This is a genomic window from Pseudomonas sp. 18173 (assembly GCF_050432945.1).
Lineage (GTDB): Bacteria > Pseudomonadota > Gammaproteobacteria > Pseudomonadales > Pseudomonadaceae > Aquipseudomonas.
In genome coordinates this window covers 1-226245 of sequence record NZ_JBKFTN010000008.1, presented here as the reverse complement: position 1 = coordinate 226245, position 226245 = coordinate 1, and the positions used below count along the sequence as shown (strand labels likewise).

At 59.6% G+C, this 226245-nt stretch carries 214 protein-coding genes and 3 pseudogenes; 113 read left to right on the top strand and 104 right to left on the bottom strand.

The annotated features are described in order from the left end of the window. Positions 1-132: 132 nt before the first annotated feature. Both ACLD1X_RS12170 and ACLD1X_RS12165 read right to left on the bottom strand, forming a co-directional pair. Complete coding sequence (locus tag ACLD1X_RS12170) at positions 133-1353, bottom strand: CaiB/BaiF CoA transferase family protein (RefSeq protein WP_429367897.1); 1221 nt, start codon at positions 1351-1353, stop codon at positions 133-135. A gap of 13 nt (positions 1354-1366) precedes the next feature. After that, on the bottom strand, positions 1367-2548 hold the full coding sequence (locus tag ACLD1X_RS12165) for an acyl-CoA dehydrogenase (protein ID WP_085716016.1): 1182 nt from the start codon (positions 2546-2548) through the stop codon (positions 1367-1369). Between the two features lie 157 nt (positions 2549-2705). Here ACLD1X_RS12165 and ACLD1X_RS12160 point away from each other — a divergent pair, with 157 nt between their 5' ends. The 11 genes from ACLD1X_RS12160 (at position 2706) to ACLD1X_RS12110 (ending at position 12865) form a co-directional block, all read left to right on the top strand. Beyond that, on the top strand, positions 2706-3605 hold the full coding sequence (locus tag ACLD1X_RS12160) for a LysR family transcriptional regulator (RefSeq protein WP_322617768.1): 900 nt from the start codon (positions 2706-2708) through the stop codon (positions 3603-3605). A 435-nt stretch (positions 3606-4040) separates the two neighbouring features. After that, positions 4041-5162 (top strand): Re/Si-specific NAD(P)(+) transhydrogenase subunit alpha, encoded by a 1122-nt coding sequence (locus tag ACLD1X_RS12155; protein ID WP_429367894.1) that lies wholly within the window; start codon positions 4041-4043, stop codon positions 5160-5162. An 11-nt stretch (positions 5163-5173) separates the two neighbouring features. Continuing rightward, complete coding sequence (locus tag ACLD1X_RS12150) at positions 5174-5530, top strand: NAD(P) transhydrogenase subunit alpha (protein ID WP_008064823.1); 357 nt, start codon at positions 5174-5176, stop codon at positions 5528-5530. Beyond that, positions 5527-6960 (top strand): NAD(P)(+) transhydrogenase (Re/Si-specific) subunit beta, encoded by a 1434-nt coding sequence (locus ACLD1X_RS12145; protein ID WP_413428892.1) that lies wholly within the window; start codon positions 5527-5529, stop codon positions 6958-6960. The genes ACLD1X_RS12150 and ACLD1X_RS12145 overlap by 4 nt, the downstream gene beginning before the upstream one ends. Positions 6961-7173: 213 nt before the next feature. Next, on the top strand, positions 7174-8667 hold the full coding sequence (locus ACLD1X_RS12140; RefSeq protein ID WP_108218708.1) for an acetyl-CoA hydrolase/transferase family protein: 1494 nt from the start codon (positions 7174-7176) through the stop codon (positions 8665-8667). Positions 8668-8987: 320 nt separating this feature from the next. Then, on the top strand, positions 8988-9203 hold the full coding sequence (locus ACLD1X_RS12135) for a DUF1127 domain-containing protein (protein WP_008018491.1): 216 nt from the start codon (positions 8988-8990) through the stop codon (positions 9201-9203). 256 nt (positions 9204-9459) lie between these two features. After that, positions 9460-9669: a DUF1127 domain-containing protein gene (locus tag ACLD1X_RS12130; protein ID WP_429367890.1), complete on the top strand. Its 210-nt coding sequence runs from the start codon at positions 9460-9462 to the stop codon at positions 9667-9669. Between the two features lie 143 nt (positions 9670-9812). Beyond that, positions 9813-10133, top strand: a complete 321-nt coding sequence (locus tag ACLD1X_RS12125) for a DUF2388 domain-containing protein (protein WP_429367888.1) — start codon at positions 9813-9815, stop codon at positions 10131-10133. Between the two features lie 108 nt (positions 10134-10241). Further along, entirely contained in the window at positions 10242-10559 is a 318-nt protein-coding gene (locus ACLD1X_RS12120; protein WP_429367886.1) for a DUF2388 domain-containing protein, read from the top strand. 27 nt (positions 10560-10586) lie between these two features. After that, complete coding sequence (locus ACLD1X_RS12115) at positions 10587-10907, top strand: DUF2388 domain-containing protein (RefSeq protein WP_429367884.1); 321 nt, start codon at positions 10587-10589, stop codon at positions 10905-10907. Then, complete coding sequence (locus ACLD1X_RS12110) at positions 10904-12865, top strand: DUF4105 domain-containing protein (protein WP_429367882.1); 1962 nt, start codon at positions 10904-10906, stop codon at positions 12863-12865. The genes ACLD1X_RS12115 and ACLD1X_RS12110 overlap by 4 nt, the downstream gene beginning before the upstream one ends. A 233-nt stretch (positions 12866-13098) precedes the next feature. Here ACLD1X_RS12110 and ACLD1X_RS12105 read toward each other — a convergent pair whose 3' ends face one another. The 3 genes from ACLD1X_RS12105 to trpB form a co-directional block, all read right to left on the bottom strand. Then, positions 13099-13530 carry an anti-virulence regulator CigR family protein gene (locus ACLD1X_RS12105; protein WP_429367880.1) on the bottom strand — a complete coding sequence of 144 codons (432 nt, stop codon included), beginning with the start codon at positions 13528-13530 and terminating at the stop codon, positions 13099-13101. Positions 13531-13649: 119 nt separating this feature from the next. Then, complete coding sequence (trpA, locus tag ACLD1X_RS12100) at positions 13650-14462, bottom strand: tryptophan synthase subunit alpha (protein WP_429367878.1); 813 nt, start codon at positions 14460-14462, stop codon at positions 13650-13652. Then, on the bottom strand, positions 14462-15682 hold the full coding sequence (gene trpB, locus ACLD1X_RS12095) for a tryptophan synthase subunit beta (RefSeq protein WP_429367876.1): 1221 nt from the start codon (positions 15680-15682) through the stop codon (positions 14462-14464). Before trpB ends, trpA begins: the two co-directional genes overlap by 1 nt. Before the next feature lie 124 nt (positions 15683-15806). Here trpB and ACLD1X_RS12090 point away from each other — a divergent pair, with 124 nt between their 5' ends. Further along, positions 15807-16700 (top strand): LysR family transcriptional regulator, encoded by an 894-nt coding sequence (locus ACLD1X_RS12090; RefSeq protein ID WP_429367874.1) that lies wholly within the window; start codon positions 15807-15809, stop codon positions 16698-16700. On the opposite strand, the gene ACLD1X_RS12085 is transcribed toward ACLD1X_RS12090, so the two are convergent. After that, complete coding sequence (locus ACLD1X_RS12085) at positions 16697-17020, bottom strand: DUF883 family protein (RefSeq protein ID WP_008018481.1); 324 nt, start codon at positions 17018-17020, stop codon at positions 16697-16699. The two genes, ACLD1X_RS12090 and ACLD1X_RS12085, sit on opposite strands and share 4 nt — an antisense overlap. Before the next feature lie 157 nt (positions 17021-17177). Here ACLD1X_RS12085 and ACLD1X_RS12080 point away from each other — a divergent pair, with 157 nt between their 5' ends. After that, positions 17178-17393, top strand: coding sequence for a dodecin (locus ACLD1X_RS12080; protein WP_008018480.1), 216 nt, complete (start codon positions 17178-17180; stop codon positions 17391-17393). 121 nt (positions 17394-17514) lie between these two features. Further along, positions 17515-17736: a DUF1161 domain-containing protein gene (locus tag ACLD1X_RS12075; protein WP_429367871.1), complete on the top strand. Its 222-nt coding sequence runs from the start codon at positions 17515-17517 to the stop codon at positions 17734-17736. A 66-nt stretch (positions 17737-17802) separates the two neighbouring features. Here the strand turns inward: ACLD1X_RS12075 and ACLD1X_RS12070 are convergent, their stop codons facing one another. Then, the gene (locus tag ACLD1X_RS12070) at positions 17803-18804 is read right to left on the bottom strand and encodes an LLM class flavin-dependent oxidoreductase (RefSeq protein WP_322617780.1); all 1002 of its coding nucleotides are present in this window, start codon (positions 18802-18804) and stop codon (positions 17803-17805) included. Positions 18805-19200: 396 nt separating this feature from the next. Between ACLD1X_RS12070 and ACLD1X_RS12065 the strand changes: the two genes are divergently transcribed. Further along, complete coding sequence (locus ACLD1X_RS12065; RefSeq protein WP_008018477.1) at positions 19201-19434, top strand: DUF1161 domain-containing protein; 234 nt, start codon at positions 19201-19203, stop codon at positions 19432-19434. 4 nt (positions 19435-19438) lie between these two features. On the opposite strand, the gene ACLD1X_RS12060 is transcribed toward ACLD1X_RS12065, so the two are convergent. Next, complete coding sequence (locus ACLD1X_RS12060; RefSeq protein WP_429367868.1) at positions 19439-19861, bottom strand: hypothetical protein; 423 nt, start codon at positions 19859-19861, stop codon at positions 19439-19441. Between the two features lie 41 nt (positions 19862-19902). After that, positions 19903-20325, bottom strand: a complete 423-nt coding sequence (locus tag ACLD1X_RS12055) for a hypothetical protein (protein WP_429367867.1) — start codon at positions 20323-20325, stop codon at positions 19903-19905. A 59-nt stretch (positions 20326-20384) separates the two neighbouring features. On the opposite strand from ACLD1X_RS12055, the gene ACLD1X_RS12050 reads away from it, so the two are divergent. Next, on the top strand, positions 20385-21482 hold the full coding sequence (locus ACLD1X_RS12050) for an aminopeptidase (RefSeq protein ID WP_429367865.1): 1098 nt from the start codon (positions 20385-20387) through the stop codon (positions 21480-21482). Here ACLD1X_RS12050 and ACLD1X_RS12045 read toward each other — a convergent pair. From ACLD1X_RS12045 to ACLD1X_RS12030, 4 genes are all read right to left on the bottom strand, one after another. Further along, positions 21464-22693 carry a nucleoside recognition domain-containing protein gene (locus ACLD1X_RS12045; RefSeq protein ID WP_429367863.1) on the bottom strand — a complete coding sequence of 410 codons (1230 nt, stop codon included), beginning with the start codon at positions 22691-22693 and terminating at the stop codon, positions 21464-21466. The genes ACLD1X_RS12050 and ACLD1X_RS12045 overlap by 19 nt on opposite strands. A 117-nt stretch (positions 22694-22810) precedes the next feature. Then, a complete protein-coding gene (gene gltP, locus ACLD1X_RS12040) occupies positions 22811-24142 on the bottom strand; it encodes a glutamate/aspartate:proton symporter GltP (protein ID WP_429367861.1) in 1332 nt (443 codons plus the stop codon). A gap of 710 nt (positions 24143-24852) precedes the next feature. After that, entirely contained in the window at positions 24853-25017 is a 165-nt protein-coding gene (locus tag ACLD1X_RS12035) for a DUF1328 domain-containing protein (RefSeq protein WP_003170804.1), read from the bottom strand. A gap of 71 nt (positions 25018-25088) precedes the next feature. Next, entirely contained in the window at positions 25089-25376 is a 288-nt protein-coding gene (locus ACLD1X_RS12030) for a hypothetical protein (RefSeq protein WP_429367858.1), read from the bottom strand. A gap of 439 nt (positions 25377-25815) precedes the next feature. On the opposite strand from ACLD1X_RS12030, the gene algB reads away from it, so the two are divergent. Beyond that, positions 25816-27162 carry a sigma-54-dependent response regulator transcription factor AlgB gene (algB, locus tag ACLD1X_RS12025; RefSeq protein WP_429367856.1) on the top strand — a complete coding sequence of 449 codons (1347 nt, stop codon included), beginning with the start codon at positions 25816-25818 and terminating at the stop codon, positions 27160-27162. 10 nt (positions 27163-27172) lie between these two features. Then, complete coding sequence (locus ACLD1X_RS12020) at positions 27173-28963, top strand: ATP-binding protein (RefSeq protein WP_429367854.1); 1791 nt, start codon at positions 27173-27175, stop codon at positions 28961-28963. 7 nt (positions 28964-28970) lie between these two features. Here ACLD1X_RS12020 and ACLD1X_RS12015 read toward each other — a convergent pair whose 3' ends face one another. The 7 genes from ACLD1X_RS12015 to ACLD1X_RS11985 form a co-directional block, all read right to left on the bottom strand. After that, complete coding sequence (locus tag ACLD1X_RS12015; protein WP_429367852.1) at positions 28971-30590, bottom strand: EAL domain-containing protein; 1620 nt, start codon at positions 30588-30590, stop codon at positions 28971-28973. A gap of 76 nt (positions 30591-30666) precedes the next feature. Next, complete coding sequence (locus tag ACLD1X_RS12010; protein WP_429367850.1) at positions 30667-31446, bottom strand: N-acetylmuramoyl-L-alanine amidase; 780 nt, start codon at positions 31444-31446, stop codon at positions 30667-30669. Positions 31447-31549: 103 nt separating this feature from the next. Continuing rightward, positions 31550-33547, bottom strand: a complete 1998-nt coding sequence (locus ACLD1X_RS12005) for a diguanylate cyclase (protein ID WP_429367848.1) — start codon at positions 33545-33547, stop codon at positions 31550-31552. Further along, the gene (locus ACLD1X_RS12000; RefSeq protein ID WP_429367846.1) at positions 33544-34422 is read right to left on the bottom strand and encodes an endonuclease/exonuclease/phosphatase family protein; all 879 of its coding nucleotides are present in this window, start codon (positions 34420-34422) and stop codon (positions 33544-33546) included. The genes ACLD1X_RS12005 and ACLD1X_RS12000 overlap by 4 nt, the downstream gene beginning before the upstream one ends. A 14-nt stretch (positions 34423-34436) precedes the next feature. Next, positions 34437-35078 carry a thiol:disulfide interchange protein DsbA/DsbL gene (locus ACLD1X_RS11995; RefSeq protein ID WP_046042669.1) on the bottom strand — a complete coding sequence of 214 codons (642 nt, stop codon included), beginning with the start codon at positions 35076-35078 and terminating at the stop codon, positions 34437-34439. 199 nt (positions 35079-35277) lie between these two features. Beyond that, on the bottom strand, positions 35278-35907 hold the full coding sequence (locus ACLD1X_RS11990) for a c-type cytochrome (protein ID WP_429367843.1): 630 nt from the start codon (positions 35905-35907) through the stop codon (positions 35278-35280). A 45-nt stretch (positions 35908-35952) separates the two neighbouring features. Further along, positions 35953-36243 (bottom strand): c-type cytochrome, encoded by a 291-nt coding sequence (locus ACLD1X_RS11985; protein WP_008002190.1) that lies wholly within the window; start codon positions 36241-36243, stop codon positions 35953-35955. 191 nt (positions 36244-36434) lie between these two features. On the opposite strand from ACLD1X_RS11985, the gene yihA reads away from it, so the two are divergent. Next, the gene (gene yihA, locus ACLD1X_RS11980) at positions 36435-37079 is read left to right on the top strand and encodes a ribosome biogenesis GTP-binding protein YihA/YsxC (protein WP_008018454.1); all 645 of its coding nucleotides are present in this window, start codon (positions 36435-36437) and stop codon (positions 37077-37079) included. A 320-nt stretch (positions 37080-37399) separates the two neighbouring features. Here the strand turns inward: yihA and polA are convergent, their stop codons facing one another. After that, a complete protein-coding gene (polA, locus tag ACLD1X_RS11975; RefSeq protein WP_429367840.1) occupies positions 37400-40204 on the bottom strand; it encodes a DNA polymerase I in 2805 nt (934 codons plus the stop codon). A gap of 74 nt (positions 40205-40278) precedes the next feature. Here polA and ACLD1X_RS11970 point away from each other — a divergent pair, with 74 nt between their 5' ends. Both ACLD1X_RS11970 and ACLD1X_RS11965 read left to right on the top strand, forming a co-directional pair. After that, entirely contained in the window at positions 40279-40569 is a 291-nt protein-coding gene (locus ACLD1X_RS11970; protein WP_429367838.1) for a DUF2782 domain-containing protein, read from the top strand. A gap of 57 nt (positions 40570-40626) precedes the next feature. Further along, on the top strand, positions 40627-41577 hold the full coding sequence (locus ACLD1X_RS11965) for a homoserine kinase (protein ID WP_429367836.1): 951 nt from the start codon (positions 40627-40629) through the stop codon (positions 41575-41577). Positions 41578-41685: 108 nt separating this feature from the next. On the opposite strand, the gene znuA is transcribed toward ACLD1X_RS11965, so the two are convergent. Continuing rightward, positions 41686-42606 (bottom strand): zinc ABC transporter substrate-binding protein ZnuA, encoded by a 921-nt coding sequence (gene znuA, locus ACLD1X_RS11960; protein WP_429367834.1) that lies wholly within the window; start codon positions 42604-42606, stop codon positions 41686-41688. A gap of 66 nt (positions 42607-42672) precedes the next feature. Here znuA and zur point away from each other — a divergent pair, with 66 nt between their 5' ends. The 7 genes from zur (at position 42673) to ACLD1X_RS11925 (ending at position 48261) form a co-directional block, all read left to right on the top strand. Next, on the top strand, positions 42673-43155 hold the full coding sequence (gene zur / locus ACLD1X_RS11955) for a zinc uptake transcriptional repressor Zur (protein WP_413426151.1): 483 nt from the start codon (positions 42673-42675) through the stop codon (positions 43153-43155). Continuing rightward, the gene (znuC, locus tag ACLD1X_RS11950) at positions 43155-43940 is read left to right on the top strand and encodes a zinc ABC transporter ATP-binding protein ZnuC (protein WP_150702337.1); all 786 of its coding nucleotides are present in this window, start codon (positions 43155-43157) and stop codon (positions 43938-43940) included. The genes zur and znuC overlap by 1 nt, the downstream gene beginning before the upstream one ends. Then, on the top strand, positions 43933-44721 hold the full coding sequence (gene znuB, locus ACLD1X_RS11945; protein ID WP_429367831.1) for a zinc ABC transporter permease subunit ZnuB: 789 nt from the start codon (positions 43933-43935) through the stop codon (positions 44719-44721). The genes znuC and znuB overlap by 8 nt, the downstream gene beginning before the upstream one ends. Before the next feature lie 37 nt (positions 44722-44758). Beyond that, positions 44759-45475, top strand: a complete 717-nt coding sequence (locus tag ACLD1X_RS11940) for a PA5502 family lipoprotein (protein ID WP_429367829.1) — start codon at positions 44759-44761, stop codon at positions 45473-45475. A gap of 271 nt (positions 45476-45746) precedes the next feature. Continuing rightward, complete coding sequence (locus ACLD1X_RS11935; protein ID WP_429367827.1) at positions 45747-46754, top strand: methionine ABC transporter ATP-binding protein; 1008 nt, start codon at positions 45747-45749, stop codon at positions 46752-46754. Continuing rightward, positions 46754-47428 (top strand): methionine ABC transporter permease, encoded by a 675-nt coding sequence (locus ACLD1X_RS11930; protein WP_008018443.1) that lies wholly within the window; start codon positions 46754-46756, stop codon positions 47426-47428. Before ACLD1X_RS11935 ends, ACLD1X_RS11930 begins: the two co-directional genes overlap by 1 nt. 62 nt (positions 47429-47490) lie before the next feature. Beyond that, positions 47491-48261: a MetQ/NlpA family ABC transporter substrate-binding protein gene (locus ACLD1X_RS11925; RefSeq protein ID WP_429367824.1), complete on the top strand. Its 771-nt coding sequence runs from the start codon at positions 47491-47493 to the stop codon at positions 48259-48261. A 173-nt stretch (positions 48262-48434) separates the two neighbouring features. Here the strand turns inward: ACLD1X_RS11925 and ACLD1X_RS11920 are convergent, their stop codons facing one another. The 5 genes from ACLD1X_RS11920 to ACLD1X_RS11900 are packed head-to-tail and all read right to left on the bottom strand — an operon-like array spanning position 48435 to position 52337. Next, positions 48435-49070 (bottom strand): SCO family protein, encoded by a 636-nt coding sequence (locus ACLD1X_RS11920; protein ID WP_429367822.1) that lies wholly within the window; start codon positions 49068-49070, stop codon positions 48435-48437. Beyond that, complete coding sequence (gene cyoE / locus ACLD1X_RS11915; protein WP_429367820.1) at positions 49067-49966, bottom strand: heme o synthase; 900 nt, start codon at positions 49964-49966, stop codon at positions 49067-49069. Before cyoE ends, ACLD1X_RS11920 begins: the two co-directional genes overlap by 4 nt. Continuing rightward, a complete protein-coding gene (locus ACLD1X_RS11910) occupies positions 49954-51027 on the bottom strand; it encodes a COX15/CtaA family protein (protein WP_429367818.1) in 1074 nt (357 codons plus the stop codon). Before ACLD1X_RS11910 ends, cyoE begins: the two co-directional genes overlap by 13 nt. A gap of 10 nt (positions 51028-51037) precedes the next feature. Next, entirely contained in the window at positions 51038-51631 is a 594-nt protein-coding gene (locus tag ACLD1X_RS11905) for a hypothetical protein (protein WP_429367816.1), read from the bottom strand. After that, on the bottom strand, positions 51597-52337 hold the full coding sequence (locus ACLD1X_RS11900) for an SURF1 family protein (protein WP_429367814.1): 741 nt from the start codon (positions 52335-52337) through the stop codon (positions 51597-51599). The genes ACLD1X_RS11905 and ACLD1X_RS11900 overlap by 35 nt, the downstream gene beginning before the upstream one ends. A 72-nt stretch (positions 52338-52409) precedes the next feature. On the opposite strand from ACLD1X_RS11900, the gene ACLD1X_RS11895 reads away from it, so the two are divergent. Then, a complete protein-coding gene (locus ACLD1X_RS11895; protein WP_429367812.1) occupies positions 52410-52613 on the top strand; it encodes a twin transmembrane helix small protein in 204 nt (67 codons plus the stop codon). Positions 52614-52631: 18 nt separating this feature from the next. Here the strand turns inward: ACLD1X_RS11895 and ACLD1X_RS11890 are convergent, their stop codons facing one another. The 4 genes from ACLD1X_RS11890 to coxB form a co-directional block, all read right to left on the bottom strand. After that, positions 52632-53519 carry a cytochrome c oxidase subunit 3 gene (locus ACLD1X_RS11890; protein ID WP_429367810.1) on the bottom strand — a complete coding sequence of 296 codons (888 nt, stop codon included), beginning with the start codon at positions 53517-53519 and terminating at the stop codon, positions 52632-52634. Between the two features lie 25 nt (positions 53520-53544). Further along, positions 53545-54096, bottom strand: a complete 552-nt coding sequence (locus ACLD1X_RS11885) for a cytochrome c oxidase assembly protein (protein ID WP_429367808.1) — start codon at positions 54094-54096, stop codon at positions 53545-53547. Positions 54097-54222: 126 nt separating this feature from the next. Beyond that, complete coding sequence (ctaD, locus tag ACLD1X_RS11880; RefSeq protein WP_110660183.1) at positions 54223-55815, bottom strand: cytochrome c oxidase subunit I; 1593 nt, start codon at positions 55813-55815, stop codon at positions 54223-54225. Between the two features lie 82 nt (positions 55816-55897). After that, positions 55898-57025: a cytochrome c oxidase subunit II gene (gene coxB, locus ACLD1X_RS11875; protein ID WP_429367806.1), complete on the bottom strand. Its 1128-nt coding sequence runs from the start codon at positions 57023-57025 to the stop codon at positions 55898-55900. Between the two features lie 370 nt (positions 57026-57395). Between coxB and ACLD1X_RS11870 the strand changes: the two genes are divergently transcribed. After that, positions 57396-58046 (top strand): hypothetical protein, encoded by a 651-nt coding sequence (locus ACLD1X_RS11870; RefSeq protein WP_429367805.1) that lies wholly within the window; start codon positions 57396-57398, stop codon positions 58044-58046. Positions 58047-58105: 59 nt separating this feature from the next. On the opposite strand, the gene ACLD1X_RS11865 is transcribed toward ACLD1X_RS11870, so the two are convergent. The 3 genes from ACLD1X_RS11865 to ACLD1X_RS11855 form a co-directional block, all read right to left on the bottom strand. Further along, complete coding sequence (locus ACLD1X_RS11865) at positions 58106-59632, bottom strand: SulP family inorganic anion transporter (RefSeq protein WP_429367804.1); 1527 nt, start codon at positions 59630-59632, stop codon at positions 58106-58108. 90 nt (positions 59633-59722) lie between these two features. Then, positions 59723-60454: a carbonic anhydrase gene (locus ACLD1X_RS11860; protein WP_429367803.1), complete on the bottom strand. Its 732-nt coding sequence runs from the start codon at positions 60452-60454 to the stop codon at positions 59723-59725. A 243-nt stretch (positions 60455-60697) separates the two neighbouring features. Continuing rightward, on the bottom strand, positions 60698-61756 hold the full coding sequence (locus ACLD1X_RS11855) for a PA0069 family radical SAM protein (RefSeq protein WP_429367802.1): 1059 nt from the start codon (positions 61754-61756) through the stop codon (positions 60698-60700). A 208-nt stretch (positions 61757-61964) separates the two neighbouring features. Here ACLD1X_RS11855 and ACLD1X_RS11850 point away from each other — a divergent pair, with 208 nt between their 5' ends. Beyond that, complete coding sequence (locus ACLD1X_RS11850; protein ID WP_429367800.1) at positions 61965-62264, top strand: hypothetical protein; 300 nt, start codon at positions 61965-61967, stop codon at positions 62262-62264. Between the two features lie 336 nt (positions 62265-62600). After that, on the top strand, positions 62601-63245 hold the full coding sequence (locus ACLD1X_RS11845) for a dual specificity protein phosphatase family protein (RefSeq protein WP_429367798.1): 645 nt from the start codon (positions 62601-62603) through the stop codon (positions 63243-63245). A gap of 40 nt (positions 63246-63285) precedes the next feature. On the opposite strand, the gene ACLD1X_RS11840 is transcribed toward ACLD1X_RS11845, so the two are convergent. Together ACLD1X_RS11840 and prlC are read right to left on the bottom strand one after the other, a co-directional pair. Further along, positions 63286-63573: a YheV family putative zinc ribbon protein gene (locus ACLD1X_RS11840; RefSeq protein ID WP_429367796.1), complete on the bottom strand. Its 288-nt coding sequence runs from the start codon at positions 63571-63573 to the stop codon at positions 63286-63288. Then, positions 63570-65621 (bottom strand): oligopeptidase A, encoded by a 2052-nt coding sequence (gene prlC / locus ACLD1X_RS11835; RefSeq protein WP_429367794.1) that lies wholly within the window; start codon positions 65619-65621, stop codon positions 63570-63572. Before prlC ends, ACLD1X_RS11840 begins: the two co-directional genes overlap by 4 nt. Positions 65622-65709: 88 nt before the next feature. On the opposite strand from prlC, the gene ACLD1X_RS11830 reads away from it, so the two are divergent. Next, the gene (locus tag ACLD1X_RS11830; RefSeq protein WP_429367792.1) at positions 65710-66255 is read left to right on the top strand and encodes a gamma carbonic anhydrase family protein; all 546 of its coding nucleotides are present in this window, start codon (positions 65710-65712) and stop codon (positions 66253-66255) included. Between the two features lie 26 nt (positions 66256-66281). After that, the gene (locus ACLD1X_RS11825) at positions 66282-66932 is read left to right on the top strand and encodes an HAD family hydrolase (RefSeq protein ID WP_429367790.1); all 651 of its coding nucleotides are present in this window, start codon (positions 66282-66284) and stop codon (positions 66930-66932) included. A gap of 118 nt (positions 66933-67050) precedes the next feature. Here ACLD1X_RS11825 and ACLD1X_RS11820 read toward each other — a convergent pair whose 3' ends face one another. The 9 genes from ACLD1X_RS11820 to ACLD1X_RS11780 all read right to left on the bottom strand — a co-directional run bounded on the left by ACLD1X_RS11820 (position 67051) and on the right by ACLD1X_RS11780 (position 77396). Beyond that, entirely contained in the window at positions 67051-67674 is a 624-nt protein-coding gene (locus ACLD1X_RS11820) for an ABC-type transport auxiliary lipoprotein family protein (protein ID WP_429367788.1), read from the bottom strand. Next, positions 67671-68609, bottom strand: a complete 939-nt coding sequence (locus ACLD1X_RS11815) for an MlaD family protein (protein ID WP_429367786.1) — start codon at positions 68607-68609, stop codon at positions 67671-67673. The genes ACLD1X_RS11820 and ACLD1X_RS11815 overlap by 4 nt, the downstream gene beginning before the upstream one ends. 1 nt (position 68610) lies before the next feature. Continuing rightward, positions 68611-69414: an ABC transporter ATP-binding protein gene (locus tag ACLD1X_RS11810; RefSeq protein WP_085716075.1), complete on the bottom strand. Its 804-nt coding sequence runs from the start codon at positions 69412-69414 to the stop codon at positions 68611-68613. After that, on the bottom strand, positions 69411-70559 hold the full coding sequence (locus tag ACLD1X_RS11805) for an MlaE family lipid ABC transporter permease subunit (protein WP_429367783.1): 1149 nt from the start codon (positions 70557-70559) through the stop codon (positions 69411-69413). Before ACLD1X_RS11805 ends, ACLD1X_RS11810 begins: the two co-directional genes overlap by 4 nt. A gap of 54 nt (positions 70560-70613) precedes the next feature. Continuing rightward, positions 70614-71642: a DUF5924 family protein gene (locus ACLD1X_RS11800; protein WP_429367781.1), complete on the bottom strand. Its 1029-nt coding sequence runs from the start codon at positions 71640-71642 to the stop codon at positions 70614-70616. A 217-nt stretch (positions 71643-71859) separates the two neighbouring features. Further along, positions 71860-73236 (bottom strand): M16 family metallopeptidase, encoded by a 1377-nt coding sequence (locus ACLD1X_RS11795; RefSeq protein WP_429367779.1) that lies wholly within the window; start codon positions 73234-73236, stop codon positions 71860-71862. Between the two features lie 56 nt (positions 73237-73292). After that, positions 73293-74951: a Na/Pi cotransporter family protein gene (locus ACLD1X_RS11790; RefSeq protein WP_429367777.1), complete on the bottom strand. Its 1659-nt coding sequence runs from the start codon at positions 74949-74951 to the stop codon at positions 73293-73295. Between the two features lie 284 nt (positions 74952-75235). Beyond that, complete coding sequence (locus ACLD1X_RS11785) at positions 75236-76003, bottom strand: TerC family protein (RefSeq protein ID WP_429367775.1); 768 nt, start codon at positions 76001-76003, stop codon at positions 75236-75238. An 85-nt stretch (positions 76004-76088) separates the two neighbouring features. Beyond that, positions 76089-77396, bottom strand: coding sequence for a CitMHS family transporter (locus tag ACLD1X_RS11780; protein WP_429367773.1), 1308 nt, complete (start codon positions 77394-77396; stop codon positions 76089-76091). Between the two features lie 418 nt (positions 77397-77814). Here ACLD1X_RS11780 and ACLD1X_RS11775 point away from each other — a divergent pair, with 418 nt between their 5' ends. Next, the gene (locus tag ACLD1X_RS11775) at positions 77815-78216 is read left to right on the top strand and encodes a GFA family protein (protein WP_429367771.1); all 402 of its coding nucleotides are present in this window, start codon (positions 77815-77817) and stop codon (positions 78214-78216) included. On the opposite strand, the gene ACLD1X_RS11770 is transcribed toward ACLD1X_RS11775, so the two are convergent. After that, positions 78217-78543 carry a DOPA 4,5-dioxygenase family protein gene (locus ACLD1X_RS11770; protein ID WP_429367769.1) on the bottom strand — a complete coding sequence of 109 codons (327 nt, stop codon included), beginning with the start codon at positions 78541-78543 and terminating at the stop codon, positions 78217-78219. Positions 78544-78604: 61 nt separating this feature from the next. After that, positions 78605-79555 carry a choline sulfate utilization transcriptional regulator gene (locus ACLD1X_RS11765; protein WP_429367767.1) on the bottom strand — a complete coding sequence of 317 codons (951 nt, stop codon included), beginning with the start codon at positions 79553-79555 and terminating at the stop codon, positions 78605-78607. 114 nt (positions 79556-79669) lie between these two features. On the opposite strand from ACLD1X_RS11765, the gene betC reads away from it, so the two are divergent. The 3 genes from betC to ACLD1X_RS11750 all read left to right on the top strand — a co-directional run bounded on the left by betC (position 79670) and on the right by ACLD1X_RS11750 (position 83841). Then, positions 79670-81184, top strand: coding sequence for a choline-sulfatase (betC, locus tag ACLD1X_RS11760; protein ID WP_429367765.1), 1515 nt, complete (start codon positions 79670-79672; stop codon positions 81182-81184). A gap of 16 nt (positions 81185-81200) precedes the next feature. After that, positions 81201-82121 carry a choline ABC transporter substrate-binding protein gene (gene choX, locus ACLD1X_RS11755; RefSeq protein ID WP_429367763.1) on the top strand — a complete coding sequence of 307 codons (921 nt, stop codon included), beginning with the start codon at positions 81201-81203 and terminating at the stop codon, positions 82119-82121. A gap of 151 nt (positions 82122-82272) precedes the next feature. Beyond that, positions 82273-83841 carry a SulP family inorganic anion transporter gene (locus ACLD1X_RS11750; RefSeq protein WP_429367761.1) on the top strand — a complete coding sequence of 523 codons (1569 nt, stop codon included), beginning with the start codon at positions 82273-82275 and terminating at the stop codon, positions 83839-83841. 117 nt (positions 83842-83958) lie between these two features. On the opposite strand, the gene aroE is transcribed toward ACLD1X_RS11750, so the two are convergent. Both aroE and hemF read right to left on the bottom strand, forming a co-directional pair. Further along, entirely contained in the window at positions 83959-84780 is an 822-nt protein-coding gene (gene aroE, locus ACLD1X_RS11745) for a shikimate dehydrogenase (protein WP_429367759.1), read from the bottom strand. A 13-nt stretch (positions 84781-84793) separates the two neighbouring features. Continuing rightward, complete coding sequence (gene hemF / locus ACLD1X_RS11740) at positions 84794-85708, bottom strand: oxygen-dependent coproporphyrinogen oxidase (protein WP_429367757.1); 915 nt, start codon at positions 85706-85708, stop codon at positions 84794-84796. A 163-nt stretch (positions 85709-85871) separates the two neighbouring features. Here hemF and ACLD1X_RS11735 point away from each other — a divergent pair, with 163 nt between their 5' ends. Continuing rightward, on the top strand, positions 85872-86849 hold the full coding sequence (locus tag ACLD1X_RS11735; protein WP_413422984.1) for an NADPH:quinone reductase: 978 nt from the start codon (positions 85872-85874) through the stop codon (positions 86847-86849). Positions 86850-86965: 116 nt separating this feature from the next. On the opposite strand, the gene ACLD1X_RS11730 is transcribed toward ACLD1X_RS11735, so the two are convergent. The 3 genes from ACLD1X_RS11730 to ACLD1X_RS11720 form a co-directional block, all read right to left on the bottom strand. Next, positions 86966-87523 (bottom strand): L-threonylcarbamoyladenylate synthase, encoded by a 558-nt coding sequence (locus ACLD1X_RS11730; protein ID WP_347909892.1) that lies wholly within the window; start codon positions 87521-87523, stop codon positions 86966-86968. A gap of 54 nt (positions 87524-87577) precedes the next feature. Then, complete coding sequence (gene dprA / locus ACLD1X_RS11725; protein WP_429367754.1) at positions 87578-88684, bottom strand: DNA-processing protein DprA; 1107 nt, start codon at positions 88682-88684, stop codon at positions 87578-87580. Positions 88685-88765: 81 nt separating this feature from the next. Then, a complete protein-coding gene (locus ACLD1X_RS11720; protein ID WP_429367752.1) occupies positions 88766-89590 on the bottom strand; it encodes a peptidoglycan-binding protein in 825 nt (274 codons plus the stop codon). A gap of 187 nt (positions 89591-89777) precedes the next feature. Between ACLD1X_RS11720 and def the strand changes: the two genes are divergently transcribed. From def to ACLD1X_RS11695, 5 genes are all read left to right on the top strand, one after another. Beyond that, complete coding sequence (gene def / locus ACLD1X_RS11715; protein ID WP_007985097.1) at positions 89778-90284, top strand: peptide deformylase; 507 nt, start codon at positions 89778-89780, stop codon at positions 90282-90284. A 57-nt stretch (positions 90285-90341) separates the two neighbouring features. Then, a complete protein-coding gene (gene fmt, locus ACLD1X_RS11710) occupies positions 90342-91301 on the top strand; it encodes a methionyl-tRNA formyltransferase (protein WP_429367750.1) in 960 nt (319 codons plus the stop codon). Then, on the top strand, positions 91298-92608 hold the full coding sequence (rsmB, locus tag ACLD1X_RS11705; RefSeq protein WP_429367748.1) for a 16S rRNA (cytosine(967)-C(5))-methyltransferase RsmB: 1311 nt from the start codon (positions 91298-91300) through the stop codon (positions 92606-92608). Before fmt ends, rsmB begins: the two co-directional genes overlap by 4 nt. A 22-nt stretch (positions 92609-92630) precedes the next feature. After that, complete coding sequence (gene trkA, locus ACLD1X_RS11700) at positions 92631-94007, top strand: Trk system potassium transporter TrkA (RefSeq protein WP_413422972.1); 1377 nt, start codon at positions 92631-92633, stop codon at positions 94005-94007. A gap of 166 nt (positions 94008-94173) precedes the next feature. Beyond that, entirely contained in the window at positions 94174-94488 is a 315-nt protein-coding gene (locus ACLD1X_RS11695; RefSeq protein ID WP_057397334.1) for a tetratricopeptide repeat protein, read from the top strand. Here the strand turns inward: ACLD1X_RS11695 and ACLD1X_RS11690 are convergent, their stop codons facing one another. The 3 genes from ACLD1X_RS11690 to tag all read right to left on the bottom strand — a co-directional run bounded on the left by ACLD1X_RS11690 (position 94489) and on the right by tag (position 96287). Then, positions 94489-94728 (bottom strand): pilus assembly protein PilZ, encoded by a 240-nt coding sequence (locus tag ACLD1X_RS11690; protein ID WP_085716550.1) that lies wholly within the window; start codon positions 94726-94728, stop codon positions 94489-94491. It abuts the gene before it with no gap. A gap of 73 nt (positions 94729-94801) precedes the next feature. Then, positions 94802-95689 (bottom strand): lysophospholipid acyltransferase, encoded by an 888-nt coding sequence (locus tag ACLD1X_RS11685; RefSeq protein ID WP_429367745.1) that lies wholly within the window; start codon positions 95687-95689, stop codon positions 94802-94804. 40 nt (positions 95690-95729) lie between these two features. Continuing rightward, positions 95730-96287 (bottom strand): DNA-3-methyladenine glycosylase I, encoded by a 558-nt coding sequence (tag, locus tag ACLD1X_RS11680; protein ID WP_413422966.1) that lies wholly within the window; start codon positions 96285-96287, stop codon positions 95730-95732. Between the two features lie 81 nt (positions 96288-96368). Here tag and glyQ point away from each other — a divergent pair, with 81 nt between their 5' ends. From glyQ to ACLD1X_RS11660, 4 genes are all read left to right on the top strand, one after another. Continuing rightward, positions 96369-97322 (top strand): glycine--tRNA ligase subunit alpha, encoded by a 954-nt coding sequence (gene glyQ / locus ACLD1X_RS11675; protein WP_003187265.1) that lies wholly within the window; start codon positions 96369-96371, stop codon positions 97320-97322. Continuing rightward, positions 97319-99373, top strand: coding sequence for a glycine--tRNA ligase subunit beta (gene glyS, locus ACLD1X_RS11670; RefSeq protein WP_429367742.1), 2055 nt, complete (start codon positions 97319-97321; stop codon positions 99371-99373). Before glyQ ends, glyS begins: the two co-directional genes overlap by 4 nt. 4 nt (positions 99374-99377) lie before the next feature. Then, a complete protein-coding gene (gene gmhB, locus ACLD1X_RS11665) occupies positions 99378-99923 on the top strand; it encodes a D-glycero-beta-D-manno-heptose 1,7-bisphosphate 7-phosphatase (RefSeq protein ID WP_429367740.1) in 546 nt (181 codons plus the stop codon). A gap of 91 nt (positions 99924-100014) precedes the next feature. Next, positions 100015-100794, top strand: coding sequence for a lysophospholipid acyltransferase family protein (locus ACLD1X_RS11660; protein ID WP_429367738.1), 780 nt, complete (start codon positions 100015-100017; stop codon positions 100792-100794). 216 nt (positions 100795-101010) lie between these two features. Here the strand turns inward: ACLD1X_RS11660 and ACLD1X_RS11655 are convergent, their stop codons facing one another. Beyond that, positions 101011-102546: a sensor histidine kinase gene (locus tag ACLD1X_RS11655; protein ID WP_429367736.1), complete on the bottom strand. Its 1536-nt coding sequence runs from the start codon at positions 102544-102546 to the stop codon at positions 101011-101013. 170 nt (positions 102547-102716) lie between these two features. On the opposite strand from ACLD1X_RS11655, the gene ACLD1X_RS11650 reads away from it, so the two are divergent. Then, complete coding sequence (locus ACLD1X_RS11650; protein WP_429367734.1) at positions 102717-103430, top strand: response regulator transcription factor; 714 nt, start codon at positions 102717-102719, stop codon at positions 103428-103430. 43 nt (positions 103431-103473) lie between these two features. On the opposite strand, the gene ACLD1X_RS11645 is transcribed toward ACLD1X_RS11650, so the two are convergent. From ACLD1X_RS11645 to dnaA, 6 genes are all read right to left on the bottom strand, one after another. Beyond that, positions 103474-103662 carry a hypothetical protein gene (locus ACLD1X_RS11645; protein WP_429367732.1) on the bottom strand — a complete coding sequence of 63 codons (189 nt, stop codon included), beginning with the start codon at positions 103660-103662 and terminating at the stop codon, positions 103474-103476. Between the two features lie 12 nt (positions 103663-103674). Continuing rightward, positions 103675-104310 carry a DNA damage-inducible protein D gene (gene dinD, locus ACLD1X_RS11640; protein WP_429367730.1) on the bottom strand — a complete coding sequence of 212 codons (636 nt, stop codon included), beginning with the start codon at positions 104308-104310 and terminating at the stop codon, positions 103675-103677. A gap of 229 nt (positions 104311-104539) precedes the next feature. Further along, on the bottom strand, positions 104540-106957 hold the full coding sequence (gyrB, locus tag ACLD1X_RS11635) for a DNA topoisomerase (ATP-hydrolyzing) subunit B (RefSeq protein ID WP_429367728.1): 2418 nt from the start codon (positions 106955-106957) through the stop codon (positions 104540-104542). Between the two features lie 5 nt (positions 106958-106962). Then, positions 106963-108066 carry a DNA replication/repair protein RecF gene (gene recF, locus ACLD1X_RS11630; protein WP_095057937.1) on the bottom strand — a complete coding sequence of 368 codons (1104 nt, stop codon included), beginning with the start codon at positions 108064-108066 and terminating at the stop codon, positions 106963-106965. Between the two features lie 20 nt (positions 108067-108086). Continuing rightward, complete coding sequence (gene dnaN, locus ACLD1X_RS11625) at positions 108087-109190, bottom strand: DNA polymerase III subunit beta (RefSeq protein WP_007969885.1); 1104 nt, start codon at positions 109188-109190, stop codon at positions 108087-108089. Positions 109191-109229: 39 nt separating this feature from the next. Next, the gene (gene dnaA, locus ACLD1X_RS11620) at positions 109230-110753 is read right to left on the bottom strand and encodes a chromosomal replication initiator protein DnaA (RefSeq protein ID WP_429367725.1); all 1524 of its coding nucleotides are present in this window, start codon (positions 110751-110753) and stop codon (positions 109230-109232) included. A gap of 566 nt (positions 110754-111319) precedes the next feature. Between dnaA and rpmH the strand changes: the two genes are divergently transcribed. The 21 genes from rpmH (at position 111320) to glmS (ending at position 131601) form a co-directional block, all read left to right on the top strand. Further along, positions 111320-111454: a 50S ribosomal protein L34 gene (rpmH, locus tag ACLD1X_RS11615; RefSeq protein ID WP_003213577.1), complete on the top strand. Its 135-nt coding sequence runs from the start codon at positions 111320-111322 to the stop codon at positions 111452-111454. Positions 111455-111470: 16 nt separating this feature from the next. Beyond that, positions 111471-111872: a ribonuclease P protein component gene (rnpA, locus tag ACLD1X_RS11610; RefSeq protein WP_429367903.1), complete on the top strand. Its 402-nt coding sequence runs from the start codon at positions 111471-111473 to the stop codon at positions 111870-111872. After that, positions 111865-112110 (top strand): membrane protein insertion efficiency factor YidD, encoded by a 246-nt coding sequence (gene yidD / locus ACLD1X_RS11605; RefSeq protein ID WP_429367722.1) that lies wholly within the window; start codon positions 111865-111867, stop codon positions 112108-112110. Before rnpA ends, yidD begins: the two co-directional genes overlap by 8 nt. A gap of 2 nt (positions 112111-112112) precedes the next feature. Next, on the top strand, positions 112113-113792 hold the full coding sequence (gene yidC, locus ACLD1X_RS11600) for a membrane protein insertase YidC (protein WP_429367720.1): 1680 nt from the start codon (positions 112113-112115) through the stop codon (positions 113790-113792). 79 nt (positions 113793-113871) lie between these two features. Further along, positions 113872-115242 carry a tRNA uridine-5-carboxymethylaminomethyl(34) synthesis GTPase MnmE gene (mnmE, locus tag ACLD1X_RS11595; protein WP_322618074.1) on the top strand — a complete coding sequence of 457 codons (1371 nt, stop codon included), beginning with the start codon at positions 113872-113874 and terminating at the stop codon, positions 115240-115242. Between the two features lie 550 nt (positions 115243-115792). Further along, entirely contained in the window at positions 115793-117691 is a 1899-nt protein-coding gene (mnmG, locus tag ACLD1X_RS11590; protein ID WP_429367717.1) for a tRNA uridine-5-carboxymethylaminomethyl(34) synthesis enzyme MnmG, read from the top strand. Further along, positions 117688-118332, top strand: a complete 645-nt coding sequence (gene rsmG / locus ACLD1X_RS11585) for a 16S rRNA (guanine(527)-N(7))-methyltransferase RsmG (RefSeq protein ID WP_429367715.1) — start codon at positions 117688-117690, stop codon at positions 118330-118332. Before mnmG ends, rsmG begins: the two co-directional genes overlap by 4 nt. Positions 118333-118350: 18 nt before the next feature. After that, positions 118351-119148: a ParA family protein gene (locus ACLD1X_RS11580; protein WP_007969897.1), complete on the top strand. Its 798-nt coding sequence runs from the start codon at positions 118351-118353 to the stop codon at positions 119146-119148. Positions 119149-119157: 9 nt separating this feature from the next. Beyond that, on the top strand, positions 119158-120030 hold the full coding sequence (locus ACLD1X_RS11575; RefSeq protein WP_429367713.1) for a ParB/RepB/Spo0J family partition protein: 873 nt from the start codon (positions 119158-119160) through the stop codon (positions 120028-120030). 148 nt (positions 120031-120178) lie between these two features. Continuing rightward, the gene (locus tag ACLD1X_RS11570; RefSeq protein ID WP_007985054.1) at positions 120179-120586 is read left to right on the top strand and encodes a F0F1 ATP synthase subunit I; all 408 of its coding nucleotides are present in this window, start codon (positions 120179-120181) and stop codon (positions 120584-120586) included. Positions 120587-120602: 16 nt separating this feature from the next. Beyond that, a complete protein-coding gene (atpB, locus tag ACLD1X_RS11565; protein WP_429367710.1) occupies positions 120603-121472 on the top strand; it encodes a F0F1 ATP synthase subunit A in 870 nt (289 codons plus the stop codon). A 133-nt stretch (positions 121473-121605) separates the two neighbouring features. Next, on the top strand, positions 121606-121863 hold the full coding sequence (gene atpE / locus ACLD1X_RS11560) for a F0F1 ATP synthase subunit C (RefSeq protein ID WP_003097235.1): 258 nt from the start codon (positions 121606-121608) through the stop codon (positions 121861-121863). 58 nt (positions 121864-121921) lie between these two features. Beyond that, a complete protein-coding gene (locus tag ACLD1X_RS11555; protein WP_007969903.1) occupies positions 121922-122392 on the top strand; it encodes a F0F1 ATP synthase subunit B in 471 nt (156 codons plus the stop codon). A 12-nt stretch (positions 122393-122404) separates the two neighbouring features. Continuing rightward, the gene (locus ACLD1X_RS11550; protein ID WP_429367705.1) at positions 122405-122941 is read left to right on the top strand and encodes a F0F1 ATP synthase subunit delta; all 537 of its coding nucleotides are present in this window, start codon (positions 122405-122407) and stop codon (positions 122939-122941) included. A gap of 21 nt (positions 122942-122962) precedes the next feature. Then, positions 122963-124507 carry a F0F1 ATP synthase subunit alpha gene (gene atpA / locus ACLD1X_RS11545; RefSeq protein WP_429367703.1) on the top strand — a complete coding sequence of 515 codons (1545 nt, stop codon included), beginning with the start codon at positions 122963-122965 and terminating at the stop codon, positions 124505-124507. Between the two features lie 50 nt (positions 124508-124557). Further along, on the top strand, positions 124558-125418 hold the full coding sequence (gene atpG, locus ACLD1X_RS11540) for a F0F1 ATP synthase subunit gamma (protein WP_429367701.1): 861 nt from the start codon (positions 124558-124560) through the stop codon (positions 125416-125418). Positions 125419-125445: 27 nt separating this feature from the next. After that, positions 125446-126822: a F0F1 ATP synthase subunit beta gene (gene atpD / locus ACLD1X_RS11535; RefSeq protein ID WP_429367699.1), complete on the top strand. Its 1377-nt coding sequence runs from the start codon at positions 125446-125448 to the stop codon at positions 126820-126822. Between the two features lie 45 nt (positions 126823-126867). Continuing rightward, positions 126868-127293 (top strand): F0F1 ATP synthase subunit epsilon, encoded by a 426-nt coding sequence (locus tag ACLD1X_RS11530; protein WP_007985046.1) that lies wholly within the window; start codon positions 126868-126870, stop codon positions 127291-127293. Between the two features lie 113 nt (positions 127294-127406). Then, a complete protein-coding gene (gene glmU / locus ACLD1X_RS11525) occupies positions 127407-128774 on the top strand; it encodes a bifunctional UDP-N-acetylglucosamine diphosphorylase/glucosamine-1-phosphate N-acetyltransferase GlmU (protein WP_429367697.1) in 1368 nt (455 codons plus the stop codon). A gap of 216 nt (positions 128775-128990) precedes the next feature. After that, the gene (locus tag ACLD1X_RS11520) at positions 128991-129767 is read left to right on the top strand and encodes a DeoR/GlpR family DNA-binding transcription regulator (protein WP_429367695.1); all 777 of its coding nucleotides are present in this window, start codon (positions 128991-128993) and stop codon (positions 129765-129767) included. Between the two features lies 1 nt (position 129768). Next, positions 129769-131601: a glutamine--fructose-6-phosphate transaminase (isomerizing) gene (gene glmS, locus ACLD1X_RS11515; protein ID WP_429367693.1), complete on the top strand. Its 1833-nt coding sequence runs from the start codon at positions 129769-129771 to the stop codon at positions 131599-131601. Between the two features lie 45 nt (positions 131602-131646). Here the strand turns inward: glmS and ACLD1X_RS11510 are convergent, their stop codons facing one another. The 4 genes from ACLD1X_RS11510 to ACLD1X_RS11495 are packed head-to-tail and all read right to left on the bottom strand — an operon-like array spanning position 131647 to position 136456. Next, complete coding sequence (locus ACLD1X_RS11510) at positions 131647-132672, bottom strand: DUF2955 domain-containing protein (protein ID WP_429367691.1); 1026 nt, start codon at positions 132670-132672, stop codon at positions 131647-131649. Continuing rightward, positions 132662-133780: an HlyD family secretion protein gene (locus ACLD1X_RS11505; RefSeq protein ID WP_429367689.1), complete on the bottom strand. Its 1119-nt coding sequence runs from the start codon at positions 133778-133780 to the stop codon at positions 132662-132664. The genes ACLD1X_RS11510 and ACLD1X_RS11505 overlap by 11 nt, the downstream gene beginning before the upstream one ends. Then, positions 133773-135284 carry an efflux transporter outer membrane subunit gene (locus ACLD1X_RS11500; RefSeq protein ID WP_429367687.1) on the bottom strand — a complete coding sequence of 504 codons (1512 nt, stop codon included), beginning with the start codon at positions 135282-135284 and terminating at the stop codon, positions 133773-133775. Before ACLD1X_RS11500 ends, ACLD1X_RS11505 begins: the two co-directional genes overlap by 8 nt. Positions 135285-135298: 14 nt before the next feature. Next, positions 135299-136456 (bottom strand): AI-2E family transporter, encoded by a 1158-nt coding sequence (locus tag ACLD1X_RS11495; protein WP_429367685.1) that lies wholly within the window; start codon positions 136454-136456, stop codon positions 135299-135301. 482 nt (positions 136457-136938) lie between these two features. Between ACLD1X_RS11495 and ACLD1X_RS11490 the strand changes: the two genes are divergently transcribed. From ACLD1X_RS11490 to ACLD1X_RS11470, 5 genes are all read left to right on the top strand, one after another. Next, positions 136939-137841: a LysR family transcriptional regulator gene (locus ACLD1X_RS11490; RefSeq protein WP_429367683.1), complete on the top strand. Its 903-nt coding sequence runs from the start codon at positions 136939-136941 to the stop codon at positions 137839-137841. 118 nt (positions 137842-137959) lie between these two features. Continuing rightward, positions 137960-138586, top strand: a complete 627-nt coding sequence (locus ACLD1X_RS11485) for a glutathione S-transferase family protein (RefSeq protein WP_429367681.1) — start codon at positions 137960-137962, stop codon at positions 138584-138586. Positions 138587-138649: 63 nt separating this feature from the next. Beyond that, the gene (locus ACLD1X_RS11480; RefSeq protein WP_429367679.1) at positions 138650-140680 is read left to right on the top strand and encodes a pyridoxamine 5'-phosphate oxidase family protein; all 2031 of its coding nucleotides are present in this window, start codon (positions 138650-138652) and stop codon (positions 140678-140680) included. A gap of 109 nt (positions 140681-140789) precedes the next feature. Next, positions 140790-141986, top strand: a complete 1197-nt coding sequence (locus tag ACLD1X_RS11475; RefSeq protein WP_429367677.1) for a DUF3142 domain-containing protein — start codon at positions 140790-140792, stop codon at positions 141984-141986. After that, positions 141973-144087, top strand: coding sequence for a hypothetical protein (locus ACLD1X_RS11470; protein ID WP_429367675.1), 2115 nt, complete (start codon positions 141973-141975; stop codon positions 144085-144087). The genes ACLD1X_RS11475 and ACLD1X_RS11470 overlap by 14 nt, the downstream gene beginning before the upstream one ends. Positions 144088-144090: 3 nt before the next feature. Here the strand turns inward: ACLD1X_RS11470 and ACLD1X_RS11465 are convergent, their stop codons facing one another. Further along, on the bottom strand, positions 144091-144720 hold the full coding sequence (locus tag ACLD1X_RS11465) for a LysE family translocator (protein ID WP_429367673.1): 630 nt from the start codon (positions 144718-144720) through the stop codon (positions 144091-144093). 145 nt (positions 144721-144865) lie between these two features. On the opposite strand from ACLD1X_RS11465, the gene ACLD1X_RS11460 reads away from it, so the two are divergent. After that, entirely contained in the window at positions 144866-145339 is a 474-nt protein-coding gene (locus ACLD1X_RS11460; RefSeq protein WP_095945943.1) for an Lrp/AsnC family transcriptional regulator, read from the top strand. Between the two features lie 136 nt (positions 145340-145475). On the opposite strand, the gene lpdA is transcribed toward ACLD1X_RS11460, so the two are convergent. Beyond that, positions 145476-146876, bottom strand: a complete 1401-nt coding sequence (gene lpdA, locus ACLD1X_RS11455) for a dihydrolipoyl dehydrogenase (protein WP_429367670.1) — start codon at positions 146874-146876, stop codon at positions 145476-145478. 214 nt (positions 146877-147090) lie between these two features. Here lpdA and hflK (ACLD1X_RS11450) point away from each other — a divergent pair, with 214 nt between their 5' ends. From hflK (ACLD1X_RS11450) to cfaB, 5 genes are all read left to right on the top strand, one after another. Continuing rightward, positions 147091-149049, top strand: a complete 1959-nt coding sequence (gene hflK / locus ACLD1X_RS11450; RefSeq protein ID WP_429367668.1) for a protease modulator HflK — start codon at positions 147091-147093, stop codon at positions 149047-149049. Beyond that, positions 149046-150089: a protease modulator HflC gene (hflC, locus tag ACLD1X_RS11445; protein WP_413422909.1), complete on the top strand. Its 1044-nt coding sequence runs from the start codon at positions 149046-149048 to the stop codon at positions 150087-150089. The genes hflK (ACLD1X_RS11450) and hflC overlap by 4 nt, the downstream gene beginning before the upstream one ends. After that, entirely contained in the window at positions 150086-151144 is a 1059-nt protein-coding gene (gene hflK / locus ACLD1X_RS11440; RefSeq protein ID WP_429367665.1) for a protease modulator HflK, read from the top strand. The genes hflC and hflK (ACLD1X_RS11440) overlap by 4 nt, the downstream gene beginning before the upstream one ends. Beyond that, positions 151141-153051, top strand: a complete 1911-nt coding sequence (locus ACLD1X_RS11435) for a cation-translocating P-type ATPase (protein WP_429367663.1) — start codon at positions 151141-151143, stop codon at positions 153049-153051. Before hflK (ACLD1X_RS11440) ends, ACLD1X_RS11435 begins: the two co-directional genes overlap by 4 nt. Positions 153052-153270: 219 nt before the next feature. After that, entirely contained in the window at positions 153271-154455 is a 1185-nt protein-coding gene (gene cfaB, locus ACLD1X_RS11430; protein ID WP_429367661.1) for a C17 cyclopropane fatty acid synthase CfaB, read from the top strand. Here cfaB and cls read toward each other — a convergent pair. Beyond that, a complete protein-coding gene (cls, locus tag ACLD1X_RS11425) occupies positions 154452-155891 on the bottom strand; it encodes a cardiolipin synthase (protein WP_429367659.1) in 1440 nt (479 codons plus the stop codon). The genes cfaB and cls overlap by 4 nt on opposite strands. Positions 155892-156023: 132 nt before the next feature. On the opposite strand from cls, the gene ACLD1X_RS11420 reads away from it, so the two are divergent. Beyond that, positions 156024-156545: a DUF3617 domain-containing protein gene (locus tag ACLD1X_RS11420; protein ID WP_429367657.1), complete on the top strand. Its 522-nt coding sequence runs from the start codon at positions 156024-156026 to the stop codon at positions 156543-156545. 64 nt (positions 156546-156609) lie between these two features. Here the strand turns inward: ACLD1X_RS11420 and ACLD1X_RS11415 are convergent, their stop codons facing one another. From ACLD1X_RS11415 to ACLD1X_RS11380, 8 genes and pseudogenes are all read right to left on the bottom strand, one after another. Beyond that, on the bottom strand, positions 156610-157488 hold the full coding sequence (locus ACLD1X_RS11415; RefSeq protein WP_429367655.1) for a His/Gly/Thr/Pro-type tRNA ligase C-terminal domain-containing protein: 879 nt from the start codon (positions 157486-157488) through the stop codon (positions 156610-156612). A 31-nt stretch (positions 157489-157519) separates the two neighbouring features. Beyond that, complete coding sequence (locus ACLD1X_RS11410; protein WP_429367653.1) at positions 157520-158857, bottom strand: dihydroorotase; 1338 nt, start codon at positions 158855-158857, stop codon at positions 157520-157522. 2 nt (positions 158858-158859) lie between these two features. After that, positions 158860-159420 carry a carbonate dehydratase gene (locus tag ACLD1X_RS11405; RefSeq protein WP_008018335.1) on the bottom strand — a complete coding sequence of 187 codons (561 nt, stop codon included), beginning with the start codon at positions 159418-159420 and terminating at the stop codon, positions 158860-158862. Continuing rightward, on the bottom strand, positions 159417-160292 hold the full coding sequence (locus ACLD1X_RS11400; protein WP_429367651.1) for a metal ABC transporter substrate-binding protein: 876 nt from the start codon (positions 160290-160292) through the stop codon (positions 159417-159419). The genes ACLD1X_RS11405 and ACLD1X_RS11400 overlap by 4 nt, the downstream gene beginning before the upstream one ends. A gap of 11 nt (positions 160293-160303) precedes the next feature. Beyond that, positions 160304-161171 (bottom strand): annotated as a pseudogene (locus ACLD1X_RS11395) (metal ABC transporter permease). Then, positions 161171-161839 (bottom strand): metal ABC transporter ATP-binding protein, encoded by a 669-nt coding sequence (locus ACLD1X_RS11390; RefSeq protein WP_429367649.1) that lies wholly within the window; start codon positions 161837-161839, stop codon positions 161171-161173. Before ACLD1X_RS11390 ends, ACLD1X_RS11395 begins: the two are co-directional and overlap by 1 nt. Beyond that, the gene (folE2, locus tag ACLD1X_RS11385) at positions 161836-162732 is read right to left on the bottom strand and encodes a GTP cyclohydrolase FolE2 (protein ID WP_429367647.1); all 897 of its coding nucleotides are present in this window, start codon (positions 162730-162732) and stop codon (positions 161836-161838) included. Before folE2 ends, ACLD1X_RS11390 begins: the two co-directional genes overlap by 4 nt. A gap of 202 nt (positions 162733-162934) precedes the next feature. Continuing rightward, positions 162935-163312 (bottom strand): glutamine synthetase, encoded by a 378-nt coding sequence (locus ACLD1X_RS11380; RefSeq protein ID WP_429367645.1) that lies wholly within the window; start codon positions 163310-163312, stop codon positions 162935-162937. A gap of 142 nt (positions 163313-163454) precedes the next feature. Between ACLD1X_RS11380 and zigA the strand changes: the two genes are divergently transcribed. Then, entirely contained in the window at positions 163455-164660 is a 1206-nt protein-coding gene (zigA, locus tag ACLD1X_RS11375) for a zinc metallochaperone GTPase ZigA (protein ID WP_429367643.1), read from the top strand. Positions 164661-164675: 15 nt separating this feature from the next. Here the strand turns inward: zigA and ACLD1X_RS11370 are convergent, their stop codons facing one another. After that, entirely contained in the window at positions 164676-165032 is a 357-nt protein-coding gene (locus ACLD1X_RS11370) for an NADH:ubiquinone oxidoreductase (RefSeq protein WP_429367641.1), read from the bottom strand. A gap of 27 nt (positions 165033-165059) precedes the next feature. Between ACLD1X_RS11370 and ACLD1X_RS11365 the strand changes: the two genes are divergently transcribed. Further along, positions 165060-166031 (top strand): CobW family GTP-binding protein, encoded by a 972-nt coding sequence (locus tag ACLD1X_RS11365; protein WP_429367639.1) that lies wholly within the window; start codon positions 165060-165062, stop codon positions 166029-166031. A 4-nt stretch (positions 166032-166035) separates the two neighbouring features. Here ACLD1X_RS11365 and ACLD1X_RS11360 read toward each other — a convergent pair whose 3' ends face one another. Further along, entirely contained in the window at positions 166036-166449 is a 414-nt protein-coding gene (locus ACLD1X_RS11360) for a DUF3301 domain-containing protein (RefSeq protein ID WP_429367637.1), read from the bottom strand. Between the two features lie 119 nt (positions 166450-166568). Between ACLD1X_RS11360 and pdxY the strand changes: the two genes are divergently transcribed. Then, a complete protein-coding gene (gene pdxY / locus ACLD1X_RS11355; protein WP_429367635.1) occupies positions 166569-167441 on the top strand; it encodes a pyridoxal kinase PdxY in 873 nt (290 codons plus the stop codon). Between the two features lie 142 nt (positions 167442-167583). Here the strand turns inward: pdxY and ACLD1X_RS11350 are convergent, their stop codons facing one another. Then, positions 167584-168066 (bottom strand): acyl-CoA thioesterase, encoded by a 483-nt coding sequence (locus tag ACLD1X_RS11350; protein ID WP_007934430.1) that lies wholly within the window; start codon positions 168064-168066, stop codon positions 167584-167586. A 285-nt stretch (positions 168067-168351) separates the two neighbouring features. On the opposite strand from ACLD1X_RS11350, the gene ACLD1X_RS11345 reads away from it, so the two are divergent. Then, positions 168352-170115: a cation:proton antiporter gene (locus ACLD1X_RS11345; RefSeq protein ID WP_429367633.1), complete on the top strand. Its 1764-nt coding sequence runs from the start codon at positions 168352-168354 to the stop codon at positions 170113-170115. A 22-nt stretch (positions 170116-170137) separates the two neighbouring features. Here the strand turns inward: ACLD1X_RS11345 and ACLD1X_RS11340 are convergent, their stop codons facing one another. The 4 genes from ACLD1X_RS11340 to uvrD form a co-directional block, all read right to left on the bottom strand. Further along, complete coding sequence (locus tag ACLD1X_RS11340) at positions 170138-170545, bottom strand: SMI1/KNR4 family protein (RefSeq protein ID WP_007995855.1); 408 nt, start codon at positions 170543-170545, stop codon at positions 170138-170140. Between the two features lie 138 nt (positions 170546-170683). After that, positions 170684-171562, bottom strand: a complete 879-nt coding sequence (locus tag ACLD1X_RS11335) for a Tim44 domain-containing protein (RefSeq protein WP_429367630.1) — start codon at positions 171560-171562, stop codon at positions 170684-170686. A gap of 179 nt (positions 171563-171741) precedes the next feature. Then, positions 171742-172182 carry an EamA family transporter gene (locus ACLD1X_RS11330; protein ID WP_007989639.1) on the bottom strand — a complete coding sequence of 147 codons (441 nt, stop codon included), beginning with the start codon at positions 172180-172182 and terminating at the stop codon, positions 171742-171744. A 53-nt stretch (positions 172183-172235) separates the two neighbouring features. Further along, entirely contained in the window at positions 172236-174419 is a 2184-nt protein-coding gene (uvrD, locus tag ACLD1X_RS11325) for a DNA helicase II (protein WP_095964375.1), read from the bottom strand. A 257-nt stretch (positions 174420-174676) separates the two neighbouring features. Here uvrD and ACLD1X_RS11320 point away from each other — a divergent pair, with 257 nt between their 5' ends. Continuing rightward, a complete protein-coding gene (locus ACLD1X_RS11320) occupies positions 174677-177547 on the top strand; it encodes a putative bifunctional diguanylate cyclase/phosphodiesterase (RefSeq protein WP_429367627.1) in 2871 nt (956 codons plus the stop codon). 63 nt (positions 177548-177610) lie between these two features. Here ACLD1X_RS11320 and ACLD1X_RS11315 read toward each other — a convergent pair whose 3' ends face one another. Continuing rightward, the gene (locus ACLD1X_RS11315) at positions 177611-177925 is read right to left on the bottom strand and encodes a hypothetical protein (protein ID WP_429367625.1); all 315 of its coding nucleotides are present in this window, start codon (positions 177923-177925) and stop codon (positions 177611-177613) included. Between the two features lie 348 nt (positions 177926-178273). Here ACLD1X_RS11315 and hexR point away from each other — a divergent pair, with 348 nt between their 5' ends. Next, positions 178274-179140 (top strand): transcriptional regulator HexR, encoded by an 867-nt coding sequence (gene hexR / locus ACLD1X_RS11310; RefSeq protein ID WP_007954250.1) that lies wholly within the window; start codon positions 178274-178276, stop codon positions 179138-179140. 231 nt (positions 179141-179371) lie between these two features. After that, entirely contained in the window at positions 179372-179581 is a 210-nt protein-coding gene (locus ACLD1X_RS11305; RefSeq protein ID WP_008018316.1) for a PA3496 family putative envelope integrity protein, read from the top strand. Here ACLD1X_RS11305 and ACLD1X_RS11300 read toward each other — a convergent pair. Then, entirely contained in the window at positions 179523-180485 is a 963-nt protein-coding gene (locus tag ACLD1X_RS11300; protein WP_008018315.1) for a LysR family transcriptional regulator, read from the bottom strand. The two genes, ACLD1X_RS11305 and ACLD1X_RS11300, sit on opposite strands and share 59 nt — an antisense overlap. Positions 180486-180675: 190 nt before the next feature. Between ACLD1X_RS11300 and ACLD1X_RS11295 the strand changes: the two genes are divergently transcribed. Next, positions 180676-182091 (top strand): acetyl-CoA carboxylase biotin carboxylase subunit, encoded by a 1416-nt coding sequence (locus tag ACLD1X_RS11295; protein WP_007971702.1) that lies wholly within the window; start codon positions 180676-180678, stop codon positions 182089-182091. Between the two features lie 11 nt (positions 182092-182102). Then, the gene (gene oadA, locus ACLD1X_RS11290; protein ID WP_429367622.1) at positions 182103-183911 is read left to right on the top strand and encodes a sodium-extruding oxaloacetate decarboxylase subunit alpha; all 1809 of its coding nucleotides are present in this window, start codon (positions 182103-182105) and stop codon (positions 183909-183911) included. Between the two features lie 110 nt (positions 183912-184021). Here the strand turns inward: oadA and ACLD1X_RS11285 are convergent. From ACLD1X_RS11285 to ACLD1X_RS11270, 4 genes and pseudogenes are all read right to left on the bottom strand, one after another. Beyond that, a pseudogene (locus ACLD1X_RS11285) lies at positions 184022-185014 on the bottom strand (autotransporter outer membrane beta-barrel domain-containing protein); the annotation flags it as partial. 292 nt (positions 185015-185306) lie between these two features. Continuing rightward, the gene (locus ACLD1X_RS11280) at positions 185307-185978 is read right to left on the bottom strand and encodes a GNAT family N-acetyltransferase (RefSeq protein WP_429367620.1); all 672 of its coding nucleotides are present in this window, start codon (positions 185976-185978) and stop codon (positions 185307-185309) included. Positions 185979-185995: 17 nt separating this feature from the next. After that, positions 185996-186442, bottom strand: a complete 447-nt coding sequence (locus ACLD1X_RS11275; RefSeq protein ID WP_429367618.1) for an N-acetyltransferase family protein — start codon at positions 186440-186442, stop codon at positions 185996-185998. A gap of 9 nt (positions 186443-186451) precedes the next feature. After that, on the bottom strand, positions 186452-187075 hold the full coding sequence (locus ACLD1X_RS11270) for an FMN-binding negative transcriptional regulator (protein ID WP_429367616.1): 624 nt from the start codon (positions 187073-187075) through the stop codon (positions 186452-186454). 92 nt (positions 187076-187167) lie between these two features. On the opposite strand from ACLD1X_RS11270, the gene ACLD1X_RS11265 reads away from it, so the two are divergent. Next, positions 187168-188724 carry a PLP-dependent aminotransferase family protein gene (locus ACLD1X_RS11265; RefSeq protein WP_429367614.1) on the top strand — a complete coding sequence of 519 codons (1557 nt, stop codon included), beginning with the start codon at positions 187168-187170 and terminating at the stop codon, positions 188722-188724. 63 nt (positions 188725-188787) lie between these two features. Here the strand turns inward: ACLD1X_RS11265 and ACLD1X_RS11260 are convergent, their stop codons facing one another. The 6 genes from ACLD1X_RS11260 to aspA all read right to left on the bottom strand — a co-directional run bounded on the left by ACLD1X_RS11260 (position 188788) and on the right by aspA (position 196731). Further along, positions 188788-189888 (bottom strand): polyamine ABC transporter substrate-binding protein, encoded by a 1101-nt coding sequence (locus ACLD1X_RS11260; RefSeq protein ID WP_429367612.1) that lies wholly within the window; start codon positions 189886-189888, stop codon positions 188788-188790. Between the two features lie 11 nt (positions 189889-189899). Then, complete coding sequence (locus ACLD1X_RS11255; RefSeq protein ID WP_429367610.1) at positions 189900-190931, bottom strand: histone deacetylase family protein; 1032 nt, start codon at positions 190929-190931, stop codon at positions 189900-189902. A 140-nt stretch (positions 190932-191071) separates the two neighbouring features. Further along, entirely contained in the window at positions 191072-192067 is a 996-nt protein-coding gene (locus ACLD1X_RS11250) for an AraC family transcriptional regulator (protein ID WP_429367608.1), read from the bottom strand. A 176-nt stretch (positions 192068-192243) separates the two neighbouring features. Beyond that, entirely contained in the window at positions 192244-193248 is a 1005-nt protein-coding gene (locus tag ACLD1X_RS11245) for an asparaginase (protein ID WP_429367606.1), read from the bottom strand. 143 nt (positions 193249-193391) lie between these two features. Further along, positions 193392-194843, bottom strand: a complete 1452-nt coding sequence (locus ACLD1X_RS11240; protein WP_429367604.1) for an alanine/glycine:cation symporter family protein — start codon at positions 194841-194843, stop codon at positions 193392-193394. A gap of 463 nt (positions 194844-195306) precedes the next feature. Then, positions 195307-196731: an aspartate ammonia-lyase gene (aspA, locus tag ACLD1X_RS11235; protein WP_003229645.1), complete on the bottom strand. Its 1425-nt coding sequence runs from the start codon at positions 196729-196731 to the stop codon at positions 195307-195309. Between the two features lie 180 nt (positions 196732-196911). Between aspA and ACLD1X_RS11230 the strand changes: the two genes are divergently transcribed. Then, a complete protein-coding gene (locus tag ACLD1X_RS11230; protein ID WP_429367602.1) occupies positions 196912-197823 on the top strand; it encodes a LysR substrate-binding domain-containing protein in 912 nt (303 codons plus the stop codon). Between the two features lie 35 nt (positions 197824-197858). On the opposite strand, the gene ACLD1X_RS11225 is transcribed toward ACLD1X_RS11230, so the two are convergent. After that, positions 197859-198449, bottom strand: coding sequence for a reprolysin-like metallopeptidase (locus ACLD1X_RS11225; RefSeq protein WP_429367600.1), 591 nt, complete (start codon positions 198447-198449; stop codon positions 197859-197861). 394 nt (positions 198450-198843) lie between these two features. Between ACLD1X_RS11225 and purE the strand changes: the two genes are divergently transcribed. The 4 genes from purE (at position 198844) to ACLD1X_RS11205 (ending at position 201406) form a co-directional block, all read left to right on the top strand. Then, a complete protein-coding gene (purE, locus tag ACLD1X_RS11220) occupies positions 198844-199335 on the top strand; it encodes a 5-(carboxyamino)imidazole ribonucleotide mutase (protein WP_007971731.1) in 492 nt (163 codons plus the stop codon). 11 nt (positions 199336-199346) lie between these two features. Continuing rightward, positions 199347-200429, top strand: a complete 1083-nt coding sequence (locus ACLD1X_RS11215; protein WP_429367597.1) for a 5-(carboxyamino)imidazole ribonucleotide synthase — start codon at positions 199347-199349, stop codon at positions 200427-200429. Positions 200430-200536: 107 nt separating this feature from the next. Then, positions 200537-200782 (top strand): GlsB/YeaQ/YmgE family stress response membrane protein, encoded by a 246-nt coding sequence (locus ACLD1X_RS11210; protein ID WP_007971735.1) that lies wholly within the window; start codon positions 200537-200539, stop codon positions 200780-200782. 87 nt (positions 200783-200869) lie between these two features. Then, on the top strand, positions 200870-201406 hold the full coding sequence (locus ACLD1X_RS11205; protein ID WP_429367595.1) for a DUF3299 domain-containing protein: 537 nt from the start codon (positions 200870-200872) through the stop codon (positions 201404-201406). A gap of 134 nt (positions 201407-201540) precedes the next feature. Here the strand turns inward: ACLD1X_RS11205 and ACLD1X_RS11200 are convergent, their stop codons facing one another. Continuing rightward, positions 201541-202440: a D-hexose-6-phosphate mutarotase gene (locus ACLD1X_RS11200; protein ID WP_429367593.1), complete on the bottom strand. Its 900-nt coding sequence runs from the start codon at positions 202438-202440 to the stop codon at positions 201541-201543. A gap of 67 nt (positions 202441-202507) precedes the next feature. Then, a complete protein-coding gene (locus ACLD1X_RS11195) occupies positions 202508-202912 on the bottom strand; it encodes an acyl-CoA thioesterase (RefSeq protein ID WP_007942704.1) in 405 nt (134 codons plus the stop codon). A 364-nt stretch (positions 202913-203276) separates the two neighbouring features. Here ACLD1X_RS11195 and ACLD1X_RS11190 point away from each other — a divergent pair, with 364 nt between their 5' ends. From ACLD1X_RS11190 to ACLD1X_RS11155, 8 genes are all read left to right on the top strand, one after another. Continuing rightward, positions 203277-204575, top strand: coding sequence for an MFS transporter (locus tag ACLD1X_RS11190; protein ID WP_429367591.1), 1299 nt, complete (start codon positions 203277-203279; stop codon positions 204573-204575). A 169-nt stretch (positions 204576-204744) separates the two neighbouring features. Further along, positions 204745-205746, top strand: a complete 1002-nt coding sequence (locus ACLD1X_RS11185; RefSeq protein ID WP_007992839.1) for a phosphate ABC transporter substrate-binding protein PstS — start codon at positions 204745-204747, stop codon at positions 205744-205746. Between the two features lie 411 nt (positions 205747-206157). Then, positions 206158-208191 carry an ABC transporter permease subunit gene (locus ACLD1X_RS11180; protein WP_429367901.1) on the top strand — a complete coding sequence of 678 codons (2034 nt, stop codon included), beginning with the start codon at positions 206158-206160 and terminating at the stop codon, positions 208189-208191. Positions 208192-208207: 16 nt separating this feature from the next. After that, positions 208208-209878 carry a phosphate ABC transporter permease PstA gene (pstA, locus tag ACLD1X_RS11175; protein ID WP_429367588.1) on the top strand — a complete coding sequence of 557 codons (1671 nt, stop codon included), beginning with the start codon at positions 208208-208210 and terminating at the stop codon, positions 209876-209878. Positions 209879-210041: 163 nt separating this feature from the next. Next, a complete protein-coding gene (gene pstB / locus ACLD1X_RS11170) occupies positions 210042-210875 on the top strand; it encodes a phosphate ABC transporter ATP-binding protein PstB (protein ID WP_008018291.1) in 834 nt (277 codons plus the stop codon). A gap of 113 nt (positions 210876-210988) precedes the next feature. Next, on the top strand, positions 210989-211750 hold the full coding sequence (phoU, locus tag ACLD1X_RS11165) for a phosphate signaling complex protein PhoU (protein ID WP_007992846.1): 762 nt from the start codon (positions 210989-210991) through the stop codon (positions 211748-211750). Positions 211751-211918: 168 nt separating this feature from the next. Beyond that, the gene (locus tag ACLD1X_RS11160) at positions 211919-212827 is read left to right on the top strand and encodes a response regulator (protein ID WP_429367585.1); all 909 of its coding nucleotides are present in this window, start codon (positions 211919-211921) and stop codon (positions 212825-212827) included. A 208-nt stretch (positions 212828-213035) separates the two neighbouring features. Then, positions 213036-213932: a peptidoglycan DD-metalloendopeptidase family protein gene (locus ACLD1X_RS11155; protein ID WP_429367583.1), complete on the top strand. Its 897-nt coding sequence runs from the start codon at positions 213036-213038 to the stop codon at positions 213930-213932. Between the two features lie 114 nt (positions 213933-214046). Here ACLD1X_RS11155 and ACLD1X_RS11150 read toward each other — a convergent pair whose 3' ends face one another. The 3 genes from ACLD1X_RS11150 to phoB all read right to left on the bottom strand — a co-directional run bounded on the left by ACLD1X_RS11150 (position 214047) and on the right by phoB (position 217568). Next, entirely contained in the window at positions 214047-215387 is a 1341-nt protein-coding gene (locus ACLD1X_RS11150) for a hemolysin family protein (RefSeq protein ID WP_429367581.1), read from the bottom strand. A 124-nt stretch (positions 215388-215511) separates the two neighbouring features. After that, entirely contained in the window at positions 215512-216798 is a 1287-nt protein-coding gene (gene phoR, locus ACLD1X_RS11145) for a phosphate regulon sensor histidine kinase PhoR (protein ID WP_429367899.1), read from the bottom strand. 80 nt (positions 216799-216878) lie between these two features. Next, on the bottom strand, positions 216879-217568 hold the full coding sequence (gene phoB, locus ACLD1X_RS11140) for a phosphate regulon transcriptional regulator PhoB (RefSeq protein WP_003229608.1): 690 nt from the start codon (positions 217566-217568) through the stop codon (positions 216879-216881). A 153-nt stretch (positions 217569-217721) separates the two neighbouring features. Here phoB and ACLD1X_RS11135 point away from each other — a divergent pair, with 153 nt between their 5' ends. Next, positions 217722-218105 (top strand): COG4315 family predicted lipoprotein, encoded by a 384-nt coding sequence (locus ACLD1X_RS11135; RefSeq protein WP_429367578.1) that lies wholly within the window; start codon positions 217722-217724, stop codon positions 218103-218105. 79 nt (positions 218106-218184) lie between these two features. On the opposite strand, the gene ubiA is transcribed toward ACLD1X_RS11135, so the two are convergent. Together ubiA and ACLD1X_RS11125 are read right to left on the bottom strand one after the other, a co-directional pair. Further along, a complete protein-coding gene (gene ubiA, locus ACLD1X_RS11130; RefSeq protein ID WP_429367576.1) occupies positions 218185-219075 on the bottom strand; it encodes a 4-hydroxybenzoate octaprenyltransferase in 891 nt (296 codons plus the stop codon). Then, on the bottom strand, positions 219075-219614 hold the full coding sequence (locus tag ACLD1X_RS11125; RefSeq protein ID WP_429367574.1) for a chorismate--pyruvate lyase family protein: 540 nt from the start codon (positions 219612-219614) through the stop codon (positions 219075-219077). The genes ubiA and ACLD1X_RS11125 overlap by 1 nt, the downstream gene beginning before the upstream one ends. A 223-nt stretch (positions 219615-219837) precedes the next feature. Here ACLD1X_RS11125 and ACLD1X_RS11120 point away from each other — a divergent pair, with 223 nt between their 5' ends. The 7 genes and pseudogenes from ACLD1X_RS11120 to ACLD1X_RS11090 form a co-directional block, all read left to right on the top strand. Further along, a complete protein-coding gene (locus tag ACLD1X_RS11120; protein WP_007995385.1) occupies positions 219838-220008 on the top strand; it encodes a rubredoxin in 171 nt (56 codons plus the stop codon). Between the two features lie 18 nt (positions 220009-220026). Next, positions 220027-221175: an NAD(P)/FAD-dependent oxidoreductase gene (locus tag ACLD1X_RS11115; RefSeq protein ID WP_429367572.1), complete on the top strand. Its 1149-nt coding sequence runs from the start codon at positions 220027-220029 to the stop codon at positions 221173-221175. A 194-nt stretch (positions 221176-221369) separates the two neighbouring features. Further along, complete coding sequence (locus tag ACLD1X_RS11110) at positions 221370-221645, top strand: HU family DNA-binding protein (RefSeq protein ID WP_003213368.1); 276 nt, start codon at positions 221370-221372, stop codon at positions 221643-221645. A gap of 775 nt (positions 221646-222420) precedes the next feature. After that, on the top strand, positions 222421-223638 hold the full coding sequence (locus ACLD1X_RS11105) for a TauD/TfdA family dioxygenase (protein ID WP_429367569.1): 1218 nt from the start codon (positions 222421-222423) through the stop codon (positions 223636-223638). 5 nt (positions 223639-223643) lie between these two features. After that, positions 223644-224828: an amidohydrolase family protein gene (locus tag ACLD1X_RS11100; protein ID WP_429367567.1), complete on the top strand. Its 1185-nt coding sequence runs from the start codon at positions 223644-223646 to the stop codon at positions 224826-224828. 147 nt (positions 224829-224975) lie between these two features. Continuing rightward, the gene (locus tag ACLD1X_RS11095) at positions 224976-225827 is read left to right on the top strand and encodes a hypothetical protein (protein ID WP_429367565.1); all 852 of its coding nucleotides are present in this window, start codon (positions 224976-224978) and stop codon (positions 225825-225827) included. A 303-nt stretch (positions 225828-226130) separates the two neighbouring features. Further along, a pseudogene (locus tag ACLD1X_RS11090) lies at positions 226131-226245 on the top strand (helicase); the annotation flags it as partial.

The following is a 226245-nucleotide window of genomic DNA, read 5'->3' as shown; positions in this document are numbered from 1 at the left end:
AATTATAGGCTTCCAGAATCTGCCGTCAAGCACTGATTCCGGTTTTCTATCAATAACTTGCAGAAAGGAGCAAATCGTCCCGATGCAGGCTTATATAGAGGGGCAAAAGCGCCCCTCTATATAGAAGAGAGATCAAAGCACGCCAGACGCCTTGAACGCAGACACCACGCCCGCATCCAGACCCAGCACCCGCTGGAGAACCTCCTGCGTATGCTCACCCAGCAAAGGAGGGGCATACCGATACTCCACCGGCGTCTCGGACAAACGAATAGGACTGGCCACTTGCGGCACCCTGCCAGCCAGCGCATGCGGCAACTCGATGGCCAACCCGCGCGCCTTGACCTGAGGATCGGCAAACATCTGCGCCAGGTCATTGATAGGCCCGCACGGCACGCCAGCCTGCTCCAGCTGCGCCACCCATTCAGCGGTAGTCTTGAACACCGTTGCCTGGCGGATCAGCGGAATCAGTACAGCCCTGTTTGCCACCCGCAGCTTGTTGGTCACAAAACGCGGATCGTCCGCCCACTGCGGCTGCCCGGCCACTTCCGCGAACTTGCGGAACTGCCCATCGTTCCCGACGGTAAGGATGAAGTCACCATCCGCCGTAGGAAAATCCTGATAGGGCACGATGTTCGGATGTGCATTACCCAAGCGTTTAGGCGCATTGCCCGTCGTCAGGTAGTTCATTGCCTGGTTGGCCAGACAAGCCACCTGCACATCCAGCAGTGCCATATCGATATGCTGGCCACCGCCGTCGTGATCCCGATGCGCAAGCGCGGCCAGGATCGCGACAGTCGAATACAGCCCGGTAAGGATGTCCGTCAACGCCACGCCAACCTTCACCGGCCCCGCGCCCTCTTCACCTTCAGGTCTCCCCGTCAAGCTCATGAGACCGCCCAGCCCCTGGATCATGAAGTCATAACCCGCACGCTTGGCGTAAGGACCGGTCTGGCCGAACCCGGTGATCGAGCAATAGATCAGATCCGGATTGATTGCCTTCAGCGATTCGTAGTCCAGGCCATAAGCCGCCAGACCGCCGACCTTGAAGTTCTCGATCAGGATGTCCGACTTGGCCGCCAGTTCACGCACCAGCTTCTGCCCTTCAGGGCGCGTGAAGTCGATGGTGACCGATTGCTTGTTGCGATTGGCCGACAGGTAATAGGCGGCCTCGCTGGTGTTCTCGCCATACGCGTCTTTCAGGAACGGTGGCCCCCAGGCGCGCGTGTCATCGCCGTTACCCGGACGCTCGACCTTGATCACTTCGGCGCCAAGGTCGGCCAGGATCTGCCCGGCCCAAGGCCCGGCCAGCACCCGCGATAAATCCAGTACCCGTAGATGCGATAGCGCGCCCATGGACGTCCTCCTGTTAATAGAACGCCTGGATGCCGGTTTGTGCACGACCGAGGATCAGTGCATGGACGTCGTGCGTACCTTCATAGGTGTTCACAACTTCCAGGTTGACCAGATGACGCGCTACACCGAACTCATCGGAGATGCCGTTGCCGCCCAACATGTCGCGAGCCATGCGCGCGATGTCCAGGGACTTGCCGCAAGAGTTGCGCTTCATCATCGAAGTAATCTCGACCGCCGCAGTCCCCTCGTCCTTCATACGACCCAGACGCAGGCAGCCTTGCAGCGCCATGGTGATTTCGGTCTGCATGTCGGCCAGTTTCTTCTGGATCAACTGAGTGGCGGCCAATGGACGACCGAACTGTTGACGATCCAGGGTGTACTGGCGAGCGGTGTGCCAGCAGAACTCGGCCGCACCCAGCGCACCCCAGGAGATGCCGTAACGCGCCGAGTTGAGGCAGGTGAAAGGACCTTTCAGGCCACGGACATCCGGGAAGATGTTCTCTTCCGGAACGAACACGTTGTCCATGACGATTTCACCGGTGATCGATGCCCGCAGGCCAACCTTGCCGTGAATCGCCGGAGCGCTCAGGCCTTTCCAGCCTTTCTCCAGAACGAAGCCACGGATATCGCCGGCATCGTCCTTGGCCCAGACCACGAACACATCGGCGATCGGGCTGTTGGTGATCCACATCTTGCTGCCAGTGAGGCTGTAGCCGCCTTCCACCTTGCGCGCACGAGTGATCATCGCGCCCGGGTCGGAACCGTGGTTAGGCTCGGTCAGACCGAAGCAGCCGATCCACTCGCCCGAGGCCAGTTTTGGCAGGTACTTCTGCTTCTGGGCTTCGGTACCGAATTCATTGATTGGCACCATCACCAGCGAGGACTGCACGCTCATCATCGAGCGATAGCCGGAGTCGATACGCTCGACTTCACGGGCGATCAGGCCGTAGCTGACGTAGTTCAGGCCGCTGCCGCCGTACTGCTCGGGGATGGTTGCGCCCAACAGGCCAACCTCGCCCATTTCGCGGAAGATCGCCGGATCGGTCTTCTCATGGCGGAAAGCTTCAAGAATGCGCGGCGCAAGGCTCTGCTGAGCGAACTGCGCAGCCGTGTCGCGAATCATGCGTTCTTCTTCAGTGAGCTGTTGATCCAGCAGCAGGGGATCGATCCAGTTGAAGCTAGCTTTACCGCCCATGAGTGTGTCCTCTCGAATCGGGTCAAATAACGTGGACCGATCCTAGGCCCGGATCGGCGCTACGGCAAACGAGGATTTCGCATACTGTTGTGCTAATTTCTCACTCCGAAACGTCGCAAAAGAGCCTTTATGCGATGCATTAGTGAGGTTGACGTACATGCGCAGGAAGATACCCAGCACCACCGCCCTGATCAGCTTCGAGGCTGCAGCGCGCCACGAAAGCTTCACCAAGGCCGCCCAGGAACTTTCGCTGACCCAAGGGGCGATTTGCCGCCAGATCGCCAGCCTTGAAGAGTTCCTCAGTGTAGAACTGTTCCGACGCTCGCGGCGCGGGGTCAAGCTGACGGAAGCCGGCCTTTCCTACAGCCGTCGAGTGGCCACTCAACTCGATGCGGTTGAGCGCGACACCTTGTCCGTGATGGGCCAGCAGGGCACCAACGTGATCGAGTTGGCCGTCGTTCCGACCTTCGGTACCCAATGGCTGCTGCCGCGACTCAAGGACTTTCAGCAAAAACACCCGGAAGTGACGGTCAACCTGACCAACCGCACACGACCGTTCCTGTTCGCCGACACTGATTTTGATGCGGCCATCTACTTCGGTGATGCCGATTGGTCAGGTACAGAGTCCCACAGGCTGATGGGTGAAAATCCGATGCCCGTTTGCAGCCCCGACCTACTCGGAAACAAGACCAGCCTGACACCCGGCGAAATCGCCGACCTGCCTCTTCTGCAACAGACCACACGCCCCTATGCCTGGCGCCAATGGTTCGATTCCCAGCACCTGAATGTCCCGCGAGACATGACAGGCCCTCGCTACGAGCTATTCTCCATGCTCGCCCAGGCAGCCATGCACGACATGGGCATTGCCCTGATTCCGCCGTTCCTGATTCAACGGGAGCTGAAAGAAAAACGCCTGGTGATCGCCAACCCGCAAGCACTGTCCAGCATCAAGGCTTATTACCTGATGATTCCTGAGCGAAAGGTCGAATCTGCGTCTTTGAAGGCATTTCGTGACTGGCTGGTAAATCAGGCGCACAGCTACAGCCTAGAGGGATAAAGACCCGCAAGCGATACTTGACCTCGTAGTCAGCAAAAAATAAGCCCTACAGATATACGTATTTGTCGCATACCAGCAAACTGTATCGAGAAGTCGTACAAACGTCCCACAAGCGCCTGCCCACGCGGCTTTGAGCCACTATTTCGAAGCGATGCCGCATCATTCATACGGCCGATGTGTAAATTCTTGGATTTCGGCCAGAATCCTTGAAAAGCACGGTCTACAAGGGATTGAGCCGGCTGGTTGCGACATTCGGTCACGGGGTGACTTGTAGTTAATTTTCCGTCACCCGTCATAATCCCTTGAAGGGCACAAAGTTCGCCTGCAAAATGCCGCGCCCCGCCCTGATTTGGCGGGATCGTGCTGATCGGCCGCCCCAGCCGCACCATCCGTAGTGCATGGGTTTACTCAATAAGATCACGCAGGAGATTTGACGTGCACATTGGTGTTCCTCTCGAAACCCAGACCGGTGAAACACGGGTTGCTGCAACCCCGGAAACCATCAAGAAGCTGATCAGCCAGGGTCATAAGGTCACTGTACAAAGCGGCGCCGGCGTTAATGCCAGCGTTGTCGACAGTGCTTATGCAGCGGCAGGCGCAACCATTGGCAGCGCCAATGACGCGTTTGGTGCAGAGCTGATCTTGAAGGTGGTCGCGCCCAGCGACAGCGAGCTGGCGCTGATTAAAAGCGGCACCGTTGTGGTGGGGATGCTCAACCCGTTCAGCAACGAAACCATCGCCAAGATGGCCGAGTGCGGGATTACCGCCTTTGCCCTCGAGGCTGCGCCCCGCACCTCCCGCGCCCAAAGCCTGGATGTGCTGTCCTCGCAAGCCAACATCGCCGGCTATAAAGCCGTGTTGCTGGCCGCGCACTACTATCCGCGCTTCATGCCAATGCTGATGACGGCTGCGGGCACCGTGAAAGCGGCGCGCGTGCTGATTCTCGGTGCCGGTGTGGCCGGTTTGCAGGCAATCGCTACCGCGAAGCGCCTGGGTGCTGTGATCGAAGCGTCTGACGTGCGTCCGGCGGTAAAAGAGCAGATCGAATCCCTCGGCGCCAAGTTCGTCGACGTGCCTTACGAGACCGACGAAGAGCGTGAATGCGCCGTCGGTGTCGGCGGTTATGCCCGCCCCATGCCGGCCAGCTGGATGCAACGACAGGCCGCGGCCGTGCACGAACGCGCCAAGCAGGCCGACATCGTCATCACCACCGCACTGATTCCGGGCCGCAAGGCACCGACACTGTTGAGCGCGGAAACCGTGGCACAGATGAAGCCGGGCTCGGTGGTCATCGACCTCGCGGCAGCCCAGGGCGGTAACTGCCCGCTGACCGTGGCCGATCAGGTGGTCGTCGAAAACGGCGTGACCATCGTTGGCCCGACCAACCTGGCTGGCGCCGTGGCGGCCGATGCTTCGGCGCTGTATGCACGCAACCTGCTGGACTTCATGAAACTGTTGTTCGATAAAGAAGGACAACTGGTGATCAACCTTGAAGACGATATCGTCGCCGCGTGCCTGATGTGCCGCGACGGCCAGATCGTGCGCAAGAACGGCTGAGGATAAAAACAATGGAAGACATGCTGATCTCTCACGGTATCTACAACCTGATCATCTTCGTGCTGGCCATCTACGTCGGCTACCACGTGGTCTGGAACGTTACTCCTGCACTGCACACGCCACTGATGGCCGTCACCAACGCCATCTCGGCCATCGTGATCGTCGGCGCCATGCTCGCCGCCGCTCTCACCGTGACCCCGCTGGGCAAGACCATGGGCACCCTGGCTGTGGCCCTGGCCGCGGTCAACGTGTTTGGTGGCTTCCTGGTGACCCGCCGCATGCTGGAAATGTTCAAGAAAAAAGCGGCTCCAGCAAAAGCTCCGGCAGCCAAGGCCGAAGCAATCAAGGCTGAGGTGCAGCAAGCATGAGCATGAACCTGGTTACCTCCCTGTATTTGATCGCCTCGGTCTGCTTCATCCAGGCGCTCAAGGGCCTCTCGCACCCAACCACATCGCGCCGCGGCAACCTGTTCGGCATGCTCGGCATGGGCCTGGCGATCCTCACCACAGTCGGCCTGATCTACAAATTGGGCGCCGAGCTGGCTCATGACGGTATCGTCTACGTGATCGTCGGCCTGCTGATCGGCGGCACTGTCGGCTCGATCATGGCCAAACGCGTTGAAATGACCAAGATGCCCGAGCTGGTTGCCTTCATGCACAGCATGATCGGCCTGGCAGCGGTGTTCATCGCCGTGGCTGCCGTGGTCGAGCCGCAGTCGCTGGGCATCGTCCAGCAACTCGGTGACGCGATTCCGGCCGGCAACCGCCTGGAGCTGTTCCTCGGTGCCGCCATCGGTGCAATCACCTTCTCCGGTTCGGTGATCGCGTTCGGCAAGCTTTCCGGCAAGTACAAGTTCCGCCTGTTCCAGGGCGCACCGGTACAGTTCGGCGGACAGCACAAGCTGAACCTGCTGATGGGCCTCGCCACACTGGGACTGGGCGTGACGTTCATGCTCACCGGCGACCTCACCGCTTTCGGCGTGATGCTGGCGCTGGCCTTCGTGCTCGGTGTACTGATCATCATCCCGATCGGCGGCGCCGACATGCCAGTGGTGGTGTCGATGCTCAACAGCTACTCCGGCTGGGCAGCGGCGGGCATCGGCTTCTCGCTGAACAACTCGATGCTGATCATCGCGGGTTCGCTGGTAGGTTCGTCCGGTGCGATCCTCTCGTACATCATGTGCAAGGCGATGAACCGTTCCTTCTTTAACGTACTGCTCGGCGGTTTCGGCAACACGGCGGATGCAGGTCCGGCAGGCGCCAAGGAGGCCCGTCCGGTGAAATCCGGTTCTGCCGACGACGCCACCTTCCTGCTGACCAACGCCGATACCGTGATTATCGTTCCAGGCTACGGCCTGGCGGTAGCGCGGGCACAGCATGCGCTCAAGGAACTGACCGAGAAGCTGACCCATCGCGGCGTGACCGTGAAGTATGCGATCCACCCGGTTGCCGGTCGCATGCCAGGGCACATGAACGTGTTGCTGGCCGAGGCTGAAGTGCCTTACGACCAGGTGTTCGAGATGGAAGACATCAACTCCGAGTTCGGTCAGGCCGACGTGGTGCTGGTATTGGGCGCCAACGACGTGGTCAACCCGGCCGCGAAGAACGATCCGAAATCGCCGATTGCCGGCATGCCGATCCTCGAAGCATTCAAGGCCAAGACCATCATCGTCAACAAACGCTCGATGGCCAGTGGCTATGCCGGCCTGGACAACGAACTGTTCTACCTGGACAAAACCATGATGGTGTTCGGCGACGCTAAAAAGGTCATCGAAGACATGGTCAAAGCCGTCGACTAAGCCCGCACGGCACACAGAACGCCCCGACTTGTCGGGGCGTTCTTGTTTGCGCAAATCGTCAGACAAACTATGCTTTTGTTACCGATCCAGTAACGGTGTTTTGCTTCAAAGGCCCGGAATAGACACCTCGATTGCGACCTTGGTAGCGGGACAGAAGTCGGCGCAATTCACTAGACTGCACGTCCTGCTACCTGTTGCCCGAGATAACAATCCATGTACCGTGACCGTATTCGCCTGCCTTCGTTGTTGGACAAAGTGATGAGCGCTGCCGACGCTGCCGCTCTGATTGAGGACGGCATGACCGTCGGCATGAGTGGCTTTACCCGCGCCGGCGAAGCCAAGGCTGTCCCCCAGGCGCTGGCCGAGCGCGCCAAGGTCACGCCACTGAAGATCAGCCTGATGACTGGCGCAAGCCTGGGCAACGACCTCGACAAGCAGCTGACCGAAGCCGGCGTGCTGTCGCGACGCATGCCGTTCCAGGTCGACAGCACGCTGCGCAAGGCGATCAATGCCGGTGAAGTCATGTTCATCGACCAGCACTTGTCGGAAACCGTCGAGCAATTGCGCAACCAGCAACTGAAGCTGCCGGACATTGCCGTGATTGAAGCCGTAGCGATCACCGAGCAAGGGCATATCGTGCCAACCACCTCGGTGGGCAACTCGGCCAGCTTCGCGATCTTCGCCAAGCATGTGATTGTCGAGATCAACATGGCGCACAACCCGAACCTCGAAGGTCTGCACGACATCTATATTCCGACCTATCGCCCGACCCGCACCCCGATTCCATTGGTTAAAGTCGACGACCGCATTGGCAGCACCGCCATCCCGATCCCGGCGGAAAAAATCGTCGCCATCGTAGTCACCAACCAGGCTGACTCACCTTCCACTGTGCTGGCACCGGACGCCGAGACCCAAGCCATTGCCGATCACCTGATCGACTTCTTCAAACAGGAAGTGGCCGCCGGACGCATGACCAACAAGCTCGGTCCACTGCAAGCCGGCATCGGTACCATCGCCAACTCGGTGATGTGCGGCCTGATCGACTCGCCGTTCGAAGACCTGACGATGTACTCCGAGGTGCTGCAAGACTCGACCTTCGACCTGATCGACGCAGGCAAGCTGAGCTTTGCTTCGGGCAGCTCGATCACCCTGTCGAGCCGGCGCAATGCCGACGTGTTCGGCAATCTGGAGCGCTACAAGGACAAGCTGGTCCTGCGCCCGCAGGAGATTTCCAACCACCCTGAAGTCGTGCGCCGCCTGGGCATCATCGGTATCAACACGGCACTGGAGTTCGACATCTATGGCAACGTCAACTCCACTCACGTCTGCGGCACGCGGATGATGAACGGTATCGGTGGTTCGGGTGACTTCGCGCGCAACGCGCACCTGTCCGTGTTCGTGACCAAGTCGATCGCCAAGGGCGGTGCGATCTCCAGCGTGGTACCGATGGTCAGCCACGTTGACCATACCGAGCATGACGTCGACATCCTCGTGACCGAAGTGGGCCTGGCAGACTTGCGAGGCCTCGCGCCTCGGGAGCGTGCCCGGATCATCATCGACAAATGCGTGCACCCGGATTATCGCCAGGCGCTGAATGATTACTTTACCGCCGCATGCGCCATCGGCGGGCACACCCCGCACATCCTGCGTGACGCCCTGAGCTGGCACATAAACCTGGAAGAAACCGGGCAAATGCTGAAGAAGTAATTGCTACAGATAGCAGCTGGCGCAAACACAGTTTTCGCCAGCTTGCTCTTGCCACTTCGCAATATTAAAAAAACTGTACTGCTGTACTGGTCATTTCCTAGGGAAAATTCCCACTTCATCGAACAAAAACAGCACTTTTGCACCTTAACAGTGCAGACAAGTACAGTTGCCTCAATTTTGACCAGTACACCCCCTATAAACAGTTAACTGAGCTCTCACAATACAGATGAACTGTATCTACAGAGACTAGGCAAACAAGAGGATCATGGGCACCAGTTAAACCACTACCTAATCCCGCCACAAGCGGAAGGATGTCAACCATGGAACGTACACTCAGTTCCGAACTGTTCTTCGAAGACACTGCTGCAAAAACCCAGGCTTCCCTGCCTCTGCGCGTTATCGCCAACCTGATGCTGTGGCAGCGCCGCATTACCAGCCGCCATCAACTGGCTCGCCTGGATTCGCGTCTGCTGGCTGATGCCGGGATTAGTGAAGCACAACGCTACGAAGAGCTGAGCAAGCCGTTCTGGCGCTAAGTTAGCGTCGCTGGCTCTGACCCAAGGTCCACCGCCAGCAACCCGAATTGAAAAAACAAGACCCGTCGTGGGAAACCACGACGGGTCTTGTCGTTTTGGCCTGTCAAATCCGGTCTTACAGTAGGGATACCTGAAAACCAGTACAGTTTGTGAAAACACACAACTGAATAGGTACAATATCATCGCAGTGTGTCTGTCATGGATGTTCGGCCGGTGTCAGCATGGAACCTCTACTGATCAGGACAGGGACCGCGCCATGAATTCTTTACAGGATGTTTCCACTACCCCGGTTCAATCGAGAACTTGCCTGAACCGGGCCAGAGATCTGTTAACACGACTCTTCGCCAGTCTCGAAAGAGCGAGAACACGACGTTTACTGGCTCAACTCGATGATCGTCAGCTATCAGATCTTGGCATCAGCCACGCCGAACGCAGCAATGAACTGGATAAACCGTTCTGGCGCTGACCTCCTGCTTGCATGACAGGCTGTTCGAACCGACACACTCAGGCCTAATATCAGACCAGAACGTGGCGAGCGCCAAGCGCCTGGCGTCTGACTTTGCAGACACTGCGCCATTTTTAAATTGGTTTACCCAAAGGAGTTACCCCATGTCCCGACTTCGCCTGCTCAGTGCTGCAGCCCTGCTTGCCGTAGCTGCCAACGCCAGCGCAACCAGCTTCATCGTCACCACCGACGCTGTCGTCAATGCGCTCAAAGCCACCTCCGATGCGACCACCGACGTCGTTTCGTCGTCGTTCAAGGATGACAAGATCGTGCTCGCGGCCCGTGACGACGCTGCCAGCTTCGTCGCCAGCGAAGGCTCCATCCGCGGCGTGAAGCTCGAAAGCGCCCTCGACCACATTCGCCACCAGGCGCCACAGCTGAGCGCAAGCGACGCACAACTGGCGCAAGCGATCCTGACAATCTAAAAAGCTGCACAGACAAGGGGGCACGCCCGGCGTGTCCCAGTGTTTCAACGCTGGCTCTAGAATGGGCCTTGCGCTAGCCTTGGGACTCACATTCAACTGTCGAGTCTCATGCGTTTTCCTTCAAATCTCTTGATTGCTCCAGTCTTTCTTGGCCTTGGTTACTGTGGATCAGCCCACGCTTACGACGCCTTCAACCTGTCCACCCAAGGCATTGTCGCCAGCGGTTACGCCACAAGTTTGGTGACCAGCGCCCCCTTCGACCATAAACTGCTGCTCGCCGCCCAGGATGACGCTGCGGCATTCATTGCCAGTGACGGCCATCTGAGAGGTGCACGACTGGAGTCGGCCCTGCGGTATCTGCACCGAACCCGGGCAAAACTTCATGCCAGCGACCTTGAACTGGCACAAGCAATTCTCGTCCAATAGTTATCCCTGCTTTTCTGGAGTCGTTCCATGCGTAACCCGCTGATTGCTGCCACCTTAGGCCTGCTGCTGTTGGCCGATGTGGCCCAGGCACATACTCTGGTTGCCACCAGTAACATGCTGATCCGTGCCACCCAGCGCACCCTCGATTTCACCTCCGACACCACCACCTCCATTCGCGACTCGAAAATCGTGCGCGAGGCCCAGGACGACGCCGCCAGTTTCGTTGCCAGCAATGGCGACATTCGTGGCGCTCACCTGGAATCCGCTTTCGACTTGCTGCGCACCCGCGTGCCGGAAGCCCGTGACGCCAGCGACCGGGATCTCGCCGAAGCCATCCTCGCACTGTGAGGCGTCCAGGCGCCTGGCTGTTGGCCGCGGCCCTGTTGCTGCTCGGCAACACGGCCCACGCAGGCCTTCAGCTGCATCTCAAAAGCGAAGGCCTGACTCCTGCGCAACAACAAGCCAGCCAGACGTTGCTCAATGAAGCCATGCAGGCGCTGCCGCCACGCTTTATCGAGCAACTCGATCGACGCATCGACGTCGGCTGGACCGATGACATGCCGCGCAACGCCTACGGTCAGGCATCCCTGGTGTCCGAGCTCGATCTGAACCGCAACCTGCTGGCCGGCCTCACCGATGGCAGCGCCGCGACCAGAAAAACCCATCGCCCCCATGGCACCGTGCGCCAGGAACTGCTGGCTACGGTGCTGCACGAACTGACGCACATCTACGATCGCTCGCGCCTGTGGCCGGATGCCGAACGCAAGCTGATTCAGCGTTGCACCCAGCGCAACAACAGCTCAGGGCTGATTGGCATTCCCGACCAATGTCGAGGCCAGTCCGATCGGCGCTTTACCCTCAGCGACGATCCGCGCCTGCTCGACCTCGCCGGCTGGCAGCAATACGTAGGCCGTCGTGGTGAACGCGAACAGCACAATCGCCAGATTGCCCGCAGCCCGGATCTCTACGAGACCAGCAGTCCAAAGGAATTCGTCGCGGTCAACATGGAGTACTTCCTCCTCGACCCGAGCTACGCCTGTCGCCGCCCGGCGCTGTACCGCTACTACAAGGAACATTTCGGCTGGGCGCCCGCCGCCAAGGACACCTGCAGCAAAACCTTCGCTTTCCTCAATGCCGGCAACGATTTCGCCAAGACACCTTTGGGCCAGGTCGATCCGGAGCGGGTCTATGCCGTTGACTATCTGCTGGCCGAGGCTAACCAGAACCTGTTCAGCCGCTGGGGCCACAGCATGTTGCGCCTGGTGATCTGTGCGCCGGGCCGACCACGCGGACCGGATTGTCGACTGGACCTGGACCAGCATCTGGTGCTGTCGTACCGCGCCTTCGTCGGCGACGTACAGCTGTCGAGCTGGGATGGCCTGGTCGGTAAATACCCGTCGCGGCTGTTTATCCTGCCGCTGTCCCAGGTCATCGACGAATACACCAAGACCGAACTGCGCAGCCTGGCCTCCGTACCCTTGAACCTCTCGCGCAATGAGATTGAAGACGTGGTGGAACGTGCCGCGGAGATGCACTGGAGCTACGACGGCAACTACTTCTTCCTGTCAAACAACTGCGCGGTGGAGGAACTGAAACTGCTGCGCGGCGGCACCAACAACCCACAACTGGTGGGACTCGACAACATCATGCCCAACGGTTTGCTGGAAGTGCTCAAGGGCCGCGGACTGGCGGACACCAGCGTGCTGGACGATCCGCGAGAGGCCTTGCGCCTGGGTTATCGCTTCGACTCCTTCCGCGAACGCTATCAGGCCATGTTCGAGATCCTGAAAAAGCAGTTGCCGATCAAGCAGGACACCGTCGAAGAATGGCTCGACTTGAAAGCCGCGCAGCGTCGGCAATGGTTCGAGCAGGCCGATTTGCGCACCAGTGCGGCGTTGCTTCTGCTGGAGCAAGCGAGTTTCCGGCAACAGTTGCTATTGGCCCAGGATGAAGTGAAACAGCGTTATCTGGGCGCCCGAGAGCTGAAGAATGGCGGCATGGACAAGGCCAACGAGACGCTCAAGGACATTCTCGCCAACAGTGGCTTCCTCAGCCGGCCGGCGGAGCTGCTGGGCACCAACGGTTACGGCTTGCCACAACCGAGCGAGTGGCAGCATCTGGAAGCGGAAAGCAGCCAGCGCCAGAAGCAGCTCCTGGCGCTGTCCGGGGATCTGGACAAGGAAGTCAGAGCGTTGCTTGAACCGGGCCGGGCCGCGGAAATGGCCGCCAACGAGGCCAACGTGAAGCAGATTGGCGAGCACCTGCGCAAGCTGCACAAGGCGTCGGGCGGGATAGAGTTGCCTTGACCCCTTAGGTTGCTGCATTTNCCAACGTGAAGCAGATTGGCGAGCACCTGCGCAAGCTGCACAAGGCGTCGGGCGGGATAGAGTTGCCTTGACCCCTTAGGTTGCTGCATTTTGTGGCGAGGGGGCTTGCCCCCGTTGGGTTGCGAAGCGGCCCCAGCACTCGTCACTTGAGTCGCCGGGCCGGCTGCGCCGTCCAACGGGGGCAAGCCCCCTCGCCACAATGAGTATGCTACTTAGTACAGAACCCCCTGCAGAACCTCATAGACCATCCCGGTTCCTGCCGCGATCAGCACAACGTCCGCGCCCGCGCGACGCCATTCGTAGCCCGGGTAATACGGCAACCGGCTCAACGCGCGGTTATCCAGGCGCTCGCCGTAATAGCCCCGAGGCAGCGGCCTGCCACGCACCACGATGACACCCGGTGGCGGTGGAGCACCGCGGACGAAATACACATGATTGTCGTGGATCGTCTGGCGAACAGGGGCGAAGTCCCGGGGTGGAGGCCCACCGCGATGGTAGTCCTGCGGGCCTCGGCGCTCGTCACCATGATAATCACCATGGTTATCGTAATGGCCGTGACCGTCGTGCTGATCAGCGTTGGCATGCAGGGTCGCGCCGAGCAGCAGCACACCGAGGCTGGCCATCAGGCGTTTCGACATTTTCATCAGGTCTTTCCTCACAACACACAGCAAAAAGGGCTTCAGAACGCAGTCCTGAAGCCCTCGGTCTTGCTGTTTAGTCTGTGCCGCGAGGCTCTAATTCCTCTGTATCAGGAACTTTACCCTCAGCTGACACGGGCTTTACGCACGCCGTCGGCCAATGCCGAGCAAAGGCTCAGCACACCATCGATCGCCTGATCCGGCGTCGAGGCATTGGCGATGTGATCGATCAGCGCCGAACCCACGACCACACCGTCCGCCAGACGCGCGATAGACGCTGCTTGCTCCGGCGTGCGAATGCCGAAACCGATGCTGATCGGCAGATCGGTATGGCGACGCAAACGCGCGACCGCTTCTTCAACGTGCTCCAGCGTCGCTGCGCCAGCACCGGTCACACCGGCAACGGACACGTAGTAAACAAACCCGGAGCTGCCGTTAAGCACGGTTGGCAGACGCACATCGTCGGTGGTCGGGGTGGTCAGACGGATGAAGTCCAGGCCGGCAGCCTGTGCCGGATCGCACAACTCGCCGTTATGCTCGGGAGGCATGTCGACCACGATCAGACCATCGACCCCGGCCTCTTTCGCTTCGGCGATAAAGCGCGGCACGCCATATTTGTGGATCGGGTTGAAGTACCCCATCAGCACCAGCGGCGTTTCGTTGTTGTCCTTGCGGAACTCGCGAACCATTTGCAGGGTTTTCACCAGGTTCTGCTTGGCGGCCAGGGCACGGATGTTGGCGAGCTGGATCGCCGGGCCGTCGGCCATCGGATCGGTGAAGGGCATGCCCAGTTCGATGACGTCGGCGCCCGCTGCCGGCAAACCTTTGAGGATTGCCAGGGACGTGTCATAGCCCGGATCGCCAGCGGTCACGAAGGTCACCAGGGCGGCGCGGTTCTGTTCCTTGAGTTCGGCAAAACGCGTTTGCAGGCGGCTCATCAGTGTTTCTCCTGCTTCGATTGTTCCATATGGTGCATCACGGTCTGCATGTCTTTGTCGCCACGGCCGGACAGGTTGACCACCATCAGGTGATCCTTCGGCAGCTTCGGTGCGCGTTTGAACACCTCGGCCAGGGCATGGGCGCTTTCCAGGGCAGGGATGATCCCTTCCAGGCGGCAGCATTGGTGGAACGCGGCGAGGGCTTCGTCGTCAGTCACCGAGGTGTACTGAACGCGGCCGATGTCGTGCAACCAGGCGTGTTCCGGACCGATGCCAGGGTAATCGAGGCCGGCAGAGATCGAGTGGGCATCGATGATCTGGCCATCGTCGTCCTGCAGCAGGAAGGTGCGGTTGCCGTGCAGCACACCCGGTACGCCGCCATTCAGGCTGGCCGCATGCTTGCCGGTCTCGATGCCGTAGCCGGCCGCTTCGACGCCGATGATTTCGACGCTCTTGTCGTCGAGGAACGGGTGGAACAGGCCCATGGCGTTGGAGCCGCCACCAATGCACGCCACCAGGCTGTCCGGCAGGCGGCCTTCCTGGGCTTGCAGCTGCTCACGGGTTTCCTTGCCGATCACGGCCTGGAAGTCGCGAACCATTGCCGGGTAAGGGTGCGGACCGGCCACGGTGCCGATCAGGTAGAAGGTGCTGTCGACGTTGGTCACCCAGTCACGCAGGGCTTCGTTCATCGCATCCTTCAGCGTGCCGGTACCGGCCACCACCGGGATAACTTCGGCGCCCAGCAGCTTCATGCGAAACACGTTGGCCTGCTGACGTTCGATGTCGGTCGTGCCCATGTAGATCACGCAATCCAGACCGAAACGCGCAGCGACGGTGGCCGTGGCCACACCGTGCATGCCGGCGCCGGTCTCGGCAATGATGCGTTTCTTGCCCATGCGCCGCGCCAGCAGGATCTGGCCGATGCAGTTGTTGATCTTGTGCGCGCCGGTGTGGTTCAGCTCTTCGCGCTTGAGGTAGATCTTCGCGCCGCCACAGAACTCGGTCAGACGCTCGGCGAAGTACAGCGGGCTTGGACGGCCGACGTAGTCGCGCTGGAAGTAGGCCAGCTCTTCCTTGAATGCAGGATCGTCCTTGGCCAACTCATATTCACGGGCCAGGTCGAGGATCAACGGCATCAGGGTTTCGGCAACGTAGCGGCCACCGAACGCGCCAAACAGGCCGTTGGCATCAGGGCCGTTGCGCAGATTAGTCTGGGTCATTTGGCGCTCCAGTTGAATGCGTGAAGTGATGCATAAAGAGATAGTGGGCTTCACTCTACCCCTGACGCCCCGGCCTGAAAACCGATAAGATCGCCACAACCTGTCAGGAAAACTCACAGATCCCATGAGCCATGACCTTCCGCCGCTGAACGCGCTTCGCGCCTTCGAAGCCACCGCCCGCCTGAACAGCGTCAGTCAGGCGGCCGAGCAGCTGCACGTCACCCATGGGGCCGTCAGCCGGCAACTGAAAGTCCTCGAAGAGCACCTGGGTGTGAGCCTGTTCATCAAGGACGGTCGCGGCCTGAAACTCACAGATGCCGGGTTACGCCTGCGTGACGCCAGCAGCGAAGCCTTCGAGCGCCTGCGCAGTGTTTGCGCCGAACTCACACAAAGCACAGCCGACGCCCCGTTCGTGCTCGGTTGCTCGGGAAGCCTGCTGGCGCGCTGGTTTATCCCGCGACTGGGGAGACTCAACGCCGACCTGCCGGACTTGCGCCTGCACCTGTCGGCCGGAGAAGGCGATCTCGATCCGCGAAGACCGGGGCTGGACGCCTTGCTGGTCTTTGCCGAGCCACCGTGGCCGGCGGACATGCAGGTTTTCGAGCTGGCCGGCGAACGCATCGGTCCGGTCATGAGCCCCCGGTTCAGCGGCTATGAACGGCTCAGGCAAGCGCCGGAAACCGCACTGTTGAGCGAACCCTTGCTGCACACCACCTCACGCCCGCAAGCCTGGCCGAACTGGGCGCAACCACGCGGCCTCGACGCCAGGGCGTTGAAGTACGGTCAGGGATTTGAACATTTGTATTACTTGCTCGAAGCCGCCGTTGCCGGCCTGGGCGTGGCGATTGCCCCCGAACCCCTGGTGGCCGAGGACTTGAAGGCCGGCCGCCTGGTTGCACCATGGGGTTTCAGTGAAACCCCGGCACAACTGGCGTTGTGGCTACCCAAGCGCGCCGCGGACGGACGCGCCCGGCAACTGGCCCAGTGGCTCAGGAACGAGCTGCATCGAGCGGATTAATCACGCTTGCACAACAGGTAAGCGGCCAGCAGGCCCAATGCACCCACGGCGACACCGGCTGTTGTCCAGGGGTGCTCCTGGGCGTAGTCGCGGGTGGCAATCCCGGTTTCGCGGGTTTTGACCTTGACCTCTTCATAGGCATCGGCCAGCAGGTGGCGTGAGTGCCTCAAGGCATTCTCGGCGTTGCTTTTAAGGGTCTTGAGGGTTTTACGCGACTCGTCCGAGGCGTCGTCCTTCAGGCTTTCCAAAGACTTGAGCAGACTCTCGATCTCGGCTTCCATGCTTTGCAATGAGGCTTTGCGTAACGAGGTGTTGGCCATGGTGGCTCTCCTGCATTGGTGGTCAGTGGCGTGTGTTGGTTGGGACTTCAGGGGTGCGAGAAAGTGCAGAAAATCTGAACCTCATCCAGAGAACGCCCAACACAAGAAATAGGAAAAATCACTGCTAGGCTGTAATTCACACGCCGAGGAGAACGCCATGTCTGACCATCACACCTACAAGAAAGTCGAGCTGGTCGGCTCATCCACCAGCAGTATCGAAGATGCGATCAACAACGCACTGGCCGAAGCCAGTAAAAGCCTCAAGTACATGGAATGGTTTGAAGTGACCGAGACCCGAGGGCACATTCGGGACGGCAAGGCTGCGCACTTTCAGGTGACCTTGAAAGTCGGGTTTCGAATTGCCAGTAGCTGACTTTGGGCTAGTCTTCTGAACTTGCACGCCGGACGAATGCCATAGGGAATGGCAATGCGCTACATGAGTGCGTCCGGCTGACGGCTGGTTACCCCTATGATCCGACCAGGGAATGCAACCGATGAAGAAGTATATGTTGGTGGTAGGTTTGTTGAGCCTTGCGGGGACCGCATTGGCGGGCGGCAAGCCATGCGAAGAGCTGAAAGCAGAAATCGCAGCGAAACTCGATGCCAAGGGCGTTTCCGGATATTCGCTGGAGATTGTCGATAAAGGCGCCGCTGCCGGCGGGAAAGTTGTTGGTAAATGCGAGGCGGGCGCCAAAGTGATCGTCTATAAAAAGTAGGCAGAATTCCGCCTGAAAAAAAGCCGACACCACGGTGTCGGCTTTTTTACGCCTGGCGTTTGAGTATCAGCCTCGCATGACCTGCGCCAGCAACTCGTAGGAATGCACGCGATCCGAATGTTCGTACAGGTCACAGGTGAAAATCAGCTCGTCAGCCTGGGTCTGCTCAATCAGGACCTCGAGTTTGGCGCGGATTTTCTGCGGGCTGCCGATCATGGCCAGGCCAAGGAAATCGTGCACGGCCTCTCTCTCATGGGGCAGCCACAGGCCGTCCATGGTCTTGACCGGAGGGCGCTGCACCAGGCTTTGGCCACGCATCAGGGCAAGAATCCGCTGGAACACCGAAGTCGCCAGGTAATCGGCCTGCTCATCGGTATCGGCTGCCACCAATGGCACACCGAGCATCACGTAGGGTTTATCCAGTACGGCTGACGGCTTGAAGTGATTGCGGTACACCCTAATCGCTTCATGCATATAGCGCGGTGCGAAATGTGAAGCGAAGGCGTAGGGCAAACCGCGCTCACCCGCCAGTTGTGCGCTGAACAAGCTCGATCCCAACAACCAGACCGGCACATTGGTCCCGGTTCCCGGCATGGCGATGATGCGTTGATCCGGGGTACGCGGCCCGAGGTAGCGTACCAGTTCCGCTACATCTTCCGGGAAGTCGTCGGCGCTGCCGGAACGTTCGCGGCGCAGCGCACGTGCGGTCATCTGGTCGGAACCGGGGGCGCGACCCAGGCCCAGATCAATCCGGCCCGGATAAAGGCTTTCCAGGGTGCCGAACTGCTCGGCAATCACCAGCGGTGCATGGTTGGGCAACATCACTCCGCCCGAACCGACACGAATGGTCGATGTACCACCGGCCAGATAACCAAGCAGCACCGATGTCGCGGAACTGGCGATGCCGTCCATGTTGTGGTGCTCCGCTACCCAGAAGCGGTTGTAGCCGAACTTCTCGACGTGTTGCGCCAGGTCCAGCGAGTTGCGCAGCGACTGGGCCGCGCTGCCGTTCTCGCGCACCGGCACCAGATCGAGGGTCGAGAACTTGATATCGGACAGTCGTTTCATGAACCTGCTTCTCCAATTGAGGGCGCAGGTTTGTTCTTGCGAACGCAAACCTGCCGAATCCAAAAGCGTGTTCATGCAATGTGGGCATATACCCGAGTTTCAATAGCCTGGTAAAAAATCCCGCAAAAAAAGCAGATTTACCGGACGAGGTGAATATCTCCGGGCGACCCGGGTGCGATTCGAAGATCAACCTGGAGGCAACATCGGTCGGCTGGACTTTCATTGAAACGAAAAAGATCGCTGCCTTGCGCAACCTGCCGGGATCGTTCGGCAAAAGGTGCTCAAAACTGCGAACTTTTTTGCGTCGTGACAGATTTGCCCGCTAAAACTATGGTCGAATAAATGACAGCAGCAAAAACCCGTGAATATGCGTGCTGCCTCAAAGGAGCTTCAACCATGAAACGTTTTGCCCTGGCGGTTATCTGTTGCGCACTGGCCACTTCGGCCCTCGCAGCGCCGAAACCTTGCGAAGAACTCAAGGCCGAGATCGAAGCCAAGATTCAGGCCAGTGGCGTCACCGCCTACACACTTGAAATCGTCACCAACGACGAGGTGCACGACCAGAACATGGTCGTTGGCTCGTGCGAGAACGGCACCAAGAAAATCATCTACCAGAAGAACGACCGCTGACACTTCACATCAGGCAGTAGGATTCCCGATCTTCAGCGACGATCTCGCGCTTGGCGTTGTACAGCCGGGCCTCGGGTATGAAGGCGATTGAGCGACCCTGGAGCACATACCGCTGACCGGCTTCGAAATGATCGTAATTGATGGTCAGGTAGCAGATCCGTTCAGAGGGGCCGCTCATCATGCTCAATCCGCCACCACCGGGTACTTCAAAGTCGAAACGGACGATCAGTTCGTGGCTGCCCGGTGTAACCTCAAAGTAGCGCCCGTCGCGCAGGCGCTGCTTGTCCAGTCGTTCGGCCATCAGCAACTTGTCGTTAGGGAAGGGCGTAGAGAATTCTACCCAGGCCATCTTCGGATTAGCCGCCGGCATCGGGCTCTGGCAACCGGCAACAACACTGGCGGCGAGTAACAGCATCAACCTGCGCATGATGAATGCCCCAAGGGATTATGCATTCAGCATAACGCCGATCAGGTGTGTTGACATCCCGCGGGCTTGCCCTGGCCAATCACTTTTCGCTGCTGATCGTAGAGTTTCGCCCAAGGTCGAAAACCAATGTTTCCCGCCTGTAGCTCATAACGCTCACCCGCGTTGAAGTCGTTGAATTTCACGTTCAACTGACAATCGCGCCACAACGGCTCGGCGTTAGGACCGATGTTGGTGGGCTGGACCGGAAACTGATAGCGGACCGTCAACTCATGGCTACCGGGCTGGACTTCGAAATAGCGTTTATCGTCAGTGGCCTTGTTATCGACCTCCAGCGCCTGCAGCGCCGTATTTTTCTGCTTTGAGTCCAGGTCGATCCAGGCTTGCGCAGGATCAGGGCGAGGTATTCCGAAACCAGCACAGCCGGCCAGAAACAACAGGCCACCCGTCAGTACCAACTTGCGCATAGCGGAGCTCCATTCAAGCGGGATAGTCTTGTGCAAAGACTCTCCAAGGAAGAATTATTGTGTTCAGGCCGCTTCCTAGCCTTGATTTACTTGATCGCGTTTTTCGCGTTTTGTTTCCGTGTGTGTTGTTTTTGTTGCTCAACGGTTGCGCCAGCGTCAGCTATTACAGCCAGTTGGCCACCGGCCAACTGCAGTTACTGCGGGCCCGGGAGCCTGTTTCCAGTGTGATCGCCGACCCGGCGCGCGATGAAAAACTGCGCACACACCTGGAGCAATCGCAAAAGGCCCGAACGTTTGCCAGCCAGAAACTGCACCTGCCGGATAACCTGAGTTACCGCTTGTACGCGGACATTGGGCGTCCCTACGTCGTCTGGAATGTCTTCGCCACACCGGAATTTTCCCTCAAGCCCGTCAACCACTGCTTTCCCGTTGCCGGTTGCGTGGCCTACCGCGGTTACTACAGCCAGAGCGCCGCCCGCGGCGAAGCGGCCGTACAGCGCATACAGGGCTTGGACGTGTCGATTGGTGGCGTCGAAGCGTATTCGACGCTTGGCTGGTTCAATGACCCGATCATCAGTTCGATGATGGGCTGGGGCGACGAGCGACTGGCCACGCTGATCTTTCACGAGCTGGCCCATCAGCGCTTCTATGTGAAGGACGACACGGAGTTCAATGAGTCCTTTGCCACCTTCGTCGAGCAGGAAGGCACTCGCCAATGGCGCGCCTATCGCCTGCTGCCACCGGCTGACAATGCGCAGGCGCGGCAGCGCGACCAGTTCACCGAGTTGGTGCTCAAGACCCGCACCCGTCTGGAACAGCTCTACAGCTTGCCGTTGCCCACTGAACAAATGCGCCAGCGCAAGGCGGTCGAATTCGAGCGTTTGCGCAGCGACTACCGACAAATGCGCGACCGCCAGTGGGCTGGAGACAAACGCTACGACGCCTGGGTCTATGCCCCCATGAACAATGCCCGGCTATTGCCGTTTGGCTTGTACGATCAATGGGTACCGGCATTTACCGCGCTGTTCCATCAGGTGGATGGCAACTGGCTGCAGTTCTATGCTGCCGTGGAGAAGCTCGGCGCCTTGCCCACGGACGAGCGCAAGGCAGCGTTGAAAACCCTGGCTGACGGCACCCATCAACCAAAGAACCAGTAGCAGACCCCGATTGAACCCAGCACCCCGGCAAGCTCCGCCAGCAAGGCGCAGCCAACCGCATGGCGCGCGCGCTGGATGCCCACGGCGCCGAAGTACACCGCCAGGACATAGAACGTGGTCTCGGTGCTGCCCTGGACCGTTGCCGCCACCAGCGCCGGGAAGCTGTCTACGCCCGAGGTCCTCATGGTTTCAATCAACATCGCCCGGGCGGCGCTACCGGAGAAGGGTTTGACCATCGCCGTCGGCAACGCATCGACGAAGCGCGTATCCCAACCGGCCCACGCCACCAGATGGCGAATCCCGTCCAGGCCGAAGTCCAGTGCCCCGGAGGCGCGCAATACGCCCACCGCACAGAGCATCGCCACCAGGTAAGGCAGCAGGTTCCTGGCGACGTCGAAACCCTCTTTGGCACCTTCGACGAAGGCCTCGTAGACCTTCACTTTGCGCAGCGCACCAATCAGCAGAAACAGCATGATCAGGCCAAACAGCGTCAGGTTGCCGAGGATCGATGACAGGCCGGCCAGCGCGGTCGCTGAAAGGGTCGCCAGCAATGCCATGAACGCACCGAGGGCGAGGGCGCCAGGGATCAGGTAGGCCAGCACCACGGGGTCCCAGATGCGCAAGCGCTGCATGAACGCCACCGACAGGAAGCCGACAATGGTCGAGCAACTGGTCGCCAGCAGGATCGGCAGGAACACCAGCGTCGGGTCAGGCGCGCCTTGCTGGGCGCGATACATGAAGATGGTCACCGGCAGCAGGGTCAGCGAGGAGGCGTTGAGCACCAGGAACAGAATCTGGGCGTTGCTGGCGACGGTAGCGCTGGGATTGAGTTCTTGCAGCGCTTTCATGGCCTTGAGGCCGATCGGCGTGGCGGCGTTGTCCAGGCCCAGGCCATTGGCGGCGAAGTTGAGGGTGATCAGGCCGATGGCCGGATGACCCGGCGGAACCTCAGGCATCAGGCGCAAGAACAGCGGGCCCAAGGCCTTGGCCAACCATTCGACGATCCCGGCTTTCTCGGCAATGCGCAGAAAACCGAGCCAGAGGGTGAGGGTACCGAACAACAGCACCATGACTTCGACCGATAGCTTGGCCATGGCAAAAATGCTTTCCACCATCGCCGCGAATATCCCGGCGTTACCTCCAATCAGCCACTGAGCCAGCGCCGACACGGCTGCCACGATGAAGAAGCCAAGCCACAGGCCATTGAGCATCAGTCAAATCCCCCAAAAGATCCGCGAATGATAGCGGGGTGGCCAGAAACGACAAACCCCGAATTTCTTCGGGGTTTGTCTGTTATTGCCTGCACCACTCCCACAAGGGAGATGGCATCAGTTCTTGGAAATTTCACCCACCGGCAATTTTTCCTTGCTGCGCCAGTGCGGCAGGGAGTTCCAGTAGCGCTGGCCCTTGGCGTCGTCGTACATGCCTTCCCAACGAGCGATAACCAGAACAGCCAGGGCGTTGCCGATCACGTTCAGTGCGGTACGGGCCATGTCCATGACGCGGTCGACACCGGCGATGAACGCCAGGCCTTCCAGTGGAATACCGACGCTGCCCAAGGTGGCCAGCAGCACCACGAAGGACACGCCCGGTACGCCGGCGATGCCTTTGGAGGTGACCATCAACGTCAGTACCAGCAGCAGTTGCTGGCTGATCGACAGGTCGATGCCATACAGCTGGGCAATGAAGATCGCCGCGATGCTTTGGTACAGGGTCGAACCGTCGAGGTTGAACGAGTAACCGGTCGGTACCACGAAGCTGCAAATGGCTTTCGGCGCACCGTAGGCTTCCATCTTCTCGATCACGCGCGGCAGCACGGTTTCAGAAGAAGCGGTGGAGTAGGCCAGCACCAGCTCATCCTTGAAGATGCGCATCAGCTTGATCACCGAGAAGCCGAACAGGCGTGCGATCAGGCCCAGGATCACGAAAGCGAAGAAGGCGATGGCGACGTAAACCAGAATCACCAGTTTGGCCAGCGGCAGCAGCGACGCGAAGCCGAAGTTGGCCACGGTCACCGCGATCAGCGCGAACACGCCGATCGGGGCGTAGTTCATGATCATGTGAGTGACCTTGAACATGCTTTCCGATACGCCCTGGAACATCTTCACCAGCGGCTCGCGCAGGTCTGCCTGCAGGCTCGACAGGCCAAGACCGAACAATACGGAGAAGAAGATGATCGGCAGCATTTCGCCGCGGGCCATGGCCGCGAAGATGTTCGACGGGATCAGGTTGAGGATGGTTTCGATGAACGCGTGTTCATGCTGAACCTCGGCCGCCGTGGCCTGGTACTTGGAAATGTCCACAGTGCCCAGGGTGCTCATGTCGATGCCGGCACCCGGATGGAACAGGTTGGCCAGCAACAGACCGACCACGATGGCGATGGTGGTGACGATCTCGAAGTAAATGATGGTCTTGAGGCCGATACGCCCCAGTTTCTTGGCGTCACCGACGCCTGCGATGCCGACGACCAGGGAGGAAATGACGATCGGAATCACGATCATCTTGATCAGACGGATAAAGATATCGCCTGCCGGTTGCAGGACGTTGCTGATCCACCAGGCTTTTTCGGCACTGAAATGGTTGAGCAGCGCACCGATTGCAATCCCCAATACCAGACCGATGAGGATCTGCCAGGCGAGGCTAAGCTTTGCCTTCTTCATATCTTTACCCTTACTTGCGTTTGACTCAGGGAGATGCGCGAACTGGAACGCTTATGGCGAAAAAGTCTAGTGCATCTTCCCCCCGTATAAGGTGCCCCGGAACGCGTATTCACGGCTCTCTGGCAGGCGAAAAAAGGCGCAACTATTCCGATGCAAGGAAGCGCCGTCTAATGCCGTAAACGCCTACCCTATGCCGAATCGGCATGAGGTTTTTTTACTGAAAGCGACGTCGCAATCGGTTCGAATGCGACATTTCGGCAGGCAAAAGTGCCGTGAACCGGTCATCACAGAGCAGATTGAACATTTATTGAGCGGTGGCCGAGCGTTGATTTTTCAGCAAAATCCCGCAGGACGAAGCGAAAAATCGTGGCCAAAGAAAGGTTATTATTCTCGATATACGGTCGCGGGTGAAACACCGGGAAAAGTATTTTGCGACGCGTCAACGACAAGGAAGCGAAAACAGTGGTGAAAACGAGACGGGCGCTCTATTTCAATGTGTTGCGTGATCAAGCCCTTCGCAAGTCCGTCGAGCCATGGGGGTGCGACGAACTTGCGCAGCAGCTTTTCCTGACCCGGCCCTTGCGCAGGCACTCCCTGTACCCGTAGGTCACTCCGCCCCTGAAACAGGCAGAACGTCCCGACCCCATGGTCATGCGCCAGCCTTCCTCAGGTGACGCAGGTGGAAGAAGGCGCCGTGGCCTCCTCTCGTATCAGCCTCGACCGCGACGGCCAAAGAAGAAGGAAGCGATGAACATTACCAGGAACACGACAAACAGAATCTTGGCGATACCCGTGGCGGTGCCCGCGATACCACCGAAGCCCAGTACGGCAGCGACGATGGCGATGATCAGGAATGTAATTGCCCAGCTCAACATGGTGATTCTCCTTACGCTTCTGTTTGGAGTTGCTGCGTTTCCCGGCGCATCGGGTGCGGCGGAAGTTTTGTCTAGAACACCCAACGCTCTTGATGACGCATCTCACCCACAGGCCTGGCCTGGTCGACATCCATCATGTGCATCGGGGTGCTATCGGCCTGACCGCTGCCGACAGCGCTGAATTGGGTTTGGGTCGGATGTGGCATCGACAGGAATGGCGCTTGCGGCTGCCGACCCTGCTCCCAGCGCAGAAACTGCTGGCCGCAGATCAAGGTGAGCAACAGCGCCAGAACAGCAAACAGCCCTTGCTGGATATGCACAGGCGACAGACGCAGGTGGGCGGCACGTTGACGGTTCATCCTGGAGCTCCTACCACTCGGGTCGGTATTCACTAGCGGGCGCTTGTTTTTGAATGCCCTGGTTAACCAGACATCTGCAGAGCGCATGCCAGCTTTGATTCGAAATAATCTCCTTTAATTTCAATATGTTATGAGCTCAAAAGAAATCACTTCGCGCGCATCCTGCACGATGCCACCGGTGCAGTCGTGCGTATTGCACGATTCGTTTAAAGGGCAGGTGTAAATTTTTTGAATTGGGAGGAGGGCATGGATGTCAGAAATACACGCGGTGCGCTGTCAGAAACGGGACATCTATCAAAAGCCCCGCATAATCAGCTGACTAACCGATACATCGGATGAAAGCTACCCTGCAATGACAGCATTGGCTCAGTATCAATCATGCAACTTGCCCGATTTTTCCGGGCCTAAATAAAGATCATTCATTAAGGAGCGCAGGAAAATGGAATCAGCCACTGAGCATCAAGGCCGCATTCTGCTGGTGGACGATGAGTCCGCGATCCTGCGTACCTTCCGTTATTGCCTTGAAGACGAAGGCTACAGCGTGGCCACCGCCACCAGTGCCGCGCAGGCAGACACACTGTTACAGCGGCAGGTCTTCGACCTGTGCTTCCTCGATTTGCGTCTGGGTGAAGACAACGGCCTCGATGTGCTGGCCCAGATGCGCATCCAGGCGCCCTGGATGCGCGTGGTGATCGTCACCGCGCACTCGGCCGTCGACACGGCGGTGGACGCGATTCAGGCCGGTGCCGCCGACTATCTGGTCAAACCCTGCAGCCCCGATCAACTGCGGCTGGCAACCGCCAAGCAACTGGAGGTGCGGCAACTGTCGGCACGCCTGGAAGCCCTGGAAGGAGAAGTGCGCAAGCCCAAGGACGGGCTCGATTCCCACAGCCCCGCCATGAAAGTGGTACTCGAAACCGCCCGCCAGGTTGCCACGACTGATGCCAATATCCTGATTCTTGGTGAGTCCGGTACCGGCAAGGGCGAACTGTCCCAAGCCATTCACGGCTGGAGCAAGCGCGCGAAGAAATCCTGCGTCACGATCAACTGCCCGTCGCTGACCGCCGAGCTCATGGAAAGCGAACTCTTCGGCCACAGCCGCGGCGCTTTCACCGGCGCCAGCGAAAGCACCCTGGGCCGAGTCAACCAGGCTGACGGCGGGACGCTGTTTCTCGACGAAATCGGCGACTTTCCCCTGACATTGCAACCCAAGTTGCTGCGTTTCATTCAGGACAAGGAATATGAACGCGTCGGTGATCCGGTGACCCGTCGTGCCGATGTGCGCATCCTTGCGGCCACCAACCTCAACCTTGAGGACATGGTCCGCGACGGGCGCTTCCGTGAAGACCTGCTCTATCGCCTGAATGTCATTACCTTGCACCTGCCACCGCTACGCGAACGCCGCGAAGATATTCTCAACCTGGCCGATCGTTTCCTGGCGCGCTTCGTCAAGGAGTACGCCCGTCCCGCGCGCGCCTTCAGCGATGAGGCCCGGGAAGCGCTGCTGGGCTATCGCTGGCCAGGCAACATTCGTGAACTGCGCAACGTGATCGAGCGGGCGAGCATCATCTGTCCGCAGGAGCGAGTCGAGATCAGTCACTTGGGCATGGCCGAAACCCCGGTCAACAATGCACCGCGCATCGGCGCGGCATTGAGCCTGGATGAGCTGGAAAAGGCCCACATCGGCGCGGTCCTTGCCACCGCCGACACGCTGGACCAAGCGGCCAAGACCCTGGGTATCGACGCCTCGACGCTGTACCGCAAACGCAAGCAGTACAATTTGTGAGCCATAGCCGATGAAACTGGCGATGAAATTGCGCACCCGGCTTTTCCTGAGCATTTCCGCGCTGATCACCGTCGCCTTGCTCGGGCTTCTGCTCGGGCTGGTCAGCGTGATGCAGATGGCCGGCAGCCAGGAAGCACTGATCCGCAGCAATTTCATCACCCTGGACCTGGGGCTCAAGCTGCGCCAGACCCTGGGCGACCAGTTAATCATCATGCTGAGCGAGAAACCCGATCCTGCGGCCTTCGCGGCCTCGAGGCTGCATTACTTCGAACTGCTCGAACAAGGCATTGCCCAGGAACCGGCAGAAACAGGCAGCGAATACGGTTTCAGAAAAGCCAAGGCCGATTACGAGCGCTTTATCCAGGCTTATGAAGCGTCCCCGGACACCTCGAAAGTGCTCAGCAGCCACGACGACCTCACCGATAAATTCAACGCGCTGCGCAATGGCCTGATCGCCGAGCACAAGCGCGCGCTGGATAACATCAACGATACCGAGCGCCAGGCTCGGGAGCGGGCACTGTTGATTGCCGGGTTGCTCGGTCTGGTGGGGCTGGCAGTATTGATCATCGGCTTTGTGACCGCGCAGGCCATGGCCCGGCGTTTCGGCGAGCCCATCGAGGCCTTGGCCAAGGCCGCGGACAATATCGGCCAGGGCAATTTCGATGTCACCCTGCCGATCTCTTCGGCGGTGGAGCTGAACCAGCTGACCCGGCGTTTCGGGATCATGGCCCAGGCGCTGCGTGAACATCAGGCCACCAACGTCGATGAGTTGCTGGCCGGTCAGCAGCGATTGCAGGCCGTGCTCGACAGCATCGACGACGGCCTGCTGATGATCGACCGTCAGGGCCACCTGGAACACCTTAACCCCGTGGCCCAGCGTCAACTGGGCTGGGACTCCGATCGCCTGGGCCAAGGGTTGGGCACGGCGCTGGAGCGCCCCGAACTCGACCAGCAACTGCAACTGGTGCTGCGCGGCGGCACGCTGGAGCGGGCGCCGGAAGACTTGGGTATCGAAGTCGACGGCGAATCGCGACTGCTGACCTATAGCCTGACCCCGGTCAGCCATACCCAAGGTCATATTCTCGGTGCCGTGATGGTGCTGCATGACGTCACGGAACAGCGTGCCTTCGAACGGGTTCGCAGCGAATTCGTATTGCGCGCATCCCATGAATTACGCACACCGGTCACCGGTATGCACATGGCCTTCGGATTGTTCCGTGAGCGCGCGCACTTTGCCCCGGACTCCCGGGAAGCCGACCTGCTCGATACCGTGAATGAAGAGATGCAGCGGTTGATGCAATTGATCAACGACCTGCTGAATTTCTCCCGTTACCAGAACGGATTGCAGAAACTCACCCTGGCGCCGTGTTCCATTGAGGCGTTACTGGAACAAGCCCAGTCACGCTTTGTCACATCGGCCAAAGAGAAGGAAATCAGCCTGTTGGTGGAGGTGCAGGGGCCTTTGCCCCGTTTGCAGGCCGACCAGCCACAGCTGGACCGGGTACTCGACAACCTGCTCGACAACGCCTTGCGTCATACCGGCTCCGGCGGGCGGATACGCCTGCAGGCCAGGCGCCATGGCGACCGGGTCATCATCAGTGTCGAGGACAACGGCGAAGGCATTGCCTACGGTCAGCAGGGGCGGATCTTCGAGCCGTTCGTGCAGGTTGGACGCAAGAAGGGCGGGGCCGGGCTCGGCCTGGCCTTGTGCAAGGAAATCGTGCAACTGCACGGCGGGCGGATGGGCGTCTATTCAAGGCCGGGGCAAGGCACTCAGTTCTACATGGCGTTGACCGTTTAAGTCGCGCTCACGCTTCATCATCCAGGCGCCGGCCAGCGGCGGCCAGACGCCTTCCCCGGGTAATCAATTCAATGAACTGCACGGCGCTCAGTGCGTGGGCGAACAGCCAGCCCTGGCCGAACTTCACGCCTTCACTGCTCAGGAACTCGGCCTGGGCCTCATGTTCGATGCCCTCGGCGATCACCTTCAGGTGCAGCGACTGGGCCATGTGAATGATGTGCGGGGCCACACCGCTGCTGGCGGCGTCATGACCCAATGCATCAACGAACGCCTTGTCGATTTTCAGGCAATCCACCGGCAGGGTTTGCAGATAGGCGAGGCTGCAATAGCCGGTGCCGAAGTCATCGATCAACACCTGGTGCCCGACATCCCGCAACGATTGCAGGTTTTCCCGGGCCACCACCACATCGACCAGCCCGCGTTCGGTGACCTCAAAGGCAATTTGCCGCGCAGCCACGCGATGCAGGGACAGCAGTCGCGCCATCACCTGGCCGATCCGCGGAACCATCACATCACATGCCGCGAGATTGACCGAGATATACAGTTGCGGGTTGGCACGCAGCAACTGGCCGAGCTGCTCGAGCAGGCGTTGCAGGACAAAGTCCGTCATCTGGCGAATCTGCCCGGTGTTCTCCGCCATCGGAATGAACAGGTCGGGGCTGGTCAGGCTACCGTCCGGCCTGCGCCAGCGCAGCAGCGCTTCGGCCCCGACACAGTTGCGGCTATCGAGGTCGAAGATCGGTTGATACAACACCTGCAATTCGCCACGGCGAATGGCGCCGGTCAGCTCGGCGTCCAGCGACTGCCGCTGGCGCACCAGCAGGAACACCAGGAACCCGACGCAAATGCCCAGCGCGAGACTGGCCGGCAGCAGCCACCACCAGACCGACGGAATATGAATACCGGTACGCGGGCTGATCAACACCAATTGATACTCCGGGTTGTCAGTGGGCATGCGGTATATCAGGCGTGTCTGGGTAATCTGCAGCGCATCACGGTTTTTCGGCGGCCAGGACTCGACCGGCGGCCAGATCTGAGAGGCGCCCAGCACCGGAATCGCGCGCGCACCATGGTCCAGGACAACCAGCAGACTGCTGCCCGGAGACAGGTCGACCATGTCGGTCAAATGCCCGCGAGAGGTCGCGACCCTGAAATTCCCGCGCCCGAGCATCAGCGCGGCGCGGTTTTCATCGGGTTCGGTGGTGGTGTTGAGCCAATAGCTGTAAGTCGGGCCTTTGATGTCTGGCGATCGAATCAGCGACAGCCCTTCCTGGCGAGGCCGATTGGAGCAGATGCGCGAGGAGTCCATGTAGGCGGCTTCGTAGACGAAGCGATAATTGAACGTAACCTGTTGCAAGGTCGCGATCATTTCAGCATCGCAGCCGCGCAACGGTTGTGCCTCAAGGTCGTCAAGGCTTTCACGCAGCTGCCCGAAGAGCTGTTCCAGGCGGGCGAGGAAGCGCTCACCCTGGGCATTCATTTCTTCGCTTTCGTTTTGCTCGACCTGGTGTATGGCGACGAACAGGCTGCCGGCCATCAATAACGTTGCGCTCAAGACAGCAGACATCAGCCCCAGGAACCAGGGGCGATGGAACCAACTATGGAAGGTCTCTCGAGCAGCTGGCATTGTGCAATATCCGATGTATTACCAATGAGTTATAGCTGCTGATTGGAAAAAAGCCCGAACCGTCGGGCGGGCGTCATTATTTTGTCTGATTCAACACCAATAACAGCGCCGCAGTTTGCGCATCCGGAGTGCCATCGAAGCGCGCCGGGCGGAAATGCATCTGGAATGCCGCAATCACATGCCGTGTTGCGACATCGAGTTCGCCAGTTTGTGGCGAGGCATAACCCAGGCGCGCCAATTGCGCCTGGAACCAGCTGATGCTCGGCAACTGCTCGGCGAACTGCATTTGCTGGCGCGCCACCAACTGCTCGTTCGGCCAGATGCCCACGCCTTCGGCGGCCAGACGCTTCCAGGGGAACAGCGGCCCCGGGTCCAGCTTGCGCAATGGTGCAATGTCGCTATGGCCGATAATGTCGCGAGGTTTTATGCCGTGGCGTTTGCTGATGTCCTTGAGCAATACGATCAACGACTGGACCTGATCTTCGGTGTAGGGATACCACACGCGCCCGGTCGGAGTGTCCTTGAAGCCCGGGTTGACGATTTCGATACCGATGGAACTGGAATTCAGCCAGGTCCGGCCATTCCACTCGCTCTCCCCGGCGTGCCAGGCCCGCAGGTTTTCATCCATCAGCTTGTAGATGGTGGCGCCCTTGTCGTCACCGATCAGGTAATGGCTGCTGACTTCACCATGGGTCAGCAATTGCAACGAACGCTCCAGCGAAGCATTGGTGTAATGCACCACCACAAATTGCACGCGGCTGTCGTGATTGGCCGAAGGGTGGCTGGTGTCGTAACGGGGCCCGCTGGCACAGCCAGCCAGCAGAACCAGTGACACGATCAGAGCTAAATATTTCATGGCGAAAGGCAGTACACACAAGACAATAATGCAACAGTGTAACGTAATGCCTTGCAGACTGAGGGCAATCGCATCGAATTAAACAAAATGGAACAAATGATCGTCAGCCCGGTTCCACCCGGTTGCGGCCGGCGCTTTTTGCGCGATACAGCGCCTGATCGGCTCTTTTAAGCGCCTGATCGCTGTGCTCACCCGGCCTGAACGCCGTCATTCCGATAGACACGGTGATCGTCACCGGCTCTCCCTTGAAGTGAAATGGACAGGCCTCAATTGCGGCTCGCAAGCTTTCCAGCAACTTCAGCCCTGCCGCCGGCACCGTGGCTGGCATTAACAGCACAAATTCTTCGCCGCCAAACCGGGCAATGAAATCCGTTCCACGCAGACGCTTGCGCAATACGGAGGCAATGATTTTCAGCACCTTGTCACCGGCCAGGTGCCCGTAGTTATCGTTGATGCGCTTGAAATGATCGAGATCAAGCATGGCCAGCAGGAGCGTGTTGCCATGTTGCTGCCATTGTTTGACTTCGTGATCCAGGCGCTCGCTCCAGGCCGCGCGGTTGGGCAGGCCGGTCAACGGGTCGACCAATGCCTTCTGGCGCTGCTCTTCAAGGTGCTCGCGGTAGCCCTGGGCCTCCTGCTCCATATGGGCGACCCGCTCCGCCAGGCTGTGCAGGCGTGCAGCGACCTCTTGCTCGCGCTCATCGCGCTGTTTCTGGTGCTGGTCCATGGTCCCCAGCAAGCCTTCGAGATGATTTTCCAGGACGTGCTTGAGGCCTTCGAGGTCCGCGGCCTCTTGCATGCTGCTTTGCAAGCCATCGACCTGTTCGCGGATCTGCGTGTCCATCTGCCGCGCAGCCGAACGATTGTCGGCGTGTCCTGCGGTGGCGGCCTGCAAGTTGCTCTGGAACGATTCGAGGCGCTCGTTCAATCGTTGCAGATAGGCTTCGAACTCGTGCTGACCGCTGTCGGTAATGGCCAGCATCAACGTGGCGAAGTCATCGAGAATCGGCAGCAATTCGTACCAGTTCAGGCCGTTTTTCAGACGATCGCGCATGGATTCGGCTTGCGGGCGATGACGTTCGGGCAATGTCAGGTCTTCGAGCAAACCCAGCAGCGTGTCTTCGATGTGGCTGGCCACCGAGCTGTAGGAAGGCTCGGGGGAATCCGGGAGCGCGTAGAGGATGTCGTGCCCGGATTGCGCCTGATCGGCGGCGACCACGTCCTCCGGCCCAATCGCAGGCATGGGCAAGCCATCCGGCGGTGCTTGCGCGATCAACTCATCGGGGTTGGCTTGCGGCTCAGGGGGTGTCGCGATGGTTTCCGGGGTCGGTTTCCCGGCCGATTCGATTTCTGTCGCGACAGCACTGGCTGATTGAGGCTGCACAGCCTGCGGGGCAGCAGCCACGGCTGTCGGCTGGGTCGGCGCGGGCTCGCCTTCAACCCGCCCGGCAGCGGGTACTTCGAAGATTGTCGGCTCCATCACGATCGAAGCCGACTCGATATTCGTCGCAGGCCCCTCGGCCACAAGGGCAGCCGGCGCAGCAATGGTAGCCATCGAGGCCACCGCCTCCTCTGCTTCACGAGCGCCGAACAACCGCTGCAGCAAGCCCGGCCGACCAGGTTCCGTCGGGGTCTCCAGCTGGCTCAGGGCCTTGCCTTGCAGGCCACTCAGCTCACTGAGCAACAAGGGTATCTCACGGGCCTGACTGACCCGCGCATCCAGTTGCTTGGCGAAGCTCTTGAGTGGTCGGCTCACATCCCGTGGCAGCGGCAATGTTTGCAGTTGAGTGACCAGCGCTGTCAGGGCGGCACTGGTCTGGTTGACCCGGGTTTCCCGACGCTGTTCCGAGTCAAGCACAGCTTTTTCCAGGCGTGGAATCAGCGCGGCCAGGCCGGCGTCCATGTCGTCGGTACGCACGACCTCGCGCATTTCCTTCATGCATTGGTCAACGGCACGGTCAGTGCCTTCCGCCGCCAGGGTGCTGCGCACCAGTCCACGACGCAGCAAGTCGAGCCGCGCATCCCAGCGACGTTCGAGCTTTTCCTGCTGTTCGATGCTTTTGAGGTATTTTTCTTTCCAGCGCTGTGCTTCGTCGCTCATTCATGGGATCCGCGAGGGGCAGGACTCAACGCGGGCAATGCATCGACCGTGAGCGAACCCGGCAGACGAATCTCTACCGCGACCGGCAGGTGATCGGAAATGGGCTGTGCCAGCACCTCGACCTTTTCCAGGGTCAGGCTCGGGCTCAGCAGGATATGGTCCAGGCAGCGCTGTGGGCGCCAGCTGGGGAACGTCGCTTCCAGTTGCGGCGCGAGCAGGCCGAGATCGCGCAACGCGGAGTTTTGCAGCAGGTCATTGGCATGGGTGTTCATGTCGCCCATCAGCACCTGGTGCTTGTAGTCGCCAATCAGGTCGCGGATGTAGGCCAGTTGCAGGCTGCGCGCCCGGGCGCCCAGCGCCAGGTGCATCATGACCACCACCAGCGCTTCCGGGCCCTCGCCGAACCGTACCAGAATGGCTCCACGACCCTTTGGCCCCGGCAACGGATGATCTTCAATGGCCCACGGGCGCAATCGGCTGAGCACACCATTGCTGTGCTGGGCCAGGCGACCGAGATTGCGATTGAGCTGTTGATACCAGTAGGGGAAGGCGCCGAGCTGGGCCAGGTGTTCAACCTGATTGACGTAGCCTGATCGCAGGCTGCCGCCATCAGCCTCTTGCAAGGCGACCAGATCGAAGTCGCCCAGCAGGTTGCCGATTTTCTGCAGATTGTCGGCACGCCCGGTGTGCGGCAGCAGATGCTGCCAGCCCCGGGTCAGGTAATGCCGATAGCGCTCGGTACTGATACCGACCTGGATATTGAAACTGAGCAAGCGCAGACGACTGTCTGCGGGCAGGCCCGTGGACTCCAGATGATGCTCGTTGACCCGCGGATCATGCAGGCCAACGATGCGTTCAGTACCCCATCGGCGCATGGCAGTGACTGCCCTTAGTTGGCGGCAGCCTTGTTAGCCGCTCGCTCTTTGTCGATCAGTTTGTCGGCCAGTTGCAGGGCCTGCTCCGCGCCACCGGCGGAGCCTACGTCAAAGCGGTACTTACCGTTGACGATCATGGTTGGAACGCCGGAGATTTCATACTTCTTGGCCAGTTCACGTGCCTTGACGATCTGACCCTTGATCGCGAAAGAGTCGAACGTCGCGAGGAACTTGTCCTTGTCCACGCCTTGGGTAGCGAGGAAATCGGCCATGTCGTTCTTGTCGGTCAGTTTCTTGTGTTCTTTCTGAATCGCATTGAACACCGCGGCGTGAACGTTGTGCTCGACACCCATGGCTTCAAGGGTCAGGAACATCTGGCCGTGAGCGTCCCACGGGCCACCGAACATGGCTGGAATACGTACGAAATTCACGTCCGAAGGCAGCTTCTCGACCCACGGATTGATCACTGGCTCGAAGGCGAAGCAATGCGGGCAGCCGTACCAGAACAGCTCTACCACTTCGATCTTGCCAGGCACGGCGACCGGAACCGGGTTGCTCAGTTCAACATAAGGTGCGGCGGGGGCTTCAGCGGCCTGGGCAGTCATGCCGAACAGGCTGGCAGCGGCAAAAACGGCGCTGATGATCAGATTACGCATGCTTCACTCCTGGACAATTTTTTCGCCTCGCGCGACCTGTCATCAGACAGGTCCTGGCGGGCTTGAGTTCTGTAGTGTAACGGCAGCGGCCACAAAAAAGGGCGGCCAAAGCCACCCTTTTTATACTCGTTGCAACGGATTAATCGAGCGTTAACGTTGCAGGTGATAAGCACCCCGTTCAACGCCCGATCCGCCGGCCTTAGTGCAGGCCTTGAATGTAGCTGGACACCGCGGCGATGTCTTCGTCGCTCAGTTTCTTGGCAATGGTCTGCATGGGCTTGGTATCGCCGTCGTTGGTACGGCCGCCGTCTTCCTTGCGGAAGTCGGTCAGTTGCTTGCCGACGTATTGAGCGTGCTGGCCACCCAGGTGCGGGAAACCGGCAGCCGCGTTACCGGCGCCATTTGGCGAGTGGCAACCGGTGCAGGATGGCAGGCCCTTGGCCAGGTCACCACCACGGAACAGGGCTTCACCACGAGCGACAATTTTCGGATCGGCGGCACCGACGCTGCCTTTCTGGCTGGCGAAGTAGGCGGCGATGTCCGCCAGGTCCTGATCGCTAAGGTTGGTCAGCAGGCCGGTCATTTCCAGAACGGTGCGCTTGCCCGACTTGATGTCGTGCAATTGCTTGGTCAGGTAGCGTTCACCCTGGCCCGCCAGTTTTGGAAAGTTTGGCGCCATGCTGTTGCCATCCGGGCCGTGGCAGGCGCCACATACGGCGGCTTTGGCCTGGCCGGCCTTTGCATCACCCGGTTGTACTGGCTCACCTGCAGCATGGGCCATACCGGAGATGCCCACGGTCAACAGCAGACTCACGATCAATTTCTTCATCAGCTAATCCAACTACGGCTAAGGGTTAAGAGTTATGGACCGGGTTTACTCGCTCATCCAGAGGATGATGGCTTGGTAATCCTCGGCACTGCAGTCCATGCACAAACCACGCGGCGGCATCGCCTTGAAACCCTGGGTCACGTGTTGCACCAGCGTCTCCATACCTTTTGCCAACCTCGGCGTCCAGGCTTCCTGATCGCCTTTTTTCGGCGCCATGGGGAGTTGGCCGGAATGACAGGCACCACAAACACGGTTGTACACCGCTTCCGGATCCTGTGTAGCCTGAGCGCTGTAAAGCGGCATCAAGACACCGGCAGCTAGCAGCCATTTCGTCATAAAACGACCTTTTCAGGGTTGAGAGCGTGCTGCGTTCTAGTGCGCAATCAAGGTCTGTCGCTCTCGTGAACTTCATCCTACGCTGGGACAAAGCGCACACAAAATCTGCGGCATTATATACTGGCGTCACTGAAACGGAAGCGACACTGCTTGCCGCGCCCATTCCTGGCGCCGCCCACATCGGAAATCCCATGCAACTCAAGAATCCCATCCTCGGTCTGTGCCAACAGTCCACCTTCATGCTCAGCGCCGCCAAAGTCGACCAATGTCCGGATGACGAGGGCTTCGAAGTCGCCTTCGCCGGGCGTTCCAACGCCGGCAAGTCGAGTGCCTTGAACACCCTGACCCATGCCAGCCTGGCGCGCACCTCGAAAACCCCGGGGCGCACGCAACTGTTGAATTTCTTCAAGCTAGACGATGAACGCCGTCTGGTCGACCTGCCGGGCTACGGTTATGCAAAAGTACCGATCCCGCTCAAGCAACACTGGCAGCGCCACCTCGAGGCTTATCTGGGTGGACGCGAGAGTTTGAAAGGTCTGATCCTGATGATGGACATCCGCCATCCGATGACCGATTTCGACCTGCTGATGCTCGACTGGGCCGTGGCGGCCGGCATGCCGATGCACATTCTGCTGACCAAGGCGGACAAGCTGACCTATGGCGCAGCCAAGAACACGCTGCTCAAGGTTCAGGCGGAAATCCGCAAGGGCTGGGGCGATCTCGTGACGATTCAGCTGTTCTCTGCCCCCAAGCGAATGGGCCTGGAAGAAGCCTACACCGTGCTGGCAGGCTGGATGGAGCTGGCGGACAAGGGTGCCGAGGTAGAAGCCCAGTAAGCCGCGAAAGCTGCCTGGGACAACCCAGGCAGCTTTTCGCCGGGCAAAAAAAACCCCGGACTTCATATGGGGAGGGAGAAGTTCCGGGGTTCAAGCTCTAGACCGCTAGGGCGGGGTCCAGATATCTGCCAACACTTAACACAACATAGGAGCATCGAAGGGCTTCACCAGCCATTCAGTAACTCTGAGTGGTGGTTCGCAAGATTAGTTCAGATTTTTTTCAAATAGCTTTGGAATAACTCTGATTATCTTCCGGTCTAAACGACTTGCGCCCTTCTGCCGCGGCACCATGGCGCAGCAGAAAAGGTTTTTCAGGGGGCTCAGTGAGCCTCGTCCCAGTTATTTCCAATACCCACTTCGACCAGCAATGGCACATCCAGTTTCGCGGCTTCGCTCATGTGCACGCGAATTTCATCGCGAACCTGATCGACCAGGTCTTCACGCACCTCCAGCACCAGTTCATCGTGCACCTGCAAAATGACTTTGGCGTCGAGGCCGGACGCGGTCAGCCAGTTATCCACCGCGACCATGGCTTTCTTGATGATGTCCGCTGCTGTGCCTTGCATCGGCGCGTTGATCGCCGTGCGTTCGGCGGCGGCGCGCTCTTGCGGCTTGTTGGAGTTGATGTCCGGCAGGTACAGGCGACGGCCGAAGAACGTCTCGACATAACCTTGCTCGGCGGCCTGGGCACGCGTGCGGTCCATGTACTGGCGAACGCCGGGGTAGCGGGCGAAGTAGGTATCGATGTAGGCCTTGGCGGTCTTGGTGTCGACGCCGATGTCCTTGCCGAGCTTCTGCGCGCCCATGCCGTAGATCAGACCGAAGTTGATCGCCTTGGCACTGCGGCGCTGGTCGGAGGTCACCTCGGCCAACCCGACCTTGAACACTTCGGCGGCGGTCGCGGTGTGCACGTCCAGGTTGTGGCGGAAGGCGTTCATCAGCCCTTCGTCCCGGGACAGGTGCGCCATGATCCGCAGTTCGATCTGCGAATAGTCCGCCGCCAGCAGCTTGTAACCGGCCGGGGCCACGAAGGCCTGGCGAATGCGCCGCCCTTCGGCGGTGCGCACCGGGATGTTCTGCAGGTTCGGATCGCTGGAGGACAATCGCCCGGTGGACGCCACCGCCTGGTGGTACGAGGTGTGGATGCGCCCGGTACGCGGGTTGATCTGCTCTGGCAGGCGATCGGTGTAGGTGCTTTTCAGCTTGCTCATGGAGCGGTGCTCCATCAGCGCTTTTGGCAAGCGGTGATCGTCTTCGGCCAGTTTCGCCAGCACTTCTTCGGCAGTGGACGGCTGGCCCTTGGCGGTTTTCTTCAGCACCGGAAGGCCGAGCTTTTCGTAGAGAATCACGCCCAGTTGTTTCGGCGAGCCGAGGTTGAATTCCTCGCCGGCGATCTCGAAGGCTTCACGCTCCAGCGCCACCATCTTCTCGCCAAGCTCGATACTCTGCACGCCGAGCAGTGCGGCGTCGACGAGTGCGCCCTGGCGCTCGATGCGCGCCAGTACCGGCACCAACGGGATTTCGATGTCAGTCAGCACACTGGCCAGGCTTGGAATGGCCGAGAGTTTTTCGAACAGGGTCTGGTGCAGGCGCAGGGTGATATCCGCATCTTCGGCGGCGTAAGGCCCGGCCTGCTCCAGGGCGATCTGATCAAATGTCAGTTGCTTCACGCCTTTGCCGGCGATGTCCTGGAAGCTCACCGTGGTGTGGTCCAGATACTTCTGCGCCAGGCTGTCCATGTCATGGCGCGTGGCCGTGGAGTTGAGCACATAGGACTCAAGCATGGTGTCGAAGGCGATGCCGCGTACGGTAATGCCGTTGTCCTGATCACCACCGATGGCGCAGTTGGCCAGGATGTTCATGTCGAACTTGGCGTGCTGGCCGACCTTGAGCTTGTTCGGATCTTCCAGAATCGGCTTGAGCGCGCGCAGAACAGTGTCGCGATCCAGCTGCTGCGGCACGCCGATGTAGGAATGGGTCAACGGGATGTAGGCCGCCTCGTTGGCCTGAACCGCGAACGACAGGCCCACCAGTTGCGCCTGTTGCGCATCGATGCCGGTGGTCTCGGTGTCGAAGGCAAAGAGCCCGGCCTTGTTCAGCTTTTCCAGCCAGGCATCGAATCGCGCCTGATCGAGGATGGTTTCATATTGGGCTTCAGTGGCCACAACGGGTGCTTCGGTCTCGGCGGCGCTAAACAGATCAGCCGCCGGCTCAGGCTCGGCAGCGCTGCTCAGTTCGATACGCTTGGCGTCCCGTTGCAGGTCGTTCAGCCAGCTCTTGAACTCCAGCAGGGTGTAGAGCTCGAACAGCTTGTCCGGATCTTCCGCGCCCATCTGCAAGTCGTCGAGGCCGACGTCCAGTGGCACATCAACCTTGATCGTTGCCAGTTGATAGGAGAGGAATGCCATCTCCTTGTGCTCTTCGAGTTTGGCCGGCAGGGTCTTGGCGCCGCGAATCGGCAGGGTCGGCACGATGTCGAGCTGCGCATAGAGCTCGGTCAGGCCGCCGTTCACACCGACCAGCAGGCCTGAAGCCGTCTTCGGACCGATACCCGGAACACCCGGAATGTTGTCGGAAGAGTCGCCCATGAGTGCCAGGTAATCGATGATCTGCTCCGGAGCGACGCCGAATTTCTCCTTCACGCCCTCCACGTCCATGCTGCTACCGGTCATGGTGTTGACCAAGGTAATGTGGCCGTCGACCAGTTGCGCCATGTCCTTGTCGCCAGTGGAGATAATCACCGGACGATCCGCCGCCGCGCTGCTGCGGGCCAGGGTGCCGATCACGTCATCGGCCTCGACGCCTTCAACGCACAGCAGCGGGAAGCCCAGGGCGATCACGCTCTGGTGCAGCGGCTCGATCTGCACGCGCATATCGTCAGGCATGCTCGGGCGGTTGGCCTTGTATTCGGCGTACATGTCATCGCGAAAAGTCCCACCCTTGGCGTCGAACACCACGGCGAACGGACTGTCCGGATACTGCTTGCGCAGGCTCTTGAGCATGTTCAACACGCCCTTGACCGCGCCGGTCGGCAAGCCTTTGGACGTGGTCAGCGGCGGCAGCGCGTGAAAAGCGCGGTACAGGTAAGAAGAACCGTCCACCAGGACGAGGGGGGCTTGGCTCATGAGCAGGATCAACCTTTTCGGCGGGTCCGGCGCTAGAATAGCGGGACCGTTGACGACAAAGGGACAAGGTTATCATGCGCACACCAAATCGCCTGTTGCTGGCTGGCTTGTTTGCAATCGCACCATTGGCCGTCATGGCGGCGGACGATGCGCCGACTGCGGAGCCGCAAGTCACGATCCACACGGAAGGGGACAAGGTCATTCAGGAATACCGTCAAAACGGCTTCCTGTATGCAATCAAAGTCACGCCCAAAGGCGGCAAGCCGTATTTTCTGGTGCGCGCCGACGGGTCGGACGGTAACTTCATCCGCTCGGATTACCCGGATATGCTGATTCCGGCGTGGAAGATCTTTGAGTGGAAATAGTTTCTTAATTTCAATTGGCGCTGGCTCAACAGCGGCGCCCGTACTGGCAGTTTAAACATGTCTGTGTTCACCCCCCTGGCTCGGCCCGAGCTGGAAGCTTTTCTCGCCCCTTATGGCCTCGGCCGCCTGCTTGATTTCCAGGGGATTGCCGCCGGTAGCGAAAATACCAATTTCTTTATCAGCCTGGAGCAGGGCGAATTCGTGTTGACCCTGGTCGAGCGCGGTCCGGTTCAGGAAATGCCGTTCTTCATCGAACTGCTCGACGTGCTGCACGACGCCAACTTGCCGGTGCCGTACGCCCTGCGCACCACCGACGGCGTGGCCTTGCGCGAACTGGCGGGCAAGCCAGCGCTGCTGCAACCGCGCCTGGCCGGCAAGCACATCAAGCAAGCCAACGCGCAACATTGCGCGCAGGTCGGCGAGTTGCTCGGCCATCTGCACCTGGCGACCCAGGCCAACATGATCAAGCGCAAAACCGATCGCGGCCTGGACTGGATGCTGGAAGAGGGCACGCAGTTTCTGTCGCACCTCGCTGCCGAACAGAAGGACCTGCTGCAACGGGCGCTGGAAGAAATCACCCGGCAGAAGGAAAAAATCCTGGCTCTGCCGCGGGCGAACATTCACGCCGACCTGTTCCGCGACAACGCGATGTTCGAAGGCACGCACCTGACCGGGCTGATCGATTTCTACAACGCCTGCTCCGGGCCGATGCTCTACGACGTGGCGATTGCCTTGAACGACTGGTGCTCGGATGACGACGGCGTGATCGATGGAGCGCGAGCGCGGGCCTTGCTGGGCGCCTACGCAGCCTTGCGACCGTTCACTGCGGCCGAAGCCGAGTTGTGGCCGACCATGTTGCGGGTGGCCTGCGTACGGTTCTGGCTGTCGCGTTTGATCGCGGCGGAATCGTTCGCCGGGCAGGACGTGTTGATCCACGATCCGATGGAGTTCCAACTGCGCCTGGCGCAGCGGCAGACCGTTAGCACACCTTTACCTTTCGCCCTTTAAAAGCTTCGCGAGCAAGCCCGCTCCCACATTAGACCGAGTTCTTCCATTTGGAATGCAGTCAAATGTGGGAGCGGGCTTGCTCGCGAATGGGGCACCGCAAATGTTGAGTTACAGCGACTCCAGACACCCCGCCAGATCATTGCCCAACTTCTCCAGCACCTGCTCATAGCCTTGAGCGGTGGCCGGCGTATACCCGCCCAGCGCATCCAGTTCAGCCAGTTTCACCGGCAACCCGGCTACCAGGGTTTCCGCCAGGCGCGGACGCAGCGGTGGTTCGCTGAACACGCAGGTCTTGCCGACTTCCTGTAACCGCGCGCGCATCGTCGCAACATGCTGCGCACCGGGCTGCACTTCGGCCGCGACACTGAACACACCCGCATGCTTGAGCCCGTAAGCGTCTTCGAAGTAATCGAATGCTTCGTGGAACACGAAGTAGGGTTTGCCCTGAATATCCGCCAGGCGCTTCTTCAGGCGCCCATCCAGCGCATCGAGACGCTCGTCGAAGGTTTTCAGATTGCTCTGATAGCGTGCGGCATTGTCAGGATCGGCGGCACTCAGGTCAGCCGCCATTTTCGCGGCAATGACCCGTGCGTTAACCGGCGACAGCCACAAATGCGCATCCAGGCTGCCCGGGCGGTGGTCGTGGTCATGTTCGTCGGCTTCTTCGGCGTGGGAGTGGCTATCTTCGGCAAAACGACGCAGTTTCATGCCTGGCAGATCCTGCACGGCGACGCTGGGCAGCGTACGACCATTGAGCACGCGCGGCAGGAAACCTTCCATGTCCGGACCGATCCAGTACAGCAGGTCCACCGATTGCACCTTGCGCACGTCGGATGGGCGCAACGCATAGTTATGCGGCGAGGCACCCGGCGGCAGCAAAACCTCAGGAATCGCCACGCCGTCCTGCACTGCCGCGGCAATCAGTTGCAGAGGCTTGATGCTGGTAAGGACCTTGACCTCGGCCTGCGCCGAACCGATCAGCAGAAAACTTGCGAAAAATGCGACAAAGATAGAAAAAAGTCGGGACACGATGACCACTCGAAGAGGCGAGAACGGGTAACATAATAACGTCTCTCACAAAACTCGTCGCCGCTCATGCTAAAAACACCGATTGCCAGCCGCCCCCACGACCACTCACATTGCGTTCACAGCGCTTTGTCCGAGGCCGATGCCCTGTGCGCACGTCAAGGTCTGCGCCTGACCGCCTTGCGCCGGCGAGTGCTGGAACTGGTGTGGCAAAGCCACAAGCCCCTGGGTGCCTACGACATTCTCGCGGTCCTCAGCGAGCAGGACGGCCGCCGCGCCGCGCCGCCGACGGTGTACCGCGCACTGGATTTCCTGCTGGAAAACGGCCTGGTCCATCGCATTTCCTCGCTCAACGCGTTCATCGGCTGCAATCACCCGGAACATGCTCACCAGGGTCAGTTCCTGATCTGCCGTGAATGTCACGCCGCGATCGAACTTGAGCAAAAGTCCATCAGTGACGCGATCATCGCCAGCGCCAGGGATGTCGGGTTTGTCGTCGAAGGCCAGACCGTCGAAGTGGTCGGTCTCTGCTCGGGTTGCCAGGGGGCTTGATGAGCAACGCGCTGATCCGTCTCGAGCAGGTTGCCGTCACGTTCGCCGGGCAACCGGTGCTGGACAACATTGAGCTGAGCGTCGAGCCGGGGCAGATCGTTACCCTGATCGGCCCCAACGGCGCCGGCAAGACCACGCTGGTGCGTGCCGTGCTTGGCTTGTTGAAGCCGGACAGCGGCAGCGTCTGGCGCAAGCCGAAGCTGCGGGTCGGTTACATGCCGCAAAAACTTCATGTCGATCCGACCCTCCCGCTGTCGGTCCTGCGTTTCTTGCGCCTGGTGCCGGGCGTGGACCGTGCGATGGCCTTGTCGGCACTCAAGGAAGTCGGCGCCGAACAGGTGATCGACAGCCCCGTACAAAGCGTTTCCGGTGGCGAAATGCAACGCGTGTTGCTGGCCCGGGCCTTGTTGCGCGAGCCTGAACTGCTGGTACTCGACGAACCGGTACAGGGTGTCGACGTGGCCGGCCAGGCCGAGCTGTACAGCCTGATTACCCGCCTGCGCGACCGTCACGGTTGCGGCGTGCTGATGGTCTCCCATGACTTGCATCTGGTGATGAGCACCACGGATCAGGTGGTTTGCCTCAATCGGCACGTCTGCTGCTCAGGCCATCCCGAGCAAGTCAGCGGCGATCCGGCTTTCGTCGAATTGTTCGGAAAGAACGCACAAAGCCTGGCGATTTATCACCACCATCACGACCACGCCCACGACTTGCATGGCTCGGTGGTCAAGGCGCCCGCGTCGGGCCATAACCATGTTCACGGAGATAGCTGCAAGCATGGCTGATTTTCTGCTCTACGCCCTGCTTGCAGGCCTGGCCCTGGCCGTCGTCGCAGGCCCGCTGGGGTCTTTCGTGGTCTGGCGGCGCATGGCCTATTTTGGCGACACGCTGTCCCACGCGGCCTTGCTCGGCGTGGCCTTGGGCTTTCTGCTGGATGTCAGCCCGACCGTTGCCGTCACCGTTGGCTGCTTGCTGTTGGCGGTGTTGCTGGTGACATTGCAACAACGCCAGCCTTTGGCCTCCGACACGCTTTTGGGAATTCTCGCACCCAGCACGCTCTCTCTGGGCCTGGTGGTACTAAGCTTCATGCACGAAGTGCGGATCGACCTGATGGCCTATCTGTTCGGCGACCTGCTGGCAATCAGTCCAACCGACCTGGCCTGGATTCTTGGCGGGAGCGCTGCGGTACTGATCTTGCTGGTTGCGTTGTGGCGCCCATTGCTGGCGATCACGGTGCATGAAGAACTGGCCAGGGTCGAAGGCCTGCCGGTGGCTGGGTTGCGCCTGGCCCTGATGCTGTTGATCGCCGTCGTGATTGCCGTGGCGATGAAAATCGTCGGCGTGTTGCTGATCACTTCGTTGCTGATCATCCCGGCTGCGGCGGCACAACGTCACGCCCGCTCGCCGGAACAGATGGCATTGGGCGCGAGCCTGCTGGGCATACTCGCCGTGTGTGGCGGGCTGGCACTGTCCTGGTTCAAGGACACCCCGGCCGGCCCCTCGATTGTGGTAACAGCCGCCGTGCTGTTTCTGCTGAGTTTTGTTCTGCCCCGTCGAGGGGTGTAGACTTGCTCGTTTTTTGCGCAAATAGAGAGTCGCAGGAATGAAGTCGTTCGCCTCCCGTTATCTGCTCCTTGTCGCATTTTCTTTGCTGCTGGGCGCCTGCCAAAGCACGCCACCGGCGGCCACCGAGGCCGCCGATGCGCGGGCTGCGGCCATCGTACAACTGGAACAAAACATCGCCAGCGATGAACTGGCCACGGCCGAAGACCAATTGGCTGCCCTGCAGGCCGAATCGCCCAACGATGCGTCCCTTGAGCAATACCAGCGGCAACTGGCCGAAGCCTACCTGCGCCGCAGCCAGATCGTGCTGCAAAAAGGTGACGTGGATGCCGCCGCGACCGCCCTGAGCCGTGCCCGCGCGCTGATGCCCAAGGCCCCGGCACTGACCGGCGGAGTCAACGGCTCGATTGCCCAGGCGCGCAAGGCCGAGCTGGAAAAAGCCGAAGCCGCCCTCAAGGCTGCCGAAGCCAAGCCAAAAGCCAAGGTCATCGATCTGACGGCTGAAAGCACCACGGTCGCGCTGAATATCAACGATATGGGCAAATTGCGTCGCCAACTGGATGCCATCGCCGCCGATGTGGTGAATTTTCAGTGCGACGTGAGCATTCAGGCTCCGCGCACCAATGATTACCCTTGGCTGGCTAATTTGCTGACCAAACGGGTGAAGAAGCTCGATCCTGAGTTTGATCTGAAGCTGGAGCGGCAGATTTTGCGCAGTGTTCCGGCGCAGATGGTGCTGAGCCCGCGCAAACCCTGAAAGCATCGTCGGAACGCCGCCCGGAGCAGGCGCGCTGCCACACTGGATCTATGATCGACGTAGAACCATTGTGGGAGAGGGCTTGCTTGTGAAGCCGCCCTTCCTCGTAAGAGGATTTCAAGCCGGAACTCCTTCGGCCTTCGCCTCCTCGTTATTGCCAAATAACAGGACAAATGCGAAATAAATGCTAAGAACCTCTATACGGACAGGCTAAAATGCGCGCCCGGCTAACCGCTGACCCTTTTTCAACGCGCCCCACAAGGTTCGCTACGTGATCGAGTTTCAAAACGTCCATAAAACCTACCGCGTCGCCGGTAAGGAAATCCCCGCCCTGCATCCGACCAGTCTGACGATTGAGAACGGGCAGGTTTTCGGCTTGATCGGTCATTCCGGCGCAGGAAAAAGTACCCTGCTGCGTCTGATCAATCGCCTGGAAAACGCCAGTGGCGGCAAGATCATCGTCGACGGCGAAGAAGTCACGGCCCTGGACGCCAACGGCCTGCGCCGTTTCCGTCAACAGGTCGGGATGATCTTCCAGCACTTCAACCTGTTGGCCTCCAAGACCGTTGCCGACAACGTCGCGCTGCCGCTGACGCTGGCTGGTGAACTGTCCCGCAGTGACATCGACCGTCGCGTCGCCGAATTGCTGGCCCGGGTCGGTTTGTCCGATCACGCCAACAAGTACCCGGCGCAATTGTCCGGCGGGCAAAAGCAGCGCGTCGGCATTGCCCGCGCCCTGGCAACCAAGCCGAAAATTTTGTTGTGCGATGAAGCCACCAGCGCCCTCGACCCGCAAACCACGGCGTCAGTCCTGCAATTGCTGGCCGAGATCAATCGCGAGCTGAAGCTGACCATCGTGCTGATCACCCATGAAATGGACGTGATCCGCCGGGTCTGCGATCAGGTTGGCGTCATGGATGCAGGCGTGATCGTCGAGCAGGGTTCGGTGGCCGAGGTGTTCCTGCATCCGAAGCACCCGACCACCAAGCGCTTCGTGCAAGAAGACGAGCACATCGACGAAAGCGAACAGCGTGACGACTTTGCCCATGTCCCGGGTCGCATCGTACGCCTGACTTTCCAGGGCGAAGCGACCTACGCACCTTTGCTGGGTACAGTCGCCCGCGAAACGGGCGTGGACTACAGCATCCTTGCCGGTCGAATCGATCGCATCAAAGACATCCCTTACGGGCAACTGACCCTGGCCGTGACCGGTGGTGACATGGAAGCAGCCTTCGCCCGCTTCGCCGCAGCCGACGTCCACATGGAGGTGCTGCGCTAATGGAAGCCCTGACAAGTTTCTTCGCCAATATCGACTGGCTCGAAATCTGGCTGGCCACCGGCGACACCCTGCTGATGCTCGGCGGTTCGCTGCTGTTCACCGTACTGCTCGGCTTGCCGCTGGGTGTATTGCTGTTCCTGTGCAGCCCGCGCCAGTTGCTGGAAGCCAAAGGCGTCTATGCGATGCTGTCGCTGGTGGTGAACATTCTGCGTTCGCTGCCCTTCATCATCCTGCTGATCGTGATGATTCCGTTCACCGTACTGATCACCGGCACGTCCCTGGGTGTCGCCGGTGCGATCCCGCCGCTGGTGGTCGGCGCCACGCCGTTCTTCGCCCGCCTGGTGGAAACCGCCCTGCGTGAAGTCGATCGCGGCATCATCGAAGCGACCCAGGCCATGGGCGCGACCACGCGGCAGATCATCACCAACGCGTTGTTGCCGGAAGCCCGTCCGGGCATTTTCGCGGCGATTACGGTGACAGCAATTACACTGGTGTCCTACACGGCCATGGCCGGTGTCGTGGGCGCCGGCGGGCTGGGTGACCTGGCGATCCGCTTCGGATACCAGCGTTTCCAGACCGATGTGATGGTGGTGACAGTGGTATTGCTGCTGGTACTGGTCCAGGTACTGCAAACCGTTGGCGACAAACTGGTTGTGCATTTCTCCCGTAAATAAGACATGAGCCGGCCATTCGCTGGCAGGCGCCGAGAACCGGCGCCGCACAAGGAGTTAGCTGAATGAAAAAACTACTCGTGGCCTTCGCGGCCGTTGCCGCGTTCTCTGCTCACGCTGAAACCCTGACCGTCGCGGCCACCCCGGTACCACACGCCGAGATCCTCGAATTCGTGAAGCCGACCCTGGCCAAAGAAGGCGTGGACCTGAAGGTCAAAGTCTTCACCGACTACATCCAGCCGAACGTACAGGTCGCGGAAAAGCGCCTGGACGCCAACTTCTTCCAGCACCAGCCGTACCTGGATGAGTTCAACAAGGCCAAGGGCACCAACCTGGTGTCGGTTGCCGGCGTGCACCTGGAGCCTCTGGGCGCTTACTCCAGCAAATACAAAGCGCTGACCGAACTGCCGGGCGGTGCCAACGTGGTGATCCCGAACGACGCCACCAACGGCGGCCGTGCACTGCTGCTGCTGGCCAAGGCCGGGCTGATCAAGCTGAAGGATTCGAACAACATCCTGTCGACCGTCAAGGACATCACCGAGAACACCAAGGACCTGAAGATCCGTGAACTGGAAGCCGCGACCATCCCGCGCGTGCTGACCCAGGTCGACCTGGCGCTGATCAACACCAACTACGCGCTGGAAGCCAAGCTCGATCCGGCCAAGGATGCGCTGGTGATCGAAGGCAGCGACTCGCCATACGTGAACATCCTGGTGGCTCGTCCGGACGACAAGGACAGCGACGCGATGAAGAAACTGGTGGCTGCCCTGCACAGCCCGGAAGTGAAGGCTTTCATTCTCGAGAAGTACAAAGGCGCAGTGGTGCCGGCGTTCTGATCGAACTGCTGCAACGCAAAAGGGGACGCCAAGTGCGTCCCCTTTTTTGTGCCTTGAAATATAGACCCCTGTGGGAGCGGGCTTGCTCGCGAAGGCGGTGTGTCAGCCACTATCAATGTCGGTTGAACCACCGCTTTCGCGAGCAAGCCCGCTCCCACAGGGTTTTGTGTTGCTTAATTGCGTTTGAGCATCACCGGCAATTGCGCCACCAGCTTCGCATTGTTCAACGGCGCGCGGATGAAGCCGCGCTGGGTGCCATCCGGCCCGATCACCGCGAGATTGCCGCTGTGGTCCACGGTGTAGTTCGGCTTGCTGGTATCCGCCGGAATGAACGGGATGCTCACCGCGTTGGCGACCTTTTGCAGCTCGTCGGTCGACGCCGGGGTCAGGCCGACGAACTGCGGGTCGAAGTAGCCCAGGTACTGCTTGAGCTGTTTGGGCGTATCGCGATTGGGGTCGACGCTGACCAGCACGATCTGCAATTTATCCACAGCCTCTGGCGGCAATTCGCTCTTGATCTGTCGCAGCTGGGCGAGGGTGGTCGGGCAGACATCCGGGCAGAAGGTGTAGCCGAAGAACAACAGGCTCCACTTGCCCTTCAACTCATTGATCGCAACCGGCTGGCCGTCCTGATTGGTCATCGTCAATTCCGGCAGATTACGGCTCTGCGGCAGCAAGATGATGCCGGCGTCGATCAGCGCCGTCGGATCGCCCTGGTTTTTCCCGGACAGCACCTTGTTGACGGTCAGCCCCAGAATCAGAGCGATCAGGGCGACGAGTATGAAGACGGTTTTCTGGGTTCGAGTCATAGGTTCAACAATAAGTAGTGGTCTACGAGCAGGGCGATAAACAGCAGGAACAAGTAGTAGATAGAGTACTTGAACGTGCTGATCGCCGCGTGCGGCCGAGTGCCACGGTACAGCACCACGGCCCATTGCAGAAAGCGCGCACCCAGCCCTAGCGCGCAGACCAGGTAGAGCGTACCGCTCATGTGGATCACATAGGGCATCAGGCTGACAGCGAGCAGCGCGAAGGTATAAAGCAGGATATGAATCTTGGTGTAGTGCTCGCCATGGGTGACCGGCAGCATCGGGATGTCCGCCTTGGCATATTCCTCCTTGCGATGGATCGCCAGCGCCCAGAAGTGCGGAGGGGTCCAGGCGAAGATGATCAGCACCAGCAGCAGTGGCTCGGCGCTGACGTGACCGGTGGCAGCGGTCCAGCCGAGTAACGGCGGCGCAGCGCCCGCCAGACCGCCGATGACGATGTTCTGCGGGGTCGCACGCTTGAGGAATCCGGTGTAGATCACCGCATAGCCGAGCAGCGAGGCCAGGGTCAGCCATGCGGTCAGCGGGTTGGTAAACGCCAGCAACAAAGCTTGCCCGAGGGCCGCCAGCACCAGTGCGAACGTCAGTGCGGCGGTCGGCGAAACCCGGCCTTCGGCCAGAGGCCGTTTGTGGGTGCGCGCCATGACCGCGTCGATGCGCCGGTCCACCACATGATTGACCGCCGCCGCGCCACCGGCACACAGGGCGATGCCCAGGTTGCCGAAAATCAGCACCGTCCACGGCACGCCGGCACGGGTCGCGAGGAACATCCCCACCAGTGAAGTGATGAGCATCAGCACCACGACTTTGGGTTTGGTCAGTTCCAGGTAGTCACGCCAGATCGCCTGACTGGGACGTTCGCCGATCAGAATCGCCATGGCGTCTCTCCTTTTATTGTTATGGGTCCGGCTGAGTGTTTACGCGGGCTGAAGTGCCAGCGCGCTGGCTGCTTGACCCGGACCAGACTGGTCCGGGCGTGGTAATTGACCAGCACCATGGTCAGCAACAGCGCCGCGCCACCCGCGTTATGCGCGACGGCCACTGGCAGCGGTAGATGGAACAGCACGTTGCTGATGCCCAAGGTGATTTGTGCACCCAGCGCGATCAGCACCAGGCCTGCCAGGCGCGTCATGCCGACCGCCTTCAATTGCCAGGCCAGACCAAGCAAGACCAGGGTGACCAGCAACGCACCGATGCGATGGGTCAGGTGAATGGCCGTACGGGCGTCGCTGTCCAGTTGCCCGCCGAGATAGCTAGGGCCGATGTGTTGAGTCAGGTGAAAGCCGTTGGCGAAGTCGGCCGGTGGCAACCACTGGCCGTGACAGGTCGGAAAGTCGATGCAGGCCACGGCAGCGTAATTGGAACTGACCCAGCCGCCGAGGGCGATTTGCCCGATCACCAGCAACAGCCCCGCCGTCGCCCAGTACTGCAAACGTCGTGGCACGGTCAGCGCCGGCAGTACGCCGGACAGGCGCAAGGTCAGCAGAAACAGCAAGCTCAAGGTCGCGAAGCCGCCAAGCAAATGCCCGGTGACCACCTGCGGCCAGAGCTTGAGCGTTACCGTCCACATGCCGAAAGCGGCCTGGCCAACTACCACCGCCAACAGAAACAACGGCAACTTCACCGGTTGCCCCGGATGGCGGCGATGCACCCACGCGCGACCGGCCAGTACGGCAATCAACATGCCCAGTGTGCCGGCGAAGTAGCGGTGGATCATTTCGTTCCAGCCCTTGTGGGCCTCGACCGGAGCGTCCGGGAAATGCAATTCGGCATGGGCCAGCTGGGCCTCGCTTTTCGGCACGCTGATGAAGCCGTAGCAGCCCGGCCAGTCCGGGCAGCCGAGGCCGGCGTGGGTCAGGCGGGTGTAGGCGCCGAGCAACACCACAATCAGTGCCAGCAAGGTGGCAAACAGCGCGAGGCGAAATCCAGGCTTGGCCATGACGATGCCCTTATCCGATGTTCGACAGTTTCAGCAGGTGGCGCAGATCGTTGAGCAGGTCCTTGCCTCTCACCGACGGGTCGTAGCGCAGCACCAGATTGCCGTGAGGGTCGATGATCCACAGGTGCGGCGCGTCATTGCTCTGAGCGCCTTTGATGTAGGCCGGCAAGTCCAGTGGATAGCGTTGCAACTGCGGGTACTCGCGTTGAAGTTTAGTCTCGTAATCGCTGTTCAGCGCCTGCGCGACGGCCAATGCATGGCTGGCGCGGGACGCATCACGACCGAGGCCGATCTGGATCTGACGCGCCAGGTACACCAGTTGCTGGCAGTCCACCGCACAATCCTTGGGCGCCGTCACCAGCATCTGCCAACGATCCTCCTGGGCCGACACACCGATATCGGCACGGGTCTGGCCATTGCCGATCAGTTCGCCGTGATAACTGCGGCCATCGGGCACCCAGAAATTCAGCTTGTACATGCCGGTGGCGAGGATCATCGGACCGATCACCCCGAGCAGGATCAGCAGCAGTTGCAAGCGGCCCTTGCGCCGGTTCACCGACGGTTTCGCCTCAGACATGCTGGGTGGATTCATGGCCGCTCCCATGGTGTTTCTCCTTTGCGTTGTGCCAGCCGAGATAGAGATAAAGACCGAACAGGGCAATCGCCATGGCGAACCACTGCACGGCATAAGCGATGTGTTTTTCCGGCCCGGTGGCGACCACCGGCCAGTCGGCCTGATAGGTGGCGGGGCCGGTTTCTGCGCGTAGTTCGTAGGCAAAACCTTCGCGGTTCAGTGCAGTCCACAGCCTGGTTGGCTCAACGGCCGTAATCAGTTTCGGCCATGTCGACGTTGTGGGATCTGCGTGCAATTGGAACGTCGCACCGGGAGGGACGTAGACCCACGCGTCGAGGCTTACCGCTTCGGTGGGTGTCTTGAATTGAGGCGGTGTGCGGCGCTCCGGCCATGGCAACCAGCCGCGATTGACCAGCAGCCAAAGCCCGGTGGCCTGATCGTGGAATGGTTGCAAAAGTTCGACGCCGACCTTGCCGTTGCGTTGACTGTTGTCCAGCAGCAGGCTGTGCTCGGCATCGAACTGGCCGTGCAGGCGAATCCGGCGAAAAGCCGGGTCAGTGGTGTGCGGCAGTTCGCTGCTGGCCATCGGCTCGGCGGCCCGGCGCTCGGCGTAGGTTTGCAGCAGCGCGCTTTTCTCCGCGCCCCGGCTCAATTGCCAGAACCCCAGGGACACCAGTAGCGGCAGCAACAGCGCGACCACCAGCGTCGGCACGATACCCGGCCGAAAACGCTTCATGGCATCGCCAGAAAGTCGGTCATCGCGATAGCTATACTTAAGTGCATCGCTTCTCCCCCCGGAGTCTTAACCATGCTCAAAGCAGCCATCGTCCTGATGCTGATTGCCACGATTGTCAGCCTGTTCAGCGGCCTGTTTTTTCTGGTCAAGGACGACAGCCGTTCAAACCGCCTCGTCATTGCCTTGAGTGTTCGTGTGACCCTGGCCGCCCTTACCCTTGGCTTGATTACCTGGGGCTTTTACAGCGGCCAGTTGGTGTCCCATGCCCCTTGGTAGCTGCAGGAGCAAGCTGCTCTAAAGCACATAGACGAATACGAACAACCCGATCCACACCACATCAACGAAGTGCCAGTACCAGCTCGCCGCTTCGAAGCCGAACTGGTGCTCGCTGTCGAAGTGCCCACGCATGATCCGCATCAGCATCACGAACAGGATGATGGTGCCGATGGTCACGTGGGCGCCGTGGAACCCGGTGAGCATGAAGAAGGTCGCGCCGTAGATGCCCGAGCCCAGGGTCAGACCCAGCTCGTGGTAGGCGTGCATGTACTCTTCGGCCTGGAAGGTGAGGAATGCGCAACCCAGCAGCACGGTAAGCGCCAACCATAGTTTCAGTGCGCCGCGATGGCCCTTTTTCAAGGCATGGTGGGCGATGGTCACGGTCACGCTGGAGCTCACCAGCAATACGGTGTTGAGCAGCGGCAGGCCCCAGGGACTGATGACTTCCTTGGGCGGCGGAAACAGTTTCGAATCGGGGTTTTCCAGCAGCGGCCAGGTGAACTGGAAGTTCGGCCACAGCATGTGCGCGATGCCTTTGGCACCTTCACCACCGAGCGCCGGCCCGGAGATGTGACGCACATAAAACAGCGCGCCAAAAAAGGCGATGAAAAACATCACCTCCGAAAAAATGAACCAGCTCATGCCCCAGCGGAACGAGCGATCCATTTGCGGGCTGTACAAGCCTCCGCGACTTTCCTTGATCACCGTGCCGAACCAGCCGAACAGCATGTAGGCCACCAGCAATCCGCCGACGAAAAAGATCAGCGGCCCGTGGGATTCCGGGCGCGCCGCTTTCAGATCGTTGAACCAGGTGGCCAGGCCATACACGGTGGTGACCATGCCGAGCGTGGCGATGATCGGCCACTTGCTCTGGGCGGGAACGTAATAATGTTCATGAGTTGCCATTTATTGTTCTCCTTATCGGGCACGCTCAGCCGCCAGTGTTTACAGCTACCGGTGGATGTCGGGCGGTGATATCGAACAGCGTGTAGGACAGCGTCAGGTGCTTCACGTCCTTGGGCATGTCACGGTCAACGATGAAACGTACCGGCATCTCGATCCGTTGACCGGGCTGCAGCACTTGCTGGGTAAAGCAGAAACATTCGGTCTTGTGGAAATACGCCGCCGCGGTGCTGGGTGCGATGCTCGGCACGGCCTGGGCACTCATCGGCTTGTCGGTGGGGTTGTGGGCGATGAAGATCATCTCGTTCACCGCCCCCGGATGGGCCACCAGTTCCTCTCCCTTTGGATAAAAGTCCCAGGGCATATCGGCCGTGTTGGTCGACAGAAACTGCACACGCACCTGCCGCGAGGTGTCGACCGTCTGCTCACCCTCGTACTGCCCGGCGGTCTTGCCATTGATGCCGAAGGCCTTGCACATCACGTCGTAGATCGGCACCAGCGCAAACCCGAAGACAAACATCGCTACCACCACCAGCAATAGTCGAGTGACCAGTTTCTTCATCGAAATCGAGTCAGCCATGGCTTCGAATCCCTGTAGGAGCGAGCTCGCTCGCGAAAAACCCGAGAACGCCGTGGGGTATCAGGCTTCCAGCGTTATCGTTGACGATCATCGCGAGCGAGCTCGCTCCTACAAAGGGCCAGGTGTTCATTTCACTTCCGGCGGCGTAGTGAAGGTGTGATACGGCGCCGGCGACGGGATGCTCCACTCCAGGCCTTCGGCCCCGTCCCACGGTTTGGCCGGCGCAGGGGGGCCGCCGCGAATGGTCTTGATCACGATGAACAGGAAGAAGATCTGCGTGGCGCCGAACATGAATGCGCCGATCGACGACACCATGTTGAAGTCGGCGAATTGCAGGTTGTAGTCCGGAATTCGCCGCGGCATGCCGGCCAGTCCCACGAAGTGCATCGGGAAGAAGGCCATGTTCATACCAATGAACGACAGCCAGAAATGCAGCTTGCCGAGGGTTTCGTCGTACATGTGGCCGGTCCACTTCGGCATCCAGTAATAGGCCGAGGCGAAGATCCCGAAGATCGCCCCCGGCACCAGCACATAGTGGAAGTGCGCGACCACAAAGTAGGTGTCCTGGTACTGGAAATCCGCCGGGGCGATGGCCAGCATCAACCCGGAGAAGCCACCAATGGAGAACAGGATCACGAACGCCACGGCGAACAGCATCGGCGTCTCGAAGGTCAGCGAGCCTTGCCACATGGTGCTGGCCCAGTTGAACACCTTCACGCCCGTTGGCACCGCAATCAGCAGCGTGGCGTACATGAAGAACAGCTCGCCCACCAGCGGAATGCCGACCACGAACATGTGGTGCGCCCAGACGATGAACGACAGGAACGCGATACTCGCCGTGGCGTAGACCATCGACGTGTAGCCGAACAACGGCTTGCGCGAAAAGGCCGGAATGATCGAGCTGACGGCGCCGAACGCCGGCAGGATCATGATGTACACCTCGGGGTGACCGAAGAACCAGAACACGTGCTGGAACAACACCGGATCACCGCCACCGGCGGCACTGAAGAAGCTGGTGCCGAAGTGGATGTCCATCAGCATCATGGTCACGCACCCGGCCAGTACCGGCATCACCGCGATCAACAGGAACGCGGTGATCAGCCAGGTCCAGACAAACAGCGGCATTTTCATCAGCGTCATGCCGGGGGCGCGCAGGTTGAGGATGGTCGCGATCACGTTGATCGCCCCCATGATCGAACTGATCCCCATCAAGTGGATGGCGAAGATGAAGAAGGTCACGCTTTCCGGTGCGTAGGTCGTCGACAGCGGTGCATAGAAGGTCCAGCCGAAGTTCGGCCCGCCACCGGCGGTGAACAGGGTCGATACCAGCAACAGGAACGCGGCCGGCAACAGCCAGAAGCTGAAGTTGTTCATCCGCGGCAGGGCCATGTCCGGCGCGCCGATCATCAGCGGGATCATCCAGTTGGCGAGGCCGACGAAAGCCGGCATTACCGCACCGAAGACCATCACCAGGCCGTGCATGGTGGTCATCTGGTTGAAGAATTCCGGCTGGACGATTTGCAGCCCCGGCTGGAACAGTTCGGCGCGAATCACCATCGCGAACGAGCCGCCCAGCAAGAACATGGAGAACGCAAACCACAGGTACAACGTACCGATGTCCTTGTGGTTGGTGGTCAGCACCCAGCGCATCAGGCCCTTGGCGGGGCCGTGGGCGTGGTCGGTGGCGGTATGAACATGTTCATCGATTACAGCAGTCATGTCCTGTCTCCTGCAAACAGATGGGCTGGGCAGGCCGGGCTGCGTAGCCCCGACCGGTTCCGTACGTGCGCAATAGACCGGGTCATTTGCTTTCCGCCTGTTTCAGCTCCAGCACTTCTTTAGGCGTGACCATGTCGCCCTTGTTGTTGCCCCAGGCATTACGTTCATAGGTCACGACCGCCGCGATATCGACTTCCGAGAGTTGCTTGCCGAACGCCGCCATCGCGGTGCCGGGCTTGCCATGGAAGACCAGGCTCAGGTGAGCCTCTTTTGGCCCGGTGGCGATTTTCGAGCCCTTGAGCGCCGGGAACATCGGCGGCAGGCCCTGGCCTTCGGCCTGGTGACAGGCCACACAGGTGGTGTGGTAGATCTTGTCGCCGCGATCCTTGAGTTCGTCGAGCGTCCATTCCTTGCTGGTCAGCTCTTTGAGCTGCGCGACCTCGACCTTGCGATCGGCCAGCCATTTTTCGTAATCGGCCTTTTCCTTGACCTCGACCACGGTGGGCATGAAGCCGTGATCCTTGCCGCACAACTCGGCGCACTGGCCACGGTAGATGCCAGGCTTGTCGATGCGGGTCCAGGCTTCGTTGACGAACCCGGGGATCGCATCGCGCTTGACCGCGAAAGCCGGCACCCACCAGGAGTGGATCACGTCGGCGGAGGTCACCAGGAAACGCACCTTGGTGCCGACCGGCAGCACCAATGGCTTGTCGACTTCGAGCAAATAGTGCTCGCCCTTGGTTTCCTTGTTGTGGATTTGATCTTGGGGGGTGGTCAGGTTGCTGAAGAACTCGACGTCCTGGCCCAGGTATTTGTAGTGCCACTTCCACTGGTAGCCGGTGATCTGGATATCGATTTCCGGCTCACTGGCGTCGTACATCCTGATCAGGGTCGCGGTAGCGGGAATCGCCATGGCCACCAGGATCAGGAAAGGCACGATGGTCCAGAGGATTTCGACGGTGGTGCTTTCATGAAACTTGGCGGCCACCTGCCCGGTCGAGCGGCGGTGGAGAATCATCGACCAGAACATGGCACCAAAAACGATGATGCCGATCACCACACAGATCCAGAAAATGGTCATGTGCAGGTCGAATACTGCGTGACTGATTTCAGTCGCTCCAGGCGCCATATTCACAGTCCAGGCCGCTTGTGCCTGACTGAAAATCGACCACAACAGGAGGCCCATCCAGACATGTGGATGTCGCATCATTGCGGGTTCCCCTTATCGTTCTTGTTATCCCGCCGGCTTTCACCTGCGGCAAGGGAGCGGCTGCATCAGACTACGAACTTGAATCGCCGGGCCTTGCTGCACATGCAGTCGGGCGTCATCAGCTAACTCCATTCCACCCCGAGTATAGACAGCACCTCTGACCTCGCAATGCGAAGGCGTAAATCATCTGAAACAGCATTAACTTGCTTTGCAGGGCACGAATGGAGAAGGATGCAGACGAGTGGTGGCCAATCGATATAACGGGTCTGTCTCAAGGATGAAATAATTATGACAAATGCGTCTTAGCATTTTTCGTAAGCCAGCTAAGTTATGTCTTCCCTATTTCATTGCCTTGTTTCCTGGAGTTTTCATGAACACCGCCGCATTGCGCGAGCAGATCCAAAAAGCCCAACAACACGAAGCCGAGACCGGCCTGCTGACGCGTCAGCTGGAAAGCAAGCTGCCTCATCTACACCCGGCGATCCAGTTGCCGGAAGCGGACGCCAATGGCGTGCTGACGCGTTTTGTCGCCGCTTACATCAATGAAGTTCCTGATCTGCTGGACGCAGCCAATGAAGTCGCCAGGGAAGCGGGCATCGAGTCACAGATCAAACCGGTGCTTAATATCGCCGAGCAGTACTTCCTCCAGCCGCCAGCCATCATGGCCGGTCATGTCGGGCTCGACAGCCTGCTGGATGAAGCCTATCTGGCGCACCGGTTTGTCGAAGAGGTCAACGACCTGTACATCAAGCATTTCGGCCAGCCACTGATCCCCCTGGACATGACTGTCGCCAATCTGATTGCTCACCAATTGATCGGTGAGGAATTTGCCAACCAACTGGACGAAGTCGTACATCACGCATTCGAACAAATGTTGACCGAAGAGAGCTTTGCGCTTGAGTCGGTGGAAGCCTACCGCGAGAAGCTCAGCAGCCCGGACACCGGCGCCGCGTGGAAGCGCTGGCCGTGCATGTCCCGCCGCTTGGGCGTAGGTCTGGAACTGGATCAGCCGGCGGCTTGATCCATCGGTAAGTAAAATTCCCCTGCAGGAGCGAGCAAGCTCGCTCCTGCACAGGAACCTCAGCCAGCCGCACCAATACCGATATTGGTTCGCACCCGCCCCTCCAGCCTTCGCTTCAACCCCCGCGATTCAATCAACAGCTTCGAGCCCTTGGCCGCATTTGCCCGCCCCCAATCCTCCAGCAGCTCCAGGCACGAGTGATCGATGTAGCTCAAATTGTTGAGCGGCACATGCACCGTCGTGCCCGGCGCAATGCTGCCCAGCACCTGGGTCAGCGCCGGCACTTTGAGGAAGGTCGCCGCGCCCACCAGGCGCAACTCCATTTCCCCTTCCCGGGGCAGGTCGATCAGGCTGATTTTCAAGCGTGAGGCTTTCAGTGCCAGCTTCACCAGCGTCAGGCCGAAGCCAATCAACACGCCAGTCAGCAGGTCGGTGAAAACGATGGCGAGCGCAGTTGCCGCGTAAGTGAACATCGGTGCCCGACCATACCGGCCCAAACCGCGAAAGACCTTGAGGTCCACCAGTTTGAAGCCGGTGTACACCAGCACGCCCGCCAGGCTTGCCACCGGAATGCTTTGCAGCACACTGGACAGCAACAGCACGAACGCCAGCAGCCACAGGCCGTGGAAAATGGTCGAAAACCGCGTCGTTGCTCCGGCCTGGACATTCGCCGAGCTGCGCACGATAACGCCGGTCATTGGCAACGCGCCGAGCAGGCCACACAACATGTTGCCGACACCTTGTGCCGACAATTCCCGGTCGAAGTCCGAGCGCTGGCCGCTGTGCATGCGGTCAACCGCCGCGGCCGAGAGCAAGGTTTCGGCACTGGCAATGAAGGCCACGGCAAACGCGGCGATCAGCAAGGCCGGATCAGCCAGGTTGAGCAGATCCGCCGGCTTCAGCCAGTCGATGGCTTCCGTCAGGTTGGCCGGCACCTCAACCCGTTTGACCTGCAACGCCAACACCAGGCTGGCAAGCGTGGTCAGACCGACGCCGAGTAGCGCGCCAGGAATGAAGCGCAGGGATTGCGGACGGTATTTTTCCCACAGCCACATGACAGCAATCGTCGACAAACCGAGCAAACCGGCCTGCCAGCCAAACGTGGGCAACGCCTGAGCCAGCGCCGCCGGGAAAGCGGCCAGGTTATCCAGGCCCGAAGGCTTGGGCACGGCATCCAGCATTACATGCACCTGAGACAGGACGATCAGCACGCCAATCCCGGCCAGCATGCCGTACACCACGGCAGGCGCCGTCACCCGAAACCAGCAGCCCAGTTTCAAGCGACCGGCCACCAGTTGCAGCAAACCCGCCAGCAACAGAATCGGCCCGAGCATGGCGATGCCGTGCTGGCGGACCAGTTCAAAGACCAGAACGGCCAGGCCCGCTGCCGGGCCACTGACTTGCAGCGGCGAGCCAGCCAACCAGCCAACGACCAGACCACCAATGATGCCGGTGATCAGGCCCTTGGCAGGCGGTAGCCCCGAAGCAATCGCGATGCCCATGCACAGGGGCAGGGCGACCAGGAACACAACCACCGAAGCCAGCAGCTCCCGTGGCAGAACAGCTTTGAGTTGAGCAGCACGCATGGTAAGTCTCCCGAAGTTTTCTTCAGGCATGGCAAAGCCAGGCTGCCTAAACGGCAGCCTCGGCTGAACCACACAACGATTTAGGAGGATTTAGAAGCGCGCTTTGGGCGTCGCCACGGGAATTGGCAGGCTGCCATTGAGCGGCAGGAAACAGCCTTGATCGGCGTCGTACGCCTTGATTTCGCTGGTTTCGATGTTGTAGACCCAGCCGTGGATATACAACTGACCGTTGGCCATGCGCGAGGCCACCGACGGATGGGTGCGCAGATGCTGCAGTTGGGCGATCACATTCTCTTCGGTGAGGACGTGCATGCTTTCGCTTTCGTTAGAGCAGTTGCAGTTCTCCTGCACCATGGTTTTGGCCACTTCGGCATGACGCAGCCAGGCTTTGACCGTGGGCATCTTCCCCAGGCTGTCCGGGTTGAGCACCGCACGCATGGCGCCGCAATCGGAATGCCCGCAAATGATGATGTGATGCACCCCCAGCGCCAGTACGGCGTACTCGATAGCGGTGGATACACCACCGTTCATTTGCCCGTAAGGCGGTACGACGTTACCGACATTGCGGGTTACGAACAGGTCGCCTGGGGAGCTATTGGTGATCAGCTCGGGCACGATGCGCGAATCGGCGCAGGCAATGAACATCGCTCGTGGCCGCTGGGCCGTGGCGAGTTTCTTGAAGAGCTCTTCCTGCTGGGGAAAGACCTCATGATGAAAATGCAAAAAGCCGTCAACGATATGCTGCAACGCTGCATCGGCGGTTTCGGCCTCGGGTTGGGCTGAAGCCGACGCAGCCAACGGCTGTTTATCCTTGTCACTCATGATTCATCCTCATTGGCGGAGTCAGGGAATCTTCCCGTTTTGTCCGGTGTGAAGCCAGTGGCTGGTTAAAAAACATCCAGGCCAAACATCTTGACCCGTCAGTCACTCGATGACCAAGGTAGCGGCCAAATCTTAATTCAAACTGAATGAACCGCTCTAGAACCTGTGTTCCAGTTCACAAAAAGCGTGACCGGCGTAATCCGTGAGCGCGCTCATCAGTACTCAACCATAGGCCAATTGTCCTCAAATCAACGACATCTGGCGACCCGGCGGACAAAAGGCTTCGCAGTCCAGATTGAACCCTTCCCGGTGATTGAGCCCCAGACGCTTGATCGCCTTGGCAAAACGCTGCGCCAGCAAGTCCGCAAACGGTCCTTCACCACGCATCCGCGCACCAAAGCGGCTGTCATACAGCTCGCCACCACGGCTCTGGCGAATCAGGCTCAGGACATGCGCCGCCCGTTGCGGGTAGTGGGCCGCCAGCCATTCCTCGAACAGGGGCGCCACTTCCAAAGGCAAGCGCAGCATCATGTATGCAGCGCTCTGTGCCCCGGCGTCATGGGCCTCGGCCAGCAGGCTTTCGAGTTCACTGTCGTTGATCATCGGAATCATCGGTGAACACAACACGCCCACCGGAATGCCTGCGTCGCGCATGACCCTGATCGCCCGCAACCGGGCCTTGGGTGCGGAGGCGCGGGGCTCGAGTATGCGTTTGAGTTCGTCGTCCAGGGTGGTCAGGCTGATCATTACCGCCACCAGTCTTTGGCTGGCAAGCTCGGCCAGCAGGTCCAGGTCGCGAAGAATCAGTGAGCCCTTGGTGACGATGGTCACCGGGTGCCGATAACGCAGGAGTACTTCGAGGGTTTGCCGGGTGATCTTGTATTCACGCTCGATCGGCTGATACGGGTCGGTGTTGGAGCCGAGGTTGATCGGTGCACATTGATAACCACGCTTGGACAGCTGTTGCTCCAGCACATCCACGGCATTGGTCTTGGCAATCAGCCTGGTTTCGAAGTCCAGCCCTGGCGACATGTCCCAATAGGCGTGGCTCGGCCTTGCGTAGCAATAGATACAACCATGCTCGCAGCCGCGATAAGGATTGATCGAACGATCGAACGGCAAGTCCGGCGAGGTATTGCGGGTGATGATGGTTTTCGCCGTTTCGATGCGCACCTCCGTGCCTTGGGTGAGCGGTACTTCCTGATACCAGCCGTCGTCTTCGGCCACCGAATGGCTTGGGGCAAAGCGGTTGTGCGGGTTGGTTGCGGTGCCGCGACCACGGGGGGGCAATGGCGTATGCATGGGGAAACCCTGATAGCTGTATACACATACAGTACATCGACGCACACGGTGGGGCCAGTGCCGTTGGGCGCCTTCTCGATTTTCGCTTGTCGCAAGCCTGTATCAGGCAATCAAGAGACACATTTTAAATATGGTTCAAGTACTGGAAGTGTCGTTATTATTTTTTCGCAGCAATCAATTAACGGACATTAATTAAAGGACTTTAAATATGTCGTATTTCAACCGTCGTGGTATTTTCCTGCAAAAACTTGGTCCAACCATAGTCGATCCAGATGAAGTACTTGTCTCCATGCAGTTCGCCCTGAAAGAGTCGGTCCAGGATGAAAACGGTGTTACGACAGATAAACTGGTTGACTCCAGCATTTTCATTGCATCGTCTTACGATGGTGGTCAGTCATTCAGTATTCGTGACGCCAAAGACGTGGATGGCGATGGCGACGTTGACGACAATGACAGGGAAAAGATGATTGCACTGGCCAAGGCCTATGCAACTATCATCAAAGTTTAAAAGTCAGACTTTATATGCTGTGCATGTTGCTTATGCGCAGCAGACTGAGTGCAAAAAAATGGACGCAACTCCAGTTCCTGAGTATTTCCACGATTGTCCCTGTAGATGATCCTGGACTTTTGGCGAACATGAAACTTAGCTTGATGAAAGTTCAAGTCTTACAGTCTGGAGGATTAACTCCATACCGGTCCCCAGCACGAACAATCCGGCCTGGAAAACATGCTCAGCCAGGCAACATCATTTCACGTTTCATTGACACCCCCCTCACAGGGCTTTGACCGTTCAGGATTGAAGCTATACGCCAACATCTGCCTTTTCCTGGACGGTCAACCAAGCATGTCCCTACCGCGCATTTTCCCTGCCATGTGCCTCTCGCTGGTCGCACTTCTCAACCTGACACCCGTCTTCGCCGACGATGCGGCCTCGTCACGTCCGGCAGATTGGGCTCAACCGGTGGAGACGCAGTACAACCTTTTTCAAATGTCTCCCACTCTCTATCGCAGTGCATTACCCGACAAGGGCGCGCTACCACTTCTGGAAAAGCTCAAGGTCGGCACGGTGATCAACTTCCTGCCTGAAGAGGATTCCAGCTGGTTATCCACGCCAGGCATCACGCAAGTACAACTGCCTTATCGCACCAACCATGTGGATGACGCCGACGTGCTTAAAGCGTTGCGCGCCATCCAGTCTGCCGAAGCCAAAGGCCCGGTGCTGATGCATTGCAAACACGGCTCAGACCGTACCGGACTGATGGCGGCCATGTACCGGGTTGTCATCCAGGGCTGGACCAAGGAAGAGGCTCTGAACGAAATGACCAGGGGCGGCTTTGGCGATAGCTCCCACTTCAAGGACGGTATCCGCTACATGATGCAGGCCGATGTCGACAAACTGCGCACGGCGCTGGCCAACGGCGATTGCAGCACCAGCCCGTTCGCCGCTTGCTCGATGAAGAGCTGGTTCAAGTCCGCTCATATCGAATAAAAAAAGCCCCCGTTGCATCACGCCACGGGGGCTTTTTCACTCAGTGCTGTTCGTCGGGCTTTTTCTTCAGCTTCGGATTGGGGAAGAACTGAACCGCCTGCACCGTGGTGTCCGGGGCTTTTGGCGCGGTGGTATTGACCCGCGTCCCCAGCTCTTTCGGCACCGACAGCCCCTGTTCATTGAGTGTGTCGGAGTAACCGCAGGCCACGCACTCACGGTGCGGGACCTGGTCTTCACTCCACATCATCAACTTGTCCGGTTCGCTGCATGCCGGGCAGACCGCCCCGGCGATAAAGCGTTTTTTCGTAATCACAGGCCCCTCGCTCATGCTGCTGCGTCCTCACTCAGGCCGCTGTGGCGCAAGAGTGCGTCAATCGATGGCTCACGGCCACGGAAGTCGACGAACAGCACCATTGGCTCCTGGGAACCACCGCGTGCCAGGATCGCTTCACGGAAGGCGCGACCGGTATCGGCGTTGAGCACGCCTTCTTCTTCAAACTTCGAGAAGGCATCGGCCGACAGCACTTCTGCCCATTTGTAGCTGTAGTAACCCGCGGCATAACCGCCGGCGAAGATGTGCGCAAAGCTGTTGGGGAAGCGGTTGTAGGCCGGCGGACGCATCACCGAGACCTCGTCGCGTACGCCTTCGAGTACTTGCAGCACGCCGCGGCCATCGCCGTGAGTGGCGTGCAGTTCGAAGTCGAACAGCGAGAACTCCAGTTGGCGGACCATCATCAGGCCGGACTGGAAGTTTTTCGCCGCGAGCATCTTCCCGAGCAGGTCCTGAGGCAGCGGTTCGCCGGTTTCGTAATGACCGGAAATCAGCGCCAGGCCTTCCGGTTCCCAGCACCAGTTTTCCATGAACTGACTGGGCAGCTCGACGGCATCCCAGGCCACGCCGTTGATACCGGACACGCCAGCATGCTCGACGCGGGTCAGCAGGTGATGCAGGCCGTGACCGAATTCATGGAACAGGGTAGTGACTTCGTCATGGGTCAGCAGCGCCGGTTTACCGCTGTCGGCCGGGGTGAAGTTGCACACCAGGTTCGCCACCGGGCTTTGCAATACGCCGCCAGCCGTGCGGCGACGGTCGCGGGCGCCATCCATCCAGGCCCCGCCACGCTTGTTGGCCCGAGCGTAGAGGTCGAAGAAGAAGCGGCCGACGTGCTGGCCGTTTTCCTTGATTTCAAACAGGCGGACATCCGGGTGCCAGGTGTCGAAGCCTTTGAGTTCGGCAATCTCGATGCCGTACAGGCGCTGCACGATGGCGAACAGGCCGCCGAGCACCTTGTCGATCGGGAAGTAGGCGCGCAGGGCTTCCTGGGCCACGCTGTAACGTTGCTCACGGAGTTTTTCGCCGTAGAAACCGCTGTCCCAGCTTTGCAGGTCCGGGCAACCTTGCTCGGCAGCGTAGGCCTTGAGCTGTTCCAGATCCTGGGCGGCGAACGGTTTGCTGCGCTTGGCCAGGTCACGCAGGAAGCTCAGCACCTGATCGCTGGATTCGGCCATTTTGGTCGCCAGGCTCAGTTCGGAGAAACTGCTGAAACCCAGCAGTTTGGCCAGCTCCTGACGCAGGTCGAGGATTTCTTCCATGACCGGGCCATTGTCGTTCTGACCGGCATTCGGCCCCTGGTCCGACGCGCGGGTGCAGTAAGCCGCGTAGACTTCCTCACGCAGTGCGCGGTCCTGGGCGTAGGTCATCACCGCGTAATAGCTCGGGAATTCCAGGGTGATCAGCCAGCCGTCCAGGCCCTTGGCCTCGGCGGCGGCAGCCATTTGCGCCTTGGCCGAATCGGTCAGGCCGGCGAGGGCGGCTTCATCGCTGATGTGCTTGGTCCACGCCTGAGTGGCATCGAGCAACTGGTTGGAGAAACGGCTGCCCAGTTCGGACAGCTTGCTCTGCACTTCGGCGTAACGCTTCTGTTCGGCTTCCGGCAGGTCGATACCCGACAGACGGAAGTCACGCAGGGAGTGTTCCAGGATAGTTTTCTGCGCCACGTCGAAACCGCCGGCCTCCGGGCTACTGGCCAGGGCTTCGAAAGCCTGGAACAGTTCGCGGTTCTGGCCCAACTCGGTGGAGTAGGCGCTCAAGGCCGGCAGGCACGACTCGTAGGCTTCACGCAGCTCGGCGCTGTTGCACACGGCATTGAGGTGGCTGACCGGGCTCCAGGCGGCGCCCAGGCGGTCGTTGAGCTCGTCCATCGCCAGCACCAGGCCGGCCCACGTTGGCTGCTTGACCTGGGTCTTGAGGATCTCGACGATGGCAGCGCGGTTGTCAGCCAGGATCTGTTCAATGGCCGGTTGTACGTGTTCAGCGCGGATGGCGGAGAACGGTGGCAGGTCGTAGGACTGCAAAAGAGGGTTGTTCACGCTCACGGTTGATACCTTGGCTGGAGAAACATGTAGCCATCTTAATTACAATCGACACTCACCGCAGCTATCAGCAACAGAGAGAAAACCAATCGTGAACCTTCGCAAGTATCAGGACCACACGCCGCGGCTCGGCAAAGGCGCATTTGTCGACAGCTCGGCGGTGGTGATCGGCGATGTTGAAATCGGCGACGACAGCTCGGTCTGGCCGCTGACGGTGATCCGTGGCGACATGCACCGCATCCGCATCGGCGCGCGCACCAGCGTGCAGGATGGCTGTGTGCTGCACATCACCCACGCTGGCCCGTTCAACCCCGATGGCTTCCCGTTGCTGATCGGCGACGACGTGACCATCGCCCACAAGGTCATGCTGCATGGCTGTTCGGTGGGCAGCCGGGTGTTGATCGGCATGGGCAGCATCGTCATGGACGGTGCGGTGGTCGACGACGAGGTGATCATCGGTGCCGGCAGCCTGGTGCCGCCGGGCAAGCATCTGCAAAGCGGCTTCCTGTATGTGGGCAGCCCGGTGAAGCAGATCCGTCCGCTGACTGACAAGGAACGCGCCTTTTTCACCTACAGCGCGGCGAACTACGTGAAGCTCAAGGACCTGCATCTGGCCGAAGGCTACGACCAGCTTTGACCCGGCCCTCTTATTCAGGATTCAACATGCACTACCAAACCGTTTTATTCGACCTCGATGGCACCCTGACCGACCCGCGCGAGGGCATCACCCGTTCGATCCAGTTCGCCTTGGGCAAACTGGGTATCGATGAACCGGACCTGGCCAAACTCGAACATTTCATCGGCCCGCCACTGTTGCAGGCGTTCATGCAGTTCTACGACTTCGACGAAGCCAAGGCCTGGGAGGCGGTGAATTTCTACCGCGAGCGATTCAAGGTCACCGGTCTCTACGAAAACCGGGTGTTCGATGGCGTCACGCCGCTACTGGAAACCCTGGGCGGGCAAGGCCGGCAGCTGTACATCGCGACCTCGAAACCTTGGGTGTTCGCCCGGGAAATCGCCCGGCATTTCGATTTCGCCAGGCACTTCAAGGTGATTTACGGCAGCGAACTGGATGGCACCCGGACCAACAAGGTCGAGCTGATCGCTCACCTGATGGCCGAAGAACACCTGGACCCGGCCAGCACCTTGATGATCGGCGACCGCAAGCACGACCTGATCGGCGCGCGCAGCAACGGCCTGGACGCAGCGGCGGTGGGTTACGGCTTCGGCAGCCACGAAGAGTTGAGTGCTGAAGCGCCGGCGTATCACTTTGAAACGCTGTCTGAACTGCATCAGGCGTTTTTACAGCACTAATACGACTTACCCCTGTGGGAGCGAGCCTGCTCGCGAAAGCGGAGTGTCAGCTGAATCAACTTCGACTGCGGCGCCGCCTTCGCGAGCAGGCTCGCTCCCACAAGGGGTCACACAGGCTTCAGGGTCTTGGCGGCGGGGCCAGCCGTTGCCCTTGCTCGACTGTCCAGTTCACCACCTGTGCGGTCAACTGATCGTTCGCCTGTCCAAACCCCGCCACCACCGCCGGGACTTGCACACTGCTCAGCGGCTGGCGCACTTCAAAGCGGTGGCTGGCGAGGATACGCTGGTCGTAACTGCGCACCAGCAATGCATCCAGACGCACCACCACGCCGGCATTCGTACCCTGGTACTCGGTCTGGAACGCCTGCAGGCTGCCGCCCAATTCAAGATCAGCCTGGAAAATACTGTCGTCGGTGCTCAACAACGGCACCCGCCCGTCATGCTGGAAACCTTCCAGCAAGCGGTTGCGCACCAGCACCGGCACCGGGTCGCTCCAGCGCGAGCCCTTGTAGTGGCTGATCACATCGCCCTGAGGAATCACTGCAATGTTCGGACTGTTCAACGCTTCGCTGGACTGGAATTTGGTCAGGCGCAACGACCAGCGTTGCGGCGTGCCATGGCTGGCCGATGCATTCTGGGCCGAAGGCAATCGATAGACCTCGAACGGCTCGGGCTTGGGCAGGATCGAGCACGAGCTGATCAGCGTGAAGCCAGCGAGGAGGGCGAGCCGAATCAGCTTCATGGCGTGAATTCCTTGGTCTTTTCACTGCCCAGCAGGTAACCGCTGGGGTTGGCCTCCAGACGTTTGGTAATAACGCGCAACGAGGACAGGGTTTCGCGCATCTCGCGCACGGCCGGACCCAGGCCACTGAGGCCTTGCATGCCGCTGTTGAGCGAATCCTGATTGGCGCTGATCAGCGTGTTGAGGGTCGCGCTGCTCTCCTGCAGCGACTTCATCGCCTGCTCGGCATTGCCGAGCACGTCTTTGCCATGCTCATTGAGCAACCCGTTGGCATTGCGCATCAACGTCGTGGTCTGCTCCAGCATGTTGTTGGCCTGTTTGCCGACCGAGGCCAGTTGCTGCATGGCCTGGCGGATATCACCGCGCTGCTCGGCAATGGTCCCGGTGGTTTGCTCCAGGTGCTCCAGGGTTTTGCTGATGCGCTCGATGTTTTCCGTGGAAAACATCAGGTTGACGTTTTGCATCAGCGTGTTCACGCCGGACATCAAGTCGTTGCTGTCATTGAGTAGCCGGGCGATGGGCGAGGGCGAGGCGACAATGGTTGGCAGGTTGCCGCCCTTGCCCCTGAGTGTCGGGCTTTGTGGCGTACCGCCGCTGAGCTGGATGATCGAGGTCCCGGTGACGCCGGTCAGGGCCAGTTTGGCATTGGTGTCTTCCTTGACCGGGGTGTCGCCGGCCAGGCGAATTCGCGCCAGCACTCGCCGCGGGTCTTTCGGGTCCAGGCGCAGCGAGATCACGTCGCCGACCTTGATCCCGCTGTACTGCACCGAACTGCCTTTGGACAAACCGCTGACCGCCTCGTTGAACACCACCTCGTAGTCCTTGAATTCGGTATCGACACTGGACTTGGCCAGCCACAGGCCGAACAGCAGCGCGGCCGTCACCACAATCACGGTGAACAGGCCGATCAATACATGATGGGCTCGGGTTTCCATGTCAGACCTCGTTGAGCTGTTGGGCGGCTGTCAATGCCGCGCGGCCGCGAGGGCCATGGAAGTATTCGTGAATCCACGCATCGTCGGTTTCCGACACCTTGTCGATGGCGTCCGCCACCAGCACCTTTTTCTGCGCCAGCACCGCCACCCGGTCGGTGATGGTGTAGAGCGTGTCGAGGTCGTGGGTCACCAGAAAGACACTCAGGCCCAGGGCATCGCGCAGGGTCAGGATCAATTGGTCGAACGCGGCGGCGCCAATCGGGTCGAGACCGGCGGTGGGCTCGTCGAGAAACAGGATGTCCGGGTCCAGCGCCAATGCCCGGGCCAGCGCGGCACGCTTGATCATGCCGCCGGACAGCGACGAGGGGTATTTTTCTGCGGCCGACAACGGCAACCCGGCCAGGGCCATTTTCACCGCCGCCAGGTGCTCGGCGTCGTTGCGGCTCAAGCCGGCGTGCTCGATCAGCGGCAGCGCGACGTTCTCGGTCACTGTCAGCGACGAGAACAGCGCGCCTTTCTGGAACAGCACGCCGAATCGTCGCTCCACCCTCGATCGCTCGTCTTCGGACAAGGTTGGCAGGTTTTTCCCGAAGACTTTCACCACGCCTTCGCTGGGTTGGCGCAACCCGACAATGCTGCGCAGCAGCACCGATTTGCCGCTACCGGAGCCACCGACCACGGCGAGGATCTCGCCCTTGTACAAATCCAGGTCGAGGTTCTCGTGCACGCTCTGGCGGCCAAAGCGGTTGCACAACCCACGCACTTCTATCACCGCCTCGGAGGGCGCTCGGGGGATACGACTCACCAGCCCATCTCCATGAAAAACATCGCGGCTATCGCATCAAACACGATCACCACGAAAATCGACTGCACCACACTCGACGTGGTGTGAGCGCCGACGGATTCGGCGCTGCCGCTGACCTTGAAACCTTCGAGGCAGCCAATGGCAGCAATCAGGAAAGCGAACACCGGTGCTTTGACGATCCCCACCAGAAAGTGCTGAACACCGATGTCCGTTTGCAGTAGCGACAGGAACATCGCCGGCGAGATATCCAGCGCCACCGCGCACACCACGCCACCGCCGATAATCCCCGAGAGCATCGCCAGAAAGGTCAGCATTGGCAGGGCGATCAGCAGCGCCAGGACCCGCGGCACCACCAGCAACTCCACGGGATCGAGGCCCAGCGTGCGGATGGCGTCGATTTCTTCATTGGCCTTCATCGAACCGATTTGCGCCGTGAATGCACTCGCGGTGCGCCCGGCCATCAGGATCGCGGTCAGCAGCACACCGAATTCGCGCAGGAAGGCAAATCCCACCAGGTCCACGGTGAAGACGGTGGCGCCGAAAGTGGCCAGCACCGTCGACCCGAGAAACGCCACCACGGCGCCCACCAGAAAAGTCAGCAACGCAACGATGGGGGCGGCGTCGAGACCGGTCTGTTCGATATGGGCGATCATCGGCGTGACACGCCAGCGCTTGGGACGGAACAGGCCTCTGGCAATGGTTTCGATGATCAGGCCAACAAAACCCAGCAGTTGCAGGGTGTCCTGCCAGACGGTGTCCACCGCGCGGCCGATGCGGGTCAGCAACTGGACGCTAACGCTGACTTCCGGTTCCTTGATCGGAACGCAGAAATCGGTCAGCGAGCAGTAGACGGTTTGCAGCAACGCGCGATCGGCGGAGGAGAGCGTGCAATCAGGATGTTCGGCAGAGCGACCGAGGCGCTCGGAGCCGAGCATTTCTACCAGCAGCGAGGCGCCGGCGGTGTCGAGGGCGCCGAGACCATTGAGGTCAATGGGGGTGTTGGTGTCGTACTGGCCGTGAAGCTTTTCGCACAACAGCTTCAGGTCAGCATAATGGGCAAGCGTCCAGTCGCCCGTCACCCGCAACCGCGCAGGTGTGAGCGACGTGTCCAATCGGGCATTGCCGGCCATCGTGCTGCTGATCATAAGCTCCGTGCTTGTTCAGTGATTTCGCAGCTCTACGTAATAGCACGAACCGCACTACTTTTCTTTGATCGCTGTGCTGTCCGTGACTTCGAAACGCAGCACGCCGATGACCTGGCCATCTTCGGTCAGTACCCGAACCTGCCATTTGCCGGCCGGATTGCCCGGGAAGTTCTGCTTGTGGGTCCAGGCCCGGTAACCTTCCTTGCGCCCGCCGTGGATATCCAGGGGGATGCGGTCGACCTCTTTACCGTTGAACTGCCAGACGTGATAAATCCGCTCGTCCAGGCCACGCGGAGCGTTGATCGCGGTGTACGCATAGAGCCCGCCATTGCGGATCTGCTCGGCGCTGACTTCGTCGAGGCTGGCGCCAGGTGTGCGGTCCTGCATTTGCGTGCTGATGGCCACGTCGGTCATCCATAGCGTCGCCGGCGGCACCCACGAACGCAGCTCCCAACCGACGAAGCCAATGCCCAGGGTGATACTCAAAATCGCCAGCGCGCTGCGCAGGGTTCGAATCGGGAAGATCGACGCCAGGCTCGGGAACGACAGCAGCACCGAGATACCCAGCGCCCATTTGAAACTTTGCGCGGTGGTCAGGTGCATGATCACCGGCAACGCCGTGAGCAGCGCGGCGAACAGGGTCAGGGTGTGCAGGGCCAGAAACGCCCAACGCCGTGGAGCCAGCCACTTGTAGTAGAGCGGGTCAACAATCGAAATCAGCGCCGCGATGCCCAGCAGCCCGGTGAAAACCAGCTGGCCACTGTTCCACGTCGTGGTGATGAAGAAGAACGGCAGGACGAAAAACAGGCTTTCCTGATGGATCATCTGCGTCGCGTAGCGCAGCAACGGTTCCGGGATTTCGCGCTTGAAAATGCGCGTGAACAGCTTGGTCAGGCTGTTTTCCAGCATCAGCCAGATCCAGCTGATCAGCATGATGGTGGTGATCCAGCTCGCCAGGCCTTGCTGGCGATCGACCAGAATGAAACTGCACACCCCGGAGATGAAACCACCGAGCGCAATGACCCCAGGGTAGCGCTTCATCAATTCGAGGATGCGCTGTACGAAAAGGGTCAGGTTTTGCATTCGGCGGGTTCACATTTGTCGTAGGAAAAAACCTCGACAGGGTACCGCTGGCGCGGCGCTGTGGCGAGGGGGCTTGCCCCCGTTCGGCTGCGAAGCAGTCGTGAAGCTGATTTCTGCAATGCATCGGAAAGATCGGGATTGCTGATTTTGGGGCCGCTTCGCGACCCAACGGGGGCAAGCCCCCTCGCCACAGTTAGTTTCTCGCCAGTTAGAATGTTTACTTTTCGCGATGAAAACGCCACGCCACAAGACTCAAGAGCAACAACCCCGCCACGGCGACCACCAACCACATGACCTGGTCGTAACTGAACAAAGGTTTCTCGATCCGCAAATACCCCGGTTGCAACAGCAGTTCACGCACGGCCTTGTTCGCTTCTTCCAGCGTCACCCCCCGCAGTTCCCGGGCCGGGTCGGCGAAGCGGCCGTCCTCGTAATCACCGATGGCACTCCAGTAGTAGTCGGCCAACGCACTGTTACCTTGTACAGCCCAGGCCTGACGGGCAATCGCGGCCTGCTTCAGGCGGTTGAAGGTGTCGACATTGAGGCCGTCCTTGAGCAGTCCGGCCTTCAAGTCTTCGAGTACTTGTTCAGCCTCTGGTACATCGTCGCGTTCAAGGTCGGCATTGAGGCTCATGAAACCCACGCCACCGAACACCTCGCGTTCCGCCCACGGGCCGTAGGACAAACCGTGAGCCAGGCGCAACTGGCGATAAATCGCCCAATCCAGATAATCCTTGAGCAAATCGAAGGTCTGGTCGTGCCCGTCTTCCAGCACCGGCTCCGGCACCAGCCAGTGCAACTTGGCGCCGTTGCCGACCAGACCGTGGGTCAGGGTGCGTTCGTGGGCGGCGCTGATCTGGATTTGCGGCAATGGCAGATGCTCACCGGGGGTAATCGCTTCCAGCGCGCCATACGCCCGTTCCAGATAGGCCGGCAGTAACTTGTCGAGGTCACCGACTACGATCAGGGTCATGTTGTTCGGCGCATACCAGTCCTTGCGCACCCGCTCCAGCTGCTCACGGGTCAGGCCATCGACTTGCGCACGTTCCGGGCATTTCAGGCCCAGTTCCACGGCCAGCTGGTTGCTGGCGGTGTGGCCCAGGTCCTGACGATCGAGCCAGCGTTGCAGGTGCGAGTAGTGGCCGCCGTCTTCGCGCTCGACCACTTGCTTGGCCGCGTTGATGGCGTTGTCGTCGAAGTGGGTCTGGGTCAGCAGCGCCAGCAGCAGGTCGAGCACTTTGCGCTGGTTCTTCGCCGGGGCTTCAATGACGAAGGTCGTATCGGCATTGCTGGTGAATGCGTTCCACTCACCGCCCAGGGCCTGCATGCGTTCTTCCAGGCCGCCTTCGCCGCTGGCGTCGATACCGCTGAACAGCAGGTGTTCCAGCAGATGCGGCAATTCCTTTTCTTCGCAGTTGAAATCGTCCAGGCCAACGCCGACCACCAGCCGGATCGCCACATGCCCGCGGTCGGTACCGGGCTTGAGCAGCAATTGCAGACCGTTGCGCAGGGTGTAGCCCTCGACCTGGAAGCGATCCAGGGCGAATGACGGGAATGAACCAAGCAACAGGCAGGCGAACAACAGACAACGCATAACGGGCTTCCGTACGGCTAGCGTAAGTTCAACAGACTTCAGGCAACTGTGGACGTTCAGGGTGAATGAGTAATGTCAGTCAAATCGTCGACCACCAGCGCGCCGGTGTCGGAGGTTTCCAGCACCACGTAGGCACTGCTGCAAAACAGCGAATTCAGGCGCTTCATGTCGGCAATCAGCTCCAGGTGCAACGAACTGGTTTCGATACTTTGCACGATTTTACGTTGCAAGCGGCTGACATGAGCATGGGCCAGGCGCCGTTCCTGTGCACGGAAACGACGTTTTTCACGCACCAGCTGCCGGGCACTTTCCGGATCGGCGCTGAGAAACACCGACATCCCGAGCCGCAGGTTGGAAATCAATTGAGTTTGCAGCCCGGTCAATTCGTCCAGCCCGACTTCGGAAAACGACCGGCGCTGCGAGGTTTTCTGCTGCTGGACCTTGCGCAGCATGCGTTCGATCAAGTCGCTGGCGAGTTTGAGGTTGATCGCCAGTTCGATGATTTCCGCCCAGCGCCGGCTGTCCTGATCACTAAGGTCTTCCCGGGGCATTTGCGCCAGATACAGTTTGATTGCGCTGTACAGCGCTTCGACATCGTCGGTCAGGCGTCGCATTTCCTGGGTGACGGCGGTTTGCTTGCCGCGCAAAACGTCGAGCATGGCCTCAAGCATGCTGTCGATCAGGTCGCCCATGCGCAGGGTTTCCCGAGCCGCATTGGCCAGCGCCAAACCGGGGGTGTCCAATGCCGTGGGATCAAGGTGCCGGGGCTTGGCCATGCCGTTGGCTTGCGGGCGCTCTGGCAGCACCCAGGCACAAAACCTGGCCATCGGCCCGACGCTGGGCAACAGGATCAGGCAACGCACGGTGTTGTAGAGCAGGTGAAAGCCAATGACCATTTCCTGAGGGCTGAAATCGAGGCTATCGAGCCAGTGCACCAGCGGATCGAGCACCGGAATGATCAATAAAAGACCAATCAGCTTGTACAGCAGGCTGCCCAGCGCCACTTGGCGCCCAGCGGAGTTCTGCATGCTGGTGCTGAGGAAAGCGAGTACGCCGCTGCCGATGTTGGCGCCGATCACCAGCCCGATGGCCACCGGCAGGCTGATCACTTTGGCACCTGCCAGGGTCGCGGTCAGCAGCACGGCGGCCAGGCTGGAATAGGACATCATCGCAAACAGCGCGCCAACCAGGGCGTCGAGCAGGATGTCGCCGGTGAGCGAGGCGAAAATCACCTTGACGCCTTTGGCATGGGTAATCGGATGCGCCGCTTCGACAATCAACTGCAGCGCCAGAATGATCAAGCCCAGGCCAATGGCGACACGGCCCATCTGTCCGAGCCGGGTCTGCTTGCGCGACAGGAAGAAAATCACCCCGACAAAGATCAGCAGCGGCGACAACCACGACAGGTCGAACGTCAGCACCCGCGCCATCAGCGCCGTACCGACATCGGCACCGAGCATAGTGACCAACGCCGGCGTAAGCGTCATCAGGCCCTGGCCGACAAAGGAAGTGACAAGCATGGCAGTGGCGTTGCTGCTCTGGACCATCGCCGTCACGGCGATCCCGGAGGCGAAAGCCAGCCAGCGGTTGGACATGTTATGGCTGATGACATGGCGCAGATTAGTGCCGTAGACCCGCAGGATGCCGGTTCGGACAATGTGCGTGCCCCAGATCAGCAAGGCCACGGCGGAAAGCAGATTGAGCAGGGTGAGCATACCGGCCCCCTGTGGTGTAGCGCCCCAAAGGAGCAAATTGACGGTGCCGCGACGTTCTACGTTCTGTACATAAGCTGTAGTTGGCTAACGGCCTGCGCGCCAGCATCGCATAGCCAAAGAAGGGATTGAAACAAAACCGTCATGAAATCCGGTTCATGCAACCCACAAAAACAAAGTGGGAGCGGGCTTGCTCGCGAAGGTGGCGTGTCAGTCGACATTCATGTTGTCTGACACGCCACCTTCGCGAGCAAGCCCGCTCCCACAGGGTGTTGCGTACTACCGGGTTACTGGCCCGGAATGTCCTTGCGCAGCTTTACCGGATCCTGCTGTGCCTTCTTTTTCGCAATGGCTGTGCGCATCCTGATGTTGATCGCTTCCACTGCCAGCGAGAACGCCATGGCGAAGTAGACGTAGCCTTTTGGCACGTGCACGTCGAAGGCCTCGGCAATCAGCACCGTACCGACGATCAACAGGAACGACAGGGCCAGCATTTTCAGCGACGGGTGCTTGTCGATGAACTCGCTGATGGTGCCGGATGCCCACATCATCACCAGCACGGCCACGATGATTGCCGCGACCATGACCGGTACGTGGGAGACCATGCCAACCGCGGTGATCACCGAGTCCAGGGAGAACACGATGTCGATGATCGCGATCTGGATGATGGTGTAGAGGAAGTTGCCGCCCTTGCCGCCCGGCTCTTCGTTGGTTTCGTCTTCACCTTCCAGCGCGTGGTACATCTCCTGGGAGCTTTTCCACAGCAGGAACAGACCACCGAAGAACAGGATCAGGTCGCGTCCGGAAATGCCCTGGCCGAACAGTTCGAACAGGTCCGCCGTCAGGCGCATGACCCAGGTGATCGACAGCAGCAACAGGATTCGCGTGACCATGGCCAGCGCCAGCCCGAAAATCCGGGTGCGCGCCTGCATGTGTTTGGGCATGCGGCTGACCAGGATCGAAATCATGATGATGTTATCGATACCCAGGACGATTTCCAGGGCGGTCAGGGTAAAGAAGGCAACCCAGATTTCAGGGTTGGTCAGCCAATCCATGTGTATTCCTTTGAGCGAGTGTTAAACCACAAAGGGCCCGGGCTTCATGCAACGAAGCCTGGACCCGATGTGGTGAGTCTTGGACTTATAGAGTGCTGAACACCGGGAAAGTCCCCAATAGCAATGCAGCAATCAGTATGCAGATACAAACCAGCACCGCCCACTTGAGGGTAAAGCGCTGGTGGTCACCGAAATCGATGCCGGCCAGGGCCACCAACAGATAAGTCGATGGTACCAGCGGGCTCAACAGGTGGACGGGCTGACCGACGATCGAGGCACGTGCCATTTCCACCGCGGTTATACCGTAATGGCTGGCGGCTTCGGCAAGTACCGGTAACACGCCGTAATAAAATGCATCGTTCGACATGAAGAAGGTGAACGGCATGCTCACCAGCGCCGTGATCACGGCCAGGTACGGGCCGAGGAAATCCGGGATCACCGCCAGCAGGCTTTTCGACATCGCATCGACCATGCCGGTGCCGGTCAGGATACCGGTGAAGATGCCGGCCGCAAAGATCAGCCCGACTACAGCCAGCACGCTACCGGCGTGAGCCGCGACGCGATCCTTCTGCTGCTGCAGGCAAGGATAGTTGACGATCATGGCGATACTGAACGCCACCATGAACAGCACCGGCAACGGCAACAGGCCGGCAATCAGGGTGCCCATCAGGGCCAGGGTCAGGGCGCCGTTGAACCAGATCAGGTTCGGACGACGGGCATCCGGGAACTGCGAAACGGTGATTTCACTGTGGTCGATTTCGTCGCCCACCAGGTGCAGTTCACCCAGGCGTGCACGCTCACGTTTGCCGTAGAAGTAGGCAATGACCAGGATCGCCACCACACCAGCCAGCATCGCAGGAATCATCGGTACGAAGATGTCGGACGGGTCCACATGCAACGCACTGGCGGCACGAGCGGTCGGGCCGCCCCACGGGGTCATGTTCATCACGCCACCGGCGAGGATGATCAGGCCGGCCATGATCCGCGGGCTCATGCCGATACGGCTGTAGAGCGGCAGCATGGCGGCCACGCAGATCATATAAGTGGTCGCGCCGTCACCATCGAGGGAAACGACGAGCGCCAGAACGGCGGTGCCGACCGAAACCTTCAGCGGGTCGCCCTTGACCAGTTTGAGGATCTTGCGCACGGCCGGGTCGAACAGGCCGGAGTCGATCATCAGGGCGAAGTACAGGATAGCGAACATCAGCATCACGCCGGTTGGCGCAAGCTTGGTGATGCCTTCGAGCATCATCGGGCCGATCTTCGGCGAAAAACCGCCGAACAGGGCAAAGATGATCGGAATGATGATCAGGGCGATCAGCGCGGAAAGGCGCTTGGTCATGATCAGGAACATGAACGTGATGACCATGGCGAAGCCAAGGAAAGTCAGCATGGGAATACTCCAGGCGTAGCGCGGCTAGGGAATGGGCGGATCGGGCGGGATCAGCGCAGAACGGGAAGCACGAGACGTACGGGCGGAGTTGCAGCGAAGCGGCGGATAGAAGAGGACATCAGAATCACCATTGTTGTTGTTAAATGGGCTGTGCGAGCGATAAAACGCTGGCATTGGCCAACCGGTCTGTTGCCGGTAGTGGGGGCGATCCTAATCGGGGAAGCTTTCAGCCAGCTTTCGGCGATGAACGCGTTGACCGGAAGTACAACCGGTCGTCGGACTGGGGCATGAAGGTGAACCGGGTTACGGCCTTCGCGAGCAAGCCCGCTCCCACACTGGATCCGTGTCGTACACAAAGCCAATGTGGGAGCGGGCTTGCTCGCGAAGGCGTCGGTCATTACGCATCAGGAGCAATGCCATGAACGAAATTCACACCGGCGGCTGCCACTGCGGGCAACTGCGCTATCAATTCAGCGGGCCACTGCAGGATATCGTCCACTGCCATTGCTCGATTTGCCGACGGGTCAGCGGCGGCATCGTGACCACCTGGATCACCGTGCCGACATCCGCCTTTCAATGGCTGGCCGGGACGCCGTCGCGGTACGACTCTTCATCCACCTGCGCACGATACTTCTGCGGTCACTGTGGGGCGCAACTGGCAGTGGTGACGCACCTGAGCCCGGACAGCATCGACCTGACCATCGCTACCCTCGACCATCCAGAGCAGGCACCGGCCGAGCGGCACATCTGGACCGACAGCCGCCTGCCGTGGCTGCATCTGGACGAACATTTGCCCGGTGAGGCTGAAGAAACACTCTGATCAAAAAATAGACAGATCCAGCGGCCGGATCGCGCCCATCCAGATCGCGTGCTCGGTGTGGTCAAGCAAATCGTCGCCGGTGTCCGGATGCAGGAACACCACCAACCCGTTGCGGTTGAGCGCCAGCCAAGGCAGCACATCGCCCAGCACCTGCGGCTCGAACGCCAACTGGCAGCTCCAGTCCGGGTGCGGACCGACCGGGCGCTCGTGCACACGGCCCATCTTCAGCGGGAACAATTGCGCTGCCTGCTCACACAAGGTCCGCGCCTGATCAAGGGTGCTGGCGTCAAAATAGACATGGGCGTGGTAGCCCGTTATGCGTTGCATTGGAAATCCTCTAAATCCGGTCGGGCAGATCACACCGCACAGGCTGCGATCTTTTCATGATTCATACCGCAATCGAAGGCAATGACAGCCCCGACAACGACTCCGCACTGTTGGCCTGCTCGGCCATCAACCAGTCCACGAACTGCTGGATCAACGCTCCGCGCCGTTTGCGCTGGGGCAGGACCACGTAATAACCCAGCCTGGACATCGCGGTTTCGGCAATCGGTCGACACAACAAACCTTGGGCCAGCAAGTTATCCACAAGGTGGCGCCAGCCGATGGCCACGCCCTGCCCGCCAATCGCCGCCTGAATCAACAAGGTGTAATTGTCGAAGCGCAACTGCCCGGGCGCCGGAGCCGAGGTGATGCCCAGTTCGCGGAACACACCGCTCCAGTCAAACCAGTTACTGCTGTGTTCCCCACGCAGGTGCAGCAACGGAAACTCCAGCAATGCCTGGGCCGGCAAGGGCAGGGGACGTTCGCCCAACAACTGCGGGCTGCACACCGGAAACACTTCCTCACTGAACAGCCAATGGCTTTCACCCTGCTTGAAGCGACCATCGCCGAACAGCACCGCCACATCGATATCGGTACGTAGCATGTTATGGCTGCGTTCACTGGTGACCAGGCTGACATCCACCTGCGGATTGGCCGCGTGAAAGCGGTGCAATCGCGGCATCAACCAATAGGCGGCGAAGGCAAAATCGGTGGCAACCTGCAGCACTTCATGCTGTTGCTGTGCGTTGATTGCACTTAAACCTGCGTCGATATTCTGCAAACCGAGCTGAACCTGCTCGAAAAGTATCTGCCCGGCCTCGGTCAGTTCGATGCCGCGATAAATGCGGTCGAACAGGCGCGTCGCCAACTGTTCCTCCAGGCGCTTGATCTGCTGGCTGATGGCCGGTTGCGTGGTGCCCAGTTCAACCGCCGCAGCCGTGAAGCTGTGCTGTCGGGCCGCCGCTTCGAAGGCACGCAGCAGGTCCAGTGACAGGTCACCAAGAGAGTCATACATAAGCTGTGCTTATCCTAGTCATTGCCGCGCATGGGCTTTACCGCAACGTGCGAGGGTTTCATTCTCGAAGCCAGCACTCTCGCATAAACATCCACTATGGAATGCCGCGATCACATGAAGCGCAAGAACATTCTTTTCATCATGGCCGATCAAATGGCCGCGCCAATGTTGCCGTTCTACGGCCAGTCGCCCATCAAACTCCCCCATCTCAGCCGCCTCGCCGAACAGGGCGTGGTGTTCGACTCCGCCTATTGCAACAGCCCACTGTGCGCGCCGTCGCGCTTCACCCTGGTCAGCGGCCAGTTGCCGAGCAAGATCGGCGCCTACGACAACGCCGCCGATTTCCCCGCCGACGTACCCACCTACGCCCACTACCTGCGCCGCCTGGGCTACCGCACCGCCCTGTCGGGCAAGATGCATTTCTGTGGGCCGGACCAATTGCATGGCTACGAAGAACGCCTGACCAGTGATATCTACCCCGCCGACTACGGCTGGGCGGTGAATTGGGACGAGCCGGACGTGCGCCCGACCTGGTATCACAACATGTCGTCGGTGCTGCAAGCCGGCCCGTGCGTGCGTACCAATCAGCTGGATTTCGACGAGGAGGTGGTGTTCAAGGCCCAGCAGTACCTGTTCGACCATATCCGCGAGGATGGCGACCAGCCGTTCTGCCTGACCGTTTCGATGACTCACCCACACGATCCGTACACGATTCCCAAAGCCTTCTGGGATCTGTACGACGATGCTGACATCCCGTTGCCTGCGACGCCGGAGCAGCACGATCTCGATCCGCACTCGCAACGTTTGCTCAAGGTCTATGACCTGTGGGACAAGCCTCTGCCTGTGGACAAGATACGCGATGCCCGCCGCGCCTATTTCGGCGCTTGCAGCTATATCGATAGCAACGTCGGCAAACTCCTGCAAACCCTCGAGGATACCGGGCTGATCGATGACACCATCATCGTGTTTTCCGGCGACCATGGCGACATGCTCGGGGAGCGCGGGCTCTGGTACAAAATGCACTGGTTCGAAATGGCCGCACGGGTACCCTTGTTGATCAGCGCGCCGGGGCAATTCGCTGCCGCTCGGGTCAACGCCAGCGTTTCGACCGCCGACCTGCTACCGACCTTCGTCGAACTGGCCGGTGGCTCGCTGGAACCTGGCTTGCCGCTGGATGGCCGTTCGCTGGTTCCACACCTGCAAGGGCAGGGCGGTCATGACGAGGTGTTCGGCGAATACATGGCCGAAGGCACCATCAGCCCGCTGATGATGATCCGCCGAGGTGCCTACAAATTCATCTACAGCGAAGACGACCCTTGCCTGCTCTTCGACGTACACAATGACCCTCACGAACAGGAAGAGCTCAGCCATTCGCCGCAATATTGCCAGCTGTTCGACGACTTTCTTGTCGAAGCGCGAGCCAAGTGGAATATTCCGGCGATACACCAGCAGGTGCTCGCCAGCCAGCGGCGCCGGTGTTTCGTGGCCCAGGCGCTGACCCTCGGCAAACTCAAGAGCTGGGATCACCAGCCGCTGGTGGACGCCAGCCAGCAATACATGCGCAACCACATCGACCTCGACGATCTGGAGCGTAAAGCACGTTATCCACAACCCTGCCAAAACCAATAATGTTAAGGGGAAGTCCATGCAAAAGTTATCCACAGTACTGACGGTCGGGCTCCTGGCTCTGGGCAGTGCATCGGCGTTTGCCGATCAGAGTTGCGAAACGGTGAAGATGGCCGATCCGGGCTGGAGCGACATCGCCGCAACCAATGCCATCACCGGGTTTCTGCTGGACGGCATGGGCTACAAGGCCAAGGTCGACACCCTCGCGGTGCCGATCACCTTTGGCGGGCTCAAGGATGGCCAGGTCGATGTATTCCTGGGTAACTGGATGCCGGCGCAGCAGGGCTTCTATGACAAATTCGTCGCCAGCGGCGATGTCACGCAATTGGCGAAGAACCTCGACGGCACCGAATTCACCCTCGCCGTGCCGGACTACGTCTGGGATGCGGGTGTGCATGACTTTGCCGACCTGAACAAATACGCCGACAAGTTCGACCGCAAGATCTACGGCATCGGCTCTGGCGCACCGGCGAACATCTCGCTGCAGGAAATCATCAAGAAAAACGATTTCGACATGGGCCAGTGGAAACTTATCGAGTCGAGCGAGCAGGCAATGCTGGCGGAAGTGTCCCGCGCGGTGAAAAAACAGAAATTCGTGACCTTCCTCGGCTGGACCCCGCACCCGATGAACGTGCAACTGAAAATGCACTACCTCAAGGGCGGCGAGAAATACTTCGGTGACACCGGCAGCGTCCACACCCTGACCCGCAAAGGTTATGCACAGGCCTGCCCGAACGTAGGCAAGCTACTGACCAACCTGAGCTTCACCCAGGACATGGAGAACAGCATCATGGCCGAGGTGGTGAACAAGAAAGTCAGCAATGCCGACGCGGCGAAAGCGTGGATCAAGGCCAACCCGGCGGTGCTGGACAAGTGGCTCGATGGCGTGAAGACCGTGGATGGCAAGGATGCGTTGCCGGCGGTCAAAGCCAGGCTTTAAGGTTCAAAGACGCCTTCGCGAGCAGGCTCGCTCCCACAGGTCCGCGCACTCCCTGTGGGAGCGAGCCTGCTCGCGAATGGATGTTTGCCCTTGCGCTGCTGCCTCTGAAATACCACCCTGACGCAATTAAATTCGTTCACCGAGAGGCCCCATGGCCCTGCCAAGCCGCCATTCACTCTTCCCGTTCCTCACCTGGCTACCCCGGCAAACCCGCGCCAGTGTCGGCCGAGACCTGATTGTCGGCCTCAGCGGTGCGATTCTCGCGTTGCCGCAATCCATCGCCTACGCACTGATTGCCGGCCTCCCACCGGAATACGGCCTGTACGCCGCAATCATCCCGGTGCTGATCGCCTGCCTGTGGGGTTCGTCGTGGCATTTGATCTGCGGTCCTACGGCGGCCATCTCCATTGTCCTGTACGCCAGCGTCAGTCCCCTGGCCGTTCCGGCGTCGCAGGACTACGTCATGTTGATCCTGCTACTGACGTTTCTTGCCGGCATCTTTCAGTGGCTGCTGGGTTTGCTGCGGTTTGGCGCGCTGGTGAATTTCGTCTCTCACTCGGTGGTACTCGGCTTCACCCTTGGCGCTGCCGTGGTGATTGCCATCGGCCAATTACCTAACCTGCTGGGGCTGGACTTGCCCAGCCAGGCCACCGCGCTGGACAGTTTCATCACGTTGTTGCGCCATCTCGGTGAAATGGACAAACCTTCGCTGGCGCTGGGGCTGGCGACGGTCGTGGTCGGCGTGATCCTCAAACTGCTGCTGCCACGCTGGCCGACACTGCTGATCACCCTGATCCTTGGCGGGTTACTCGTCTGGCACTGGCCATCGATGTTCGGGCATGTGCAACTGGTCAGCGCCTTCACTGGCAAGCTACCGCCCTTCAGCCCATTGCCGCTGGACCTTGACCTGATCCTGCGCTTGCTGCCCAGCGCCGTGGCAGTGGGCATGCTCGGGCTGGTGACCAGCCTGTCGATTGCCCGCTCGATCTCCGCACGTTCGCAGCAATTGCTCGACGCCAACCAGGAAGTTCGCGCCCAGGGCTTGTCGAACATCGTCGGCGCGCTTTTTTCCGGATCCTTGTCTGCCGGTTCTTTTACCCGCTCCGGACTGAGCTACGAGGCCGGTGCCTGTTCGCCGCTGGCGGGGATATTTTCCGCACTGTGGGTGGCGCTGTTCGCCATTTTTGGCGCGCGCCTGATCGAACACATACCGATTCCGGCCATGGCAGGCAGCATTCTGTTGATCGCCTGGGGACTGGTGGACCATCGCGGCATTCGTGCGTTGCTGCGGGTCAGTCGCGCCGAATTTGTGGTCATGGCGCTGACCTGCGTCGCCACGCTGCTGCTGGAGTTGCAGACGGCGATCTATGCCGGTGTGTTGGCCTCGCTTTTTTTCTATCTCAAACGCACTTCGCAACCACGGGTGCAGCACGTGCAAGATGGCGAGGAAGACATCCTGCGGGTGGGCGGTTCGATCTTTTTCGGCGCCAGCCATTACCTGCAAGTGCGCCTGCAACGCATGCACGGCACACGCGTGGTGATCGAGGCACAGCAGATCAACTTCATCGACTATTCAGGCGTGGAAATGCTGCATCAGGAAGCGCGGCGCCTGCTTCGCCAGGACCGCAGCCTGACCTTGCGCCGGGCCCGACCGCAGGTGGTGGAAGAGCTGAGGAAGCTGGAAGGGGCACAGAAGTGCCCGATCCGGTTTGAGGATTGAAACACCGCTCTCTGTAGGAGCGAGCTTGCTCGCGAAAAACCTGAGGGCGCTGCCGGGTACCTGGTTTTGCGCGTTATCGTTCACGACCTTCGCGAGCGAGCTCGCTCCTACAGTAGGTTACAAGGCCAACTGCCGGCGAAGTTCGGCCAACACCGGCGCCGTATCCGGGCGCACTCCGCGCCACAGGAAGAACGCTTCCGCCGCTTGCTCGGCCAGCATCCCCAGGCCATCCATCGCCACCGCAGCCCCGTGTTCGCTGGCCCAGCGGCAGAACGAGGTCGGTTCCTTGCCGTACATCATGTCGTAGCACACCGTTTTGCCGGGTTCGATCAGGCTGGGGGCAATCGGCGGCACATCGCCTGTCAGGCTGGCGGAGGTCGCATTGATGATCAGGTCCACCGACTCCTGCAACCAGTCGTAGCCGCTGGCCGAGACCGGTCCCAGATCGCAGAACAGCTCCGCCAGCAGCTCGGCCTTGTCCAGTGTGCGGTTGGCGATGATCACCGATGCCGGTTGCTCGGCCAGCAACGGCTCCAGGGCTCCTCGCACTGCGCCGCCAGCGCCGAGCAGCAGGATGCGTTTGCCCTTGAGGCTGAACCCGGCGTTGACCGTCAGGTCCCGCACCAGCCCGGCACCGTCGGTGTTGTCGCCCAGCAGGCTGCCATCGGCCTGTTTGCTCAAGGTATTGACCGCGCCTGCGCGCTGCGCCCGCGCCGTCAGGCTGTTCGCCAAACGAAAGGCCTCTTCCTTGAACGGCACCGTCACATTGGCGCCGCGCCCTTCGAGGAAGAATTTCCGGGCACAGGTGGAAAAATCGTCGAGTGGCGCCAGCATCGTGCTGTAGTCCAGCTTCTGCGCGGTCTGCTCGGCGAACAGGCGATGGATCAGCGGAGATTTGCTGTGGCCAATCGGGTTACCGAATACGATATAACGGTCCATCAGGTTTCCTCGTTCAGGCTTCGGCCAACCAATCGCGGTCTTGCAGGAAATACTCGGTCAGGCGCGCTTCTTCGCTGCCAGGCTCGGCCTTCCAGTCGTAGCCCCAGCGCACTTGCGGCGGCAGGGACATCAAAATCGACTCGGTGCGACCACCCGACTGCAGGCCGAACAACGTGCCGCGGTCATAGACCAGGTTGAATTCAACGTAGCGACCACGGCGGAACTCCTGGAACTCACGTTGTTTGGCGGTGAACGCATCGTTCTTGCGGCGCTGCACGATCGGCAGATAGGCGTCGATGTACGCATCACCGATAGCGCGCATGAAGGCGAAGCTGGTGTCGAAGTCCCACTCGTTCAGGTCGTCGAAAAACAGCCCGCCGATGCCACGCGGCTCGTGACGATGCTTGATGTGGAAGTAGCTGTCGCACCAGGCCTTGTAACGCGGGTAGACATCCGGACCGAACGGCGCACAGGCCTGCTCGGCAATGCGGTGCCAGTGGATGCAGTCTTCTTCGTTGCCGTAATACGGGGTCAGGTCGAAGCCGCCGCCAAACCACCAGACCGCTTCTTCACCTTCCTTTTCAGCGATGAAAAAGCGCACGTTGGCGTGGGAAGTCGGCACATGCGGGTTGTGCGGGTGAATCACCAGCGACACGCCGAGGGCTTCGAAGCCACGGCCGGCCAGCTCCGGACGATGAGCGCTGGCGGAAGGTGGCAGGCCACTGCCGAAGACGTGGGAAAAGTTGACGCCGCCCTTTTCAATCACCGTGCCGTTTTCGATCACGCGGGTACGACCGCCACCGCCGGCCGGCCGGGTCCAGGCGTCTTCGACGAATTGCGTGCCACCGTCTTCGGCTTCCAGGGCGGCGCAAATACGGTCTTGCAGGTCGAGCAGGTAGGCTTTTACGGCCTCGGTGCGGGTCGTCATGTCATCACCTTGAATCGGGCAATACTACGCGGCGCTCCATGGGAGCTCAGCCTGCGCAAATGGGCCCGTAGCATACCATCGCAAGTCGACCCGCCGCAGTTGACGAAGATCAAGCTTAGGAGTCCGATAGGGAGCTTGGTAAAACGACCTATGGAGAGATCTGATGGCAAAGCGTATCCAGTTCCGCGCCCATGGCGGCCCCGAAGTGCTCGAGTATGTGGATTACCAACCCGCCGAGCCAGGTCCGAAGGAAGTGCGCGTGACCAACAAGGCCATCGGCCTGAACTTCATCGACACCTATTACCGCAGCGGTCTGTACCCGCCACCCTCCCTGCCATCGGGTGTCGGCTCAGAGGGGGCGGGCGTGGTCGAGGCAGTGGGCAGCGACGTGACCCGTTTCAGGATCGGCGATCGCGTGGCCTATGGCAGCGGCCCTTTGGGTGCCTACAGCGAGGTTCACGTCTTGCCCGAGGCCAACCTGGTGAAACTGCCGGACGCCATCAGTTTCGAACAGGCAGCCGGGGTGATGCTCAAGGGCCTGACCGTGCAGTACCTGCTGCGTCAGACCTATGAACTCAAGGGTGGCGAAACCATCCTGTTTCACGCCGCGGCGGGTGGTGTCGGCTCTCTGGCCTGCCAATGGGCCAGGGCCTTGGGCGTGAAGCTGATCGGTACGGTCAGCTCGGCGGAGAAAGCCGCACTGGCCAAGGCCAACGGTGCCTGGGCGACTATCGACTACAGCCACGAAAACGTTGCCCAGCGCGTGCTGGAGTTGACCGATGGCAAAAAAGTCCCGGTGGTGTACGACGGCGTCGGCAAGGACACCTGGCTGACTTCACTCGACAGCGTCGCGCCGCGTGGGCTGGTGGTGAGTTTCGGCAATGCGTCCGGCGCCGTCGACGGCGTGAACCTGGGGATCCTGGCGGGCAAAGGCTCGCTGTACGTGACCCGGCCAACCCTCGGCACTTATGCGAACAACGCCGAGAACCTGCAACGCATGGCCGACGAGCTGTTCGAGATGATCATCAGCGGCAAGTTGACCGTGGACATCAGCCAGCGTTATCCACTGGCCGACGCGGCGAAGGCGCAGACCGAGTTGTCGGCGCGGCGCACGACAGGCTCGGTTGTACTGTTGCCCTGAATGGTCAGGTGACTGATCAGGCCCCTTCGCGAGCAAGCCCGCTCCCACATTTGATCTGTGTCGCTCACAAATCCAGTGTGGGAGCGGGCTTGCTCGCGAATGGCAGCGCCTCGGTATCAGTCCGGGCGCACAACCCTGCCGGTCGCCAGATCGCGAATCACGCTCGGGTTCTTGCGTCCACCCAGGTTTCCGCCCAGCACCAGATCCACCTGGCCACGGAAATACTGCTCGACGCGAATCCGCGTACGTGCCGCCGGGCGCCCCTGCGGGTTGGCCGACGTCGACACCAGCGGCCCGACCAGCGCGCACAAATCCCGCACCAACGGGTGATCACTGACCCGCAGCGCCACGGTTTCATGCACGCCGGTGATCCACTCCGGCAGCAGGTTCTGGTGCGGAACCAGCCAGGTGTTCGGCCCCGGCCAGGTGCTGGCCATGCGGTCCATCCACAATTCGGGGAAGTCTTCGAAGAGGAAGTCGAACTGACGGATATTGTCGGCGACCAGAATCAGCCCCTTATCCACAGACCGCCCCTTGATCAGCAGCAGACGTTCCACCGCTTCCTCGTCCCATGGGTCGCAACCCAGACCCCAGACTGCTTCGGTTGGGTAGGCAATCACCGCCCCGGCGCGAATTGCTTGCGCGGCTTGTTGCACACGCCAACTGTTGACCATGAAAAACACTCCAGAATAAGGCTCTGCGCAGTTTACCGATCTTGTTTATAAAACCTAGCTCACCCGCGCAAACCAGCGCCCGCTTTCGCAAACGGCGCGACCGTCCATTTCCAGTTCCGTCAACGCCACCAGCACTTTCGGCAAGGCCCAGCCGCTTGCATCGGCCAGCGCTTCACTGGTGTGAGGCGCGGCATGCAGCAGCTGCAGCAGTGGGTGATTCGATACGGTGGTGCAGGTTTCTGTGGATAACGACAGTCGTTGCCAGCCGCGCAAGGCTTCGAGGATATGTTCGATGGTTTCCACCAGCACCGCTCCGTCACGGATCAACTGATGGCAACCCCGGGCGCCGGGATGATGGATCGACCCCGGCATCGCAAACACCTCGCGCCCCTGTTCCGCCGCCAGCCTCGCGGTGATCAGTGATCCGCTGGCGACACTGGCTTCGACCACCAGCACCCCAAGCGACAATCCACTGATGATCCGGTTGCGCCGGGGGAAGTTGCCGGCGCTGGGGCCTGCATCCAGCGGAAACTCCGAAAGCACGACGCTGCCAGAGGCGATCATGGCGTCCGCCAGGCGTCGATTTCGCTGTGGATAAAACTTCTCGAGCCCCGTGCCGAGGACACCGACCGTTTGCCCGCCGACGTCCAGCGCGGCCTGGTGCGCGGCAGCGTCAATGCCCAGGGCCAGGCCGCTGGTGATGACAAAACCGGCACCGGCCAGGCTGCGGGAAAACGCCGCAGCGGTGTCCATCCCCGGCCGGGACGCGCGACGGCTGCCGACCATCGCCAGTTGTGGTTTTTCCAGAATGCCCGGGTTGCCCGCGACAAATAACAGCGGTGGTGCATCGCTGATTTGTGCCAGCAGCGCCGGGTAGTCCGGTTGGTCCCACATCAGTAAATGCTGGGCCGGACGCTCCAGCCAGGCCAAAGCATGGCTGGCGCCGTCGCGAATTTCAGTGCTTCGTCTGGCCTCGGAACAGGCCAGTGGCAAACCCAGTGCGCGCCAGGCACTGGCGGGCGCACTGAGCGCTTTGGATGCCGAGCCGAAGGCTTCGAGCAATTTCTTGAATCGCGCAGGGCCGAGTTCCGGCAAACGGTGCAGACGTAATCGAGCTTCCAGTTCCGCAGGGGAAACCGGTGTAACAGCAGGCATCGACATGGATCATCCTTGATCGTTATGAGCACCCGTACAAACGGGAATAAGCTGTGGATAACTCTGTTGGTAACTTGTGAAGCAAACTTACGGATTTCGTACCTTGTCCATCACCGACAGCGAGCGCGAAGCGCTGAGCACCAGCCCATAACTGAGTTTGTCGTAAGTACGGAAAACCATCAGCAGGCCCGCGCGCTCATCGGGAATCTTCAGCGGCTGGCCGGTGATCCGGTCCCGCACGGTTTCGCCGGTTTTCATCACCGCCAGCACATTGCCTTCGGCCAGTCCATCGCGCTGCCCCTTGTTCAGCGTGACCACGTCCATTGCGCCGATCTGCGTCACCCCACGCGGCACATCGATGATCAGGCCGTTGATCTCGGCACCCGGTGCGCTGGGCATGAACGTCGAATTGATCGAGCGCTCCTCACCACTGAACAGACGGTCGCCGAGGCGGACTTCCTGGGTGGTGCGTTGCAACACCAGGGTGGCGACGTCGCCTTCGGTGGCCACGAGCTCGCCACCGCCGATGCCGTCGGCGTTGATCCCCAGGACCTCCTTGCTCTGTGGATCGGTGTAGACCTTGCCCTGACGGAAGATGCCGTACACCGGTTGCGCCGGGTCGAAATGGCCGCGGGCAAAGATCCGGTCACCGGCGCCGCTGAGCACGCGCTCGGCATCGCCGGCGACAATGTAGGGCGCCGTTTCGAAATCCTCGGCCTTGTCGACGATGCGGTTGCTCAGCAGAAAACTGTTGATCGATTTCAGCGCAATGCCGGAGATAGCCTCGGTCACCGGGCTGCTGCGCACCTGAGGCGACAGCTTTATGGTGGGAATATCTTCCCGAAGTTGCACTTGCCCGTGTGCCAGGCCGGCCGAAGCCAGGAGCAGCAGGGCGAGTAGTGATTTCCTCATGCGGTGAATCCCTTTATTATGTGCGTTCGCGTGAAACGCCAGAGCCCTCGGTGGCTCGCTCCCGGCTTGCTTGTCAAAACTTGCTTGTCAAAAGAACGGAGCTACGTTTTACAACGGTAGCCTGCATGTCTTCGGACCCGCCAGGCCATCGACCCGACCTTACTTCACACGTGCGCTAATCAAGCTTATGGCCATTTTAAACATCCTCGAATTCCCTGATCCGCGTCTGCGCACTATCGCCAAGCCAGTGGCCGTAGTGGACGACGAAGTGCGTCAGTTGGTCGACGACATGTTTGAAACAATGTATGAAGCGCCTGGCATCGGCCTCGCCGCGACCCAGGTCAACGTGCACAAACGTATCGTCGTGATGGACCTCTCCGAAGACCGCACCGAGCCTCGAGTGTTCATCAACCCCGAGCTCGAACCCCTGACCGACGAGATGGGCCAGTATCAGGAAGGCTGCCTGTCGGTGCCGGGCTTCTACGAAAACGTCGATCGCCCGCAGCGGGTCAAGGTCAAGGCACTGGACCGCGACGGCCAGCCTTACGAACTGATCGCCGAAGATTTGCTCGCCGTGTGCATCCAGCACGAATGCGACCACCTCAACGGCAAATTGTTCGTCGATTACCTGTCCACGCTCAAACGCGACCGCATCAAGAAGAAACTGGAAAAGCTTCATCGCCAGAACGCCTGATGCCCATCTTCAAAGGCTTGCTGCGGCAAGCCTTTTTCTTTTCAAGAGACGTCACCCATGACTGAGCCACTGCGCATTGTCTTTGCCGGCACCCCGGAATTCGCTGCCGAACACCTCAAGGCCCTGTTGAGCAGCCCTTACGAGATCGTCGCGGTCTACACCCAACCGGATCGTCCGGCCGGTCGCGGGCAAAAACTGATGCCGAGCCCGGTCAAGCAGCTGGCGCTGGAAAACAACATCCCGGTGTTGCAGCCGCCGACCCTGCGTAACGAAGACGCCCAGGTTGAACTGGCTGCGCTGAAACCGGACTTGATGGTGGTGGTCGCCTACGGCCTGATCCTGCCGCAAGTGGTGCTGGATATTCCGCGCCTGGGTTGCATCAACAGCCACGCCTCGCTGCTGCCACGCTGGCGTGGTGCGGCGCCGATCCAGCGCGCCGTGGAAGCGGGCGATGCCGAAAGCGGTGTGACCGTGATGCGCATGGAAGCCGGCCTCGACACCGGGCCGATGCTACTCAAGGTCACCACACCGATCAGCGCCGAAGACACTGGCGGCAGCCTGCACGATCGGCTCGCCGAAATGGGCCCGCCGGCCGTGGTCCAGGCCATTGCCGGCCTCGCCGCCGGAACCCTGGAAGGTGAAGTCCAGGACGACAGCCTGGCCACCTACGCACACAAGTTGAACAAGGACGAAGCACGCATCGACTGGGCTCGCCCGGCGGTTGAACTGGAGCGCCTGGTCCGCGCCTTCAACCCGTGGCCGATCACCCACAGCACCCTGAATGGCGAAGCCCTGAAAGTGCTGGCTGCGAACCTCGCCGAAGGCAAAGGCGCCCCGGGTGAAATCCTCGGTGCCAGCAAGGATGGCCTGATCGTCGCGTGCGGTGAACAGGCCTTGTGCCTGACCCGTCTGCAATTGCCTGGCGGCAAGGCGCTGAACTTCAGCGACCTGTTCAACAGCCGTCGTGAGAAGTTCGCCATCGGTACTGTCCTCGGTCAAGCGGCGGACGCTCAATGAATCCGCGTCTGGCCGCCGCCAAGGCACTCGCCGCCGTCCTGAACGGAAAAGCATCGCTCAACAGTTCGCTGCCGACGCAGATGGACAAGGTCGAGGACCGTGATCGCGGCTTCACCCAGGACCTGGCGTTTGGCACCGCTCGCTGGCAACCACGCTTGTCGGCGCTGGCGGCCAAACTGTTGCAGAAGCCGTTCAAGGCCGCCGACGCCGATGTCGAGGCGCTGTTGCTGGTCGGTCTCTATCAGTTGCTCTATACCCGCGTCCCCGCCCATGCCGCCATCGGTGAAACCGTCGGGTGCGCCGACAAGCTGAAAAAGCCTTGGGCCAAGGCGTTGCTCAACGCCGTGTTGCGCAACGCCCAGCGCGAAAGCGAAACGATTTTCGCTGAGCTGGAACGCGATCCAGTGGTGCGCACCGCCCACCCGCGCTGGTTGCAGAAATCCCTGAAGGCGTTCTGGCCAGAGCAGTGGGAAGCCATTTGTGCGGCGAACAACGCCCATCCGCCGATGATTCTGCGGGTCAACCGTCGCCATCACACCCGGGATGCCTACCTGGGTTTGCTCAACGATGCCGGTATTGCCGCCACGCCGTGCGTCTACAGCCGCGACGGCATAGTGCTCGAAGCGGCCACCGATGTGCGCAGCCTGCCGGGCTTCGCCGATGGCTGGATCAGCGTGCAGGACGAAGCCGCACAACTGGCCGCTGACCTGCTGGATCTGGCGCCGGGCCAACGGGTGCTTGACGCCTGCTGCGCACCGGGCGGCAAGACCTGCCATATTCTCGAAGCCGAACCAAAGCTGGCCGGCGTCGTGGCGGTAGACCTGGAAGCCAAACGCCTGGTGCGGGTGCGGGAAAACCTCGAACGCCTGAAACTGAGCGCCGAACTGATCGCCGCCGACGGTCGCGACACTCAGGCGTGGTGGGACGGCAAGCCTTTCCAGCGCATCCTGCTGGACGCCCCCTGTTCGGCCACCGGCGTGATTCGTCGTCACCCGGACATCAAGCTGACCCGCCAACCCGACGACATCGCCGCACTGGCGCTGCTGCAAGGCGAACTGCTCGACGCCATGTGGAGCACGCTGGAGGTCGGCGGCATTCTGTTGTACGCCACCTGTTCCACGCTGCCGACCGAGAACACCGAAGTCATCGAAGCCTTCCTCGCCCGCACGCCGGGTGCCCGTGAACTGGACCTTGCCACGGCGGCCGGCATCAAGCAGCCCCATGGTCGCCAGTTGCTGGCCCAGGAAGGTGGCCACGACGGGTTCTACTACGCCAAGCTGATCAAGATCGCCGCTGCGCGCGGTTAAATGGATTCAATGGAGTGAGTGGATGAAAATCATCATCCTGGGTGCAGGGCAGGTCGGCGGTTCGCTGGCGGAACACCTGGCCAGTGAAGCCAACGACATTACTGTGGTCGACACCGATGGCGAACGCCTGCGCGACCTTGGCGACCGTCTGGACATCCGCACCGTACAAGGTCGCGGCTCATTCCCGACGGTGTTGCGCCAGGCCGGGGCCGATGACGCCGACATGCTGGTCGCCGTGACCAACAGCGATGAAACCAACATGGTCGCCTGCCAGGTCGCCCACACCCTGTTCCACACCCCGACCAAGATCGCCCGGGTGCGCGAAGCCGCGTACCTGACCCGCGAAGAGCAGTTGTTCCAGAACGAAGCGATTCCGGTGGACGTGCTGATCAGCCCGGAACAAGTGGTTACCAACTACATCAAGCGCCTGATCGAGCATCCGGGCGCCTTGCAGGTGATCGACTTCGCCGAAGGCAAGGCGCAACTGGTGGCGGTGCGGGCGTACTACGGCGGGCCACTGGTGGGTCAGCAACTGCGGCAGTTGCGTGAACACATGCCGAACGTGGAGACCCGGGTCGCTGCGATTTTCCGTCGTGACCGGCCGATCCTGCCGCAAGGCGACACGGTGATCGAGGCCGACGACGAAGTCTTCTTCATCGCTGCCAAAGCCAACATTCGCGCGGTCATGAGCGAAATGCGCCGTCTCGACGAAACCTATAAACGCATCGTCATCGCCGGAGGCGGGCAGATCGGCGAGCGTCTGGCCGAGGCCATCGAAAGCCGTTATCAGGTAAAAGTCATCGAGATGAACCCGGCACGCTGCCGTCATCTCTCGGACCACCTCGACAGCACCGTGGTATTGCAGGGCAGCGCATCGGACCGCGACCTGCTGCTGGAAGAGAACATCGCCGATGCGGATCTGTTCCTCGCCCTGACCAACGACGACGAAGCCAACATCATGTCGTCGCTGCTGGCCAAGCGCCTGGGTGCGAAGAAGGTGATGAGCATCATCAACAACCCGGCCTATGTCGACCTGATCCAGGGCGGCGACATCGACATCGCCATCAGCCCGCAACTGGCGACCATCGGCACCTTGCTGGCCCACGTGCGCCGGGGCGACATCGTCAGCGTGCACTCACTACGCCGGGGCGCGGCCGAAGCCATCGAGGCGATTGCCCACGGCGATGCGAAATCGAGCAAGGTGATCGGCAAGGCCATCGAGAACATCGGCCTGCCGCCAGGCACCACCATCGGTGCGATTATCCGCGACGAAGAAGTGATCATCGCCCACGATGACACCGTGATCGAGACGGGCGACCATGTGATTCTGTTCCTTGTGGATAAAAAGCATATTCGCGATGTGGAAAAGTTGTTCCATGTAGGGCTTAGCTTCTTCTGACCCGGATTTAGCGCTGGCCTGCGTTTGTAGGAGCGAGCTTGCTCGCGATGGTCGTCAACGATAACGCTGGAAACCAGACTCCCCGCGTCGGTCTCAGGTTCATCGCGAGCAAGCTCGCTCCTACAACCAATCAACCCCTGACATGCCTCAGGCAAGGAACCCGCCCATGATCGAATCCCTGGAAAAAATGCTCGCCAAGGGTGTGGATAACGCATTGCTGCGCTTCGGCCTGGGCAAGGGGTATCTGGATCTGGGAGAGAACGCCAAGGCTGCCGAACATTTTCAACGCTGCGTCGAATTCGATCCGAAGTATTCGGCAGCATGGAAACTACTGGGCAAGGCCCATCTGGCGTTGGCGGACTTTGCAGCGGCGCGGCAGGCCTGGGAACAAGGCCTGGAAGCTGCTCGCGGCCATGGCGACAAGCAGGCAGAGAAGGAAATGACCGTGTTCCTGAAGAAGCTCGAGCGTCAGGCGCACTGATCAGAGGTAACGCAAACCGATGCCCTCGGCATCGACCAGCACCACTTCCATGCGTACCCGCGGCGCGCCTGTGGGTAAGTCCTGCACCTGTCCGTAGACCACCGCCCCACGGGGCAGCGCCGACAGTTTCGGATGTTTGACGTACACGCCGGTGGTCGACAGGTTGCGCGTCTGGCCCAGGCAATCGCCAAAGCTTTCGTGACTGATCCTGATGCGGAATGACTTGCGGTGTTCGGACATCTTCTGCGCCCTTTGATGAACGGTTGTGGATAACCCCAGAATCCAGGGTTATCCACAGATCATGCCAATTGAATCAATACCAACGCTCTTCACCCGGTGGACGCTTCTTGAAGCGCTTCATGCTCCACATGTACTGGCTCGGGTAGGCCCCGACATAACGCTCGACCACTTTACTCATGGCCGCACAGGACTCCGCCGTATCGGTGCTGTACATGGCCTCTGGCGCGGCTTCGAGGATCACTTTGTAGCCTGAACCGTCCGGCAGGCGCAGGGCATGCAGGAACACGCCGACCGCTTTACCGCCGGCCAGCATGTTCGGTACGAACTTGCTGGTCAGCGCCTGAGTGGCGAAGAACGGCACGAAGATCCCGGCGGATTCGGCCGGTTCCGGGTCGGCAGGAATGCCCACTGCACCACCTTTGCGCACTTCCTTGATGACACTGAGGATGCCTTCCTTGGTGGAAGCAGCGACCTTGTTACCCAACTGCACCCGCTGCTTTTGCAGCAATTCATCCACTGCCTTCAATTTCGGCGGACGGTAGAAAATGATCGGTTTGCACTGGCTGCAATAGAAGTGATTGAGCACTTCCCAGTTGCCCAGGTGGCTGGTGATGCCGACCACACCTTTGCCGGAGGCAAGGGCGTCCTTCAACACGTCGAGACCTTCGACTTCGCGCACCAGGTCGATGGAACGCTGGGCTGGCCAGATCCAGGCGCAGGCGCTTTCGGTCAGGGACTTGCCGATGTCTTTCAGGCTCTGCCCGACCAGACGCTCGCGCTCGACGGGATCCATGTCCGGAAAGCACTTGGACAGGTTGATCCGCACCACGTCGCGGGAACGATTCGGGGTTTTCCACATGACCCAGCCAATCGCCGAGCCCACGGCCTGCACGGCCCACCACGGGAGCAGGGCAAACAGCCGCAGAGCGCCTACCAGCAAGGCGCCTTTAAACTTATCCACAGGTCACTCCTGATCTTGTGCTGTGCGCGAGGCGGCTATTCTAACCGCCGTTCGCCAACTGCGCGTAGCGGTCGCAATCGCGGGTGTGATCCATGACCATGCCCGAGGCCTGCATCAGCGCGTAGCAAATGGTCGGCCCGACGAAGGTGAAACCGGCTTTTTTCAGGCCTTTGCTCATTTCCACGGCGGTCGGCGTCACGGCCGGGACTTCGCTGCGATCCTTGAAGTGATTGATCACAGGCTTGCCACCGACGAACGACCAGAGAAATTCCACCGGGTCTTCCAGCGCCAGCCAGGCCTGGGCATTGCGCCGGGCGGCATTGAGCTTGAGGCGGTTGCGGATGATGCCCGGATCGAGCATCAACCCGTCGATTTCGGCATCGCTCATCTGTGCCACGCGCTGGACATCAAAACCAAACATCACCTGACGATAATGCTCGCGTTTGCGCAGCACGGTGATCCAGGAAAGCCCGGCCTGGAACCCTTCGAGCAAAAGCAACTCGAACAATCCCTGCGCATCGCGTAGCGGCGTGCCCCACTCCTGATCGTGATAAGCCATGTACAGCGGATCTTCGGAACACCAAAAGCAGCGTGGCATAAGGCTCCAGGGGGCGTGCGCAGCCATGAATCGGGTATACTCCCGCTCTTTAAATCGCAGCCCAAGAAACAGGTGAATTTCGTGAGCCAGCCTACGCCAGCCGTGCGTACCTTCCAAGACTTGATCCTCGCCCTCCAGCAATACTGGGCCGAGCAAGGTTGCGTGGTACTTCAGCCCTACGATATGGAAGTAGGCGCCGGCACTTTCCACACTGCAACATTCCTGCGCGCCATCGGCCCGGAAACCTGGAACGCCGCCTACGTGCAGCCAAGCCGCCGTCCGACTGACGGCCGCTACGGCGAAAACCCGAACCGTCTGCAGCACTACTACCAGTTCCAGGTCGTCCTGAAGCCGAATCCGGACAATTTCCAGGAACTGTACCTGGGCTCCCTCAAGCACGTCGGCCTGGACCCGCTGGTCCACGACATCCGCTTCGTCGAAGACAACTGGGAATCGCCGACCCTCGGCGCCTGGGGTCTGGGCTGGGAAGTGTGGCTCAACGGCATGGAAGTGACCCAGTTCACCTACTTCCAGCAAGCGGGCGGCATCGAGTGCTACCCGGTGACCGGCGAGATCACCTACGGTCTCGAGCGTCTGGCCATGTACCTGCAAGGCGTGGACTCGGTCTACGACCTGGTCTGGGCTGACGGCCCGTTCGGCAAAGTGACCTACGGCGACGTGTTCCACCAGAACGAAGTGGAACAGTCGACCTACAACTTCGAACACGCCAACGTCGACAAGCTGTTCGAACTGTTCGATTTCTACGAAAGCGAAGCCAAGCGCCTGATCGAACTCGACCAGCCGCTGCCGTTGCCGAGCTACGAAATGGTGTTGAAGGCCTCCCATACCTTCAACCTGCTGGATGCGCGCCGGGCGATCTCGGTGACTGCGCGTCAGCAATACATCCTGCGTGTACGCACCCTGGCGCGTTCCGTTGCGCAAGCCTACCTGCTGGCTCGCGCCAAGCTGGGCTTCCCGATGGCAACCCCGGACCTGCGTGATGAAGTACTGGCCAAGCTGGAGGCTGCACAATGAGTGCTCTGGATTTTCTGGTTGAACTGGGCACTGAAGAACTGCCACCCAAAGCCCTGAACACCCTGGCCGAGGCGTTCCTCGCCGGTATCGACAAGGGCCTGCAAGCTGCCGGCCTGAACTACGAGAGCAAAACCGTCTACGCCGCCCCGCGTCGCTTGGCTGTGCTGATCACCGCACTGGCCACCCAGCAGCCGGATCGCAGCATCAACCTCGACGGCCCGCCACGCCAGGCTGCGTTCGATGCCGAAGGCAACCCGACCCAGGCGGCCCTGGGTTTTGCCAAGAAGTGCGGCGTCGAGCTGAGCGAAATCGATCAGAGCGGCCCGAAACTGCGCTACAGCCAGAGCATCGCCGGCAAGCCGACCGCGAGCCTGCTGCCGACCATCGTCGAAGATTCCCTGAACGACCTGCCGATCCCGAAACGCATGCGTTGGGGCGCGCGCAAGGAAGAATTCGTGCGTCCGACCCAATGGCTGGTGATGCTGCTCGGTGACCAGGTCATCGACTGCACCATCCTCGCCCAGAAGGCCGGCCGCGACTCCCGTGGTCACCGCTTCCACCACCCGCAAAGCGTGCGCATCGGTTCGCCGTCCAGCTACCTGGCCGACCTGCGTGCCGCCTACGTGCTGGCCGACGCCAACGAGCGTCGCGAGATCATCAGCAAGCGCACCGAAGAACTGGCCACCCGCCAGGAAGGCACGGCAATCGTTCCGCCAGCCCTGCTCGACGAAGTGACCGCGCTGGTCGAATGGCCAGTGCCGCTGGTGTGCTCGTTCGAGGAACGCTTCCTCGATGTGCCGCAAGAAGCACTGATCACCACCATGCAGGACAACCAGAAGTACTTCTGCCTGCTGGACGCCGACGGCAAGTTGCTGCCACGTTTCATTACCGTGGCCAACATCGAAAGCAAGGACCCGCAGCAGATCATCGCCGGTAACGAGAAAGTGGTTCGCCCACGTCTGACCGACGCCGAGTTCTTCTTCAAGCAGGACAAGAAGCAGAAGCTCGAAGCGTTCAACGATCGCCTGCAGAATGTGGTGTTCCAGGAAAAACTCGGCAGCGTCTACGACAAGGCCGAGCGCGTATCCCGGCTGGCCGCGTTCATCGCACAGCGCATCGGCGGCAACGCTGCGTGGGCAGCCCGTGCGGGCCTGCTGTCGAAGTGCGACCTGGCGACCGAAATGGTCGGCGAGTTCCCGGAAATGCAAGGTGTCGCCGGTTACTACTACGCCCTCAACGACGGCGAGCCGGAAGACGTCGCACTGGCCCTGAACGAGCAGTACATGCCGCGCGGTGCTGGCGCTGAACTGCCGGGCACCCTGACCGGTGCAGCCGTGGCCATCGCCGACAAGCTCGATACCCTCGTGGGTATCTTCGGCATCGGCATGCTGCCGACCGGCAGCAAAGACCCGTATGCCCTGCGCCGTGCCGCACTGGGCGTGCTGCGTATCCTGATCGAGAAGCAGCTGGACCTGGACCTGACCGACGCCGTGGCCTTCGCCGTGGATGCGTTCGGTGCCAAGGTCAAGGCTGCCGGCCTCAATGACTCGGTGCTGGAGTTCATCTTCGACCGTCTGCGTGCCCGTTACGAAGACGAAGGCGTCGACGTTGCCACCTACCTGTCGGTACGTGCCCTCAAGCCTGGCTCGGCCCTGGACTTCGATCAGCGCGTGCAAGCGGTAGAGGCCTTCCGCAAACTGCCGGAAGCCGCCGCCCTGGCCGCCGTGAACAAGCGCGTGTCGAACCTGTTGAGCAAGGTTGAAGGCTCGGTGCCTACCGTCGTGGAAGCCAAGTACTTCGACAATGCCAACGAGTTCTCCCTGTACTCGGCGATCCAGCAGGCTGACCAGGCTGTGCAGCCAATGGCCGCCTCGCGTCAGTACAGCGAATCGCTGGCACGCCTGGCCGCACTGCGCGAGCCGGTGGATGCGTTCTTCGAAGCCGTGATGGTCAACGCGGAGGACGCAAAGGTCCGCGCCAACCGTTATGCATTGCTGGCGCGTCTGCGCGGGTTGTTCCTCGGCGTCGCCGACATTTCGCTGCTGGGCTGAGGAGTTGCTGTTGAAACTGCTGATTCTCGATCGGGACGGGGTGATCAATTACGACTCCGACGCTTACATCAAGTCGGTGGAGGAGTGGATTCCACTCCCCGGCTCGATCGAAGCCATCGCGCAGTTGAGCAGGACCGGCTGGACGGTAGCGGTCGCTACCAACCAGTCGGGCATCGCTCGCGGCTATTACGACCTCGCCACCCTGGATGCCATGCACGAGCGCTTGCGCGCGCTGGTGGCGGAGCAGGGTGGTGAAGTCGGCCTGATCGTCTACTGCCCCCACGGGCCGGACGAAGGCTGCGATTGCCGCAAGCCGAAACCCGGGATGTTGAAAACCATCGCCGCTCATTACAACGTGTCGCTGACCGATCTCTGGTTCGTCGGCGACAGCCTTGGTGACCTGGAGGCCGCCAAAGCCGTCGATTCACAGCCAGTTTTGGTAAAGACCGGGAAAGGCGAAAAGACTTTGGGCAAGACCCTTCCGGTTGGCACATTGATTTTTGACGATCTGGCGGCGATTGCCGCAGAACTTATCCACAAATGCCCTTGAGTGAGTGTGCGCTTCGATTGATCCTGACCAGGGATGAAAGGGAAGTGCGCTTTATATAGGACGGGCAATTCCCGCAACGGTAAACGTCACCATGTCGATATTGCAGGCCATCAGAACCTTCCTCTTTTACCTGCTGCTGGGCACCAGTTCATTGCTGTGGTGCAGCCTGAGCTTTTTTATCGCGCCGTTTCTGCCTTTCAAGGCACGTTATCGCTTCATCAACGTTTATTGGTGCCGCTGCGCCCTGTGGCTGAGCAAAGTGTTTCTGGGTATCCGCTACGAAGTGAAGGGTGCCGAGAACGTACCTGACCAGCCTTGCGTCATTCAGTCGAACCACCAAAGCACCTGGGAGACGTTCTTTCTCTCCGCTTACTTCTCACCGCTGAGCCAGGTGCTCAAACGTGAATTGCTCTATGTGCCGTTCTTCGGTTGGGCCATGGCCATGCTGCGACCGATCGCCATCGATCGTGACAACCCGAAAGCCGCGCTCAAGCATGTGGCGCAGAAAGGTGATGAGTTGCTCAAGGACAATGTCTGGGTGCTGATCTTCCCCGAAGGCACGCGCGTTCCTTACGGCACCATCGGAAAGTTCTCGCGCGGTGGCAGCGCACTGGCGGTCAACGCCGAATTGCCCGTGCTGCCGATTGCGCACAACGCCGGCAAGTTCTGGCCGAAAACCGGTTGGGCGAAGAAGCAGGGTGTCATCACTGTGATCATTGGCGCACCGATGTATGCCCAAGGCACAGGACCACGAGCCATTGCTGAATTGAACGACCGGGTCCAGGCGTGGAATGAGCAGATGCAACGGGAAATGGGCTCGCTGCCACCGGCTCCGCAAGCGCCGGTTTCAAACGATCAGGTGACTGTCTGAGATTCTGTGGATAACCTGTGTACCGTTTCATCGAAAAGCTTCGTTGTTTACACGCAACCTTATGATTTTTATGCATATTTCTTTGGATGATAAAAACCATAAAAACGTGCATAAGTTTTTTTGGGACGTAAAGAAACCGGCTGATATAGCCGGTTTTTTTATGCCCGGAACAATCGCTGACTGTCGACATGAAGGCGCAACCTGGATCGTTCGCCTTCATTCCGCTAACAGCGGAAATTGCAGCCTGAACGTCGTGCCCAGACCCACCTCGCTCCGACACTCGATTCGCCCGCCATGCCGATCCACAACGGCTTTGACCATCGACAATCCCAACCCCACACCATCGATACCCTGGGCTGAAGAAAAGCGCCGGTACTGGCTGAACAGTTCGGGTAACTCCTCAGCGGCGATGCCCTTGCCCTGATCAGTGAGCTCACAGATCAGCCAGCTGTCATGTTGACTGACATGCAAACGGATACGAGTACCCGAATCACTGTACTTGATGGCATTTTCCAGCAGATTGAACAACGCCCGGGTCAGCAGCGCCTGATCCGCCAGTACCAGACTTTCCTGTGCCTCTTCTTCTACCTGATGAACCAGTTCGATCTGTTTCAACTGCGCAATGGGCAGCGCCTGATCGAGCACATCCAGCACCAGCATCGCAAACAGGCTCGGCTGAAACCGATAAGCCTCGGACTCGGCCCTCGCCAGTTGAACAAAGCCGTCAGTCAACTCCAGGGCCCGGCGTACCTGTAGCTCGATTTGATCAAAGAGCGGCGAATCGCCGCCCACTTGATGACGATGGACATCGAGCAACGCGAGGATGGCCGAGTGAGGTGCCCGCAGGTCGTGAGACAGGAACCGCAACAGGACCGCACGCTGCTCCTCCGCATCGCGTTCAACACTCAAATCAGTCAGGTTCCATAGCCAGCCGACCGGAATATCACCGTCTACCGGCAATAACCCGGCACGCTCAAGACGCAGACTGCGCTCCTTGAAGTCGCGAAACTCCAGCAGCGGCAGTGTCGACAAGGACGAGTCGGGCTTGCGGCTCATATCCGGATAACCGAGCTGTTTGAGTCGCTCCAGCACATCATCGCCGACCAGATCTCCACCAAACAGATCACGGGCCTTGCGGTTTCCGAGCAGAATCTGCCCCTGGGGATCGCTGATCAATGTGGCCACCGGCAAGTATTCCAGGCCATCGGCGATGAATCGGTGGGTATCGCGGGTCAGGCTCATGGCTTGTTCCAGCGCCATGATCTGTTTCTGCAAGCGGTCGCCACCGGAGTACTGGGCACGACGGCGCTCCGGAAACACTTTCGGCTCGCTGTCCAGTCGCGCCAACTCCCATCCGAAATAGGTCAGTACTACACTGAGGCGCCGCCAGTTCCAGATCAGATAACCAAACAGCATCCCCAACACTGCTGGCGTCGGTGACCACCACCACCTCTTGAACTCCGCGAGGCCGGCACTGGTCAGCAACGCACACGCCATCCCCGTGAGCGTCAGCCAGAGCGCCAGGCGCGGACGCCACAGCAACAGCCCGAGTACGCACGTCACCAGACCAAGGGAAAGCAATGCGCTCAAGCCAGGGAATGCATCTTCCAGATTAACTTGCGCGCGGTAGGACAGCAGTGTCGTCAACGGCAACAGCACGAGACTTATCCACAACCACTCGCGCACCAATTGCCGAAACAATCGCTGTACCTGGCTTGGCTCCCGGCTTTCACGGCGGCGTTGGTCAAACATGGCCAACAGGGCAGGGCAACGAGAATGGTTTCATGGTTCCTGCGTCTCAGGCGTCGACTCGAAGAATCATAGCGGACGCTGCGACCAACGGCGGGCCGCCTGCTTTCACTGTGTCGATTGAGCCGCTATCGTCGATAAACAGCTGCCCAAACGACAAGGAATCACCGTGTATGCGCGTTGCGATTCTGGACGATGAGCCCGCCGAATTACGCCGGGTCGAACAAACCCTGCAACAGATGGCCGAAGCCGGAGAGCAGCCGTGGTCGCTGCACAGCTTCGAACGAACCGAAGACCTGATGCGTCAACTGCGTCGGGAAACCTTCGACCTGTTGATCCTCGACTGGCAACTGCCCGACCTCACGGGTTTGTCACTGCTGCTATGGACCCGTGAACACATGGAGGCGCCACCCGCGGCAATCATGCTCACCAGTCGTGATGGCGAAAGCGATATCGTCCAGGCCCTGAATGCCGGCGCCGATGACTACGTCAGCAAACCGTTCCGCCCCAATGAACTGAAGGCCCGTGTTGGCGCAGTCCTGCGCCGGCATGGCCAGCAGCGCGCAGCTAGCGAGGGGTTGAGCTTCAATGATCTGGTTTTCGACGACGTCGGGCTGACCGTCACTCGCGACGGCAAACCGATCGTCATGACCGAACGCGAGTACCGCCTGGCGCATTGCCTGTTCAGCAACCTCGGTCGACCGCTGTCGCGAGACTACCTGTACGAACGGCTCTGGCCCCATGAAGAAATGTCATCGTCACGCCCGCTGGATACGCACATCTATCGCCTGCGCAACAAGCTTGGGCTGACGGCGGATCGCGGTTGGCAGTTGCTGACGATTTATGGGTATGGGTATCGGTTGGAGAGTGTTGTGCCAACAACCTGACTCATAGGCATTCAAGTTTTGGTGTAGGCAAGGATCTCATTGGTCATTCTTCCACCGACTTTCCCTGAAGCTTCTTCGCGGCGGACTCAACTTGTTTGATGCTGCTTTCCGGGACAGGTAAATCCTCTGGCATGGTTCCACCCAATTCGGCGATGGTCTCCCGTACCTTTCTACCTACTTCCAGATGCACCTGATTGGCTTGGTGCTTACCTTGGACGTTATCCCGGCGCAATTTTTCCTCAGCTTATGTAGCACGAAACAAATTGGCAGCCAGTTCGGTTGACCCCATGTGATCCAGAATTTTCTGACTCTTTTTAAGCCCTTTCCGTTGGTGAATGGCTTTCTGGTCAAGTCCGCCATATAGCCCCTGATATCCATGATTCTGGAAAATGGCGAAATCCAGGCCTGTTTCAACTCCAGCTTGCTGTGCCGCTTCAACCAGTTGCTTGTTGTGCTCGCGCAGTTCGTTACGCAGTAACAAGCGCTTCTGATCGTCCTTTAGCTTCTGAAAGGTGGCGTCATCTGCCAGTTCCTGGCGTCGAGTCTGAATCGCGAAATAGGTTTGCCCCGCAGCAATAACCGGCTTACCAGGGTCGCCGTTCTGTACGATCAGATAGCAAGCATAACGAGAGAGCCGGACATCCTTGAGTTCCCGCTGGGAACCGGAACCCAGGGAAACCATTCTGGTGGCGTCAACAAAATGGTTGGCGACCAGGTGATTACTAAGCTCACAAGCCTGTATAGCCTTGCCAATGACATTCTCGAAGTTTCGCCACTCTCGGTATTCCAACAGAGGTGCAAGCTCTCGGGCAGACCAGTATTCAACCCCCTCGCTCGATTGGTGCTTCAGGCCCTCAAAAGACTGATGCTGCTCACTCAAAGGTCATCCTCCATAGGGTAGGTACCCCAAACTGGTTCGATTCGGTAACCCGGTTGAGCGTTGCACCGACACCAATACTAATCAATGGTGCATTAACATATGCAAACATAGTTGCCGCGTAGTCACCGCCAGCGCTGTAACTCAAAACAATTACTCCCACAAAAAAACCCGGCGAATCAGAGATCCTCCGGGTTTGTTTTTGCTTCACGGTCAGCTAAAAGCCACCCAATCAGAAGTCCAGGTTGGACACCGCCAGGGCGTTGCTTTCGATGAAGTCACGACGAGGTTCGACCGCATCACCCATCAGGGTGTTGAAGATCTGGTCCGCGCCAATGGCGTCTTCGATGGTCACTTTCAGCATGCGGCGCACGCTTGGGTCCATGGTGGTTTCCCACAGCTGATCCGGGTTCATCTCGCCCAGACCTTTGTATCGCTGGATGGTGTGACGCTTGGTACTTTCGGCCATCAGCCAGTCCAGGGCTTCCTTGAACTCGGTGACCGACTTACGGCGTTCGCCACGCTGGATGTACGCGCCATCGTCGAGCAGGGTGCTCAGTTGAGCGCCCAGGGAAACAACGGTCTTGTAGTCGTTGCTGCCGAAGAAGTCGCGGTTGAAGGTGACGTAGTTGGACAGGCCGTGGGAGATCAGTTCGACCTCTGGCAGCCACACGCCACGCTCGCGGTCTTCACGCAGGCTGGCCTTGTAGACCAGACCCGACTTCTCGACGGTGCGCAGACGCACTTCGTACTGGGCCAGCCAATCCTGCATTGCTGCATGATCGGACAATTGGTCCATGCTCACGGCCGGCAGGTAGATGAAGTGCTCGGTCAGTTCCTGTGGATACAGGCGCGACAGGCGCTTGAGGGTCTTCATCACCAGGCGGAAGTCATTCACCAGACGCTCAAGGGCTTCGCCAGAGATACCCGGTGCATCCTCGTTCAGGTGCAGGCTTGCATCTTCCAGGGCCGACTGCGTCATGTACTCTTCCATGGCGTCGTCGTCTTTGATGTATTGCTCTTGCTTGCCTTTCTTCACTTTGTACAGCGGCGGCTGAGCGATGTAGATGTAGCCACGCTCGATCAACTCCGGCAACTGACGGAAGAAGAAGGTCAGCAGCAGGGTACGGATGTGCGAACCGTCGACGTCAGCATCGGTCATGATGATGATGTTGTGATAGCGCAACTTGTCGATGTTGTACTCTTCGCGACCGATGCCACAACCCAGCGCGGTGATCAAGGTGCCCACTTCCTGGGAAGAGATCATCTTGTCGAAGCGTGCCTTCTCGACGTTCAGGATTTTACCCTTGAGGGGCAGAATCGCCTGGGTCTTGCGGTTACGTCCCTGCTTGGCAGAGCCGCCCGCGGAGTCACCTTCCACCAGGTACAGTTCGGACAGGGCAGGGTCCTTTTCCTGGCAGTCGGCCAGTTTGCCCGGCAGGCCGGCGATGTCCAGTGCGCCTTTGCGACGGGTCATCTCGCGGGCCTTACGTGCCGCTTCACGGGCACGGGCCGCGTCGATCATCTTGCCGACGACCAGCTTGGCTTCGTTCGGGTTTTCCAGCAGGAAGTCGGAGAAGTACTTGCCCATTTCCTGCTCGACCGCGGTCTTCACTTCGGAAGACACCAGCTTGTCTTTGGTCTGGGAGCTGAACTTCGGATCCGGCACTTTCACCGAAATGATCGCGGTCAGGCCTTCACGGGCGTCGTCACCGGTGGTGGCGACCTTGTGTTTCTTCGCCAGGCCTTCAGCTTCGATGTAGGTGTTCAGGTTACGCGTCAGCGCGGAACGGAAACCTACCAGGTGAGTACCGCCGTCACGTTGCGGAATGTTGTTGGTGAAGCACAACAGGTTCTCGTTGAAGCTGTCGTTCCACTGCAGGGCGATTTCCACGCCGATGCCGTCTTCACGCTGGATGTTGAAGTGGAACACCTGGTTGACCGGAGTCTTGTTGGTGTTCAGGTATTCAACGAACGCACGCAGGCCGCCTTCGTATTTGAAAAGCTCTTCCTTGCCGCTGCGCTCGTCCTTGAGGACGATACCGACACCGGAGTTGAGGAAGGACAGTTCACGAATCCGCTTGGCCAGGATGTCCCAGCTGAAGTGGATGTTCTTGAAGGTTTCGCTGGAAGCCTTGAAGTGGATCTGCGTACCGGTGGTTTCGCTGTCGCCAACGATTTTCATCGGCTCTTGCGGAACACCATGGACGTAAGTCTGTTCCCAGATCTTGCCGCTACGGCGAACGGTCAGGACCAGCTCTTCCGACAGGGCGTTAACTACCGACACACCCACACCGTGCAGACCACCGGAAACCTTGTAGGAGTTGTCGTCGAATTTACCGCCAGCGTGCAGCACGGTCATGATGACCTCGGCTGCCGAAACGCCTTCTTCCTTGTGTACGTCTACCGGGATGCCACGGCCGTTGTCGCGAACGGTGATGGACTCATCCGGGTGGATGATGATGCTGATGTCGTCGCAGTAGCCGGCGAGCGCTTCGTCGATCGAGTTGTCGACCACCTCGAACACCATGTGGTGCAGGCCGCTGCCGTCGTCGGTATCACCAATATACATACCGGGACGTTTGCGTACGGCATCCAGGCCTTTCAGCACTTTAATGCTCGTTGAGTCGTACGTATTTTCTTCGCTCAATGCCTTCACTCCCGATGGTCGTGGGTCTGGGTGATACGGCCCTGTTCCACGTGGAACAGAGCGACTGGCGTTTCCGTCTGCCAGCCTTCCCTCAATAATTCGTGATCTACACAGGTGATAAATACCTGGCAGCGTAAGTCTTCCAACAAGCGGCAAAGCGCGCGACGGTGGTGCTCGTCCAGTTCGGACGGCAAGTCATCCACCAGATAAATACACTGACCGCGTCGAGCCTGGCTGACCAGGTGCCCCTGGGCAATCCGCAATGCGCAAACCACCAACTTCTGCTGGCCACGGGACAAGATGTCCGCGGCGTTGTGCGCGCCCAGCCTGAGACGCAAATCAGCACGTTGTGGTCCGGCCTGGGTATGCCCCATTTGCTGGTCTCGCTGAAGAGACCCGGCGAGCACAGCACTCAGTTCACGGTCCTTGTCCCAGCCGCGGTAATAGCTGAGCGTCAAGCCTTCAAGCTCAACCAGATCGCTCAAGGTTTGTTCAAAGACTGGTTTCAAGGCTTTGATATAAGCGCGGCGGTATTCATCAATTTCAGCGCTGGCCTGGCACAGTTCCCTGTCCCAAACCGCTTGCGAAACGGCGTCAAGTGTACCATGCCGCAGCCAAGAGTTTCTCTGGCGCAGGGCCTTCTGCAAGCGCTGCCAGGTTGACATGAAGCGCGGTTCCACGTGGAACACGCCCCAGTCGAGAAACTGCCGGCGAATCTTCGGCGCACCTTCCAGCAATCTGAAACTGTCCGGGTTGATCAGTTGCAGTGGCAGGATCTCTGCCAGCTGCGCGGCGCTACGCGCGTTCTGCCCATCGATACGGATCTGGAATTCACCTTGGCGATCACGGGAAATACCCAAGGCGCTTTGCCCGCCCTCCGCCAGTTCAACCTGGCCAAAGACTGTGCACGCAAGCTGTTCGTATTGAATGACCGGCAACAGGCGGGTGCTGCGAAACGAACGGGCAAGCCCCAGCAGATGGATGGCTTCCAGAACACTGGTTTTGCCGCTGCCGTTGGCGCCGTAAAGAATGTTAATTCGGGGGGAGGGGGAGAAGGTCACCGGGTGCAGATTGCGCACCGCGGTGACCGAGACGCGACTTAAGGACATCTAGCTTCTGCTGAGCATGATTACAGACGCATCGGCATGACAACGTAGGCCGAGTCATCGTTATCCGATTCCTGCACCAGCGCGCTGCTGTTGGAGTCGGACAGGATCAGACGAACCTGCTCGGTGGTCATCACGCCCAGTACGTCGAGCAGGTAGCTCACGTTGAAGCCGATTTCCAGGGAGCCACCGTTGTATTCAACGCCCACTTCTTCTTCCGCTTCTTCCTGTTCCGGGTTGTTCGCCTGGATCTTCAGCTGACCGCTGGCCAGTTGCAGACGGATACCACGGTACTTCTCGTTGGACAGGATCGCGGTACGGCTGAACGCTTCGCGCAGCGCCTGGCGATCGCCAAGAACCAGCTTGTCGCCGCCCTTTGGCAGAACGCGCTCGTAGTCCGGGAATTTGCCGTCGACCAGCTTCGAGGTGAAGGTGAATTCACCAGTGGTGGCGCGGATGTGATGCTGACCCAGCACGATGCTGACATTGCCGTCCGGCTCGGTGAGCAGGCGTGCCAGTTCGAGGATGCCTTTGCGCGGCACGATGACCTGGTGACGATCCGGCTGGCCGATATCGGCCTGCATCGAGCACATGGCCAGACGGTGACCGTCGGTGGCCACGGCGCGGATCACGCCGGCAGAGACTTCCAGCAGCATGCCATTGAGGTAGTAACGCACGTCCTGCTGGGCCATGGCGAAGCTGGTGCGTTCGATCAGGCGACGCAGCTTGCTTTGCTCCAGGCTGCAGGTCAGCGAGCCCGGGCCTTCTTCCACGGTAGGGAAATCGTTGGCCGGCAGTGTCGACAGGGTGAAGCGGCTACGGCCAGCCTTGACCACCAGCTTCTGCTCATCGACCTTGATGTCGATCAGCGCATCGTTCGGCAGGCTTTTGCAGATGTCCATCAGCTTGCGCGCCGGCACGGTGATGGAACCCGGATCCGCCGGCTCTTCGAGTTGAACACGACCGACCAGCTCGACTTCCAGGTCGGTACCGGTCAGCGACAATTGCTGGCCTTCGACAACCAGCAGCACGTTGGAGAGCACCGGCAAGGTCTGTCGGCGCTCAACGACGCCTGCGACCAGTTGCAGGGGTTTCAACAGGGCTTCGCGTTGAATGGTGAAATGCATGGTCTAGTCCCTTGCCTTAATTAGCTGCGCTGGTGTTCATCAAGTGGTCAGTGTACGCAGCAGGTTCTTGTAGTCCTCGCGGATGTCCGCGTCGGATTCCTTAAGTTCGTTGATCTTGCGGCAGGCGTGCAAAACCGTCGTATGGTCGCGGCCGCCAAACACATCGCCGATTTCCGGCAGGCTGTGGTTGGTCAGTTCCTTCGACAACGCCATGGCGACCTGACGCGGACGAGCGACCGAACGCGAACGGCGTTTGGACAGCAAGTCGGAGATCTTGATCTTGTAGTACTCGGCGACGGTGCGCTGAATGTTATCCACAGAGACCAGTTTATCCTGCAACGCCAACAAGTCCTTCAGCGATTCGCGAATCAACTCGATGGTGATATCGCGACCCATGAAGTGCGAGTGGGCGATCACGCGCTTGAGCGCGCCTTCCAGCTCGCGGACGTTGGAGCGAATACGCTGGGCAATGAAGAACGCGGCGTCGTGAGGCAGTTCGACTTTGGCCTGATCGGCCTTTTTCATCAGGATCGCCACGCGGGTTTCCAGCTCCGGCGGCTCGACCGCTACGGTCAGGCCCCAGCCAAAGCGGGATTTGAGGCGTTCTTCAAGGCCTTCGATTTCTTTCGGGTAGCGGTCACTGGTGAGAATGACCTGCTGACCACCTTCGAGCAGGGCGTTGAAGGTGTGGAAAAACTCTTCCTGGGAACGCTCCTTGCGGGCGAAGAACTGAATGTCATCGATCAGCAAGGCATCCACCGAACGGTAGAAGCGCTTGAACTCATTGATTGCGTTCAGTTGCAGGGCCTTGACCATGTCCGCCACGAAACGCTCGGAATGCAGGTACACGACCTTGGCATTCGGGTTCTTCTTTAACAGGTGGTTACCCACAGCGTGCATCAAGTGGGTTTTACCCAGGCCGACGCCTCCATAAAGGAAGAGCGGGTTGTAACCGTGCTTGGGGTTGTCTGCCACCTGCCAGGCGGCGGCGCGCGCCAACTGGTTGGATTTACCCTCGACGAAATTCTCGAAGGTAAAGGTGCGGTTCAGGTAGCTGGTGTGCTTGAGCGCACCCTCGACCTGCACGGTACGTTGCTCGGCGCGCACAGGTGCCTGTTGCGAACTGGCGCCGGCCATCGGGTCGAAGCTGTCACGGGAAGGTTCTTCCTCGGTGACCTCAGCCACTTTTTGCGTGGCACGCTTGGTCGAAGCTGCGGCAGGTGCTGGCGGCGGCGTATTGGCGGGCGTTTGAGCAGCCTGGGCCTGGGAAGCCGCGGCAGCCAGCGGAGCGTTTGGCGCAGCCCGGGGTGCCGAACTGCGTTTGCTGCCTATTAACAAGGAAAGCGCAGGCGCCATGCCGTTGCCGTGCTCATCGAGCAATTCGAGAACACGCCCCAGGTACTTTTCGTTGACCCAGTCCAGAACAAAACGATTGGGCGCATACACACGCAACTCGTCGCCTTCGGCTTCGACCTGTAGTGGACGGATCCAAGTGTTGAATTGTTGGGCAGGCAGCTCATCGCGCAGAAGCTCCACGCACTGCTGCCAAAGTTCCACTGACACGGATATCCCCTAAGTTGAAAGCCGGTGAGGCAAAAACAAGCAGCCATTGTAACGGCCAGACGCCGACTTATCCACACGTAGGTGCCTCGTCGACCAAGAACAATCGCCCTTTTATACGCAAAAAAGACGACCAGCGGTCTGTGCATAAGCTCTGTGGATAACCGGGGTTAAGGTCATTGCACAAGTGGGGGCGAAACTCGGTGGATAACCGGCCTGTGGATAAAGCGAGCTTCCACACACAGGTTATCCGACAGCGCAGCACAGGCTGAACACCGTTTTCCACTGTAGTTGTCATTCTCTGTACAGCAGGTAGAACAAGGGCTAAATCGACTTATCCACAGATGGATGCGAACCTAGCTTTTATAAGCTTTACAGAAAAGCTTTAAATACTTTCCTTTCTTATTTTTATATTTGCCGACGGTTCGTTCAGCGCAAAACCTCTGGAGATCTATTTATAAGGAAACGCTGGTTGGAAATTGACCTGAAGGCTTGCTTTCTCTAGAATCCCCGGTCTCTTAAAACGGGGGCCATTCCGGCCCGTTGTGGACGAACCAGGTAACACGACAATGAAACGTACTTTCCAACCAAGCACTATCAAACGCGCTCGTACCCACGGTTTCCGTGCTCGCATGGCTACCAAGAACGGTCGTGCCGTTCTGTCGCGTCGTCGCGCCAAAGGTCGTGCGCGTCTGGCAGTTTGATAAGCCGGCACTGGAGGTGAGTCAGGACTTCAGTCGGGAAAAGCGTCTGCTTACTCCCCGGCATTTCAAGGCAGTCTTTGACTCCCCTACCGGCAAGGTACCGGGGAAAAATCTCCTGCTCCTTGCGCGCAACAACGATCTTGATCACCCCCGTCTCGGGTTGGTTATCGGGAAAAAGAGCGTAAAGCTCTCCGTCGAGCGCAATCGCCTCAAACGTCTGATGCGCGAATCGTTTCGTCTGAACCAGGATTCACTGGTCGGTTGGGACATTGTTATCGTCGCGCGCAAAGGTTTGGGTGACGTAGAAAACCCCGAATTGATTCAGCATTTCGGCAAACTCTGGAAACGCCTGGCTCGCAGTTCGCCAGCACCAGCAGTCAAAACCGAAACTGTAGGGGTAGACAGTCCAGATGCGTAAACTGGCACTCGTTCCGATCCAGTTTTATCGCTATGCCATTAGTCCCCTGATGGCCGATCACTGTCGTTTCTACCCCAGTTGTTCCTGCTACGCGTTAGAAGCCATCGAAAATCATGGCTTTCTTCGCGGTGGCTGGCTGGCCTTTCGTCGTTTAGGTCGCTGTCATCCGTGGAATCCCGGTGGTTATGACCCGGTTCCACCTATCCCTACCTCCCGTTCTTCTTCGATGGCCGAGTAATCATGGATATCAAACGCACGATCCTGATCGTCGCCCTGGCAATCGTGTCCTACGTTATGGTTCTTAAATGGAACCAGGACTATGGCCAGGCTGCCCTGCCGACTCAGAATGTTGCCACCAATACGACTGCATCGGGCCTGCCGGATACGGCATCTGGCTCCAACGCTTCCGCCAGTGACGACATTCCACGTGCTGCAAGCGACACCAGCGCACCTGCCGAAACTCCGGTAGCTGTGAGCAAGGACCTCATCCAGATCAAAACGGATGTTCTGGACCTGGCTATCGATCCACAAGGTGGCGATGTTGCCCAACTGACCCTGCCGCTGTATCCGCGTCGTCAGGATCACCCGGAAATTCCGTTCCAGCTGTTCGATAACGGCGGCGAACGTACTTATCTGGCGCAAAGCGGCCTGATCGGTACCAACGGTCCGGATGCCAATCCGACCGGTCGTCCGGTTTACTCCGCGGAGAAGAAGGTTTATCAACTGGCTGACGGTCAGGACCAATTGGTCGTTGACCTGAAGTTCAGCAAGGACGGCGTCAACTACATCAAGCGTTTCACCCTGAAACGCGGCCTGTACGACGTAACCGTTTCCTACCTGATCGACAACCAGAGCGCCCAGCCCTGGACGGGTGCGATGTTTGCCCAGTTGAAGCGTGACGCCAGTGCCGATCCTTCGTCGACCACAGCTACCGGTACCGCGACTTACCTGGGCGCCGCCCTGTGGACAAGTTCCGAGCCGTACAAGAAAGTGTCCATGAAGGACATGGACAAGGCACCGCTCAAAGAAACCGTCACTGGCGGTTGGGTTGCCTGGCTGCAGCACTACTTCGTGACCGCATGGATTCCGGCCAAGGGCGATAACAACGTCGTCCAGACCCGTAAAGACAGCAAAGGCAACTACATCATCGGCTACACTGGCCCATCGATGAGTGTTGCTCCAGGTGCCAAGGCTGAAACCAGCGCTGTTCTGTACGCCGGTCCGAAAAGCCAGGCCGTGCTGAAACAGTTATCCCCAGGTCTGGAACTGACGGTTGACTACGGCATTCTGTGGTTTATCGCCCAACCGATCTTCTGGTTGCTGCAACACATCCACGCCATTGTGGGTAACTGGGGCTGGTCGATCATCTTCCTGACCATGCTGATCAAGGGGATCTTCTTCCCGTTGTCGGCTGCCAGCTACAAATCCATGGCGCGCATGCGTGCAGTGGCGCCGAAACTGGCCGCGCTGAAAGAGCAACATGGCGATGACCGGCAGAAAATGTCGCAAGCCATGATGGAGCTGTACAAGAAAGAGAAGATCAATCCGCTGGGTGGTTGCTTGCCAATCCTCGTGCAGATGCCGGTATTCCTCTCGCTGTACTGGGTTCTGCTGGAAAGCGTCGAGATGCGTCAGGCGCCGTTCATGCTGTGGATTACCGACCTGTCGATCAAGGATCCGTTCTTCATTCTGCCGATCATCATGGGTGCAACCATGTTCATCCAGCAGCAGCTGAACCCGACTCCTCCGGATCCGATGCAGGCCAAGGTCATGAAGCTGATGCCAATCATCTTCACCTTCTTCTTCCTGTGGTTCCCGGCGGGTCTGGTGCTGTACTGGGTAGTGAACAACTGCCTGTCGATCGCCCAACAGTGGTACATCACGCGTAAGATCGAAGCGGCTACCAAAGCAGCTGCCTGATTTACACTGTGGATAACCACTCAAAACGCCCCCTAGTGGGGCGTTTTGCTATCTGTCACTTTTGTCTGGATACCGGTTTATGAGCGTTCCTCGTGAAACCATCGCCGCCGTCGCCACCGCCCAAGGTCGCGGCGGTGTAGGCATCGTGCGTATTTCCGGGCCGTTGGCCAGCGTTGCGGCCAAGGCCTTCAGTGGTCGCGAGCTCAAGCCGCGATTTGCCCACTATGGCCCGTTTCTCGGTGAAAACGACGAGGTGCTGGACCAGGGCATCGCGCTGTATTTTCCAGGGCCAAACTCGTTCACCGGCGAAGATGTGCTGGAACTCCAGGGTCATGGCGGCCCGATCGTCCTGGATATGTTGCTCAAGCGCTGCCTGGAACTGGGTTGCCGTCTCGCCCGCCCGGGGGAATTCAGTGAGCGCGCCTTCCTCAATGACAAACTGGACCTCGCTCAGGCCGAGGCGATTGCCGACCTGATTGAAGCCAGTTCCGCCCAGGCTGCGCGAAACGCATTGCGCTCCCTGCAGGGTGCTTTCTCGTCACGTGTGCATAACCTCACCGAGCAACTGATCGGCCTGCGAATCTATGTCGAAGCGGCCATCGATTTCCCGGAAGAGGAAATCGACTTCCTTGCCGATGGCCACGTCCTGAGCATGCTCGACAAAGTGCGCGACGAGTTATCCACCGTCATGCGCGAAGCCGGGCAGGGCGCCTTGCTGCGAGACGGTATGACTGTAGTCATTGCCGGTCGTCCGAATGCCGGCAAATCCAGCCTGCTCAATGCACTGGCCGGGCGTGAAGCGGCGATCGTGACCGAAATTGCCGGTACCACCCGGGATGTGCTGCGGGAACATATCCACATCGATGGCATGCCGCTGCATGTGGTGGATACCGCTGGTCTGCGCGATACCGATGACCATGTGGAAAAAATCGGCGTCGAACGAGCCTTGAAAGCCATCGGCGAAGCGGATCGGGTGCTGCTGGTGGTCGACGCCACGGCACCGGAAGCCCTCGATCCATTCGCACTCTGGCCGGAATTTCTCGAAATCCGTCCCGACCCCGCGAAAGTTACCCTGATCCGCAACAAGGCCGACCTTACGGGCGAAGCCATTGCCATCGAGGTCAGCGACGATGGCCACGTCACCATCAGCCTGAGCGCCAAGTCCGGCGGTGTCGGCCTGGAGCTGCTGCGTGATCACCTGAAGGCCTGCATGGGCTATGAACAAACGTCAGAAAGCAGTTTCAGTGCTCGCCGGCGGCACCTGGAGGCGCTAGGTCATGCCAGTGCTGCCCTCGAGCATGGTCGCGCGCAATTGACCCTGGCCGGTGCCGGCGAGTTGTTGGCCGAGGATTTGCGCCAGGCTCAGCAGTCGCTGGGTGAAATCACCGGTGCATTCAGCTCTGACGATCTGTTGGGGCGAATTTTCTCCAGCTTCTGCATCGGAAAGTAGCCCTCCTGTTGTTCACAGACAGGCCATTCGCGCCTGTCTGCTCCCTCCTTTTTTGAATAAACCCTCCAGTGACGACCGGACTTTGTCTGCTTGAGCGGATTTCCTGCGCCTGAGTTTCGCGCAAACAGGACTTTTCTGTGGATTAAGCCCTGTGAATAACCGCCGCTAAGGTCAGTTGATAACAGGGCCTGAAAACTGAACATAACCTCCTCTGTGGATAACCACCCCTTTCATCCACAGGCTTACACCGGTTATCCAAGGGCCTCATAGGCACATGAACACAGGGTTTTGAATCTCTGTACACATTGAAAATAAAGGGCTGTGTAGATCTATCCACAGAAAAGGCTGTGCATAGAAATAAACATAAAAACAAAGATTTAATAAATTTCTCTCTTTTTAATTTCTATATCTCCGACTTTTCCACAGCTGGTTAAATTTTGTGCAAAGGGTTCTTTAGGAAGGGCGAAGTCCCTATACTTGTCGACCAGGTCCAAAAACCTGAGCTCAAACTATTCCTGAATTACCTACTTAAGCAGGCACGAGGTGCGTGGTGGATTTCCCTTCCCGTTTTGAAGTGATCGTCATCGGCGGCGGTCATGCCGGTACCGAGGCAGCACTGGCCTCAGCACGTATGGGGGTTAAAACCCTGTTGCTGACGCACAACGTGGAAACCCTCGGTGCCATGAGTTGCAACCCGGCCATTGGCGGGATCGGCAAAAGCCACCTGGTCAAGGAAATCGATGCCCTCGGCGGTGCGATGGCCATGGCTACCGATAAAGGCGGCATCCAGTTTCGCGTGTTGAACAGCCGCAAAGGCCCCGCTGTGCGAGCAACCCGCGCACAGGCAGACCGGGTTCTGTACAAGGCAGCTGTCCGTGAAATCCTGGAAAACCAGCCGAACCTGTGGATATTTCAACAGGCTGCGGACGATCTGATCGTCGAGCAGGAACAAGTCCGTGGTGTTGTTACCCAGATGGGCCTGCGTTTTCTCGCGGACTCGGTGGTTTTGACCACAGGTACCTTCCTCGGTGGACTTATCCACATCGGTTTGCAGAATTTTTCCGGCGGTCGCGCCGGTGATCCGCCATCGATCGCGTTGGCTCACCGTCTGCGTGAATTGCCCTTGCGTGTGGGTCGTTTGAAAACCGGCACGCCGCCGCGTATCGACGGCCGGTCTGTGGATTTCTCGGTGATGACCGAACAACCGGGCGATACGCCGATCCCGGTGATGTCGTTCATGGGCAACAAGGAACAGCATCCACAGCAGGTCAGTTGCTGGATTACCCACACGAATGCGCGCACCCACGAAATCATTGCCGCGAACCTCGACCGTTCGCCGATGTATTCCGCTGCCGGTGAGATCGAAGGCATCGGCCCGCGTTACTGCCCGTCGATCGAAGACAAGATTCATCGCTTTGCCGACAAGGCAAGCCACCAGGTCTTCATCGAACCGGAAGGCCTGACGACAAACGAGCTGTATCCGAACGGGATATCCACATCCCTGCCGTTCGACGTGCAATTGCAGATCGTGCAATCGATCCGCGGCATGGAAAACGCACACATCGTGCGACCGGGCTACGCCATCGAGTACGACTACTTCGACCCGCGCGATTTGAAGTACAGCCTGGAAACCAAAGTCATCGGCGGCCTGTTCTTCGCCGGGCAAATCAACGGCACCACCGGTTACGAAGAAGCCGGCGCCCAGGGTTTGCTGGCCGGAACCAACGCTGCACTGCGTGCACAAGGCAAAGAAGCCTGGTGCCCGCGTCGCGACGAGGCCTACATCGGCGTATTGGTCGACGACCTGATTACCCTCGGTACCCAAGAGCCGTACCGGATGTTCACGTCCCGTGCCGAATACCGTCTGATCCTGCGTGAAGACAATGCCGACCTGCGCCTGACCGAAAAGGGTCGCGAACTGGGCCTGGTGGATGACGTGCGTTGGGCGGCTTTCTGCAAAAAACGCGAAAGCATCGAGCTGGAAGAGCAGCGCCTGAAAAGCACCTGGGTTCGCCCGGGCACCGAACAAGGCGATGCGATCGCCGAAAAATACGGCACGCCGCTGACGCACGAATACAACCTGCTCAATCTCTTGAGCCGTCCGGAAATCGACTACGCTGGACTGACCGAAGTGACCGGTGGCGGGGCAGAAGATCCACAGGTTGCCGAGCAGGTCGAGATCAAGACCAAATACGCCGGTTACATCGATCGTCAACAGGACGAAATCGCCCGCTTGCGAGCCAGCGAAGACACCAAACTGCCTGTGGATATCGATTACACGAATATTTCCGGTCTCTCCAAAGAGATCCAGAGCAAGCTCGGTGCGACCCGTCCAGAGACATTGGGCCAGGCCTCGCGTATCCCGGGCGTGACGCCGGCAGCCATTTCGCTGTTGATGATTCATTTGAAAAAACGCGGCGCGGGCCGTCAGTTGGAGCAAAGCGCTTGAGTTCGTTGGTCACTTCGCAACATGCAGAAGAGTTATCCACAGGTGCCCGCCAGCTTGGCGTCACGCTGACAGACACCCAGCACGCGCAACTGCTGGGTTACCTGGCCCTGTTGATCAAATGGAACAAGGCTTACAACCTCACCGCCGTGCGTGATCCGGACGAAATGGTCTCCCGTCACCTGCTCGACAGTCTGAGCGTGATGTCCTTCATCGAAAACGGTCGCTGGCTCGACGTCGGCAGCGGCGGCGGCATGCCTGGCATCCCGTTGGCCATCCTGTTTCCCGAGTCCCAGGTGACTTGCCTGGACAGCAACGGCAAGAAAACCCGCTTTCTGACTCAGGTCAAACTCGAACTCAAACTGGATAACCTGCAAGTTATCCACAGTCGCGTCGAAGCGTTCCAGCCTGCCCAGCCATTCAACGGGATCATTTCCCGTGCGTTCAGCAGCATGGAAAACTTCAGCAACTGGACTCGCCACCTCGGCGATAACGAAACACGCTGGCTGGCAATGAAGGGCGTTCATCCGGCCGATGAGCTGGTAGCATTGCCGGCAGACTTCCACCTCGATAGCGAACACGCCCTGGCCGTACCTGGTTGCCAAGGCCAACGCCATCTGCTGATACTGCGCCGCACGGCATGATTGGGAACACAAGCAAGAATGGCTAAGGTATTCGCGATTGCGAACCAAAAGGGTGGCGTGGGTAAAACCACCACCTGCATCAACCTCGCAGCATCCCTGGTCGCGACCAAGCGCCGGGTGCTGTTGATCGATCTTGATCCACAGGGCAACGCCACCATGGGTAGCGGTGTGGATAAGCATGGCCTGGAAAACTCGGTCTACGACCTGCTGATCGGCGAATGTGATCTGGCCCAGGCCATGCACTTCTCTGAACACGGTGGTTACCAGTTGTTGCCGGCTAACCGCGACCTCACCGCGGCCGAAGTGGTGCTGCTGGAAATGCAGATGAAGGAAAGCCGTCTGCGCAGCGCGCTGGCGCCGATCCGGGAAAACTACGATTACATCCTGATCGACTGCCCGCCGTCGCTGTCGATGCTGACCCTCAACGCACTGGTTGCCGCCGACGGGGTAATTATCCCCATGCAGTGCGAGTACTTCGCACTCGAAGGCTTGAGCGACCTTGTGGATAACATCAAGCGTATCGCCGAACTGCTGAACCCGAACCTCAAGGTCGAAGGCCTGCTGCGTACGATGTACGACCCGCGCCTGAGCCTGATGAACGATGTTTCGGCGCAGCTCAAGGAACACTTCGGCGAACAGCTCTACGACACCGTCATTCCGCGCAACATCCGTCTGGCCGAAGCGCCAAGCTACGGCATGCCGGCGCTGGCGTACGACAAAGCATCGCGAGGCGCCGTTGCCTATCTGGCATTGGCGGGCGAAATGGTTCGTCGTCAACGCAAAAACTCACGCATCGCCGCTGCCCAGGCAACTTAAGGAATCCCCATGGCCGTCAAGAAACGAGGTCTCGGACGTGGACTGGATGCTCTGTTGAGTGGTCCGACTGTCAGCTCGCTGGAAGAACAAGCGGCGCAAGCCGATCAGCGTGAGCTGCAACACCTTCCCCTGGATCTGCTCCAGCGCGGCAAATACCAGCCGCGACGTGACATGGATCCGCAGGCGCTCGAAGAGCTGGCGCAGTCGATCAAGGCCCAGGGCGTCATGCAGCCCATCGTGGTTCGCCCGATCGGCGGTGGCCGTTTTGAAATCATTGCCGGTGAGCGCCGCTGGCGCGCCAGCCAGCAAGCCGGGCAGGAAACCATCCCGGCGATGGTTCGCGACGTACCCGATGAAACCGCGATCGCCATCGCCCTGATCGAGAACATCCAGCGCGAAGACCTGAACCCGATTGAAGAAGCGATGGCCTTGCAGCGTTTGCAGCAGGAGTTCCAGCTGACCCAGCAACAGGTGGCCGAAGCCGTGGGCAAGTCCCGGGTGACCGTGGCTAACCTGCTGCGCCTGATTTCCTTGCCGGAAGTCATCAAGACCATGTTGTCCCACGGTGACCTGGAAATGGGTCATGCCCGTGCTTTGCTCGGTTTGCCGGACAATCAACAGGTTGAAGGGGCGCGACATGTTGTCGCACGCGGGCTGACAGTGCGCCAAACCGAGGCACTCGTTCGCCAGTGGTTGAGTGGCAAACCGGAGCCTGTTGAACCTGCAAAACCGGACCCGGATATCGCCCGCCTCGAACAGCGCCTGGCCGAGCGCCTAGGCTCTGCGGTGCAGATTCGCCACGGTAAGAAGGGTAAAGGGCAGTTAGTGATTGGATATAACTCCCTGGATGAACTACAAGGTGTACTCGCACATATCCGCTGAAACATTTCCACATGTAGCGTGCAGTCGGAAATCACTACCTGACAGTTGAATAGGGGCTGAACCGCCCCTATACTCTGCGCGCATTTTGTCGGCACAAATTATGCCAAGTTATTGAATTTCGGCAGCCGACCATTGGAGAGCAATAGTGATGGAAACCCGCACGCCAAACCGCCTGCCGTTCCATCGCCTGGCAGTTTTTCCGGTGTTAATGGCTCAATTTGTCGTTCTGCTCATTGCCGCTTTGGCGCTCTGGCAACGATATGGAGTCGTTGCCGGGTACTCGGGACTTTGCGGAGGCCTGATAGCCTTGCTTCCCAATGTTTATTTCGCTCACAGGGCATTTCGGTTTTCCGGCGCCCGGGCAGCTCAAGCCATCGTCCGGTCATTTTATGCCGGCGAGGCGGGCAAACTGATTTTGACGGCTGTGCTTTTTGCATTGACGTTCGCAGGTGTGAAGCCATTGGCGCCGCTGGCTGTATTCGGCGTCTTCGTGCTGACCCAACTGGTCAGCTGGTTCGCTCCCCTGCTAATGAGAACAAGACTTTCGAGACCTTAGGGCGTTTGAGGCAACCATGGCAGAAACAACCGCTTCGGGCTATATCCAGCACCACTTGCAGAACCTGACCTTCGGTCAGCACCCTACCGGCGGCTGGGGCTTTGCCCACACCGCAGCAGAAGCCAAGGAAATGGGCTTCTGGGCTTTCCACGTCGATACTCTCGGCTGGTCGATCGCATTGGGTCTGATCTTCGTTCTTCTTTTCCGCATGGCGGCAAAGAAGGCGACTTCCGGTCAGCCTGGTGCTTTGCAGAACTTCGTTGAAGTTTTGGTCGAATTCGTCGATGGCAGCGTGAAAGACAGCTTCCATGGCCGTAGCCCGGTGATTGCACCGCTGGCACTGACCATCTTCGTCTGGGTGTTCCTGATGAACGCCGTCGACCTGGTACCGGTCGACTGGATTCCTCAACTGGCCATCCTGATCTCCGGCGACCACCACATCCCGTTCCGTGCCGTGTCGACCACCGACCCGAACGCGACCCTGGGCATGGCGTTCTCGGTTTTCGCACTGATCATTTTCTATAGCATCAAGGTCAAGGGCCTCGGCGGTTTCATCGGCGAGCTGACCCTGCACCCGTTCGGCAGCAAGAACATCTTCGTTCAAGCCCTGCTGATCCCGGTGAACTTCCTGCTGGAATTCGTGACCCTGATCGCCAAGCCGATCTCCCTGGCTCTGCGTCTGTTCGGCAACATGTACGCCGGCGAGCTGGTCTTCATTCTGATTGCTGTGATGTTCGGCAGCGGTCTGCTCTGGCTCAGCGGCCTGGGCGTTGTTCTGCAGTGGGCGTGGGCTGTGTTCCACATCCTGATCATCACCCTGCAGGCGTTCATCTTCATGATGCTGACCATCGTCTACCTGTCGATGGCACACGAAGAAAACCATTAAGGCCAGTCTCGACTAGTCTGATGTCCTTCCCGGTAAAACGGGAAGGGGCTCTTCACCGGGCCTCTGAAACGATTTGTTTTACCGCTTTAATCTAAAAAACCTAAACCATACGACGTAAAAGTCGGGAGGAAAGATGGAAACTGTAGTTGGTCTAACCGCTATCGCTGTTGCACTGTTGATCGGCCTGGGCGCACTGGGTACCGCAATTGGTTTCGGCCTGCTGGGCGGCAAGTTCCTGGAAGGCGCTGCGCGTCAGCCAGAAATGGTTCCAATGCTGCAAGTTAAAATGTTCATCGTTGCCGGTCTGCTCGACGCCGTAACCATGATCGGTGTTGGTATCGCTCTGTTCTTCACCTTTGCGAACCCGTTCGTTGGTCAAATCGCTGGCTAATTACTCGGATCTTCCGGGTAATTTGGTGTGATGGACAACGTAACTGCGAGGTGTTGGCGTGAACATTAATGCGACCCTGATTGGCCAGTCCGTTGCGTTCCTGATTTTTGTACTGTTCTGCATGAAGTTCGTATGGCCTCCGGTCATCACGGCACTGCACGAACGTCAAAAGAAGATCGCTGATGGTCTGGACGCTGCCAGCCGAGCAGCTCGCGACCTGGAGTTGGCCCAAGAGAAAGCGGGTCAGCAACTGCGCGAAGCGAAAGCTCAGGCAGCTGAAATCATCGAGCAAGCCAAGAAACGCGGTACCCAGATTGTCGACGAAGCCCGTGAACAGGCTCGCGTCGAAGCTGACCGTGTGAAGGCTCAGGCTCAGGCCGAGATCGAACAGGAACTGAACAGCGTCAAAGACGCGCTGCGCGCCCAAGTGGGTAGCCTGGCCGTTGGCGGTGCTTCGAAGATCCTGGGCAAGGCAATCGATCAAAACGCGCACGCAGAGCTGGTTAACCAACTGGCTGCTGAAATCTAAGCGAGGGCGATCATGGCAGAACTGACCACGTTGGCCCGACCTTACGCTAAGGCGGCCTTCGAGCACGCTCAGGCCCACCAGCAACTGGCCAATTGGTCAGCCATGCTCGGCCTGGCTGCAGCGGTGTCGGAAGACGACACCATGCAGCGCGTGCTCAAGGCCCCGCGACTGACGAGCGCAGAAAAGGCCGCCACGTTCATTGACGTGTGCGGCGACAAGTTCGATGCCAAGGCACAGAATTTCATTCACGTTGTTGCCGAAAACGAGCGCCTCCTGCTTCTGCCGGAGATCGCCGCCCTGTTCGACCTGTACAAGGCCGAGCAAGAGAAATCGGTAGACGTGGAAGTGACCAGTGCCTACGCATTGAACCAAGAACAGCAAGACAAACTCGCCAAGGTTCTCAGTGCACGACTCAACCGGGAAGTGCGCCTGCAAGTCGAGGAAGATTCATCCCTTATTGGGGGTGTTGTCATCCGCGCCGGCGACCTGGTTATCGATGGCTCGATTCGCGGCAAAATCGCGAAACTTGCCGAAGCATTGAAATCTTGAGTTTGAAGGGGCAGCAGAGCAATGCAGCAACTCAATCCTTCCGAAATAAGTGAAATTATCAAGGGCCGCATCGACAAGCTCGATGTGACCTCCCAAGCCCGTAACGAAGGCACTGTCGTCAGCGTATCTGACGGTATCGTGCGGATTCACGGTCTGGCCGACGTAATGTCCGGCGAGATGATCGAGTTTCCGGGCGGCGTCTACGGTATGGCCCTCAACCTGGAGCAAGACTCCGTAGGTGCCGTTATCCTGGGCGCATACCAGTCTCTGGCTGAAGGCATGAGCGCCAAGTGCACTGGCCGCATCCTGGAAGTTCCGGTTGGTAAGGAACTGCTGGGTCGCGTAGTCGACGCACTGGGTAACCCGGTTGACGGCAAAGGTCCGCTGGGCAACACCCAGACCGACGCGGTCGAGAAGGTTGCTCCAGGCGTGATCTGGCGTAAGTCGGTAGACCAGCCTGTACAGACTGGCTACAAGGCTGTCGATGCCATGATCCCTGTCGGCCGTGGCCAGCGTGAGCTGATCATCGGTGACCGTCAGATCGGTAAAACCGCTCTGGCGATCGACGCGATCATCAACCAGAAAGACAGCGGCATTTTCTGCGTCTACGTAGCCATCGGTCAGAAACAATCGACCATCGCCAACGTGGTTCGCAAACTGGAAGAAAACGGCGCACTGAAAAACACGATCATCGTGGCTGCAAGTGCTTCGGAATCTCCTGCGCTGCAATACCTGGCACCGTACGCCGGTTGCACCATGGGTGAATTCTTCCGCGACCGCGGTGAAGACGCGCTGATCGTTTATGACGATCTGTCCAAGCAGGCAGTGGCTTACCGCCAGATCTCCCTGCTGCTGCGCCGTCCACCAGGCCGTGAAGCTTACCCAGGCGACGTGTTCTATCTCCACTCCCGTCTGCTGGAGCGCGCATCCCGCGTTTCGGAAGAGTACGTAGAGAAGTTCACCAACGGCGCAGTGACCGGCAAAACCGGTTCCCTGACCGCACTGCCGATCATCGAAACCCAGGCTGGCGACGTTTCCGCGTTCGTTCCGACCAACGTGATTTCCATCACCGACGGTCAGATCTTCCTGGAATCGGCCATGTTCAACTCGGGCATCCGTCCTGCTGTGAACGCCGGTGTTTCGGTATCCCGTGTGGGTGGTGCCGCTCAGACCAAGATCATCAAGAAGCTGTCCGGTGGTATCCGTACCGCTCTGGCTCAGTACCGTGAACTGGCGGCATTCGCCCAGTTCGCTTCTGACCTGGACGAAGCGACCCGTAAGCAACTTGAGCATGGTCAGCGCGTTACCGAGCTGATGAAGCAGAAGCAATACGCGCCAATGTCGATCGCCGACATGTCGCTGTCGCTGTATGCCGCTGAGCGTGGGTTCCTGACTGACGTTGAAATCACCAAAGTCGGCAGCTTCGAACAAGCGCTGATTGCTTACTTCAACCGCGATCACGCCGAATTGATGGCGAAGATCAACGTGAAGGGTGACTTCAATGACGAAATCGATGGCGGCCTGAAAGCCGGTATCGAGAAGTTCAAGGCCACCCAAACCTGGTAAGCCGCAGCGGGAGCCTAGCGGCTCCCGCTTGCTAACCTGATAGGTGTTACATGGCAGGCGCAAAAGAGATTCGCAGTAAGATTGCGAGCATCAAAAGCACGCAAAAGATTACCAGCGCCATGGAAAAAGTGGCGGTCAGCAAAATGCGCAAGGCACAAATGCGCATGGCTGCTAGCCGTCCTTATGCGGAGCGCATCCGCCAGGTTATTGGCCATCTGGCCAACGCTAACCCGGAATATCGCCACCCGTTCATGATCGACCGTGAAGTAAAGCGCGTTGGTTATGTCGTCGTGAGCAGTGACCGTGGTCTGTGTGGTGGCTTGAACACCAACCTGTTCAAGGCTTTGGTCAAGGACATGGCGGTAAACCGCGAAAACGGCGTCGAGATCGATCTGTGTGTAGTTGGTAGCAAGGGTGCGGCATTCTTCCGCAACTTCGGCGGTAACGTCGTTGCAGCTATCAGCCACCTGGGTGAAGAGCCGTCGATCAATGACCTGATCGGCAGCGTCAAGGTGATGCTGGATGCTTATCTGGAAGGCCGTATTGACCGCCTGTCCGTGGTGTCCAACAAGTTCATCAACACCATGACACAACAGCCAACCGTGGAGCAGTTGATTCCACTGGTGGCAACCCCGGATCAAGAACTCAAGCACCACTGGGACTATCTCTACGAACCGGATGCCAAGGAGCTGCTCGACGGCTTGATGGTCCGTTACGTGGAGTCGCAGGTCTACCAGGCGGTGGTCGAGAACAACGCGGCTGAACAAGCTGCGCGGATGATCGCGATGAAAAACGCTACCGACAACGCCGGTGATTTGATCAGCGATTTGCAGCTGGTCTACAACAAGGCGCGTCAGGCTGCGATCACCCAAGAGATCTCGGAAATCGTCGGCGGCGCTGCCGCGGTTTAACGGTTCAAATATTCAGAGGATCCAGCTATGAGTAGCGGACGTATCGTTCAAATCATCGGCGCCGTTATCGACGTGGAATTTCCACGCGACAGCGTACCGAGCATCTACAACGCGCTGAAAGTACAAGGCGCGGACACTACCCTGGAAGTTCAGCAGCAGCTGGGCGACGGCGTAGTTCGTACCATTGCGATGGGTTCCACCGAAGGCTTGAAGCGCGGTCTGGACGTAATCGACTCTGGCGCTGCCATCTCCGTACCGGTCGGTAAAGCGACCCTGGGCCGGATCATGGACGTACTGGGCAACCCGATTGACGAAGCTGGTCCGATCGACACCGAAGAGCGCTGGGGCATTCACCGTCCTGCGCCATCCTTCGCTGAACAAGCGGGCGGCAACGACCTGCTGGAAACCGGTATCAAGGTTATCGACTTGGTTTGCCCGTTCGCCAAGGGCGGTAAAGTCGGTCTGTTCGGTGGTGCCGGTGTAGGCAAGACCGTAAACATGATGGAACTGATCCGTAACATCGCCATCGAGCACAGCGGTTATTCCGTGTTCGCCGGTGTGGGTGAGCGTACTCGTGAGGGTAACGACTTCTACCACGAGATGAAGGACTCCAACGTTCTGGACAAAGTGGCACTGGTTTACGGTCAGATGAACGAGCCGCCGGGAAACCGTCTGCGCGTAGCCCTGACCGGCCTGACCATGGCCGAGAAGTTCCGTGACGAAGGTAACGACGTTCTGCTGTTCGTCGACAACATCTATCGTTACACCCTGGCCGGTACCGAAGTATCCGCACTGCTGGGCCGTATGCCTTCTGCAGTAGGTTACCAGCCGACCCTGGCTGAAGAGATGGGCGTGCTGCAAGAGCGCATCACTTCGACCAAGCAAGGTTCGATTACTTCGATCCAGGCCGTATACGTACCAGCGGACGACTTGACCGACCCGTCGCCAGCGACCACGTTTGCCCACTTGGACGCCACCGTCGTTCTGTCCCGTGACATCGCTTCCCTGGGTATCTACCCGGCGGTAGACCCACTGGACTCGACTTCGCGTCAGCTGGACCCGAACGTGATCGGCAACGACCACTACGAAACCGCTCGCGGTGTTCAGTACGTGCTGCAGCGTTACAAAGAACTGAAGGACATCATTGCGATCCTGGGTATGGACGAGCTGTCGGAAGCCGACAAGCAGTTGGTAAACCGTGCTCGTAAGATCCAGCGCTTCTTGTCGCAGCCGTTCTTCGTGGCTGAAGTCTTCACCGGTGCATCGGGTAAATACGTTTCCCTGAAAGACACCATTGCTGGCTTCAAAGGCATCCTCAACGGTGACTACGACCACCTGCCAGAACAAGCGTTCTACATGGTTGGCGGCATCGAAGAAGCGATCGAGAAAGCCAAGAAACTGTAATCCCGGCGCCCGGCAACGGGCGCTAATTTAGGTTGAGGCAATCAGATGGCTATGACAGTCCATTGCGATATCGTCAGCGCGGAAGGAGAAATCTTTTCCGGTCTGGTCGAGATGGTGATTGCGCACGGTGCACTGGGTGATCTTGGTATCGCCCTGGGTCACGCGCCGCTGATCACTAATCTGAAGCCAGGTCCGATCCGCCTGGTCAAGCAGGGCGGGGAAGAGGAGGTGTATTACATCTCCGGTGGCTTCCTCGAGGTTCAGCCGAACATGGTCAAGGTTCTTGCCGACACCGTGCAACGTGCTGCCGACCTGGACGAAGCCGCAGCTTTGGAAGCCGTTAAGGCTGCCGAGAAAGCCTTGCATGAGCGAGGCGCGGAATTCGATTACGGTTCTGCTGCCGCACGTCTGGCCGAGGCCGCAGCTCAGCTGCGCACCGTCCAGCAGATCCGCAAGAAGTTCGGCCACTAAGGCGGCACTTGTTGTGTGATTGATTAAAAAGGGTAGCCTCGGCTACCCTTTTTTCTTTTCCGACTTTTAAAACCTGGTCGCAGCCGCTGACCACCCAGGATTGGTAGCCAGTCATGTCTCTCGAAATCGTTATTCTTGCTGCTGGCCAAGGCACGCGTATGCGTTCCGCTTTGCCGAAAGTCCTGCACCCGATTGCTGGTAACTCCATGCTCGGTCATGTTATCCACAGCGCCCGGCAACTTGATCCACAGCGCATTCACGTGGTGATCGGTCATGGTGCCGATGCCGTGCGCGAACGCCTGGCGGCGGATGACCTGAACTTCGTCCTGCAGGACAAACAGCTGGGTACCGGTCACGCCGTTGCTCAGGCAGTGCCGTTCATTCAGTCCGACACCGTGCTGGTGCTCTACGGCGATGTGCCATTGATCGAAGTCGAAACCCTGAAACGCCTGCTCACGCAGGTGGGGCCGCAGCAGTTGGGCTTGCTGACCGTCGAACTGGATGACCCGACCGGTTACGGCCGCATTGTTCGTGATGCCGCCGGCAACGTTGCGGCTATCGTCGAACAAAAAGACGCCAATGACGCCGAACGTCTGATTACAGAAGGTAATACCGGCATTCTGGCGCTGCCTTTTGCCCGTCTTGGCGACTGGATGAGCCGACTCTCCAACAATAACGCCCAAGGCGAGTACTACCTGACCGACATCATTGCCATGGCAGTGAGCGATGGTCTGGTGGTGGCCACCGAGCAGCCGCACGACGCCATGGAAGTGCAGGGCGCCAACGACCGCAAGCAGCTTTCCGAACTGGAGCGGCATTATCAATTGCGCGCCGGTCGTCGTTTGATGGCTCAAGGTGTGACGCTGCGCGACCCGGCTCGTTTCGACATTCGTGGTGAAGTCACGGTCGGGCGCGACGTACTCATCGACATCAACGTGATTCTCGAAGGCAAGGTGGTCATTGAAGATGACGTGGTGATCGGCCCGAACTGCGTGATCAAGGACAGCACCCTGCGCAAAGGCGTGGTCATCAAGGCCAACAGCCATATCGAAGGTGCCGTTCTGGGTGAAGGCAGCGATGCCGGCCCGTTCGCCCGTTTGCGCCCAGGTACCGTGCTGGAAGCCCGCGCACATGTGGGTAACTTCGTCGAACTGAAAAACGCCCACATGGGCGAAGGCGCCAAGGCCGGTCACCTGGCTTACCTGGGCGATGCCGAAGTGGGCGCGCGCACCAACATCGGTGCCGGCACCATTACCTGCAACTACGACGGCGCGAACAAGTGGAAAACCGTGCTGGGCGAAGATGTGTTCATAGGTTCCAACAACTCGTTGGTAGCGCCTGTGGATATCTCGGATGGCGCGACCACGGCGGCCGGTTCGACCATTACCTCGGCTGTGGATAAATCCCAGTTGGCGATTGGTCGTGCTCGCCAGAAGAACATCGATGGCTGGAAGCGGCCGGAGAAGATCAAGAAGAGCTGAGTTATCCACAACCCCAATTGTAGGAGCGAGCTTGCTCGCGATGGACGTCAACGATGACGAGGTTAGTCTGAATAAAAGCAGCGCCCTTAAGTCCATCGCGAGCGAGCTCGTTCCTACAGGTTATCCACAACTCTTTTTATCGCATGGTGCTTGACGAAGTTTCGCTTATAGGTTTTGATTGCTTTCACTATCTTTCGAAACGAAACTTACCAGCTCATGTCGAAGCGCAACACACCCCAGCGTCGTCACAACATTCTCGCCTTGCTCAACGAGCAGGGCGAAGTCAGTGTTGATGAGTTGGCCAAGCACTTCGAAACTTCAGAAGTTACGATTCGCAAGGATCTGGCGGCACTTGAAAGCAATGGTCTGTTGCTGCGTCGTTACGGCGGGGCGATCACCATGCCTCAGGAACTGGTGGCCGATCTTGGTCAGCCGGTTTCCAAGTACAAACAAGCCATCGCCCGCGCCGCCGTCACGCGGATTCGCGAGCATGCGCGCATCATTATCGACAGTGGCAGTACCACCGCCTCGATGATCCCGGAGCTCGGACAGCAACCGGGCCTGGTGGTGATGACCAACTCGTTGCATGTCGCCAACGCCTTGAGCGAACTTGAGCACGAACCGGTGCTGTTGATGACCGGCGGCACCTGGGACCCGCATTCCGAGTCCTTTCAGGGGCAGGTTGCCGAGCAGGTACTACGCTCCTACGATTTCGACCAGTTGTTCATCGGCGCCGATGGCATCGATCTGGTCCGCGGTACCACCACCTTCAATGAACTGCTCGGATTGAGCCGGGTCATGGCCGAAGTCGCCCGCGAAGTGGTCGTGATGGTGGAGGCCGACAAGATCGGCCGCAAGATTCCCAACCTGGAGCTGCCCTGGAGCAGCGTCCATACCCTTATTACCGATGAACGCTTGCCGCTTGAGGCTCGCGATCAGATTCAGGCGCGCGGTATCACTTTGATTTGCGCGGCTGTCAGTCAGGAGAAATAGCATGTGTGGAATTGTCGGCGCAGTCGCAGAACGTAACATCACCGCCATCCTCGTCGAAGGCCTGAAACGTCTCGAATACCGTGGGTATGACAGCGCTGGCGTGGCGGTCTACACCAACGATGAAAAACTCGAGCGCCTGCGTCGTCCGGGCAAGGTCAGTGAGCTGGAACAGGCATTGGCAGCCGCGCCGCTGGTTGGTCGTCTGGGTATCGCCCACACGCGCTGGGCCACCCATGGTGCGCCGTGCGAGCGCAACGCCCACCCGCATTTTTCCGGTGACCTGGCAGTGGTGCACAACGGCATCATCGAAAACCACGAAGCCCTGCGTGAACAACTCAAGGCCCTCGGTTACGTGTTCACCTCGGACACCGACACCGAAGTCATTGCGCACCTGCTGAACCACAAACTCAAGGATCTGCGCGATCTGACCGTGGCCCTCAAGGCGACCGTCAAAGAGTTGCACGGTGCCTACGGCCTGGCGGTGATCAGCATGCAGCAACCGGATCGCCTGGTTGCGGCGCGCAGCGGCAGCCCGCTGGTGATCGGCCTGGGCCTGGGGGAAAACTTCCTGGCGTCCGACCAGTTGGCCCTGCGCCAGGTCACCGACCGCTTCATGTACCTGGAAGAAGGCGATATCGCCGAAATCCGCCGCGACAGCGTGCAGATCTGGGACGTTAACGGTCAGTCTGTCGTGCGTGAAGCGGTGCAGTACCGCGACGGCGCCGAAGCCGCTGAGAAAGGCGAGTTCCGCCATTTCATGCTCAAGGAAATCCACGAGCAACCGTCCGTGGTGCAGCGCACCCTGGAAGGCCGCCTGAGCCAGAACCAGGTATTGGTACAGGCATTCGGCCCACAGGCGGCCGAGCTGTTCGCCAAAGTGCGTAACGTACAGATCGTTGCGTGTGGCACCAGTTACCACGCCGGCATGGTTGCGCGTTACTGGCTCGAAGAGCTGGCCGGTATTCCGTGCCAGGTCGAAGTCGCCAGCGAATTCCGCTACCGCAAGGTGGTGGTGCAGCCAAACACCCTGTTCGTGACCATTTCCCAGTCCGGTGAAACCGCCGACACCCTGGCTGCGCTACGCAACGCCAAGGAACTGGGCTTCCTCGCCAGCCTGGCGATCTGCAACGTCGGCATCAGCTCGCTGGTGCGTGAATCCGATCTGACCCTGTTGACCCAGGCCGGTCGCGAAATCGGTGTGGCATCGACCAAAGCTTTCACCACGCAGTTGGTTGGCCTGTTGTTGCTGACGCTTTCCCTGGGTCAGGTTCATGGCTCTCTGGCAAAAGGCGTCGAAGCGACGCTGGTCGAAGAACTGCGTCGTTTGCCAACCCGTCTGGGCGAAGCGCTGGCCATGGACAGCACCGTGGAAAAAATCTCCGAGCTGTTCGCCGAGAAAAACCACACGCTGTTCCTCGGCCGTGGTGCGCAGTTCCCGGTGGCGATGGAAGGGGCGCTCAAGCTCAAGGAAATCTCCTACATCCACGCTGAAGCCTATCCGGCCGGCGAGCTGAAACACGGCCCGTTGGCGCTTGTGGATAACGACATGCCAGTGGTGACCGTGGCGCCGAACAACGAACTGCTGGAGAAGTTGAAGTCCAACCTTCAGGAAGTCCGCGCCCGCGGTGGCCAGTTGATCGTCTTCGCTGACGAGAAGGCCGGCATGACCAACGGTGAAGGCACCCACGTGGTGCACATGCCGCACATCCACGACATCCTGTCGCCGATTCTCTACACCATCCCGCTGCAGCTGCTGTCGTACTACGTTGCCGTACTCAAAGGCACCGACGTTGACCAGCCGCGCAACCTGGCGAAGTCGGTCACCGTGGAATAAGTTATCCACAATGAAAAACCCCCTTCTCAGGGGGTTTTTCTTTTTCTAGGTGGAAGTAATGCGCCGTTGCCGTCGCGTGTCGAGCAGATGGACCATGGCGCAAGCGTACAAGGTCACCAGAATGAACAGGCCCATGCGGATGGCGAAGGCGGTGTAGACATCCTTGCCCGCAGCACTGTCCTGTACCGATTGGCCGAGCAGGATGATCAGGGTGGCCAGGCTGTTGAGCCAGAACCCTGGCGGCTGCCGGGTCCGGGCCAGGCCGTAGAGTTTCCTGGCCACCAGCAAACCGAACAGCAGCATCCACAGAAAAAACATCCACAGGTTGACGAACAGGCTCAGCGCGCACCAGAAAACAATCGCCATCAGGCCACCGAGCAAGGTCGAGCCGAGTAATTCCTGGCCGGCGGTGCGGGCGCTGGTGGCGCAGCTTTGTTGGCCGAGGCTGACGGCTTTCATGATGATCGGCAGGTAGCTGGCCGGGTCGACCATGGCCAGCAGGAAAGTCGGCAGCACCACCAGTGTGGCACGCAGCGCCAGCCAACCGCTTTCGGTTGGAGAAAGGCTCGGGCCGGGTTTGGCCGCGGGGGCGCTGGCGGGGTCGGGAAACAGCCAATGACTGATGGTCAGCGTCGTGACGGCCAGGAACAGGCCCTTGACCAGGGCCACGATCACCTCAAGCGCCAAGGCGAATTCAGCGGTTCCGGCCGCACTGATCAAGGTCAGGCCCACCACCAGGAAAGTCGCCACCAGCGGGTTGCCGCCACGCAGGCCATAACCGAAGGCCAGGAACAGGCATAGCCCTACCAGCAGCACACCACTGAGCGGGTAGTAACGCAGCAGGGGAATGAGCAGCAGGCCGGTCCCGGTGGTCAGCATAAGGATCAGGATCAGACCCAGGCTGGCCTTGAACGGTAACGGTCGGTTCATCGCTGCCAGCATCATCAACGCCAGCATCGGCGCGAGGAACGGTATAGGCAAGGCCAGACCGAAGCTCGCTGCCAGACACAGCGCCGTACCGAAACCAAGGCGCAAGGCGCGTTGAACGCGGGCCGGGCGCTCAGTACGCATAGGACATCCAGCTCATCAGGCGCAGGAACAGGCGACCCGGAATATTCAGCAGGTTACCTTCACTCGGGAACGCCATGACTTCGGCCTGGCCGCCGGCACGGATGCTCTGCGGACTGCTCAGCTCACCCGGTTCGAACTCGATGATGACCGGAAATCGCTGGGCAGGGCGTAGCCAATCGCGGCTGTTCTCCACTTTCGGCAGGCTGCCCGGCTGGGTGCTCTGACCGACTTCGACGCCATAGCCGACGCTGCGCACATGGCCTTTGAAAACTTTCCCCGGCAGCGCGTCGAGGACGATGGACACCGGCGTCCCGGGCTGGACACTTCCCAGGTTGTTTTCGGTCATGTCGGCGCTGATCCAGACATCGTGGATGGCGATCAGGGTCATTACCGGCGCACCGGCGGCGGCGAACTGGCCGACATCGGTGCGCAAATCGGTGATCAGGCCGGCCGAGCGCGCGTGGACTTTCGTGTTGCTCAAGTCCAGCTCGGCTTTTTCAAGGTTGCTGGCGGCACTGAGCAACTGGGCGTTCTCTGCTTCATTGCCACCCTGTTGTTCGCGTGCACGTTGCACCTCGGCCTTGGCTGCGGCGACCTGGCTGATGGACTCTTCCAGGGTAGCGCGGGATATTTCCAGGCGTCGCAGCGAGATGGTGCCAGGGTCTTCGCGGTAAAGGCGTTCGAGCCGCTGGATGTCTTGGCGCGCCTTGAGCTCATTGGCTTGGGACGCGCGCAGGGACGCTTGCTTGGAGTCAATGCCGGCGGTGTTGGCGCCCACCTGGCGACGGGTCGATTCAAGGTCGGCGCGGGCACGATCGACGGCGATCCGGTACTGCTCCGGATTGACCTCAAACAGCAATTCACCGGCCTTGACGTCCTGGTTGTTGCGCACGTGCACCTGGGTCACACGACCGGAAACCTCAGCCGCCACTGGCACAATAAAGGCCTGTACCCGTGCCTGTTGCGTGTAGGGGGTGTAACGGTCGGCCATCAGGTACCAGACCAGGCTCAGGATGATCAGCAATATCACCCAGTTGATCGCTTTTTTGGCCGGATCGGCGGCGGGTGCCGGGGCTTTCTCGTCGACCGGTTGTTGACTGTCACTCATGGGCACTTTCCTTCGGTTCGTCGAGCAGATCGCCCCAATCGGTTCGTTGTTGCATCTGTTTGCGGGTGGCCGGGTCGATCATCGGCTGGTCGCTGTACCAGCCACCGCCCAGGGCCTTGTACAGGGCGATCAAGCTGTTGACGGCGGTGCCACGGTTGACCAGGTAGATATCCTGTTGGGCAAACAGGGCGCGCTGGGCATCGAGGACGCGCTGGAAGTCCGAATAGCCTTCGCGGTATTGGGCATTGGCCAGGGTCACCGAACGTTCGGCGGCCACCGATGCATCGCTGAGGATCCGGTCGCGCTCCAGTGCCTTGATCAAGCCGGTCGCGGCGTCGTCAGCCTCGCGTGCCGCCTGGCGCACGCTGTCCTGGTAGATAACGATCAACTGCTGCAAGCGTGCATCCTGCACGCGAACGTTGTTGGTGATCCGGCCATGGTCGAAGATGTCCCAGCGCAGGCTGGGGCCAGCCACCAGGTCGAGGGTATTGGACGCTCCGTTGAGCGAGCTGGCGGACCAGACGATGCTGCCCAGCAGGCTGATGGACGGGTACAGGTCGGTCTCGGCCACGCCGATCAACGCTGATTGCGCCGCCACTTGCAGCTCGGCAGCGCGAACATCAGGACGCCGCACCAGCAGGTTGGCCGGCACATCCTGCAGGACCGCGGTATCGAGCAGCGGCACCACGCCGGTGTTGCGATCCAGGTCAGGGATCGAGCCGGGTGGCTGGCCGATCAGGGTGGACAACGCGTTACGCAGACTCGCCACCTGACTCTCGAAATCCGGAATGGTGCTCAGGGTGCCCAGGTACTGGGTCTTGGCCTGTTGCAGATCGAGTTCGGCTTCGGCCCCGCTTTTGAACAGGCGCTCGGTGATCTCGTAGCTGCGTTTTTGCAGTTTGGCGTTACTGCGGGCGATCTGCAGGCGCGCCTCGGCGGTGCGCAGGGCGTAGTAGGTTTGCGCCAGTTGCGCGTGCAACAGCACCAGGACATTTTCGTAGTTGGCCTGGGCGGCAAACCAGGACGCGTCGGCTGACTCGATGGCTCGGCTGAAACGCCCCCAGAAATCCAGCTCCCAACCGATATCGAAACCGGCACTGTATTGCCAGAAATGCGTGTCCTGAGGGTTGGCCCCGCCCGATTGCCGACGGTTCACGTACAGGCTGTCGGCGCTGGCCTGCTGCAATTGCGGGTAGCGCCCACTCAGGGCAATGCCCAATTGTGCGCGGGACTCCATGACCCGCAGGCCAGCGACCTGCAGGTCGGCGTTGTGGGCATCGGCTTGGGCAATCAAGTGGTCCAGGACCGGGTCGTCGAACACATGCCACCATTGGCGGCTATCCGGTTGTGCGCGTTTTTGCCCGGCGATTTCCAGGGCCGGGCTGTTCCAGTGTTCGACCCAGGGCTGGGCCGGAGACTGGAAATCCGGACCCAATTGCACGCACCCCCCCAGGACGGCGGTCCCACAGATCAGCAGCCGGCTGATGCGAGCAGGGCATGGCATCAAGCGCAAACTCCTCAGAGGGGACGCTGCTCGTTCTTTGCCTCGATTTGCGGTGTTTCGTTCAATGCCTCGATCAGAGGGGGCTCGTTCTGTACCTCGGCAGACGGTTGGTCCTGGACCCATTGCCAGAACAGTTGGTAGCCCACCGCCAGCGCTACCGGCCCGATGAACAAACCAATGAAGCCGCCGCTCACCATGCCGCCCAGGGCGCCGATGAGAATCACCGGCATCGGGACATCGACGCCACGACCCAGCATCAATGGCTTGAGGACGTTGTCGGCCATCCCGGCAATCAGGCTGTAGATGCAAAACACGATGGTGGCCAGGCTGGTCCCTTCAGTGGCGAAGACATAGGCGATCACCGGAAGGGTCACCAGCAGCACTGGCAATTGCATGATCCCCATCAGCAGCGCAACCATCGCCAGCAGGCCGGCACCGGGGACGCCCATGAGCACGAAGCCCACACCTACCAGCAGCATCTGGATAAACGCGATGCCCACCACGCCTTGGGCGACCGCGCGGATGGTTGCCGTGCACAACTCGGTAATGCGTGGGCCGCGCTCAGGACCGGAAAGGCGCGAGGTGATGGCCAGTGCGCTTCTTTCGCCGTTTTCGCCATAGGCCATGAGCACACCGGCAATGATCAGTGCACCGATGAACAACAGGAAGCCCACGCCAACGTCGGCCATTTTGCCCAACAAGGTCAGGCCGACGGACTTGATATACGGCATCAGCTTCATCAGCACGCTGCTCATGTCGGTGGCGGCTTGCATCCAGTAGCCATAGAGCGGCTTGCCAATGAGTGGCAGGGAAGCGATTTTTTCGCTGGGCAGCGGAATCTGCAGCGTATCGGACTTGAGGATTGCCAGCGCGCCCTGTACCGACTCACTGATCGAGGTGCCCAGCAGGTAGATCGGCACCATCAGCAGGGCCAGGGCGACCACCACGATAAGCGTGGCGGCATGCCCGTCCTTGTTGACCAGCTTGCGCTTGATGAGTGCATGCAGCGGATACAGGGTAATGGCCAGTATCATCGCCCAGAGCATGAGGTTGAGGAATGGGTGGAAGATCTGGAAGCAGAACAACACCAGCACGGTAATCAGCCCGGCGCGTATCAGTACATCGAGCAGACCACCGGACAGTGCTCTTGCGGAAATGTTTGTGCGCAACATTTTCGAACTCCTTTCGGTGTCACCAGGTTAGCCAGCCAGTTGAAGTTCACTTTTCCCACTCAATGAATTCTGGAAGCTGCATCGGTGGGCAACTGTCCAGGCGCCAGTAACTAACGCCTTATTTCATATAGGGAAAATTCAACGAGGTACCTACCAAGACTAAATAGGTAACAAGATGGTTTGTAGTATAGGAGCAGTCGTATATTCCGCCTGTTTACACAGGCTGGAACACTGCTGCAGTGGATGGCGACCGCTGTCGAGTCAATGCCTGAAAACGAATGAAAAGCCGAGCCAATGGCGTTTTCTCCAGGTCAGGCACTAGCCGTTGCAGCGGGCGGCTGCGGATAATTGCGAACAGCCGCACCCGTCGCAAGAAAATAATCCTCAATAATTATCAATATCCCCAACTATGTTGTTGAACGCCTGTACTTAACATTCGGGCCTTCGGTTGTGATTTATCTCTCTGAAATGAGGACATGCCCATGGACCGCTTCCAGGAAATGCAGGTCTTCGCTGCCGTCGCCCAGGAACAGGGTTTTTCGGCGGCGGCGCGGCGTCTGGGTCTGTCGGCGGCCAGTGTCACCCGAGCGGTGGCGGCGTTGGAGACGCGCATTGGCACGCAACTGCTTACACGTACGACGCGCAGTGTGTATTTGACTGAGGCCGGCCAGCGATATCTGGAGGACTGTCGCAGAATCCTCGCCGAGGTGCAGGAAGCCGAGGACTCGGCAGCGGGCAGCCACATCCATCCTCGTGGACAACTGACCATCACCGCTCCGGTTTTGTTTGGCGAGCTGTTTGTCACGCCGCTGATGGTGAACTACCTGACGCAATTCCCTGAAGTCTGCATCAACGCGTTGCTGGTGGACCGGGTGGTGAGCGTGGTCGAGGAGGGCGTCGATGTGGCCATCCGCATTGGCGAACTCCCAGACAGCAATCAGCATGCGATCCGCGTGGGTGACGTGCGGCGGGTGATCTGCGCATCGCCACGGTTTCTCGCCAGCCATGGCCGGCCCAGGCATCCACAGGAGCTGGCCCAGGCGCCGATCATTGCGACATCGGCCATAGGCCAACTGCGGAGTTGGCCATTCATTGAAGACGGTGAAACCTTGAGCGTACGGGCTGAACCGCGGCTGGTGGTGACGGCGAATCAGGCGGCCATCACGGCGGCCAGTTTGGGATTGGGTTTCACGCGGGTGCTGTCTTATCAAGTCGCGAGCAAGGTGGCTGCCGGAGAGCTGGAAATCATTCTGGCGGACTTCGAACTGCCGCCGTTACCCATCCATGTGGTCTATCAAGGTGGACGTAAAGCACCGGCCCGGGTGCGCAGTTTTGTTGATTTCGCGGTGAACACGCTGCGTGAGCATCCGGCGCTCAAACGATGAGTTATTTCACCCGGTGAAATAATGGATTGCGTTTGCTGGTGATTCTGTTGTTTTGGTCGAGGGTAGAAGATACGTCCCATCTTTCCCCGAACAGCACCACTCACCCGAGGTGTCGACCATGCAAGCGATCAAACTCTACAACTTCCCACGTTCCGGCCACGCTCATCGTGTGGAGTTGATGCTGTCCCTGCTGAAATTGCCGACCGAACTGATCTTCGTTGACCTCGCCAAGGGCGAACACAAGCAACCGGCGTTCCTGGCGCTCAATGCATTCGGCCAGGTGCCGGTGATCGATGATCAGGGCGTGGTGTTGGCGGACTCGAATGCGATTCTGGTTTACCTGGCGCAAAAGTACGGCAACGGTCGCTGGCTGCCAGCCGATCCGGTGGGTGCCGCCAAGGTCCAGCGCTGGTTGTCGGTGGCTGCCGGTCCGATTGCCTTCGGTCCTGCCCGGGCGAGATTGATTACTGTGTTCGGCGCGCCCTACAACGCAGAAGAAGTGATTGCCTACGCCCACACCGTGCTCAAGGTGATCGATCACGAACTGGCCAATACGCCGTATCTGGCTGGCAGCGAGCCGACGGTGGCCGACGTCGCGGCCTACAGCTACATCGCCCATGCGCCCGAGGGCAATGTGTCGCTGGACGGGTACGCCAACATTCGCGCCTGGCTGGCCCGCATCGAAGCCTTGCCGGGTTTTGTCGGCATGCCACGCACCATTGCCGGCCTGCAAAAAACTGCCTGATGCCAGCGGCCCGGAGTTGCCGGGCCGCCCCGTTCTGCGCCAGTGGCGCAGGGGAGAATCCGTATGGACCGTTCACCCTGGCATGCCGGCGAGAAACAATTGCAGGCGCATGTAGGCGTTGCCGAACGAATGGAGGTGTTTGGTCGTAAGGTGATTCGTAGCGAAATGCCGGACCAGCACCGCACGTTCTATCAGCAATTGCCGTTCATGCTGTACGGAGCGGTGGATGCCGACGGTCATCCCTGGGCCAGTATCCTTGAAGGCCAGCCCGGTTTCGCTCACTCGCCAGAACCGGGCCTGCTGCAATTTCGCAGCCTGCCTGCCCATGATGATCCAGCGCAGTTGAGCGACGGCTCGGCGATCGGCCTGTTGGGCATCGAACTGCATACCCGCCGTCGCAACCGCATCAATGGGCATGTCCGCGCCATGACAACCGGCGGTTTCGCGGTGACGGTGGATCAGTCCTTCGGCAATTGCCCGCAATACATTCAGTTGCGCCAGTTTCACTCGGTGCCACTGGCCGACCCTTCGACGCGAGTCGCGCAACATTTCAGCGAACTGGACGACGCGGCCAAGGCCATGATCGCCGAAGCGGACACGTTCTTCGTTGCCAGTTATGTGGACGTCGATGGCGAACGCTCGGTGGATGTGTCGCACCGTGGTGGCCAGACCGGTTTCGTACGGGTGGAAGGCAATCGCCTGACCATCCCGGACTTCGCCGGTAACCTGCACTTCAACACCCTGGGCAATCTGCTGCTCAATCCCCGGGCCGGGTTGTTGTTCATCGACTTCAATACCGGTGATTTGCTGCAGCTCAGCGGGCGGACCGAAATCATCCTGGAGGGCCCGCAGGTCGAGGCGTTCCAAGGGGCCGAGCGCCTGTGGAACATCGATATCGAGCAAGTCGTACGGCGCCCGGCTGCCCTGGCGTTGCGCTGGCGCTTCGACGGCGTATCACCCACCAGTTTGCTCACGGGCACATGGGAGCAGGCCACCGCGCGTTTGCAGGCCAAGGCCCTGGGCGATCAATGGCGGCCGTTGCGGGTGGCGCGGATTGAAGCGCAAAGCCACAACATTCGTTCGATTTACCTGGAGCCCGCTGATGGAGCCGGGTTGCCACTGTTTCAGGCCGGGCAGCATTTGCCCCTGCGCTTCAACATTGACGGTGATGTGCACATTCGCACGTACAGTTTATCGAGCGCGCCATCCGACGATTTTTTCCGCATCAGCGTGAAGCGTGACGGGCAGGTGTCTACGCATTTGCATGAGCAGATTCGGGTTGGCGACCTGCTGGAGGCGCGGGCGCCGCAAGGGCATTTCACCGTGGCGCCCCATGAGCGTCGGCCACTGGTGTTGCTGGCGGCCGGGGTGGGCATCACACCTCTGTTGTCGATGCTGCGGGAGGTGGTTTACCAGGGTTTGCGCACACGCCGTATCCGCCCGACATGGTTTATCCAGAGTTCGCGCACACTGGCCGACCAGCCGTTTCGCCAGGAACTGGATCGCTTGCTCGAAGACGCCGGTGACGCGGTGCGGGTCGTGCGTTTGCTCAGCCAGCCGGAAGCCGAAGCGATACAGGGAGAGGACTTCGACCTCCGTGGGCGGATCGACGTCGCGCTGCTCAAGGATCTGCTGACAGTCGAGGACTACGATCAGCCGGATTTTGTCGTCTGTGGTCCCGGAAGTTTTACCCAGGCGCTGTACGACGGCCTGCGCGAACTGGACATTCGCGACTCGCGGATTCACGCCGAAACATTCGGCCCGTCCACCTTGCGCCGGCGCCCCGACCCCGATGCGGTGGTCATCGAGCAACCGCCAGCCGCTACCACGTCAGTGCCGGTAGTGTTCCAGCGCTCAGCCAAGGAAGCGCGCTGGCAGCCGGAGGGCGGCAGCTTGTTGGAGTTGGCGGAAAGCCGTGGCCTGCGTCCGGAATTCAGTTGTCGCGGTGGCTCCTGCGGCACCTGCAAGACGCGCTTGATCAGCGGTCAGGTGCATTACCCGCTGCCGCCGGCAGAGGTGCCGGATGACGGACACGTGCTGATTTGCTGTGCGATTCCGGCGCAGGGAGCGCAGCCGTTGGTGCTCGATATCTGAAGCAAGCGTGCAGGCGAACATTGCCCGCCGGTCGATGGCTGAGTAGGGTAGGGGCAGAACGATCAAGGGCCGTATAGGCCCTTTCTGCATTTCAGGAACAGGCTTTTTAATGGTTTTTTTCACTCGCTCGATCGCCTTGCTGATGGTGCTGGCGCTGACCACAGGTTGCGAAAGACAGGACGCACCACCGCTGGATCAGCAACTCTACGTCTGGCAGCGGCAGTGGACGCCGGCCCACGACGTCGCCCTCAGGGACAGCCGCGCAGACTTCTCGACATTGCGGGTGCTGGCCTTGCAGGCCTTCCCCAACGCGGGCTGGAGCCGAGCCCGGGTGGATTGGCAGTTGCTCGAGCGCGACGGCCGGCCGGTGATTGCGGTGGTTCGCCTGGACGGGCAGCTCAAGGCGCTGGATCAGGACGAGATCACAGCGCAAATCCGTCGGGTGATCAGCGATTGGCAGGGACAAGGCCTGAACCTCGCGGGCGTGGAAATCGACCACGATGCGGGTAATGCCCGGCTGCCGGCGTACCGCGAATTTCTCGCGTATTTGCGCGAAGCATTGCCGCCTTCGCTGCCACTGAGCATCACCGCATTGCCGTCCTGGCTCGACAGCCGCGAACTGCCGGCGTTGTTATCCACAGTCGACAGCAGCGTGTTGCAAGTGCACGCGGTGAGCGATCCGCGTCGAGGTTTGTTTGATGCCGATCAGGCCCGGCAATGGGCGAAGGCCTGGAGCCGCGTCACGACTAAACCTTTCTATCTGGCGCTGCCGGCCTATGGCGTGGCGTTGCTGCCGTCGGCGGGCGGTGCGCCTGTTGTGGAAAGCGAAGTGACCCTGGAGCGTGAAGGCCTGCGCCAGGAATTACTGGCCGACCCTCAGTCATTGCGCACCCTCGGCAGCGAACTGCGTGCCGATCCACTGAAACATCTGGCGGGCCTGATCTGGTTTCGCCTGCCATTGGCCAACGACCGCCGGGCCTGGAGTCTGACCACCTTGCGCGCCGTGGCTCGTGGAGATGTCCTCGACAGTCGATTGACGCTGAAACTCTCGGCCGACAATGGCCTCTATGACATCGGCATCAGCAACCAGGGCAACCTCGACAGCGCCTGGCCCGAACGCCTGACACTGGCGGTCAGTGGTTGTGAGGGGGCCGACGCCCTGGCCGGTTACTCGTTGCAACAGCGCCCGGATCTGCTTACCTTCACCCGCCTGCGCGACGGCCGGATACCGGCCGGCGGACAGCGTGCCATTGGTTGGGCTCGCTGCGCACACATTGATCAAGGAGGTTCGAATGTTCACCCGTAACTGGCCGCGTCATTTACTTTGCCTGAGCCTCAGCCTGCCGCTGGGTTCGGCACTGGCCTGCGGCCCGGACTTTCCCATGCGTCTGCTGGATAACCGTGGCCAGTCGCTGGCGGAACTGCCGGAAGGCAACTTCGGCTTCGAAATCAACCGCCTTGGCCACGCCATCAAAGGATTGAAGAATGTCACCGCAGGCGTCCACTACGGTGATGAACCTGACCTGGTAGCACAGCGGGATCTGGCCGAGCAGGCGGGACTTTCCGCTGAGCAACAAGTATTGGTGAAACACCTGCGCAGCCTGACCGATGCCCGTCAGGTTGAAACCGAAGGGGCGCAACTGCCGCCTGAGCTCAGGTTGTACCTGGCGGGCGCCGTGGCATTTGACGTGGGTGATACGGCCCTGGCTGCCGGGTATTTCAAGAAAGTGCTGGCCTTGCCCGCAGAACAACGGGCTGCGCGCAGCACCTGGGCGGCGTATTCGCTGGGGCGCGCGTTATTTGCCATGAGCGTCGAAGTCGATGCGAGTCCCGATTTGCTCGAACAATCGCGCAAGGCCTTTGAGCAAACCCGGCAACTGAGCATCGACGGCTTCAGCGATCCACTGGAACTGGGTGTCGCCAGCCTCGGCGAAGAAGCGCGGGTGGTGCGCACCGCCGGGGACTGGAACCGTGCCGTCGAGTTGTACGCCACGCAAAATCTGCACGGCTCCACGGTGGGCCATGACTCGCTCAAGCAATTGATGACGGACTTGATGGCGCTGCCGGATGATCAAGTAGCCGAGTTGCTCAAGGGCCAGCCGGTGCAGCAATTGGTGACGGCGTCGCTGATCAGTCGGTTGGGTTGGTCATTCGGCGATCAACCCGCCAACGAACAGAAAATGATCAAGCTGCTGCAAAACAGCACCCGTGGCAGTCTCGAAAACGCCGACCGCCTGGCGGCGATGAATTATCAACAGGGCGACTACGCCAGCGCCAAGGCTTTCCTCGAACATGCCGGCGATGGCGGGTTGGCCTGGTGGCTGCGGGCAAAACTGGCGGTGCGCGAGGGCGATAAAACCGCGGCCGCCGCAGCCTATGCCAAAGCGGCACAGGCCTTCCCGCAGAATGAATCCTGGGGCGGGCGACGGACCCCGGACTACGATTACGAAACGCTGCAGCCCAAATGCCGTGTCGAGGGTGAGAGTGCGATCCTGGCCCTGCAACGCGGGGATTACCTGCAAGCCTTCGATCAGTTGTATCGCAGTAAAAGCATTTACTGGTTCGACGCCGCCGCCGTGGCCGAGCGCGTGTTGACCCTCGAAGAACTCAAGCACTACGTCGACACACAAGTGCCGGCCCCGCCGCCGCTCAGCCAGCAGGACCGCGACAACTACGTACCCTTGCCGGTTGCGGCGAGCCTGCGCAATCTGTTGGGGCGGCGCTTGTTGCGCGAAGGGCATTACGAGCAAGCGCTGCCTTACTTCGACAATGACGGCTTGCGACACAAGGCCAGGTTGTATGGCGAGCAACGTCTGGCGGCCGATTCGGCCTGGTGGCCGACCCGTCGCGCCGCTGCGCTGTTCAATGCAGCCTGGACGGCACGCGAGTGGGGCATGGACATTCTGGGCTATGAAATGGCACCGGATTACGCCACGTTCGGCGGTAACTACGTTCTCGAAAACGCCGAACTCAAGGTCGGTCCATTGGTGGCAGAGGACGAAGTCAAACGTCAGCAGGCCAGCGCTGCCCAACCTGACCAGCGTTACCACTATCGCTTCGTGGCCACGGCGCTGGCGAGCAAGGCGGCAGATAACCTGCCTCACACCAGCCAGGCGTTTGCGGCGGTGCTGTGCGAGGCGTCGGGGTGGAACAGCAGCCTCGAGGAGCAAAGTGCGATTTATCAGCGTTATGTCAAAGAAGGGCCTTACGTGGAATGGGCCGCCGATTTCGGTCACCAGTGCCCGTATCCCGACTTCGAGAACGCCGACAAGCGCTACGTGACCCAAGTCACCGACGCTGCGCGTTCGGCCTTGCGCCCGTACAAGACGCCGCTACAGGTCGGTAGCGTAATGGCGGTCGCGGCTGCCGCGCTGTGGTTGTTCAATCGCCGCCGCAAGTCGCAGTGAGGTTCAAGCCTGTTGCACAAAGGTCAGCCGTACGGCGAAACCGATCAACAGGCTGCCGAACAACCATTGTTGCAGGCGCTGGGCTGAGGGGCTGCGTTGCAGCCAACGGCCGAGCGCTGCGCCGACCAGGGCGTAGGCGCTGTCGAACAGCAGACCGACACCGACCAGCACCACGCCCAAGGTCGCAAATTGCCCGAGCACCGGCCCGGCCTGTGGGTTGATGAATTGCGGTAGCAACACCGAGCAGAACAACAGTGCCTTGGGGTTGAGCAGGTTGGTCAGCAGTCCGCGTCGAATGGCGGCGCCCCAGCGCGGTTTTTCGTTGGTTGTGTCGGCGCCGGTCAAGCTCGGCAGCATCGTGGTTCGCAGGCATTGAATGCCGATCCACAGCAGGTAAGCAGCACCAGCCAGGCGTACCACGTCGAAGGTCCAGGGCGCAGCCTTGAACAGTGCCGCCAGCCCCAGCGCCGCCAATGCCACATGGCAACCCCGGGCGATGCCCAACCCCACGGCCGTGGCCAGCGCGGCACATTTGCCCTGGCGGGCACCGGTCTGCAACAGCAGGATCATGTCTGGCCCCGGCAACAGATAGACCACCGCCAGCGCCATGAAAAACAGCCAGAGCCCCTGCATGTTGCACCCCATTCGTTGTCGATTCGGTCGTACCAGTCTAGGGCTGGAGGGCGGGGCAGGTGCTTGCGTTGTTCGCTTCTATCGGCTTCTGTATTGGCATAATCTGCCACTTAATCGCACTTTAACCATCAGGATCTGCCAAGCCATGAAACTCGATGCCTACGACCGCAAGATTCTCGCCGCGCTGCAACGGGATGGCCGCCTGAGCAATGTGCAACTGGCAGACGAGATCGGCCTGTCTGCATCGCCTTGCCTGCGACGGGTGCGGATGCTTGAAGAGGCGGGGGTGATTCGCGGTTATCAGGCCAACCTGGATCGCGATGAGGTGGGGTTGGGGCTGACGGTGTTTGTCGGGGTCAAGGTCGAGCGTCATAACGACGAACAGGCCGAAGCCTTTCGCCTGGCGGTGACGGCCTTGCCCGAGGTGATTTCGGCGTTTCTGGTGTCAGGGGAGTCGGATTTTCTGCTGCAGGTGGTAGTGCCGGACTTGCGTGGCTATGACCGATTTCTCACCGGGCGTTTGCTGAAGCTGCCGGGTGTGAGCGACATCCGCAGCAACTTCGCGATTCACACGGTCAAGGCGCCGGGGGCGTTGCCGTTGGAGCATTTGCCGCTTTAGACCGAGTTGCCTGCCTTCGCGAGCAAGCCCGCTCCCACATTGGTTTTGTGAATGCAGCAGATCAACTGTGGGAGCGGGCTTGCTCCGGGCGGCGATCCGACGAAGGCGGTGGCTCAGTCAACGCCATTCCATTGCCTTACATCTGCGTCGCCATCCCCTCCACATTCATCGCGGCCTGGCGCAAGGCCTCGGAGCGGGTCGGGTGTGGGTGGCAGGTCAGGGCGATGTCCTCGGCCGAGGCGCTGAATTCCATGGCTACGCAATACTCGCCAATCATTTCACTGACGCTCGGGCCGACCAGGTGCACGCCGAGGACTTCGTCGGTGCGCTCATCGGCCAGCACTTTGGCGAAGCCTTCGGTTTCGTGGTTGATCTTCGCCCGACTGTTGGCGGTAAAGGGAAATTTGCCGACCTTGTACGCGCGGCCTTCAGCCTTGAGCTGCTCTTCGGTCTTGCCGACGCTGGCCAGCTCCGGTTTGGTGTAGACCACACTGGGGATCAGGTTGTAATTGACCTCGCCAGCCTTGCCGACCATCTGCTCGACGCAGGCCATGGCTTCGTCCTCGGCCTTGTGGGCGAGCATCGGGCCGGAGGTCACGTCACCAATCACCCAGACCCCGACCGCTTCGGTGCGATGCCCCTTGTTGGCGAGCATGCCGCGTTTGTCCGTGGCGAGGCCGACGTTCTCCAGGCCCAGGCCCTTTGTATAAGGTCGGCGCCCGATGGCCACCAGCACGTAATCGGCTTCAAGCAACTCTGCGGCACCGCCTGCGGCAGGCTCGATGCTGAGCTGCACGCCGGTGGCGGAGGTGGTGGCGCTGGTCACTTTTGAACTCAACTTGAAACTCAAGCCTTGTTTGCTCAGGGAGCGCTGCAGGGTTTTGCCGGCTTCGAGGTCAACGCCAGGGCAGATCCGGTCGAGAAACTCGACCACCGTTACCTGCGCCCCAAGGCGTCGCCATACCGAACCCAGCTCCAGGCCGATCACGCCGGCGCCGATCACTACCAGGTGTTTGGGCACCTCGGTCAGCGCCAGGGCACCGGTTGAGTCGAGGATGCGTTTGTTGTCGATGTCCACGCCGGGCAGGGGCGTGGGTTCGGAACCGGTGGCGATGATGATGTCCCTGGCGCTCAGTACAGTCTTGCCACCAGCACTGTCAGTCACCGTGACTTTGCCCGGTCCGTCGATATGGCCCCAGCCTCTGATCCAGTCGACCTTGTTTTTGCGGAAAAGAAACTCGATGCCCTTGGTCAGCCCGGTAACGCTTTCATCCTTTTGTTTCATCATCTGGGCGAGGTTGAGCTTGGGTTTGACTTCGATCCCCAGATTGGCGAATTCCGCGCCCATGGCCGCGTCGTAAAGTTCGGAGGCATGCAGCAACGCCTTGGATGGCATGCAGCCGACGTTCAGGCAGGTGCCGCCGAGCGTGGCGCGTCCTTCCACGCAGGCGGCCTTCAGACCCAGTTGTCCGGCGCGGATCGCCGCGTTGTAACCGCCGGGGCCACCGCCGAGTATCACGACGTCATAAGTGCTCATGAATGTACTCCTGGATCGAAAGGGTAAGAGATCGGTAAAAGTAGTCCCTGAATAAAATTACGAACGTAATATGTGCGTTCTACGGCATTTCGGTCAAGGCTTCAGGTAAGCGACAGGTTGGGCATTTTTAGATAGCGCGCTTGAATACGGAAATTTCACCATTTTCGTTATATCGTAACGAATTGCCATGTAAGCGAAGACACTCTGGGGTGGTATGCAAGTCGATCTCGATGTTGATGAAACGCCGTTAGCCGGGCTGCCGCGCTTTCAGCAGGCGTTCATTCAAGGGCGGCGGTTGCGCCAGTTCGCCATCGGTGCGGGCGTACTCGCGACGGTGGGTGTGCTGCTGGCGCTTTTTGCCGGGCTGTTTACCTCGCAAACATTGTGGCCAGCGTTGCTGCTGAACCTGAGCATGGCGTTTGTCGTGTTGATGGCGGGTGTGCAATCGGCCTGGTGGGTGGCCCGGTGGCGTGCCCGCGCCATGAATCCCGTGGTGCCGGTGGTCGTTGTCGACGAGCCTGTCGCCCCTGCCGGGTGGTATGAACGCTTGCTGGACCGGATCGGCCAGCAATCCCGGCACTTGCTCGGGCAAATCGGCGCGCCGACGCTGTGGCTTGGCGGTTGGGCATTGCTGGCGATATTGGGCGTAGAACAGGCCTGGAATCTCACCTTACCCCCGGCAGTGTTGGGTCTGACGGCCACCGTCGGAGCGGCGTGCGCATTGCTGTTGGCGTTCGGCCTGTTGGTGACGGAACGCCATCTGGCGCAGGAAAACCCCACGCAATGGCCTGAAGCCGCCGCGTTGGCTCAATTGATTCGTGTAGTGATCATCAGTCTGGTACTCGGTGCCTTTTGTCTGCTGTTTGCCGATGAAACCTCGGTATGGCCCGTACGCCTGGCGGTGTTGATCGGCCTGCTGCCGGGGCTGGTGGCGGCGGAACTGTTGCTGCGCGCGGTGTTGTCATTGTTCAGCCCGCGCCGCGAACGTCTTGAGCCGGAGCTGCTGGCGCGCAGCTTTGTCGCTGACATGCTGCGCTGGCCACCGCAGCCATTGCTGGCGTTGCAGCACGAATTGCATAACCGCTTCGGCATCGATCTGCGGCAGATCTGGGCCTTCACTTATATGCGCCGGGCGTTCCTGCCGGTGCTGGCGGTGGTCGCGCTGGTTGGCTGGTCGCTGACCGGCATTCACGAAATTGCGCTGCAAGGGCGTGGCATCTACGAGCGGTTCGGCAAGCCTGTGGAAGTGTTTGGTCCCGGTTTGCATATGGGCTTGCCATGGCCATTGGGCCGGGTGTTGAGCGTCGAGAATGGCGTGGTTCATGAGTTGGCCACCAGTGTTGGCGAAACCACTGCTCCTGTTCAGGCCGACCCTGCCGAAGGCCCGGCCCCGGCGATTGCCAATCGCCTGTGGGATGCCAGCCATGTGAACGACAAGTCCCAGGTGATCGCCAGCAGCCGAGCCGACAAGCAGAGCTTTCAGATCGTCAACATGGACGTGCGTTTCGTCTATCGCATTGGTCTGAGCGATGAGGCGGCATTGGCCGCGACCTATAACAGTGCCGATGTACCGATGTTGATCCGCAGCACCGCCAGCCGAATCCTGGTTCACGACTTCGCCTCGCGCACCCTCGACGGTTTGCTCGGCGAGGACAGGGTAGGGCTGGCTGAAGAAATCGGCCGAGCCGTCCAGGCCGACTTGCAAAAGCTCGACAGCGGCGTGGAAATTCTCGCCACGGTGGTCGAGGCAATTCACCCGCCGGCCGGTGCAGCCAATGCCTATCACGGCGTGCAAGCGGCACAGATCGGTGCGCAAGCGTTGATCGCCCGGGAGCGCGGCGCCGCTGCCGAAGCCACCAACCAGGCGCAGTTGCAGTCCAGCATCGCCCGCGATCAGGCGACGGCCAGCGCCCGTGAAATCAATGCTGGTGCCCAGGCGGCGGACCTGAAATTCGGCGCCGAACAGAAAGCCTACGCCAGCGCTGGCCAGGCCTTTGTGCTGGAGCAGTATTTCAGTCAGCTGTCCCAGGGTTTGGCCAACGCCAAGTTGCTGGTTCTTGATCATCGCCTGGGCGGCAGCAGCAATGCGCCGACCATCGACCTTCGTACGTTCACGCTGCCGGTTGACCCTGCGCCGTCGCGTAAAACCGCTCAGCCAGGAGCTGCCAATTGAGCCAGTCCCATACTCACGATCACGATGACCACGCCGGCCACGATCACGGCCATGGCGGGCATCACCACCACGGCCATCACCATCATCACCACGGCGATCCGCAGGAGGCCGGCCCATTCCCGTGGCGTCGCATGGGCTGGGCTGCATTGCTGGTGGCGTTTGCGGTCGCCGCCGCGAGCCTGGTGCAGGTGCGTTCGGGTGAGGCCACGGTGATCACACGTTTCGGCAACCCTTCACGCGTCTTGCTGGAACCGGGGCTGGGTTGGCGCTGGCCGGCACCGTTCGAGGCGGCGATCCCGGTGGATCTGCGGCTGCGCACCACGTCCAGCGGTTTGCAGGATGTCGGTACCCGGGACGGTCTGCGCATCATCGTCCAGGCCTATGTGGCGTGGCAGGTACAGGGCGATCCGGACAACGTGCAGCGTTTCATGCGCGCGGTACAGAACCAGCCCGATGAAGCCGCGCGGCAGATTCGTACTTTTGTCGGCTCTGCACTGGAAACCACCGCCAGCAGTTTTGATCTGGCGAACCTGGTGAATACCGATGCCAGCCAGGTGCGCATCGCCGATTTCGAAGCACAACTGCGCAAGCAGATCGATCAGCAACTGCTCACCACTTATGGCGTGCGCGTGTTGCAGGTCGGTATCGAACGATTGACGCTGCCATCGGTGACGCTCACCGCGACCGTCGACCGGATGCGCGCCGAGCGTGAAACCATCGCCACTGAACGTACTGCAATCGGCAAGCGCGAAGCTGCGCAAATTCGTTCCGCCGCCGAGCGAGATGCGCGAATTGTGCAAGCCGATGCCACCGTGAAAGCAGCGGATATCGAAGCACAATCGCGAGTCGAAGCGGCGCAGATTTATGGACGTGCCTATGCTGGATCGCCGCAGCTCTACAACTTGCTGCGCTCGCTCGACACTTTGGGCACGGTGGTGACGCCGGGAACCAAGCTGATTCTGCGTACCGACGCCGCCCCGTTCAGGGTGTTGGTGGATGGTCCGCCGAGCCTCGACAACAAGTCCGGATCGCAGCCATGAATTTGGTTCCACGTGGAACAAATGAGTTGAGCAGCCCCTGGATTCAGGCCGGGCGATTGGCGTTTATTGCCCTGTACGCGGTGACGGTTTTGGCGGCGTTGGCGTGGGCGTTTTCCAATGTGCGGCAGATCGACCCACAAAATCGCGCCGTGGTTTTGCATTTCGGTGCACTGGATCGCATTCAGAATGCCGGGCTTTTATTGGCTTGGCCGCAGCCGTTCGAGCAGGTGATTCTGTTGCCGGCAGCGGATCGGGTAATCGAGCGCCGAGTGGAAAGCCTGTTGCGCAGTGGTGCCGCGGTGCAGGCAGATCGGGTGGCTAGTTTTGCCACACCCATCAGCGATGCCCTCGCAGGTTCCGGCTATCTGTTAACCGGTGATGCCGGAGTGGTGCAACTCGATGTGCGGGTTTTCTACAAAGTCACCGAGCCTTATGCGTTCGTGCTTCAGGGCGAACACGTGTTGCCGGCTCTGGATCGTCTGGTGACCCGCAGCGCGGTGGCGCTCACGGCCGCGCGGGACCTCGACACCATTCTGGTCGCTCGTCCGGAGTTGATCGGCGCCGATAGCCAGGCCGCGGAACGACGCGAGCGCTTGCGTGGTGACCTGGTGCAGGGCATCAATCAACGGCTGGCCGAACTGACTGCAACAGGGCAAGGCTTGGGGATCGAAGTGGCGCGGGTGGATGTGCAGTCGAGTTTGCCCAGCCCTGCGGTGAATGCTTTCAACGCGGTACTCACGGCCAGCCAGCAAGCCGACAAGGCTGTCGCCAATGCGCGCACCGAAGCCGAGAAGTTGACCCAGACCGCCAACGAGCAAGCCGACCGTACGCTGCAAGTGGCCCATGCCCAGGCGAGCGAGCGACTGGCCAAAGCCTCGGCAGATACCGCCACGGTGTTGAGCCTGGCCAAAGCGCAGCAGCAGGGGACTGACCCGCAAATGCTGCTGCGCATCTATCGCGAGCGGATGCCGAAAATTCTCGGCCAGGCCGGTTCGGTGACGACGGTCGATCCCAAAGACGATTCCCGCCTGATCATTCAGGGAGCTGCACAATGACCGCTCAATCTGCTGCCATACCGAGCCTGTTGTCTTCGGCCGAACAGCGCCGCGCCGCACGCCAGTTGACCCTGGCCATGCTTGCATTGGGCCTGCTTGCGCTGGGTCTGATCTGGCGATGGCTGGCGCCGGAGCAGACCGGTGTCAGTCAGTTGCTGCTGGGGTTTGCCTCGTTGCTGGTCGCTGTGCCGGTCATGCGCTCGGCCTGGTACAGCTTGCGTTATCCGAGCCTGCACGGCATCACCGATCAATTGATTGCCCTGGCCATGCTGGGTGCCTGGGCCACTGGCGATCTGCTGACCGCAGCGCTGTTGCCGATCATCATGATTTTCGGCCACGTGCTGGAAGAGCGCAGCGTGATCGGTTCCCAGGAAGCAATTCACGCCCTCGGCAAACTGACCCGCAGCCACGCGCGCAAGGTGCAGGCGGACGGTTCCATCATCGAAGTCGACAACAGCACGCTCAAGGCCGGTGATCTGGTCGAGGTGCGCGCCGGGGACCGGGTGCCAGCGGATGGCCGGGTGTTATCCGGTCAGGCCAGCCTGGACACCGCCTCCATTACCGGCGAATCGGTGCCGATGGAGGCGGGCGTTGGTATGTCGGTGTTCGGTGGTGCGATCAACCTCGACGGTCTGTTGAGAGTAGAAGTGACCCGCACCGGCCAGGAGTCGACCCTCGGCAAAGTCATCGCCCTGATGCAAAACGCCGAGCGCTCGAAGCCGCCGATCACACGTCTGCTGGAGCGTTACGCCGGCAGCTATATGGTGCTGGTGTTGCTGCTGGCCGCCGTGACCTGGTTCATCACCAACAACGCTCAGGCGATGCTCGCGGTGTTGGTGGCGGCCTGTCCTTGCGCACTGGTGTTGTCGGCACCGGCCACGGCGATTGCCGGGGTGGCCGTTGCAGCACGCCACGGGATTCTGATCCGCAGTTCCGCGTTCCTTGAAGAGTTGGCCGACCTTACCTCACTGGTGGTCGATAAAACCGGGACGCTGACCTTCGGCACCTTGCGCCTGCAATCCATCGACAGTCCGCTGGAGGATCGCAGCCATGTCCTCAAGCTGGCTGCCAGCCTCGGTTCGGCCAGCAGTCACCCGGTCAGCCGTGCGCTGGCTGGGCTGGTGACCCAGGAGCATTTCCTGCTGCTTTCCGACATCCATGAGCGCCAGGGCCTGGGCGTGGTGGCGATGACCGGGCAGGGCGAGGCCGCGCTCGGCCGGCCGGAGCTGTTCGCGCAACTGGGCATCAGCACAACGACGGTCCCCGATCACGACGGTCCGATTGCTGGGCTGGCACTCAACGGTGAGTTCCTCGCATGGCTGTTGCTGGCCGACAGCGTCAAACCCGAGGCGCAGTTTGCCTTGAGCGAGTTGCGTGACCTTGGCTTGGGTCGCCAGTTGTTGCTCACCGGTGACCGGCACAGCGTCGCGCAAACGCTCGCCCGGGATGTCGGGATCAGTGACGTCGAAGCGCAAGCGCTGCCCGAAGACAAACTCAACCGTGTGCTCAAGGAGATCGATAGCGGCTTCCGGCCCATGGTGGTCGGCGATGGCATCAACGACTCACTGGCCCTCAAGGCCGGCGTGGTCGGTGTGGCCATGGGCGCCGGCGGCGCAGACATCGCCCTGGCATCAGCGGACATCGTGCTGATCGGCAGTGACTTGCGCCGCCTTGGCACTTGCGTGCGCCTGAGTCGTCAGTGCCGTCAGACGTTGCAGGTGAATGTGATCATCGGACTGGGCTGGACCCTGGCGATCGTGGCCTTCGCTGCGTTCGGCTGGCTTGGCGCTGCCGGGGCGATGATTGCGGCGTTGCTGCATAACCTCAGCACCTTGTTGGTGTTGGGCAATGCCGGTCGTTTGCTGCGATTCCAGGAGCCACTGCTCAAACTCAAGGACGAAGCCTGAAGGCGAATGCTCTAAACCGGGTAATCGCGGGAGCTTCAAGTTTTTAGAACTGTGCGAGCGGTTCGTAGTCTTTGAAGATGAGGGCACATCATTTTGTGCATTCGCGGCGGCAGGTGCAGGCGTCGCGAATCATTGAAAACGGCTATTAATTCGATAGCCAGCTATTTTTCAAAGATGGTCTACCCTCTGATCAGACGTCTGAAACAAGGGGGATTCTCCATGCTCGCGCATCTTCCACCGGCCTTACAGAATCTGCAATTACCGCTTCGCCTGAGACTCTGGGATGGCCATGAATTCAATCTGGGGCCGACGCCCAGTGTCACGATTGTGGTCAAGGACCCGCAAATGGTCACCCAGTTTACCCATCCAAGCCTGGACGCTCTTGGTGCGGCTTTTGTCGAAGGCAAACTGGAGCTTGAAGGCTCCATCAACGATGTGATCCGCGTCTGCGATGAATGGAGCCAGGCGTTGCTGGACGAAGGCGATGACAATCAGCCTGTGCGTACGGTCCACGACAAAGAGACGGATGCCAAGGCGATTTCCTACCACTACGACCTTTCCAATGCGTTCTATCAGCTGTGGCTCGACAGCGACATGGCGTATTCCTGCGCTTACTTCGAGACCGGCAGCGAAAGCCTCGAGCAGGCCCAGCAAGCCAAGTTCCGTCATTTGTGCCGCAAGCTGCGCCTGCAGCCCGGTGAATATCTGCTGGATGTGGGGTGCGGTTGGGGCGGATTGGCGCGTTACGCGGCGCGAGAATTTGGCGCGAAAGTGTTCGGTATCACCCTCAGCAAGGAGCAGTTGGGCCTAGCCCGGGAACGCGTAAAAGCGGAGGGCCTGGAGGACCTGGTCGAACTGCAACTGCTCGACTATCGCGACCTGCCGCAGGATGGCCGTTTCGATAAAGTGGTCAGCGTCGGCATGTTCGAACACGTCGGCCACGCCAATCTTGCCGAGTACTGCAAGACCCTGTTCGGTGCGGTGAAAGACGGCGGCCTGGTGATGAACCACGGGATCACCGCCAAATACACCGATGGCCGTCCGGTGGGACGCGGTGCCGGTGACTTCATTGGAAAATATGTGTTCCCCAATGGCGAGCTGCCGCACCTGTCGATGATCTCTGCCGAGATCAGTGAGGCCGGGCTGGAAATCGTCGACGTCGAGAGCTTGCGCCTGCACTACGCACGCACGCTCGATCACTGGAGCGAACGCCTGGAAGACAACCTCGAAGCGGCCTCCAGGCTCGTACCGGAACAAGCCCTGCGCATCTGGCGGCTGTACCTGGCTGGTTGCGCTTACGCGTTCGCCCGCGGCTGGATCAACCTGCACCAGATTCTCGCCGTGAAGGCCCATGCCGATGGCAGTCATGAACTGCCATGGACCCGTGACGATATCTACCTCTAGAGAATCGGTGAAATAAGCCGGGCGACCCGCATGCCGAGCTGTTGGACGCGGCGGGTCTGCCGGCCTTCTTCCTTGGCGATTTCGTGGGCGTTGGCAAAGTCATCGTTGAGCATCTGTTCCACCTCGGCGGCGAACGCGCTGTCGACGGTCAGCAACATCACTTCGAAATTCAGCCGGAACGAACGGTTGTCCATGTTGGCGCTGCCGATGGCGCTGATTTCGCTATCGATCAACACCACTTTCTGGTGCAGGAACCCGGGTTCGTAACGGAATACCCGCACACCGGCTCGCACGGCTTCGAAGGCGTAGAGGCTGGAGGCGGCGTAGACGATTCGGTGGTCGGGTCGGGACGGCAACAGCAGGCGCACATCCACTCCGCGCAGTACCGCCAGGCGCAGCGCAGCGAATACGGCTTCGTCGGGGATGAAGTACGGGCTGGTAATCCAGACTCGTTCGGTCGCTGCGTGGATGGCCTCGACAAAGAACAATGAACAGGTTTCACAGGCATCGGCCGGACCGCTGGCAAGCAGCTGGCACAACACGCCGTCTTCCGGATAAACCTCGGGCAGGATCAGCGGCGGCAGTGCACGAGCGACCCAGAACCAGTCTTCGGCGAAAGACTCCTGCATGCACGCCACCACTGGCCCGCGCACTTGCACGTGGGTATCGCGCCAAGGGGCCAGGGGCGGCTTCTCGCCCATGTATTCGTCACCGACGTTGTGCCCGCCGACGAAGCCGAGAATGCCGTCCACCACCACGATCTTGCGGTGATTGCGAAAATTCACCTGAAAGCGATTGAGCCAGCCACTTCGGGTAGCGAAGGCTTTGACCTCGACCCCGCCATCACGCAAGGCCTGCACGTAGCCGTGGGGCAGGGAGTGGCTGCCGATTCGGTCATACAGCAGGTAAATCGCCACGCCTTCGGCGGCCTTCTTCAACAGTAGAGATTGCAGGCGTTGGCCGAGGCGGTCGTCGTGAACGATGAAGAACTGGATCAGCACGGCTTCCTTTGCCTGGCTGATGGCACCGAAAATGGCCTCGAATGTCGACTGACCGTTGATCAACAGCCGCATCTCGTTATTGGCCAGGCAAGGCATGGTTCCGAGCTTGGGCATTGCTCTGAGTGAGGCGTATGCGGCAGAAGCGCGGGCGGTGAGTGCTTCTTCCACCCAGGGCCGCCAGTTGAGTTCGGAGACGGCCTTGCGCATTTCCTCGTTGGCCTGTCGCCGGGCCTTGATATAACCATCAAAGGTGCTGCGGCCGAACACCAGGTACGGGATCAGCGTGAAATAAGGGATGAAAAACAGCGACAGGGCCCAGGCGATCGAGCCTTGAGCGGTACGAACGGTCAACACGGCGTGTATGGCCGCGATCATGCCCAGCGAGTGCAACAGGGCGATGGTATATCCGAAAATATGCGGTCCGAAATAATCCATGGGGGCTGCCTTGCTCCTGAAGATTCAGTGCTTAACAGACCATGTTCCGTGCAGAATGTCGCTAATTAATTGGCCCATGAACCGAAGCGCGCGGCTGACGTCTAACGGCCACTACTGATCAGGAGTTACTCGATGAACGTTCGTCTGCTGGGTTTGGCCATGGCATTTGGGTTGGCACTTCCTGTGGCGGCTCACGCGCAAATGCTGCAACCAGGATTGTGGGAGCTGACCACAAGCAACATGAAGGTCGATGAACAGAATATGCCGGACCTGCAGTTGATCCTGGGTCAGCTTCAAAGTCAGATGACCCCTGAGCAGCGCGCAATGCTGGAAAAGCAGGGCATCACCATGGGGGGCAAAGGGATCCGGGCGTGCCTGACCCAGGAGCAGGTCAAGACCGATAACATTCCGTTGACCGATCCGCAGTCGGGCTGCAAGCAGGAAATCACCGACCGCTCCGGCAATCAGTGGAAATTCCGCTTCAGTTGCCCGAGAGCCCAGGGTGCGGGCGTGGCGACATTCCTCAGTGATCGCGAATTCACCACCAAGGTCAACGGGACCTTCAACGCCACAGGCATTCAGCAGAAAGGCAGCCTTGAATCCCGCGCCGTCTGGTTGGGGCAGGATTGCGGTACGGTGAAGCCAAGGGCCTAAAAGCTTCGTCGGATCGCCGCCCGGAGCCGGGCGGCGATCCGACGAAAGCGTCCATCCAGCCTCCCTAAATCCCTGGTCGACTCAACCATTCACACGCCGCCTCGACGGGCATCCGGCCAAAATCCTCCCCCGTGCGACTGCGCACACTGACAAATCCCCCGGCCTGTTCTTTTTCGCCAACCACCACCAGGTAGGGCACGGTCTGGCTGTGCTGGCGAATCTTGTAGCGGACCTTCTCGTTACGCAGGTCGGCTTTTGCACGCACGCCCCGTTGGCGCAATGATTCGGTTACCGCTTGGGCATAAGTCGCCTGGCGGTCATCCATGCTCACGACGACCACGTGGGGTGGAACGCGCCATTGTTGCAGTTCCTGGTGGCTGGACCAGCAGGTGCCGTAGATCCGTTGCTGTAACGTTCCGCTGATGTGATCGAGGGCAAACGCCTGCAAGACTTTAGTGGTGGGGACATGCGGTCCATGACTCTGGTATTCGGTGTCCCCCAGTCGGTACAGCGATACCGCTTCGTGTGGTGGCTGACGACGGATCGAGTGATTGGTCGCTGCCAGTGACTGCATGCGTGCTTCGATGAGGGGCAGGTCTGCCGGGGTCAGCGGTCGCTCGACCGAAAACTCGTAAAAGAAACCGTCGCCCAATTCCCTGCCCGCGCGCATTTGCGCATGGGGGTGGAGTTGCTTGACCGCCATGGCCAGCATCAATGCACAGGAGCGGCGCAGGATCTCCAGGCCGTCGGGTTCCCTGGGGGTGACAATGCTGACCCGGGCATCCGCCTGAATCATGTATTCGCAGTCCACCAGTACACCATCGACTCGGCCCGCTACGGCCGCGCTGGCCAGTTCCGGGCCGATGCTGGCGGCCAACTCGTGCACAGACAGCGGCTGGTCGTACTCACGCAATGAACCATCGGGCAGGGTGATCTGGATCATGGTCGGCGTACTCACGTGCTTCTAACGAGCGTTATCGCATAAACCGTAGGGGCAAACCCCGGCAGCTGTCATTAAGACGCTTGTCGTGCCAGGCCAGTTGCCCCGACACGATCGTGGTGCTGACACTGTGTCGAAAGCTCCGGCGGGCGAAAGGTGTCCAGCCGCATTGCGACAGGATCGGTTGCGTGGAAACGGCAACGCCGCCGGGTTCGGGTTTGATCAGCACCAGATCTGCCCAATAGCCTTCTCGAAGATAACCTCGATCGGGAATGGCGAATAGGTCGGCGACACGATGGCTGGTTTTGGCCACCAGCGTGGTGATCGGCAAAATCTGCTCTGCGACCAGTTCCAGCAACGCAGGCAACGCGTGCTGCACCAGCGGCAGACCGGATGGTGCCTGCCAGTAAGGCTGCTGTTTTTGCGACCAGGTGTGCGGCGCGTGGTCGCTGCCAATGATGTCCAGCCGGTTGCTCGACAGAGCCTGGCGTAAGGCATCGCGGTCAGCTTGCGTCTTGATCGCCGGGTTGCATTTGATCAGGTTGCCCAGGTCGGGATAGTCGCGGTCATCGAGCAGTAGATGATGCAGGCAGACTTCAGCGGTGATGCGTTTTTGATGCAGTGGCTGGTCTTCGAACAAGGCCAGTTCCCGAGCCGTTGTCAGGTGCAGGACGTGCAGGCGGGTGCCATGCTTTCTCGCCAGGTCGACCGCCATTGAGGATGAGCGAAAGCACGCGTCGGCATCGCGGATCAGTGGATGAACCGCAGGGGGAGCAGACTCGCCAAGATGTTCCCTGAGTCTGGCGGCGTTGGATTCGATACTGGGCGTGTGTTCGCAGTGGGCCAGTAAAAGGGTCGGCACGTCAGCGAACAAGCGTTCGAGAATGCGCGGGTCGTCCACCAGCATATTGCCGGTCGACGCGCCCATGAACACTTTTACCCCGGCCACTTCGCAGGGCTTGAGCGCGGCGACGGTGTCGAGATTGTCGTTGCTCACGCCGAAATGAAAGCCGTAGTTGGCCGCGGAGTTGATTGCCGCGCGGCGCTTCTTGTCGGCCAGTGCCTCGAGGGTCAGGGTCGGTGGACAGGTGTTCGGCATGTCCATGAAGCTGGTGATGCCTCCCGCCACCGCGGCCCGGGACTCGGTGTAGATGCTGCCCTTTTCGGGCGCGCCGGGATCACGAAAATGCACCTGGTCATCGATCATGCCGGGCAGCAGCCATTGGCCCTTGGCATCGATTTCCACGTTGGCGTTTTCATCGTCAATGCTGCCGGCGATTTTCACGATACGGCCGTTACTCACCAGCAGATCGCCCTCGAACTCACGGCCTTCGTTCACCAGCCGGGCATTGCGAATCAGCACGCTGCTCATGGTCAGAACTCGTTTTGCAGGGCTTTGTAGCCACGCACCAGATCGACGTTGGTGCGCGCCACGTCTTCGGAAAACTCCGAAGCACTGACGCTCACCGGCGGGTATTGCGAGAGGTCGGTGTTGGGGCCGATCCGTGTGGTGGAGGGCACGTAGAAGGCTGCAGGCAGGTCACGCCCGTCGACCACCGAGTTGTGCCGTACCACGCAACCGTCACCGACCACGCAGTTGAACAGCACGCTGTTGAAACCTATGAACACTCGATTGCCGACGGTGCAGGGGCCATGCACGATCGAGCGGTGGGCGATGGAACTGAATTCGCCGATGGTCACCGCCGCACCGGATTTGGAGTGGATCACCACGCCGTCCTGGATGTTCGAGTTGGCGCCGATGGTGATCGGCTGCATGTCGCCCGAGTCATCGACTTCGTCAGCGCGTATCACCGCGTAGGGACCGACGAATACGTTTTCGCCGATCACCACTTTGCCGCAGATGATTGCCGTCTTGTCGACGTAGGCCGACTCGGCAATCAGCGGTAGATCGCCGGAAGGATTCTTGCGGATCATGGCTGGCTCAACGCGTTGTACAGGGTGTTGAGGTTGTACTCGAACAACCCGGTGAAGGTGCTGGCCGGGCCGCTCGACGCGAGGGCATCGGAGTACAGCGTGCCGCCGATCTGTGCACCGCTTTCATCGGCGATCTGCTTGAGCAGACGCGCGTCCTTGATGTTTTCCATGAACACCGCCTTGACCTTGGCCTGACGAATCTGGGTGATCAGGGCAGCCACCTCGGTGGCCGAAGGTTCGCGCTCGGTGGACAGGCCTTGAGGCGCCATGAATTCGATGCCGTAGGCTTGGCCGAGATAACCGAAGGCGTCATGGGACGTCACGATCTTGCGGTTGCCTGGTGGCAGTGAGCCGAGTTTGGCCTTGGCTTCAGCGAGCAGGGCGTAGACCTGCTTCAGGTACAACTGGCTGTTGCGCTCATAGTCGGCGCTGTTCGCCGGGTCAGCGGCAATCAGCGCCTTGGTGATGTTGGCGATGTACAGTTCGGTGTTCGCCAGGTTATGCCAGGCATGCGGGTCCGGAACGGTTTCGCCGTCTTCCTCCAGGCTACGCGGTATGACACCGTGGCTCGCGCTGATGACCGTTGCCCGGGTCTCGGTGCTGGTCACCAGGCGGTCCAGCCAGGGTTCGAAACCCAGGCCGTTCTTGATGATGAGCCTGGCCTTGAGCAGCGCTTTGGCGTCGTCCGGTGTCGGCTCGTACGTGTGGGCATCCGCGTCCGGGCCGACCATGTTGGTGATCTGGATATGGTCCTTGCCGACCTGACGGGTCATGTCGGCAAGGATGCTGAAGCTGGTAACCACCTGAAGTTTCTCGGCGGCAGACAGCGACATCGACACCATCATACTGAACAGCACGAGTAAAGCGCGCATCGGGTTAAACCTCATTGGGATGTGAGCAAAGGCGGGCGGCGCAGCAAGCCGTGCACCGGTCCGAACACCACGGACAACAGATACCCGGCGCCTGCGACCAACACGATTGCCGGGCCACTGGGCAGCGAGTAGTAGAGCGAGATCAACAGACCGAGCCACACCGAGAGGCTGCCGAGCAACGCGGCGAAGACGATCAGTACCGGCAAACGGCGACTCCAGAAACGCGCCGCAGCGGCAGGCAACATCATCAAGCCGACCACCATCAATGCGCCGATCGCCTGGAATCCGATGACCAGATTCAACACCACCAGTGTCAGGAACACGCCGTGGGCCAGTGGGCCGAGTCGGCTGACGGTTTGCAGGAAAAGCGGGTCGAGGGTGTCGAGCAGCAGTGGTCTGTAGATCAATGCCATGGCCATCAGACTCAGGCCCGAAACCCAAAGCATGCCGCTCAAGGTGGGGGCGTCGACCGCCAGCGCCGAGCCAAACAGCAGGTGCAACAGATCCAGGCGTTTACCGGCGATGCCGAGTATCAGCTACGCCACCGGCGAGGGAAATCGGATAGATCGCCGCGAGGCTGGCGTCCTCTCGCAGGCCAGTGCGTCGGGTAATCCAGGCGGCCAGGCCTGCCATGCTCAGGCCGGCACCGAGGCCGCCGATGGTCAACGCCGGAAGGCTTAGCCCGGCAAACCAGAAACCCAGCGCTGCACCGGGAAGGATGCCGTGGGCGACAGCATCGCCGATCAGGCTCATGCGCCTGAGGATCAGAAACACGCCCAGGGGCGCGGTGCTGCATGCCAGGAGCAAACCACCGAGCAGCGCCCGACGCATGAAGACGAACTCGTGGAACGGTTGCCAGAGATGCGCTGCAGCGATCATCAGGCCACCTGCGATTGAGGTTGTTGGCGGATCAGTTCGGCGCTCGGGCCGAATACACAACCGCTGCTTTTGATCAGCAATGTGTGCGGGATGTGCTCGCGGACGGCGGCGAGGTCGTGGCACACAACCACCAACGTCCGGCCTTCCACGTGCCATTGATGTATGTGCTTCCAGAGCAATGCCTGACCGGGCTCATCGAGGGCCGCGTGGGGTTCGTCGAGCAGCAGCAAGGTCGCGTCGGTCAGGCTCAATCGGGCGAGCAGGGCGCGTTGCAGTTCACCGCCGGAGAGGGCCATCAGGGGGCGGTCTTCAAGGCCATTCAGGCCCCAGTCTTCGAGGACGGCTTTCAGTCGTTGGCTACGGATTTGCGCTGATTGTCTGTTGCCCCAGAAACCGGCGGCGACCAATGCCTGAAGGCTGATCGGAAATTGCCTGTCCAGGTGTTGCTGCTGAGGCAGGAACGCCACACCGCCCCTGCGTGAAACACCCAGACTTACTTTTCCGGCCAGCGGTTTTTGCAAGCCAGCGATGACCTTCAACAGGCTGCTTTTCCCGGAACCGTTCGCCCCGATGATGGCGGTCAGGCTGCCCTTCGGCAGTTCGAAGTCCAGCGCCGGCGTGAGTGGCTGACCCGGTGCGCCCCAGCGCAAGACGTGGCAAGCGATCATGCGGCCTCCCAGTTGAATCGGCTTTCGGCTACGGCGTCATGGGCGTGCAGGCTTTCGGCATGGATCACACGAATGTGGAACGCGTTGATGCCTGTGGAGCGCTTCAGGGCCAGATTCAAACGGCGTGCGGCGTCTTCGCAGAACATAAGGTTCTGACCGTTGGCCAAGGCGAAGGCTTGTTCGTCGGCGCGTTTAACCGCTGTTTGGACGGCGGTACCGAGTGCGGCTTCGGCGTCGTTGATGACGGCAATCAGAGGCAACTCATCCAGAAAATCAGCCAGGCGTACGCACAACTTTGCGCTGCTGCGCTGGCTGTGAGGTGTGGCGACGATGCCGTTGGTGGAGCCGAGCCAGGCTAAAACATCGGCGTGTTGCAGCGACTTGTTGGCGAAATCATCGACGAACTGCTGCTGAATCAACTGTCGAGAAAGGGCTGCGGAACACGGGCAAGTTGAGGAATAAGGCAGGTCGATTTTTAGTTCCACGTGGAACATTGCGTTTTTCAAACGCGCTTCGATGCTCACGGGGTAACTTTTCCAGCCCGCCAATGGGCTGATCAGCGCCGGCCTTTTCAGCAGCACATCGACGTGAATGGTTAAGTGAGCGCTGCTGGACAGCCCTTCATGGCTCTGAAGAAAACGCTGCAAAACCCGCCGTAGTAAAGCCGGTGAAAGGCTTTCCTGTTCCAACAACTCAAGCGCCAGATAGAGCCGCGACATGTGAATGCCGCGCGCATTGCCATCGTCGAGGCTCACGCCGGCATCGGCCTTTGCATTCAACCGCTGGCCATCAAACAAAACAGGAAGAGCAATGCCGCACATGCCCACCCACTCCAGTGGCAGGGCTTGGCGTGTGGCCTGCACGGCGATATCCGGCAAAGTCAGCGCATTCATGAGCAGGTCCATCGTGGGAGTTGATTTGAGATGTTATAGTATAACAATCAAATCGACGATGCCTTTTTCATGAACAGGTCTTCATCGACCCCAGTGGCGCCAGCCTCAGCGGTGATTTCAGTCAGTTGGCCCTGGGCGCACCTTGCTTGGCGGCCTGGCGGGAATCACCACGTTGTATCGCAAGCGCGTGGAGCAGGCAGGCCTAACAGCCAGCGATCCGGCTGCAGGTGAACTTGGCGCTGCTGCCGCCGGAGCTGGAAAACCGGTTGATCGTGGTCCAGCCGATGCGCTGGTTGTAGCCAACCCAGGTCTCGCCATCGGAAGCGATACCGGTGAAGAACGTAAGCTGGCCGTAGCGGCTGTTGGTCTGCACCCAATAGCGTCTGCCGGCTGTTTCGAACCCGCGCAGATAGATCGTGCTTCCGGCGGTGTTGACGCTGTAGGCGTTGCCATCCGCATCCACGCAGGCCAGCAGGTTGGCGCTGCGGGTGCACCTGGCCAGGCTCGGGACCTGGGCCGTTGCGTCGGCAGCCACCAGCAGGGAAAGCATGATCAATGCGGGTTTAAGGGCGTTGCGCATAAGCTTTCTCACGAGAGGAGCGGCGTTCAGCATCCTGTCCTTTGCGCTGCTGAGCAAGAGGGGATAGTTTATCTGTGATGTAACAGTATAACATTGCGTAAGCCCGACACAGCGACCGGGCATCCCTGTGAGGTATATGTAGATGTCAAATCGACTCCCCGTGACCGTTCTCTCCGGCTTTTTAGGTGCTGGAAAGAGTACACTTCTTAATTACATACTACGTAATCGCGATGGATTGCGGGTTGCGGTCATTGTCAACGATATGAGCGAAATCAACGTTGATGGCACCGAAGTCCAGCGCGATGTCAGCCTAAATCGGGCTGAAGAACGGTTGGTGGAAATGAGTAACGGGTGTATTTGCTGTACGTTACGTGAAGATTTGCTGGAGGAGGTGAGCCAGCTCGCCAGGGAGGGTCGCTTCGACTATCTGCTGATCGAGTCCACCGGTATTTCCGAGCCGCTGCCGGTGGCGGAAACCTTCACCTTCCGCGATGAAAACGGCCAGAGCCTCAACGACATCGCACGCCTGGACACCATGGTCACGGTGGTCGATGGCATGAACTTCCTGATCGATTACCAGGCTGCTGAAAACCTGGCTTCCCGAGGCGAAACGCTAGGGGAAGACGACGAGCGTTCGATTACCGATCTGCTGATTGAGCAGGTCGAGTTCGCCGATGTGATTTTGCTCAGCAAGGTCGACTTGATCAGCCGTCACCAACGCGAGGAACTGCTCGCCATACTTGAACGGCTCAACGCCCGGGCGGAAATCATTCCGATGGCGATGGGCGAAATCCCCTTGAACAAGATTCTCAACACCGGTCGTTTTGACTTCGAAAAGGCTGCCCAGGCACCGGGATGGTTGCAGGAACTGCGCGGCGAACACGTGCCGGAAACCGAAGAGTATGGCATTGCGTCCAGCGCTTACCGGGCCCGGCGGCCGTTCCACCCGCAGCGGTTCTTCAACTTAATCAACGGCTCCTGGGATAACGGCAAGCTGCTGCGCTCCAAGGGCTTTTTCTGGCTGGCGAGCAAACACATGGACGCCGGCAGCTGGTCCCAGGCCGGTGGTTTGATGCGCTATGGTTTTGCCGGGCGCTGGTGGCGTTTCGTACCGAAAGGCCAATGGCCGCAGGACGCGGAAAGTACCGCCGGGATCATGAAAAACTGGTCCGCCGACGGCGGGGACTGTCGCCAGGAACTGGTATTCATCGGCCAGAACATCGATTTCATGCAACTCACGGCCGAACTGGACGCCTGCCTGCTGACCGATGAGGAAATGGCGCTGGGCGAAGAGGGCTGGCGTTTGCTGCCTGATCCATTCGGCCCCTGGTACGAAGAGGCTGCGTGAGCCTCTATTGGCGCTTCAAGGTTTGAGCCAGGTGCCCTGGCTCCGAGTCTCGCAGTAAGGCTGCAGATACGCCGCGTCAGTGGCAACGCCGTAATAGTGAATATCCTGGCGGTAGGGCATATTGGTGACTTGGGCGTTGCTGCAGATGCCAAATGCGCCGCCGGGGCATTGATCGACATACCGGACCTCGACTTTCTGCCCCGCCAGGTTCGGCTGGCAGAAGCCATCGGCGAAGAGTTTTGGCGGTATGTTGCGGTTCTGCTGGCAAACCTGGACATCAAGCCGTTCTGCCTGGCTGTGAACCACGCAAGCCTGGGCCAGCGCCTCGCCCGAAACGAGTGCCAGGAGCAACGACAAGCCAATCAACCGCATCCATCACCTCCTCAGAAATCATCGACCATGCTGCAGAACATCCCCACTCATGTCATTGCCGGCCCGTTGGGCGCCGGCAAGACCAGCCTGATCAAACACCTGTTGGCCCAGCGCCCGGCTGGTGAGCGCTGGGCGGTGTTGATCAACGAGTTCGGTCAGATCGGTCTCGACGCTGCGCTCCTGACCCGGGACGCCGATGGTATCGCACTGGGCGAAGTGGCCGGAGGCTGCTTGTGTTGCGTCAACGGCGCACCGTTCCAGATTGGTCTTGGGCGTTTGTTGCGCAAGGCACAACCGGATCGGCTGTTCATAGAACCCTCAGGGCTGGGGCATCCGGCGCAGTTGCTCAGGCAGTTGAGCGAAGCGCCGTGGCAAGGCGTGTTGGCTGTTCAGCCTTGTGTACTGGTGCTGGACGCCCAGGCGCTGGCCGCTGGCAAACCGCTGCCGCAGGCGCAACAGCAAGCGCTGAGCCATGCGGGATTGTTACTGTTGAACAAATCTGAAGGTCTCGAAGAAGAAAGTCGCCAGCGGGTTGCCGGGCAATTGCCGTCGACCCCTTTGTACTGGACGCAACAGGCGGCTTTACCCTTGAGCGAGTTGCCGGGGCTGAAGGCCAGGGCGCTGGAGGGTGTGGATAACTTCGTCGTGCCCAAGGGATTGGCGCAGATGCCGGCTGTCTGGACCGATCCCGCGTTGCCCATCTGCTTGAGTCAGGAGCAGGACGGTGGCTGGAGTATCGGTTGGCGTTGGCACTCAAGCCAGGTGTTTGATGCTGCCCGGGTCTGCCGCTGGCTTGAAAGCCTTGCCTGGAAGCGGGCGAAGCTGGTTATCCACAGTGTCCAGGGGTGGGTCTCGGTGAATGCGGTGGATAACTCTGTGCTGAGCTGGCAGCCCAGTGAATGGCGGCAGGATTCGCGTATCGAGCTGATTTTCGGTGAGCCGCAGCATGCAGAACGACTGCAGAGTGAGCTGGCAGCGTGCCGATCCGAAGCGGGTTAATGGCCTAAGGTCGCCACTTGGTATGTTCCTGACGCCACTGGCTCAGCTCGATCACTTCAGCGCGAGGCTTCACCACTTCGACCACCGGTTCGGTTTCGTCGAATGGAGCCGGGTAGGGCGCCAGCTCAATCTGTGCGCTGTGGGCGCCGAACTGGGTGATGGTGCCGTTGTGGCGGGTTTCACCGGTTACGGTGAATTCGAAGTTGTACACACGGGCCAGGCGTCGCCGACCGCTGGCATCCTTGATGAACGCTATTCTTTTCAAGGCCACGTTGCCGTCCAGCAATTCGATCCCGAGCTTGCTGCAGTGCTGTTTGACCCGCTCCAGCGCGCGCTCGCGCAAGCCGTGGTTGTGCCAAAGCCATGCGCCGGCAGTGGCGAAAAGCATCAGCACGAATATATTTCCAAGGGTCAGCATCAACAGGGTGCTCCAACAAGATAGTGTCAGCTTAACTGTGTCGCTGGTCTGTCGTACAGGCTGCGTTTAGTCGCATACTGCGCGGCTAGAATTTCAATCGTTTTACGGAAATCCACCGCATGAAACGTACACCGCATTTGCTCGCTATCCAGTCCCACGTGGTATTTGGTCACGCTGGCAACAGTGCCGCGGTTTTCCCGATGCAACGGGTCGGGGTGAATGTCTGGCCGCTCAACACCGTGCAATTCTCCAATCATACCCAGTACGGTCAGTGGGCCGGTGAAGTGCTGGCGCCGCAGCAGATACCGGACCTGGTCGAAGGCATTGCGGCGATTGGCGAGTTGGGCAACTGCGATGCGGTGCTCTCCGGTTACCTCGGCAGTGCGGCCCAGGGTCGGGCGATCCTGACGGGAGTGGCGCGGATCAAGTCGATGAACCCCAAGGCGCTGTACCTGTGTGACCCGGTCATGGGGCATCCGGAGAAGGGCTGCAGTGTTCCGGCGGAAGTCGGTGATTTTCTGTTGGAAGAGGCCGCGGCCGTGGCGGACTTCATGTGCCCGAACCAGCTGGAGCTGGACAGCTTCTCCGGGCGCAAGCCGCAATCGCTGTTCGATTGCCTGGCAATGGCGCGCGTTTTGTTGGCGCGCGGCCCGAAAGCGGTGCTGGTCAAGCATCTGGACTACCCCGGTAAACCGGCAGAGGTCTTCGAAATGCTGCTGGTGACGACCGAAGGCAGCTGGCATTTGCAGCGCCCGCTGCTGGCGTTTCCGCGTCAACCGGTAGGTGTGGGCGATCTGACGTCCGGGTTGTTCCTGGCGCGTGTGCTGCTGGGAGACAGCCTGGTAGCTGCGTTCGAGTTCGCGGCGTCGGCGGTGCATGAGGTGCTGCTGGAAACCCAGGCGTGTGCCAGCTACGAGTTGGAACTGGTTCGGGCCCAGGACCGGATTGCCCATCCGCGGGTGCGGTTCGAAGCGAACCCGATCAGCCTCTGATTCAGCGTTGTCCCCTTCGTCGGATCGCCGCCCGGAGCCGGCTCGCTCCCACAGGTTTTGCTGTGTTGCACAAAGAGTGCTGACAACTTGAATCCCTGTGGGAGCGGGCTTGCCCGCGATGGCGATTGAACGATCGAACAGGTCAGGCGTCGCCCTTGATTTCCTGATAGCGCTTTTCCAGTTCCTGGCGAATCTGCCGGCGCTGCTGGGCCTGCATATAGCGGCGCTTGTCTTCGCTGTTCTGCGGTTGCAGCGGCGGTACCGATGCAGGTTTACGCTGGTCATCCACCGCAACCATGGTGAAGAAGCAGCTGTTGGTGTGGCGCACCGAGCGCTCGCGGATGTTCTCGGTCACCACCTTGATGCCCACCTCCATGGAGGTGTTGCCGGTGTAGTTGACCGAGGCAAGGAAGGTCACCAGTTCGCCGACATGGATCGGCTCACGGAAAATGACCTGGTCCACCGACAGGGTCACCACATAGCGGCCGGCATAACGGCTGGCGCAGGCGTAGGCCACTTCGTCGAGGTATTTGAGCAGGGTGCCGCCGTGAACATTGCCAGAGAAGTTGGCCATGTCTGGGGTCATCAATACCGTCATCGACAGCTGGGCGTTTCCGGGTTCCATAGCATTCTCACGGGTCAAGGCCAGGTTTGAGGGACGCACCTCTGCGGGTGCCTCAGCGGTTTTTTCAAACTAACAGTTATCGGGACGCCGGGTGCGGAGTCGCCGTCACGCCGGATCGATCTGTTTCCATATATTGCACCGCCTTTCTGCCAGAAGTCGCGGTGTTACCCTGCAAAAAAGCTCTGTCTCAGGGCATTTCCTACACGCGATCCAGATATTTGTTCTGCTCGATCAGACTTTTCCTGCGTCCGGGATCGAGCAATGCCATCCAGGGAGTCTCACGCCATGCATGCCATCAGTTTCATTCAGGATCTGGCAGTGATCATGTTGATCGCAGGCGTGGTAACCGTGGTTTTCCATCGCCTGAAACAACCAGTGGTGCTGGGCTACATAGTCGCTGGCTTCATCATTGGCCCGCACACCCCGCCATTCGGCCTGATCCATGACGAACAAACCATCAAGACCCTGGCCGAACTCGGCGTGATATTCCTGATGTTCTGCCTGGGCCTGGAGTTCAGCCTGCGCAAGTTGTTCAAGGTCGGTGCCACGGCATTCATCGCGGCGTTCCTGGAAATCGTGTTGATGATCTGGATCGGCTACGAGATTGGGCGCTGGTTCGAGTGGAACACCATGGATTCACTGTTCCTCGGCGCGATCCTGGCGATTTCCTCGACCACCATCATCGTCAAGGCACTCAATGACCTGAAGTTGAAGAACGAGCGGTTTGCACAGCTGATATTCGGTGTCCTGATCGTCGAAGACATTCTGGGCATCGGCATCATCGCGCTGCTGTCCAGCATCGCCGTCAGCGGTACGGTCAGCTCCGGCGAAGTGTTTTCTACAGTCGGCAAACTGTCGCTGTTCATGATCGTCGCATTGGTCATCGGCATTCTGATGGTGCCGCGTTTGCTGGCCTACGTGGCCAGATTCGAGAGCAACGAAATGCTCCTGATTACCGTGCTGGGCCTGTGTTTTGGCTTTTGCCTGCTGGTGGTCAAGCTTGAGTACAGCATGGTTCTCGGGGCGTTCCTGATCGGTGCGATCATGGCTGAATCCCGGCAACTGCTGAAAATCGAGCGCCTGATTGAACCGGTTCGCGATCTTTTCAGTGCGATTTTCTTTGTGGCCATCGGGCTGATGCTCGATCCGGCAATCCTGCTGCAATACGCCTGGCCAATTGCCGTAATCACCGTAGCCGTGGTGCTCGGCAAGATGTTGTCCTGTGGCCTGGGTGCGTTTATCGCCGGTAATGACGGACGCACCTCACTGCGAGTCGGGATGGGTCTTTCACAGATTGGCGAATTCTCTTTCATCATCGCGGCACTCGGCATGACGTTGCAGGTTACCAGCAACTTTTTATACCCCGTGGCTGTGGCGGTTTCGGTGATCACGACCTTGCTGACGCCTTATCTGATCCGCGCGGCTGATCCATTGTCTATCAAGCTCGCCGGCGCCATGCCGGAACGACTGGGGCGAGTGTTGGGGATGTATGGCGAATGGCTGCGCAGCATCCAGCCTCAGGGTGAGGGGGCGTTGCTGGCGTCGATGATTCGGAGGATTTTGCTGCAGGTGGGAGTGAATCTGGCGCTCGTGATTGCGATCTTCTTAACAGGTGCGTTCCTCGCCGAGCGCGTATCGGCTTACCTGCAAGGCTGGATCAGTGACCCGAGCTGGCAGAAGGCATTGATCTGGGGTGGGGCGCTGTTGTTGTCACTGCCTTTCTTGATTGCGGCGTACCGCAAGCTCAAGGCGCTGTCGATGTTGCTGGCGGAAATGGGCGTCAAGCCAGAGATGGCCGGGCGCCACACACAGCGAGTGCGCCGGGTGATCGCCGAAGTGATCCCGATCCTGTCGCTGCTGGTGATCTTTTTGCTGCTGGCAGCCTTGTCGGCCAGTATTTTGCCGACCAACAAGTTGCTGGTACTGATCGCCGTGGTTGCGGCCGCCGTGGCGGCGCTGCTGTGGCGCTGGTTCATTCGTGTGCACACGCGGATGCAGGTGGCGTTGCTGGAAACCCTCGACAATCACAAGGAGTCGTCCGGGCATTGACCACCCTGCAGCGTTCGCCGGGTCAGCTTTCCAGCCAGACGTCCCGCGCCCAGTGCCATACGGATTCCCAGGACTCTTCGGTGATCAGCTCTTCTTCGCCCGACCACAGCACCACCGTGCCGTCTTCTTCGACGCAGTAGTAGTTGTCGCCGTCCTGGCAAATCGGGATCAGATCCCGTGGTACGCCAGCATCCCAGGCATTTGCGGCCACATCGGGCAGGTAGGTATGCGATTGCGGGTCAGTGACGGTCACGGGTTCAAGACTGCCGTAAACCACATCGCTGACGGTCAGCAGGAATTCCTTGAAGACGAACGGAATGTTGATGAAGAGTTCTTCTTCGACCTCTACCAGTTGATCTTCGTCGGGCAACTCCAAGGGGACCGGTACCGGTTCGTTGGCTTCACGCAGTTGTTCGATGATTTCTTCCACGTCCGGGATCCTCTTGCTTGTATGGCGCGGTTTATATGGGGCGGTTTATACAGTAGCTCGCTATAGATGCAACCGCGAAATAGAAAACCCCAGCCGAAGCTGGGGTTTTGTTTACAGCAAGTGAAACGCTGAGGGTGATCAGCCGTTCTGGCGGATACCGGCCACCAGCCAAGGCTGGTTTTCGCCCTGGGCGCGTTCCATGTTCCAGCTTTCGCTGAAGACTTCGCCCTGGTCGAAACGCGAGGTTTTCGACACGCCAGTGAAGGTCAGGGTGGCGATGGTCTTGTCGGCGCGATCGTCCACACCGTCCAGCTGTACATTGAGGTTATCAATGTAGGTGGACTGGAAACCGTCGCCCAGGTCGGCACGTTCGCGCTTGAGGAACTCCAGCATTTGCGGAGTGACGAATTCGGCGATCTTGTCCATTTCGTTGGCGTCCCAGTGCTGTTGCAGGGACTGGAAGTGATTGCGAGCCGCTTCGACGAAGGTCCTTTCGTTGAACCAGGCTGGAGCATTGATCACAGGACGGGCGGCAACAGGTGCAGCCGAGCCACCGAAGATCGAACCGCCGGCAGGCTTTTGCTCGAACGCTTCACGCTGCATCGGCGCATGACCGGCCGGAGCGTAGTGCTCCTGCTGCTTGCGACGACGGGCGGCGATAAAGCGGAAGATCAGGAACGCGATGACGGCCATGATCAGGATGTCGAAGATCTGCATGCCCTGGAAGCCGCCACCCATGAACATGGATGCCAGCAGGCCACCAGCGGCGATACCGGCCAGAGGGCCGAGCCAGCGCGAAGCGCCACCGGCTTTGGCAGCGGCGCCAGCGGCACCGGCAGCACCAGCGGTCGCCGCGGCGCCGCCCATGCCTGGAGAAGAAGGAGCCATCTGGCTGGTCTGGTGCGTCGGCGCAGCGCCTGCGCTTTTGCCACCACCGAAGCGCTTGGCGGCATTGACGTCGAGACTCATCGTCAGGCCGATGCACAACGCCATGGCGATGCTAAGAAAACGTTTCATAAAGGGAATTCCCATTTGTGGAAGGCACGCGCGCCATGTTGCACAGCTGAAGTGTTACTGGCTAGCGGCAGAGTGTTTCGGGCTTTTGCCTGACAGTTCGTGTTCAGCTTCAGTCAGCGCAACAGGGCCTTTTGACTTTGATATGTCAGATGAGTGGATAAGTTTTGTAGGACGCTTACCTAGCGTCGCAACGCCAGCATGACGACCCCGGCCGTGATCAGACCGATTCCGCCCCATTGGCGCAGGTCGAGTTTTTCTCCCAGCAGAACCACGCCCAGTATGGCGACCAGCACCACGCTGAGTTTGTCCACCGGAGCGACCAGTGAGGCCGGACCGACCTTGAGCGCGCGGAAATAGCAGATCCACGATGCACCGGTGGCCAGGCCTGACAACAACAGGAACAGGTAGCTCTTCGCAGAGATCGATCCCAAGGACTGATATTGGCCCGTGGCGTACAAAATCAAGGCCAGGCTGACCAATACCACGATCGTACGCAGCAGGGTGGCGAAGTCGGAATTGACGTTTTCAATGCCGACTTTCGCGAAAATGGCGGTCATCGCTGCGAACGCCGCCGATAACAGGGCCCAGAATGTCCAGGAAGAAAAAAAGCCTGAGCCCATGTCGTTAAGTGCCTTTAGTCAGATAAACCCACAGAAAAGCATCCGGCGTGTCTTTAGATGGCTTCCAGCTTGGCATAACCGAGCATCAGCCACTTGCTGCCTTCGCTGAAGTTCACCTGCACCCGGGCCTGGGCCCCGGCGCCTTCGAAGTTGAGGATCACGCCGTCGCCGAAGATCGAGTGGCGCACAGTCTGGCCCAGGCTGAAGCCGGTTTGCGGAATCTCGCTGCCGCTGAACAGGTTGCTGCCACTCATCGACTGGTTGCCGCCGAACGGACGGCTGACGCTATTGGACAGCCGCACCTCCTGAATCAGGCCTTTCGGAACTTCGCGTACGAAGCGCGACACCTTGTTGTAGGTCTCGCTGCCATAAAGGCGTCGGGTTTCGGCGTAGGTCATCACCAGATTCTGCATGGCCCGGGTGATACCGACGTAGGCCAAACGACGCTCTTCCTCAAGGCGGCCGGGTTCTTCCAGGCTCATCTTGTGCGGGAACAGGCCTTCTTCCATGCCCACCAGGAACACGTAAGGGAATTCCAGGCCCTTGGCGCTGTGCAAGGTCATCAGCTGGATGCTGTCTTCGTGCTCGTCGGCCTGGGTATCGCCGGCTTCCAGCGACGCATGACCGAGGAAGGCGGCGAGCGGCGTCAGGTCTTCGTCCTCTTCGCTGTTTTCGAAGTTGCGCGCGGCGCTGACCAGTTCCTCAAGGTTTTCTACCCGGGCCTGGCCTTTCTCGCCTTTTTCCGCTTCGTGATAGGCGATCAGCCCTGACTGCTCGATGACGGTCTGGGTCATCAGGTGCAGTGGCATTTCCATGCACTTGGCGGCGAGATTCTCGATCAGCTCGATAAATGCACCAAGGGCACCGGCCGCACGACCGGTCAGGCCTTTGTTGGCCACCAGTTGGCGCATCGCTTCCCACATCGACACATCGCTGTGGCGTGCATGATCGCGGATCGCTTCGACGGTTTTTTCGCCAATGCCACGGGCCGGCACGTTGATGACCCGTTCCAGCGCCGCGTCGTTGCCCCGTCCTTCAAGTAACCGCAGATAAGCCATGGCGTTCTTGATTTCGGCGCGTTCAAAGAAGCGCTGACCGCCATAGATGCGGTAGGGAATGCGCTCGCGCAGCAAGGCTTCTTCCAGAACTCGCGACTGGGCGTTGGAGCGGTACAAGATCGCGATATCGCTGCGAGACAAGCCGGTTTTCAGCGCACTTTCGATGGTTTCGACAACGTAGCGTGCTTCGTCGTGTTCGTTGAAGGCGGCGTACAGGTTGATCGCTTCGCCGTCGCCGCCGTCCGTCCACAGTTCCTTGCCCAGGCGCCCGGTGTTATTGGCGATCAAGGCGTTGGCGGCCTTCAGGATGCCGGCGGTGGAGCGATAGTTCTGCTCCAGGCGAATGGTCTCGGCGTCCGGGAAGTCTTCGGAATACTGGTAGATGTTCTCGATTTTCGCGCCACGCCAGCCATAGATCGACTGGTCGTCGTCGCCCACCACCATCAGGCTGTCGCCACCCTTGGCCAGCAGGCGCAACCAGGCGTACTGCACGGCGTTGGTGTCCTGGAACTCGTCCACCAGGATGTGCCGGAAACGTTTTTGATAGTGAGCGAGCAGGCCCGGGTGATCGCGCCACAGATCGAGGGCGCGCAGCAGCAGCTCGGAGAAGTCGATGACACCCGCACGCAGGCAGGCGGCCTCGTAGGCTTCATAGATGCCGCGCATGGTCGCCAGGAACAGGTCACCGCTGGCTTGAATGTGTTGCGGACGCAGGCCTTCGTCTTTCTGCCCGTTGATGAACCATTGGGCCTGGCGGGCCGGCCAGCGCTGTTCATCCAGGCCGAGCTCGCGGATCACCCGCTTGACCAGCCGTTGCTGGTCGTCGCTGTCGAGAATCTGGAACGTCTGGCTCAAGCCCGCTTCCTGCCAGTGCGCCCGCAACAGGCGGTGCGCCAGGCCGTGGAAGGTGCCGACCCACATGCCGGCCGGGTTGATACCCATCAACTGCTCGATGCGCTGGCGCATCTCGGCAGCAGCCTTGTTGGTGAAGGTCACCGACAGGATGGAGTGGGGCGAGGCGTTTTCGACCTGGATCAACCAGGCGATACGGTGCACCAGCACTCGGGTTTTACCGGAACCAGCACCGGCCAGGACCAACTGACGACCCACGGGGGCCGCTACGGCCTGGCGTTGGGCATCGTTGAGGGAGTTCAGCAGAAGGGAGAGATCATCGCGCATCAGGGCATTCTAGGGGGACGCGACACACCGGGCAAACTCCGCTTCGCTTTAGCCGATGAAAGTTATGCGAAGGACGACCGGTCGGTCATCGTCTGCGGGCGTTGGCCGGGCTTGCCTCCAGCGTTTTCACCGGGCGTCGGCGGCTGAAAAATTTGGCGATTTATTGATCAGCAGCAGTTTGGTCCGGGCAATTGCTTGTGTATGCTCCGAGCAGTTTCGGGCTCGTGCTCATCATTATAAGAACAAGAACATCGCCTATGACCCTCAGCTTCGACCTGTCGGGCCCCACTGTGGAACCCCGGGAGATCCGTAAACAGTACGCCATGGAAATGGCGGTCGAACGCACGCGCCTGTTGTATCAGGGCTCGCTGCTACCCACGTTGTTCATGTTGATCAATGGCCTGGTCTGCGCCGGTTTGCTCTGGAGTCCGCAGCGCTATGTCCTGGTCAGTGTCTGGCTGGTGTGGTTGTTGTCACTGGTGGCATTGCGGGTGATTCAGGTCGCAGCCTTCGATTCTGCCATTCCCGATCGACAGGCCAATCCCGTTTGGCGACGGATGTTTTTGCTGGGCTCCGGTCTCACCGGTCTGACCCTGGCCGGCGCCGGCATTGCCCTGGCTCCCGCCGATAATTTCATTCAGCAAGCCTGGGTCTTCGGCCTCATCGGTGCCGCAGCGCTCTCGGCCAGCGTGGCTTATGCAGTCAGTTTGCCGGCTTTTCTGTCTTTCACCTTGCCCTGCCTGTTGCCGGCCATCGCCTATATGTTTTTTGGGGGAGACGATCAGCAGCACGGTTGGGGCTGGTTCGGGCTGATTCTGCTCGGTGCATTGAGCGTGGTTGCCTGGCAGGTCAATCGATTGATTGATCGTGGCTTGATGCGACGCTTTCAGAATCAGGCACTGATCGAACATCTTCAGCACGCGCAAAGCTGCAGCGAACAGCTCAATCAGAAACTGGCCAGGGAAATAGAGCAGCGCCGACGCGCCGAGGACGAGTTGCGGGAAATTCAGATCGATCTGGAAAACCGTGTCGCTCAACGCAGCCTGGAGCTGGACGTCGCCAACCAGGCACTGAGCAAGAGTGAGGCGCGTCTGGCGCTGGCATTGAAGGCCAGTGAGCTGGGGTTGTGGGACTGGAATCTGCAAACCGACGAAGTCCATCACACGCAGATTCAGGAACTGTTCGGCCTGGAGCCGGACCAGGTCACGGCATTACTGCGTCACCTCAAGCCGCGTCTGCATCCCGAGGATCTTCCTGCGTTGAAGAGGGCGCTGGTCGAGCACATGAAGGGCCGCACCGAGGACTACCAAGTCGAGTATCGCGTACGGCATGGCGATGGCCACTGGGTCTGGATCGAGGACCGTGGGCGGGCGGTCGAGCATGCCGAGAACGGCCGGGTGATTCGCATGGTCGGCACTCGCCGTGACATCAGTGCCAGCAAAGGCCTGGAAGATCAGCGGCAACTGGCAGCGACCGTATTCGAAGCGGCCAGCGAAGGGATCGTGATTTTCGATCCGAACTACGCCTTGATCGCGGTCAATCAAGCCTTCAGTCGAGTGACCGGCTATGACATCGAGGACATGATCGGACGTAATGTCGTCGAGTTGCCATGCAGTCGCGATGCGCGTCGGCATTACGCCGCAATACATCAGGCGCTGGAACAGCAAGGCAGCTGGCAGGGCGAACTGGTGGAAACCCGCAAGAACGGCGAGATGTACCCGCAATGGCTGCAACTGAATGCTGTGCGCGATACCCGGGGAAATGTCAGCCATATTGTGGGTTTCTTCGCTGATCTCTCCGCCCGCCGGGAATCCGAAGAACGGATGCGCTATCTGACCCATTACGACGAACTTACCGGTCTGGCCAACCGCTCGATGTTCCGTGAACGCCTCAGCGAGGCTCATCAACGAGTGAGGCAGGGCGGTTATCGCAGCCTGGCGTTGCTGCACATCAATCTCGATCGGTTCAAGCAGCTCAATGACAGCCTGGGGCATGAAGTCGCCGACCAGTTATTGCAGAAAATGGCCCGGCGACTGGTGAATGCGTTGCCTGAGGCCGACACCATCGCGCGCCTGTCCGGTGACGAATTTGCGGTGTTGTTCAACGCCTACGGCAACCTTTCGAGCCTGGCCCGGGTGGCAACTCGTCTGGCGAGCAAGTTGCGTTTGCCGTTGACCATCGAGGGACATGAGCTGGTGGTCAGCGCGTCGATGGGCATCAGCTTGCTACCGGACAGTGCCCGGGAAATATCGGCATTGGTCAGTCAGTCGAATATGGCCATGCAGCACGCCAAACACCTGGGTGGTAATAATTTCCAGTTCTACACCGATAGCCTGCAAGCCAGCACGCTGGAGCGTTTGCAGCTGGAAAACCATTTGCGCAAGGCCGTCGAAGAGCAGCAACTGAAGGTGTTTTACCAACCCAAGCTGTGCCTTGCGACGGGCAAGTTGAATGCCGCCGAGGCGTTGGTGCGCTGGGATCATCCGACCATGGGCCGTGTGCCGCCGGGGGATTTCATCGGGTTGGCTGAAGAGACCGGTTTGATCGGCCCGATCGGTGAATTCGTGTTGCGTCAGGCCTGCTGGCAAGCCTGTGAGTGGCAGAGGCAGGGGCTTGAGCCGATCCGGGTGTCGGTCAATCTGTCGGTGCATCAGTTACGCCAAGGCAAGCTGGTCAGTCTGGTGCGACAGGTCCTGGAGGAAACCGGGCTCGCGCCGCACCTTCTAGAGCTGGAACTCACTGAAAGCCAGTTGCTCGACAGCGTCGAACATATCATCGCGACCTTCCAGCAATTGCGTGATCTGGGGGTGAAACTGGCCATCGATGATTTTGGCACGGGATATTCGTCCCTGAGCTACCTCAAGCGGATTCCGGTGGATTACGTGAAGATCGACCAGGCGTTTATCCGCGGATTGGGTGAAGGCACTGAAGATGCGGCGATTACCCGGGCAATCATTGCCATGGCCCATGGCTTGTCACTGAAGGTAGTGGCCGAAGGTGTGGAGCGGCACGAACAGCTGGAGTTCCTCAAGCATGAACGTTGCGATGAGGTGCAGGGTTATCTGATCAGCCGGCCTATCGAAGCAGAAGGGTTGGCTGCGCTGCTACGAGACCAGAACGCGAATTGAAGGAGGAAGCTTCCCGCCGGATATTTTCTGGAATCGACGGGAAGCCAGGAAGCTAGTGTCTGTTTAGCAAACGGTCACAACTTGACTAATGTGATGCACCAGTTGGCCTTCGTGGAAAATATCCACGCCTGTAACTTGTGAAGTGCCAAGAGATTTATATTCGACAAACTTTTCGGTTAATACTTGCAGATGAATTCCATCGGATTTTTCAAGCACCAGGTTCAGGCGCAATTTGGTAGTTTTATCCTGCAAGGGACTGAATTCAAGCCTTGCCGTAACGCCAGGGTTTGCAACGGTTACAGTGCCGTAAGTGCGGAAAGAAGGCGCTCCTGGCATGTTGTCTATCAGTGCTACCCAGTCTTTGGTTTCGATGATCATAGTATGTAACTCCAGTAATTGAAATTTAATGCTTCCTGCCCGGTAAATATATACTGGTTGATTCTTTTGTAAGTGATCTATTTTGATTGAGTTGTAAAGTTTTATATGTTGCTTGTTGGTTTTTTGGAGAATATATTTGCGCTGTAAGTTGTCGGCCTAATCAGGAAAGTGATGGTTGATGGGATGTAGTAGCCCGCTGGAACCTCCGCAAGACCTGCTACATGAGGCGCGGGCACGTGATATCGAGGGATTCGGTAACGCATTGAGCAGGCAAAAAGCCGATTCATGTAGTATAACTACAAGCGTGCTACATCCCCGGCACCTGCCAATAACAAAGAGTCCAGCCCTTTGAATCTGCTGCAACACATCGCCCAGTCTCGTCACCTGTTACGCAAATCGGAGCTCAAGGTCGCCGATCACGTGCTGCTTGATCCTGCGGCCGTGATGCACAGTTCCATGGCCGACCTGGCCCACAGCGTGGGCATCAGTGAGCCGACCATCGTGCGTTTTTGCCGTGCCATCGGCTGTTCCGGCTTTCAGGACCTGAAGCTGAAGCTGGCCCAGAGCCTGGCGGCAGGTGCGAGTTTCGGCCAGTTTGCGATCCATGAGGATGATTCGGTCGCCGACTACAGCCTGAAAATCTTCGACACCACCCTGCATACGCTAATGGAGGTTCGCGAGAAACTCGATCCACTGGAATTGCAGAGGGCCGTGACACTCATGTCCCAGGCCCAGCGTGTCGAGTTCTACGGCTTCGGCGCCTCGGGTGCGGTCGCGGCGGACGCCCAGCACAAGTTCTTCCGCTTGCTGCTGACGGCGGCGGCGTATTCCGACCCGCACATGCAGGCAATGTCGGCCGTGACGCTCAAGCCAACCGACGTGGCGATCTGCATTTCCCAGTCCGGGCGCTCCAAGGACCTGCTGATCACCGCCAACCTGGTGCGTGAAAGCGGTGCTTCGCTGATTACCTTGTGCCCGAGCCAGACGCCACTGGCCGAGCTGTCGACGGTCAACCTGGCGATCGATGTGCATGAAGACACTGAAATCTATACGCCGCTGACGTCGCGTATCGCCCACCTGGTGGTGATCGACGTGCTGGCGATGGGCGTGGCCATGGCGCGTGGCCCGAGCCTGGTCAACCACCTCAAGAGCGTCAAGCGCAGCCTGCGCAGCTTGCGGTTGTCGCCCAAGTCGGTGAAAGCGCTGGACGACTGATGATTCTGAGTTGAAGTATCTGAAGGTCGTTCCGACCTTATTCGCGAGCAAGCCCGCTCCCACAATTGACCGTATCCAACAGGCAGAACTCGGTCGAATGTGGGAGCGGGCTTGCTCGCGAAGGCGTCCTAAAGCCCCCTCAAGGTTCATCAGTCTGTAACGCCCGAGCCGCCAAACCGTCATCCCTGGTGCCTATCCTGAAACTCCCGTACTCGCCTTGGGAGACTCGAAATGGCCATGCCTTACGAAGAACGCAACAGCGCTGTCAAAACCCGTCGCCAGCAAGAAGATCAGCGCCGCATGGAATTCCGCCGCGCCATTGAAGATCGCTGCGAACGCCGTCAGCTTCTGGCAGAAATTGGTGATTTTCCGGAGTTGGAGCTCAACTTCTGGCAGGCAACTCCCTCGACTTCCCGTCGAAACGCTCAACCAGCGCGCTGATCTGAATCCGTTCGCTACGGATAAACGCCAGGAAGGCGTGAGCTACCGGTGACAGACGTTTCGCCTTGGCCTGCACCAGGCACCAACTGCGAAACAGTGGCAGCTCTTCAACGGGCAGCTCGATCAGCCCGCCGGTTGCCAGCTCAAGGTTCAGGGCGTGGCGCGTCAACAGCGCAACGCCCAGTCCTGCCAGTACACATTCACGCTGGGCTTCGGCAGACGAGACTTCCTGAGTCTGGTTGAAGTGCACGCGTTTCTCTTTGAAGTATTCTTCGCACGCCAGCCGCGTCCCGGAGCCGGGCTCACGCAACAGCAGCGTGTAGGGCTCGAGATCCTGCAAGCGCAGCGGTCCCATATGACACAACGGGTGATCCGGTGGCGCGACGGCGACGATCGGGTTGTTCAGGAACGGCAGGAACTCCAGGCCCATGTCCTGAGGCACCATGGACATGATCACCAGGTCGTCGCGGTTGTCCGACAAACGTCGAATGACCTGGCCGCGATTGACCACCGTCAGTTGCAGGTTCACCTCCGGGTGCTGGCGTTTGAAGGCGGCAAACAAGTGCGGCACGAAATATTTGGCGCTGGATTCCACCGCCAGTTTCAGTTGCCCCTGCAGCGAGCCCTGCATGTCCGACAGCTGCATGTCGAGGTTTTCCAGGCGCCCGAAAATATCCCGGCTGGCCCGCTGTAACGCTTCAGCCGCTTCGGTCATGTAGAGTTTTTTGCCGACGTAATCGAACAAAGGCTGGCCAATCAGCTCTTCAAGTTGACGAATCTGCAGGCTCACGGCAGGTTGTGTGAGCGACATTTCCTCGGCTGCACGACTGTACGACCGCAAATCACAGACCTCGTTGAAGATCTGCAGTTGTCGTAAAGTCATACGCATCAATGACTTACGCATTATGTGGTCGCTCTCGTCGCTGGCTGGTGAATCAACTATAAGTCTTTACTTATGCGCGACCCAATAATTATTCATTTTTGTTAATCCCTTGTGAGCGCTAGTGTGGACCTGCGACCAAATTGAAACATTTGGTCACGCGTCGACCTGGTCTAGCAGGTCGTGGGTACCACCGGCTCAAGGGAATTTCCAAGTGATAACAAAGATCCTGATCGCCAACCGTGGTGAGATTGCCGTACGAATCGTGCGTGCCTGCGCCGAAATGGGCATTCGCTCGGTCGCGATCTATTCCGACGCCGACCGCCATGCCTTGCATGTGAAGCGTGCGGACGAGGCCCACAGCATTGGTGCCGAGCCGTTGGCCGGTTACCTGAACCCGCGCAAGCTGGTGAACCTGGCGGTGGAGACCGGCTGCGATGCATTGCACCCCGGCTACGGTTTCCTTTCGGAAAACGCCGAACTGGCGGAGATCTGCGCCGAGCGCGGGATCAAATTCATCGGTCCATCGGCTGAAGTCATTCGTCGCATGGGCGACAAGACTGAAGCGCGCCGCAGCATGATCAAGGCCGGCGTGCCGGTCACCCCGGGCACCGAAGGCAACGTGTCGGGCATCGAAGAAGCCCTCACCGAAGGCGATCGCATCGGTTACCCGGTGATGCTCAAGGCCACTTCCGGTGGTGGCGGCCGCGGCATTCGTCGCTGCAACAGCCGTGAAGAACTCGAACAGGCTTTCCCTCGGGTCATTTCCGAAGCCACCAAGGCATTTGGTTCGGCGGAAGTGTTCCTGGAAAAATGCATCGTCAATCCGAAACACATCGAAGCACAGATTCTTGGCGACAGCTTCGGCAACGTGGTGCACCTGTTCGAGCGTGACTGCTCGATCCAGCGCCGCAACCAGAAGCTGATCGAGATTGCCCCGAGCCCGCAACTGACCCCGGAACAGCGTGCCTACATCGGCGACCTGTCGGTGCGTGCAGCCAAGGCCGTGGGTTACGAGAACGCCGGCACCGTGGAGTTCCTGCTCGCCGAAGGCGAGGTGTACTTCATGGAGATGAACACCCGGGTGCAGGTGGAACACACGATCACCGAAGAAATCACCGGCATCGACATTGTCCGTGAGCAGATTCGCATCGCCTCCGGTTTGCCGCTTTCGGTGAAACAGGAAGACATCCAGCACCGCGGTTTCGCGCTGCAATTCCGGATCAACGCCGAAGACCCGAAAAACAACTTCCTGCCGAGCTTCGGCAAGATCACCCGTTATTACGCGCCCGGCGGTCCTGGCGTGCGTACCGACACGGCGATCTACACCGGTTACACCATTCCACCGTTCTACGATTCCATGTGCCTGAAACTGGTGGTGTGGGCGCTGACCTGGGAAGAAGCGATGGATCGTGGCTTGCGCGCCCTCGACGACATGCGTCTGCAAGGGGTCAAGACCACCGCCGCGTATTACCAGGAAATCCTGCGCAATCCGGAATTCCGTAGCGGCCAGTTCAACACCAGCTTCGTTGAAAGCCACCCTGAACTGACCAACTACTCGATCAAGCGCAAACCCGAAGAGCTGGCCCTGGCCATCGCCGCCGCCATCGCCGCCCACGCAGGCCTGTGAGGAATAGAACAATGAGCAAGCAAATCCACGTTACCGACACAATCCTGCGCGACGCCCACCAATCGCTGCTCGCGACCCGCATGCGCACCGAAGACATGCTGCCGATCTGCGACAAGCTCGACAAAGTCGGCTACTGGTCGCTGGAGTGCTGGGGCGGCGCGACGTTCGACGCCTGCGTACGTTTCCTGAAGGAAGATCCGTGGGAGCGTCTGCGCCAATTGCGCGCCGCGCTGCCTAACACCCGTCTGCAAATGCTCCTGCGCGGCCAGAACCTGTTGGGCTACCGCCATTACAGCGACGACGTGGTCAAGGCCTTCGTTGCCAAGGCTGCAGTCAATGGCATCGACGTGTTCCGCATTTTCGACGCCATGAACGACGTGCGTAACCTGCGCGTGGCCATCGAAGCGGTGAAAGCCGCCGGCAAGCACGCCCAGGGCACCATCGCCTACACCACCAGCCCGGTGCACACCATCGAGGCTTTCGTGAACCAGGCCAAGCAAATGGAAGCCATGGGTTGCGACTCGGTCGCGATCAAGGACATGGCCGGCCTGCTGACGCCGTACGCCACAGGCGAACTGGTCAAGGCACTCAAAGCCGAGCAGTCGCTGCCAGTGTTCATTCACTCGCACGACACCGCGGGCCTGGCTGCGATGTGCCAGATGAAGGCCATCGAAAACGGCGCCGACCATATCGACACCGCAATCTCCAGCTTCGCCTGGGGTACCAGCCACCCGGGTACCGAGTCGATGGTCGCGGCCCTTAAAGGCAGCGAGTTCGACACCGGCCTGAACCTGGAGCTGCTGCAAGAGATCGGCCTGTACTTCTATGCCGTACGCAAGAAGTACCACCAGTTTGAAAGCGAATTTACCGCGGTCGACACCCGTGTACAGGTCAACCAGGTGCCGGGCGGCATGATTTCCAACCTGGCCAACCAGCTGAAAGAGCAGGGCGCACTGAGTCGCATGAGCGAAGTGCTCGCCGAAATCCCGCGCGTTCGCGAAGACCTCGGCTTCCCGCCGCTGGTAACCCCGACCTCGCAAATCGTCGGTACCCAGGCGTTCTTCAACGTGCTGGCCGGCGAACGCTACAAGACCATCACCAACGAAGTGAAGCTGTACCTGCAAGGTGGCTACGGCAAGGCGCCGGGCACCGTGAACGAACAACTGCGTCGCCAGGCCATCGGCAGCGAAGAAGTGATCGACGTTCGCCCGGCCGACCTGCTCAAGCCGGAAATGGCCAAGCTGCGCGCCGATATCGGTGCACTGGCCAAGTCTGAAGAAGACGTGCTGACCTACGCCATGTTCCCGGACATCGGTCGCAAGTTCCTCGAAGAGCGTGCGGCTGGAACCTTGACCCCTGAAGTGCTGTTGCCGATTCCGGAAGCCGGGAAAGTGGCTTCTGCGGGTGGCGAAGGCGTGCCGACCGAGTTCGTCATCGACGTTCACGGCGAAACCTACCGCGTTGACATCACCGGTGTGGGCGTCAAGGCCGAAGGCAAGCGTCACTTCTACCTGTCCATCGACGGCATGCCGGAAGAAGTGGTGTTCGAACCGCTCAACGAGTTCGTTGGCGGCGGCAGCAGCAAGCGCAAGCAGGCCAGCGCACCGGGCCATGTCAGCACCACCATGCCGGGCAATATCGTCGATGTGCTGGTCAAGGAAGGCGACACCGTCAAGGCGGGCCAGGCCGTGCTGATCACCGAAGCGATGAAGATGGAAACCGAAGTCCAGGCCGCCATCGCCGGTAAAGTCACCGCCATTCACGTGGCCAAGGGCGACCGGGTAAACCCGGGCGAAATCCTGATCGAGATCGAAGGCTGAGTTAACAGCCTCGATTCAACGCTTTAAACCTCGGGGGGGCATGTGCTCCCCTTTTTTTGCCTGCAATTGTGTTCCGCAAATAACAGTATGCACTGTGGGTCAGAGGTTGATCAGAATGCCATTCGCCATTGCCCCGTCATGGCATGGCTGCGGCTGTCGTCAGCGATTGCGCCGTTATAGCCGATACCCAAGGTATGCCGAGGCGAGAGTGACAGTTCCAGCCCAACGTCCAGGTTCAGGCTGTCACGATCCAGCGGCACGCCAGCGATGGTGTACTTTCGACCTCCCGTTATCAGTCGTTGGCGGGTTTCGGTAGAGGCCTCGCCATAGAGGTGTTTCCAGCTGGCACTGAAGCGAGGTGTCAGTCGCATGCCGTTATCCAGTGTGTTGAGTTTCGCCAGACGCAGGCCGAGAGTGCTGCTGAGGTTGCTCTGGAATTGGTCGTCGACTTTCAGTGCTGCAATACCCGCTTGTTCTGTGTAGCCGTTGCGCTGAAAACGTTGGTAGCCAAGGCCGGCGAATGGTTCGATGGTGATGTTGGCGCGGCCGAGGTTGTATCCGGCTTCAGCAAACGCCTGTTGGGTGCTGGCGTCGTACCTGCCTCTTGGGCGGTCACTGAAACCATAGAGGTCCACCTGTCGTTGAGTGCTGCCATCGTGATCGCTGTAGCTGGCGCCAAGACGCCAGGACATTGGGCCGCTCAGACGCAGGGCATATGCCCCCAAATGCCAGCTATCGAGGTCGCCATCGAGGTCACGGCTGTCCAGGTGAGACTGTGATTTACCGCCCATCATGCCGAAGCGCCATTCTTCATCAAATGCCCAATCCACTCCAAGAACCAGACCTTGGGTCGCGTATTTCATGGCGTCGTAGTCACGGTCCAGTGTGCCGCCATACCCCAATGCCTGTAGCCAGACTCGGCTGTCGTTCTTGTTGGCCACGGCCTGGCGTGACGCCTTTTTTTGACTGCTCAATCCCGAAACATTGTCCAACGAGCGCATCGCCGAGAGCATTGTGGCGCTCACCGCGCTGTCGCTGTTCAACGTAGCCTTGGCCAGGTTGGCGGGAGTGCCTGTAGCCAGTTGCTCGATAGCGTCAGACGCGTTGCTTGCATCAGCGCAACCCAACGCAAGTGCAATCGCCATGGAGAGTTGTAGTGGTCGGTATTTGAGTTGAACAGGCATCGAATTTGGCCTCTTTGTCAGAAGGCAAAACTCTATAAGGAAGGCTATTGGCAGCGATGTCAGGCGGTTCCGGCGGTGGTGCGGGGAGTGTCAGATTGTCACGTAGTCAATTGCGGGCTGTTCGAAAGGGGCAGTTTTTGCCCCTTCGAATTTACGGTTTTTCTCACAAGAAATCCGGACATGGCCGGCTATCGCAATGCCTTGAACCACTCTACGCGCGACACTCCACCAACCCCTTGACCTGCCCCGACGCTGTCTGATTCTCATCGCTCAGCCATCTTTCGAACCCGGCGCCAATCGCTGGCCATTCCGAATCGAGGATCGAATACCACGCCGTATCCCGGTTCTGCCCCTTGACCACCATGTGCTGACGGAACACACCCTCGAAACTGAAGCCCAATCGCTCGGCCGCGTATTTGGAGCGGGCGTTGGCGTTGTTGCACTTCCACTCCAGGCGACGGTAGCCGAGGGCGAAGGATTCCCTGGCCAGCAAATAAATCGCCTCGGTACTTTTCGGCGAGCGTTGCATCGGCGCGCCGAAGGTGACGTGGCCGATTTCGATGCGGCCCTGGGACGGAACAATCGACATCAGGCTGAGGATGCCCTGCACTTCACCGCTGGCGCGATCGATCACGCTGAAGAAGTAAGGGTCGCTATTGGCCGCATGGTTGTTCAGCCAGTCATTGAACGCGCTGCGCTCGGGGAAGGGGCCGTAAGGCAGGTAGTCCCAAAGTTTCGGGTCGGCGCCGGGGCCTTGCAGGGCTTTGAACAAATCATCGCCATGGCGCGCCGGGTCGAGTTTTTCCAGGCGGATGAAACGCCCCTCGATGGTTTGCACGGTCGGTGCCGGGACGCCTTTCCAGTCGGTGAGTGAAGTCGACATGCTGTTCTCCTTGAACCTTAAATGGCTTTGCGAAACTGGATGAAACCGGGCCGTTCGGCGATGCGCTCGTAGAGCTGGATCGCGGTGGCGTTGGTTTCGTGGGTCAGCCAATGCACCTTGCAGCAACCATCGGCCTTGGCGGTGGTGTAGACAAATTCGATCAACTGGCGGCCGACGCCGGTGCCACGGGTTTGCGGCGCCACCAGCAAGTCTTGCAGGTAGCAGGAGTTTTCGATGCTCCAGTTCGAACGATGGTAGATGAAATGCACCATGCCCACCGCCTTGCCGTCGGCCCAGGCGAGGGCTGCGTGAGTCGTCTCGCCCGGGTCGAGCATGCGTTGCCAGGTGCTTTGGGTGACGGCTTCAGGCAGTTCCGTGTTGTAGAAGCGCAGGTAGGCCTGCCATAGCGGCAGCCACGCAGCATAGTCGTTGGCGCTGACCTGGCGGATCTCGATCTGGCTCATGTTCATTCCTTAACGCATCAAGTGGGCGAGGGCCTGGTCGTGCACATCAGGGCTGGCACTCAGCCCCTCGCGCACGCCGGCAATGTCTGCGGGGCTACGGTTCTGGCTGAGCTTGCGTTTGCCTTCCAGGCGCTCGATCGGCACGGCAAAACCGACGATGGCCTTGAGCATGCCGTCGATGTAGTCGGCGGGGGCATCGGCGACCTTCCATGGCTGGGCGCGGCCAGCCTCATGGCGATCGGTGAGGGTACTAACGATGTCGAGCAGCCGCCCGCCATCACTGAATGTTTCGGCGCGGCCATAGGCGTGGACGGCGACGTAGTTCCAGGTCGGCACGACTTTGCCGTGCTCGGCCTTGCTCGGGTAAAAGCCAGGGCTGACGTAGGCATCGGCACCGGAGAAAATCAGCAGGGCTTCAGCACCGTCGCGCAGGTCTTTCCACTGCGGATTGGCCTTGGCCAGATGCCCGTACAGCGTGCCGTTCGGACCCTGTTCGCGATGGAGCAACACCGGTATGTGGCTGGCTTGCAGACCGTGCTCGCCATGAGTCACCAATATGGCGAGGCGGGTGGCGAGGATCAATTCGTGTAATTGGGACAAGTCATCGATGGCAAAGGCGCGTGGCGTGTACATGGAAAAGTTTTCCTTGGCGAATGCCTGCATCCTAGGCAGGCTATTGGTCTGTTGTAAGAGCCATTAATGACCAATTTTGTAGGTCCATTGTCATGTCGGATTCTCAGTCGCTGTCCTTGTCGTTCAATCCGGCGGGAATTGAACTTGATCGCCGTCAGGGGCTGAGTCGCCAGCTCTATCAGGCACTGCGCATCCGCGTGCTCGACGGTCGGCTCGCCAGTGGCACGCGTTTGCCGGCCAGCCGTGATCTGGCGGCGGCATTGGCGATTTCCCGCAACAGTGTGGTTCGAGCCTACGATCAGTTGTACGCCGAAGGATTCATCGAAGGGCGGGTCGGCGACGGGACGTATGTCGCCCAATTGCCGCAAAGTGCATTGCCGGCAAAAAAACTATCCACAAAAGTATCCACAGGGTTGTCAACAGGCTTACCCACAACCTTATCCACAAATTGGCTGGATTTACCTGTGGATTCATCCAGCAAAGTTATCCACAGCGGTGCGTTGGGGCGGGTTGAAAAGAACCATTTGGCGATGCCGCCAAGTGGTCCGCCCAGGGCATTTCGGGTGGGTGTTCCGGCATTCGACCTGTTTCCGTTCGAGGTCTGGGCCAAGCTGAATGCGGCTTTCTGGCGTAAACCGGATCTGCAGCAGCTGTGCTATGGCGATCCGGCAGGCGATGCGCGCCTGCGCGGGATGATCGCTGCGTACTTGCGCAGTTCACGGGGTATGCAATGCACAGCTGAGCAAATTGTGATCACCAGTGGCGCACAGCAGGGGATCAGCCTTTGTGCACAGCTGTTGGTGGAGCCGGGCGACGGCGTGGCGATCGAAAATCCGGGTTACCGTGCGGCGGGTCATGCCTTCGCCGTGGCCGGGGCGCGCTTGCACGGGGTGGCGGTGGACAGCGAGGGCATCGACTGTGCGCAACTGGCGGGGCTCACTGATTGCCGTCTCACTTACGTCACGCCTTCCCATCAATACCCCTGCGGCGTGGTCATGAGCCTGGCCCGGCGCCTGGAGTTGCTGGCCTGGGCGGAGCGCACCCAGGGCTGGATCGTCGAGGACGATTACGATGGCGAGTATCGATACAGCGGCGCGCCTCTGGCACCGTTGGCGGCACTCGATCGCCAGGGGCGAGTACTGTACGTCGGGACGTTCGGCAAGGTTGCGTTTCCGGCATTGCGCCTGGGTTATCTGGTGCTGCCGCCAGGTTTGGTGGATGCGTTCGCGCAACGGCGCGCGGTGGATGTGCGGCATTCCGAAGTGAGCACTCAGGCGGTGATGGCCGAGTTCATGGCCGCCGGGCATTTCCAGCGTCATATCCGGCGCATGCGGCGTGCGGCGCTGAGCCGGCGCAATGCCTTGCTCAATGGTTGGCCGCAGGATATTCCAGGCATCGGTAAGCTGCCCACCGTCGCCGCGGGACTGCACATGACAGTGCCGGTCGACAGCGTGGCCCGTGAACGCGAGCTGATCGAGTTAGCGAGCAGTGTCAATGTCGAGGTCAACGGCTTGAGCAGTTATTGGCTGCCGGAGTCCGCAACCCCAATGGATCAACGCGCCGGTCTGGTGCTGGGTTTTGCCGCAGTGCCCGAAAAGGCGATCGAGGCGGCGCTGCAACGGTTGCGGGCGGTGTGGCCTGCTGGCTGAAGCGCGGGCAAAAAAAGACCTGCGTAAACGCAGGTCTCGATGGCGACGGGAACGACGCGGTTGTCAGGTCCCGGACTTGATCTTGGTCCAGGCCCGGGTCCGCGCACGTTCGGCATCGCGCGGCAGCGGTTGCAGGGTGTAGAGCGTGCCCATCGCCGCTTCGGTCGGGTACAGGTTCGGGTTGGTGCGAATCGCCGGGTCGACCAGTTCCGTGGCGTCCTTGTTCGGGTTCGGGTAGCCGACGAAGTCGCTGACCGGTGCGATCACCTGGGGTTGCAGCAGATAGTTGATGAAGGTGTAGGCGTCTTCCGGGTTCTTCGCGCCCTTCGGGATGGAGAGCATGTCGAACCAGATCGGTGCGCCTTCCTTGGGCAGGCGCATGTCGACGACCACGCCGTTCTTGGCTTCCTTGGCGCGGTTGGCGGCCTGGGAGAAGCTGCCGGAGTACCCGACCGCCACGCAGATGTCGCCGTTGGCGATGTCGGCCATGTACTTGGAGGAGTGGAAGTAGGTGACGTACGGACGGATCTTCATCAACAGCGCTTCAGCCTTGTCGTAGTCCGCAGGCTTTTTGCTGTTGGGGTCCAGGCCAAGGTGTTGCAGGGCCAGCGGCAGGATCTCCGACGGTGAGTCGAGCAGGGCCACGCCACACTGCTTGAGCTTGCTGATGTTTTCTTCCTTGAAGATCAGGTCCCAGCTGTCCACCGGTGCATTGTCGCCAAGCATCGCCTTGACCTTGGCCGGGTTGAAGCCGATCAGGATGGTGCCGTACATGTAGGGCACGGCGAACTTGTTGCCCGGGTCGTTGGCCTCGATCAGCTTCATCAGCTTCGGATCGAGATGGTTCCAGTTCGGTAGCTTGCTGCGGTCCAGTGGCTGGAACACGCCGGCTTCGATCTGCTTGGCAAGGAACACGTTGGACGGCACCACCACGTCGTAGCCGGAGTTGCCGGTCAGCAACTTGGCCTCGAGGGCTTCGTTGGTGTCGAAGATGTCGTAGACCAGTTTGGTCTGGGCGTTCTGCGCCTTGAAGTCTTCCAGGGCCTTGGGGGTGATGTAGTCGAACCAGTTGTAGACGCGCAGCGTGCGTTCTTCAGCGTGCGCGGCACCACTGAGCAGCGTGGCGCACAGCGCGGGAGCGATAAAGCGCTTGAGTCTGTTCATTGTTGTTTTCCTCACTGGGCGCTTTCAAAGCCTTCGAGTACGTTCACGGCGTTGATGCCGATTTCTTCCACCGCATAACCGCCTTCCATCACGAACAGCGTCGGTTTGCCGAGCGCCGCGATGCGCTTGCCCATGGCCAGATAGTCCGGGCTGTCGAGTTTGAATTGCGAGATCGGATCGTCCTTGAAGGTGTCGACGCCCAGGGACACGACGATGATGTCGGCAGCGTAGTTGTCGATCTCTTTGCAGGCCTGCTCCAGCGCCGCACTCCAGGTGTCCCAGCCCGAGCCTGCGGCCAGTGGATAGTTGAAGTTGAAGCCTTCGCCGGGACCTTCGCCCAGCTCGTCTTCATAGCCGAGGAAGAACGGAAACTCGGCTTCCGGGTGACCGTGGATCGAGGTGAACAGCACATCGCTGCGCTCGTAGAAAATCGACTGGGTGCCGTTGCCGTGGTGGTAATCGACGTCGAGGATCGCGACCTTTTTATGGCCTTGATCGAGGAACGCTTGCGCTGCGATGGCAGCGTTGTTTAGGTAGCAATAGCCGCCCATCAAATCGCTGGCGGCGTGGTGTCCCGGTGGACGGCACAGGGCGAAAGCTGAACGGGCGCCGCGCTGGATTTCCGCCTGGGCGGTCAGCGCCACTTGCGCTGCGCTGTACGCCGCTTGCCATGTGCCCGCGGTGATCGGGGCGCCACCGTCGAAGCTGTAGTAACCAAGCTGGCCATGCAGGCTGGTGGGTTTGATTTGGCGCAGGGTACGAGCCGGCCAGGTGTAGGGCAGCAGATCGCCGTCGGTGTTGAATTCGGTCCAGCGTGCCCAGGCACCCTTGAAGAACTCGAGATAGTCACGACTATGGATGCGCGCGATGGGCTCCAGGCCGAAATCCTTCGGTGCTTCGACGGGGCCCAGTTCCTGGTTTTTTACCCGTTGCAGGACGTGGTCGGCACGCGATGGCATCTCGAAGCAGGGCTTGAGTTGACCATCGATCAATTCACAACGGCCGTGGTGCAGGTGGTGATCATCCGAGTAGATCGTCAGCATTTCTTGTTCTCCGCAGGCTGATTCGGTTGCACACAGTCTTGCGGCGCGCAGGGTTTAGGAGAACGGCAGGAAAGGCCAAAAGGGGATCGATGTGGCCAAAAAATCTGACCGAAATTCGCCCCTTGTTGGCGCAAGGGTTGTCAGTGCGGCCTGAACTGACTCGGCGCGACACCGCTCCAGCGCACAAAGGCATGGCGAAAACTGGCGGTCTCGCTGAAGCCCAGGGCCTCGGCGATTTGATAGATCGGCAGTTGATCCTCACACAGCATTTGCTTGGCCTGCTCAAAGCGCAGTTCGTCGAGCAGCTCCTGGTAACTACAACCCATGTCCTTGAGATGCCGGCGCAAGGTCCGCGCCGAGCAATTCATCTGCTCGGCCAGGCCTTCCAGCCCCGGCGCTGCATTCAATTGCGCGCTGAGCAATTGGCGAATCCGCCCGAGCCAGGCCTGGCGCCCGGTGAACTCGATGTTCTGTTTGCGGCAGCGTTCGGCCATGGCTTGATGGGTGATCACATCGGCCAGCGGCAACGGCTGCTCGAGCCAGCGCTTGTCAAAGGCGAAGGCATTGTTGCGTGCGCCGAAATGCACAGGGCAATCGAAGTGTTCGGCGTAGCTCGTTTCGTAGTCGGGCGCGGTATGTTCGAAGCGTGCGCCGAGCAAGGGCAAGGGATGGCCAAGCAAATCGTCGCAGGTGACTTTCAGCGACACCAGGCAGAACTCGGCATTGAACACCGCCATGGCCGGGCTCTCGCGGTAATCGGCGGCGGCGAACCAGATGCGCTCGCCATCGTCCTCCAGACTCAGCTCGAACAGTGTTCCCAGCAGCGCCGGATAACGCATCGCCAGACGCAAAGCGTCACCGAAGGTGGCACTGGTGAGCAAGGCGTAACCGAGTATGCCGTAGCAGGAAACGTGCATCCGCCGGCCCAGTTCCAGGCCGATGTCACGCTTGAGGGCGACGGCGTTGGCACAGACCTGCATTTCCTGATTGGTGGTGATGCGTGTGTCTGCGCGGTTCAGATCCGCCGCACTGATGCCGCTGCCGGCCAGCAGCGCCTCGCTGGACAAGCCTTGTGCCTTGAAGGCATCGAGTACCAGGGAGACGGCGTTGAGGGTGGTGAGGTGGGAGTGAAGCATAAGGACTTCCAGCCTTGGGATGGCTGGAGCACAGCAAGTTATATGCCGAGGCACAAAAACTGTAGGAGCGAGCTTGCTCGCGAAAAACTCAAAGGCGCCGCTGGGCATCTGGTTTTACGCGTTATCGTTCACGACCATCGCGAGCAGGCTCGCTCCTACAGGTGTTTTGTGTGGTGTCAGCTCAGTTCGCCGCACAGGTCCAGTTCAACGAGACGGCGAACTTCAGCCGTTTCAAGACCCGCACCGAGCAACCCGTGCAACTTGCCAAACGCAGCCTCACGAGTCATGCCGCCACCAGACAACAGACCGGCGTCACGCAAGCGGCTGCCTGCCTCGTACACGTCGAGCTTCACGCCACCTTCATGGCATTGCGTGACCGCGACCACCACCACGCCATTGTCCCGTGCCCGACCGAGGCTGGCGAGAAACCCGGGGTTGTCGCTGGGCCCGGTACCGCTGCCATAACATTCCAGCACCAGACCCTGGATACCGCTGTTGAGCAGGCCATCCAGTTGTTCGGAGCCGATGCCAGGAAACAGCGGCAATACCGCGACCTTCGCCAATTGCTTCGGCTGGTTGTAGTTCAATTGCGCCGGTATCGAGGCAGCTTTCAGACCACCACCCTGACGCACCAGCCGCTTGAACGGATGACGGCCAAAACTGCGTACCTTGGCGCAGCGGGTCGGGTCCAGCAGTTCGCCATGGAAGTACAGATGCACGCCCGGCGCTATGCCCTGACCCAGTGCAACCAGCGCGCCGCCGAGGTTTTCCCAGGCGTCGCTGTCGGTGACGCCGGCCGGCAGCATGGAGCCTGTGAAGCACACGCGGGCATGCAGGCCGAGCAGCTGGAAACTCATGGCGGCGGCACTGTAGGCCAGGGTGTCGGTGCCATGCAGGATCAGCACGCTGTCGCAGCCCTGGACATCCACCGCATCGACTACCGCTTCACGCAGCTGCTGCCAATACATCGGGGTCATGTTGGCGCTGTCGATCAGCGGCGACATCTCGCGAAAGCGCCACTGTGGTACCACCAGATCGGGTTGGCTGTGCAGATACTCTCGCATCCGCGCTTCGAAACCGGATGCCGGGGCCAGGCCATGGGCGCTGGCCTGCATGCCGATGGTGCCGCCGGTGTAGAGCACCATGACGTGCTGGGCGGCAGGGTAGGTCGAGGATTTCATGGAGACTCTCCGGGAGCGATGACGTCCCTTGTGGGAGCGAGCCTGCTCGCGAAAGCGGTGTATCAGCCAACATCAATGTCGTCTGACACTCCCTCTTCGCGAGCAGGCTCGCTCCCACAAGGCGTTTTGCGCACTTTAACCGATCAGCGTTGCGCTGCGGGTACGCCTTGTGGCTCTGCTTCAGCCTTGGCGGCTGGTGCTGGCGGGTTCGCCGGCCAGGCTTTCAGGTCCAGGTCCAGATCCGGGAATTTGCTCGAATCGAATACCGGTGTGGTGATGCCTGCGGCGCGCTGGTCATCGTAGTCACGCAGGATGCGCATGCCGACCTTGAACAGCAGGAACAAGGCGATCAGGTTGACGAACGCGAGCATGGTCATGGTGATGTCGGCGAAGGCGAACACCGTGCCGAGGTTTTCGATGGCACCCCAGAAAATCAGGACCAATACCAGTGCGCGATAGCCCATCAGCGCCTTGCGGTTTTCACCGATCAAAAAGCGCAGGTTGCTCTCGCCCAGATAGTAGTTGTAGAGGATCGAGGTGAACACGAACAACGCCAGGGCCACGGAGATGAACATCCGGCCCCAGTCACCGACCACGGCGGCCAGCGAGTTCTGGGTCAGGGCAATGCCGTCGCCTTCGAAGCCCGGAGTGTAGAAACCCGAGAGCAGGATCAGCAGCGCGGTGCAGGTGCAGATCACGAAGGTGTCGAGGAACACGCTGAACGCCTGCACCACACCCTGTGCCACCGGGTGCTCGACCGCCGCGACCGCCGCCACGTTCGGCGCACTGCCAAGGCCCGCTTCGTTGGCGAACACGCCACGCTTCACGCCCATGATAATCGCGCTGCCGATCAGCCCGCCGAAAGCCTGGTCGAGGCCGAAGGCACTCTTGACGATGGTCATCAGCATGCCCGGCACCTGGTCGAACTGCAGCACGATCACATAAATGGTCACGCCGATGTACACCAGGGTCTTCACGGGCACCAGCAGGTCAGCGACCTTGGCGATGCGCTTGATCCCGCCGATGAACACCAGGCCCAGCAGTACGGCCAGGCCGATGCCGGTGTAGGTCGTGTCCAGGCCGAACGCGTTGTTCAGCGAGTGCGTGACGGCATGGGATTGCAGGCCGTTGAAGGCGAAGCCGAAGGTGATCAGCAGCAGAAACGCCATGATCATCCCCAACCAGCGTTTTTGCAGGCCATGCTGGATGTAGTAGGACGGGCCGCCACGGAACGTGCCATCCGAATCGGTGCGTTTGTAAAGCTGGCCGAGAGAGCATTCGAAGAAGCTGCTGGACATGCCGACCAGTGCGGTCACCCACATCCAGAACACCGCTCCCGGCCCACCGAGGGTCACGGCAATGCCGACACCGGCAATGTTGCCTGCACCGACGCGGCCGGCGAGGCTGAGCATCAGGGCCTGGAATGAACTGAGTTGCCCGGCACTGCTTTTGAGACTGTCGCGGAACACCGCGAACATGTGGAAGAAGTGACGCAATTGAACGAAACGCGAGCGGATCGTGAAGTAGCTACCGAGCCCGACAATGAGCCCGATCAGTACTTTCCCTGAGAGGAAGTCGTTAATGACTTCGAGCATGGATTATTCCTCGCTGTTTTTTGTGTAGGCAAATGCTGGCCGGGTAGACGCATCGAGTTACACCCCTTGGCGCACGGCACTAAGGGCGGTTCGAAGTTCGTCCCGGTTTCATATCGCGGGTTTGTTATTAGTTCGGGTTTCGCATGGGTTGTGGTCTCGCTACCGACGACCGCTCACGCGAAGAGGGGCGGCACTATACCGATGACAGTGCCGTCCGTCTGCACGGTTGTGGTGCATTCGTCTCCTGTAGGAGCGAGCTTGCTCGCGAAAAACTGAAGGGCAACGCTGGCCATCAGGTTTAACGCGTTATCGTTAACGATCATTCGCGAGCAATCGAGCGTCGACCGGCTGCTCCTACAAACAGTTAAAAAAAAGGGCCTGGAGAGTGATCTCCAAGCCCTCAAAAGGTGAGAGGTGTCTAGTCCCTCGACCTGGTGAGCGGTGCTACAGATAACGCGTCGGGTTATGCCTTCAGAGGCACCAGGCGCGGAGCAATCATGTTTTCCGGGCGCAGGATGTCGGCGAGCATGGCTTCGTCGAGCAGACCTTCTTCGCGCACCAGTTCCAGCACGCCGCGGCCGCTTTCAAGGGCGATACGGGCGATGCGGGTGGCGTTTTTGTAGCCGATGTACGGGTTCAGTGCGGTGACCAGACCGATCGAGTGCTCGACCAGTTCACGGCAGCGCGCTTCGTTGGCGGTGATGCCGACGATGCAGTGCTCGCGCAGCATGTCCATGGCGCGTTGCAGCAGGCGGATCGAGTCGAGGATCTTGAAAGCGATCAGCGGCTCCATCACGTTCAGTTGCAGTTGGCCGCCTTCGGCTGCCATGGTCAGCGCCAGATCGTTACCGATGACCTGGAACGCAACCTGGTTCACGGCTTCCGGGATCACCGGGTTGACCTTGCCTGGCATGATCGAGCTGCCTGGCTGACGTGCTGGCAGGTTGATTTCGTTGATGCCGGTGCGTGGGCCGCTGGACAGCAGGCGCAGGTCGTTGCAGATCTTCGACAGCTTGACCGCAGTGCGCTTGAGCATGCCGGAGAACAGCACGAAGGCGCCCATGTCGGAGGTGGCCTCGATCAGGTCGGCGGCTGGAACCAGCGGTTGACCGCTGATCAGGGCCAGACGCTGTACGGCCAGGGCCTGATAGCGCGGGTCGGCGTTGATGCCGGTGCCGATCGCGGTGCCGCCCAGATTCACTTCGGTCAGCAGTTCCGGAGCCAGCGTCTTCAGACGGGCCAGGTCTTCGCCCATCGTGGTGGCGAAAGCGCGGAACTCTTGACCCAGGGTCATCGGCACGGCGTCTTGCAACTGGGTACGACCCATCTTCAGGACGTGGTTGAATTCTTCACCCTTGGCCGCGAATGCCTGAATCAGGCTGTCGAGGCTGGCGAGCAAGGCGTCATGACCGAGCAGCAGGCCCAGACGGATCGCCGTCGGGTAGGCGTCGTTGGTCGACTGCGCCATGTTGACGTCGTCGTTCGGGTGCAGGTACTGGTACTCGCCTTTCTGGTGACCCATGGCCTCCAGCGCGATGTTGGCGATCACTTCGTTGGCATTCATGTTGGTCGAAGTGCCAGCGCCGCCTTGAATCATGTCCACCACGAACTCTTCGTGGAAGTCGCCGCGGATCAAACGTGCACAGGCTTCGCTGATGGCCGCGTGCTTGGCTTCGCTCAGGTGACCCAACTCGCGGTTGGCGTCAGCGGCGGCCTGTTTGACCATGGCCAGGCCGACAACCAGTTTCGGGTAGTGCGAAATCGGAACGCCCGAAAGGCGGAAGTTATTCACCGCTCGCAGGGTCTGGATACCGTAATACGCTTGAGCCGGTACTTCGAGAGCGCCAAGCAGGTCATTTTCTGTGCGGAATGATGCAGCGGAGGACATGATAGAAATCATCTCAATATGGACCCGGTCTGTGCCGGAACGCTGTGAATGCTAGGCTTGTGCAAAATTTTGGGCCAATGCTGTTAAACACTAGCCTATGCACATTCGGCATAATGCCCGTGTGACGCCGTGTTGACGGCAAGCGTGTGACCTAAATTGGTGCGTGTCCGGGAGGACGTGATGAATCTGGAAAGCAAATGGCTGGAGGACTTTAGTGCCCTGGCCGCCACCCGCAGTTTCTCCCAGGCAGCCGAGCGGCGTTTCGTGACGCAGCCTGCGTTCAGTCGGCGAATCCGCAGCCTTGAGGCTGCGCTGGGGCTGACCTTGGTCAACCGCTCCCGCACGCCGATCGAGTTGACTGCGGCAGGGCAATTGTTTCTGGTCACTGCGCGAACTGTGGTCGAGCAATTGGGTGAAGTGCTGCGTCACCTGCATCACCTGGAAGGCGGGCAGGGCGAAGTCATGCAGGTGGCTGCCGCGCACTCCCTGGCGCTCGGTTTCTTTCCGCGCTGGATCGCCCAACTGCGCAACGAAGGCTTGAACATCGCCACGCGCCTGGTCGCGACCAACGTCGGCGACGCGGTGCATGCGCTGCGCGAGGGCGGTTGCGATCTGATGCTGGCGTTCTACGACCCGGATGCGGCGATGCAGATGGACCCGGAAATCTTCCCTTCACTTCACCTGGGGCACACCGAAATGCTTCCGGTGTGTGCGGCGGATGCCGATGGCAAGCCGCTGTTCGATCTGGAAGGCGAAGCCAGTGTGCCGCTGCTGGCCTACAGCGCCGGTGCGTTCCTCGGTCGTTCGGTGAACATGCTGCTACGGCAACGGGCGCTGCGTTTCACCACCATTTACGAAACTGCCATGGCCGACAGCCTCAAGAGCATGGCGCTCGAAGGCCTGGGCATTGCCTGGGTGCCGCAGCTCAGTGTGCGCGCCGAATTGGCGCGCGGTGAACTGGTGGTCTGTGGTGGGCCGCAATGGCATGTACCGCTGGAGATTCGCCTGTATCGCTGTGCGCTGGTGCGCAAGGCGAACGTGCGGTTGTTGTGGCGCAAGTTGGAGGGCGGGGCGGCTGGCTCGGCTTCGTGAGAGTGTTTGTGGCAACTATCGCAAGGCGACTGAACTTATGAAAAGCGATTTAGATAATTGCGAATATTTTCCCTGTTCTTGTCGCTGAAGCGGTAAACGTTTCCACGAGCAAGAGAAAACTCATCGCTGAGCATGATTGTGTCGTGCCACCAGCCGTCATAGACAACTTCACTGTCTTCGTGGGTCGCGCCAAGCATATGACCTATTTCATGTGCGGGAGTTCGGTAAGAGCCGATCGACGCGATTGCGCAATGACCTTCAAACATGGCAACTCCGCCTATCCACCCGAGAACTCCGCCGAGCTGTTCGTTGATGTTGTCTCGGGTCAGCAAGAGATACTTGGTGAGATTCGCTTCATCACGGTCCCTGTTTGAAGTTTTTGAATACAAGTCGTGTACCAGATCTCTCCAGCCTTGTAGTGCGGCTTGTTCATTCTCATTTCTATAGTTGTATCCGGCCAGTTTTGGAGCCTCGTCATGGTGGTACATTAAAATCAGGACTTCACGTCCCGAGATGAGTTCGAGTTCGGTTTTAAGCCAGGCAAAGTAATCGGCGTATAATTTGTTTTTTTTACAATCCTGTAAATCGCTGTGAATGATGACCATTATGGTGATTGTTTTTTTCATATCTGTTGAACTCCATGTTTGATTAAGATTTTCTGCCCTTTGAAGCTAAATTTTCTACAGATTTTTAACCAGTTATAGTTTGTTTTTTAATATTTAAAAGCTCAAGAAATCGGAAGCTAATGGTGATGAAAGTTACGAAGTTTATTGAAGTAAGCAATCAAGCACGTTGTGACATCCCGGAATCTAATGGTTGACTTGATAGTCAAGATGCATGGAATTCTCGATGGCATGACAGATGGTCGCCACGGGGGCTGTTTATCTGCGTCATTGAGGTATACTGCGCGGCCTTCGGCCGGTTACGACCGGCCATAATTCGTACATTCAAGCCACGCTTTTTGCGTGGCTTGTTGTTTTTTGACGCGCCTGCGGGCGCCCAGAGAGAAGAGGCACGACGATGAGTGCACTGGTTGGCGTGATCATGGGCTCCAAGTCCGATTGGTCCACCCTTAGCCACACCGCCGATATGCTGGAAAAGCTCGGCATCCCTTACGAGGTGAAAGTGGTCTCTGCCCACCGCACCCCGGACCTGCTGTTCCAGTACGCTGAAGAAGCCGAGGCGCGTGGCATCGAGGTGATCATTGCCGGTGCCGGTGGCGCGGCCCACTTGCCTGGCATGTGTGCGGCCAAGACCCACCTGCCCGTGCTGGGCGTGCCGGTGCAGTCGGCGATGCTCTCGGGTGTCGACTCGCTGCTCTCCATCGTGCAGATGCCTGCGGGCATTCCGGTCGCCACCCTGGCCATCGGCAAGGCCGGCGCGATCAACGCAGCGCTGCTGTCGGCGAGTATCCTTGGCGCCAAGCACCCGCAATTCCACGCGGTGCTGAAAACTTTCCGTGCTGAGCAGACAGACAGCGTCCTGGAAAATCCAGACCCACGCATCGCCTGAGGTTGTTGACGATGAAGATCGGTGTAATCGGTGGCGGCCAGCTTGGTCGCATGTTGGCGCTGGCGGGCACTCCGCTGGGCATGAACTTCGCTTTTCTGGACCCGGCGCCGGATGCTTGCGCAGCCGCGTTGGGCGAACACCTGCGAGCCGATTACGGCGATCAGGATCACCTGCGCCAGCTGGCCGATGAAGTCGATCTGGTGACTTTCGAGTTCGAAAGCGTCCCGGCGGAAACCGTCGCGTTCCTCTCGCAATTCGTCCCGGTCTACCCAAGCGCCGAAGCCCTGCGCATCGCCCGCGATCGCTGGTTCGAGAAGAGCATGTTCAAGGACCTGGGGATTCCTACCCCGGCGTTCGCCGACATTCAGTCCCAGGCCGACCTGGACGCTGCCGTGGCTTCCATCGGTCTGCCGGCGGTGCTGAAAACCCGTACCCTGGGTTACGACGGCAAGGGTCAGAAAGTCCTGCGCACTGCGCAAGATGTGGTCGGTACCTTCGCCGAGCTCGGCAGTGTGGCCTGCCTGCTGGAAGGTTTCGTGCCGTTCACCGGCGAAGTCTCACTGATCGCCGTGCGTGCCCGCGATGGTGAAACCCGCTTCTACCCGCTGGTACACAACACCCACGACAGCGGCATCCTCAAGCTGTCCGTGGCCAGCACCGATCACCCGCTGCAAGCCTTGGCCGAAGACTACTCCAGCCGTGTGCTCAAGCAGCTGGATTACGTCGGCGTGATGGCCTTCGAGTTCTTTGAAGTCGACGGTGGCCTCAAGGCCAACGAAATTGCCCCGCGCGTACACAACTCCGGGCACTGGACCACCGAAGGTGCCGAGTGCAGCCAGTTTGAAAACCACCTGCGGGCCGTTGCCGGTCTGCCGCTGGGTTCGACTGCCAAGGTTGGCGAAAGCGCGATGGTCAACTTCATCGGTAAAGTGCCAGAGACTGAAAGAGTCCTGGCTATCGCCGATTGCCATCTGCATCACTACGGCAAGGCATTCAAGGTCGGTCGCAAGGTCGGTCACGCCAACCTGCGTTGCGTAGATCGCGAGACGCTGGCCGCGCAGATCCTCAAGGTCGAGGCGCTGATCGCCGAATAGTTTCATGTGGCAGCGGTGGAACCATTGCGATTGCACCGTTCTCTCATGGCAGGATGCCAAAGTCTGACTAGGCTTTGGCATAACCACTCCATATTGAGGGAAATGCCATGGGAATTATCGGAACCATCTTTATCGGCTTGATCGTCGGTCTGCTGGCGCGGTTTCTGAAACCGGGCGATGACAGCATGGGCTGGATCATGACGATCCTGCTCGGTATTGGCGGTTCGCTGGCGGCCACTTACGGCGGCCAGGCATTGGGCATCTACCAGGCTGGTCAAGGCGCAGGCTTCATCGGCGCGTTGGTAGGTGCGGTGGTGCTACTGGTGATCTACGGCCTCGTCAAAAAGAGCTGATTGAAGCGACAAAACCCTCTCTGCGCGGCGTGCGGAGAGGGCTAGAATGCTCGGCGTTTTCTGTTCTTCCCTTTACCGAGCACTTTCATGCGCCGTCTTTTGCTGACTCTTGTTTTACTGGGTTCGGGCTTTGCCCATGCCGGCGAACTGCCGGAAACCGACTGGCTCGAATTGATGCCCAAGTCGGATCAGAAGGCCCTTGAGGCCATGCCTGAAATCGACCACAACTCCCCTGAAGCCAATGGCACTTTCACCGACAAGGGTGGAATGAAACAGGCCAAAGGCTTGCCGGCAGTGATGTACTCGACCAAGACCGTTGCGTCGATGAACGACAAGAACATCCGCATTGGCGGTTATCCAGTGCCATTGGAATCAGATGCCAAGGGTCGCAGCACGTTGTTCTTCCTGGTGCCGTACCCGGGCGCCTGCATCCACGTGCCACCACCGCCGCCCAATCAACTGGTGCTGGTGCGTTATCCAAAAGGCCTGAAGCTGAACGACATCTACACACCGCTGTGGGTCACCGGCACGCTGAAAATCGAGAAGGTCAGCAATGACCTGGCCGATGCGGCATATGCGCTGGATGCGGAGAAGGTCAGAGTGGTGAAAGAGTCGGATTTGTAAACAAGGTTTCAGTCTGACCCCAATCAACGTGGGAGCGAGCCTGCTCGCGAAGGCGTCATGTCAGGCGACATTCATGCCATCTGACACTTCGAATTCGCGAGCAGGCTCGCTCCCACATTGGTTTTCGGTGTTGCTTAGAGCGAGGCGCTGGCGATGCTTACACCCAAGGTGTGGCTCGCCCCAGGCTTGAGGTTCACCACATCACCCATCACGTTCGCCGTCTCGATGCACAGCATGCGCTGCCAGCCGTCGTCGGCCATGTCACTGAATGCAGCGGCGCGGTCGATCCACGGGTTCCAGATCACCGCCGTACGCGACCCACTGCTGGTCAGTACGATGCGTCGTTCCCAGGCCGGATCGACGATGCTCAACTGTGGCGGGACGTCGAGGTAGATGCGGTCGGTCTCGCCGGTAAAATGCAGGTCACCGGCCTGGGTAACGGTTTTCCAGTTGTCCAGGGTTTCGATGTAGTTGAGTCCGTCCACACCTTCGACATGAACTTCGCGCACATCGCTGACAGCAAAGTAACTGTGCAGCGCCTGGCTGATGCTGACGGTTTCAGCACCCCGGTTGTGGCTGGTCAGATGAATGTGCAATTGCTCGTCGAGGCGAATGCTCAGCGTCAAGTCCACCTGGTGCGGCCAGCCGGGAAAGCCGCCTTCGGGGTAGGGCAGGAGGAACTCGACCTTCAGGCCTTCGCCTTCGGCTTCGATGCCGCCCAGTTCCCAATCCATCGCTCGCACGAAGCCGTGAGCCGCCGGTGCTTCCTTGCTGACGCGCATGGCCTGGACACTCTGCGGATTGCGCGACAGGTTGCCGAACCACGGCCAGCACACCGGCACGCCGGCACGGATGCTCTTGCCGGTCTTGAACACGGCCTCGTCGTTGAGCCAGATCAGCGGCGGCTGGCCAGCCAGTTGATAGCTGAGGATGTGCGCGCCTTGCTGGGCTACCAGTAATTCGGCCTGACCGTGGCGGATGCGCCAGCAGTTCAGTTCATCCAGCTTTACGGCTTCAACATTGGGCGTGCTCATGGGACAGCTCTCGATCAGTAACGTGGACGACTATCGACCGCAAAACGGCTACCAGGTTTAAAAGCGCTTATCGAGCCCTGGGCGGAACCGAACGGGTGCGGCCGCTGCCGTCGATGGCAACGAACACAAACACCGCTTCGGTTACTTTACGCCACTCGCTGGACAGTGGATCGTCGCTCCAGACCTCGACCATCATCTTGATCGAGCTGCGGCCGATTTCCAGCGCCTGGGTATAGAAGGAAAGCTGCGCGCCCACCGCCACCGGAACCAGAAACGCCATGCGGTCGATCGCAACGGTGGCAACGCGCCCGCCGGCGACCTTGCTGGCCATCGCGGTGCCCGCCAAATCCATCTGCGCCACCAGCCAGCCGCCGAAAATATCGCCAAAGCCGTTGGTTTCGCGAGGGAGCGCGGTGATTTGCAGGGCCAGGTCGCCTTGCGGGATCGGATCTTCTTGTTCGAGCTCTATCATGCCGGGGGGGCCTCTGACCCGTGACTCTTCGTTGGTATTGCTGGTGGTAGCCGTCTTCGGGAAAAACGATTCAGCACCGAACATACTACGTTCGTCACGTTTTCCATAAGGCGCCTAAAGGGAAACTCTGCGAAATCGCCTATGAACCTGACAGGCGTTTTCGCACAGCAACCCCTCAAAAACCGGAGTATGGCTGCGAGTATATCGGTCGGTAGACTCCACGACGACCGTCCGGTTCTCATTTTGACCGTCAAAAACGCACCTCTATGTGCTTTTTCGAACAATTTGCTATCGTGCCGGACCTGCCCAAACCTCCGCCAGCGTTGTTGAGGTGGCAGATCCGACTATAAGAGAAGCCCTTGCCATGACCACAGCGCCCTCGAGCATCGCGCAGCCAGACCAACCCGCACGTCCGCTGACCCGCAGCGACTACAAGACTCTATCGCTGTCTGCCCTGGGCGGTGCGCTGGAGTTCTACGACTTCATCATCTTCGTGTTCTTCGCCACGGTGGTGGGCAAGCTGTTCTTCCCGGCGGACATGCCTGAGTGGCTACGCCTGATGCAGACCTTCGGCATCTTCGCCGCCGGCTACCTGGCACGGCCGCTGGGCGGCATCGTGATGGCGCACTTCGGCGACCTGCTGGGTCGCAAGAAAATGTTCACCCTGAGCATTTTCATGATGGCGGTGCCGACGCTGATCATGGGGTTGCTGCCGACTTATGCGCAGATCGGCATGTGGGCACCCATCCTGTTGCTGTTGATGCGGGTGATCCAGGGCGCCGCCATTGGCGGTGAAGTGCCGGGGGCGTGGGTCTTCGTTTCCGAACACGTTCCGCCGCGGCATGTCGGCTACGCCTGCGGCACCCTGACCAGCGGTCTGACGGCGGGCATCCTGCTCGGCTCGCTGGTCGCCACGGCGATCAATAGTCTCTATACCCCGATGGAAGTGGCGGATTACGCCTGGCGGATTCCGTTCCTGCTTGGCGGCGTGTTCGGCCTGTTCTCGGTGTACCTGCGTCGCTGGCTGCACGAAACTCCGGTGTTCGCCGAGCTGCAACTGCGCAAGGCCCTGGCCGAAGAGGTGCCGTTGCGGGCGGTGCTGCGTGATCATCGTGGTGCCATCGCCATTTCAATGCTGCTGACCTGGCTGCTGTCTGCCGCCATCGTGGTACTGATCCTGATGACCCCGACCGTGTTGCAGACGGTCTACCATTTCTCGGCTACGACCGCCCTGCAGGCCAATAGCGTGGCGATCGTATTCCTGAGCTTTGGCTGCATCATCGCCGGCGCACTGGCGGATCGCTTCGGTGCGGGACGGGTCTTCGTGTTCGGCTGCACTGCATTGCTGGCCAGTTCCTGGACCTTCTATCACAACCTGGCCGATCACCCCGACTGGCTGTTCCCGATGTATGCGTTGACCGGTCTGCTGGTCGGCACCATCGGCGCGGTGCCGTATGTGATGGTCAAGGCGTTCCCGCCAGTGGTGCGTTTCAGTGGTCTGTCGTTCTCCTACAACGTCGCCTACGCGATTTTCGGCGGCCTGACGCCGATGATCGTCAGCCTGTTGCTCAAGGAGAGTGCGATGGGGCCTGCTTATTATGTGGCGGTGTTGTGCGGGGTCGGGATTCTGGTAGGTGCATATCTCTGGAAAAAGGGCCGCTGATAGCGAACGATCGCAACACTCCTCACATCTACAGTTACAACTGAAAGGCCAGCCTTCCTGGTGGAGTGCTGGCCTTTCATCCAATTGTCATATTTCAGCCATAGAGTGTTCACACGGCCTGCTGATACTTGGCCCCGACTTAACACACCCTATCTGCTAGGAGTAAGGCATGAAACTGAAGCGTTTGATGGCGGCAATGACTTTTGTCGCTGCTGGCGTTGCGACTGCCAACGCGGTTGCCGCTGTTGACCCTGCTATCCCGAGCTACACCAAGACCACTGGTGTGTCGGGCAACCTGTCCAGCGTCGGCTCCGATACCCTGGCCAACCTCATGACCCTCTGGGCTGAGAACTACAAGAAAGAATACCCGAACGTAAACATCCAGATTCAGGCCGCTGGCTCTGCCACTGCGCCACCTGCGCTGACTGAAGGCACCTCCAACCTGGGCCCGATGAGCCGCAAGATGAAGGACACCGAACTGGCTGCCTTCGAGCAGAAGTACGGCTACAAGCCAACCGCTATCCCGGTTGCCGTGGACGCCCTGGCTGTATTCGTACACAAGGACAACCCGATCCAGCACCTGACCATGGAGCAGGTTGACGCGATCTTCTCGTCCACTCGTCTGTGCGGCGCCAAAACCGAAGTCAAAACCTGGGGCGACCTGGGCGTGACCGGCGACCTGGCCAACAAGCCGGTTCAACTGTTCGGTCGTAACTCGGTATCCGGCACCTACGGCTACTTCAAGGAAGAAGCACTGTGCAAAGGCGACTACAAGCCTAACGTGAACGAGCAACCAGGTTCGGCTTCGGTCGTACAGTCGATCAGCTCCTCGCTGAACGGCATCGGTTACTCGGGCATCGGCTACAAGACCGCTAGCGTGAAAACTGTTGCCCTGTCCAAGAAAGGCAGCACCGAGTTCATCGAAGACACCGAAGAAAACGCCCTGAACGGCAAGTACCCGCTGTCGCGCTTCCTGTACGTTTACGTCAACAAAGCCCCGAACAAGCCTCTAGCTCCGCTGGAAGCCGAGTTCGTGAAACTGGTTCTGTCGAAACAGGGCCAGGAAGTTGTAGTGAAAGACGGTTACATCCCACTGCCGGCCAAAGTAGCTGCCAAAGCTCTGGCTGACCTGGGTCTGGCGGAAGGCGGCGCTGAAGTCGCAAAAAAGTAACAAATTGAGTCCGAGGTGAACCCCTCGGACTCACATGGGGGCGGCAGGAGCCGCCCCCATACACCTCAAATTCTCTATCCACTGCTGGTTACCGCTAGCGGCGGATTTGTTGCGTCACTGCATTGTCATCTTTCTGTCATACAGGATCGCTAGGGTGTGCGCATGAATGATCTGGCCAATTCCAACATGACTACTAATCCCCCCAAGCGAATTGACTTCAATACGCCTGAGCTGCAACGCAAGCGCCGCATTCGCGCGCTCAAAGATCGCCTGACCCGCTGGTACGTCCTCGTTGGCGGCCTCGCTGTGCTGGGCGCAATCACCTTGATCTTCTTCTTCCTTGCCTACGTCGTCGCGCCCCTGTTCCAGGGTGCCAGCCTGACTGCCAAGGACGCCATCACGCCAGCCTGGATGCAAGACGCCGGCAAGCCGCTGATGATCTCTCTGGAAGAGCAGAACCAGGTGGCCATGCGGGTTTCCGACAAGGGCCAGGCATTGTTCTTCGACATCGACAGTGGCGCCGAACTCAAGCGCGTCGATCTGCCGATTCCTGCCGGCACCACCGTGACCTCCATCGGCGAAGACCAGCCAGGTCATCCGCTGGTTGCCGTGGGTCTGTCCAACGGTCAGGCCCTGGTGTTCCGTCACACCTATAAAGTCAGCTACCCGCAAGGCAAGAAGACCATCTCGCCAGCGGTCGAATACCCGTACGGCGAAACGCCAATCGCGGTCAACGAAGCCGGCGGTGCGCTGGAGCACGTCAGCCTCAACGCCAACGATTCGACCCTGATGCTGGTTGGTGCCACCGGTTCGCAACTCAATGTTCTGTCGCTGACCAGCGAAGAGAACATGATGACCGGTGAAGTCACCAACGAGCAGAAGCGCATCGACCTGCCGCAGATGAACGAGCCGGTGAAGAACATCTTCGTCGACCCGCGTCAGCAGTGGCTGTACGTGATCAACGGGCGTGCCCAGGCCGACGTGTTCAGCCTGCGCGACAAGAGCCTCAACGGTCGCTACAAGCTGCTTGAAGACGGTGAAGCGCAAGTCACCGCCAGCACCCAGCTTGTGGGCGGTATCTCGCTGATCGTCGGTGACTCCAAAGGTGGTCTGGCCCAGTGGTTCATGGCCCGCGATCCGGATGGCGAACAGCGCCTGAAGCAGATCCGCACCTTCCAGATGGGCACTACGCCTATTGTTGAAATCACTGCCGAAGAGCGCCGCAAGGGTTTCGTTGCCCTCGACGCTTCCGGCAAGCTTGGCGTATTCCACAGTACTGCCCACCGCACCTTGCTGGTGGAGCCGGTTGCAGAAGGCCAGGGTATTTTCGGTCTGTCGCCACGGGCCAACCGCGTGATCGTGGAAGCCGGCGGCAAGTTGCAGCCGCTGCTGCTCGACAACCCGCACCCGGAAGTGTCGTGGAGCGCGCTGTGGAGCAAGGTCTGGTACGAGAACTACGACGAGCCTAAATACGTCTGGCAATCGACCGCCGCCAACACCGATTTCGAACCCAAGCTGAGCCTGTCGCCGCTGACCTTCGGTACCCTGAAAGCCGCGTTCTACGCCATGCTGCTGGCCGCTCCACTGGCCGTTGCCGCTGCGATCTACACCGCGTACTTCATGGCCCCTGGCATGCGCCGCAAGGTCAAGCCGGTGATCGAATTGATGGAAGCGATGCCGACGGTGATCCTCGGCTTCTTCGCCGGTCTGTTCCTCGCGCCGTATGTGGAAGGGCATTTGCCGGGCATCTTCAGCCTGCTGATGCTGCTGCCGATCGGCATCCTGGTGGCCGGCTTCACCTTCAGCCGCCTGCCTGAGTCGATCCGCCTGAAAGTCCCGGATGGCTGGGAAAGTGCGCTGCTGATTCCGGTGATCCTGTTTGTGGGCTGGCTCTCGCTGTACATGAGCCCGTTCATGGAGAACTGGTTCTTCGGTGGCGACATGCGCATGTGGATCTCCCACGACCTGGGCATCACCTACGACCAGCGCAACGCCCTGGTGGTCGGCCTGGCCATGGGCTTCGCGGTCATCCCGAACATCTACTCCATCGCCGAAGACGCCGTGTTCAGCGTACCTCGCGGCCTGACCCTGGGCTCCCTGGCCCTTGGTGCCACGCCGTGGCAGACCATGACCCGCGTGGTGATCCTCACCGCCAGCCCGGGCATCTTCTCGGCGTTGATGATCGGCATGGGCCGTGCGGTCGGTGAAACCATGATCGTGTTGATGGCCACCGGTAACACTCCGGTCATGGAAATGAACCTGTTCGAAGGCCTGCGCACCCTGGCCGCCAACGTCGCGGTGGAGATGCCCGAATCGGAAGTCGGCGGCAGCCACTACCGCGTGCTGTTCCTCTCGGCGCTGGTGCTGCTGTTGTTCACCTTCGTCATGAACACCCTCGCAGAACTGATCCGTCAGCGTCTGCGCAAGAAATACTCGTCGCTTTAAGCAAAGGTAGAAGTCTGTGAAACAGAACTCCCTGAAAGGATGGTTCAAGAGCGGCGCCCCCGGCGTCTGGATCAGCGGTGGCGCGGTGTCCATCGCGGTCATCATGACCATTGGCCTGCTGGCGGTGATTGCCGTGCGCGGCCTGGGTCACTTCTGGCCGGCGGATCTGATCCACGCCAGCTACGACGTACCGGGCCAGGGCCAGCACCTGGTCATCGGTGAAGTGGTGCAGAAGGAAGAAGTGCCCCGTGCCCGTCTGAAGAGCGCCGGCTTACCGGTGCCTGAGCAGGGTCCGGAGTTCATGACCCGCGAGCTGATCAAGGTCGGCAACCGTGACCTGAACGGCAACGACTTCACCTGGACCGTCGGCGAGTGGCTGACCAACCAGACGACACCACCAGAGCTGATGGCGATCGAGCGTCGCGAGTGGGGCAACTTCTACGGTTACCTGGTCAACGTCAAACAGGATGGCAAGGTCATCGCTGAAGGCGAAGCCGCATGGCCTGAGTTGCAGGCCCGTGTCGACCGTGTGAACAAGCTGGCTGCACAGCTCAAGAGCCTGGAAAAAACCGACATCGGCGCGATCAACGCCGGTCTCGAGCGTATCCGCTTGCACGGTCGCAAGCTGGAGCTGGAGGGCAAACTCGACGCCACCGCGCAAGCGGACATGGAATCCGAGCGCGCCGAGCTCAATGCTCGCTATCAGGATGTTGAGGCGCGCCTCAGCGACCTGCATGCGCAGTTCAACCGCGACAGCCTGACCGCCCGCGATGCGAACGGTAAGGAAGTCGAAATCGGCATCGGCAAAGTGGTACATGCCTATCAGCCGAATGCCATGAGCACGACCACCAAGATCGGTTTCTACTTCAGCAAAGTCTGGGAGTTCCTGAGCGACGACCCGCGTGAAGCGAACACCGAAGGCGGGATCTTCCCGGCCATCTTCGGCACCGTGATGATGACCCTGATCATGGCGATGATCGTGACCCCGTTCGGCGTGCTGGCGGCGGTATACCTGCGTGAATACGCCAAGCAGAACACGCTGACCCGGGTGATCCGCATTGCGGTGAACAACCTGGCAGGTGTTCCGGCCATCGTTTACGGCGTGTTCGGCCTGGGCTTTTTCGTCTACGTGCTGGGCGGCTCGCTCGACCGCCTGTTCTTCCCGGAAGCCTTGCCGGCGCCGACCTTTGGTACACCGGGTCTGCTCTGGGCTTCGCTGACCCTGGCGCTGCTGGCGGTGCCGGTGGTGATCGTGGCCACCGAAGAAGGTCTGGCGCGGATTCCTCGCACCGTGCGTGAAGGCTCGCTGGCCCTCGGCGCGACCAAGGCCGAAACCTTGTGGAAGATCGTGCTGCCGATGGCCAGCCCGGCGATGATGACCGGCATGATCCTCGCCGTGGCCCGCGCTGCAGGTGAAGTGGCACCGCTGATGCTGGTGGGCGTGGTGAAACTGGCGCCGTCGCTGCCGGTGGACGGCAACTACCCGTACCTGCACCTGGACCAGAAGATCATGCACCTGGGCTTCCACATCTATGACGTCGGCTTCCAGAGCCCGAACGTCGAAGCCGCGCGCCCGCTGGTGTACGCCACGGCGCTGCTGCTGGTGCTGGTGATCGCCACGTTGAACCTGTCGGCCGTTTATATCCGTAACCACCTGCGCGAGAAGTACAAGGCGCTGGATAGCTGATCCCCTTGTAGGAGCGAGCTTGCTCGCGAAGACGGTACATCCGACACATTTTCTGTGCCTGAACGACCATCGCGAGCAAGCTCGCTCCTACAGAAAGAATTGTGTAACCGCAGGCCTTGGCCAGCGGCAACCGAACCGAATTTGTTAGCACAGGGAGCCTCCCATGCAGCACGAAGCACATACCCACGGCATCAACATGTCGGCCCTGGGTCGCGACAAGCAGAGCCTGAATCTCGAGCAGGAAACCGTGGCCATCGAAGTGCCGGGCCTGAGCCTGTTCTACGGCGAAAAACAAGCGCTGTACGACGTCAGCATGAACATCCCGAAACAGCGCGTGACCGCCTTCATCGGCCCGTCCGGCTGTGGCAAGTCGACGCTGCTGCGTACCTTCAACCGCATGAACGACCTGGTTGACGGCTGCCGTGTCGAGGGCGCGATCAACCTGTACGGCAGCAACATCTATCGCAAGGGCGAAGACGTGGCCGAGCTGCGTCGTCGCGTCGGCATGGTGTTCCAGAAGCCGAACCCGTTTCCGAAAACCATCTACGAGAACGTGGTCTACGGCCTGCGCATCCAGGGTATCAACAAGAAGCGCGTCCTCGATGAAGCCGTCGAGTGGGCGTTGAAAGGTGCGGCGCTGTGGGATGAGGTCAAGGACCGTCTGCACGAGTCGGCACTGGGCCTGTCCGGTGGTCAGCAGCAACGTCTGGTGATCGCCCGCACCATCGCCGTTGAACCGGAAGTGCTGCTGCTCGACGAACCGTGCTCGGCACTCGACCCGATCTCCACGCTGAAAGTCGAAGAGCTGATCTACGAACTGAAATCCAAGTTCACCATCGTGATCGTGACCCACAACATGCAACAGGCGGCGCGGGTTTCCGACTACACCGCGTTCATGTACATGGGCAAGCTGGTGGAATTCGGCGACACCGATACCCTGTTCACCAACCCGGCGAAGAAGCAGACCGAAGACTACATCACCGGTCGCTACGGCTAGCCGTACAGCCGCCAGCGCCAAGCTTCAAGCGGCAAACAAGAACAGTCCGGGTACGACACACATCAGCTTGCAGCTTGTAGCTTGCAGCTCACAGCTTTTGCGGAGCAGACAACATGATTTCTAAGGAAGGCCTTACACACCACATCTCCCAGCAGTTCAACGCCGAGCTCGAGGAAGTGCGCAGCCACCTCCTGGCCATGGGCGGGCTGGTCGAGAAGCAGGTCAATGACGCGGTGACCGCGCTGATCGAGGCCGACTCCGGCCTGGCCCAGCAGGTACGCGAGATCGATGACCAGATCAACCAGATGGAACGCAACATCGACGAGGAGTGCCTGCGCATTCTGGCCCGTCGTCAGCCGGCGGCATCGGACCTGCGGCTGATCATCAGCATTTCCAAATCGGTGATCGACCTGGAGCGCATCGGTGACGAAGCGACCAAGATCGCCCGTCGCGCCATCCAGCTGTGCGAAGAAGGCGAAGCGCCACGCGGTTACGTCGAAGTGCGCCACATCGGTGACCAGGTGCGCAACATGGTCCGCGACGCGCTGGACGCCTTTGCCCGATTCGACGCCGAACTGGCCTTGTCGGTGGCGCAGTACGACAAGATCATCGACCGCGAATACAAGACCGCCCTGCGTGAGCTGGCGACCTACATGATGGAAGATCCGCGTTCCATCTCGCGGGTTCTGAGCATTATCTGGGTGCTGCGTTCGCTGGAGCGTATCGGCGACCACGCGCGCAATATCTCGGAGCTGGTGATCTACCTGGTACGCGGCACCGACGTACGACACCTGGGCCTCAAGCGCATGAAGGAAGAAGTTGAAGGCACCAGTGGCGAAACCGCTAATGTTCCGGGCAAAACTGACGATAAGTAAGGTTGCCCAAGTAAAGCGCCCGGCCTGTTGGCCGGGCGTTTTTGTTTGTGGCACACGAATTCGAAAAGCAGCGCCCGCGAACGAAAAGTCCGGCGTGACTGAAGGTTTTTTGGCAAAGTGCCATCAGCAAAGCGGTATGCTGGCCGGGATTTTTTAAAGGGGTGATGGATGAGTAAGGTCAGTGTGTTGGTCGTGGACGACGCGTCGTTCATTCGTGACCTGGTGAAAAAGTGCCTGCGCAATTATTTCCCGGGCATGCGGATCGAAGACGCAATCAACGGCAGAAAGGCCCAGGCCATGCTGGCCAAGGAAGCATTCGACCTGGTCCTGTGCGACTGGGAAATGCCGGAAATGTCCGGCCTGGAACTGCTGACCTGGTGCCGCGAGCAAGACAACCTCAAAGCCATGCCCTTCGTGATGGTGACCAGCCGTGGCGACAAGGAGAACGTCGTCCAGGCGATCCAGGCCGGGGTATCCGGTTACGTCAGCAAGCCGTTCACCAACGAGCAACTGATCACCAAGGTCAAGCAGGCGCTGCACAAGGTCGGCAAACTCGATGCCTTGATCAATGTCGCCGCGACCAAAACCAGTCCTGCATTTGCTAACGACTCCCTCGCTGCCTTGACCGGTGGCAAGGCACCGGTTGCCACGCCAACAGCCGCGCCTGCACCTGCGCCGTCCAAGGGCTTGCTCAACAGTCCGCCGGTCAAGGCGCCGGCGGCCTCTTCGGCACCCACCAGTGGCCGTGGCCAGGGTCAACTGCGTTTGCCGAATGGCATTGCGCAATGCGTGATCAAGGCCTTGAGCCTCAAGGAAGCCCTGTTGGTGGTCAAGCGCACCGAGAGCCTGCCGCAGATCCTCGACAGCGCCGTGCTGGACCTGGAGCAGGGCGACAATGCCGAAGTCGCCCGCCTCAACGGCTACCTGCATGCCGTCGTGGCCCACGAACCGAAGCCAGACAGCGACTGGCTCCAACTGACCTTCCGCTTTGTCGATCAGGATGCGCAGAAACTCGATTACATCTCCCGCCTGATTGCGCGTGGTACGGCGCAAAAGCACTTCGTTCCTGGCGCTTGATATAGCGTTGCCTGCCAGTCCGCTTTCGCGAGCAGGCTCGCTCCCACATCTGGAATGCGTTCTCATGTGGGAGCGAGTCTGCTCGCGAAGGGGCCGACACAATTACCGTACATCTGCTGAACACCCATTCTGAAACATCTGTCGACTCCTCGGGTCCATTGCAGCTGCTAGGCTCAGACCCAGGTCCCCCTCAACAGAATTCTTGCCCATGTTCACGCGCCTGCTGTTTTTATGTGGCCTGTTCATGGTCGCCACCTCGGCCGTGGCCATGACCATCTACAAGTCCAAAGACGCCTATGGCGTGGTTTCCTACAGCGACCGCCCCAGCAAAGGCGCCCATGTGTTCGTCTTTCGCGATGGCATGGTCGAGCACCTCGAGCGTCAGGTGCGCCTCATCATCACGAAGAAGAACGGCGTGGACAGCGTGTACGTGCGTAATGACCTGTATGCGCCGGTAGAGGTCGAATTGAGTTTCGCCGGGGTGAAGAATGCCAGCGGGGTGCCGGGGCGAACGATTCGGCGCGTGATCCCGCTTCGCTCCAGCGTTCGCCTGGCGCAGCTCACGGCAACCAAGGCTGGACGGCCGCTCGCCTACGTTCCGAAGTTCACGTACTCCCTGGGCGACCCCTCAGGGCCCATGGTGGGCTATCGCTATCCATTGCCTTGGCGTGGCGGGCCGTTCCGCATCAGTCAGGGGGCCAATGGGCCCTACAGCCACTTCGGGCCCAAGAGTCGATACGCCATAGACATTGCGATGCCCGAAGGCACGCCGATCATTGCGGCTCGAGAGGGCGTGGTGGTGAAAACCGAAAATCGCCAGAGTGGCCGTGGCACCGATGCATCCGGCAATTTCGTGCGGGTGCTGCACGATGACGGAACCATGGGCGTTTACTTGCACCTGAAGAAAGGCTCGGTCTGCGTTCGGGAAGGTCAGCGGGTAAAGGTAGGCAGTGCATTGGCATTGTCCGGCAACACCGGCAACAGCACCGGGCCGCATTTGCACTTCGTGGTGCAGCGCAATACCGGGTTGGGGCTGGTATCGATTCCGTACCAGTTCAACCGGCCGGTAAGCGCGCTGCCCAACTTTGCGTTGGGCAAGCAGTGAGGTGTTGTCTGGTATGACGCCATCGCGAGCAGACTCGCTCCCACAGGTCCAGCACAGGTCCTTGTGGGAGCGAGCCTGCTCGCGAAGGGATTGATTCGAGTCTGGCTCAGTCCATCAATCGAGCATCAACACCTTGGCCAGAACGATCTTCGGCCCTTTCATCTTCTTGATGATGATCCGCAGGCCTTCGACTTCCAGCACTTCTTCCTCTTCCGGAACTCGTTTCAGGCTCTCATAGACCAGCCCGGCAAGGGTTTCGGCTTCGACGTGGTCGAGGTCGATGCCCAGCAGCCTTTCGACCTTGAACAGCGGCGTATCGCCCCGCACCAGCAGCTTGCCCGGCTGATACGCGAGGATCCCGCGCTCGGCCTTGCGGTGTTCGTCCTGGATGTCGCCCACCAGCACTTCCAGCACGTCTTCCATGGTCAGGTAGCCGATGATGTTGCCGTCGGCCTCTTCGACCACGGCGAAGTGCGAGCCGCCCTTGCGGAACTGCTCCAGCAACTGCGACAGCGGCATGTGCCGCGACACGCGTTCCAGCGGGCGAGTCAGTTCGGCCAGGTTGAACGACTCGGGGATGTGATCCAGTGCTGCCAGTTCCAGCAGCAGATCCTTGATGTGCAGCAGGCCGACGAACTCCTGGCGTTCGCTGTCGTACACCGGATAGCGGCTGAACTTGTGGCGACGGAACATCGCCAGGATCTGCTTGAGCGGCGCGTTGTACTCCAGGGTCACCAGGTCTTCGCGGGAGTTGGCCCAGTCGACCACTTCCAGCTCGCCCATTTCCACCGCCGAAGCCAATACGCGCATGCCCTGGTCGCTCGGGTCCTGGCCACGGCTGGAGTGCAGGATCAGTTTCAGCTCTTCACGGCTGTAGTGATGCTCGTGATGCGGGCCAGGTTCACCTTGCCCGGCGATGCGCAGGATCTGGTTGGCGCTGGCGTTGAGCAGGTAGATGGCCGGGTACATGGCCCAGTAGAACAGGTACAGCGGCACGGCGGTCCACAGCGACAGCAACTCGGGTTTGCGGATCGCCCAGGATTTCGGGGCCAGTTCGCCGACCACGATGTGCAGGTAGGAAATGATGAAGAACGCCGTGAAGAACGAAACCGCCTTGACCACTTCAGCGGAATCTACGCCCACGGCACTCAGTACAGGCCCCAGAAGGTGCGCGAACGCCGGTTCACCGACCCAGCCCAGGCCGAGAGAGGCGAGGGTGATACCCAATTGGCACGCCGACAGGTAGGCATCGAGCTGACTGTGCACGGTGCGCAGGATGTGCCCGCGCCAGCCGTTTTTATCAGCGATGGCCTCGACCCGGGTCGAGCGCAGCTTGACCATGGCAAATTCCGCCGCAACGAAGAATCCGTTGAGCAAAACCAGGATCAGAGCAAAAAGAATCATGCCGAAGTCGGCGAAAATTGTAGCGAGGGTCAAGCCAGGGGAAGGGTCCATGATGGAGTTTTGCGGGTTCCGTGTATTCGAAAGGGAAGTAAAAATCGTGCCCGAAAAGGCAGGCACAAGTCAGCCAATGTAGCGGCTGACTTGGCAGTTGCCTAGTGGCGTGTGCTGGCCGGTATCAGTCGGCGGTGCTGATAACCCGTGATTTGGTGACCTGGGCCGGGGCAAAGTGGCAGGTAAAGGTACTGCCGTGGCCCGGTACGCTGCTGATTTCCATTCGGGCCCGATGTCGTAACAAAACGTGTTTGACGATCGCCAGCCCGAGGCCGGTGCCCCCGGTGTTGGAGTTGCGGCTGGAGTCGACGCGATAGAAGCGTTCAGTCAGGCGCGGCAGGTGTTTGGCATCGATGCCGATCCCGGAATCCTGCACGCTCAGGTGCGCGCCCTGGTCATCGCCCCACCAGCGAATGCGGATGTTGCCTTCGGCCGGGGTGTATTTCACCGCGTTGAACACCAGGTTGGAAAACGCGCTGCGTAACTCTGCCTCGCTGCCCTTGAGCAGAATCGTCGGGTCGGCCTCCAGGGTGATTTTCTGGTTTTTCTGGCCGGACAACTGCTGCGCATCGCTCTTGATCGATTGCAGCAAGCCGTCGATGGGCACCGGCTGGTTGTCCGAGGGGTAATCGGTGGCTTCCAGCTTGGCCAGCAACAACAGGTCGTTGAGCAAGGTCTGCATGCGGCCGCCTTGTTGCTGCATCTGCTGCAAGGCACGGCCCCAGCGTGGGTTTACCTCCTCGACGTTGTCGAGCAAGGTTTCCAGGTAGCCGCAGATCACCGTCAACGGTGTGCGCAGCTCATGGGAAACATTGGCGATAAAGTCTTTGCGCATCTGTTCCAGCTGATGGATGCGCGTCACATCGCGCACCAGCATCAAGTGCTCGTTGTTGCCGTACCGGGTGATGTACAGCTGGATGCGTACACGGTCGTTGGTTGGCGAAGGGATTTCCAGCGGCTCGGCGTAACTGTCCTGCTCGAAGTATTCCTTGAAGCGCGGGTGGCGCACCAGGTTGGTCACCGGTTGGCCGCTGTCCTGTGGCGTCTTGAGGCCCAACAGGGTTTCGGCGGCGCGGTTCCACCATTCCAGGTTGCCGTCGGTGTCGAGCATGATCACTGCGTCTTTCAGCGCGGCGGTGGATTCCTGAACCCGGTCGATCACCGCTTGCAGGCGCCCGCGTACCCGTTGGTCGCGGCGTTGCAGGTGGTAGATGCTGTCGAACACCTCGCCCCACAGGCCGTAGCCGTCGGGTGGCGCTTCATCGGGTTTGTGCAGGCGCAGCCACTCGTGCAAGCGCAGCAACTGCTTGAGGGTCCAGGCCAGGTAAAGACCCAGGCCTGCGGCAAGGCTCCAGCCGTAATAGCCGGTGATCAGGCCGATCACCAGGCAGGCGGTGACCAGCAGCAGCATGTGGCGAATCAGGGTGCCATGCCAGTTTTGGTTCACTTGACGCGCGTCCTTGTCAGCTTGTCGGGCGGTAATGGTCCGGGTCAGGCTTTGGTAGAAAAGCGGTAACCGGTGCCGCGCACGGTTTGTACCAGATTTTCATAAGCGTCGCCGAGGGCTTTGCGCAGGCGTCGAATGTGCACGTCGACGGTACGCTCTTCGACATAGACGTTGCCGCCCCAGACCTGATCCAGCAACTGGCCACGCGTGTAGGCGCGCTCCTGGTGGGTCATGAAGAATTGCAGCAGGCGGTATTCGGTCGGGCCCATCTCGGCAGGACGGCCGTCGATGGTCACGCGGTGGCTGATCGGGTCCAGCAGCAGGCCGCCGACTTCGATCGGTGCTTCGCCATCGGTAGGACCGGCACGGCGCAGCACGGCCTTCAGGCGCGCAACCAGCTCACGGGGGGAAAACGGTTTGGTGATGTAGTCGTCAGCGCCGACTTCCAGGCCCTGGATCTTGTTGTCCTCTTCGCCCTTGGCGGTGAGCATGATGATCGGGATATCCCCGGTCAGCTCATCACGCTTGAGACGACGGGCCAACTCGATGCCGGACGTGCCGGGCAGCATCCAGTCGAGCAGGATCAGGTCCGGTTTGCGGTCGACGATAATGGCGTGGGCCTGCTGGGAGTTTTCCGCCTCCAGGCAGTCATAGCCGGCCATTTCCAACGCAACGGCGATCATTTCGCGAATAGGCGCTTCGTCGTCGACGATCAGGATGCTCCTGCCAACCATGCCCTTAATCCTCTTGTCATTTAACTGTCTTGCGCCGCATTAGATAACGGAATTATTGCAGTCGTGTGACAGTATTTTAGTCGGCCGGCGATTGGCTGGATCCTGGACTAAGCTCTAACTCCGGATCCTGACAACCACATGAGGAAGGTTTCCATGAAGAAATACTCGTATTCCTTTAAGGCCCTGCTGTTGGCGGCTGCGTGTTCCTTGCCGGTCATGGCCTTCGCGGCTGAGCCAGGCATGATGACAGGCGGCATGATGACCGACCATAAGGGCATGACCTTGTACACGTTCGACAAGGACACTGGCGGCAAGTCGGTGTGCACCGGTGAGTGTGCAAAACACTGGCCGCCGCTCAAGGCTGAAGCGGGTGCCAAGGCTGAAGGTAAATGGACAGTCGTCCAGCGTGACGATGGCTCGATGCAATGGGCCTTCGATGGCAAGCCACTGTACTACTACGACGACGACAAGAAACCCGGAGACAAGACGGGCGACATGAAGGGCAAAGTCTGGCACGTCGTTCACGAGCATATGTAACGGCTGTTGCCTTGTCGCACGGGATCGCGACCTTCGTTGCTCTGCAGTAGCTGGCGAAGGCCGTGATCCTTTCAAATCTTCAACGCACTGCGTAATCCAGAACAATCCCGACGAAAATCGCCAACCCCGCCCAGTGGTTGTGCAAGAACGCCTTGAAGCAGCGCATGCGGTCCCTGTCGCGGGTGTACCAGAACTCCCAGGCAAAACAGCCGGCGGCCACCAGCAAGCCAAGGTGGAACCACATGCCCAACTCGAATTTCGACCCCGCCAGCAACAGGCAACACAGCGCCAACCCTTGCAGGGTCAGGATGATCACGCGGTCGGCCTCGCCAAACAGGATTGCCGTGGATTTCACGCCGATCTTCAGGTCGTCATCGCGGTCGGTCATCGCGTAGTACGTGTCGTAACCCACGGTCCACATCAGGTTGGCGATCCACAGCAGCCACGCGACAGCCGGCAGCTCACCGGTTTCTGCAGTGAACGCCATTGGCATCCCCCACGAAAACGCGGCGCCCAGCACCACTTGCGGGTAATAGGTGTAGCGCTTCATGAAGGGATAACTGAACGCCAGCGCCAAACCGCCCAATGACAGCCAGACCGTCGCGGCATTGGTGCACAGCACCAGCAGGAAACTCACGCCCATCAGCAATGCGAAGAACACCAGCGCCTCTTTGGAGCTGATTCTGCCGCTGACCAGTGGCCGTTGCTCGGTACGTTTCACATGCCCGTCGACCTTGCGGTCCGCCCAGTCGTTGATCACGCAGCCGCCAGCGCGGGTCAGCACCACGCCAAGGACGAAGATCACGATATTGGCCAGGGACGGTGAACCCTTGCCGGCAATCCACAGCGCCCACAGCGTCGGCCACAGTAGCAGGTAAATGCCGATCGGCTTGTCCATGCGGGTCAGCTGAATGAAGTCCCAGGCCCGAGGGTTCAAGCGGTTCAGTGACTTGAGCAGGCTCTGGTACATCAGCGGTTCTCCGGTTGGGCGCGGGCGGCGTTCCACAGGCTCGGCAGGAAAATTTCGGCCACCAGCACGCTCAGCGCGCCGCGGTCAAAGCGTGAACGGCGGCCCCACAACCCGGGCGCACGCACCTCGCTTGGCAGCCACGCTTGAGGGTAATGACAAACCTCGATGGCCCGGCGCGCAAAGGCCTGGTCGCAAAACAGCAGTTCACCCAGCGAGCGGCTGCCCAGTTCGTCCATGTGCAAGCCGTCACCCTGCAACGCACTGCGTGCCGCGACGCTGCGGGCAAACACCAGGGCTTCTCCATGACCGCGCAAATACACCTCGCGGACCCAGCCTTCACTGCCTTCGGCCAGGTCCAGCGCGGTGCATTCGTCGGCGCGCAAGGGTTGCCAGCCTTCGAACAGCGGCGTGACGCTGAAGGCATCATTCGTCAGGTGAATGAGGCGCCTGGTCAGCGAGCCATTATCGAACAACCAGTCGAGGACAGACGTGTCGGGTAGGGGCGTCAGTTGGTCTTGAGAGAGCCAGAGCGGGGCCATGCCGGGGGATTCTGTGTGTTGCACAATGAGTCATTATTGGCAGCAAATGAGGCGGCGAGCTTAACATGTCAGCCACCGACATTGATCGAAATGGCCCACCGTTGCGCCGAACAGGCTTGCATCTGCCGGTCCCGATCAGTACAAAACGCGCTGAGCGGGACGGCAGTGCTACAACCATCGACCGTCCGGCCGGCAAAACGCCTGAACCCTGAGGAAGTACCTGATGAAAAAGTGGCAATGTATCGTCTGCGGCCTGATCTACAACGAAGCCGACGGTTGGCCGGATGACGGCATTGCGCCGGGCACCCGTTGGGAAGACGTCCCGGCAGACTGGCTGTGCCCGGACTGCGGCGTGGGCAAAATGGATTTTGAAATGATCGAAATCGCGGCCTGAACAATTGAGGAGTAAGGAATGAACGCACCTGTAGTCATCGTGGGAACCGGCCTGGCTGGCTACAACGTCGCCCGCGAGTTTCGCAAACTCGACAGCGAAACCCCGCTGCTGCTGATTACCGCCGATGACGGGCGCTCCTACTCCAAGCCGATGCTCTCCACCGGTTTCGGCAAAAACAAGGATGCCGACGGCCTGAGCATGGCCGAGCCCGGCGCCATGGCCGAGCAACTCAAGGCCGAAATACGCACCCACACGCGCATCAGCGGTATCGACCCGGGCCACAAACGCCTGTGGATTGGTGAAGAAGCGGTGATCTACCGCGACCTGATCCTGGCCTGGGGCGCCGAAACCGTGCGTGTGCCTATTGAGGGGGACGCGGCGGATTGCGTGTTCCCCATCAACGACCTGGAAGACTACGCACGCTTCCGTGCGGCGGCCGCTGGCAAGCGCCGTGTGCTGCTGCTCGGCGCCGGCCTGATTGGCTGCGAGTTCGCCAACGACCTGACCCTGGGCGGCTACGAAGTGCAACTGGTTGCGCCGTGCGAACAAGTCATGCCGACCCTGTTGCACCCGGCGGCTGCGGCTGCGGTGCAGGCTGGCCTGGAAAGCCTCGGAGCACGCTTCCACCTCGGGCCAGTGCTCAACCGCCTGCAGCGCGTGGCGGATGGCCTGGAAGCGCACCTCTCCGATGGCCAGGTGATCCCGTGCGACGTGGTGGTTTCGGCCATTGGCCTGCGGCCACGCGTGGATCTGGCGGCGGCGGCCGGCCTGCAGGTCAACCGCGGCGTCATGGTCGACCGGCACTTGAAAACCTCCCACGCCAACATCTACGCCCTGGGCGATTGTGCCGAGGTCGACGGGCTGAATCTGCTGTACGTCATGCCCCTGATGAGCTGTGCGCGAGCGTTGGCGCAAACCCTGGCCGGCAACCCGACCGCCGTCACCTATGGGCCGATGCCGATCACCGTCAAAACGCCGGTGTGCCCGTTGGTGGTGTCCCCGCCGCCACGAGGCGCCGAAGGCGTCTGGACCGTCGAAGGGCAGGGCGCCGACATCAAGGTTCTGTGCCGCGATGCCGCGGGCAAACTGCTTGGTTATGCCCTCACCGGTGCCGCCGTGATGGAAAAACTGGCCCTGAACAAAGAGCTTCCGGCCCTGCTGGCATAAATACCGGTCGTTCTGTCGGAATCACCCCCCTTTTGCCCTAACAAAGGCCGCGCCGATACTGGCGCGGGGCCTCACTGCGTGCCATCCTCACTCCCGTCTGCCGCAGAGTAGAGCATCTGCGGCGCTTTGGGCGCTGCTCCGCAGAGAGCAGCACGGACATAACAACAACAAACCGTCAAAGGGGCTTCACTCATATGCGTAAACCAGAACTCGCTGCAGCCATTGCTGAAAAAGCAGACCTCACCAAAGAACAAGCCAACCGCGTTCTCAACGCCGTTCTTGAAGAAATCACCGGTGCCCTGCACCGCAAAGACAGCGTCACGCTCGTGGGCTTCGGCACCTTCCTGCAACGCCATCGCGGTGCCCGCACCGGCAAAAACCCGCAAACCGGTGAACCCGTCAAAATCAAGGCCAGCAACACCGTTGCTTTCAAGCCTGGGAAATCGCTGAAAGATAGCGTTAATCCGTAATCCTTTTCCCTAACCCGCGTAGCGGGGAGCGGAATAAAAAATGGGCACGCCAACCAGGGTTGGGTGCCCATTTTTTGTGGGGGTAGAAAGTAATACCGATCAGTTAAGCCATGACGCGACCCGTAGCAGCTGGAGAAGCCAGCGTTCGGCTGTGCAGCAGTCACAAAGTCAAACATTGGGTGAGCATGCCCACCACGCACATCGTCGGCGAAATCGGCAGTAATGGCGCTGATGGACGGCGGGTTTTCCAAGGCGTTGGCCAAGAGCAAGGGCGCCATCGTTTAATGGGCACACAAAACCGTCGCACCCTACAGCCCGAACAGAGCGGCCAGCTACGAGTGTGAGTAGGGCAACCAAACAACACCTGAAGGCAATCACCGATTTTTATTGCGCACTTGGCCTGCGTAAATTGCGTTAACACGCTAACAAGGCATTGGAAGGATTGATGTGGGACGCGTCTATTGCCATGGTCAGAAATTTCCTCCATTTCAGAATGATGTATCAGAACCTGATAAAGAAACTTCTTAAACTTGTCGCGTAGACTTTAAATTCTGTGCGCGCCAATAAAGATGCGTCGTGTGACATCGCTTTATAATCGATGAAATTACATAGATGTGGCGCGGAACTTTAGCTGGCTGTTCTCATTTGCTTGCATTTTCAGAAGCGTCCTACATTTTTTGTTTTCTATTTTTGTCATGCTTTGGTGGCTTCTGGTACAGGGGCAGATGTCATTAAAACTCCAATGGGTGAATGAACGTGATTCTTAAGAACGGCCATGGATGTCTTCCTCAAGCAAACTTCCGCTCATTGTATTGAACTCGCCAAGGTCTCTGTTTCCAAAGAAGGTTTCGCGGGCGAGGACGTGCGCTCTTCGAAAGAGTATGAAACGCTGGAGTGCGAGCTGGGCAAAGGCAACATAGGCATAAGCGTTTACACAAAATTCTATTGTGATGGTGATTGCATGGATGAGTCATGTGGAGATGCCAATATTTTCCGTCTGACAGATGTTGAAAAAGAGGGTGTTCGCGACGCACTGGTGAATGTTTGCTACGAACCGACAGGGGGGCGCAATTACATTCAGAAGATTCGTACGACTGCATATCGGATGTTTTCGGAGCGTTTGATTGAAAAGCTCGAGTCGCTGAAAAACGACGATGCGTCTTACTGTGTGTTCGAAAATCTTCCAGTGGATGATGCGTTCGGTAGTCCACAACGAGACGCAGACAGTTTTGGTTTCAAAAATGGGTATCTGTCCGAAAACGTATTAGTAGCGTTAGGCAGTTTGATTGCAGAGCCTTACTCCATCGGGCACGAGGGACCGAAACTGGTAAATGACCTTGTTCCGCACCCTGAGGCGGCAGCGGAATACACCGGTAATGGGTCGGAGGTGGAATTGGACTTGCACACTGAAAACGCTTTCCAGACTTACGACACCCGTGGCGACACATCGCCATTAGCTCTAATGCTGCTTGGGGTTCGCAGCGACCCATACACCTCAGGCCCGAAAACATGGGTCGCCGATGCCAGGGACGCGCTCAAGACACTGAGCGAAATGGACATTCAACTGTTATACGGCAAGCATTTCATAATCCGGCAGCCTTATCGCTGGAGAAACAGCGGCGCTCAATCTGGCGAAACCCGCTTGTATCCCATATTGACCGGGCCGATATCTCATCCTCGGGTCACCGCCGCGTTTTATCCAGATATGGTTGTCGCCGTTGATGAAGCGGCAAAAAATGCATATTCGAAATTTTACGAAGCCCTTAAACAAATCGCCCACGCAGTAGAAATCCAACCTGGAAAATTAGTGTACATAAACAATCGATTTATGCTGCATTCCCGTGACAAGTTCATACCTAGCTTCGACCCGAAAGGTCACGCGTATCGTTGGGTCCAGCGAGTGTTTCTCACTAATAACTTGTGGAACTTTCGAACGTTCAAAAAGAGCGGTGCTCGAATTTTTGAACCCCTGCCTGCTGATTTCAAAAGGTGAAGTAAATGTCCGATGCGAAACGCTACACGTCAATAATCCATAATATAGGCACGTTCCTATCGGGCGATCTCGACATTCCGCTCATTGATGCAGACACACTGGTCAGCGTTGACGGCATGATTACGTATGTCGGTCGCATTGAAGATGTAGACTTTTCAAGTGCAGATCTGCTGATCGACGCAAAACAAAGCACCGTCATGCCCGGCTTGATCGACAATCACACTCACCCGACCCTTGGTGAATATAGCCCACGTTCCGGCAACCATAATTGGATTTGGCATTCACTGCAGGGCGGGGTCACGACCATGATTTCTGCCGGGGAAGTGCACGTTCCAGGGCTACCCACTGACAGAATCGGCACTATCGCAATGGCAATTGCCGCCCGGCGCTCTTTCTCCAACGCCCGCCCTTCCGGGATAAAAATGGAAGCAGGTGCACCACTGCTCAATGATGAGTTTACGGATCAAGACTTTGCCGAAATGGTTGCCCAAGGCATCAACCAACTGGGAGAGGTCGGCATAGGCCCGGTCAAATCCGTAAGCCGCGCAGCGGAGTTGGTCAAGATAGCTCGCAAGCACGGCATGACCTCTATTACCCACACCGGCGGTCCTTCGATCTCCACCTCTCAGAGTATGGGCGCAGAACAGATCCTTGAAATTGCGCCGGATATTATCGGGCATATCAATGGCGGCTATACCGCATTGGCGCCAAGCCAAATTCGGTGTCTGTGTGAGGGCTGTCTGGGTGCCTTGGAAATCGTACATAACGGGAACGAGTTCGCGGCGGTGACCACCTTGAACTACGCACGAGAAATGAACCAACTCGACCGCATAGTAATTGGAACAGATTCGCCCGCTGGCTGCGGGGTTCCCGCGCTCGGCATGCTCAGAGCCATTGCCTTGCTCAGTAGTTTCGGCGACGTACCTCCGGAAAAGGCCGTCTGCTTTGCAACGGGCAACACTGCAAAGGTGCGAAAGTTGAACCGCGGAATTCTGAAAGTCGGAAGAGAAGCCGACATTCTGATCGCATGCGGCCCTTTGGGTGGCGCAGAGCCTAGCGTATTGGGCAGTTTCAGCAGCGGCGACCTTCCGAGCATCACCTCGATTCTGATAGATGGGCGCTTGGTAGTGAGGCAATCCAAGAACTCACCACCGCCATCCGTCACACCTGAAATAACACTCCGCACCTAAATAGAGGCGCCCTGTGAGGGATGCCGGTTTGAGAGCATTTGAATGCATAGAATCCTACCCGAAATCACCCGCAGAGGGCCTACAGTCTTGGCCTCCGGCTGCGCGATTGGATTGGCTATCCCTCATCTTGCCGACTTGGCGAGACCATTGCTGCCCGTCATGGTATTCATATTTGTATTAGGTACTCTCCTACGCATCAACAACGCTGAAGTAATAAGAGCGGCAAGAAACATTAAAATATCGCTGATATTTCCAGCCTTGATGGTTGTTGTTTGCCCTTACCTTTTCGGAGCGGTTTCGTTCTATCTCAGTGGTAATCAGGAGTTGTCTCTTGCTATCGCCATCGCCGTTGCAGCCCCGCCGGCCAGCGGAAATGCTGCAGTAGCGAGAATGCTCGGACTTGACCCCACCATGTCGCTGGTGACCGCTCTCTGCTCAATGGCAATTATCCCAATTACCGCTCCGCTGATACTCCATGTTTTCGCTGATGGACTTTCACTCTTCATAGACCCTATTGATCTGGCCATCAGACTGGCAATATTGATAGGAGGCGCCGAAGGGGCCGCGATATTGATACGTCGCCTTTCGCAAACGTTCGTAGCAACACATGGCTTGGCAATCGATGGTGTTGTCGTGATTGCTCTTTTCCTTTTTGCAGTAGGGACGATGGCAGGCATGCAACTGATCATTCTGGATAAACCCTCGCTGGCCATTTCAATGATAGCTATCGCCTACTGCATAAATATTTGCTTACAACTGATAATGGGCTGTCTGTACCCCGGATCATTGACATCGAAATTCACTATGGCACTTAACGGCGGTAACAGAAATGTTGGACTATTATGGTCTGCTCTTGGCGTCAGCCTGTCCCCTACCATGGCGTTGTTTTTCGCATGCTGCCAACTGCCTATCCACACCATGCCGAAAGTACTGCAGTTTGTTTTGCCTAAAATTGAGAGCTTTTTGAGTAAGCTAGCTGTAAGTAAAAATCAAACTTGAGCTATTACCGTCTGGAATTTCATACAAAATTACGCTCACACAAGAAAATATCAGGCAGATCGCGGAGCTCTCATCGCTAGTGTCCAAGACCTGTCGCAGGGCTAGGAGGCTTTGCCCATTACCCAGATAAGGATCATAAAACCCAGCTTCCGAAAGAGGTTGCGGAGTGACGTTTATTCAATGACTTAGCAGTCATCAGCGTCAAAAACATCCCATCTTCTTCTAAAGCTACACAATAGTGGTGTTCTCGTTCGAAGCCGTTACACTCCCCCAGCCGTTCATTTTTCTACTGAGGCTGTGCGCATGAAATTTCGTTTTCTGCTGTGGATGCTGGGTTTGTTGATGGGTAAGGCCAGCCGGACCAATCCGGCGTTTCAGCAGCAGTTGGGTGACAAGGACCTGGTGTTTCAGCTGCAGA

Excerpts from the sequence above, each read along its gene's own strand:
- znuB (WP_429367831.1), top strand. The coding sequence starts at position 43,933 with ATGGCTGATTTTCTGCTCTACGCCCTGCTTGCAGGCCTGGCCCTGGCC.
- cls (WP_429367659.1), bottom strand. The coding sequence starts at position 155,891 with ATGGATTATTTCGGACCGCATATTTTCGGATATACCATCGCCCTGTTG.
- hflK (WP_429367668.1), top strand. The coding sequence starts at position 147,091 with ATGCAAGTCGATCTCGATGTTGATGAAACGCCGTTAGCCGGGCTGCCG.
- ACLD1X_RS11965 (WP_429367836.1), top strand. The coding sequence starts at position 40,627 with ATGTCTGTGTTCACCCCCCTGGCTCGGCCCGAGCTGGAAGCTTTTCTC.
- ubiA (WP_429367576.1), bottom strand. The coding sequence starts at position 219,075 with ATGTACCAGAGCCTGCTCAAGTCACTGAACCGCTTGAACCCTCGGGCC.
- ACLD1X_RS11265 (WP_429367614.1), top strand. The coding sequence starts at position 187,168 with ATGTCGGATTCTCAGTCGCTGTCCTTGTCGTTCAATCCGGCGGGAATT.
- ACLD1X_RS11350 (WP_007934430.1), bottom strand. The coding sequence starts at position 168,066 with ATGGAACCCGGAAACGCCCAGCTGTCGATGACGGTATTGATGACCCCA.
- ACLD1X_RS11225 (WP_429367600.1), bottom strand. The coding sequence starts at position 198,449 with ATGAAAAAAACAATCACCATAATGGTCATCATTCACAGCGATTTACAG.
- rsmB (WP_429367748.1), top strand. The coding sequence starts at position 91,298 with ATGAATCCGCGTCTGGCCGCCGCCAAGGCACTCGCCGCCGTCCTGAAC.
- ACLD1X_RS12065 (WP_008018477.1), top strand. The coding sequence starts at position 19,201 with ATGAAACGTTTTGCCCTGGCGGTTATCTGTTGCGCACTGGCCACTTCG.
- ACLD1X_RS11790 (WP_429367777.1), bottom strand. The coding sequence starts at position 74,951 with ATGCTCACCCTGCTCAATCTGCTTTCCGCCGTGGCCTTGCTGATCTGG.
- ACLD1X_RS12010 (WP_429367850.1), bottom strand. The coding sequence starts at position 31,446 with ATGAAATATTTAGCTCTGATCGTGTCACTGGTTCTGCTGGCTGGCTGT.
- ACLD1X_RS11215 (WP_429367597.1), top strand. The coding sequence starts at position 199,347 with ATGAAGATCGGTGTAATCGGTGGCGGCCAGCTTGGTCGCATGTTGGCG.
- mnmE (WP_322618074.1), top strand. The coding sequence starts at position 113,872 with ATGAGCGTTCCTCGTGAAACCATCGCCGCCGTCGCCACCGCCCAAGGT.
- ACLD1X_RS11250 (WP_429367608.1), bottom strand. The coding sequence starts at position 192,067 with ATGCTTCACTCCCACCTCACCACCCTCAACGCCGTCTCCCTGGTACTC.
- pstB (WP_008018291.1), top strand. The coding sequence starts at position 210,042 with ATGCAGCACGAAGCACATACCCACGGCATCAACATGTCGGCCCTGGGT.
- yidD (WP_429367722.1), top strand. The coding sequence starts at position 111,865 with ATGCGTAAACTGGCACTCGTTCCGATCCAGTTTTATCGCTATGCCATT.
- ACLD1X_RS11775 (WP_429367771.1), top strand. The coding sequence starts at position 77,815 with ATGAACGAAATTCACACCGGCGGCTGCCACTGCGGGCAACTGCGCTAT.
- trkA (WP_413422972.1), top strand. The coding sequence starts at position 92,631 with ATGAAAATCATCATCCTGGGTGCAGGGCAGGTCGGCGGTTCGCTGGCG.
- ACLD1X_RS11345 (WP_429367633.1), top strand. The coding sequence starts at position 168,352 with ATGCATGCCATCAGTTTCATTCAGGATCTGGCAGTGATCATGTTGATC.
- dnaN (WP_007969885.1), bottom strand. The coding sequence starts at position 109,190 with ATGCATTTCACCATTCAACGCGAAGCCCTGTTGAAACCCCTGCAACTG.
- ACLD1X_RS11305 (WP_008018316.1), top strand. The coding sequence starts at position 179,372 with ATGGCCATGCCTTACGAAGAACGCAACAGCGCTGTCAAAACCCGTCGC.
- aroE (WP_429367759.1), bottom strand. The coding sequence starts at position 84,780 with ATGGACCGTTATATCGTATTCGGTAACCCGATTGGCCACAGCAAATCT.
- ACLD1X_RS11470 (WP_429367675.1), top strand. The coding sequence starts at position 141,973 with ATGTTCACCCGTAACTGGCCGCGTCATTTACTTTGCCTGAGCCTCAGC.
- ACLD1X_RS11735 (WP_413422984.1), top strand. The coding sequence starts at position 85,872 with ATGGCAAAGCGTATCCAGTTCCGCGCCCATGGCGGCCCCGAAGTGCTC.
- ACLD1X_RS11210 (WP_007971735.1), top strand. The coding sequence starts at position 200,537 with ATGGGAATTATCGGAACCATCTTTATCGGCTTGATCGTCGGTCTGCTG.
- phoB (WP_003229608.1), bottom strand. The coding sequence starts at position 217,568 with ATGGTTGGCAGGAGCATCCTGATCGTCGACGACGAAGCGCCTATTCGC.
- ACLD1X_RS12070 (WP_322617780.1), bottom strand. The coding sequence starts at position 18,804 with ATGAAACGACTGTCCGATATCAAGTTCTCGACCCTCGATCTGGTGCCG.
- ACLD1X_RS12150 (WP_008064823.1), top strand. The coding sequence starts at position 5,174 with ATGGAAGACATGCTGATCTCTCACGGTATCTACAACCTGATCATCTTC.
- ACLD1X_RS11490 (WP_429367683.1), top strand. The coding sequence starts at position 136,939 with ATGGACCGCTTCCAGGAAATGCAGGTCTTCGCTGCCGTCGCCCAGGAA.
- ACLD1X_RS11245 (WP_429367606.1), bottom strand. The coding sequence starts at position 193,248 with ATGAAATCCTCGACCTACCCTGCCGCCCAGCACGTCATGGTGCTCTAC.
- ACLD1X_RS12140 (WP_108218708.1), top strand. The coding sequence starts at position 7,174 with ATGTACCGTGACCGTATTCGCCTGCCTTCGTTGTTGGACAAAGTGATG.
- uvrD (WP_095964375.1), bottom strand. The coding sequence starts at position 174,419 with ATGCGCGATGATCTCTCCCTTCTGCTGAACTCCCTCAACGATGCCCAA.
- def (WP_007985097.1), top strand. The coding sequence starts at position 89,778 with ATGGCCATTTTAAACATCCTCGAATTCCCTGATCCGCGTCTGCGCACT.
- ACLD1X_RS11650 (WP_429367734.1), top strand. The coding sequence starts at position 102,717 with ATGCGCGTTGCGATTCTGGACGATGAGCCCGCCGAATTACGCCGGGTC.
- ACLD1X_RS11720 (WP_429367752.1), bottom strand. The coding sequence starts at position 89,590 with ATGAGGAAATCACTACTCGCCCTGCTGCTCCTGGCTTCGGCCGGCCTG.
- lpdA (WP_429367670.1), bottom strand. The coding sequence starts at position 146,876 with ATGAGCACTTATGACGTCGTGATACTCGGCGGTGGCCCCGGCGGTTAC.
- fmt (WP_429367750.1), top strand. The coding sequence starts at position 90,342 with ATGACTGAGCCACTGCGCATTGTCTTTGCCGGCACCCCGGAATTCGCT.
- ACLD1X_RS11990 (WP_429367843.1), bottom strand. The coding sequence starts at position 35,907 with ATGAAGAAATTGATCGTGAGTCTGCTGTTGACCGTGGGCATCTCCGGT.
- ACLD1X_RS11660 (WP_429367738.1), top strand. The coding sequence starts at position 100,015 with ATGTCGATATTGCAGGCCATCAGAACCTTCCTCTTTTACCTGCTGCTG.
- ACLD1X_RS12045 (WP_429367863.1), bottom strand. The coding sequence starts at position 22,693 with ATGCTCAATGGCCTGTGGCTTGGCTTCTTCATCGTGGCAGCCGTGTCG.
- ACLD1X_RS11275 (WP_429367618.1), bottom strand. The coding sequence starts at position 186,442 with ATGAGCCAGATCGAGATCCGCCAGGTCAGCGCCAACGACTATGCTGCG.
- ACLD1X_RS12030 (WP_429367858.1), bottom strand. The coding sequence starts at position 25,376 with ATGAACCGTCAACGTGCCGCCCACCTGCGTCTGTCGCCTGTGCATATC.
- polA (WP_429367840.1), bottom strand. The coding sequence starts at position 40,204 with ATGAGCCAAGCCCCCCTCGTCCTGGTGGACGGTTCTTCTTACCTGTAC.
- oadA (WP_429367622.1), top strand. The coding sequence starts at position 182,103 with ATGAGCAAGCAAATCCACGTTACCGACACAATCCTGCGCGACGCCCAC.
- ACLD1X_RS11390 (WP_429367649.1), bottom strand. The coding sequence starts at position 161,839 with ATGATCGCTTGCCACGTCTTGCGCTGGGGCGCACCGGGTCAGCCACTC.
- ACLD1X_RS11405 (WP_008018335.1), bottom strand. The coding sequence starts at position 159,420 with ATGATCCGCAAGAATCCTTCCGGCGATCTACCGCTGATTGCCGAGTCG.
- znuC (WP_150702337.1), top strand. The coding sequence starts at position 43,155 with ATGAGCAACGCGCTGATCCGTCTCGAGCAGGTTGCCGTCACGTTCGCC.
- ACLD1X_RS11335 (WP_429367630.1), bottom strand. The coding sequence starts at position 171,562 with ATGAAACGTTTTCTTAGCATCGCCATGGCGTTGTGCATCGGCCTGACG.
- ACLD1X_RS12020 (WP_429367854.1), top strand. The coding sequence starts at position 27,173 with ATGAAACTGGCGATGAAATTGCGCACCCGGCTTTTCCTGAGCATTTCC.
- ACLD1X_RS12145 (WP_413428892.1), top strand. The coding sequence starts at position 5,527 with ATGAGCATGAACCTGGTTACCTCCCTGTATTTGATCGCCTCGGTCTGC.
- pdxY (WP_429367635.1), top strand. The coding sequence starts at position 166,569 with ATGAAACGTACACCGCATTTGCTCGCTATCCAGTCCCACGTGGTATTT.
- ACLD1X_RS11570 (WP_007985054.1), top strand. The coding sequence starts at position 120,179 with ATGGAAACCCGCACGCCAAACCGCCTGCCGTTCCATCGCCTGGCAGTT.
- glmS (WP_429367693.1), top strand. The coding sequence starts at position 129,769 with ATGTGTGGAATTGTCGGCGCAGTCGCAGAACGTAACATCACCGCCATC.
- atpE (WP_003097235.1), top strand. The coding sequence starts at position 121,606 with ATGGAAACTGTAGTTGGTCTAACCGCTATCGCTGTTGCACTGTTGATC.
- ACLD1X_RS11825 (WP_429367790.1), top strand. The coding sequence starts at position 66,282 with ATGCACTACCAAACCGTTTTATTCGACCTCGATGGCACCCTGACCGAC.
- ACLD1X_RS11510 (WP_429367691.1), bottom strand. The coding sequence starts at position 132,672 with ATGCGTACTGAGCGCCCGGCCCGCGTTCAACGCGCCTTGCGCCTTGGT.
- ACLD1X_RS11185 (WP_007992839.1), top strand. The coding sequence starts at position 204,745 with ATGAAACTGAAGCGTTTGATGGCGGCAATGACTTTTGTCGCTGCTGGC.
- ACLD1X_RS11315 (WP_429367625.1), bottom strand. The coding sequence starts at position 177,925 with ATGATCATCGAAACCAAAGACTGGGTAGCACTGATAGACAACATGCCA.
- folE2 (WP_429367647.1), bottom strand. The coding sequence starts at position 162,732 with ATGAATGCGCTGACTTTGCCGGATATCGCCGTGCAGGCCACACGCCAA.
- ACLD1X_RS11465 (WP_429367673.1), bottom strand. The coding sequence starts at position 144,720 with ATGCAGGGGCTCTGGCTGTTTTTCATGGCGCTGGCGGTGGTCTATCTG.
- atpG (WP_429367701.1), top strand. The coding sequence starts at position 124,558 with ATGGCAGGCGCAAAAGAGATTCGCAGTAAGATTGCGAGCATCAAAAGC.
- ACLD1X_RS11750 (WP_429367761.1), top strand. The coding sequence starts at position 82,273 with ATGGCCCTGCCAAGCCGCCATTCACTCTTCCCGTTCCTCACCTGGCTA.
- aspA (WP_003229645.1), bottom strand. The coding sequence starts at position 196,731 with ATGTCCTCCGCTGCATCATTCCGCACAGAAAATGACCTGCTTGGCGCT.
- ACLD1X_RS11370 (WP_429367641.1), bottom strand. The coding sequence starts at position 165,032 with ATGCGGTTGATTGGCTTGTCGTTGCTCCTGGCACTCGTTTCGGGCGAG.
- ACLD1X_RS11150 (WP_429367581.1), bottom strand. The coding sequence starts at position 215,387 with ATGGACCCTTCCCCTGGCTTGACCCTCGCTACAATTTTCGCCGACTTC.
- yihA (WP_008018454.1), top strand. The coding sequence starts at position 36,435 with ATGCAACTCAAGAATCCCATCCTCGGTCTGTGCCAACAGTCCACCTTC.
- ACLD1X_RS11840 (WP_429367796.1), bottom strand. The coding sequence starts at position 63,573 with ATGAGCGAGGGGCCTGTGATTACGAAAAAACGCTTTATCGCCGGGGCG.
- glyS (WP_429367742.1), top strand. The coding sequence starts at position 97,319 with ATGAGTGCTCTGGATTTTCTGGTTGAACTGGGCACTGAAGAACTGCCA.
- ACLD1X_RS11195 (WP_007942704.1), bottom strand. The coding sequence starts at position 202,912 with ATGATAGAGCTCGAACAAGAAGATCCGATCCCGCAAGGCGACCTGGCC.
- phoR (WP_429367899.1), bottom strand. The coding sequence starts at position 216,798 with ATGCTGCTGCTGGTCACCGCCTGCCTGGTGATCGGCCTGATCACCGGC.
- algB (WP_429367856.1), top strand. The coding sequence starts at position 25,816 with ATGGAATCAGCCACTGAGCATCAAGGCCGCATTCTGCTGGTGGACGAT.
- ACLD1X_RS11530 (WP_007985046.1), top strand. The coding sequence starts at position 126,868 with ATGGCTATGACAGTCCATTGCGATATCGTCAGCGCGGAAGGAGAAATC.
- ACLD1X_RS11520 (WP_429367695.1), top strand. The coding sequence starts at position 128,991 with ATGTCGAAGCGCAACACACCCCAGCGTCGTCACAACATTCTCGCCTTG.
- ACLD1X_RS12165 (WP_085716016.1), bottom strand. The coding sequence starts at position 2,548 with ATGGGCGGTAAAGCTAGCTTCAACTGGATCGATCCCCTGCTGCTGGAT.
- ACLD1X_RS11890 (WP_429367810.1), bottom strand. The coding sequence starts at position 53,519 with ATGGCAACTCATGAACATTATTACGTTCCCGCCCAGAGCAAGTGGCCG.
- ACLD1X_RS11485 (WP_429367681.1), top strand. The coding sequence starts at position 137,960 with ATGCAAGCGATCAAACTCTACAACTTCCCACGTTCCGGCCACGCTCAT.
- ACLD1X_RS11400 (WP_429367651.1), bottom strand. The coding sequence starts at position 160,292 with ATGCGCGCTTTACTCGTGCTGTTCAGTATGATGGTGTCGATGTCGCTG.
- ACLD1X_RS12120 (WP_429367886.1), top strand. The coding sequence starts at position 10,242 with ATGCGTTTTCCTTCAAATCTCTTGATTGCTCCAGTCTTTCTTGGCCTT.
- hemF (WP_429367757.1), bottom strand. The coding sequence starts at position 85,708 with ATGACGACCCGCACCGAGGCCGTAAAAGCCTACCTGCTCGACCTGCAA.
- ACLD1X_RS11780 (WP_429367773.1), bottom strand. The coding sequence starts at position 77,396 with ATGCTGACTTTCCTTGGCTTCGCCATGGTCATCACGTTCATGTTCCTG.
- ACLD1X_RS12060 (WP_429367868.1), bottom strand. The coding sequence starts at position 19,861 with ATGCGCAGGTTGATGCTGTTACTCGCCGCCAGTGTTGTTGCCGGTTGC.
- trpA (WP_429367878.1), bottom strand. The coding sequence starts at position 14,462 with ATGAGCCGCCTGCAAACGCGTTTTGCCGAACTCAAGGAACAGAACCGC.
- ACLD1X_RS11120 (WP_007995385.1), top strand. The coding sequence starts at position 219,838 with ATGAAAAAGTGGCAATGTATCGTCTGCGGCCTGATCTACAACGAAGCC.
- ACLD1X_RS11365 (WP_429367639.1), top strand. The coding sequence starts at position 165,060 with ATGCTGCAGAACATCCCCACTCATGTCATTGCCGGCCCGTTGGGCGCC.
- ACLD1X_RS11800 (WP_429367781.1), bottom strand. The coding sequence starts at position 71,642 with ATGCAAAACCTGACCCTTTTCGTACAGCGCATCCTCGAATTGATGAAG.
- ACLD1X_RS11190 (WP_429367591.1), top strand. The coding sequence starts at position 203,277 with ATGACCACAGCGCCCTCGAGCATCGCGCAGCCAGACCAACCCGCACGT.
- ACLD1X_RS12055 (WP_429367867.1), bottom strand. The coding sequence starts at position 20,325 with ATGCGCAAGTTGGTACTGACGGGTGGCCTGTTGTTTCTGGCCGGCTGT.
- ACLD1X_RS11845 (WP_429367798.1), top strand. The coding sequence starts at position 62,601 with ATGTCCCTACCGCGCATTTTCCCTGCCATGTGCCTCTCGCTGGTCGCA.
- trpB (WP_429367876.1), bottom strand. The coding sequence starts at position 15,682 with ATGACCCAGACTAATCTGCGCAACGGCCCTGATGCCAACGGCCTGTTT.
- ACLD1X_RS11815 (WP_429367786.1), bottom strand. The coding sequence starts at position 68,609 with ATGGAAACCCGAGCCCATCATGTATTGATCGGCCTGTTCACCGTGATT.
- ACLD1X_RS11135 (WP_429367578.1), top strand. The coding sequence starts at position 217,722 with ATGAAGAAATACTCGTATTCCTTTAAGGCCCTGCTGTTGGCGGCTGCG.
- ACLD1X_RS11410 (WP_429367653.1), bottom strand. The coding sequence starts at position 158,857 with ATGAGCAGCGTGCTGATTCGCAATGCCCGGCTGGTGAACGAAGGCCGT.
- ACLD1X_RS11505 (WP_429367689.1), bottom strand. The coding sequence starts at position 133,780 with ATGAGTGACAGTCAACAACCGGTCGACGAGAAAGCCCCGGCACCCGCC.
- ACLD1X_RS11770 (WP_429367769.1), bottom strand. The coding sequence starts at position 78,543 with ATGCAACGCATAACGGGCTACCACGCCCATGTCTATTTTGACGCCAGC.
- ACLD1X_RS12090 (WP_429367874.1), top strand. The coding sequence starts at position 15,807 with ATGAGCCATGACCTTCCGCCGCTGAACGCGCTTCGCGCCTTCGAAGCC.
- ACLD1X_RS12130 (WP_429367890.1), top strand. The coding sequence starts at position 9,460 with ATGAATTCTTTACAGGATGTTTCCACTACCCCGGTTCAATCGAGAACT.
- ACLD1X_RS11765 (WP_429367767.1), bottom strand. The coding sequence starts at position 79,555 with ATGTATGACTCTCTTGGTGACCTGTCACTGGACCTGCTGCGTGCCTTC.
- ACLD1X_RS11820 (WP_429367788.1), bottom strand. The coding sequence starts at position 67,674 with ATGAAGCTGATTCGGCTCGCCCTCCTCGCTGGCTTCACGCTGATCAGC.
- ACLD1X_RS11985 (WP_008002190.1), bottom strand. The coding sequence starts at position 36,243 with ATGACGAAATGGCTGCTAGCTGCCGGTGTCTTGATGCCGCTTTACAGC.
- ACLD1X_RS11205 (WP_429367595.1), top strand. The coding sequence starts at position 200,870 with ATGCGCCGTCTTTTGCTGACTCTTGTTTTACTGGGTTCGGGCTTTGCC.
- ACLD1X_RS12135 (WP_008018491.1), top strand. The coding sequence starts at position 8,988 with ATGGAACGTACACTCAGTTCCGAACTGTTCTTCGAAGACACTGCTGCA.
- ACLD1X_RS11180 (WP_429367901.1), top strand. The coding sequence starts at position 206,158 with ATGCAAGACGCCGGCAAGCCGCTGATGATCTCTCTGGAAGAGCAGAAC.
- ACLD1X_RS11575 (WP_429367713.1), top strand. The coding sequence starts at position 119,158 with ATGGCCGTCAAGAAACGAGGTCTCGGACGTGGACTGGATGCTCTGTTG.
- ACLD1X_RS11240 (WP_429367604.1), bottom strand. The coding sequence starts at position 194,843 with ATGCTCGAAGTCATTAACGACTTCCTCTCAGGGAAAGTACTGATCGGG.
- ACLD1X_RS11970 (WP_429367838.1), top strand. The coding sequence starts at position 40,279 with ATGCGCACACCAAATCGCCTGTTGCTGGCTGGCTTGTTTGCAATCGCA.
- ACLD1X_RS11320 (WP_429367627.1), top strand. The coding sequence starts at position 174,677 with ATGACCCTCAGCTTCGACCTGTCGGGCCCCACTGTGGAACCCCGGGAG.
- ACLD1X_RS11260 (WP_429367612.1), bottom strand. The coding sequence starts at position 189,888 with ATGAACAGACTCAAGCGCTTTATCGCTCCCGCGCTGTGCGCCACGCTG.
- atpD (WP_429367699.1), top strand. The coding sequence starts at position 125,446 with ATGAGTAGCGGACGTATCGTTCAAATCATCGGCGCCGTTATCGACGTG.
- ACLD1X_RS11255 (WP_429367610.1), bottom strand. The coding sequence starts at position 190,931 with ATGCTGACGATCTACTCGGATGATCACCACCTGCACCACGGCCGTTGT.
- ACLD1X_RS11855 (WP_429367802.1), bottom strand. The coding sequence starts at position 61,756 with ATGCATACGCCATTGCCCCCCCGTGGTCGCGGCACCGCAACCAACCCG.
- tag (WP_413422966.1), bottom strand. The coding sequence starts at position 96,287 with ATGCCACGCTGCTTTTGGTGTTCCGAAGATCCGCTGTACATGGCTTAT.
- ACLD1X_RS12105 (WP_429367880.1), bottom strand. The coding sequence starts at position 13,530 with ATGAAAATGTCGAAACGCCTGATGGCCAGCCTCGGTGTGCTGCTGCTC.
- ACLD1X_RS12000 (WP_429367846.1), bottom strand. The coding sequence starts at position 34,422 with ATGCGCCGATGGGGTACTGAACGCATCGTTGGCCTGCATGATCCGCGG.
- ACLD1X_RS11690 (WP_085716550.1), bottom strand. The coding sequence starts at position 94,728 with ATGTCCGAACACCGCAAGTCATTCCGCATCAGGATCAGTCACGAAAGC.
- ACLD1X_RS11330 (WP_007989639.1), bottom strand. The coding sequence starts at position 172,182 with ATGGGCTCAGGCTTTTTTTCTTCCTGGACATTCTGGGCCCTGTTATCG.
- phoU (WP_007992846.1), top strand. The coding sequence starts at position 210,989 with ATGATTTCTAAGGAAGGCCTTACACACCACATCTCCCAGCAGTTCAAC.
- hflK (WP_429367665.1), top strand. The coding sequence starts at position 150,086 with ATGAATTTGGTTCCACGTGGAACAAATGAGTTGAGCAGCCCCTGGATT.
- betC (WP_429367765.1), top strand. The coding sequence starts at position 79,670 with ATGAAGCGCAAGAACATTCTTTTCATCATGGCCGATCAAATGGCCGCG.
- ACLD1X_RS11850 (WP_429367800.1), top strand. The coding sequence starts at position 61,965 with ATGTCGTATTTCAACCGTCGTGGTATTTTCCTGCAAAAACTTGGTCCA.
- ACLD1X_RS11280 (WP_429367620.1), bottom strand. The coding sequence starts at position 185,978 with ATGTCGACTTCACTCACCGACTGGAAAGGCGTCCCGGCACCGACCGTG.
- ACLD1X_RS11105 (WP_429367569.1), top strand. The coding sequence starts at position 222,421 with ATGGATGTCTTCCTCAAGCAAACTTCCGCTCATTGTATTGAACTCGCC.
- ACLD1X_RS11460 (WP_095945943.1), top strand. The coding sequence starts at position 144,866 with ATGAAACTCGATGCCTACGACCGCAAGATTCTCGCCGCGCTGCAACGG.
- ACLD1X_RS11655 (WP_429367736.1), bottom strand. The coding sequence starts at position 102,546 with ATGTTTGACCAACGCCGCCGTGAAAGCCGGGAGCCAAGCCAGGTACAG.
- ACLD1X_RS11930 (WP_008018443.1), top strand. The coding sequence starts at position 46,754 with ATGGAAGCCCTGACAAGTTTCTTCGCCAATATCGACTGGCTCGAAATC.
- cfaB (WP_429367661.1), top strand. The coding sequence starts at position 153,271 with ATGCTCGCGCATCTTCCACCGGCCTTACAGAATCTGCAATTACCGCTT.
- ACLD1X_RS11865 (WP_429367804.1), bottom strand. The coding sequence starts at position 59,632 with ATGCGTGCTGCTCAACTCAAAGCTGTTCTGCCACGGGAGCTGCTGGCT.
- zigA (WP_429367643.1), top strand. The coding sequence starts at position 163,455 with ATGTCAAATCGACTCCCCGTGACCGTTCTCTCCGGCTTTTTAGGTGCT.
- glmU (WP_429367697.1), top strand. The coding sequence starts at position 127,407 with ATGTCTCTCGAAATCGTTATTCTTGCTGCTGGCCAAGGCACGCGTATG.
- dprA (WP_429367754.1), bottom strand. The coding sequence starts at position 88,684 with ATGTCGATGCCTGCTGTTACACCGGTTTCCCCTGCGGAACTGGAAGCT.
- ACLD1X_RS12075 (WP_429367871.1), top strand. The coding sequence starts at position 17,515 with ATGAAGAAGTATATGTTGGTGGTAGGTTTGTTGAGCCTTGCGGGGACC.
- ACLD1X_RS11925 (WP_429367824.1), top strand. The coding sequence starts at position 47,491 with ATGAAAAAACTACTCGTGGCCTTCGCGGCCGTTGCCGCGTTCTCTGCT.
- ACLD1X_RS12035 (WP_003170804.1), bottom strand. The coding sequence starts at position 25,017 with ATGTTGAGCTGGGCAATTACATTCCTGATCATCGCCATCGTCGCTGCC.
- atpB (WP_429367710.1), top strand. The coding sequence starts at position 120,603 with ATGGCAGAAACAACCGCTTCGGGCTATATCCAGCACCACTTGCAGAAC.
- coxB (WP_429367806.1), bottom strand. The coding sequence starts at position 57,025 with ATGATGCGACATCCACATGTCTGGATGGGCCTCCTGTTGTGGTCGATT.
- ACLD1X_RS11870 (WP_429367805.1), top strand. The coding sequence starts at position 57,396 with ATGAACACCGCCGCATTGCGCGAGCAGATCCAAAAAGCCCAACAACAC.
- ACLD1X_RS11230 (WP_429367602.1), top strand. The coding sequence starts at position 196,912 with ATGAATCTGGAAAGCAAATGGCTGGAGGACTTTAGTGCCCTGGCCGCC.
- ACLD1X_RS12170 (WP_429367897.1), bottom strand. The coding sequence starts at position 1,353 with ATGGGCGCGCTATCGCATCTACGGGTACTGGATTTATCGCGGGTGCTG.
- ACLD1X_RS11785 (WP_429367775.1), bottom strand. The coding sequence starts at position 76,003 with ATGGATTGGCTGACCAACCCTGAAATCTGGGTTGCCTTCTTTACCCTG.
- ACLD1X_RS11550 (WP_429367705.1), top strand. The coding sequence starts at position 122,405 with ATGGCAGAACTGACCACGTTGGCCCGACCTTACGCTAAGGCGGCCTTC.
- ACLD1X_RS12080 (WP_008018480.1), top strand. The coding sequence starts at position 17,178 with ATGTCTGACCATCACACCTACAAGAAAGTCGAGCTGGTCGGCTCATCC.
- ACLD1X_RS11380 (WP_429367645.1), bottom strand. The coding sequence starts at position 163,312 with ATGCGCAACGCCCTTAAACCCGCATTGATCATGCTTTCCCTGCTGGTG.
- purE (WP_007971731.1), top strand. The coding sequence starts at position 198,844 with ATGAGTGCACTGGTTGGCGTGATCATGGGCTCCAAGTCCGATTGGTCC.
- ACLD1X_RS11420 (WP_429367657.1), top strand. The coding sequence starts at position 156,024 with ATGAACGTTCGTCTGCTGGGTTTGGCCATGGCATTTGGGTTGGCACTT.
- ACLD1X_RS11125 (WP_429367574.1), bottom strand. The coding sequence starts at position 219,614 with ATGGCCCCGCTCTGGCTCTCTCAAGACCAACTGACGCCCCTACCCGAC.
- ACLD1X_RS12160 (WP_322617768.1), top strand. The coding sequence starts at position 2,706 with ATGCGCAGGAAGATACCCAGCACCACCGCCCTGATCAGCTTCGAGGCT.
- ACLD1X_RS11475 (WP_429367677.1), top strand. The coding sequence starts at position 140,790 with ATGGTTTTTTTCACTCGCTCGATCGCCTTGCTGATGGTGCTGGCGCTG.
- ACLD1X_RS11100 (WP_429367567.1), top strand. The coding sequence starts at position 223,644 with ATGTCCGATGCGAAACGCTACACGTCAATAATCCATAATATAGGCACG.
- ACLD1X_RS11860 (WP_429367803.1), bottom strand. The coding sequence starts at position 60,454 with ATGAGTGACAAGGATAAACAGCCGTTGGCTGCGTCGGCTTCAGCCCAA.
- ACLD1X_RS12085 (WP_008018481.1), bottom strand. The coding sequence starts at position 17,020 with ATGGCCAACACCTCGTTACGCAAAGCCTCATTGCAAAGCATGGAAGCC.
- ACLD1X_RS11920 (WP_429367822.1), bottom strand. The coding sequence starts at position 49,070 with ATGACTCGAACCCAGAAAACCGTCTTCATACTCGTCGCCCTGATCGCT.
- rpmH (WP_003213577.1), top strand. The coding sequence starts at position 111,320 with ATGAAACGTACTTTCCAACCAAGCACTATCAAACGCGCTCGTACCCAC.
- yidC (WP_429367720.1), top strand. The coding sequence starts at position 112,113 with ATGGATATCAAACGCACGATCCTGATCGTCGCCCTGGCAATCGTGTCC.
- gltP (WP_429367861.1), bottom strand. The coding sequence starts at position 24,142 with ATGAAGAAGGCAAAGCTTAGCCTCGCCTGGCAGATCCTCATCGGTCTG.
- zur (WP_413426151.1), top strand. The coding sequence starts at position 42,673 with ATGCTAAAAACACCGATTGCCAGCCGCCCCCACGACCACTCACATTGC.
- ACLD1X_RS11360 (WP_429367637.1), bottom strand. The coding sequence starts at position 166,449 with ATGCTGACCCTTGGAAATATATTCGTGCTGATGCTTTTCGCCACTGCC.
- ACLD1X_RS11435 (WP_429367663.1), top strand. The coding sequence starts at position 151,141 with ATGACCGCTCAATCTGCTGCCATACCGAGCCTGTTGTCTTCGGCCGAA.
- ACLD1X_RS11495 (WP_429367685.1), bottom strand. The coding sequence starts at position 136,456 with ATGTTGCGCACAAACATTTCCGCAAGAGCACTGTCCGGTGGTCTGCTC.
- ACLD1X_RS11415 (WP_429367655.1), bottom strand. The coding sequence starts at position 157,488 with ATGATCCAGATCACCCTGCCCGATGGTTCATTGCGTGAGTACGACCAG.
- ACLD1X_RS12115 (WP_429367884.1), top strand. The coding sequence starts at position 10,587 with ATGCGTAACCCGCTGATTGCTGCCACCTTAGGCCTGCTGCTGTTGGCC.
- ACLD1X_RS11200 (WP_429367593.1), bottom strand. The coding sequence starts at position 202,440 with ATGAGCACGCCCAATGTTGAAGCCGTAAAGCTGGATGAACTGAACTGC.
- ACLD1X_RS11580 (WP_007969897.1), top strand. The coding sequence starts at position 118,351 with ATGGCTAAGGTATTCGCGATTGCGAACCAAAAGGGTGGCGTGGGTAAA.
- ACLD1X_RS12005 (WP_429367848.1), bottom strand. The coding sequence starts at position 33,547 with ATGAGCGACGAAGCACAGCGCTGGAAAGAAAAATACCTCAAAAGCATC.
- choX (WP_429367763.1), top strand. The coding sequence starts at position 81,201 with ATGCAAAAGTTATCCACAGTACTGACGGTCGGGCTCCTGGCTCTGGGC.
- ACLD1X_RS11110 (WP_003213368.1), top strand. The coding sequence starts at position 221,370 with ATGCGTAAACCAGAACTCGCTGCAGCCATTGCTGAAAAAGCAGACCTC.
- ACLD1X_RS11500 (WP_429367687.1), bottom strand. The coding sequence starts at position 135,284 with ATGCCATGCCCTGCTCGCATCAGCCGGCTGCTGATCTGTGGGACCGCC.
- atpA (WP_429367703.1), top strand. The coding sequence starts at position 122,963 with ATGCAGCAACTCAATCCTTCCGAAATAAGTGAAATTATCAAGGGCCGC.
- cyoE (WP_429367820.1), bottom strand. The coding sequence starts at position 49,966 with ATGGCGATTCTGATCGGCGAACGTCCCAGTCAGGCGATCTGGCGTGAC.
- ACLD1X_RS11270 (WP_429367616.1), bottom strand. The coding sequence starts at position 187,075 with ATGTACACGCCACGCGCCTTTGCCATCGATGACTTGTCCCAATTACAC.
- ACLD1X_RS11995 (WP_046042669.1), bottom strand. The coding sequence starts at position 35,078 with ATGCGTAATCTGATCATCAGCGCCGTTTTTGCCGCTGCCAGCCTGTTC.
- recF (WP_095057937.1), bottom strand. The coding sequence starts at position 108,066 with ATGTCCTTAAGTCGCGTCTCGGTCACCGCGGTGCGCAATCTGCACCCG.
- ACLD1X_RS11155 (WP_429367583.1), top strand. The coding sequence starts at position 213,036 with ATGTTCACGCGCCTGCTGTTTTTATGTGGCCTGTTCATGGTCGCCACC.
- ACLD1X_RS11885 (WP_429367808.1), bottom strand. The coding sequence starts at position 54,096 with ATGGCTGACTCGATTTCGATGAAGAAACTGGTCACTCGACTATTGCTG.
- ACLD1X_RS11115 (WP_429367572.1), top strand. The coding sequence starts at position 220,027 with ATGAACGCACCTGTAGTCATCGTGGGAACCGGCCTGGCTGGCTACAAC.
- ACLD1X_RS11695 (WP_057397334.1), top strand. The coding sequence starts at position 94,174 with ATGATCGAATCCCTGGAAAAAATGCTCGCCAAGGGTGTGGATAACGCA.
- ACLD1X_RS12125 (WP_429367888.1), top strand. The coding sequence starts at position 9,813 with ATGTCCCGACTTCGCCTGCTCAGTGCTGCAGCCCTGCTTGCCGTAGCT.
- ACLD1X_RS11940 (WP_429367829.1), top strand. The coding sequence starts at position 44,759 with ATGAAGTCGTTCGCCTCCCGTTATCTGCTCCTTGTCGCATTTTCTTTG.
- ACLD1X_RS11910 (WP_429367818.1), bottom strand. The coding sequence starts at position 51,027 with ATGGCCAAGCCTGGATTTCGCCTCGCGCTGTTTGCCACCTTGCTGGCA.
- ACLD1X_RS11300 (WP_008018315.1), bottom strand. The coding sequence starts at position 180,485 with ATGCGTAAGTCATTGATGCGTATGACTTTACGACAACTGCAGATCTTC.
- ACLD1X_RS11900 (WP_429367814.1), bottom strand. The coding sequence starts at position 52,337 with ATGAAGCGTTTTCGGCCGGGTATCGTGCCGACGCTGGTGGTCGCGCTG.
- ACLD1X_RS11905 (WP_429367816.1), bottom strand. The coding sequence starts at position 51,631 with ATGGGAGCGGCCATGAATCCACCCAGCATGTCTGAGGCGAAACCGTCG.
- ACLD1X_RS11160 (WP_429367585.1), top strand. The coding sequence starts at position 211,919 with ATGAGTAAGGTCAGTGTGTTGGTCGTGGACGACGCGTCGTTCATTCGT.
- ctaD (WP_110660183.1), bottom strand. The coding sequence starts at position 55,815 with ATGACTGCTGTAATCGATGAACATGTTCATACCGCCACCGACCACGCC.
- ACLD1X_RS11795 (WP_429367779.1), bottom strand. The coding sequence starts at position 73,236 with ATGCGTTGTCTGTTGTTCGCCTGCCTGTTGCTTGGTTCATTCCCGTCA.
- ACLD1X_RS12015 (WP_429367852.1), bottom strand. The coding sequence starts at position 30,590 with ATGCCAGCTGCTCGAGAGACCTTCCATAGTTGGTTCCATCGCCCCTGG.
- ACLD1X_RS11895 (WP_429367812.1), top strand. The coding sequence starts at position 52,410 with ATGCTCAAAGCAGCCATCGTCCTGATGCTGATTGCCACGATTGTCAGC.
- ACLD1X_RS11480 (WP_429367679.1), top strand. The coding sequence starts at position 138,650 with ATGGACCGTTCACCCTGGCATGCCGGCGAGAAACAATTGCAGGCGCAT.
- ACLD1X_RS11805 (WP_429367783.1), bottom strand. The coding sequence starts at position 70,559 with ATGATCAGCAGCACGATGGCCGGCAATGCCCGATTGGACACGTCGCTC.
- ACLD1X_RS11730 (WP_347909892.1), bottom strand. The coding sequence starts at position 87,523 with ATGGTCAACAGTTGGCGTGTGCAACAAGCCGCGCAAGCAATTCGCGCC.